Origin of the sequence: Streptomyces sp. NPDC006643, from assembly GCF_042870175.1 — a bacterium.
GTDB lineage: Bacteria > Actinomycetota > Actinomycetes > Streptomycetales > Streptomycetaceae > Streptomyces.
Window position 1 is genome coordinate 1 of sequence record NZ_JBIAHA010000018.1, and the last position, 229,005, is coordinate 229,005.

The following is a 229,005-nucleotide window of genomic DNA, read 5'->3' on the forward strand; positions in this document are numbered from 1 at the left end:
CCCCGCGTCTTACTTTACCCCCCCATGTCCCCGCGCGGGGGGGGGGGGGCCCCCCCCCCCCCCCCCCCGGGGGCGGGGGGGGGGGGGGGGGGGGGGGGGCCCCCCCCCCCCCCCCCCCCCCCACGCCTGGTCGGAGACCTTCCTCGCGGCGATGCGCGCCTACCCGGACCTGCCGGACGACGCCAACGTGGAGGCCTGGCTGGTGACCATCGCCCACCGCAAGGCCATCGACATCACCCGCGCCGGACAGCGGCACGCCGTCCCCGTCGCGGACCTGCCCGAGCGGCCGTCGGCCGTCGGACTGCCGGGGGAGACCGACCACGATCTCTGGCGGGCCGTCAAGGCGCTCCCCGAGAAGCAACGGCAGGCGGTGGCGTACCACCACTTCGCCGGACTGCCCTACCGGGAGATCGCCCAGATCGTCGGCGGCACCCCACAAGCGGTCCGCCGCGCCGCGTCCGACGGCGTCAAGGCACTCAGAACCACCCTCTCCGCCGCCCCTTCGCCGGGCGGAAGCGGAAGCTGAAAGGAGCACGCCATGAAGGAGCACGCCATGAACGAGCACGCCATGAAGGACTCCGCCGGCGAGCCGGACCTCGCCCCTCTCCTCGACCGCGCCGCGGCCGAGCCCGGGACCCTCGCCCGGCTGCACACCAGGCTGGAGGAGGCCGCGACCCGCGAGGGCCTGCTGGACGTCGCGTACACCGTCGTCGACAGCCCCGTCGGCCGGCTCCTGCTCGCCTCCACCGACAAGGGTCTCGTCCGCGTGGCCTTCCACAACCAGGACCACGACAAGGTCCTCGACGATCTGGCCACCGCGCTGAGCCCCCGCGTCCTGCGCGCGCCCAAGCGCCTGGACGACGTGGCGCGCGAACTCGACCAGTACTTCAGCGGCGCGCGCAGGACCTTCGACCTGCCGCTCGACCACTCGCTCTCGCACGGGTTCCGGCAACTGGTGCAGCGTCACCTCCCGGAGATCGCCTACGGGCGGACCCTGAGCTACGGCGAGGTCGCCCGGCTCGTCGGCAACCCGAAGGCGGTCCGCGCCGTCGGCACGGCCTGCGCCACCAACCCGCTCCCCGTCGTCGTCCCCTGCCACCGCGTGCTGCGCGCCGACGGAACACTCGGCGGCTACGCGGGGGGCGCCGCCGCCAAGTCCGTCCTGCTGGACCTGGAGGCCGCTGCCTGACGCACCGTCAGGATCCGGGCGGCCGATACCGGCCGAATGGCGTCTTTGGGACTGACGCACCTCTCCCCGCGCCCCCACAATGGCAGGCACATGACATGCCATTGACCGGGAAAACGGGGAGGGAACATGAGTCCGCACACGAATCCGCACCGCACCGGGAGACCGTTCCGCAGAGCCATCCGCACGGCCGCTTCCGCCGTCGCGGCCCTGACCCTGCTGCTCGGCCTATTCACAACGACCGCCTCGGCGGCCCACGCCCAGAACTCCGACGCGCGCACCACCTCCACCGCCAAGGCGGTCGAGGTGCGCGGCGGAAGCGTCATCTACAGCAACGCCGGAACCCGCTGCACCGTCGGCTTCAACGCCCGTGGCGGCAGCGCCTACTTCGGCCTGTTGTCGGGCCGCTGCGCCCAGGGCGCCACCAACTGGTACGCCGACCCGGCCCTGACCGTGTTCGTCGGCACCACCAGCGGCAGCGGCTTCCCGGGCGGCGACCACGGCATCGTCCGCTACACCACCAGCACCGCGGTCACCTTCCCCGGTGAGGTCACCCTCGGCGGATCCGGCTCCCAGGACATCACCGGCGCCGCGAACCCGGCCGTCGGCCAGTCCCTGTGCCACGCCGGCCGGACGAGCGGAATCCGCTGCGGCGTCGTCACCGCCGTGAACCTCTCGGTCAGCTTCCCCGAAGGCATCGTGACCGGGGTGTTCAGCTCCAACATCTGCGCCGAGCCCGGCGACGTGGGCGGCCCCGCGTTCTCCGGCAGCACCGCACTGGGCGTCATCCTCGGCGGGAACGGAAACTGCTCGTCGGGCGGCACCACCTTCTACCAGCCGGTCGTGGAATGGCTGTCGGCCTACGGCCTGACCCTGTACTAGGGGTGGTCGCGGAGAACCCCGGTCCGGGAGAAGCCGAGATTAGGGGGATGTTACGGGTGTGAGGGCACTCGGGAGGCCGGATAGCTTCTCCGGCATGAGGGGATTCGACCTCAACTCCCCAGGGGAATGCCGGCGGCGCTCCTGCGCGGCGCCGGCCGTTCTCCGCACCCACCTCCGAGGAGCGCCATGTCTCCAGCCCCTTCCCGCCGGGTCCTGCTGGGCACCGGTCTGGCCGGCGCGGCGGCGGCGCTGACAGGCACGCTGCCGGCCGGTACGGCGGTCGCGGCTCCCGCGCCGGGCGCGCCGTGGAAGGAGGACGAGGGGCAGACGTACTCCGTCCCCGGACTGAAGCGGCCGGTCCGGGTGACCGTGGACGTCTGGGGAGTGCCGCACATATTCGCCGACAACGTCGGTGATCTCTTCCAGGCGCAGGGATTCAACATCGCCCGGGAGCGGCTGTTCCAGATCGACACCTGGCGGCGGCGCGGTCTCGGCCGTTTCAGCGAGGTGCTCGGCGCGGCCTACGTCGAACAGGACAGGGCCGCGCGGCTGTTCCTCTACCGCGGTGACATGGCCGCGGAATGGGCGAGTTACGGGCCCGAGGCCCGCGAGGCGGCCACACGGTTCGCCGCCGGGATCAACGCCTGGATCGACTGGCTCGGCGACCACCCCGACGCCCTGCCGGCCGAACTCCAGCAGCTGGGCTACTCGCCCGCGTACTGGAAACCGGAGGACGTGGTGCGGATCCGCACCCATGGAATCGGCAACAACCTCAGCTCGGAGGTCGCCCGCGCCCGGCTCGTCCACGCGGGCGGGGAAGAGGCGAGCGCCTACTTCCGCAAGCTGGAGCCCCGTCACACGGCGCGGGTGCCGGACGGGCTCGATCTGAGCCTCATCCCCGCCGACGTCACCCGTGTCTACAGCCTGGCCACCACGCCCATGGTGTTCGCGAACGGAACCGTGCAACGGCTCTCGGAGGAGCTGAACGTCCTGCGGGAGACCGCCACCGGCAGCAACGCGTGGGCGGTGTCACCGACCCGTACGGCGACCGGCCGGCCGATCCTGGCGGGCGACCCGCACCGGGAGAACTACACACTGCCCGCCAACCGCTACATCGCCCATCTCAGCGCCCCCGGACTGAACATCATCGGCGCCGGTGAGCCGTGGAATCCGGGCATCAGCATGGGACACAACGGCAATGTCGCGTTCGGTCTCACCAATCTCCCCGCCGACCAGGCGGACCTCTACGTGTACGAGCTCGATCCGGCCGACCACAGCAGATACCGCTACCGCGGTCGCTGGGAGAAGCTGACCACCACCACCGAGGAGATCCCGGTGGCCGGCGGTGCACCCCGCCAGGTCCAGCTGTCGTTCACCAGACACGGTCCCGTCGTCAAGATCGACGAACCGAACCACAAGGCGTACGCGGTACGCACCGTCTGGACGGAACCGGGCACGTCGCCGTATCTCGGCAGCCTCAACTTCCAACGGGCCACGAACTCAAGGGAGTTCGTCGAGGCGATGAGCGCGTGGAAGACCCCCGGCTCGAATCTGGTCTACGCCGACACCAAGGGCGACATCGGCTGGGTTCCCGGAGCGATCGTGCCGAGGCGGCGGGGCAGAGGATACGACGGTCTGCTCCCGGTGCCCGGCGACGGGCGTTTCGAATGGGACGGGTTCTACGACAACGCGGAGTTGCCCAGCTCGCGCAACCCGCGAGCGGGCTTCTTCGCGTCCGCCAACGAGTACAACTTCCCTCCCGGCTACCCGACTCCCACCTACGAGTGGCAGCCGGCCTACCGGAAGGACCGGATCCACGAGGTCCTGTCCCAGCAGCGGCGTACATCCATCGCCGACACGCTGGCTCTCCAGAACGACGAGAGGTCCGGCGTCGCACGGCAGTTCCTGCCGTACCTGGCGAAGCTGAGCTCCACCGATCCGACGACGGCCGAAGCACTGCGGCTGCTGGCCGGTTACGACGGGGTCACCAGCAAGGACTCGGCCGCCGCGGCCCTGTTCGAGACCTGGATCATGCGATTCCTGTACCCCGCCTGGGCCCAGCTGCTGCTGCCGAAGCCGGCGGCCGACCAACTGGTCGGCATCAGCATCGACCTGGACCTGCGCGTCATGAACGACTCCTTCGGCCGCCCCGACGACTGGTTCGGCACGGACGGCGCGCGGAAACGTGACGAACTGCTGCTCGGCACACTGCCTAAGGCGTACGCCGAGGTCGCCTCGAAGCTCGGCCCCGACAACACCGCCTGGCGGTGGGGCGCGATGCACCTCCATATGTTCGTCCATCCGCTCGGCGGCCCCAACGTGGGCCCCACCGAACGGGGCGGCACTTTCGCCACCGTCCGCTCCTCGTACTTCTACTACCTGGCGTATCCCTACTCCGAGGTGCTCGGCCCGACGTTCAAGATGGCGATCGACGTCGGCGCGTGGGACAACTCGCGCGCCATCAACGCGCCGGGCCAGTCGGGCGATCCGCGCAGCGCGCACTACAGCGATCTCCACGAGGAGTGGAGCGCGGGGGAGTACTTCCCGCTCCTCTACAGCGAGCATGCGATCGAGCGCAACGGCGGCACGAGGATGCTGCTGACGCCCTAGCGGATCGATCATTTCCTAGACTGGCGGCGAGTCGAGCGTCACCGTTCTCAGGAGATGGCCCATGACCGTCCGCCCGCCCGTACCGCCGTTCGACCGCGCCGCCGCCCTGAAGAAGGTGCAGGCCGCCGAGGACGCCTGGAACACCCGGGACCCGGAACGCGTCGCCGGCGCGTACACGGTCGATTCCGTCTGGCGCAACCGCGACACCTTCGTCACCGGCCGCGCGGCGATCGTTCAGTTCCTGCGCGACAAGTGGTCGCGCGAGCAGGACTACGCGCTCCGCAAGAACCTGTGGGCCTTCGACGCCGACCGGATCGCGGTGCGCTTCCAGTACGAGTGCCGCGACAACGCGGGCCAGTGGTGGCGCAGTTACGGCAACGAGCTGTGGGAGTTCGACGAGAGCGGGCTGATGCGGCGCCGTGAGGCCAGCATCAACGACCTGCGCATCGACGAGTCGCAGCGCCGCGTCATCGGCCCGCGCCCGGAGAGCGAGCACGGGGTGGAGTTCCCGATCCACTGACGCCGGCCCGACGACGGCCACTCACGACGGCCCACTCACGATGGCGCGATGACGACGGCCCGGTGGTCGTCGTGCGCCCGGCGATGTCCTGGCGGTCCCTCCCGTCCCACGGGTCCCACCGGTCCCCGCCCCTCGTGGCGCGCGGCGGAAGCGGTACGAAGGTGGTCATCCCCGTACGCCCCGCCCGCTCCGGTCGTTCCGGCGGCGCGGGTGGGCTCGTCCGATCAATGGCGCGCGATCGGCCGATCGGGTGGCAGCGGTTGCTCCCCACCTGGCACTATTTCTTCCGTCAAGATCATCACGGGCTCTGTGGTCGCGCTGTGAGTTGGCCGTCAACTCCCCTAAACTGACTCCGCTTTGGCGTGATCCCCCACCGCGGCACAGCAGCATGTGATGGCGGAGGCACCTGCCTCGCCCTCTGTCAGGCAGGGAGAGACCCGATGAACACGAGCGATCGTCACCGGTCCGGTGACTGTGCGTCGCAGACTCTCCTGGTCCAGGCAGTTCCGCGACCGCGTTCCCCCGCCGTCCCGGATCCGCGGCGCTGTGGCTCGTCGAGCCGCCGCCTCCGCCCGGCGTTCTCCGTCTCACTGGCGGGCAAGGCCAACAGCGTCGTTGCCCCCGTCCGTTCCCCCCTCGACCCCTAGGACCCTTTTTCCGTGATCTCTCCCTCAGAACCCGCCCTCGCGCTGGGCGCCGTGGCCGTTGTCATGGCTGTCGTCGCGCTGCTGCTGGCTCTCTCCCGTCGCAAACAGGTGCGGCGGTGCAGAGAGATGGAAGCGGCGTTGAAGAGCGCCGAGGCGCGCAAGCGCTACGCCGAATCACGCACGCAGGACCTGGAGGCCCACGAGGAGCGGTTCCGTGCCGAGGTGAGCCATCTCGTCTCCGCCCGGCTGCCGGCCCTCGCGCTCAGCCTGATCAGCTCTCACCACCCCGTACCCGGGCTGCTCCAGGAGAAGGCGGCGGGTCCCGAGGACGCGGAGCTTCTCGACTCCGTGCTCACCCGGGTCTCGGAGATCGTCCTGAAGGAGCGTCGCCGGGTGGACGCCGCCGCGCGCGCGGCCCTGCGAGGCGCGAGCCAGGACTCGCAGGCGCTGTCGTACCGGCTCCAGTCGGAACTCGACGGTCTTCAGAGGGAGTTCACCGGGTCGCGGCATCTGACGCACCGGATGCTCGCCGCCGACCATCTCAACGAGCAGAACCTGCGGCTCATCCAGCGGACCGCCATCGTGTGCGGCGCGTGGCCAGGGCACGTGCGCAAGGACACGTACGTCGCCGAGATCGTCACCGGCGCCTCGTCGCGTCTGCGCGGCTTCGACCGCATCAAGATCAACTCTCGAATAGCCTCCGACGTCGGGATCGTCGGCCGTGCCGCCGAGCCCGTCGCTGTGGCCTGCGCGGAGCTGATGGCCAACGCGCTGGAGCACTCGCGTGACGACCTCGCGGTGGATGTCACCCTGATCCAGACCGGCAACGGCAATGTCAGCATCACCGTCGACGACGCCGGCAAGGGCATGACCGCGGAAGCCGCCGCGCGCGGTGTCCGGCTGGTGTCGGCCGGCGGTCACGATGTCATGCTCACCGAGCTCGGCGATCCGCCGTCTCAGGGTTTCGCCGCCATCGGCCGTCTCGTGGCCGACTACGGCTTCCATGTCTCCGTCGACAATCCGTCTCCCTATGGCGGGGTGCGCGCTGTGGTGACCATTCCCCCGAACCTGCTCGCCTCGATCGACGAGGAGGCCGAGCCGCCGTCCGCGATGGCTCCCCAGCCCGCGGTGGCACCGAAGGCGGAGAGGCGGCCCACCACGGCCGCGGCCTCGGTCACCGAACCCGGAACCGAGGCGGGCGACGAGAAGACGAGCACCCCCGCACCCGACGGTGCGGACGGTCTGCCGCAGCGTCGTCGCCGCGGGCCCGCGGCGACCGCGGGCGGACTCGCCGCTCCCACGTACCGTGCCCCGGACCCGGAGCGTTCTCTCAAAGCCTGGAGTGAATTCCAGGACGGCCTCGACAGCGGCCGAACCGGTTCTGATTCGGAGGAAACACAGTGACCATGCCCGACGGCGCGAACGAGACCTGGTACCTGGCCCCCATCACTGAGATTCCAGGAGTCCACCACGCCCTGCTCATGACCCTCGACGGGATGGTCCAGGCGCGGTCCGAGAACCTTTCGGCCGACGACGCGGACGGTGTGGCCGCGATGACCTCCGCCCTGCACGCCGCCTCGCGCGCCGCCGTCATCCCGGCGCTCGGGGCCGCGGCCGACACCCCCATCGAGACCGTCACCGTGAAGGTCGCCGAGGGCACCTACATGGTCATGCCGGCCGGCGCCAACACGCTGATAGCCGCCGCGGGCGACGACACGATGCACATGGGCGTCGTCGTCCACATGATGGCGCGTCAGGCGAAGAAGCTCGGGGAGCAGCACATGTCTGTCTCCGCGCGTAGCCACGACAGCGCGTCATGAGCCGAGGTCAGCACCAGCGGCGTCTGCTGCCGGCGTATCTGGCCACCGGTGCCGGCGGCGCCCCGCTGCCCAGCACCCTCGACACGCTGACGGCCCTGCGTGCCAGCGGCGCACCGCTCGCGGCGTACCACACACCGGTGCACCGCCGCGTCGTCGAGCTGGTGACGGGTGGTTCCCTCACCGCCGTCGAGATAGCCGCCTATCTCTCGCTGCCGGCCAGTGTCGGGCTGATGCTCGCCGAACAGCTCGTCAGCGACGGCCTGTTAGACGCCAGTGTGCCCATCCCCGATGCCCTCGCCCCCTCACGTGCCGGACGGCCGTCGCTGCAACTCATGGAAGAGGTGCTCAATGGACTCCAGTCCCTCCGTGTCGCCTAACCCGCGGCCCGTGTACCTCCCCGAGGGGGAGCACCAGAGAGTCAAGATCCTTGTCGCGGGTCCGCTCGGCGTCGGCAAGACGACCGCCATCAGGACGCTTTCCCAGATCCCCACGCTGCACACCGACGAAGTCATGACCGACGCCGCCGCCAGTTCGGACGACCTCACCTTCGTCGGCCTGCGGGACAAGACGACCACCACGGTCGCCATCGACTTCGGCCGGCTGACCCTGCCGGGCGACCGGGTCGTGCTGTATCTGTACGGAACTCCCGGGCAGCGCCGCTTCCTTCCGCTGTGGGAGGGCATCGCCTTCGGGGCTCTCGGCGCGCTCGTTCTGGTCGACACCCGACGCCTGGACGAATCCTTCGAGGTGATGGATCTAATTGAAGAGCGCGGTTTGCCGTACGCCGTAGCGGTCAATACCTTCCCTGACTCACCTGACTACGACCTGGAGATCGTGCGCAAGAAGCTCGACCTCGCCCCGGACACCCCACTGGTCACCTGTGATGCCCGCGAGATGGACAGCAGCCTCAACGCACTCATCGCACTGACAGCCCATTCCATAGCCTCTGCCGGAGTCGGAGCCTCGTGAGCATCACATCCTCATCCGCCACAGCCGTGCCCCTGTACGGGCCAGAACACGCGGCCGATCCTCAGCGCAGCTATGAACTGCTGCGCCGTCAGGGGCCGGTGGGCCTGGCGGAGATCGACGCCGGTCTCGTCGTCCACCTGGTGACCGACTACGAGGCCGCGATCAAACTCCTCCAGGACACGGACACCTGGTCCAAGGACACCCGTCCCTGGCTGGCGCAGGTTCCGGAGAACAGCCCGATCAGACCCCTGGTGGAGTGGCGGCCCAGTCTCCTCTTCGCCGACGGCGACGAGCACGCGCATCTGCGCAAGGTCATCACCGACAGTTTCGCCCTCCTCGATCCCAACGATGTGCGCGTGCTGACGTTCCGTCATGCCGACCGGCTGCTCCAGGACTTCGCGGACACCGGGAAGGTCGACCTGGTCAGCCAGTACGCGCACCAGCTGCCGTTGATGGTCTTCAACGGTCTGTTCGGCATGGGCGACGAACACGGTCCCCAACTGGTGGGCGCCCTCACCGACATGATGGACACCGATCCCGAACGCAAGGCGGTGGGCGCCCAGTCGTTCGGCGCCTACCTGGGGGCCCTCTACCAGACCAAGGCCGCCCAGCGCGGCCATGACCTGACGTCCTGGTTCATCGACCACCCCAACGGGCTGAGCCAGGAGGAGGCGATCAACCAGATCATCATCACCCTCGGCGCGGGCAACGAACCGACGGCCAACCTCATCGCCAACACCTGCGTGCGCATGCTGAGCGACGACCGGTACTTCGGCACGCTCACCACCGGAAGCCTCCCTGTCCAGCACGCCATCGACGACGCGCTCTGGTACGACTCGCCGCTGGCGAATTTCAGCTTCCACTTCCCCAAGCGGGACGTCACCTTCTACGGCACGCGCATTCCCGTCGGCGCCCCGGTGATGGTCTCGTACGCCGCCGCCAACACCTGCCCCCACTCGGGGGTACCGGCCGACGGATACCGCTCGGGCACCAAGGCGCACCTGGCGTTCGCCGCCGGGCCGCACGCCTGTCCCGCCCGTTCTCTCGCTCTGCTGATCGCGACCGCCGCGATCGAACGACTTGCCAGCTATCTGCCGGACATCGAACTCGCCGTCGCTCCAGAAGAGTTGACGTATCGCGACGGACCCATCTACCGGACGCTTACGTCGCTTCCCGCCCGGTTCACTCCGCTGACTCCCGACGCCGAGGGCGTCACCCCGTGGAGCCGGAGCTCCGCCGTCCCGGAGACAGACCCGGACGCGTCCCGTCCGTCCCTGGCGACGGCGGGCCGCAGGTCGGTGAGATCTTCGTAGCCTGCTCTCCCACACCGTGTCGCGGTGGTGCCGTCGGCCGTACGACCAGCACCACCGCGACACCTGTGCGGAACGCAGTGTCCTGGCCGCGTCCTCTGCCCGACCGGAATCGCAACGACGGTTCTCGACCGAAAGGGGATCAACCACCGATGGCAAAAACCTATCCCGGCACGAGTCTGCCGGACCTCTCGTCCGTACGGCACAAGGTCGGCGCGGCCCTCACCGGATTCCTCGACGCCAAAGACCAGGCCGCGCCGGGAACCGAGCTGCTGTATCTGACCACCACACTGCGCGCGTTCCTCACCAGCGGGAAACGTCTGCGATCCGTGCTGTGCGTCTACGGCTGGCAAGCCGCCGGAGGGGATGGAGAGTTGACGGCCGCCATCCGGGCGGCGGCGAGCCTTGAACTCTTCCAAGTCTTCGCGCTGGTGCATGACGACGTCATGGATGACAGCGATGTCCGCCGCGGCCAGCCGTCCGCGCACCGTGCGCTGGCCGCCGCGTACACCGACAGCGGTGGTCCCCAGGGCCGCGCCGAGGCACACGGACTGGGCGCGGCCGTCCTCCTCGGAGACCTCGCACTCGTGTGGTCCGACGAACTCCTCCACACGGCGGTCCTCGACCCGGGCAGGCTCGCCCGCATCCTGCCGCTGGTGGCCGAGATGCGCAGCGAACTCATGTACGGCCAGCTCCTGGACCTCCAGACCACCGGCCGGCTGACCGGGGACGTCGAGACGGCGCTGCACATCATCCGGTACAAGACCGCCAAGTACACCGTCGAACGCCCCCTCCAGATCGGGGCGGCGGTGGCCGGGGCGGACACGCGGGTGCTCGACGCCTGCACCGCCTTCGGCATCCCGCTGGGAGAAGCGTTTCAGCTGCGCGACGACCTGCTCGGCGTCTTCGGCGATCCCGCCGAGACCGGCAAATCGATACTGGACGATCTGCGCGAGGGCAAGGGCACCGTACTGATGGCCCTCGCCTTCCAACGGGCCTCTCCCGCGGAGCGCGGGACCCTGCGCGCCCTCGTCGGCCGGAGCGACCTCGACGAGGACCGGGCCGCCGAGGTACGGGCCGTCCTGGAATCCACCGGCGCCCGGCAGACAGTTGAAGAGATGATTGCCGAACGCCGCGACGCGGCCTTCGACGCCTTGGACAAGGCGCCCTTCCCGGCAGCCGCCGTCGACCAACTGCGCCAGATCGCGCTGGTCGCCACGGAGCGTCAGACATGACCGCCCGCCCCTGCCCCGTCACCGCAACCGTGAGGTCGGACACACCCATGAGCGACACGGTCGTCGACGCGACCTACCCCGAACAGGCCGCCCGTTTGGTGGCGAGGATCGATCAGGACAGGCTGGGCAGCGTCCGCCCCTCCCTGTACGAGAGCGCCCGGGTCATCTCGGCGGCCCCCTGGCTGCCGGGGGAACCCCGCCGGCTGGCGTTTCTGCTGGACGAGCAGGCCCCCGACGGGAGTTGGGGAGAAGGACCGGAGCGCTACCGCCTGCTGCCGACCCTCAGCGGCGTGGAAGCCGCACTGGCGGTCCTGCGCCGGGGCAACACGCCCACGGAGACGGCCCGCCGGCTCGCCGGCGCGGTGGACCGCGGTCTCGCCGCGCTGCGCGCGCTGCCCCCGACGGGGCCGTGGCCCGACACGGCGGCGGCCGAGATCCTCGTCCCCGCACTGGTCGCGAGGATCCACGAGCAGATCGCCCTCATCGCCGACGACGGCACACCGGCACTCGACGGATGGCGCCCGGGACCCGGCCCCGCGCTCCCCGGCGGTTACGACGCGGCCCTGCCCGCGTACGTGGCGAAACGGTACGCCTCGGTGGGCAGCCTTCCCGTCAAACTGCACCACACGTTCGAAGGGATCGCCGGATACATACCGGGGGCGCTCATACCCGACGGCCCCGATCTGCTGGGCAGTTCGCCGGCCGCCACCGCCGCCCGCGCCGCGACGGCCTCGTCGCCGCCCCCGGCGGAAACCGTCGCCGCCCTTGAGTCCGTCGCACGGCGCTACGCGGGTAACTTCCCCGAGGCGGCCCCGATTCTCGTCTTCGAGCGCCTGTGGGTCGCCGCCGCCCTGGCCCGTACCCGGCTGCCGGCCGCCGCCCTGCCCACCGTCCGGCGCTGGGCCGCCGACCTCTACGATCCACAGGGCGTACGGGGCGCACCGGGGCTCATGAAGGACGCCGACGACACCGCCATGGCGGTGCTGGTGTCCTCACTGGTCGGCCTGCCGCACACCCTCGAACCGCTCGACCAGTTTCACAACGGCAGTCACTACGACTGCTACATCGGCGAGGACACCGGATCGGTCACCGCCAACGCGCACGCCCTCCAGGCGCTCGGCAGCTACCAACTGCGCAACCCCGAGACACGGCACCTCTACGGCCCCCGCACGGACAAACTGCGCGACTGGCTCATCGATCAACAGCAGTCCGAAGGGCCCTGGCCCGACAAATGGCATGCCTCCCCCTACTACGCCACCGCGCGGTGCGTGGCCGCGCTCACGCGATTCGGCGCGGACCACGCCTCCAACGCTGTCGACACCGCCGTGACCTGGGCCCTCGACACCCAGCGGGACGACGGATCCTGGGGGGTGTGGGGCGGGACCACGGAAGAGACCGCGTACGCCGTACAGATCCTGCTCGCCACCTCAACGCACCGGCCACAGCACGCCCGTGCGCTGCACCGCGCTGAGACGTATCTGAACGACGGGGCGGGATCCGGCCGTCACCCCGCGCTGTGGCACGACAAGACCCTCTACGCCCCGGGCGCCATGATCGAGGCGGAGATCCTGGCCGCGCGGGAGATGCTGCGCACCCGGCACGAGCCGAACCGGCGAATTGCCACCACCACGGACCCGGAAGAGTAGGGCGGACCCATGACGAACGGCAGTCGCGTTCCACCGATGGCGCCCGGAAGGCTCCCGCTCATCGGCCACGCCGTACCCCTGATCAAGGACCGTCTCGCTTTCCTCCAGCGCCTGCGCACACACGGTCCCGTCGTCCGCGTCTCCGTCGGCCCGAAGACGCTGACCGTCGTCAACTCGCCCGATCTGATGCACAAGATGCTCACCGTCCAGGCCGACGAATTCACCAAGGGGCTGCTCTTCGAGAAGCTCAAACTCTTCGGGAAGGACGCCCTGCCCGTCGCGGAAGGCAAGCCGCACCTGCGTCGGCGCCGCATGATGCAGCCGGCGTTCCACCGGCAGCAGATCGAAGGCTATGTCAACACGATGCGGGAATCCGTGGAGCCGTACGTCGCGGGCTGGGACGGCGGGACCGTGCTCGACGTGAAGACCGAGATGCAGCTCATGGCGCAGGGCGTCGTCATGTCGGCCCTGTTCTCCGCGACACCCGAGCGGGAGCCCGCCGACGCGCTGCTCCACAGCGTCGACACGGTCTTCAGAACAGCCCTGAAGCGCGCCCTGTTGCCCGTGTCCGTCCTGGAGAAACTGCCCACCAGGGGCAACCGGAAGGCCCGGGCCGCCAGCACCGGTCTCCGCTCCGCGGTCGCCGACATCATCGCGGAACACCGCGCGCGTCCCGACGCGTACGACGACATCGTCTCGCTGCTCCTGACCGCGCGGGACGACACCGGCGCGACACTGGCCGACGACGAGATCCTCTCCGAGATCGTCGCGCTGCTCGCCGCGGGCTCCGAGACCACCGCGGTCGTCCTCGCCTGGCTGTTCCACGAACTGGGCCGCAACCCGGAGATGGAGCGCCTGCTCCACGAGGAGGTCGACTCCGTGCTCGCCGAAGGCCCGCTCACCGCCGAGCGCGTTGCCCGGCTCGTCCACACGCGCAGACTCGTCAGCGAGACCCTGCGTATGTACAGCCCCGCGTGGCTGGTGACCCGGCAGGCCATCTCGGACGTGCGGCTCGGCGAGTTCGTCCTGCCGGCCGGCTCGGACGTGATCTGGAGCGCGTACGCCCTGCACCGGGATCCCGATCTCTATCCCGACCCGTTGCGTTTCGACCCCGACCGCTGGCTCCCGGAGCGCCCCCAGCCTCCGAAGGGCGCCTTCGTCCCCTTCGGCTCCGGCAAACGCATGTGTATCGGGGACGCGTTCGCCTGGACCGAGACGATCATCATCACCGCGCTGATCGCGTCCCGCTGGCGGCTGCGGCCCACACCCGGCACCGTGCGCCCTGTCGGAGCGATCTCCACGCACCCCTCGTCCCTTCAGATGGTGCCCGAGCTGAGGCACCACTCCGTCGCGGGGAGGGTCCGGTGAACGACGGTCCGGTGCACGACAGCCCGGTGAACGAGGGCCCGGTGAACGACGGCTCGGTGAACGACGGCCCTGTGCACGACGCGATCCGCACGCACCCGCGTGCCCTGCCCATGCCCGACCTGCGGGACTCCTTCCCCGGCCCCTTCCCGGCCAGCGCCCACGCCGACGACATCGAGCGGCACGCCACCCAGTGGCTCCGGACGTTCCCGCTCATCGTCTCGGAGCGCGCGCTGGGCGCGCTCACTCGCATCACGGGCCAGGGGGTGGCCCGTACGTTCCCGACGGCCGGCCGGGACGAACTCTTCCTCTGCGCCGACCTCTTCCTGTGGCTCACCGCTTTCGACGACGCGTACGGCGAGGCGGCCGGGGCCGCCGACCCGGCCCGGCTGGTCCGTACGACCAGTGAGTTCGTCCATCTTCTCGCCGGCCACCATGAACCACCGGGCGGCCCGAGCGTGTTCGGCGCCGCGCTGCGCGACCTGCTGGACCGGTACGGCGAACGAGCCACCCCCGCCCAGTACGCGCGGCTCACCGCACACCTGCGGGACAACCTGTTCGGCATCCTCTGGGAGGCGCACCACCTCCACCGGGCCGACCGCGTCACCCTGCCGGACTACCGCGCGATGCGTCCGCACACCGTCTTCGTACGGACCGTCATCGCGACGGCGGAGGTCATGGCCGGGTACGAACTGCCCGAGCCGGACAGGTCGTCGGAGCCGGTCCGGGAACTGGAGACGGCGGTCGCCGACCTGGCCGGCTGGATCAACGACCTCGCCTCGTACGCGAAGGAGAGCGCGCACGACGGGCCGGCGACGCTCAGTCTGCCCGCGCTGCTGATGCGACAGCACGAGTGCGACCTGGAGGAGGCGTTCCGCCGCGCCTCCCGCATGTGCGAGGAGAGGGCCGCCGTGGCCGCCGCCCGCATCGCCGAACTGACCGCCCGCGAAGGCCCGTCGGCCGACCACGCGCGGGCGCTCGGGTCGGTCGCGGCGTCGTACGTCTGGCACATCGACGACTCCCGCTATCAGAGCTAGACCCGGCCGGTCCCGTCGTACAGGTCCAGCTCCCCCTCGAGTTCGAGGGCGAGGACGGTGGCGTCGTTGTCCACATCGGCGGCCGGCGGGGCGTCGATCCACAGCACGCCCGGCACCTCGTGCAGTCCGCCGACGACCTGGTGCGCGAGTGCGGTGCCCGTGCCCAGGACGCTGACGCGCCTGACCGGCGTACGCAGTCCCCGTACCGCCACCGTCTCGCGCGGCGGATCGAAGCAGACCAGGTACAGGGTGCGCCGGTCCGCCGAGAGGGTGCTGGGGCCGTAGTGGTACCCCGGGGGCAGGCCGGCGACCGTGCCGTACACCGCCTCCCGGTGGCGGCCGATCCACGCGCCGAGCCCTTCGAGGCGCGCGGTCTGCTCCGGGGTGATGGTGCCGTCCTCACGCGGGCCCACGTTCAGCAGGAGGTTGCCTCCCATGCCGATGGTCTCGGTGAAGTAACGCACCAGCCGGCGCACCGACTTGTGGGCGTGGTCGGTGTGCTGGAAGCCCCAGGAGTCGTTGACGGTCAGGCACAGCTCCCAGGGCCCGTCGGGGGCCCGGAGCGGAACCCCCTGTTCGGGAGTGGCGTAGTCGCCGTGGCTGAGCATCCGGGCGTTGAGGACCGTGTCCGGGTTCCCGGCGTGGATCCGGGCCGCCAGCGCGTCCAGCCGCCACTGCTCCTCGGTGCGCTCCCACTCGCCGTCGAACCACAGCAGATCGGGTGCGAAGCGCTCGACGAGTTCGCCCACCTGGGCGTCGCGGTAGTCGAGGAAACGGCTCCAGGCCGCGGGGTCCTCGACACCGTCCGAGGGGGCGCTGAACGGGTTGTCGTTGATATCGGGATCGTGCGCGGGCGATTCGGGGTGCAGCACGCTCGCGTAGTCGGGGTGGTTCCAGTCGGAGTGCGAGTAGTAGAGCCCGGTCCTGAGGCCACGGGCGCGCAGCGCGTCGATGTACGGCGCGATCAGGTCGCGGCCCGCCGGGGTGTGCCGTACGACGTTCAGATCGCCCTGGGCGGTGTCCCACAGGGCGACGCCGTCATGGTGACGGGCCGTCAGGACGACATAGCCGGCGCCCGCGCGGGCGAACAGGTCGGCCCAGGCGGCGGGGTCGTACCGCGAGGCGGTGAAGCCGTCGAGCTGTTTCATGTACCGGGCGTGCGGCACCTGCCCCAGATAGAAGGACCAGGACTCGGGTACGCCGTCGACGGCGTAGATCCCGTAGTGGACGAAGATGCCGAGCTTGGCGTCGGGGAACCAGGGTTGCATGACCATGGCGTCACGCTAGCCCCGGCGTCGCAGGTCACGGCAGGACGGGCCCCCTCGGCGGCTCGGCGGTCCCTCCGTTCCGCCGCGCTGGCCAAGCGCCCCCGGTGCCAGGCGCCAGATGCCGGGTGCCAGGTGCCGGGTGCCGGGTGCCGGTGTCAGAATGCCCGGATGAACATACGACTCGCGCGCGAGGGGGACCTGTCCGGCTTTCTCGCCCTGGCCGCCCAGGTCGAGCAGTGGTTCGGGCCGATGGTGGACGACCCCGGCTTCCGTGAGGCCGTGGTCGCGCACATCCGTGACGCGAAGGCACTCGTCGCCGTCGAACAGCCGGCGGCCACCGCCGATGAAACCGCCGAACCGCCCCTGCTCGGCGGCCTGTTGTTCGGCTCGGGCGCCTCGATCCACCATGTCCACTGGCTCGTCGTCTCGGAGCGGGCGCGCGGCCGGGGCGTCGGTGCCGCGCTGATGGGCGAGGCGACGAAGAGGTTCGTCACGGGGCCCGGCACCGTCGAGGTGGTCACCTTCGGCGCCGACCATCCCGGAGCCGTCGTCAGCGGTGCCCGCGTCTTCTACGAGCGGCTGGGCTTCACCCCCGCCGAGGCGACCGATCCCGGCCCGGAGGGCGGCTCCCGGCAGGTCTACCGACTGGCGGTCGGCTGACCGCCCGCATCCTGAACGAGCTTCGTGGTCAGGGGAGTTGGCGTGGTCCAGGGGTGGGGCCGGGCGATCGCCCGCGTGCGGGCGGTGACATAATCCGGAGCATGACGTCAGGCACCCCCAAGCCCCAGATCGACACCAGCAGGCCCCACCCCGCGCGGCTGTACGACTACTATCTCGGCGGCAAGGACAACTACCCGGTCGACCGGGAACTGGCGGAGAAGCTGGCCACGGGGGCACAGCGCGGCGCCCAGATCAACCGGGAGTTCATGCACCGTGCCGTGGCCTGGGCGGCCAGGAGCGGTATCGACCAGTTTCTCGACATCGGCACCGGCATCCCCACCGAGCCCAATCTGCACCAGATCGTGCAGAAGATCGTCCCGGCCGCGCGGATCGTGTACGCGGACAACGACCCGATCGTGCTCCGGCATGCCGAGGCCCTGCTGGTGAGCACGCCCGAAGGGGCCACCGACTACGTCGAGACCGACGTACGCCGGCCCAGCGGCGTCCTCGAACACGCCCACCGTTTCCTGGACTTCGAGCGGCCCATCGCGCTGTCCCTCGTCGCCGTGCTGCACTTCCTCGGGGACGACGACGACCCGTACGGCGTCATCCGGACCCTGGTCGACTCGCTGCCCTCCGGCAGCCTGCTGATCATCTCGCACGGCACCGCGGACTTCCTGGACCCCGAGCAGGCGAAGAAGATCACCGGCACCTACCGGTCCGGCGGTATCACGCTGCGGCCCCGCACCCGCGACGAGGTCGCGCGGTTCTTCGACGGGCTCGACCTGGTGGAGCCCGGACTCGTCCGCGCCCCCGACTGGTATCAGGACACGCCCGCACCGGCTGCCGAGGAGAGCGGCTTCTACGTCGGGGCCGCGCGCATCCGCTGACACCGGTCCCCGCTCCGGGCCTCAGGTCGGGTCCGCTGACACCGGTCAGCGCACCGGGCCTCAGGTCGCGTCCGCGCCCCGCCGTACCCGTAGCTCGCGCAGCTCGTACAGCCCGACACACGCCGCCAGCACCGCGACGCACCCGGTGAAGATCAGCCCCACGACCCGCAGGTCCAGCAGCAGCGTCAGCGCGCCGATCCCGATCACCGGCAGCGAGATGCCGATGTACGCGACGACGAAGAACGTGGAGATCGTGCCGCCACGCGACTCCGGCGGCGCCGCCGCGCCGATCGCCGTGATCGCCGCGCGGAACGCCAGCCCTTGGCCCAGCCCGCCGCAGACGACACCGACCACCAGCAGCGGCAGCGACTCCACGAACAGCGAGGCCCCCACCAGGACGAGTCCCGCCACCAGCACCAGGCTGCCGCCCGGCAGCGCCCTGTCGGCCCCCACCCGGCCCATCAGGGACTGCCCGACGGTGGAGGCCAGGAAGACCGAGAAGACGACGACGCCCGACACCGCCAGATTCTTCTCGCCCAAGGTCGTCGCGATGAACGTCGGCGACACCGCCGTGCACAGTCCCAGCAGCGCGAAGCCGGAGAACGCCGCCAGCGCCGCCGGCGCGAAGATGCCCCGCACCTCGGGCGGCACCTTCAGCCCCTGCGGGTGGAGCCTCGGCCTCCGGGTCCGGTGCTCGACCGTTTCCGGCAGGAACCACGTCACGACGGCGCCCACCGCCACCAGCGCGAGCGCCGCGTAGAACGGCAGCAGCAGCGGCCAGGGCGCGTACTGCGCGAGCAGTCCCGCGAGCAACGGACCGCAGCCCAGACCGCCCATGTTCGCCGCCGTCGCCGCCAGGCCCGCGCGCGCCTCCCGGCCCGGCGGCGCCAGTTCCATCACCGTGGCCGTCGCGGCACCGCTGAACAGCCCGGCGGCGAAACCCGACAGGAGCCGCCCGGCGAACAGCAGGGGCAGTCCGCCCTCGGTGAGGAAGCAGACCGCGCTGGCCGCGGAGAGCCCGAGCCCGATGAACAGGACCGGCCGGCGGCCCGCCTGGTCGGAGAAGTTGCCCGCCAGCAGCAGCACGGCGATCACCCCGAAGGCGTAGACGGCGAAGACCACCGTCACCATGAACTCGGAGAAGCCGAGCCGCTCACGGTAGAGCCCGTACAGCGGTGTGGGCAGCGTCGTACCGAGCATGCCGATCGCGAAGACGACCGCGGCGCCGAGATATCCGGCCGACAGCCGTCGTGTGCTGCGCTGCGGCATGGGCACCGAGTCCTCACTGAGCGATATGGGGTGTTCCTCCCCATATCCTCGGCGTGCCGGTGCGGTGTGTCCAACGAAGGATCAGATGCCCGGTGGATCGGGCCACCCACGGATCGGGCCACCGCGGATCAGGCCACCTGCGGATCAGACCCCCACGGCGGTGAACGCCAGCGAGACGTTGTGACCGCCGAAGCCGAACGAATTGGCCACCCCCGCCGTCCAGGCCCCCCGGCGCGGAGCGCCCGAGACGACGTCCAGGTCGATCGCCGGGTCCAGCCTGTCGAGATTCCTGGTGGCGGGCACCGTCCCGTCGCGCAGCGCGAGCACCGTCGCCAGCGCGCCCAGGGCCCCGGACCCGCCGAGCAGATGGCCCGTCATGGACTTGGTCGCGGTGACGGCCGGGTGCCCGCCGACGGCCTCGGCGATGGCGTCCGCCTCCGCCACGTCGCCCTGCGGGGTGGACGTCGCGTGCGCGTGGACGATGCCGATGTCCGCCGGTGCGAGCCCGCCCGACCTCAGGGCCGTGACGATGGCGCGCACCTGGCCGGCGCTGTCCGACGCGGTGATGTGCCGTCCGCTGGACGTCACCCCCGCGCCGGCCAGCACGCCGTACGGGCGGGCGCCGCGCGAGCGGGCGAACTCCGCCCGCTCCAGGACCAGTACGGCGGCGCCCTCGCCCAGGACGAACCCGTCGCGCCCCGCGTCGAACGGGCGCGACGCCCCCGCCGGATCGTCGTTGGCCGTCGATAGCGCCATCATCTGGGCGAACCCCGCCAGCGGCAGCCCGTGCAGACACGCCTCCGCCCCGCCCGCCACGACCACATCGGCGCGGCCGAGCCGGATCAGATCGAGCCCGGTGGCGATGGCCTCCGCGCCGGACGCGCAGGCGCTCACCGGTGTGTGCGCCCCGCCCAGCGCCCCCAGATCGATACTCACCCAGGCGGCGGGGCCGTTGGCCATCAGCATGGGCACGGTGTGCGGCGATACCTTGCGCGGCCCGGACTCCTCCAGGACGTCGTCCTGGCCGAGCAGCGACAGTACGCCGCCGACTCCCGTGCCGATCACGACCGCGATCCGCTCCGGATCGGCCTCCGGGCGCGCCGCGTCGGCCCACGCCTCGCGGGCGCTGACCAGCGCCGCCTGCTCGCACCGGTCCAGCCGGCGGGCCTCGGTCCGCTTCAGCGCCGTCGCCGGATCGACCCGCAGCCGGGCCGCCAGCCGGACGGGCAGCCCGGCCGCCCAGTCGTCGTCGAGCGCGCCGATCCCGTTCTCACCGGCCAGCATCGCGGACCAGGTGGACGCCGCGTCGCCGCCCAGAGGGGTGGTCGCGCCGAGGCCGGTCACCCACACCTCCGTGTCCCAGTCGGTGTCTGTTCCTCGTGTCGTTGCCATGATCCGCACGGTAGCCAACCAACCGTCTGGTCGGCTATGTAGAGTTCCGCCATGCCTCACACCGAACAACTGGTAGGAACCCGCGCCCTGCTGCTGGCCGCGGCCCGTGACGAGTTCGCCGCCCACGGCATGGGCGGCGCACGCGTCGGCCGGATCGCCGAACGGGCCGGTGTCAGCAAGGAACGGATCTACGGCTACTTCGGCAGCAAGGAGAAGCTCTTCGCCGCCGTCGTCTCCGAAGCCCTCACCGAGCACGCGGCCCTGCTGGGACCACCGTCCGCCGACCTGGCCGAGTACGCCGGCCGGATCTACGACCTCCACCGGCGCAACCCGCAACTGCTGCGCCTGATGATGTGGGAGGCCCTGCACTACGACGGCGGACTGCCGAACGAGCAACCGCGCACCGCCCGCTACCGCGCCATGGTCGCCACGCTCGAAGAGACCCTCGGCCCCGGCTCCGGCTCAGATTCCGACTCCGACACCGAGTCCGACACCAACTCCGGGTCCGGCACCGAGGCCGCGAGCACCCTCCTCGCGCTCATCGGCGTCGCCATCCTGCCGACCGCCTTCCCTCAGCTCACCCGGCTGATCCTCGGCCCGGCGGCCGGCGCCGCCGATACCGCCGGCGACGACAGCGAGCTGCGGGCCTCCATCGTGCGACTGGCGCGGCGGATGGTTTCGTCATCGAGCGAGCCGCCGACGTCCCGATAGCCAACCCATCGAGTGATTCATATGTTTTAGATGCGATTTCTTAATATTTGACCCGTGGCGTGTCCGTCGGCCGGGCGGTGCCGGGCCAGGCAGCTTTGGGCCATGACACAGACCAAGGCCGTCGCGACCGGCCTGCGAGAGACGAGCCGCCCGGCCCGCCAGGACTGGACGGCCGACGGCGGTCTCCTGTGGCTCGCGGTCGTCGCGAGTGTGTACGCGCTTGTCCAACTCGTCTTCCTCGTACCGGGATCCGGGCTCGGCTGGGACGAGACGGTGTACACGAGCCAAGTCAGCCGCGCCGCCTTCGACACCGCCTTCTTCAGCGCCCCACGCGCGCGCGGCATCACCTTCCTCATCGCCCCCGTGACCTCACTCACCGGCTCCGTCGAAGTGCTCCGCGTCTATCTGGCGCTCCTGTCGGGCGCCGGACTCTTCCTCGCCCTGTGGGTCTGGCGACGGCTGCTGCCCGGATCCGTACTCGCCCTCGCCGGCGCCCTGTTCGCCGGTCTGTGGATCACCGTCTTCTACGGCCCGCAGGTCATGCCGAACCTCTGGGTCGCCCTCGGCTGCCTCTGCGCCGTCGGCTTCTTCCTCCGGGCCGCGCGCGACCGGACCGACCGCACGGCCCTCGTCGGGCTCGGCGTCGCGGTGGCCTTCGTCGCCCTCATGCGCCCCACCGACGCCTTCTGGCTCAGCGCGCCGCTCGCCCTCATCGCGCTCGCCGTCGGACAGTGGCGGCGCTGGGCCCTGCTGACGGCGCTCGCCGCGGGCGGGGCGATCGGCTGCGCGGAGTGGGTCGTCGAGGCGTACGTCAGCTACGGCGGACTCTTCACCCGCCTGGCGCGGGCCAGCGAGATCCAGGGACACCTCGGCTGGCACCTCGTCTTCGCCGACCACATGCGCTCGCTCGACGGGCGGCTCCTGTGCCGCCCCTGCTCCGTCCAGTGGCGGCGCCCGGCCACCGCCGTCTGGTGGTTCGCGCTGCCCCTGCTCACCCTCGGCGGAGTGCTCGTCGCCGCCCGGCTTCGACGGCTGCCGCTCGTCCTCGTGCCGACGCTGGTCGGTCTGTCGATGGCCGTGCAGTACCTCCTGCTGATCGGATACGCCGCGCCGCGCTTCCTGCTCCCCGTGTACGCGCTGTTCGCGCTGCCCACCGCCCTGTTCCTGACCTGGATCGTCAGGACGGCCCGGCCGCGGCTGCCGGTCGTGGCCCTGCTCGTGGCGGTGGCCGTCGCCCATCTGTGGATCCAGGGTTCGGTCGTCGCCGACCGGGCGGAACGCAGCCGCGCCGACCGCGTGAAGCTGGACGGGGTGGTGGCCGAGCTGGCCCGGCAGGGCGTACGGCCGCCGTGCGTGGTCAGCGGCACGGAGGCGATCAGGGTGGCGTTCCGGGCCGGCTGCGCGTCGCGGCAGACCGGCGGCCACGACGGGAGCATCACCCCCGGCGGGCTCGTCGCCTACGCACGCGAGCGGCCGGTGGCGTTCGTGGCGGCCGGCCGGGCGGGACCACCGGCGTACGCACGCGGTTGGCGGGTCGAACGGATCCCGAACCTGCCGGGCCTGCGGAACTGCCGCGTGTATCTGTCACCGTCCGCGCACCAGGTCCCGACGATCACACCGTGACGCGCCTGGCCGTCCGTCATTCCTTCCCGCGCGCCCGAAGGAAGCGGTCACGGCCCTCGGCCAGTTCCAGCAGCGGGTCCGGATAGTCGTACCGGGCCCGCTCGGACCTCGGGAGCTTCCACGGCTCATGGACGTCCGCGCCCGCCAGCCCCCTCAACTCCGGTACCCAGCGCCGTACGTAATGCCCCTGCGGGTCGTAACGCCTGCCCTGCGTCACGGGGTTGAGCACCCGGTTGGGACGCGAGTCCGTGCCGGTGCCCGCCACCCACTGCCAGTTGAGCTGGTTGTTGGCGATGTCGCCGTCCACCAGCCACTCCAGGAAGTGACGCGCCCCCACACGCCAGTCCACATACAGCGTCTTCGTGAGGAAACTCGCGGTCAGCAGCCGGCCCCGGTTGTGCATCCACCCCTCGTGGCGCAGTTGCCGCATCGCCGCGTCCACCACCGGAAAGCCCGTGCGGCCCGCCTTCCACGCCTCGATCTCCGCACCGGCGGAGCCCACGGACCGCCAACGGTCGTGCCTGGTGCGGTAGTCGGCCGACGACGCGTCGGGCCGGGCGGCCAGCACCTGGTGGTGGAAGTCCCGCCAGCACAACTGCCGTACGAACGCCTCCGCGCCCACGCCGCCGACCTTCCGCGCCCGCACGACGAGTTCGGTGGGGGAGAGGGTGCCGAAATGCAGATGCGGCGAGAGCCGGGAGGTGATGTCACCGGCGAGATCGTCGTGGCCGTCCTCGTACCCGGCGAGACCGTTCCGCCGCCAGGCGGTGAACCGCTTGCGGCCCACCGTCTCGCCGCCCTCGGCGAGACCGGCCGAGACCCCCGGGACCTCCGCGCGCACGGGCACCCGCTCGGAGCCCACCCCGGCCGGTACCCGCACCGACCTCGGCGCCGCGAGGACCTCACGCGGCCGCTCCCGCGACCAGCGGCGGAAGTACGGCGTGAAGACCGCGAAGTGGTCCGAACCGGCCGGCGCGACGGCGCCCGGCGGGAGCACGGTGAGCGTCGCGTCGTGGACACACAGCCGGCGGCCGTCGGACTCCAGCGCGCGGCGCAGCCGTTCCTCGCGCCGCTGGGCGTAGCCGCTCGCCCCGCCCGCCGTCCGCACCTCACCGGCGCCGCACTCGGCGGCGACCTTGCGGGTCTCCTCCACCACGTCCCCGGCGCGTACGACGAGCCGTCCGCCGCGCTCGCGGAGCCCCGCGTCGAGATCGGCCAGACAGTCGGCGAGAAACGCGCGGCGGTTGGGTGTGGCGAACCCGGCCGACTCGACGGCCCGGTCGAGGACGAACAACGGCACCACCTCGTCGGCACCGGCGAGTGCGGCGCGCAGTGTCGGGTTGTCGTGCAGGCGCAGATCGCCGGTGAACAGGACGACCGAGACGCTCATGGAGCCACTTCCCCTCAACGATGCCACTTCCCCTCAGCGGTGCCGCGTGCGTTCCGGGCGCTCCGGCCGTCCGCACGCGGCGCAGGGCATCCACCCTCGTGCCCGCCGCCCCGCCCGGGGGCTCTCGCCACGGCGTGTCACCCGAAGAGGCGCACCACTGACGCGGCTGACCCACGTACGGCCCACGACCGTGGTGCACTGGGACGCGCCACGGGGCGCCCCCGGCGCAGCGCCGGGGGCTCCCCTCGCCACGTCCGATCCGGTCTCCACGTCCGATCCCTAAGAACGGCGCACGCCGCCGTACGACACGAGGAGAGGAAACGCGATGCGCGGCAACGAGGGCGGGACACCACCCTTCGAAGGGCCCGAGCGCGCGCGGCCCGAAGCAGCCGTCCGGCGACGCCCGCCGGACGCGTCGGGCCCCGGCCGGGGGAGCGGCCGATGAGAACACTCGACGGACCGACCGGCCATGTCGTCGTGGTCGGCGCCGGACTGGCCGGGCTCTCCGCCGCGCTGCATCTCCTCGGCGCCGGACGCGCCGTCACCGTCGTCGAACGCGGCACGCTGCCCGGCGGCCGGGCGGGCCGTATCGAACGCGGCGGCTACCGGATCGACACCGGCCCCACCGTTCTCACCATGCCCGACATCGTCGAGGAGGCCTTCGCCGCCGTCGGTGACACACTCGCCGACCGGCTCGACCTCGTCCCCCTGCACCCCGCCTACCGGGCGCGGTTCGCCGACGGCAGCGCGCTCGACGTCCACACCGGCGCCGACGCGATGGCCGCCGAGGTCGAACGCTTCGCGGGGGCGCGTGAAGCGTACGGCTACCGGCGGCTGCGCCACTGGCTGGAGAAGCTGTACGCGGTCCAGATGAGCCGCTTCATCGACGCCAACTTCGACTCGCCGCTGAGCCTTCTCCACCCCGACCTCGTCCGGCTCGCGGCGCTCGGCGGCTTCGGCCGGCTGGACGCCCGCATCGGATCCTTCATCTCCGACGAACGCCTGCGCCGGGTCTTCTCCTTCCAGGCGCTGTACGCCGGGATCCCGCCCGCCAAGGCCCTGGCCGCGTACGCCGTCATCGCGTACATGGACACCGTCGCCGGGGTCTACTTCCCGCGCGGCGGCATGCACGCCCTGCCCCGGGCCATGGCGGACGCGGCGGCGGACGCCGGTGCCGAATTCCGGTACGGCCACGACGTCACACGTCTGGAGCGCTCCGGGGGCGGCTCCGGGGACCGGATCACGGCCGTCATCACCGGCCGGGGCGCCGACCAGGTACGTATCCCCTGCGACGCGGTCGTCCTGACACCCGACCTGCCCGTCACCTACCGGCTGCTCGGTCGGCCGCCGCGCCGCCCGGTCCCGCTGCGGTTCTCGCCGTCGGCGGTGATCCTGCACGCGGGCACCGACCGCACCTGGCCCGAACTCGGCCACCACACCATCTCGTTCGGACGGGCCTGGCAGGGCACCTTCCACGAACTGACCCACACCGGGAGCCTCATGAGCGACCCCTCCCTGCTCATCACCCGTCCCACGGCCACCGACCCGTCCCTCGCGCCACCGGGCCGCCATCTCCACTACATCCTGGCGCCCTGCCCCAACACCCGTATCGGGCCCGGCGTCCAGGAGTGGGCCGACCTCGGCCCCCGCTACCGCGACAGCCTCCTCGCCGAACTCGAACGCCGCGGACTGGACGGACTCGCCGCGGCCGTCGATGAGCAGTGCCTCGTCACCCCCGCCGACTGGACGGCCCAGGGGCACGCGGCGGGCACCCCGTTCTCCGCCGCCCACACCTTCGCGCAGACCGGCCCCTTCCGCCCCCGCAACCTGGTGCGCGGCACCGCCAACGCCGTGCTCGCCGGCTGCGGCACCACCCCCGGAGTCGGTGTCCCCACCGTCCTGATCTCCGGCAGACTCGCCGCCGCCCGCGTCACCGGCGCGGGCGCCCGGGGGGCCGGCCGCCCACCGAGAGGACGCCGCGCGTGACCGACCGCGAACTCGACGCCGCCGGCGTCACCGACCCCTCCCTGCGTGCCGCCTACGCCCGGTGCCGCCTGCTCAACGCCCGGCACGGCAAGACCTACTTCCTCGCCACCCGCCTGCTGCCCGTCGCGCGCCGCCCCGCCGTGCACGCCCTCTACGGCTTCGCCCGCTGGGCCGACGACATCGTCGACGACCTCGGATCATCCGCGACCACCGCCGAGCGCTCCGGCCAACTGGCCTTCCTCCAGGAGCGGTTGGCGGTCGGACTGGCCTCCGGGCGCAGCCGCGAACCGGTGGTCAGGGCGCTCGCCCACACCGCCGCGGCCTACGGCATCGACCACCGGCTGTTCACCGACTTCATGGCCGCCATGCGCAGCGACCTGACGGTCACGCAGTACGCCACCTACGACGACCTGTGCGGCTACATGCACGGCTCGGCCGCCGTGATCGGACTCCAGATGCTGCCCGTGCTCGGCACCGTCGTCCCGCGCGAGGAGGCCGCCCCGCACGCCGCCGCGCTCGGTGTCGCCTTCCAACTCACCAACTTCGTCAGGGACGTCGGCGAGGATCTCGACCGCGGCCGGGTCTATCTGCCCGTCGATCTGCTCGCCGCCCACGGAGTCGACCGTGAACTGCTGGAGTGGAGCCGCACCACCGGCGTCCGGGACCGGCGGATCACCGCCGCGCTGAAGGCCGCCGCCGCCCTGACCCGTACCGTCTACCGGCAAGCCGCGCCCGGTCTCGGCATGCTCGACCCGGTGTCGCGGCCGTGCATCCGGGCCGCGTTCGTCCTGTACGGCGGGATCCTCGACGCCGTCGCCCGCGACGGGTACGCCGTGCTGCACCGCCGCGCCGTCGTGTCGCGCCGACGGCGGGCCGCCGTGGCCGTCGACGGGGTGGTGCGGGTGGTGGCGGCCCGGACCCGGGCCGCGACGCGCGGACCCGTGACCGAGGCCGCCAACGGGGTACGACGGCCTGCACGGCGGCGATCCGGCGCCACCGTGCACGAGGAGGTGGCATGAGCGCTCGCGACGACGGCCGGCGAGGGCGGTTCCCGCTGCGACTGCGCCGGGGACCGGTGAAATGGGAGCGCCAGGAGCCCAGTTGGCGTGCGGCCCGGCCGGCGCTCATCGCGGCGGCGCTGGCGCGGGCGCTCGACCGGCCGTCGGGCAACTGGTACGTCGTCGGCGCCGCCCGCGACATACGGCCGGGCCGCCCCGTCGGCCGCAGCGTCGCAGGCGTCGAACTCGTCCTGTGGCGCGACGCGTCGGGACGGCTGGTGGCCGGCCCCGGCGCCTGCCCGCATCTCGGCGCACCCCTCAAGGACGGCCGGGTGCACTGCGGCACCCTGATCTGCCACTGGCACGGACTCGCCCTGGACGGCGGGCCGTTCGCGGGCTGGGAGCCCGTCCCGGCCCACGACGACGGTGTGCTGGCGTGGGTACGGCTCGACCGGGCGGGCGGCGAGAGCCCGTCGGACCGCCCGCCCGTCCCGCCCCGGCCCGAGGCGGCCGGGGCCGTCGACGCCGTCTACACCGGCTTCGGGGTGTGCGAGCCCGAGGACGTGGTGGCGAACCGGCTCGACCCCTGGCACGGCGCCTGGCTCCACCCGTACTCCTTCGTGGACCTCACCGTCCTCTCCACCCCGGAGGAGGACGGTGAGGGATTCGCGGTGGACGTCTCCTTCAAGGTCGCCGGGCGGGTGGTCGTGCCCGTACGCGCGGTCTTCACGGCCCCCGGGCCGCGCACGGTCGTCATGCGCATCACCGAGGGCGAGGGCCAGGGCTCCGTCGTGGAGACCCACGCGACACCGGTCGGCCAAGACGACCGGGGCCGGCCGCGCACCGCCGTCGTGGAGGCGGTGGTCGCCGCCTCCGACCGGCCGGGCTTCACCGCCGCGCGCGCCGCCGCCCCCGCGCTGCGCCCGGTGATGCGCGCGGTCGCGGGCCGTCTGTGGCGCGACGACCTCGCGTACGCCGAACGCCGCTGGCTGCTGCGGAGCACCGGTCGCTTTCCCGGCTAGGACGTGTCCGCTCTTCGTCCACCCGGGGAGCTGGAGTCGATGCGGGCCTCAACTACGCGCGTCCACCAGCAGGTTCGTGACACCGCGGCCCATGTCTGTCACGGGACGGACTGTGCGGACCTCTTCGGGGCGTCGGTTCTCAGCTCAGGGATCATGCGAAGCCGGGACGGTTGCGTGGTCATTTCGCCCACGGCTCTTACGGAACCCCTCATGGGCGCGGCCTTGAGGCTCCGTCTCGACGCGATGAGAGCCGTGACGACCTTCGCCTCCGTTTCCGCGAAGACGTCGCCGATGCACATTCTCTTGCCTGCCCCGAACGGGAGGAAGGCGCCTCTGGGCGGTTGCGGCCGGTCCGGGTGCCAGCGATCGGGATCGAACCGGTCGGGGTCGGTGTACAGGCTCGGATCGCGGTGCACGGCGTAGGGACTGAAGATCACGTCGGTTCCGGCGGGGAGCACGGTGCTGCCCAGCCGGACGGCGCGCAGGGCCTGTCTGGTGAGGAACCACGGCGCGTACAGCCGCAGAGTCTCCTGGACGAGCCGCCCGGTGAAGGGGAGTTGGCCGAGATGGCCGGCGGTGAGTTCGTCGCCGGCGAGCACGCTGTCGACCTCCTCGTGCAGGCGCCGCTCCAGGTCGGGGTTGCGGCTGAGTTCGTAGAACAGCCAGGAGAGCACCACGGCGGTGGTCTCGGAGCTGGCCGCGAGAAGCGCCGTCACCTCGGAGAGGATGTCGTCGCCGTCCATGGCTTTGCCGGTGTCGTCCTGAGCGCTCATCAGCAGCGAGATGAGGTCCTGATACGAGTCCGGCCGCCTCTGGTGATCCTCGATGATCTCCGTGACCGCGTTCCGCAGCGCGGCGCTCGCAGCCGCGGTCTTCCGGTTTCCGCGTGTGGGCAAGCTCTCCAGCGCGCGTTCCGGCAGCAGGACTCTGAGCAGCGCGGCGCGGAAAACGGTGTCGACACTCTCCAGGATGACCCGTGCGGGCTCGCGTGCCGGGACGGATGAGAACAGGGCCGACATGACCACGTTCTGAGTGAGCAGCTGCATCTCGGTCTTCATGTCGAGCGTCGTGGTGGGGGCCCACGAGTCGATGGCCGGCGCGGTGGTGCTCACCATCTTCTCGACGTAGCCCCTGACCATCTCTTTGTGGAAAGGCGGCTGCATCTGCCGTCTCCGCGCCAGATGCACACGGCCCTCGGTGATGGGCAGAGCGTCCTTGGTGAAGAGTTTCAGTCCCTCGAGAAGGAGGCCCTTGGAGAAGGCGTCCGCCTGTCGGGTGAGCATCTCGTGTATCAGGGTGTGGTCGTTCACGACAGCCACGCTCTTGGGGCCCAGCCTGATACGCACGATCGGACCGTGGGCGCGGACGTCCCGCATGAACTTCAGCCGGCTGCTGCTCCCTGCCATGGAGAGACCATGTCCGAGGAGCGGAAGGCGGCCTGGGACCATGGGCGGGATTCCGGGTGCGCTGTTCAAAACAGGTCCTTTCCCAGCGAAGGCGTCGGAGTCGGGTGATGTTCTCGATGGGCACTGTGGTCCGTGAGAACTCCTCATGGAGACAGGACTCCCCCTCTTGGCCGAGTTCCGCACGCCGCTCGATGTCCCGATTCCATCTCATTGTCGGCCAGTTGCGCGTAGGTATCCGTACTCATGTCCCCGCGCCGCCCCGCCCGGCAAGGTGCTCGGTATGAGCGATCTGCCCGTCGCGCCCCCGGCCGTCGACGCCTCGGTGAAGTCCCGTGTGGAGCGCGGCCCCGATGTGGGGATCTCCTGCGCGCTGGTCTTCCTCGAACTGGTCGCCGTGGCGGTGATCGTCGTCGTGTGGCCCTTCCTCGACCACTTCGACCTGGACCCGGCCTCCGACATCGGGACGGTGTCCCTGTGGCGCTATCTGCCCGCCCTGGGCGGCGTCGCCGTGGTGGCCTTCGTGGCCGCCGTGCTCGCCGGCCGCGCGCGGGCCACCGTGACCGTCGTCAGCCAGGGCGTGACGGCCCTGCTCGTCGCCCTCGCGTTCTTCGCCGGGGCCGCCCTCCAATCCCACGAGGACGAGCGGAACCGCCCCGTCCCCGCACCGACGGGGCCCGTCGGCTGTCGCAGCGGCGGCGACAACAGCGAGTGCGCGCGCTACGGCGGCTGACCCGCCGCGGCCGGCCCCGGTCAGCGGCGCCGGGCCAGCCGTACCAGCGCGCGCAGCCCGGCCGACCGGCCCCTGTCCGGTACGGTCCACAGCGTCTGACCGCGGACGCCCCACCCTTCCAGCAGCGCGTTCGCGGCCAGGAAGCCCGTGGTCGCCGCGCGCTCCATGAGCGCCACCGGCAGGTCCGTGCGGACGAGGTCACCGGCCACCACGACGGCCGGGTCGGGGGTGCGTACGCCGGGGCGGTCGCCGTAACCGCCCACCGGGAACAGCGGACAGTCCGACCGCCACTCGTGCCGCGCGTCGACCGTCCTCGCCTCCCGGGTCTCCGGATACACCCGGTGCAACTGCTCGACCAGCAGCCGCTGTTGGCGGGTCCGGTCGGCGCCGGGATCGACCGCGTACGCGTGCAGCTCCACCACCGAGCCGCCCGTCCGGCCCGCCCACCGCGCCGCCTCGCCCTCCCAGCGGTCCAGCACACTCACGTTGTCGAGCCCACCGAACCCGCTGGTCCCGAGGAAGCCGGGCCGGTCGGCCGCCACCGGACGGTCCAGCCACAGCCGCGACACCAGGAACGGCGGTGCCTCGCGCAGCCGTCCGATCCGCGCCCGCCACCGCGCGTCGCACAACCGGCCTGATGCGGCGACCAGTCGGCGCAACCCGCCGCCGTCCGGCGCGAGCACCACGGCGTCGTACCGCCCCGGCCCGCCGCCCGCCGTCACCGTGACACCGCCACCGGTGGCCGGCGCCACCTCCTCCACCGCCGTCCCCGTACGCAACTCGACCCCGAGCGAGGTGAGATACGCGCCCAGCGGCTCCCACAGGGCGTCGGGGAAGGGGGCGTTCGGTACGTCGAAGAGCAGGCCCTCGCTCGACCCCAGGAAGTAGATGTGGAACATCAACACCAGCTCGGCGGCGGACAGTTCGGCCGGATCGGAGAAGAAGCTGCGCGAGAACACCTCGAACGCCAGATGCCGCGCCGCCGCCGGGAAGCGGATCCCGGACAGGAAGTCCTGGGCGCTGACCTTGTCCAGCTCCTCATACACCCCGGGCATCCGTACGTCCAGCAGCGGCAGCGCCGCCCTCGGGTCCATCCGGGCCAGATCGCGCACGCCGAAGGTGGGGCTGAGCGCGACGAATCCCAGGGCGCTCCACGGCGGCGTACGCGGGACCCGCGCGAAGCTGTCGTACAGCCCCCCGCTGTGCAGCAGCGGGTAGTCCGGCAGCCCGTCGAGCATGCCGAGGCCGGGATCGGCGCGCCGGAGCAGCCCCCGGAGGTTGTAGTACTGCCGGAAGAAGGCATGGAAGCCCCGGCTCATCGTGGCCGCCGAACCGTCGGCCAGCGTGACGGGCCAGCCCGCCAGCCGCCCGCCGAGGACCTGTTCACGCTCGTACAAGGTGACGCGCGCCCCGCGCTCCGCGAGCCCGGTCGCGGCGGCCAGACCCGCGATGCCGCCCCCGACGACCGCGACGTCCGGCGCGTCACCGCCGCCGAACCGTCGCCGCCCCGGCGCCGGACGGACCACCCGGGCACGACGGTCCCGGCCCCGGCGCGGGACGGTGGGGCCGGTCACCGCGAGCGCCCCAGGAAGGTGTGCGTGATGCCCGTCTGCCAGCCCGGCATCGGCAGCACCCGGACATCCGCGAACCCGGCACGCCGCAACCGGTCGGCGAAGCCCGCCGCCGTGTCGAACTCGACCACGCTGCGCCACAGATGACGGTAGAGAGCCGCGTCACCGGCGAGCCGCCCGGCCGGCAGGACGATGCCCTTGCAGACGGCCGTCCAGACCGCGCGGTCCACGGCGCGCCCGCCGAGCGTGTACTCGTGCACACCGAGCCGTCCGCCCGGCGCGAGCAGGGACCGTACGAGGGCGAGCGTCCCGTCCACGTCGGTCACGTTCCGGAAGAGATACGCGGCGAAGACCCCGTCGAACGGACCGGTGACGCCCGCCCCGGCCAGCCGCTCCACCGGCGCGTGGACGAACGAGACGCCCGCCGGCCACCGCTTGGCCGCGGCTCGCTCCAGCATCCCGGCCGACGCGTCCACCGCGACGATCTCGGCGAGCGGGGCGGCGGACAGCAGCGCGGCCGTCGACGCCCCCGTGCCGCAGCCCAGGTCGAGCAGCCGTAGACCGGCGCCGCCACGGGGCAGCCGCAACCGCCGCGCGGAGCGCCGCAGATGAGCGTGGTAACCGGGATTGGCGGCGACCAGCCGGTCGTAGCGCAGCGCGGCATGGTCGAACGCGGCGGAAAGTTCCGTGTCGTGCAGGAGCGTCATCCGACGTCCCTCCCTCTCGGTGCCCGGCGCGACAGCCACGGCAGTTCGGCGACGGTGCGCAGCATCGGACCGACCGGGGTGCGCAGACCGATCGCGACGTCCTCGTACGGGCGGGTCTCGCCGTCCAGGAAACGGAGCAGGCGCGCCAAAGGCACGCGCCCGAACAGTCCCTCGAAGAACGCGGCACCGTCCACCCGCCCGCTGTCCAGCCCTCGCAGCAGGACCGCGTCCATCGCCCTGGCCCGAGCCGGGTAGGCGGGCGGCGGCTCGGGCACCTGTCCGCCGTGGTACGCGGCGGCGACGGCGCGCGCCTGCCGCTGCGCGGCGGCGAAGGTGTAGCCGGTCGACGGGCGGGTGGCCCCACCGGCGGTGCCGATACGGAACACCGAACGCCCCACGCGGCGCGGGAAGCGCCCGTCGGTCATCGGGATGACGCCCTGCTCGGACGCGGTCACCTCGAACGGGCCCAGCCCGAGGACCTGTTCGGTGTAGCGCCTCAGCGCCCGGTCGTACCCCGCGTCGTCCAGCACCTCGCGGGAGAACTCGGTGTACTCCACCAGCGCCTCGTGGGCGCTCGTCGGCAGGACGTAGCCGAAGGCGAGTCCGTGCGGCGGCTGCGGAGTCCGGAAGTCCATCAGATCGGCGGTCCCCGGGTCGAACACCGGCCGCTCGGTGCGGACGAACCAGCCGCGGAAGTGCTGGAGCAGCGTCGTCCGGGCGGGCGGCAGAACACGCGGCGGACGCGAGTCGAAGACCCAGCGGGCCCGGAGTGCCAGCGGACCGCCGTCGGCGGCGACGCCCGTCACCTCGGCGCCGGACGCGCCGTCGTGGACGGTGTCGATCCGGGCCGTCACCCGGCGCGGCGCCCCGGGCCCGGCGAGCCGCCCGGCCAGCAGTTCCTCGAAGGCACCCGACCGCAGCATCTTGTAGCGGAACGGTGCGGGCCGCCCGACCCGCGCCGTCCCGTCCCGTCCCCGTACGCGCAGTGCCTCCCACGAGGCGGTCAGCGCGCCGTCGAAGTCACCGGGGGAACTCTCCCAGAAACACCACGTCCGCTCCGGCGGCCTCAGCGGACCGGCGGGGGCGTCGACCAGGGTCACCTCGGGAACCGGGCGGCCCGGGGGAGGGGTGCAGAGCCGGTACACGAGCGAGAGGCCGGCCGCGCCCGCGCCGACGACGATCACGTCCGTGTCCCGCACCGCCGCGTTCCCTGCCACCGCGTCTCACCTCCGCCCACCGGGCCCGCAGGCCGTCAGGGCGTCAGCATCCCCTATCGGCGGCCGACTTGGCCGTAGGCGGCGCGGGAGAAGTGGTCGCTACGACGCGGCCGACGGCAGTCTCAGGTCGGTGCAGCCGTGCTGTTCGGCCCGGCTCTCGGCGAAGGCGACGAGCGCTTCCCGCGCGAAGGCGTCCGCCGCCTTGTCGATGTGGACGTACTCTGCGGGGGCGATCCGGAAGACGGCCCGAGGGCCGTCGCCCGGACACCGGGCGGTCGCCCAGTAGGAGCCCTCGGCGCCGCCCGCCGAGCGCTTGAAGGTGCCGATGTCGGAGTCGTCGGAACGCAGGCGCTGGGCGAAGGGCCCGAACGACGCCTCAAGGTTGAGCAGCGGCTCGCCGCCGTTCTTCAGCTCGCCCAGTACGCAGCGTTCGAGCGGGGCGCTCCCGCTCGCCGGGGCGTCCTTGATCCACTCCACCCACTCCTGGTCGCGCAGCGGGATTCCCCGGCAGGTGCCCTTCGCGTCGATGCGGGACCCCCATTCCACGGCGCCGGGAAGACGCGGGATCGGGCCGCCGGCCTTCGCGTCGCAGTCCCAGTCCGCCGCCGCCCTGACCGCGGTCGCGGTGACCAGCTCGGCGACACCATGAGTCCGTGAGGCACCGTCCTTGTCGTCGTCGTCCGCGGTCACGACTATCGACCCGGGCTTGTTGGTGCAGGTCAGGACGGCGGCTGTGTTGGCGAAGTCGGTGTAGCCGCGCCAGCCGCCGCCGAGCGGTACGGGCGGGAAGTCCCCCTCGACCTCGTCCAACCGGTCGAAGACATCGGAGGAGTCGCTGTTGAGCGCGGAGTCGGGGAGCCGGCCGATGGCGAGGTCCAGGCCCGCGACCGTGCAGTAGTCGTAGTCCGCCTCGGGCCCGCGCGCCCTGGAGTCCAGGGACAGCTCACCCCCGTCCTTGCCGGTGAAACCGGCGGACTCCTCGTACGGGATCAGCCCCTCGCAGAACGTCTTCAGGCTCTCCTCGTACCGCCAGCCCTTCCCGGTGTCGCTCATCCGGTACCACCCGTAGCCGGCGGCGAGCGCGAGGGCCAGCGACAGTGCGACGTAGGGGGCCCAGCGGCGTACGGCACTCTTCACTGACTGTCCTTCATCTCTCTTGACTCTTCGGATGGTTGGCTGTGACGGAGCCTCGGGCGGGCCGTCACGCCCCCGGGACCGGGTCCCGGCCGCCCCGGCGGCGGGCCGGCCCCGGGCGGCAGCGCAGCAGCCGGCCCAGCACCAGGAACCCGCCGCGCAACGCGCCGTGCCGGTGCAGGGCTCTGACCGCGTACGTGGAACAGCTCGGGGTGTACGGGCAGCACGGCGGCCGGCCCGGGCTGATCTCCGTCCGGTAGTGCCGGACGGCCGCGTACAGCGCGCCGGCGGACCGCCCGGCGGGCCGGGGCGCCGCGGGGTCCTGGCCGGACGAGGGGCGGCGCAGCAGGCCGAGGAAGAGCGCCGGCAGCGCGCTCACCCACATCGCGGGGCAGCACTGCCGGCACATGATGCAACTGTCGGCCGCCCCTTCGAGGCAGCTTTCCTTCTTGCTCTGGCGCGGCCCGTCGGCCCCGCTCACGTTCCGGCCCTGCCGTTCACCGGCCCGGCCGGACTTCCCTGACGCCGTCACAACGCCCCTCCCCGTTCCCGGCGGATCATACGTGCGGGCCCCGGACCTGCCGGAACCAGGGCCGCGCCGTCAGGACGGGCAGACGTTCGGCGCCGCGCCCCGGTAGGTGTGATAGACGGGACCCCGCTCCCGGCCGGCCCCGCCCGGCCGCGTGGGGAACTCGACCACGGGCACGGGCTTGCAGACGGCCCACTGGTCGTTCGCGTCCGGACCCTCGAAGCCGTACGTCCCGGCGGCGCCCACCAGACAGGACGTGCACGTACTGCCGGAGATGCTGGGGATCACGAGCGTGTGGTACACGTCGTCCTTCGAGGGAAGATACAGACCCTCCCGCGTCCGGCTGTCGTCCTCGTTCTCGTTGATCTCCGTGAACGTCCGGTCCACGGCGTCCGCGAGCAGCGTGAAACCGTCGTGGTACATGACGGCGTATCCGTCGTCCAGCGGCTTCTCACCCAGCTCGTGATCGGCCCTCAACTCTTCGAAGGCGTCGAGGAACCGGCCGAGTGCCTTCTTCGGCTCGGCCCCCTCGCTCCACCACGCGGGGTCGACTGCGGACGCGTCGACGATCGTGGCCCTCGCCTCCTCCAGCCACCGCTTCGGCGCGTCCGCGGTGAGGGTGGGCTCCAGCCCTATGCCGACCTTCAGGATCCGCAACTGCGAGGTACGACCGCAGTCGCCCTCCTGCGCGAGACGCGCGACGAAGGCCGGCAGATCCTGGTCGCGGCCCGCGAAGAAGACCGTGTCGGACTTCTCGTTGCAGATCTTCTGTACGGCGTCGGTGAACCGCTGCGGAATGCCCTCGGCGGTCCCCGACGAGCCGATGAAGTTGGAGCTGTGGTTCGACAGGTCGTACGCGGCGTTGAAGTGCTCCTCGAACACGGCGCGCAGATTCTTCGAGTAGACGTCCTCGTCACGGTTGTCCCAGACCAGGAAGCCCTTGCGGTCCTGCGGGTTCCTGTCCAGATAGAGCTTCAGCGCGCGGGCGAACTGGTCGTTGTTGGGCGAGGTCTTGAAGAAGTACGTGGAGTTCATGTCGGCCGAGGTGATGACCGGCCCCACGGTCGGGATCTTGAGCTTGCTGAGTGCCGCGATCGTGTCCCGCGTCTCCGGCGTACTGCTGGGGATCCCGGTCACGCCGACCAGTGGCGCGCTTCTGTCCTTGGCCAGTTCGGCGAGCCGGTCGACGACGGGCTGCCAATGGTCGAGGTTCCGCCCGTCGGGGGCCAGCAGCAACTGGTAGTGCGGGCCGCCGAAGGCGTTGGCCTGCCGCTGCGCCGCCAGCGCGCCGACGAGTCCCCGGCGGATCATGTCCGTCGTCATCGCGCTGTGCTCGTCCGCGGTGAAGGGCATCATCAACGCGATCCGCACGTACGGGATCCTGGGCCCGCTCGACGGCGACTCCCAGCCCTCGCGCACCCGTTCGTTCTCGTCCGCCACAGCCTGGACGAGGCTCGCGATCTCCGGGTCCGCCTCGAAGGCGCCCGCGGTGACTCCGACGCAGTCGCCGCCGATCTCCTCCAGATCCTCGCCGCACGGGCCGGGACCCCGTACGAGGTCGACCAGGATCGCGATCACGACGGCGGTCAGCGCCCCCAGGCCGAGGACGGCGAGCCAGTCGACCGGACCCCACTCACGGGGGTGCCGACGGAACAGCCGGACCAGCATCGTTTCCTCCTCACTCGCCGGGGACGGGTAACGGGCGCTTCTTGCGTGCCGCGACGGGCCAGCTGCGGGCGGCCTGGCCCAGCACCGCGTGCCAGGACCGGTGGCGGGGCGAGAGATACGCCAGTTCCTCGCCGATCGCCCGGCACATGTCCGCGTCCGGCTCGGCGTGCGGCTGCGACACATGCCACAGGGCGTGCAGCAGCCGGTTGACGCAGCGCTCGATGTCGTCCAGCTCCGCGTACCGGCCGTCGTGGGCGCCGAGCGCGACCTGTGTCCGTTCGTCGGTCCAGTCGCCGGCCGGCGGCGTCGGCGGGGTGGGTGCCGTCGCCGCGTACCGCAGGCACAACACCCAGTGTGTGGCGGCCTGTTCGTCCTGCTCGGACTGGAACTCCTCGGCCAGTGTGGCGACGACCGTCTCGGCGTTTCCCGCCGCGAGTGTGTGCCGCAGCGCGTCCGCCTCCCCGCTCTCGCCGCGCTGGGTGTGGTGTATCCGCAGAAACTGGTGGATCTCCTGCCAGCTGCGGCCGGCGTCGGCCGTCCGCGAGGTGCGCCGCGCCTCGTGCACGAGCAGCGTCTGTAACAGCGCGTCGGCGACCAACGGTTCGTCGGGGCTGGTGAGCCGCTGCCACTGCTGGGCTTCGAGATAGTCGGTGGCCGAGTTGGCGGGCAGCTGGTCGGGCCCCTGGAACCGCAGATGGGCCGCCAGCGCCTCCGCCGCCGTGCTGTCGCGGGCGAGGGACAGCAGGGTCAGCCGGTCGCGCTGGCGCCGGTCCGGCAGCAGCCGCTCCAGCAGCACCTCGGTCACCGCGCGGCCGTCCTGCGTGGTCAGTTCGAGCAGCCCGCGCGGTTCCACGGCGGCGCCCCGCCCGGTGGCGTCGAGGACCGCCGCGCACAGCACGGTCGTCGCCGCGGGATGCCCGCCGGTCAGCGAGTGCACGGCCGAGGCCAGATACGGGTGGAGCGGTCTGGCGGGGCGGTCCGGCACCAGCAGGGGCAGGATGTCGTCCCGGCTCAGCGGCGCGAGCGGTACGGCGAGCAGACCGGCGGACGGAACGCGGCCCCGGCGCTCCCAGCCGGACGACTTCACCAGGTCCGGCAGCTCACGGGTGATCGCGGCGTCGTCCTCCTCCGGCAGGTCGCCGAGCCGGGTGGCCACGACGACGATCTCCTCGTGGTCGGGGCGTTCGGGCAGCGCGCGGTGCTTCAGCAGCAGATCCAGGAAGGCCTGGCCCGCCGCCGTGTGCGCGTCGTCGAGCAGCACGAGCGGCCAGGGCTCCCGGTTCCACCGCTGGAGCCTGCCGTACGAGGCGCCGACATCGTGCAGGAAGGCGGCCAGCAGGCTCTGCTCGGCGAAGTCCCGGTAGTCGCCGCCCTGTTGGAACCACTCGCCGAGCAGTGGCAGCGGGTCCTGCCCGTCGGTGCCCGCCGGGAAGCGGCGCGCGTACCACTCGCGGGCGGCGACCGGCCCGTACCGCTCGGTGTACTCGGCCAGCACCGCGCCCGTGACCGCCTCCCGGTCCCGCTCCATGTCCTCGGCCGGCGCGTCCGCCAGCCGGCCCTCGACGGCGGTGGCCCAGGAGTGCCGCAGCGTGTCCTCGTCGCCGTCGGCGAGCCGGCACGCCAGCAGCAGCCGGGCGTGCAGCAGACAGGTCGCGTCCCGCTGCTCGGAGTTGCCCCGGTCCCAGCCGGACACCGCGAACAGACCCGGCGTCAGAACCGGGAAACGGCGGCGCAGTTCAGGCGCCAGACCGCAGACCAGTTCCGCCAGCACGCCGACCAGGGTGGACGCCGTGGCGGCCTCACCCACGGCCGGGGCGTACGGCGGCGTGCCCGATTCGGCCGGCGCGATCCTGACATGGGCCAGCGGGAGCCGGCCCCGGTAGTGCGCCGCCAGATCCGCCAGGACGGCGCTGCGCCCCATGCCGTGCTGACCCGTCACCAGCACCACCGGGAGATCGCCGCGCGGCTCCCGGGGCGTACGGGACCTCTCGTCGTACGTCAGACCGGTGAGCCGGGGGAGGAGCGAGCGCAGGAGCGGATCCCGGCCGTGGAGCGGTGACGTGTCCGTCGAGCGCATGTGGTCGCGTCACGCCCCTTCGTCCGTCGCTGACCGGCAGCCACGAGCCCGGAGCTGGGCGGTACCGCTTCCCCGAGACACCAACCGCTGATATCCATACCAATTAAGCCTGGAATCACAGAACTTAACCCCCGGACAACCTCCTCGCCAGGCCGACACCACACTCTGTCACCTGGTTGTGACAGGTGGGACTCGCCGGTCCACGCGTCTGTGCGCCGGCGGCGCCGGTGTCAGGGATGCGGATGGATGTCGAGTTCCACGCTGTCGGGCAGCGTGTCCGCGCCGCGGATCTCACCCGCGTACGACAACCGGACCAGACGCAGCCGGCGCAGCCCGGCCAGTGAACCCAGATCCAGCTCCGAGACCTGGGACAGATGAATCTCCTCAAGTCCCGGCAGCCGTCTGGCGATCCGCCGCAGCGGCACCGGGGCGCCCGGCCTGGCCCGCACCGTCAGATGGGTGACCTGCGGGATCTCCGTACGCGGCGCGAACAGCAGCATGCTGAGCTGCTGCGGCGACAGGGTCAGCCTCCGCAGATCCGGCAACTCGCCGAGGAGCGAGCCCCATTCGTCGGGCGTCACGCGTTCGCTCGCGTCCTGGAGCCGCAGCTCCTCAAGGCCCCGGCAGTGCACGATCCCCGCGAGCTGCGCCGCCGCCGGCGGCAGGGACAGCAACCGCAGCTCGGCGGCGCGCGGCAGGTCGGAGAGCCCGCGCCACGGCACCTCCGAGCCCACCAACAGCCCTTCCAGCGCCGGGCAGTCCGACAGCTTGAGCAGCGGCTCGAACTGGGGGAGATCCCGCAGCTCCAGGCGCCGCAGCCGTGGCAGCCGCGTCAGCGGTGTCGGATCCTTCACGTTGCGGCAGCCCTGGAGCGCCACTGTCTCCAGCTCGGGGTAGACGGACAGCAGCTCCAGGTCCTCCAGCTGGAGTGTGTTGTGCAACCGCAGCTCACGCAGCCGGCGCGGATTCAGCGAGGTGCGGATCTCCTCCGGGCTGAAGTCACCGCGCAGACTGACGCGCTGATAGCCGGACATGGTGCGCAGCGCCTCCAGCTCGGCGGGCGAACGCACCGTGACCGCCTCGTCCGGAGTGGTCTCCAACAGCGGCCGTACGATCTCCTCCGCGTACACCAGCGTGTCGAACCGGTCCCAGTGGTCGAGGAGTTGGGCACGCACGGCGGACTGGCTCGTCCCCAGGAACTCGCGCAGCCGGGGGATCGCCGCGTCCCCGCCGATCTGGCATATGGCGTGGACCGTGGCCAGCTCCTCGTCGCCCTGGAGGTCCTTCGCCCGGGGCAGCAGCCCGAGCAGCAGCGGCCCCGTCTGGGCCAGCGATCTGGCCTCGCGCAGACTGCGCGGCGGCAGCATTCGCGCCGCGCGGTCCTCGATCGCCTCGCGCACCGTCGGCTCCAGCCGTGTGGCCTGTTCGAGGGAGGCCAGGGCGAGCAGCCGCAACCGGGCCTGCACCGCCGCGTCCTTCTCCCGGTCGCCCCGCTCCCGAAGACGGGTCAGCAGATCGGCCCGTTCCTGGTGTCTCGCCTGAGCGACGGCCATCTGCACCACGTCCTCCCACTGGTCCACGTGTGCGTTGTTCACCAGCATGCCCATGTCGCGCTCCTCCAGCACCGCACGCGCACCGAGGAAGTCCTGAAACGTCCGGTGGATGAAGCTCACCGCGCCCGTCGCGGGCTCGCGCAGCAGGCCCGAGCGCTCCAGGAGAAGTTGCAGTGCCTCTTCCGGCGTACCGACCTCGGCGAGCCGCGGTACGGACGGCTGGAGCCTGCGCACCACGTCCACCGCGTCCGCCCGCTCCAGCTGGGTGCGCTCGTTGCGCAGCAGCCAGTAGGCCAGCCGCTGGAGCGGCTCCGTCGCCGACTTCTGGTCCAGCTCGGGCCGGTGGCCCCGGCCGTACACCTCACGCTCCAGGTCGCGCCGCTCCAGCAGCATGGACAGCGCCGCCTCGTACAGCGAGGCGCGGCCCTGCGGCAGGAACCCCCGGCGCTCCCGGTGCAGGGCGCACATCAGCGCGCACATCAGCGGGTTGGTCGCCAGCCGGCTCAACTCGGGGCTGCTGCGCAGGGACTGGGTCAGCGAATCGCCCAGCTCCTCCGTGGCCCGGGCCGCCGTGTGCCAGCGCCGGATGAACTGCCGCATGTCGGCGGGGCGCATCGCGGTGAGCGTGAACTCCTGGAAGCCCTCGCGGGCCAGCCACTCCCGGTCCAGGGCCGAGGGGCGGGAGGTGAGCAGCCACAGATTGCCCGGAAAGACCGCGATCAGCTTCTTGAGCCAGGCCCTGGCGCGGACCCGCTCGCCCTTGGGGATCTCGTCCGCCCCGTCGATCAGGAGCACGCCGCGCCCGTGCTGGAGCACCCGCGCCGCCCATCCGTCGGGCTCGGTGCCCACCAGCGGGCAGCCGATCCAGCGCAGGAAGTCCTCGGGCATGGGCAGTTCGGTGTCCTTGCGCACCAGCGCGCGCAGCGGCAGCACGAACGGCACCCGCCCGTACAGCTGCGGCAGCCAGCCGGGCACCCGGTCCTGCTGCGCCGTGGTCAGGGCCAGCCATTGGACGAGCGTCGTCTTGCCGGTGCCGGCGACCCCGCGCAGCAGCACCCGCTCATGCCGGGCGAGAAGCCCCTCGGCGGGGCCGCCGGCCCGCTCGGTCTCCGCGTCCCGGTCGACGCCCGCCTCGCCGCTCAGCACCGGGACCGGATCCGCGCCGCCCCGGTACGGGGTCGCCTCCAGGCTCAGATACGCGGACTCCAACGGCCAGTCCTGGCCGTCCGGTTCGCGCAGGTCGACACCGTAGATCGTGAGCCGGCCGTGGCACTCGACGACGTACCGCGCGTACGCCTCCTCGAAGTCGGTGTCCTGGCGGCTGATGTCGGGCAGCCGGTCCAGCAGCCGGTCCAACTTGGCGCTCTGCTCGCGCAGTTCGCGGCTCTGCTCGATGTGGGCGCGGGCCGCGAACCCCGGCTGCTGGGTGAAGAGGCGCACCAGATGCACACAGGCCGTCTCCAGGAGCCGGTCGTGGAAGCGGGCGGCGTCGTCGCTGAGGAGGCGACGGGTGTCGGGGCCCGCGCGGCGGGACAGCTCGGCGGCGAGCCGCTCGGGGCCGAGCCCGAAGGCGTGGACGTCGTCCATGTCGAGATCGCCGAGAGCGTGCAGGGTACGGGTCAGGGCCTGGCCGACGGCCTCGTGCTCGTCGGCGCCGACCGGCGGATCGTGCGGCCCGGCCGCCCGGACGGCACGGCGCACCAACTCGCGGGCGAGCTTGTGCAGATCGTCCTCGCTGAGGGTGCGGTGCTCCTTGCCGAAGGCCACCATCCGGCGAATCGGGATCGGCCGGTCGGTGAACTCGGCCTCCGGCACCTTGGCGGCCGGCAGTAACAGCCGTTTGAGTACCGGTACGACCACCGCGGACGCGATCCGCAGCCCCACCACGCCGCCGTCCACAGCAGCCCCCTCCCTCACCCGCGTCCAACCGCCCCCTGTACGGGGCGGGTTGGACCGTGCGGGGCCCGTGGACCCCCGTGACCGGACTCAGCCTAGCGGCGGAAGCCCCGGCCGGGTCAGGGCTCACACGGGTCGCGCGACCACCGCACGCCGTCGCACGCCCGGCGCCGACCACGACGGCTCACGGCCCGCTGTCCGAGACACCCCCTAGGCGATCGGCTTCGTCTGGGTGCAGTTCTTCCACTCGACCCAGGGCCGGGCGCCGCCGTTCTTGGGGCCGGTGGCATAGGTCGGTGTGCCGGTGATGGCTTGGTTCTTCTCTTCGTGGGTGATGTCGATGCCGAAGAGTTTGAAGCCGAGCGTCACCTGTCCGGCGGAGATGCCGAAGCCGATGCCGAGTGAGGCGTTCCACCAGTCGGTGTTGGCGTTGTAGTCGAGGCGGGAGAGTTTGCCCTTGTCGTGGAGGAGGCGCTCCAGGGGGCCGGTGTCGCTGTCGGGTGCTTCGGCGGCGTCGGAGGGGCTGGGGAGGGCGTCGCCGGCGGGGAAGTCGCCGCGTCCGCGGAGCCAGTCCTCGACGAGTTTGCTGTCGCCGTCGTTGTCGAGGACGACTTCGGCGGACTCGGTGTGGATCTTGGAGTTGATGGTGCCTCCGCCGCCGCCGACGTCGATGGTGACGGGGGTGCCGGGGACGTTGGCGCCGGCGCCGGCCTGGATGCCGGCGCCTTCGCCGTTCTCCTGGCTGGTGGTGATGACGAGTTTCTCGGGGCGGTGTTCCTTGCCGTCCTTCTCCTCCTGGTCGAAGGTCTTGGCGTCGTAGGTGACGGCGACCTGCTGCATGCGGGTGGCTTTGCCCTGGGCTATCTCGCCGCCCTTGGCGTCGACGCTGAAGGTGTAGACGAAGGTGATCTTCCCGGCGTCGGGGCCGGTGTTGGCACGCATCACCACGACGTCCTCGGTCATGGTCCCGGTGCCGAACTCGCCGGAGATGTTGCCGAGGTCGGTGGGCTTGCCGTCCTTGTCCTTGCCGCCCTTGCCCTTTGTGAAGGACTTGCCGAAGCTCACCCCGCCGGCCACCTCGGTGCTGGTCTTGGTGATGTCGACGTCCGGCGCCTTCTCCGGCGGCAGATCGGGCTTCTTCTTGTTGGCGTGGTAGCCGCAGATCATCCCGAGTTCGGAGGAACGGGGCCCGGCGGGACGGGAGTTGCACTCGTCCTGGGCCTTCAGATACTCGGTGAACTGCTTGGCGTCCTCGAGGTTGAGTTCGAGGTCCTTCTGCGGGTCGCCGGTCTTGTTGCCGTTGAACAGCCACTGACCGCCGCTGCCACTGCCCTTCATATAACTGCCGCTCAGCGAGGCGCTGCCGCCCCACTCCTTCAGACCGGGGATACCGGCGGAGATGCTGGCCGTGACCCCGCCCCCGCTCTCGGTCACCCGCTCCAGGGTGACGGTGCCGTCGGACCACTGCTGGAGCTTGATCTGCTCGGAGCTGCTGATCTTGATGAAGAGAATCTGGACGACGACCGTGGTCTTCGTCTGGTCCTGGGCGAGCAGGCACTTGGCGGGCTGGAACGGGTCGCCGGGTGGGCCCTCGGGTGTCTCGCCGTCCCCGCCGCCACCCCCGTCGTCGCCCCCGCCGCCGTCGCCCGAGTCGCAACCCTTCCCGCCGTCGGCCGCGTTGACGATCCGGCAGACCGCGTCCTCCAGCGCCACCGCCGTGTCGGTGGGGACGGTCAGCGCCACGATCGCGGCGCCGATCGCGGCGACGACGCCGATCATCGCGACGTACTCGACACCGCCCTGACCCGTCTCGCCGCGCCTGCCCGCTCTGGGACGGCAGAGAGTGCCGTTCATCCGCGCTCCTCGTCCAAGCTGTGACTCGTTCACCTGAGGGACTGGAGGGTAAGGAGCCTCCCGGGCCCAGTCGCAGGGCCTCTGGACCCACTCGCGGGCCCAGCCGTACGGGAGGGCCCCCGACCGGGCGGCATATCGCCCCGATACGGGCGCCGTGGGTGTGGGAACGGGCGGGACGGAGGGGCGGGGGGAGCGGGCACGGGTGCCGCGCACGGCGCGCCGTATCGCCTCCGGCAGCGGTACCGTGGGAGGAACGAGGGCTTCCGGACACCCCCAGGGGATGGTGCGGGCCCGGGAACGTCGTACGTGAAGAGGTGCTCCGTATGGACGCGGATCGTGCCGAGCGTATGACCGCGGAGCTGCGCGCCCGCGGCGTCATGGCGCATCTGGTGCACGCCGGTGTTTACGAGTTCGGTATCCGGGTCGTCCTGGACGACCGGATCGAGGCGCTCTGGGACATGGACGGGGCGGCGGGGCTCGACGCGGAGATCGTGAACGAGGGGGCCCTGATCGGGTTCGTCCCGCATGTGCCGGGGTCGGAGGAGTTCACGGAAGAGCAGCTCGTGCAGACCATCGCGACCACGGACTACGCCCTCGACACCCTCCAGCGGCCCGCCGAACGCACATCCGGGACGGAGAACGCCGACAAGCGGCCCGGCCGGGCGCCGGACGGACCGTCGCACGCGACAGCGCCCGAGCCGGGGCGTCAGCGACGCGGCCACTGGATCCGGCGCGGCAAGCGATGAGACAACGGCGCGCGCCGAGGCGAGGGCGCGCGGTGGCGTGGTCCGTACGACCTGGGTGAGCGCCCTCGTCCCTGCCCGAACCACTCGGCGTCACTCCCCGCCCTGAGGTAGGCATTCCGTCACACTTGCCGCATGTCGGGCACTCGCGGTAAGACCTCGAACACCAAGAGCACACGGAGCGCGGCCGTACCGGGCAGCACTCCACTCCGGGCCCTCGACGCACAGCAACTGCGGGTGCTGGGCTCCGTGGGACGTGAGTGGCGGCGGGTGTCGGCGGGACCCGACGTCTGGCGGCGCGCGCTGCCGGTCGATCCGGATCTGGGGAGTCTCCCGACCCCGTCCCAGATCACGCCCGCCCGCTTCGGACGGGTCGTCCCGGTGTCCCCGTTCGGCCCGACGGCACCGAGGATCGCGGTGCCCCCGCCGGCGCCCACCACCAAGCCGACCGAGGGCACACCGGCCGGCCAGCACCCCCAAGCCCCTGTTCAGCGACCCCGGGCCGCCTACCGGCTCCGCCGTCTGCTGCTCGGACCCGCGCTGGCGAGCACGGCCATCGCCCGCGAGCGCATGCGCAAGCTGATCGCCCTGCCGGTCCTGTCGGCCGACGCGCTCTCCTCCGTCGCGTACGGGCCGGAGGCCATGCTCGCCGTCCTCGTTCTCGCGGGCACCGCCGGACTCGGCTACTCGATCCCCATCGCGGCCACCATCGTGTTCCTGATGCTGGCCATCGGCGTGTCGTACCGCCAGACCATCCGCGCCTATCCGCACGGCGGCGGCTCCTACATCGTCGCCAGCGACAACCTCGGCCGCGTGCCGGGACTCATGGCCGCCGCCGGGCTGATGACCGACTACATCCTGACCGTCGCGGTGTCCATCGCCGCCGGTGTCGCCGCCATCACCTCGGCCCTGCCCTCCCTCGCGTCCTCCTCCGTACTGATCGGTGTCGCCGCCATCGTCGTCCTGCTCGCCTGCAATCTGCGCGGGATCCGGCAGGCCGGTGCCATCTTCGCCGCGCCGACCTACGCCTTCGTGATCGCGATGCTGGCGCTGATCGCCGTCGGCCTCTCCGACGCGGCCGACCGGGGTTTCCACCCGGTGCCGCACCCGCCCGTCAACGCCACCGAGGGGCTGGGCATCCTCCTCGTGATGCGGGCCTTCGCGTCCGGTGCGACGGCGATGACCGGCATCGAGGCGATCTCGAACGCGGTCCCGGCGTTCAAGCCCGTCGAGTGGCGCAACGCCCGCACCACGCTGACCTGGATGATCGTCCTTCTCATCGCCCTGTTCGCTGGCACCATCGCCATCGTCCACTTCAGCGGAATCCTGCCGAGGTCCGACGAGACCGTGCTGTCCCAACTCGCGCACCTGAACTACGGCTCGGGCATGATGTACGTCTTCACGCAGGCGGCCACCGCCGCCGTCCTGCTCCTTGCGGCCAACACCGCCTTCAACGACTTCCCCCGCGTCCTGTCCCTGCTGGCCCGCGACGACCACGCGCCGCGCCTCTTCGCACGGATGGGCGACCGTCTCGCCTTCAGCAACGGCATCATCCTGCTGTCACTCGCGGCGGGGCTGGTGTACGTGGCCTTCGACGGCCGCACCGCATCCCTCATCCCGCTGTACGCGGTCGGCGTCTTCCTCGCCTTCACGCTGTCCCAGGCCGGCATGGTCGTCCACTGGTGGCGTCTGAGGGATCATCACTGGCGCAAGAGCCTGCTGTTCAACGCCATGGGCGCGGTGCTCTCCGCGGTCGTCCTCATCACGGCCGGCATCACCAAGTTCACCGAGGGCGCCTGGGTCGCGCTGGTGGCGGTCGCGCTGTTCCTCTTCGTCACCACGCGCATCCGCCGCCACTACGACACGGTCGCCGCCGCGCTGCGGCTCCAGCGGCACTCGATCGAACTGCCGCGCCGCACCATCGCGCCCCGCGTCGACGTACCGCCCCAGGGTGTGGAGAGCTCAAGCGACCCACGGCACCCCCGCGATCCGCAGGCGTTCGCGCGGACCGGCGCGGCCGGCGAGTCCGAGGAGGCGGAGGAAGTGCCCGAGGAGATCCGGCACTTCACCCTCGTACTGATCGAAACGCTCGACCGCGCCGGTATGCGCGCGCTCGCGTACGCCGCCTCGCTCCAGCAACCCGTCCTCGTCATCCACGTCAGCACCGGCGTCGACGAGGCCGAACGCTTCCGCGGCCAGTGGCGGCTCTGGGGCGACCATCTGCCCCTCCAGGAACTCGTCTCCCCGTACCGCGCCGTCATCGCGCCCCTCGTCAACTACATCGAGGCCCTGCATCACCAGCGGCCCGATCTCACCCTCACCGTGATCCTCCCGGAGATCGTCATGTGCCAGCGGCGCTACAGCGCCCTGCACAGCCGGACGGCGGCACGTCTGCGCCGGGCGCTGCGCCCGCTGCGCAAGGTCGTCGTCACCACGGTGCCCTTCCATGTCTGACGAACGGCTGCCCGGCCGGGGAGGTGCTTGATATGTTCCAGGCATGAACAAAAGGGGAGTGGACGGCAGCGCGGGGGACGCGGACTACGGCGCGATCGGCGGCGGTTACGCCGACCACCGCCGGCCCGACAGTCGGATCGCCGCCATGGTCACCGAGGCGCTCGGGCTGTCGAGAACGGTCCTCAACGTCGGTGCCGGGACCGGTTCGTACGAGCCGCCGGACCTGGACGTCACGGCGGTCGAGCCGTCGGCGTCGATGCGGGAGCAGCGGCCGGCGCGGCTGCGGCCCGCCGTCGACGCGGTGGCGGAGGACCTGCCGTTCGGGGACGACACCTTCGACGCCGCGATGACCACGTTCAGCATCCACCAGTGGAGCGACTTCCAGGCCGGGCTCCGCGAGATGCGCCGCGTGGCGCGCGGCCCGGTGGTGATCCTGACCTGCGACCCGGACCTGGTACGGGAGTTCTGGCTGTACGAGTACGCGCCCGCGGTCCTGGACACCGAGGCCCGGCGCTACCCCTCGATCGAGACCGTCGCCCGGACACTGGACGGCCATGTGTCCGTCCGGCCGGTGCCGATCCCGGCTGACTGCGCCGACGGCTTCAACGAGGCGTACTACGCGCGCCCCGAGCGGCTGCTCGACCCGGCCGCCCGGCAGGCGTGCTCGGCCTGGTCGTTCGTGGCGGACGGCGAGCGCGAACGGTACGTCGAGGCGCTGCGGCGCGATCTCGACTCGGGCGCCTGGGACCGGCGTCACGGATCCCTGCGCCAACAGCCCGTCCTGCACGGCTCGTTGACCCTGATCCGCGCGATCCCCTCCTAGGCCGCGGCCGGAAGTCCCGGCCGACGCCAGACCGCGAGCGGTCCTAGGACGCCGCCGCCTGCTGTGCCCCGCCGGCCCGGGGGGACTTCCTGTTGATCATGACGGCGCCCACGACCGCGGCGGCGAGCAGGATGATCGCCGCCCATGTGATGGCCACGGTGAAGCCGTGCACCGTACCCGTGTTCACGATCCGGGTCCGGTCCGCCGGAGTCAGCGGGCCCTCGCGCGCCGCCGCCGCGAGATGACTGGTCAGATACGTCGCCGTGGCGGTGGTCGCGATCGTGTTGAGCAGCGACGTACCGATGGAACCGCCCACCTGCTGCGCGGTGTTGACCGTGGCGGAGGTGACTCCCGAGTCTCGGTTGGCGACCCCCATGGTGGCCGTCGAGATGACGGGCAGGAACGTCAGGCCGAGTCCGAAACCGAGCAGCAGGGTGCCCGGCAGGATGTGCCCCGCGTAGGTGGAGTGGATGTCGAGGAACGTCAGGGAGAACATACCGCCGGCGCTCAGCAGCAGCCCGGGGACCAGCAGGAAGCGCGGCGCCGTGAGGGGGAGCAGCCGGGCGGAGATCTGGGTCGAGCCGATGATGATCCCGGCGGACAGTGGGAGGAAGGCGAGACCGGCGCTCAGCGGCGAGTAGCCGAGGATGGTCTGTAGGAAGTACGTGAGGAACAGGAACGAGCCGAACAGGCCGATCGTCGCCATCGCCATCACGATGACCGAGCCGGCCCGGTTGCGCTCCCGGATGATGTGCAGCGGCAGCAGCGGGTTGGGAGACCTCCCCTGCCACCAGGTGAACGCGACGAGCAGGGCGACACCCACGCTCAGCACGGTGAGGACCTCGGTGGAGGTCCAGCCCTGCGGCTCGGCCCTGCTGAATCCGTACACGATCGCCACGAGACCCAGGCAGCCGAGCAGGACACCGGGGATGTCGAGATGCGCGCCCTTCGTCCCCGCCCGGTCCTTGAGCAGCGTCAGCGCGCCGATGACGGCGAGCAGGGCGATGGGCACGTTGACGTAAAGACACCACCGCCAGCTGAGCCATTCGGTGAGGATGCCGCCCATGAGCAGGCCGATGGCCGAGCCGCCGCCGGCGATGGCGCTGAAGATCCCGAACGCCTTGGCGCGGTCCTTGCCCGCGGGGAAGGTCGTGGTCAGCAGGGAGAGGGCGGACGGCGCGAGGAGGGCGGCGAAGGTGCCCTGGAGGGCGCGCGAGAGATAGAGCATCTCCTGACCGGCGGACGAGCCGCCGAGCGCGGAGGAGCCGGCGAAACCGATGAGGCCGATGATGAAGGTGCGCTTACGGCCCACGAGGTCGGCGACCCGGCCGCCGAGCAGCAGCAGACCACCGAAGGCCAGGGTGTACGCGGTGATCACCCACTGGCGGTTCCCGTTGCTGATGTGGAGGTCGCGCTGCGCGGAGGGAAGGGCGATGTTCACGATGGTCGCGTCGAGCACCACCATGAGCTGTGCGGTCGCGATGACGGCCAGGGCCCACCAGCGGTGTGTGTCGGGGGCGTCCGTCGTGGGGCCGGGGCCGGCGTCGTCGGTCTGCGAGTCGCTCGGTCTCTCGCTTCCCGTTCCGCCCGGCGGGTCAGGAATCGACGGATCACTCATCGGACTTCCTTCACAGTGGACCTCAGCTCACTATTCAGGTCAGAGAATCACAAATCGGACCACCTCGCCTTGAGTGAGGGGCCGGTCGGACCGGTCGGCGGCGGCCGTCGCCGACCGGGCGGCCCCAAAATCGGTTGCCCCGCACCCGCGCCACCGGTTCTCATGGCCCCGTACCGGCGGAACGCGACAAGGTGGGTGGGTTTATGTGTACGACGCGGACGGAACCGATCTCGTGATCGAGGTGGGTTCATCCCGGCGCTGAGTTCTACCGGTCGCCGAGTGGGACGAGCTCCCTCGGCGCGAGACGGACGTGAGATCCCCCGTCCTGCCCGCGTCTCCCGAGGAGTCGTACACAGCATGTCCCGTGACAACACGTCGCGTACCAAGAGATCCGGATCCCGCAACACCTCACGGCGCGCGCGTACCGAAGCGCGCGCCGAGTCCTTCCGCTGCCTTCAGTGCGGACTCGACGTGCCGATGAGTGCGCCCGGTACCGATCACCGCAACCACTGCCCGAACTGCCTGTGGAGCCGTCATCTCGACGACACCCCCGGCGACCGGCAGGCGGACTGCGGTGCCCGGATGGAGCCGCTCGCCATCTCCGTGCGCGGTGACGGCGAGTGGATACTCGTCCACCGCTGCACGCACTGCGGAGTGATCCACGCCAACCGCACGGCGGGCGACGACAACGCGCTCCCGCTGACCCGTCTTGCGGTACGCCCGCTGGCCCAACCGCCCTTCCCCTTCGAACGGTTGGGCAGCCTCTAGGGAGGTGCCTTCCGGACCGCCCCGGCCGCACCCGGCGCACGGTCGCGCGCCACGTTCACTCCTGTGGCGCGCGACCGCCGTCCGGGGTGTGGAGGACCTCGCGGGCCTGCTCGGCGGCGCGGGTGATGCTCTCGGAGATGAAGTCGAGGAAGCGGGCGATGTTCTCCAGCCGGTTGGCGGCGGGGGTGTGCGGGCCGAGAACGGCGACGCCCTGGCGGGCGGTCGCCACGAGCTGGTCGTGGGCCCGGGCGCCGGCGATCGTCGCCTGGTAGAAGAGTTCGTCGTCGACGACATAGCGGTCACGGCGGCGTTCGTCGCGTTCCCGGCGGACGAGACTCTGGCTCTCCAGGAACGTGATCGCCTTGGAGACGGACGCCGGGCTGATCCGCAGATGCCGGGCCAGTTCGGACGCGGTGAGGCTGCCCTCGTCGGTGGTGTACAGGCAGGTGAGCACCCGGGCCACCATCTTGCTCAGCCCCGAACCCATGAGGACGGCGGTGAGCGTCTCCTCGTACTCCGCCACGGCCTCGGCGTCGCGTCCGTGCGGCTGAGGGGTCGATTCCGGCCCTCGCGAGGCGGCGGGCTTGCGCCGGTGGGCGCGGCGTTCGGTGGCGCGGTGGGCCAGTTCGGCGCGGTAGGCGGAGGGGCCGCCGTTGCGCATCACCTCGCGCGTGACCGTCGAGGTCGGGCGGTCGAGGCCGCGGGCGATCTCGGCGTACGGGAGGCCGTCGGCCAGCCCCAGCGCGATCTGCCGGCGTTCCTGCTGGGTGAGTCTGCCTCCCGGCATCGCGATCTCCTTCGGTGGTCCCTCGGGCGGGTCGTCCCGCCGCCCCAGCGTAGCGTTCACTCCTCATTCATTGCAATGCTCGAAGTGTCGTTGTTGCGTTGACTGCTGAACCATTGCAACAGTTTCAAGTGTCTGACCTGCGTTGACGTCACCTCTATGCAACAAGGCCGTTGTCGGATTATGGAAAGCAACGTAGCGTTTCTGGTGTCGGAAAGAGCGAACAAACAACTGAGCACAGGAGTGCGCCATGCAGAAGTTCGAGACCACCGCCCCGATCTCCGCCGTCCTCGACATCGCCGCCGGACGCGTCCAGTTCATCGCCGCGGACCGCGCCGACACGACCGTCGACGTCCGCCCGGCCGACCCCGCCAAGAGCCGCGACACCAAGGCCGCCGAGCGGACCACCGTCGACTACGCCGACGGTGTCCTGCGCATCGCGACCCCGGCCGCCGACAAGCAACTCCTCGGCCCCACCGGGTCGCTGGAGATCACCGTCCAGCTGCCGGCCGGCTCCCGCGTCGAGGCCAGGGCCGGCGCCGCCGAACTCCGCGGCGTCGGACGCCTCGGCGACGTCGCCTTCGACGGCGCGTACCGGCAGATCAAGATCGACGAGGCCGCGAGCCTGCGCCTCAGCGCGGTCGACGGAGACATCGAGATCGGCCGACTGGGTGGCCCCGCGGAGATCAGCACCGCCAAGGGTGACATCCGGATCGCCGAGGCCGTGGGCGGCAGGGTCGTGCTGCACACCCAGTCCGGCGACATCTCGGTCACCGCCGCCCCCGGCGTCTCGGCCGCCCTCGACGCCGGCACCGCCCACGGCCGGGTCAGCAACGCCCTGAAGAACGACGGCGCCGCCGTCCTCGACATCCGTGCCACCACCTCGCACGGCGACATCACCGCTCGCAGCCTCTGAGGCATCCCGGTGCCCGGACACCCGGGCACCCGGCACCCGTAAGACATCCCACACGACCAGGAGCATCAGATGACGAAGAACACCCCTTCCCCGACCCGCTCGCAGTGGACCGGCACGGTGCCGGTCGAAGACACCGCCCTGGCCGTCACCGACACCGGCGGCCCCGGCGTCCCGATCGTGTACCTCAACGGCCAGTTCGCCACCCAGGGCTACTGGCGGCGCGTCATCGCCGAACTGGGGCCGGACTGGCGGCACATCACCTACGACGAACGGGCGCGCGGCAGATCCAAGCGGTCAGCGGACTACTCCTTCGAGGCCGCCGTCCGCGACGTCGACGCGGTCCTCGCGGCCCGGGGCGTCGACCGCGCGGTAGTGGTGGGCTGGTCCTACGGAGCGGTCGTCGGGGCGCACTGGGCGGCCCGCAACCCGGAGCGCGCCCTGGGCGCGGTCCTGGTCGACGGCGCGTTCCCGTACGACTGGCTCGACGAGGCCATGGAGCGGCGGATCCGGAAGCTGTTCCGGCGGATGAGCTGGTTCCTGCCGCTGCTGCGCCCGACCGGCCTGGCTCCGCGGATGACCGCCGCACAGCAGGCGGACAGCAACATCGAACTCGGCAGGCTCTCCCGCGAGCGTGAACTCGGCCCCGTACTGGACGGCATCACCGTCCCGGTGCGGTACGTGGTCGCCTCGGGGACGTCCTTCGGGAGCAAGGGCGACGAGCAGGAGCGGATACGCACCAGTCTGGACGCGGTGACCGCCGGCAACCCGAACATCCGGATCGGGGCGAAGGTCGCCAGCAGCCACGGCGCGCTGCTCAAGAAGGACTTCCCGGCCATCGCCGAGGTCGTCCGGGAGGTCGCCGCCCCCGACCACGGCGGGCACTGACGACCACGGCCGTGCCGGTCGCCCCACGGGCCACCGGCACGGCCTCGGCGACGTCGTGGTTCCGCGTACTCACCGTCTCGCTGAGGGACGCGGAGAGGACCACGGCGAGCCATCGCCGAAATTCGGATGAGGCGGCCGGCGGGTGTCGGTTACTGTCGTCCAAGTCCGGTCGGCAAGGGGCAGATTGGCCTTACGGGGCGGACACACAACTTCATACGCAGTACCTCCCGGTGCGTGGGCCGCGGCTACTTCTTGTGGTGAATTACGCCGCACACCGTTCTCTGATCTCGGGGGGACCTGCATCGGGGCGCCCGGTGCGCAGGCGACGGATACTTCTTTCTGCAAAAAAGGGGGACCCGGGTTCGAATCCCGGCGGTCCGGCTCCGGCCGGGCTGTGGTGCAGCGGCCGAGCATCCATGTCTCCGTCGCCGACTCCGATCTCGGGCGCTCCGATGCTGTCGTGCCACCGCGGGTGAGCCGCGTCGCCGTTCACCGACCCGTCCGGGACGGCGGCACCAGCGCCTGGAGCGCCGACAGCGCGCCGTTCGCGATCGGGGACGGCGGCGCCGCCTCCGGCGGGACGGCGCGGAAGGCGCTCGGGGAGAGCCCGTAGACCGCGCGGAAGCGCCGCGAGAAGTGGTACGCGTCGGCGAAACCGCACTGGACGGCGATGGCCTGGAGCGACAGGTTGCTCAGCCACAGCAGCGGCTCGGCCCGCGCCAGCCGGAGCCGTTCCAGCCCTTCGACGGGGCTGACGCCGAGTTCGCGCCGGCAGATACGGCACAACGTGCTCTCCGAGACTCCCGCCGCCCGCGTCAGCCGCTCCAGGCTGAGCGGCCTGGCCACCCCGTCGGCCCAGTGGTCGCGGACCGCGGCCATCATGGCGACCAGCGGTTCGGGCAGGGGGTACGCGCCGGTCTCGGGGCCGGGGCCGTACGCGAAGGTGAGAAGCAGCAGCCGCAGGGTCTCCTCGGCGTGCCGCTCCCAGCCCGCCGGGCGCGCCGCGCCGAGACTCAGCAGGTACTGGCAGAGGGCGGCCATCGGATCGCCCCGTCCCGTCAGATCGCGGACGACGGGCCAGCCGGAGTCGTCGGGGACCCGGGTGCCGCGCGCGGCGGGAGGCAGCCGGAAGTGTGTGTAGGCGTGCCGGGTCGGCCGCTGGGTGTCCCAGTGGAAGGTGTCGCGCATACCGGGCCGGACGAGCAGCAGCGCGCCGGCCGTCAGCGGAACGGTCAGCTCCCCGCAGACCCAGCGGGCACTGCCGTGCAGCAGCCACACGAACTCGTACGTGCCCGCGTCCCTCGGACCGAAGACCGACCCCGGCGGATAGTCCGCGACCGCGGGCCCGAGCCGGGCGACGAGGGTGGGCGCCAGGTCGGGGACGAGGGGAGGCGCGGGGGCGGCGGTGAGTGCGGGAGTGAGTGTGTCCGTCATGGCCTCACCTGTCGCAGCCCCCGGACCTGTCGCGCCGCACCCGGGGCGTACGGATGTCGGTGACGCCCTTGTACGCGTACGGGTCGCTGCCCGCGACCAGCACCACGTCCCGGAAGTCGGCCTGGGCCATGGGCTGTTCGGCCTCCGGGAGCGTCCACGGCAGCAGGGACGAGGCACTCATGTAGTGGTTGACCAGGGCCCGTCGCAGGCCCCGCCGACCGGTGTTGGGCAGCGACTTGTGGAGCAGATGGCCGTTGAACAGGAGCACCGAGCCGGCGGCGATCTCGACCGGCACGGCGTCGGCCTCGTCGTACGGAAAACCGTAGGACTCGACCGTGCAGTCGTAACGGGCGTCGTCGTGCTCGCGGTTGGGGTAGATCACGCCCGCCCTGTGCGAACCCGGCAGGACCCACAGACAGCCGTTGTCGACGGTCGCGTCGTCCAGGGCGAGCCAGGCGGCGGTCAGCGAGCGGTCCCGGGTGGGGATGAACATCTCGTCCTGGTGCCACGCCTGGCCCGGCTTGCCCTCGGACTTGACGAAGAGCATCGACTGCATCGACTTGATGTCGGGTCCGATCACCTCGGTCAGCGGTCCGACGATCGCGGGATGGCGCGTGGTGTCGAGCATGAGCGCCGACAGCTTGTGCGGATAGTGCACGCACAGGAATCTGCGGACGGTGTCGTCGTCGCTCTCGCCCGCGACCGGCGGCAGCGCTCCCTCGACGACGCCCCGCTCGCCCCGGCAGATCCGCAGGGTCTCCGCGCGCAGCTCCGCCACCTCGTCCGGGGTCAGGGCGCCCGGCAGCACGGCGTAACCGTCCTGGTCGAAGCGGGACCTCAGGCCGTCGGCCGCAGTGGGCGCGGGGGGCGGTTCGCTCCGGCTGTTCTCCACCGTCGTGCGGCCATTCATCGAATTCCCCTTTTCCACCGGGACACCGGATCACGGTGGATCGCGGTGATGCATTCGATGTTCCTGAATTTCGATGTTCTGTGCCATGGCTCGCCCATGCGTACGGATGGCGAATCCTGTCACATCGAGTGATTCGCAGCATCCACGAGAAACAGGTCGGACAAACACGGTTCACGAGTCTTGACGCGTTTCGCGCCGCCCGAGTAGCGTCTTGCGGCACTTGCTAATACGTATTAGTTGGGAGCGTTCATGGCCCCTCCCGAGCGGCGTCGACGGTCCACCCAGCGGGACATCGCCCAACGCACCGGCGTTTCCCAGGCAACTGTGTCGTTGGTGATAAGCGGGGGCGCGGCCAGTGCCCAGATCGCGGAATCGACCCGCCGGGCCGTGCTCGCCGCGGCCGACGAAATGGGCTACACGGCCAATGTCGCCGCGCGCAGTCTGAAAGGCGGCCGGAATCGGCTGCTCGGGCTCTACACCTTCGAATCGGTGTTCCCCACCGATCGGCGCGATTTCTACTACCCCTTTCTGCTCGGAGTGGAGGAGGAGGCGGCGCGGCAGGGCTACGACCTGCTGCTGTTCAGTTCGACCGGCACGGGCAGGGACGCGGCCCGCGTCGGCCCGCGCGGCTCGGGTGAATCCGGCACCGGGGCCGCCGAACGGTCGATCTACGTCGGCGGCTCCAACCGGCTGAAGATCGCGGACGGTTGCGTCCTGCTCGGCAGGAACGTCCGGCGCGAGGAGTTGTCGGCACTGGTCCGGGAGGACTTCCCGTTCGTCTTCGTCGGACGCCGTGAGGTGGACGACGGGGAGCTGTCCTACGTGGCGGCCGACTATGTCGCGGCGACCGGCGCGCTCGTCGCCGAGCTGGCACGGCTGGGGCACCGCCGGATCCTGTATCTGCGGGCCCTGGAGGACAGCGAACCCACCAGGGACCGTGAGGAGGGCTACCGGCGCGGGCTGGCCGAGGCCGGCATCGTCCCCGACGACGCGCTGATCCGGACACTGGCCGATCCGGCGGAACTCTCGGTCGAGCGGGTGGAGGAGTGGATCGCCGGGCTCGGGATCACCGCGCTGCTGGTCGAGCCGACCGAGGACGACCGGCTCACCGAGGCGCTGGCGACGATGGCCGGTACCCGACGGGTGCGGTTCCCGGAGGACTGTTCGCTGGCGCTGCTCGGCGATCCACCGTCCTGGACACCGGAGTCCCGGGACTGGACGCGGTTCTCGCTGCCCCGCGCCCAGATGGCCGGCCAGGCCGTACGCGTACTGATCGAACTCCTCGACCAGGAGACCCACGAGCCGCGACAGCTGACGGTGCCCTGCGCGTACGTACCGGGCGACTCGATCGGGCCCGTGCCGGCGAGCCGCGCCGTCCCCGACCCCGCCCCCGCCCCCGACTTTGACCCCGACCCCGACTCCGCATCCGACGGGAGACCGGTCACATGATCCGTATGGTCGTGCAACGGCTGCTCATCGGAGTCTTCGTGATGTGGGGCGCCGCCTCGCTGATCTTCCTCATCGTCCGCGCCGCGCCCGGCGACCCCGCGACCGTACTGCTCGGCCCGGACGCCGACCGGAGCCAGATCCGGCAGCTGCGCGAATCCCTCGGACTCGACCGCTCACTCGGCGCCCAGTACCTCAGCTATCTCGGCGATGTCTCCCGGCTCGACTTCGGGGAGTCGCACCGGCTCGGCCGACCCGCGATGGACGCGGTGCTCGACCGGCTGCCCGCCACCATCGACCTCACGCTCACCGCCACCGTGACCGCGGTGCTGGTGGGGCTCACCCTCGGCATGCTGGCCGGCGGCCGGCCGGGCGGCGCGCTGGACCGGGTGGTCTCGGCCTGCACGATCGCCCTCCAGTCGTTCCCCACCTTCTGGATCGGCATCATGCTGGTGCTGGTCTTCGCGCTCGGGCTGGGCCTGCTGCCCAGTTCAGGGGTGGGTACGCCGCAGCATCTGGTGCTCCCGGCCCTCACGCTCGCGTTCCCGTTCATCGCGATCATCGCCCGGCTGACCCGGACCAGCGTCGTGGAGACGATGCGCGAGGGCTACGTCCAGACCGCGCGTTCCAAGGGGCTGACCGAGCGTCAGGTGCTGCTCGGCCACGCGCTGCGCAACTCGCTGATCCCCGTCGTCACCGTGGTGGGCGTCCAGGTCGGCGCGCTGGTCGGCGGCGCGGTCATCGTCGAGAACGTCTTCGCCTGGCCCGGCCTCGGATCGCTCGTGGTGGACGCCGTGGCCAACCGCGACTACGCCGTCGTCCAGGGCGTCACGCTCCTGATCGCCGGCGTCGTCGTCGTACTCAATCTGATCGCCGACCTGCTCATCGCCCAACTGGATCCGCGCATCCGGACGGGAGCCGTCTGATGGCCGACATCGCCGCCGCCCCCGAAGAGTTGGTGAAGGCCGCCCCGGCACGGGCGCCGCGCCGGCTGCTCGCCCGTTTCCCCTTTCTGGTCGTGGGCCTCTATCTGCTGGTGGCCCTCGTCGGCCCGCTGCTCATCGACTACGACCCGGTGCACACGTCCCTGGAGGACCGGCTGCTGGCTCCCGGCTCCGAGACGTCCACGGGCGGGACGGCCTGGTTCGGCACGGACGGCCTCGGCCGTGACGTCCTCGCCCAGATCGTCTACGGGGCCAGGACGTCCGTGCTCATCGGTGTGTCGACGGTCGCGATCTCCTGTCTCGTCGGGGTCGTTCTCGGCGCCGTCGCCGGCTACTTCCGCGGCGGCGTCGACGCCGTACTGGCGCGGGTCTTCGACATCCTGCTGGCGTTTCCCGCGATCCTGCTGGCGATCGTCATCGCCGGCGCTTTCGAACGCAGCGTCCTGCTGGTCGTCGTCGCCCTCTCGGCGACCGGCTGGATCACCTTCGCCCGAGTCACGCGCGGCGTCGCGCTCACCATCAGGGAACGGCCCTGGGTCGACGCCGCGCGGGTGCTCGGCGTGCCGGGCCGGTCGGTCCTCGCCCGGCACGTACTCCCGTTCACGGCGGGGCCGATCGTCGCGCTCGCCACCCTCGAATTCGCCCTGGTGGTACTGGCGGAGGCGGGGCTCAGCTTCCTCGGTATCGGACTGCCCGCATCGACCGTGTCGTGGGGGCAGACGATCGCGAACGGCAAGGAGTACCTCGAAGGGCAGTGGTGGATCTCCACCCTGCCCGGCATCGCCCTGTCCTTCCTGATCATCAACGTCGGCATTCTCGGCGACCAGCTCACCGCCCGCTACCGGCGTGGCCGTACGGACTGAACCGCGCGAATCCTCTCGACCCGCTCCGACCGACCCTCGTTCCCAGACAGGAGCACCACCATGACCAAGACGCGCGCGTACGGGCGAAGCCGGCTGCTCCGGCTCGCCGCCACCGCCACCGCGGGCGCGGCGCTCCTCGCCGCCTGTTCGACGACATCGGGCGGCGACGACGCGGACGCCTCCGGCGCCTCGGGCGACGTGACGGCCGCCGGCACCTACCCGATCGAGAGCCTGGACCCGCACGGCGCCCAGGGCGCCTCCACCGGCACCCAGCTGGCCGGGCAGGAGATCTTCAGCCGACTCGTGAAACCCGACCCGGACGGCACGCTCAAGGGCGACCTCGCCACCTCCTGGAAGCCCGACAAGTCCGTCACCGCCTGGACGTTCACGCTGCGCGACGGTCTCACGTTCTCCGACGGCTCCCCGCTCGACGCCGACGACGTCGTCGCCTCGTTCCGGCGGATGATCGACCTGAACGGCCCCAACGCGGGCAACTTCCCGGGCTACACGATGAAGAAGACCTCAACCACCGAAGTCGTCCTCGGCAGCCCGGCACCCGACGCGTCCGTCCCCGGGAAGCTCGGCACCTTCTACGTCATCCCCTCCGACGTCGGCAAGGACGACACCGCCTACTTCAACCACCCGGTCGGCTCGGGCCCGTTCACCGTCGACGCCTTCACCCCCGGTGAGTCGCTGGTCCTGGTGCCCAACAAGAAGTACGCGGGCGACAAGCCGGCGCTGCGCCGGGTCACCGTACGGAACATCCCCGAGCTGTCGGCCCGGATGACGGCGCTGCGCACCGGCGAGGTGGACATACTGTGGGGGATCCCGGACGACCAACTGGCCTCGCTGAAGGGCGAGAAGAACCTCACGGTGCGGACGGTGCCCAGCAGCGCCGAGTTCACCATGTGGTTCAACTCCTCGACCCCCGCGCTCAAGGACGCCAAGGTGCGCAAGGCGATCTGGCAGGCGGTCGACTTCAAGACGATCATCGACAAGCTCTACCCGGAGACGGGCAAGCCGGCGGACGCGCCCGTGACGAGCGTCGTCCTCGGCCATGTGCCGCAGCCGCCGGTGGCGTACGACGCGGCAGCCGCCAAGTCGGCACTCACCGACGCCGGCTTCGACTTCTCGAAGAAGCTGCGGCTCCAGTTCGCCAACGCCGAGTTCCGGCCGTTCATCCAGGCCGTCGTCTCCGACCTCCAGAAGATCGGCGTGCGGGCGGACCCGCTGGAGAAGGAACAGGCCACCTTCACCGAGGACCTGATCGCGCTGAAGTGGGACATCAACTTCCAGCAACTCGCCACACCGAGCTACGACGCCGCCAGCAATCTCGGCCGCCTCTACACCTGTGAGGCCAACCGGAACGGCTACTGCAACAAGGAACTGGACGGTCTGCTGGCATCGGCCGGAGCCACCGCCGACAAGCAGAAGCGCACGGACCTCTACGGCCGGGCGTCCGCGATCATCTGGCGCGACGCCGTCGGCATGTACCCGATGTCGGTGAGCATCGCGTACGCCTGGAACAGCGACCTGACGGGCTTCGCCCCCGACGCCAGCGGTCTGCCGGACTTCGCGACCGTACGGACCGGTGGCTCATGACCCCGGCCGGCACCGCACGCGAGCACGGAGACACCAAGCCGCCCCCGGCGCCTGCGGTCGACGGCCCGCCGCTGCGGATCGAGGACCTGGTGGTGGAACTGCCGGGGCCCCACGGCGCCCGGGTAAGGGCGGTGGACGGGGTCTCCTTCGACGTGCCGCGCGCCACCACCGTGGGACTGATCGGCGAGTCGGGCAGCGGAAAGACGATGACCGCGCAGGCGATCCTGGGCCTGCCGCCCGAGGGCGCCACCCTGACGGGCCGGCTGCTGTGGCACGGCGAGGACCTGATCGCGGCCGACGCGGCACGGCGCCGGACGGTACGCGGCCGGGAGATCGCGATGATCTTCCAGGACCCGCTCGCCGCGCTCAACCCGACCCAGCGGATCGGCCGTCAGGTCGGCGAGATCCCGCGCCGCGACGGTCTCCCGCGCGCCGAGGTACGCCGCCGGGTCGTCGAACTCCTCGACCGGGCCGGTGTGCCCGATCCGGCCCGGCGGATGCGTGCCTACCCGCACGAGCTGTCCGGCGGACTGCGCCAACGCGCCATGATCGCACTGGCGTTGGCCGGCCGGCCCGCGCTCCTGCTCGCCGACGAGCCCACCACCGCGCTCGACGTCACCGTGCAGTCCCGCATCCTGCGGCTCCTCGCCGACATCCAGGCCGCCGACGGACTGGCGATGCTGCTGGTCAGCCATGACCTGCGGGTCGTGTCGCACGTCGCGCGGCGGGTGGTGGTGATGTACGCGGGCCGGGTCTGCGAGCACGGGCCCGCCCGCGACGTACTGCGCCGGCCCGCCCATCCGTACACCGCCGCCCTGGTACGCAGCGTGCCCGCCGTCCGGACCCGTACCGCGCTCGCCGACCCGCTGCCCGGCGCCCCGGCGACACCCGCGAACCGGCCGGCGGGCTGCGCCTTCCATCCGCGCTGCCCGCTGGCCCGAGCCCGGTGCCGCGACGAGGTGCCGGAGGTACGGGAGGTGGCGCGGGGGCGCCGGAGCGCCTGTCACTTCGCCGAGGAGGTGCTGGGGTCATGAGCGCGGAGGAAGGGCAGGGGCGACTCCTCGATGTGCGTGACCTGCGGGTCAGTTACGGCGGGCGGGGGATCGGCCGCCGGGGCGGTCCGCCCGCCGTGGACGGCGTGAGCCTGTCGGTGGCGCCCGAGGAGACACTCGGTCTGGTGGGCGAGTCGGGCTCCGGCAAGACGACCCTGGCGCGGTGCGTGGCGGGACTCTTGCGGCCCGATGCCGGGACACTCACCTTCGACGGCCGGCCGCTCGGCCGTGCGGGGCGCCGGCCGCCGGAGTTGCAGCGCGCCGTGCAGATGGTGTTCCAGGATCCGCGCTCGTCGCTGAACCCGCGCATGACGGTCGCCTCGATCATCGCCGAGGTCTGGAGCACCCACCCGGTCACCGCCCCCGAGGGCGACCGCACCGAGGCGCTGCACCGGCTGCTGGCCGACATGGGGCTCGATCCCGAGGTCGCGTCACGGCGGGCCGGCGACCTGTCGGGCGGTCAGTGCCAGCGGGTCAGCATCGCCAGGGCGCTGGCGGTACGGCCCCGGCTGCTGGTGTGCGACGAGGCGGTGTCGGCGCTCGATGTGTCCGTCCAGGCCCAGATCCTGCGGCTGCTGGCCGATCTGCGCGCCAAGTACCGGCTCGCGATGCTCTTCATCTCCCACGACCTGGGGGTGGTGCACCAGATCGCCGACCGGGTGGCGGTGATGCACCGGGGCGTTCTTGTGGAGGAGGGCAGGACCGGCGACGTACTGACCGCGCCGCGTCACGCGTACACCCGGGCGCTGCTGGACGCGGCGCTGGACCTGGACGACTCCGTGCCGGGCGACGGCACCACCGACGACAAGGCGGTCGTATGAGCGAGAGCCGTGTGAGCCGGAGCGCCATGAGCCGGAGCGGTACGAGCCGGAGCGGTACGAGCCGGGACCGTGGCGGCGGGAGCCGTACGAACGGGACGCGGGCCACCACCGGAACACCGGCGCCGACCGGCTGGAACACCTGGGACGTCCGCACCCACACCGGTATGAGCGCGCTGCCGTCCGGGCCCCGCGTGCGCTTCGGCGTGCTCGGCCCCGACGGGCCGGTGCTCGACGGCTTCACCTGGCGCGACGGACTTGAGCGGCTGGGGCCGCACACCGTGGACGGCTCCTTCGCCGAGGTGACGGTACGGGCGGCGGGCCACCGGCTGCGGCTGGTGTTCGCGGGCGGACCGGGCGATGTCCTGCACGCCCGCGCGGAGTGCGCGGGCGGTGCGGTGCTGTCCGTGGAGGGCCTGGACGGCGTGGCGGAGGAAGCGGGCCCGGCCGGGGCGGTCGCCACCGTCCTTGTGGGCGGCGTCCGTTGGACGGTCGCCACCTCGTCACCGGCCCGCCGGCTCGACGGACCGGCGCACACGTTGGTGCTGGCGTTCGAGCCCGGAGCGGTGGACCTGTGCGTCGCGCCGGAGCAGGTGCCTGAGACGGTCGAACGGACGGCCGAACGGACGGCAGGGCGGACGGTCGCGGAGACCGGCGCCGTACTCGCGGCGCGCCGTACCGAGTCCGACCGGACCCGGCTGCGGTCCGGCGGCTGGCTCGGCGCCGCCGCCGACGCCCTGACCAGGGCCGTCACCTGGAACACCATCTACGCGCCGGACATCGACCGGGTGCTCACCCCGACGTCACGGGACTTCGTCAGCGCCGAGCGCAAGGGCTTCTACGGCACCTGGGCCCTGCACGCCTGGGACACCTTCTTCACGGGCCTCGCCGCCTCCGCCGTCGACCGGGACTACGCGCGCGGGGTGTTCGGGCAGATCCTCCCGTACGCCGACGACGCCGGCATGATCCCGAACCGGATCTCCGACGACGGGGGCCGCACCGACGACCGGTCGCAGCCGCCCGTCGGCGCGCTGACGGTGTATCAGGCGTATCTGGCGGGCGGCCTGTCGCCCGCCACCCGCGACACGGCGCTGCTGACGGAGACCTACCCGGCGCTGCTGGCCTGGCACGACTGGTGGCCCCGGGCGCGGCGGGGGCCGCACGGGCTGCTCGCCTGGGGCTCCGACCCGATCGCGGACGACCCCGCGTCGGCGACCCTGGACCGCGCCAAACGCGAGTCGGGACTGGACGATTCGCCGATGTACGACGAGTCGCTGTACGACCCGGCGACCCGCACCATGGACCTCGCCGACGTCGGACTGAACGCCCTGCACATCGCCGACGCCGAGGCCCTGGCGGCGATCGCCGACATCCTGGGGGAGCCCGCCACGGCCGGCCGGCTGCGCGCGGAGGCCGCCACGGCGAGGACGGTCTGCGACCGGCTGCTGTGGGACACCGAGGCGGGCGGCTACCGCAATCTCACGGCGACGGGCGTCCACGATCCGCATGTCTCGCCGACGATGCTGTACGCGCTCCTCGCCGGACTGCCGGACCCCGGGCGGGCGGCGGGCACGGCCGCCGAACTGCTGCGGCCCGAAGCGCTCGGCGGCGTACGGCCCCTGCCCAGCGTCGCCCGGAACGACCCCGGCTTCGCGGCGACGTACTGGCGCGGCCGGATCTGGGCACCGATGGCGTACCTCGCCGTACGGGGTCTGCGGCGGTACGAGCTGACCGGGCTGAGCCGGCCCGTGGTGGGGGCGCTGCTGCGGCTGTTTCTCGACGAATGGCGGGAGCACGGCCACGTCAGGGAGAACTATCCGGCCACCGACGGGGAGAATCTGACGGGTCTTCAGAAGCGTTCGGACGGGCTGATGGCCTGGGGAGGTCTGTTGGCATACCTCGCGTTCGGTGAACTGGCCGACGCGCGCCCGGACGGCTGGCGGTTCGCGCACCCGGGCGAGAGCGCCGAGCTGTGCAACCTGCCGCTCGGCGACGGCCGGCTCGACATCCGCGCGGCCGACCGGCTCACCGTCGCCCTGGACGGTCGGACCCTGCTGGACATGGCCCCCGGCGTCGTCGTACGGGGCTACCGGCTGACGGCCGACCGGGTCACCGGGATCGCCGAGGGCGCCGGTGACCTGCTCGTCACACCGCCGGGCGGCGGCCCGCCGGTACCGATGGACCTACGGGGCGACGGTCCCCGGAGCTTCGCGTTCGGCCCGCGCGGGGGGCGGGCCCAACGCGAAGCTCCGGCCGCGTCCGAGCCGAGCACGTCCGATCCGAGTACGACGACCGCACGTACGCACGCCGACACCAACGCACCCGAGGGGAGCGGCATATGAGCGCGGACACGGCGACAGAAACGGACATCCTCGTCGTCGGCGGGGGCCTCGGCGGGGTGGCCGCCGCGCTGGCCGCCCTCGACCGGGGGCGGTCGGTCCTCCTGACCGAAGAGACCGACTGGATCGGCGGCCAGCTCACCAGCCAGGGCGTACCGCCCGACGAGCACGCCTGGATCGAGCAGTTCGGCGCCACCCGCACCTACCGCGCGCTGCGCGACGCGATCCGCGACCACTACCGGACCTGGTACCCGCTCACCGACGAGGCCAGGCGGCGCCGCCATCTCAATCCGGGCGAGGGGCGGGTCAGCGCGCTGTGCCACGAGCCCAGGGTCGCCGCCGCCGTACTCCAGGCCATGGTCGCGCCGTACGTGTCTGCCGGGCGGCTGCGGATCCTGTACGGGCACCGGCCGGTGGCCGCGTCCGTCGAGGCGGACCGGGTACGGTCCGTGCTCGTCGAGGGCCCGGACGGTACGCGGACCGAGGTGTCCGCGCCGTACGTCCTGGACGCGACGGAACTCGGCGATCTGCTGCCGCTGACCGGCGCCGAGTATGTGACGGGGTTCGAGTCACGCCGGGACACGGGGGAGCCGAGCGCGCCCGACGAGGCGCAGCCCGCCAACATGCAGGCGTTCTCCTGGGTGTTCGCCGTCGACCATCTGGCGGGTGAGGACCACACCGTCGACCGGCCGGCCGGTTACGACGCCTGGGCGGCGTACCGGCCTCCGCAGTGGCCGAACCGGCTGCTGTGCCTCAGCGCGCCCGATCCCAGGACCCTGGAGACCGTCCCGCGCGGCTTCACACCGAACGCCGACTCCGGGCCGGTGGTCGCCGACCAGAGCAAGGACGCGGGCGACAAGGAGCTGTGGCAGTTCCGCCGGGTGGTCTCGCGGAAGCTCTACCGGCCCGGCTTCGTCAGGAGCGATGTCACGATCGTCAACTGGCCGATGATCGACTATCTGCCCGGACCGCTGATCGGGGTGGACGACAAGGAGCGGGACCGGCATCTGGCCGGGGCCCGTGAGCTGAGCATGAGCATGCTGTACTGGCTCCAGACCGAGGCACCCCGCCCCGACGGCGGCACCGGCTGGCCCGGCCTGCGGCTGCGCGGCGATGTGTTCGGTACGGCCGACGGGCTGGCCAAGGCCCCGTACATCCGTGAGTCACGCCGGATCGTCGCCCGCCGCCGGATCGTCGAACAGGACCTGTCACTGACCGTCCGGGGCGAACAGGGCGCGGTGCGCTACCCGGACTCCGTCGGCATCGGGATGTACCGGATCGACCTGCACCCGTCGACCGGCGGCGACACCTACATCGACGTCGCGAGCAGCCCCTTCCAGATCCCGCTGGGCGCCCTGCTGCCCGTGCGGCTGCGGAATCTGCTGCCCGTGTGCAAGAACATCGGAACCACCCACATCACCAACGGCTGTTACCGGCTGCACCCCGTCGAGTGGAACATCGGCGAGGCCGCCGGCTCGCTCGCGGCGTACTGCCTCGACAACCGGCTCGACATGGAGCAGGTGTACGAGGACGGCGAGTCGCTGCGCCGCTTCCAGGACGAACTCACGCGCGCCGGGGTCGAACTGGCCTGGCCCGAGGTCAAGGGGTACTGATGGGCAGTCAGGGCAGCGGTGTCGAAGGAGAGAGACGGCTCGAAGGAGAGGGACGGCCCGACGGGCGCCCGGGGGACGGCCGGGCGCCACGGGCCGACGGCCGGGCGCTGCTGGCCGGGGTCGTGGTCCCGTTGATCACACCGATGGACCGGCCGGGCCGGCCCTCCGCCCCCGCCGCCGACGCCCTGCTGAGCGCCTTGGCGGCGGCGGGAGCACGCGGCCTCATGCTCTTCGGCAGCAACGGCGAGGGACCACTGCTGCCGACGGCCCAACTCGGCGACTTCACCGCCGGGGTGACCGAGCGCTGGCGCGAACTGACCGGCGACGGGCCGGTGTTGGTCAACATCACAGCCCCCGGCACCACCGAGGCGCTGGCCCGCGCGGAAACGGTCCTGCCCGCCGCGCCGGACGCGCTCGTACTCAGCCCGCCCATCTACTACCACCACCGGCACGACGAGATCGTCGCCCACTACGCGGCCACCGCCGACCTCGGCGTGCCCGTCGTCGCCTACAACGCCCCCCGCTACAGCAACCCGCTGACGCCCGCCCTGCTCGACGAACTGACCGGCCTGGCACACCTCGTGGGCATCAAGGACAGCTCGGGCGACCTCACCCTGTTCGGCCATGCCCTCACGGCGGCCCGCCGTCGCGACGACTTCGGCGTCAGCCAGGGCGCGGAGGGACAGGCACTCGACGCGCTGCGGCTCGGCGCCGACGGGCTGGTCCCCGGTGTGGCGAATCTGCTGCCCGGCACGGCGGTCGAGCTGTTCCGGGCCCACCGCGCGGGACGGCACGACGACGCCCGGCGCGCGCAACAACTGATCGACGAGGCGCTGGCGCTCCACACCGTACGGCCCGGTGTGCCGGCGGTGAAGGCCGTCCTGTCCGCACGCGGGCTGTGCCCGCCCCATGTCGCCGCGCCGTTCACCCCGTGCTCGGAGGCGGAGCGGCGGGCGCTGCTCGACCTGCTCGCCCCGCTCGACGCCCATCTCATACGCGCCTGATCCGGTACCTGCCCGATGCACCCGCGGGTGACCGGGACCGTACGCCCCGGTCCGGACCACAGGCGTTGATCCGGACCACAGGTGCTGATCCGGACCGTACGCCCGGATCCGGACCGTAACCCCCCGCGCCGGCTCGCTCTCCTCCGTACCGCCCGAAAGGGGTGGCTCACCATGTCCGAAACCGGACCGAAGCGCACCGACATGAACCGCAGATCCTTCGCCCTGGGCGTCGCCGGTGTCTCGGCGACCGCCGCGCTGGGCACCGGGGTCCTGGGCACCACGGCACACGCCGCCGGCCGACGGCCCGCCCCCGTCCGGCATGGCTCCTACTTCCACGAGCGGACCCTGTGGGACTCCGTCGAGGGCCCGCTGGTCAACTACCACGTGCACGCCCTCGCCGTACTGCCCGACGACACCATTCTGGCCGTCACCGAGGGCCGGCACGAGGTGTGCGACGCCGGGCCACGCGATCTGCTGCTGCGCCGCAGCACCGACGGCGGCGAGACCTGGGAGGCGAGCCGCCCCCTCGTCACCTCCGCCGGCGGGGAGTCCTGGGGCAACCCGGCACTGGTGGTGGACCGTCAGACGCGCGAGGTGTTCCTCTTCTACATGCTCTCGCTCCGGCTGCCGCAGAACACCTCCTGCTCGGGCGACTCCGGTGATCTGTACGTGATCTCCAGCCGGGACAGCGGACGGACCTGGGGTCAGGTGCGCAACCTGGCAGGCCTGTTCGACGGGTTTCCCTACAACTGGGCGCTGCACGGCCCCGGCCCCGGCCATGGCCTCCAGCTCGACTCCGGCCGGCTGCTGCTCAACTGCTCGCACCGAAGAGTGATCGTCGGCAACACCGTGGCCGAGCGGTACTACGGCGTCGCGCCGATCTACAGCGACGACCACGGCGCCACCTGGCACGCGACCGGCGAGGTACCCGTCCAGGTCAAGTACCCCATAAACGAGGCGCGGATGGTGCAGCGGGCCGACGGCACCGTGCTCGTGAACGGCCGCGCCGCGGCGGGCGGCGAGGGCCAGCGCATCGTCTCCGTCAGCGCGGACGACGGACTGACCTGGTCACCGCCGGCGTTCGACGGCTCCACCGGCTCGTTCAACGCGGTGGACGCCGGTCTGCTGCGCTACAGCGGCGGCCCCGGCAGCCGCGACACCGACCGGGTGCTGTTCAGCCGCCCCGACTCGCCGGTCAGATACAACATGACGGTGTCGGTCAGTTACGACGAGGGCATCTCGTACCGGTACCAGCGGGTCATCAACGAACGACGCTCCTTCTACTCGGACCTCGCCCGGCTGTCCGACGGCACGATCGTGCTGCTGTACGGCTGCGACGGTGACCTCGCGAGTGCCCCGCGCCGGGTCAACGTCTGCCGCTTCTCGCTCGACTGGCTGACCCGGGGCCGCGACAGCCTGCGCCACGGCCCCCGCCACCGGGAGACCGTGATCGCGCTGGCCGACACGGACCGCGAGGTCACGGGCGGCGCGGTCGACACCGTCGCCGACCCGCTCGCGCGCCGGGGCGAGCGACTGGTCCTCACGCCCCAACAGGTGGGCGGCGCGGCCGAGTTCACCTTCCGGGTACCGCGCGCCGGCGACTACGAGCTGCTGCTCCGGTACCACCGGACGGCGGACGGCGCACTGGCCGCGGTCACCGTGGACGGCACCCGACTGTCCGCCTTCTCGATCGACACCACGGCGCAGTCGGCGGACGGCTACGACCTGGCCCGTATCGGCGCCACCCGGCTGCGCGCCGGACGGCACACCGTGCGGTGCGAGGTGGCGGGTACCGGCCGGGGCGGCGGGACCAGGCTCGGTCTCGACTCGCTCAGCCTGATCGAGGCGCCGGGCTCCGCCGACGTACGCGCCGAGGTGGTCGTGGACAACGACCGGCTCGGCTTCTCGCTCGTAGCGGGCAGCTGGCCCACCGCCACGGCCGATCCCGGCTACTGGGCGGGCAACTACCGTACGGCGCCCGCCGGTTCGGGCGAGCGGTCGGTGCGCTGGCGTCCGGCGGTGCCCCGGGACGGCGTGTACGAGATCCAGACGTCGTACGCCCCGGGCGCCGACCGGGCGGGCAACGCCCCGTACACCGTCGTCCACGCGCGTGGCACCGACACGGTGCGGATCGACCAGCGGGTGGCGGGAGCCACGGAGCCGCGCGGCGGGTCGTGGGTCACGCTCGGCACGTACCGGCTGAGCGGCGGTCTCGCCACGTCCGTCGAGCTGAGCAACGACGCCGACGGCACGGTCGTCGCCGACGCGATCCGACTGCTGGGCCCGCGCACCTGAGGCCCGGAGCCGGGGGCGGGGGTGTCGTTACTTCGACACCTCCGCGCGCGCCGCGGCGAGGAGCGCGTCGGAGAGCGGATCGCCGTCGACGGCGCGGGCCAGGATCAGTGCCCCGACCATCGTGCTGAGCCGGACGAGGCCGTCATCGTCGTCGCCGGCCATCCGCCCCGCGAACTCCCGGACCCCCTCGGCGTAGGTGTGGCGTGCCGCGCTGCCCGCCGCGCCGCGCGCCATGTCGACGGCGAGGCCCGCCGTGGGACAGCCGCCCGCCATGTCGTCGCGGTGCTCGGGGGACAGGTAGTGGTCGATGAACGCGCGGCGCGCCTCCTGGGAGGCGCCTTCGCCCTTCCCCTGGTGGTCGCGCGGCTCGACCCCGTCGAACGCGCGCGCGGTGGCCTCGTCCACGAGGGCTTCCTTGGAGTCGAAGTGCTTGTAGAAGCCGCCGTGGGTGAGCCCGGCGGCCTTCATCAGGTCGGCGACGCTGACACCGGCGGTGCCCTGTTCACGGAAGAGACGGGAGGCGGTGTCGACGATGCGACGGCGGTTCTCCTGCGCCTGTTCCCTCGATACGCGGCCCATCGGCCACCTCCCGGAATAGATGTCTCTCGACATTTATCCTACGCCTCGACCCTTCCCTCGTTAGATGATGAGTGTAATCTAAATGGTGTGGCAGCGGCCCGAAGAAGTCGCGGGCCCACGACGAAGGGAAAAGGATCATGGAGCTGAACAACGCGGTCGCGGTCGTCACCGGCGCCAACCGAGGACTCGGCCGACGTATCGCCGAACAGCTGCTGGAGCGCGGCGCCAAGGTGTACGCCGGAGCCCGCGACCCCGGGACGGTGGACCTGCCCGGCGCCGTACCGCTACGTCTCGACATCACCGATCCGCAGTCCGTCCGTGCCGCCGTCGCCGCCGCGCCCGACGCCACGCTGCTGGTCAACAACGCGGGCATCTCCACCCATACGCCGCTCGTGTACGGCCGGCTCGACCGGATCCGGCTGGAGATGGAGACCCACTTCTTCGGCACGCTTCAGGTCACCCGCGCCTTCGCGCCCGTCATCGAGGGCAACGGCGGCGGCTCGATCCTGAACATCCTCTCCGTGCTGTCGTGGATCCACCCGTCCGGAGTCGGCGCCTACAGCGCGGGCAAGGCCGCGGCGTGGTCGCTGACGGACTCGGTCCGCGAGGAGCTGGAGCCGCGCGGTATCCGGGTGTCCGCCCTGCACGTGGGCTACATGGACACCGACATGGCCGAGGACATCGACCCCGCGCAGAAGACCGACCCGGCCGCCGTCGCGGCGCAGGCCCTGGACGGCCTGGAGAAGGGCGAGCCGGAGATCCTGGCCGACGAACTGACACGCCAGGTCAAGCAGGGGCTGAGCGCGCCGACCGGCTGAGCCGCGCCCGGTCCGTACGGGCCGGTCCGGGGCCGAGGTCCGCGCCGTGCGTCGTGCGCGGCGCGGGTCGTGCGCCGGCGCGGGTCAGGCGTCGAGGGGCTCGGCGTAGTGCCGGAACTCGCCCCGCTCACGGTGCATCGCCCAGAGCCTGTCGGCGAGCAGGGCCGGATCCTTGCGGGGATGGCCGGGGGTGATCGCGCCGGGAATGATGAGCTGCGCCGCGTGGATTCCGTCGTCGGCGAGCGCGTCGTGCAGCATCCGCGCGTAGGCGCTCTCGGCGGCGAAGGCGATCGAGGTGCCCGCGCGCTCGGGCTGCGGCTGGACGGCGGTCCCGCCGTTGATGAACAGCAGAGTGCCGCGCCGCAGGGACCGCATACCGGGAAGCACCTGGCGGACGGCTGTCATCGGACCGACGACAGAGAACGCCAGCGGGCCCTCGATGTCGGCCGGAGACGTCTCCAGGACCGGCTTCATGAAGTCCCTGTGCGGGATCGGGCTGTACTGGAGGACCTCGACCGGGCCGAGGGCCGAGGCCGCCGCGTCCAGGGCGTCGGCGAGCGCGGCCGGGTCGTGGACGTCGGCGGCGAAACCGCGCGCGTTCACGCCCTCGCCGCCGAGGTCGCCGGCAAGCGCGTCGACGTGCTCCTTCGTACGGGAGAGGAGGGCGACGTCGAAGCCCTCACGTCCGAAGCGGCGCGCCACGGCGCCGCCCAGTCCGGGGCCCGCTCCGACGATGGCGATGGTGGTCATAGGGGGTCCTTCGCTCGGGCGCTCGTGCTCCGGATTCAGCGGGGGACGAGCTTGAGGGTCGCGGCGCGGGCGCCGTCGGCCACCATGGGGTCGACGTAACTGTGCCCGAAGCGGGCGTACTTACTGCGGTACGCGGCGTCGATCCGGTCGTTGAGCGCCGGACTGTCCTCCTCGACGAACATGACGTCCTTGTCCACACCACCGGAGCTGATGTGGCCCGCGTGCCGCGCCGTGGCGGCGCGGTACCAGGCGCCGCCGCGACCGCGGTACGCGCGTACGTGCAGGTCGTCGCCCTCGCGGACGACCCAGACGGTGGTCGGGTCGTCCGGTGTGTCGCCGCTGCTCAGAGGGGCGATCCGCAGCTCGTCCGCGTGCTCGATCCTGTTGAGTTCGTCCTTGGTCCAGTTGGCCATGGAAGCGCTCCTTCGTCGGGCCGGCGTATCCGGTTCCACTCCGGCAACCATGACGCGTGACACGCGCCTCCACGAGTCGGCGCCCCTACTGCGTTACTCCGTCCGGGTGACACCCGGACGGGCGGACCGCCGTCGGAGCCGGAGGGGATCTAGAGGCGCGGCCACGGCCTTCCGGCGAGCCGTTCGATGTCCGTGTTGAAGCGCTTGAGATACGCGGCGAACGCGGCGATGTCCTCCTCGGGCCACTCGGACATGACCCGGTCCAGTGACTGGACGATGCCCTCCCGCTCCTCGTCGAGCACGCGGGCGCCGTTGTCCGTGATCCGGAACTTGCGCGCCATCCCGCCGTCGGGATCCGGGATGCGCTCCACGAGCCCCGCGCGCATCGCGGCGGCGGTCTGCCGGTTCAGGGTGGAGGCGTCGAGTCCGAAGGCGTCGCTGAGTTCGCCGATCGACATGGGTCCCTGGAGGCGGATACGGCTGAGCAGGATGTACGCGCTCCGGTCGAGTACCCCGTCCTTCCGGCGTCCGCCTTTCTGATTCAAGTACATGTGGCGGCTGAGCAGCATCTGCTCGTACTCGATCTCGTGCGTGGCCCCGACCATGCCTGTGTCGCCTCCAGCTCTCTCTCGCCGGGCCATTGTCGCACCGCGTCGCAACGTCCCGGACTCCATCGTCTCACGCGTATGCATCCTGCATGTAAGGTGCTCGATACATACGATATGTATGATGCACATGCCTCTTTCGTGTTGGACAGCCCTAGGAGTCCCTCTTCATGGACGCCCCACAACTCACCTCCCGCCCGGGTGGTGTGGTCGCCACGCTGGCGCTCGCCGGCACCACCGCCGCGATCATGCAGACGCTGGTGACCCCGCTCATCGCCGACCTGCCGAAGATCCTCAACACGTCGGCTTCGAACGCCACTTGGGTGATCACGACGACCCTCCTGGTGGCGGCGGTCTGTGTGCCGGTCGTCGGCAGGCTGGGCGACCTGGTCGGCAAGCGCACGATGCTTCTCGTCTGCTCGGTGCCGCTGATCGCCGGCTCCGTGGTGTGCGCGCTCTCGTCCTCCGTCATCCCGATGATCGTCGGACGCGGGCTCCAGGGCATGGGCATGGGCATGGTGCCGCTGGGCATCGCGCTGCTGCGTGACGTCGTTCCCACGGAGAAGCTCAGCTCGTCCATCGCGCTGGTCAGCGCGTCCATGGGGATCGGCGGCGGCCTCGGCCTGCCGATAGCCGCGGCCGTCGCCCAGTACGCGAACTGGCGGGTGCTGTTCTGGGGCTCCGCCGTACTGGCCACGATCATCGGCGCGCTGATCTGGTTCCTGATCCCGAGCGTGCCGGCCAGCGCCAAGGGGCAGCGGTTCGACGCGCCCGGCGCGCTCAGCCTCGGCGCCGGTCTGGTCAGCCTGCTGCTCGCCATCTCCAAGGGGGCCGACTGGGGCTGGGGTTCGGGGACCACGCTCGGTCTGTTCGCCGCCGCCGTCGTACTGCTGGTCGGCTGGGGCATGTGGGAGCTGCGGACGAAGGACCCGCTGGTCGACCTGCGCACCACGGCCCGTCCCCGGGTCCTGCTCACCAACATCGCGTCGATCTTCGTCGGCTTCGCGATGTACGCCAGCATGCTGGTGGCGCCGCAGCTGCTCCAGTTCCCCGAGGCCACCGGCTACGGACTGGGGCAGTCGATCCTCGCGGCCGGTCTGTGGATGGCGCCCGGCGGCCTGATGATGATGGTCGTCTCCCCGCTCGGCGGCAAACTGACCAACGCCTACGGCCCGAAGGTCACCCTCCTCGGCGGAGTCCTGGTCATCGCGGCGGGCTACGCGCTGTCGCTCGTGCTGATGGGCTCCGCGTGGGGAATCATGGTGTCGATCATGGTGACCAGCAGCGGTGTGGGTCTCGCGTACGGTTCCATGCCGGCGCTCATCATGAGTTCCGTCCCGCTCTCGGAGACCGCCGCCGCGAACAGCTTCAACACCCTCATGCGCTCGCTCGGCACATCGATCGGCGCGGCGGTCATCGGCCTGGTCCTCTCCCAGATGACGACCGGCATCGGCGGCTTCAGCATCGCCTCCGAGAGCGGATTCCGTACGGCCCTGCTGATCGGCTGCGGCGTCGCCCTGGTCTCCGCCGCCATCGCGGCGGCCATCCCTGCCGTACGCACCGTCACGGGTGGCCAGGACAAGCCGCTGACGAACTCCGCCGAGCCGGAGAAGACCACGGTCCAGGCATGAACGGCGCCGACGGCCCGACCGCCCCGGGAGCCATGAACTCCCCAGGCACGTCGGGCCGTTGAGCGGACGCGGCCCACGCGAACTCGCCCGACCCCGGCCGGGGCCGCCCTTCGACCCGCCGGTGCCCGCGTCGGAGGCGTACACCCCCGCCGCGGCCGGCATCCGACCGAAGGACGAGAGATGCACCGGGTACTGCTCGCAGGAGGCCGCGCCCTCGTACGCGACGCCTACGCCCGCGTCATCGGGGCGTCCGCCGTGCTCACCCTCCAGGCCCAGACCCCCGGCCTCCCCGACGCCCTGGCCCAACTGCCCACGCTGCGGCCGGATCTCCTCCTGATCGACGCCGAGGCACTGCCCGACCGCCCGATGGCGGCGACCCAGCCGGCCTTGCGGCAGGCCACCGCCTGGACACGGCTCGCCGTCATCGGCACCGTCCCCACCTCGGACATCGTGTACTTCGTGCGCGCCGGGGTGACGGGCATCCTCGGCCGGGACATCGAGGCGCCCCACTTCGTGACGGCTCTCGACCTGGTGAGCGGGGGAGGACTGGTCATCTCCTCTCCCGGCTCACCGCTCGACATCCGCGACGCCCGCGCCGTCGCCCCACCGTCGGCGCTGGAGCATCTCTCCGACCGCGAACGCCAGATCCTCGCCCTGGTCGCCACCCAGCGCGACAACAACGCGCTCGCCCAGCTTCTCGGTCTGAGCCCGCTCACCGTGAAGACCCACGTCAACCGGATCCTGCGCAAACTCGGCGCCACCAGCCGCGCCCATCTCGTCGCCATCGCCTACGAGAGCGGCCTCATCGTCCCCGGTTCGCCGATCCCGCTGTCCTGACCGACGGACCGCCCGGTCCTCATGGCCGGAGCACCGCCTTCACGATGCCGTCGGCGCGGCGGTCGAACGCGTCGTAGAGACCCGGCGCGTCGGCCAGCGAACCGTGATGGGTCACCACCTTCTCGGGGTGCGCCCTGCCGTTCAGCACCAGGTCGCGCAACAGCCGGGTGTAACGGCGGTCGTGGGTACGGCCGAAGCCGACGTGCACACCCTTGTCGAACAGCGTCGCCCACGGCACCCGGATCGATCCGTCGTGGTGCCCCTCGGGCGCCGGGGCGAGGTCCTTGGCCGCGAAGACCCCCGCGACACCGAGCGATCCGGCGGGATTGACCAGCCGCGCGAGATCGTCGACGACCTGACGCGGATTCTCCCGCCCCGGGGTGGCGCGGTCACGCGCCTGGAAACCGACCGCGTCGATCCCGCAGTCCACCCCGTCCATGCCTTCCTCCCCGGGCGGCAGCCCGCGCTCGCGCCGGTGCTCGCGGATCCACAGGACCGGGTCGCCGTAGGTGAAGTCCACCGGTACGGCGCCGAACTCGGCCGCCACGGCCAGCCGTTCGGCGATGTGGTCCACCACGTAGACCTGACCGGCGCCACGGATGACGGCCGAGTGCGCGGCCAGCAGCCCGATCGCCCCGGCGCCGAACACGGCGACGGTGTCGCCCGGCCCCACCCGGGCCAGTTCGGTGGCGTGCCAGCCCGTCACGAACGCGTCCGCCAGCAGCACGAACGCGTCCTCGTACCGGTCGCCCGGCTCGCCGGGCAGCGGTACACAGTTGGCGTCCGCGTACGGCACGCGCAACAGCTCGGCCTGTGCGCCCCGGTACGGTCCCATACCCGCGTACCCGTACGCGGCACCGAAAGCTCCCGGCCTGATCCGGGAGCACGCGGCGGACCGCCCGCGGGCGCAGTTGGGACAGACACCGCAGAACAGATGGGTGGGCATCACGACCCGGTCGCCCCGCGCGACCTGCGTGACGGCGGCGCCGGTCCGCTCCACCACACCCAGCGGCTCATGACCCAGCACCAGTCCGGGCTCCGCGCCCGTACGGCCGTCGTACATATGCAGATCGGTGCCGCACAAGGCGCTGGAGGTGATGCGTACCAGCGCGTCCGTCGGCTCCAGCAGGGCCGCGTCCTCGACCTCGTGAACGGACACCCGGCGGGTGCCGTCGTAGACCACGGCCTTCATGAGATGCCTCCTGTCGTCGGCGCTTCGGGGGAGGACCGGTGCGGACGGGGGGAGAGCGCCGCGCACGCCAGTGCCGCCGACGCCCAGAACAGCGGCACGACCATCGCCCACGGCGCGGACGCCGCGTACACCAGCGCGGCGACGGCCGCCCCGGCGGTGAGCGCGAGCAGCCTCGCCAGCGAACCCAGATCCGCGCGCCGCCCGCCCCCGGGGCCGACGGCGCGCACGACCACCTGGGTGAGGGTGCCGGTGAAGTACGTCCCCGGCCCGCCAGCCGCGCCCGCCCCGGCCAGCGCGGCGGACTGCATCCCCATGGCGACGGCGACCGCGACGAGCACGACGTCGAGCCACGGCTGCGCGGGCGCCCCGCCGGCCGCGCCCCAGGCGACGGCGACGGCAGCCAGGACGGCGACCTCGACGGCGAGCCAGCGCACGACGGCGCGTGGCCAGTGCCTCTCCGGCTCCTCCGGCCGCCGCCGGGCGAACGGCGCCACGGCCGCGACGCCCGCCACATAGCCCGCCAGCGCCAGCAGCGGCGCGGCCGGCCCGCCCTCGTCACCGGTCCCGCTCAGCGAGAGTCCCAGCAGCACGAGATTGCCGGTCATCACACCGGCGAAGACCCGCCCCAGCGCGATGAACGCCAGCACGTCCACCGCGCCCGAGGCCCCCGCGAACAGGATCAGCGCACCCCACTGGGCGGCTCCCGGGCGCACCGGTCCGGTCGTCGACACCCCGTCACCGCCTCCGCGTCCGCTGCCCGAAGAGGCCACCAATACGGTGTCGGGACCGGCCCCGCAGCACGCCGGGCCGATCCCGCCGACCGGCTCACCCGCCCGGCGCACGCCGTGACGCGGGGACGGCCGGGCGGGACTTTCCGGACCCGTCCTAGTCCTCCGGCTTGGCCTCTTCCGCGTTCCGCCAGATCGTGAGGTCGAAGGTGACGTACGTCGAGCCCTCGGCGCCGCCCTTGCCCTTGTACGTCGCGACCGCGATATGGCCCGCGTCGCTGAGCACACAGAACTCCGACCCGGAACTGAGCTGGTCGAGGGTGATCCGCTCGGTGAAGCGGGTCTCCGTGCGGCAGGTCTCCAGGGAGCCCTTCTGCGAGTTGTTCAGCAGGATGAACTTGCCGTTGTCGGTTCCGATGTAGTTGTTGTCCCCGAACAGGCTGTCCACGTAGTAGTACAGATCTCCGCCGCTGTAGGACACATCCTCGTCCGCCGGCCGCGGAGGGTTGTCGGCGAGCATGATCTGGTAGCTCTCGGTGATGTCGATGCCGTTGTACGTGGCCGGCTTCGGGTCGGGCCGCTTCTTCTCCGCGTCCGTGCCCGAGGGCTCGCTGTCGGCCGAGCTGTCACCGGTGCCGCCCGTGCTACTGGTGCTGCCGCTGGGCGACTTGGACTCGTCGTCCTTCGCGGAGCCGTCCGGCAGCAGTGAGCCGATGACCCCGAGGACGACGATCGCGCCGACGACCGAGGCGGCGACGATCAGCCCGGTCCGCTTCTTCTTGGGCTGCTGCGGGGGCACATAGGGAGCGTGGACGACCGGCGGCGGGGTGTGGTGGTAGCCGGGCGAGGAGTGCTGCATCGGGTAGCCGGGCGGCGGAGTGTGATGGCCCTGGGTGGGGTGCCCCGGATAACCGGGTGCTCCCGGCACCGGGCCGGGTGCTCCCGGCCCCGTCTGCGACGGCGCGGGTGTGGCGAAACCGGTGGGCGCGTACGGGTTCACCGTGCCGGGCGCCGTCGGCTGCGGCGAGAACTGCGTCGGCGTCGGCGCGATCGTGGGCATCGGCGGCGGGGTCTTCGCCGGCTCGGGCAGCCGCAGCCGCTCGGTGATCGATCCGGCGACCGCCTGCGGCAGCCAGTCCTCGCCCTGGCGCAACGGGACGGGCGAGATCTCGTGGCACAGCTCGATGATCTCCGTCAGGCTCGGCCGGCCCTCGGATTCGCGCGTCAGACAGCGGGTCACCAGGGGCAGCAGCTCCGCCGGCACCCGGCTGAGGTCGGGATCCTCGTGCACGATCCGGTAGAGCACCGCGTGCGACGACCCCTCGCCGTACGCCGGGGAACCGATCGCGGCGAAGGCCGCGATCTGGCCGAGCGCGAAGATGTCGGTGGCGGGGGAGACCGTACCGGCCGACGCCTGTTCGGGCGCCATGAACGACGGGGTGCCCACGCTGACACCGGTGCCGGTGAGGGCGGTGGTGTCGGCGGCGCGGGCGATACCGAAGTCGATCACGCGGGGGCCGTCGGAGGCGAGAAGCACGTTGGCGGGCTTCAGATCGCGGTGGACTATTCCCGCGCCGTGGATCACATGAAGGGCCTCGGCGACTCCGACGGACAGCAGCAGCACACTCCGCAGCGGCAGCGCGCCGTGCTGGGCCACCGCGTGCGCGAGGGACGGACCCGGTACGTACGCCGTGGCGAGCCAGGGCTGCGTGCCCTCGGTGTCGGAGTCGATGACCGGCGCGGTGTACAGACCCTGCACCCGCTGCGCGGCCTGGACCTCGCGCTGGAAGCGCCTGCGGAACTCGGGGTCCTCGCTGAACTCCGGCCGGATCACCTTGAGCGCGATGGGCCGGCCGCCGGGGGTGTAGGTGAGATACACCTTGCCCATGCCGCCCGTGCCGAGCACGGCCGCGAGACGATATCCGCCGACAACGGCCGGGTCGCCTTCCTCAAGTGGTTTGAACAGGTTGGCGGAAGGTGTGCTGGTCATGGTCGATCATCCCCTGTTGACGGCAGTTGAGCGCCTGCCGAAGCCCCGAAGTCAACCGGGAGCGTACCGACTTTTCGTACCGCTCCTTCGCCACGCGGCGCAACAACCCTGCAACAACCCGTCCCCGGCGCCCCCTCGGCCGGTCCGCGCACGTGTATCCCCGGCCGCTGCGCTCATTGCCAGGATCCTTCGCTTCGCTTACCTTTGCATGGTGCATCCAGGTGTCAGGCTCGTCACGCGCATTCACGTCGACCTTCTGCGGTCGGCCAGCGCGCTCTGTCTTCGGTCCCACCTGACTTCCCGCTGACGTCCAGTCGCGCTCCCTTCGCACCTTTCCCGCCTTTTTCACCTTTCTGCTGATCCCCCTTCTTTCTCCTTTTCCTCCCACCGCGCCCTGACGCGCCGTGGGTTGTCGCTTTCCGCCGCCCGCGGGCGCTCCGTGCTGCCCGCGAGCGGCGACTTCCGGAAAGGCATCACCTGTCATGGCCTACCGAGCCGCCGACGACCGCTACGAGAAGCTGCCTTACCGCCGCGCGGGCGGCAGCGGTCTCGCCCTGCCCGCTCTCTCCCTCGGCCTCTGGCAGAAGTTCGGCGACGACTTCCCGTTCGACACCCAACGGGACATCGTGTTGCGGGCGTTCGACCTCGGAATCACCCACTTCGATATCGCGAACCGTTACGGACCGCCGTTTCGCGCGGCGGAGAAGTTCTTCGGACGCCTCGTCAGAAGCGACCTGGCGCCCTACCGCGACGAAATCCTGATCTCGACCAAGGCGGGCAACGCGCTCGGGGACAGCCCCTATCTCAAGGGCGGCTCGCGCAAATCACTCCTGGCCTCGCTCGACCACAGCCTGCGCGACCTCGGTGTCAGTTACGTCGACGTCTTCTACTCGCACCGCCCCGACCCCACGACTCCGCTGGAGGAGACCGTGGGAGCCCTGGTGGGCGCGGTCGAGCAGGGCAAGGCGCTGTACGTCGGCATCTCGAACTATCCCGCCGAACTGGCCCATGAGGCGGCCGAGTTGCTGCGCGGCGCGAACGTCCCGCTGCTGCTGCACCAGCCGCGCTACTCCATGTTCGACCGGACCCCCGAGACCGGCGGCCTGCTCAAGGTGGCGGCCGACGACGGCACCGGCGTGATCGTGTACTCGCCGCTCGCCCAGGGACTGCTCACCGACAAATACCTGGACGGGACCGTACCCGCCGACGCCCGCGCCGCGACCAGCCGTTTCCTGTCGCCCGACGACATCAGCGACGTCTACCGCGAACGGGCCCGCGCCCTCAACGACATCGCCACCAAGCGTGGCCAGTCCCTCGCCCAGCTGGCACTCCAGTGGGTGCTGCGCCGGCCGGAGGTCACCAGCGCCCTCATCGGGGCGAGTTCGACCTGGCAGCTCGACCACAACATCAGGGCGGCGACCGACTTCCCGCCGCTGACCGGCGAGGAACTGGCGCTGATCGACCAGTACGCCGTCCACGGGACGGGCCTGCCCCCGCGCCGTGGCTGACAGGGGCGCGTACGACCGGGCCCGAGGCCACCAGCAGGACAACGCCCGACAGCGAATCGGAGTACTGACATGAGTGACGAATATCTCTGGTACATCCCCAACACCGTCGAGCCCGGCCACCGCGGCGACGACACCGCCGACGGGTGGGGCACGCTCGGCTTCTCCACCGAGATCGCCCGCGCCGCCGAGGCGCACGGCTGGGGCGGAGCCCTCATCGGTACGGGATGGGGCCGGCCGGACACCTTCACCGTGGCCACCGCGCTCGCCGCCCGCACCACCACCTTCAAACCACTGGTGGCGATACGGCCCGGCTACTGGCAGCCCGCGCACTTCGCGAGCGCCGCCGCCACCCTCGACCAGCTCAGCGGCGGACGTCTGCTGGTCAACATCGTCAGCGGCCTCGACAACGCCGGGGCGTACGGCGACGGCGAGAGCGACCCGGCCCGCCGCTACGACCGCACCCGGGAATTCCTCCAACTCGTGCGCCGGCTCTGGACGGAGGAACACGTCACCTTCCGGGGCGAGTTCTTCGGTGTGGAGGACTCGACGGTGAGCCCGCGCCCGTACGGCGCCGAGAACGGCCGTACCCCCAGGCTCTACTTCGGCGGCGCCTCCCCGGCGGCGGAGGCGGTCTCCGCCACCGAGGCCGACGTCCAGCTGTTCTGGGGCGAACCGCTCGACGGCGTGGCCGAGCGCATCGACCGTCTCAAGAAGCTGAGCGAGTCCCTGGGCCGTACCCACGCACCGCTGGAGTTCGGCCTGCGCATCACGACGCTGATCCGCGACACCAGCGAGGAGGCCTGGCACGACGCCGAGGCGAAGGTGGCCAAGCTGGCCGGCGCGCCCCGTGACGCGACGATGGACAACGGGCGCCGGCGGGCCGTCGGCCAGCAACGGCTCTACGACCTCGCCGAACGCGGCGAGGTGCTGGACTCCTGCCTCTACACCACCCCCGGCCGGGTCGGCGGCGGGGGCGCCGGGACCACCTGGCTGGTCGGCTCCCCGGACGAGGTGGCCGCCGCCCTGCGAGCCTACGGCGAACTCGGCATCACCCACTTCGTCCTCTCCGACACCCCGTACAGGCCGGAAGTCGCCCGCGTCGGCGACCAACTGCTCAGCCGGCTTCGGGAACACGCCCCCGTGTGACGGCCGCGTCGGCGATGATGAGGGCACGCCGCCGGGGGAGCGGCGTGCCTTGGGGGGGGCTTCGATGGACGACGACGGCGCTGTGGTGCGCGAGATACGGGTACGGACCGGCGAGGTGCGGTCGCTCGTGTGGGACGGGGACGATCTGCTGGACCCGGTGGGCGGTTGGCGCCGCTGGTCGGCCGACGGAAGGGAACACCGGCGTACTCGGCGGAGGTTCGCGGAGATGTACGACCGCGCCGTCACGTCACCGTCCGGCCGGTGGACCGTCGTGTACGGCGAGCGGGGTACGCGCGGCCTGCTGCTCGACGGGCGGCGGGTGGTCCGGGAACTGCGCCGGGACGACGAGCAGGCCGATGCCTTCGACTATCCGGTGGGCCTGGGGGAGTTGCCCGACGGCAGGGAAGTGCTGGTGCACTGCCCCGAGCGCTACGACCTGCTCCTGATCGAGGACGTCGCCACGGGTGAACGCCTGGCGGCGGGATCCCGGGAGGAGATGTCGAACCTGTTCCACTCGCGGCCGGCGGTCAGTCCGGGCGGCCGGTGGCTGATGACGGCGGGCTGGGTGTGGCATCCGGCAGCCATCTGCGACGTGCACGACCTGGACCGGGTCCTGACCGACGCCTCGGTGCTGGACGCGGACGGCATCCTCGACCTCCTGTCGCTGAGCCATGCCGAGGTGGACTCCGCCTGCTGGCTCGACGGCGACCGGCTGGCCGTGGTCGCCGGCGACATCGGCTGGTATCCCGAGATGGACGACGAGTCGGGTGAAGGGAGGGGGCAGGGACCGCGTCAACTCGGCGTGTGGTCCTGCTCCTCGGCGACCTGGCTCCACCGCCACGACATACCCGGGCCGTTCGGCGCGATCCTCGGCTGCGGCGAGGCGGTCCTCGCGCTGTACGGATATCCGCGCCTCTACGACATCCGTACGGGCGAGCTGGTCGCGCGCTGGCCGCGGCTGGCCACGTCCCGGCAGGAGGGTCCGTACGGGGTGACCCACATCCCGACACCCGTCGCCGCCGTGCACCCGGACGGCACCCGGGTGGCACTGGCGGTGGAGAGCGGCATCGCCGTCATCGGCCTCCCGTGAGGCCGGCACCGTCACGACAGGCACCGTCACGACGGGCGCCGTCAGGACAGGACGGGCACCTTCACGACGGCAGCGGGCCGCGCAGGGCGCTGCGTCCGGCGCGCCAGGCGTCCAGCAGATACGCCGCCAGCCGGTCCTCCAGCAGCACGGTGGCCCGGACGCCGAACGCGACATCGGACTCCAGCTGCGGCTCGTCGGCCAGCAGGCCCGCGACGACCTCACGCCGGACGACCTGCTCATGGACGGCGTCCGCCTCCACATGCTCGGCGTAGAAGCGCTCGGCGGCGGCGCCCGCACCGGTCCGCCGCATGGCGTGCGCCAGCCGCCGCGAGCCCGGCGACGAGGTCACCTCCACCGTGGCGAAATGACCCACGAGAGCGCCGCGCGACGCCCGCCGCAGCCCGAGCGCGGACATCAGATTGACGGTGGCCAGCGCCTGCGCGGGCGCCACGTCCACATAGCGCCCGTAGCGGATGTCCAGCCCCAGATCCTCCATGAGATCGGCGAAGAGCCGCGCGTGCAGGGCCTCCGCATGCCCCGCGCCGTACTCGTCGTACTCGACGGCCACCATTCCCGCCTTCGCCCGGCCGTGCAGCCGGGGGATGACCCACGCGTGCGGGTCACCCTCCTTCAGGTGGTAGACCGAGCGCAGCGCCGCGTACTCGCGCAGCTGGTCCCGGGTGCCCGCCCGGTCCAGGAAGTGGGTCATGCTCGTCCCGTCGTCCCCCACCGGCTCGACAAGCAGCTCCGCCAGCGCGTCGTCCGCGCTGTCCGCGTGGTCGCCTCCGGGCACGGCGTCCCGTACGGCCCCGATAAACCGGTCCTCCAGGTCGCGGCGCACCCGCAGCAGCTCCGGGTCCCACTCCGACCGGTCGTCGACCCCGTCGAAACCCTGGTAGTGCAGCTCGTACAGGACGTACAGGGCCAGTTGCAGATCGTCACCGAACGGGTCCGCCCCGGCCACGGACCCCGGCGGGAGCGCCACGGCCGTCCCGTCGCCCAGCGCCACGCGTACGGCGGCCGAGACCGGGCCCCGGGCCTCCGGCAGCGGCGGGCTCAGCGCGCGTGACTCACGGTACGTCGCCACGGCCGGTCCCCTCCGTGCGGTCGCCGGGCGGGCCTGAGCGCCCGTCGTCCCGGACCCGGCGGCGGTGGCTGGTGTCGCACCACGGGTAGGAACGGCTGCGGCGGCAGACACACAGGGCGACGACGAAGCGGTCCGAGACGAACGTGTTCCCCGCCTCGTCCACCACCTCCACCGGCCCCTCGACGAGGACGGGTCCCTCGCGGCTGACGGCGACGCGGCGCGGGCGTCGTCGTGGGTGCTGGGACGCGTTCGACATCGTGGACCACCAACTCCCCGAACCGAGGTACCTCATCTCCCCAAGCTCCTCCTCCCCCCGGAAACCCACCACCCGAGACGGTGCGCGGCCGGGACCGGGGGCCTTCATGAAGAAATCCTCATCCCGGCTTCATGCTGGCCGTCGGCCCGCTCGCCAGGATGAACCGCATGGCCTTCTCACCTCGTCTGGCGGCCCTGGCGGCGGTCGTCGCCATCCCGCTCGGCATCGCAGCGACCAGCTACGCTATGACCGACAGTCCCGACGCGCCCAAGGTGCCCCCCGGCGTACAGCTCTCCAACACGCCGAGTGGCACGCCGAGCGGCACACCGGACGACCGGCGGAGCACCGGACCTGGGTCTTCGCCCACGGGCTCGTCCACCGGTTCGCCCACGGGTCCATCCACCGCTTCGCCGGGCGGGACCTCCGACGACGACGTCGTACCGGGGCCGTCGGCCGGCAACGGTGACGACGACGATGACGACGACTTCGGTGATGACGGTTGACGTTCCGAGGGTTTCCGCGCGGGTGCGGATTCTGCTCTGGCTGCTGGTGGTGATGGCGGTGGCCCTCGGGGCCGTGGCCGTCACGGTGCGCTCGATCCTCCACCGGGATGTGGAACACCGCATCAGCCAGTTGCTGTCGCAGGAGACGGGCGAGTTCGCCAACTTCGTGGTCCAGGGCGTGGACCCGGCCACCGGCAAGAGCTTCGGTGACTCGCGCACCCTGCTCCAGACCTTTCTGCAACGCCAGTACGCCGACCGGGACGAGGAGTTGCTGGGCCTGCCCCGCTCCTCCGCGAGCCGGTCCGAGATCGTCCGGCAGCGCCGGGACATTCCCGACAGCGTCGCCCTGTGGCGGGACAGCCAGGGGCTCAACCGGATCCTCGCGGCCAAGGGCTCCTCCGGCACACTGCACCGCGCGCAAGGAGAACTGCGCTGGGCCAAGGTCACCATCCGGCCGCTCGGTGACGAACCTCCCGGCGCCCTGGTCGTCGCCTTCCACGCGGACCGCGAACGGGCCGTCGCCGACAAGACGTTCTGGACGCTGCTGGCCCTGTCGGGCATGGCGCTCGTCCTGGCGAGCGGTATCGGCTGGGCCGTCGCCGGCCACATCCTGGCGCCCGTCCGTCTCGTACGCAAAACCGCCGCCGAGCTGACCGAGCGGGATCTCACCCGGCGTATCCCCGTCGAGGGCCGTGACGACATCGCCGCGCTCGCCGAGACGTTCAACGGCATGCTCGACCGGCTGGAGCAGGCGTTCGCCGCGCAACGGGTCTTCGTGGACGACGCGGGACACGAACTGCGTACGCCCATCACCATCGTGCGCGGGCATCTGGAACTGATGGGCGACGATCCGGCCGACCGGGAGGAGACCATCCGTCTCGTCACGGACGAACTCGACCGGATGAGCCGCATCGTTGAGGACCTGCTGCTGCTCGCACGGGCCGAACGGCCCGACTTCGTCAGCCCGGAACCGGTCCAGCTCGCCGAGCTGACCGCCGACGTCTTCGTCAAGGCCCGCACACTCGGCGAGCGCGAGTGGCTGCTCGACACGGTGGCCGACCTCGAGGCACCGCTCGACCCGCAGCGGATCACCCAGGCGATGGTCCAGCTCGCCCAGAACGCCGTCCAGCACACGGTGCCCGGCCAGCGGATACGCATCGGCTCCCAGGAGTACGGCGACCGGATCGAGCTGTACGTCGCCGACAACGGCCCCGGTATCCCGCCGCAGGACGCCGAGGTGATCTTCGAGAGATTCCGGCGCGGCACCGCCCGCCGGGGCGCCCGCACCAGCGGCGCCGGACTCGGACTGGCCATCGTCAAGGCGATCGCGGAAGGCCACCACGGCCGGGTCGAACTGCGCCGTACCGACGGTGGCGGCGCCACCTTCGTACTCATTCTGGAGACGGGCTCATGAACCGAATTCTGATCGCCGAGGACGAGGAACGGATCGCCTCCTTCGTGGAGAAGGGGCTCCGGGCCAACGGCTTCACCACCGTCGTCGCCGACGACGGCGACTCCGCGCTGCACCACGCCGTGTCCGGCGGCTTCGACCTGGTGCTCCTGGACATCGGGCTGCCGGGGCGGGACGGCTTCACCGTCCTGCGGGAGATGCGCGAGGCGCGCGTCACGCTGCCCGTCATCGTGCTGACGGCCAGGGACTCCGTACGCGACACCGTGGCCGGGCTCGAAGGCGGCGCCGACGACTGGATGACCAAGCCGTTCCGCTTCGAGGAACTGCTGGCCAGGGTGCGGCTGCGGCTGCGCACGGCGGCGCGGGCGCCGGAGGTCACCATGCTGCGCAGCGGCAGCCTCAGCCTCGATCTGAGGACACGGCGAGCGCGGGCCGACGAGCGGACCGTGGATCTGACGGCCCGTGAGTTCGTGCTGCTGGAGATGTTCCTGCGCCACCCCGGCCAGGTGCTGTCGCGCGAGCAGATCCTCTCCCACGTATGGGGTTACGACTTCGACCCCGGCTCCAACATCGTGGACGTCTATGTGCGGGCGCTGCGGCGCAAGCTGGGCGCCGAGCGGCTGGAGACGATACGGGGCATGGGCTACCGCATGCCGTGAACGCGGCCCGCCCACCAGGGCACTTCGCCCCCTCGCGCCCGGCAGCCGGCGCCGCCGCGTACATGAAGCGGCTTTCACACAAGGCTCATTCGGACCTCACGGCCGGCGCCCAGGCTGATCGTCGTGTCCCTCACTCTCCGGCAGACCGTCTGCCTCAGCGCCGTTCTCGGCCTCTGCGCCCTGCTCGCCCTGCCAGGCGGTGTCGCCGGACTCGGCGGCGACGCGCGGTTCACGCTCGTCGTCTTCATCCTCGCCACCTACACGTGGATCGCCACCTCGGTCGACGACACGTACGTCGCACTCGGCGCCGGACTCGCGCTCACCGCGACCGGGGTGATCAGCAGCGAGACGCTGTTCGCGACCCTCGGTGACGAGACCGTCTGGCTGCTGATATGCGCGTTCGTCCTGGCCGCGGCCGTCAGCAAGACCGGACTCGCGGGCCGCGCCGCCGCCTGGCTGGTCGGCGGGGCGAGCACCGTACGGCAGTTGACGCATCTGACCACGGCCGGGCTCGTCGTCACGGCCTTCGCCGTACCGGCGACCTCCGGCCGCGCCGCCCTCGCCCTGCCCGTCTTCCTGGCACTCGCGAAGGCGCTCGCCGACCGGAAGCGGCTGGTGGTGATGCTGGCGCTGCTCTTCCCGACGGTGATCCTGCTCTCCGCCGTCGCCACCCTGATCGGCGCGGGCGCCCATCTGATCACCGTCAGCGTGCTGTGGGAACAGACGGGAGAGCAACTGAGCTTTGTCACCTGGCTGATCCTCGGACTGCCGCTCGCCGTCGTCTCCTCCCATCTGGCCGCCGAACTCGTGCTGTTGACGACAACCCGCCGGGCCGACCGGACCGGCCCCGTGCGGATCACCACGGAGCAGATCCAGGAACACTCGGACGCCCCGGTGCAAGGACCGCTCACCCCGCCGGAGGCGCGGTGCCTGCTGCTGCTGGGGACCGTCGTCCTGCTCTGGTGCAGCGAACCGCTGCACGGGGTGTCGCCCGCCGTGGTCGCCCTCATCGGCGCCGTCGTCGCCGCCTCGCCCGCCCTGGGCACGGTGGGTCTCAAGGACGGCCTGCGGACGGTGCCCTGGCCCCTGCTCCTGTTCATGGCCGCCACCATGGCGATGGGCATCGCGCTCTCCGAATCGGGCGCGGCCGACTGGCTGGTGGGCTGGGTGCCCGGCAGCGAGTCGATGCCGCCGTGGCTGTTCCTCGCCGGCGTGGTCGTCATCAGTACGGCGGCGCATCTGGCACTCCAGTCCCGCTCCGCCCGCTCCTCCGTCCTGGTCCCGCTGGTCGTCGCGGCGGCGATGGCCGCCGGCGTCAATCCGGTCGCCGCCGCGTTCGCGTCGACCGCCGCCGCCGGTTTCTGCCACACCCTCCCCGCCTCCGCCAAACCCGTCGCGCTCTTCGCCGATGTGCCCGGCACCCCCACGTACACCCCACGCGATCTCCTGCGGCTCTCCGCCCTGCTCGCGCCCCTGACCGCGGCACTCGTGCTGCTCTTCGCCCTCGCCGTCTGGCCGCTGCTCGGCGTGCCCGTCCACCTGGAGACCCAGCCATGAGCTACCGCATCGTCATCGCCCCCAGCGGGTTCAAGGAGTCCCTGTCCGCGGCCCAGGTGGCCGAGTCCATCGCCGAAGGCGTGCTGCGGGTGATCCCCGACGCCGACATCGATCTCATCCCGCTGGTGGACGGGGGAGAGGGTACGGCGGAGGCGCTGGCCCTCGCGGGCGGCGGCCGGCTGGTGCCGTGCACCGCCACGGGCCCGGTCGGGCTGCCCGTACGCACACACTTCGCCCTGCTCGGCGAGGACGGCCCCGGCCCCGTCACCGCCGTCGTGGAGATGGCCGCGGTCGCCGGTCTCTCCCTCGTACCCGCCGACCGGCGTGATCCCGGGTCCACCACCACCTACGGCGTCGGTGAGCTGATCCGGGCCGCCCTGGACCTCGGGGCGCGTCGGGTGCTCGTCGGCTGCGGCGACTCCGGCACGTCGGACGGCGGCGCCGGAGCGCTCCAGGCACTGGGCGCACGGTTGACGGACCACGAGGGCCAGGAGCTTCCGCCGGGCGGCGCGGCGCTCACGGAACTGGTCCGCGTCGACACCTCGGGGCTCGACCGGCGCCTCGCCGACACCGAACTCCTCGTGGCCTGCAACCCGTTCAACGTCCTGTGCGGCGCGCACGGCGTGGCGCGCGTGTTCGGGCCGCAGAAGGGCGCGAGCCCGGCCGAGGTCGAGGTGCTGTCGGCGGCCCTGGAACGCTGGGCGGCGGTCCTCACCCGCGATCTGCCACCCGCGATCGACCTGCGGACGGCCCCCGGCACCGGGGCGTCCGGTGGCCTGGGAGCCGGCTTGGCCGCACTGGGCGCCCGACTGCTGCCCCGCTTCGAGGTCCTGCTCGACCGGCTCGACCTGGACGCCAGACTGGCCCGCGCCGATCTGGTGATCACGGCCGAGGGCGCGCTCGACCACCAGACCGTACGAGGCAAGATCCCCGCCGAGGTCGCGAGCCGCGCCCACGCGGCCGGAGTGCCGGTGTTCGTCCTCGCGGGCACGATCGGTCCGGGCGCCCACCTGGTGCGGGCGATCGGCGTCGACGCGTACAGCGCGATCCTGCCGGCGCCGATGTCGCTGCCCGAGGCGATCGAGGGCACCAGCGAAATCCTCGCCGACGCCACGGAACGAGCCCTGCGGATCCTGGAGCTGGGCACCCGGATGGCGGTGCGGGCGGCGTGAGGGGGGCGGGTGAGGGGCTGCGGCTGCCGGGGGTGCCGGGCGCCGGGGGCCGCGCTGTCCGCCGACGAGGGCCTGCCCGGCGGGGCCGCCGCCACTTACGGCGATACGGGGTCACGCGCTCGACCACGTACGGTCCCTTCCCAGTGGATCCCGCCCCGGGGCAGCTGGTCCGACGACATCCGTTTGGCCGCATCATGTGACGGGTGATCACCGACCCGGCTCGGTGCCGATTCGAAGGGCGGAAGCGAGATGGCCACCGGTCTGTCGCACGGAACCACCTTCCCCAGTGCTCAGGTCCGCGTCGACGGCGCGCTCGATCTCCAGGAGAACGAGCGGGGACTTCGACCACGAAGACTGCCCGCCTGGACGCGGGGGCAGCTGCCGCACCCTTTCGTGGACGTGGTGGCGCAGGCGACCGCCGGCGTACGGCTGGTCTTCCGTACGGAGGCCACCACGCTCGAACTGACCCTGCACACCACCCGGGTGGTGGTGCCGGGCGGAGAGCCGCTGGCGGCGGCGGTCGACCTGGTCGTCGACGGCCGCCGGGTGCGCCGTGAGCACCTGACCGGCGGTGACCTGCTGCACATCGTCTCCGTACGGAACGACGTCGAAATGGTCCCCGGCGAAGCGGACACGGTTCGCTTCGCCGGTCTCGCCGACCGCGACAAGCAGGTCGAGATCTGGCTGCCCCAGTCGGTCGGCTGCGATCTCGTCTCGCTCCGGGCGGACGCGGAGCTGCGCACGGCGGAACCGGACACCCGCCCGCGTTGGGTGCACTACGGCTCTTCGGTGAGCCAATCCCTCGAAGCCGAGGGGCCGACCGATACCTGGCCCTCCGTCGCGGCGACGGCCGTCGGGCTCCATCTGACGAATCTCGCTCTCGCCGGCAACGCGATGCTCGACCCGTTCATGGCGCGCACCGTCCGGGACATGCCCGCCGACCTGATCAGCCTCAAGATCGGCGCCAACATCGTCGAGCAGGCCACCATGCGCCTGCGTACTTTCCTGCCCGCCGTGCACGGATTCCTGGACACCATCCGCGAAGGCCACCCCGACACCCCCGTCTTGGTGATCTCACCGATCCCGTCGCCCACTCTGGAGCACACACCCGGCCCGACCGTGACGGATCCCGGAACCCGCCGCCCCCTGGCGAGCGGCAGCGCGGATCAGGTCCCCCTCGGCGCTCTCACCCTCACGACGGTCCGCGAGAGCCTGCGCGACCTCGTGGCGCAACGGCGGAAGACCGATCCCGCGCTCAGCCATCTCGACGGGCGTGAACTGCTGGGAGCCGACGAGGCCGCCGATCTGCACGACGGTCTGCATCCGAACGCCGCGGCCTACCTCCGGATGGGGACCCGGTTCGCGGACATCGTCTCCGCACGGTCCTCGGTCGCGGAGACCGCCCTGCGATGATCGCCGCATGCGCGCACTCGTTACCGACAGCCGAAGCTCCCGGTGGACGGTCGTCGAACTTCCGGCGCCCGGTATCGGTCCGCACGACGTCCTGGTGGAGGTGGCCGCCGCCGGGCTGAATCATGCCGATCTGCTGATGCGGCAAGGGCGTTACGTACCCACCGGCGCCGACTGGAACGTGCCGGCGGACCGGGTGGGGTTCGAGATGGCCGGGCGGGTGCGCGCGATCGGGTCTCGTGTGACCGGCTTCGCGCCGGGACAGTTCGTGATGGCTCAGACCGGTGGCGCCTGCGCCGAGTTGGTGGCCGTCGATCACCGGCTTCTGCTGCCCGTACCCGAAACCGTCGACCCCACCGACGCCGCGGGTCTGCCGAGCGCTCTGCTCACCGAGTACGACGCTCTGACCGCGAGTGCCCGGATCCGGCCCGCCGATCGTGTCCTGATCACCGGCGCCACGAGCGGCGTCGGTCTCGTCGGTGTCCAACTCGCCCGCGCGCTCGGCGCCGGCGCGGTCATCGCCACCACGCGCAGCGCCGCCAAGGTCGCGCTGCTGCGGTCCTTGGGCGCCGACCGCGTGGTTGACACGAGCGCCGAGGGCATCGCGGACGCCCTCGGGCCCGACGCCTACGACATCTGTCTCGACCATGTCGGAGGCGCGCGGTTCGGCGAACTGATGGGCGCGGCGGCCCCGTCGGCCAGGATCGTGCAGATCGGACGGCTCGCCGGCGACCACGCCCGGATCGACCTCGAACTGCTGGCCGCTCGCCGACTACGTCTGATCGGCACGACCTTCCGGGGCCGCGACGCCGGTGAACTCCACGCCCTGGTGGCTCACTTGCGTACCGCCCTCCCCCGCCTGCTGGGCGGGCACCACGTCAGGACGGTGGTCGACTCGGTCTTCGATCTCACGGCGGCCGAGGACGCGGCGAAACGGCTCACCGAGCCGGGCCTGAGCGGCAAGGTCGTCCTGCGGATCGCGCGGTCGCGCGAGCCGGCGCGACGGTGAACCGATGACCGCCGCCGCGGCCCATCACCCGCCGGTCCGGCGGAAGAGAGCGCCGGACACCGGCGCGGTGCCGCGATCGGGGTCCCCGTCCCCGTGGCGCAGTACCCAGTCGTCCAGATCGCGTGCCGCTTCGAGCGGCGCCACGGTCAGGTACGACTGCCACCAACTCGCCTCGCCGCGGGGGTCGGCGGACGCGGCGGCCCCGTCCTCCCGGACACGCTCGAATCTGGCCGCCGCCTCGTAGAACCGGTGCGCGGCGGCCAGGACTTGAATGGCGTCGGCCAGTGGCGAGCCCGCGCCGCCGGGTGCGACCGGGACGGCCGTGCGGGCGAGTTCGGCCAGTTCGTACGCCGCGAACGCCACCTCCAGCCGCGCCCGCACCGTGCCGTTGCCAGTGTCCGGGTCCGGGTCCGGGTCCGGGTCCGGGTACGGCGCTCCCGAGCCCCCGCCCCCCTCGGCCATGTCAGCCTCCCTTCGCGGCACGCAGGAAGTACAGGACGGTCATCGTGACGGCGATGGTCAGGATGGTGCCGCGCAGCAGCCGGGCCGGGAGACGGCGCGCGAGGTGGGCCCCGACGAAGCCGCCCGCCACCGCGCCGGCCAGCATCGTCACCAGCACGAGCGGAGTGCGCAGCGCGTCCGAGGCCACGAGGAACAGCGCGGTCGCGCTGAGATTGACGGCCGAGACCTGGGCGATCCGCATCGGGTTGCTCGCCGCGGTGTCGAGACCGAGGCCGATGCTCCATACCGCCAGCAGCATGATGCCTATGGCCCCGCCGAAGTATCCGCCGTACACGGCGAGCAGGAACTGCGCGACCAGGACGGCCCGTGAACTCATGCCGGCCCCGTCCGAACGGCCCGTCGCCGCGTTCAGCGCACGGGTGAGACGACGCCCGAAGGCGAGGACCAGGGTCGCGAAGGCGAGCAGCCAGGGCACGGCGGCGTCGAACGACGCGCTCGGCAGGAGCAGCAGCAGGCCCGCGCCGAGCGCGCCGCCGAGCAGGCTGGTCGCGGTCAGCGCCGAGGCCGACGTCTCGCCGACCGGGGCGAGTTCGCGTCGGTACACCCACGCACTGGTCACGGAGCCGGGCGCGAGGGCCACGGTCGACGACGCGTTCGCCGCGACGGGGGAGAGGCCGGCCGCGACCAGCGCGGGCAGCGCCACGAACGTACCCCCGCCGCCGATGGCGTTCATCGTTCCGGCGACGGCGCCGGCGAGCAGAACGAGCGCGATGTCGGGCACCCGCCGAGCATCGCCCCGCGCCCGGTGGGCGCACAATGCGTCATTTCTGTACCCAGCCTAAGGCTGTGCCTTAGGCTGGGACGAATGCGCTACGACCTGGACGATCTGCGGCTCTTTCTCGACATCCTCGCGGAGGGGTCGATCACCGGGGGTGCCCGCCGCGTCCATCTGAGCCTGCCGTCGGCCAGCGCACGGGTGCGCGCGCTGGAGCACACCGCCGGTGTCGCCCTGCTGATCCGCGGGCGCCGGGGCGTACGCCCCACCCCGGCCGGTACGACCCTGGCGCGCCACGCTCGCGACGTCCTCGCCCAGACGGCCCGGCTGGAGAGCGCCGTCGCGAGCTACACCCGGTCCCCGGCCGCCCCGCTGACCCTGCTGGGCGGCGGCTCCGCCATGCAGGGCTTCGTGCCACAGGCCCTGGTCTCGTTCCTCCGCGCGCATCCGGACGTCGACGTCCACGTCTCCGAGAGCCGCACCCCGCAGACCGTGCGGACGCTGACCGAGGGCGAGGCCGATCTGGGGATCGTCATTGACGATGAGGAGGCCCGCGACTGCGGCCTCGACATGGAGCCTCTCGGTGACGACTCCCTCGTGGTGATCGGCCAGGCCGGCGGGATCCTGGCCGGGCGGACGGGCCGCCCCGGTCTGACGTACAGCGAGGTCGCCGAGCACCCTCTCGTCGGACTCGACGCCAACTCCTCGCTACGCGGCTGGATCGAGAAGAACGTCGGCCCGCACGCCCCGGTCGTGCGCTACCGCACCACGGTCGCCGGTCTGAACACCCTCGTCGGCCTGGCCGCCGCCGGGGTCGGCCTCGCCGTCGTACCCCGCCGCACCGTCGACCCGCAGCTGCCGCTCGACGTCTGCGAACTGGCGGACACCTGGGCGCGCCGGCTCCATCTGCTGGCCTGGGGCGCGAAGAGCGCCCGTACCCCGGGGACGGCCACCGCCGCACTCGCGGAGCATCTGCGCCAAGCGGCGTTCGCCTAGAAGCCGCTGGGCAGTCGCAGGCCCTCGCCGTCGTCGGGCTGTTCGTGTTCGTCCCGCGCCGTCTCCAGCAGGCGCCGCCAGGACGTGACGGTCGGTCTCCGCCGTAGCAGCGCCCGGCGTTCGCGTTCGGTCATACCGCCCCAGACGCCGAACTCCTCACGGTTGTCCAAGGCGTGGGCCAGGCACTCGGTGCGCACCTGACAGCCCAGACACACGGACTTCGCCTTGTTCTGCTCCTGGCCCTGTACGAACAGGGTGTCCGGGTCGACGCCCCGGCAGGCACCGCGTGCGCCCCACTCCGACTGTGCGTTCATCGAACCCCCCTTCCCCTGGAAGGTCAGACGCTACAAAACGCTTCTCCGTTGCGACAGATGGCAGTTCGCTGATCACTCCTTTGGGTGATCGCCGAACTCCGGTCTCCGGAGGGGTGACCCTTCGTTCACATGTGCCCGTAGTTGCGTGGGCGTGTCCGAATCTATAGTCGGGGCCGTCCGTCACCTCAAGGGAGGCCCGCGCATGGCCAGTGCTTTTCAGGAGCGCAAGCTCAAGGGGATGTTCGCCGCGTTCGACGCGGACAGCGACGGCTATCTGCGCGAGGAGGACTTCAGGGCGCTCGTCGCCCGCTGGAGCCTGCTGCCCGCGGTGGCGCCCGGGACGGAGCTGCGGACGCGGGTGGAGACGCTGCTGATGGGCTGGTGGGCGGCGCTGCTGGAGACCGGCGACGCGAACGGGGACGGCGCGGTCGACCTGGGTGAACTGCTCGCGCTCGTCGACAAGTTGCCCGCCATGGTCGCGGATGTCTCCGCGACCGCCGACACCGTCTTCGACGCCGTGGACTCCGACGGCGACGGTGTCATATCCCCGGAGGAGCACCGCAGGCTCGTCGAGACCTGGAACGGCCGGTCCATGGACATGACGGGCGTCTTCGAACTGCTCGACCTCAACGGTGACGGGCACCTCAGCCGCGAGGAGTTCGCGGTGCTGTGGCGTCAGTACTGGATGAGCGACGACCCGGTGGAACCGGGCAACTGGCTCTGCGGACGGTTCCCCGCCTCCTAAGCCGCCTCGTGCGCCGGGAGCGATCCGACGTCGCGGCCCCCGCCCGGGGGCCGCGACGCTTCGGCGTCAGGCGGAGGTGGTCGTGAGATAGCCGCCCATGGAGGTGAAGTACTCCGTCGCGGGCAGCTCCCGGCCGTCCTCGGTACGTACACGGGTGATGGCCAGGCCCCGGTTGCGGCCGGTGCGCGCGTCGGCGCCGGCGACGATGACCACGCCGTCGCCCTCGCGGTAGAAGACGCGGCCGGGCGTACCGCCGTAACGCCCCTCGGACACCACGGCGGCCAGCACCTCGAGTCGCTTGCCCTTGTGGAAGGTGAAGGCGCTGGGGTACGGCTCCGACTGCGCGCGCACCAGGCGTTCGAGGTCCTCCGCCGGCCAGGACCAGTCGATGCGGATGTCCTCGGTGGCCCGCTTGTGGAAGAACGTCGCCTGCGAGCGGTCCTGCTTGGTGAACTCCGTCTGTCCGGCGGCGATGAGGCCGAGCGCGCCGATGGTGACGGGGGCGATGAGGTCGACGGTCTTGTGGAAGAGATCCGTGGCGGTGTCCGTCGGGCCGACCGGGACGGCCTCCTGCCGGACGATGTCGCCGGCGTCCAGCTCGTCGTCCATCAAGTGCGCGGTGACGCCCACTTCGGACTCCCCGTTGATCAGGGCCCAGATCAGCGGCGAGAAACCGGCGTACTTCGGCAGCAGCGAGTCGTGCACGTTGAGGGTGCCGTGGCGCGGCAGACCGAAGATGCGCGGCGGTATCCACGTACGCCAGTTGTTGGCCACGATGATGTCCGGATCGGCCGCCTTGAGGCGCTCGAACAGCTCCTCGTCGTCCGGGCGGTTGCGGATCAGCACCGGGACGTCGTGCTCCTCGGCGAGATCGGCGACGGAGTCGCTCCAGATCTTCTCGTACGCGTGCTCGCTCTTGGGGTGTGTCACCACCAGCACCACGTCGTGCTCGGAGTCCAGGAGGGCTTGCAGGGTGCGATGGCCCCAGGTCTGGTAACCGAACATGACGACCCGCATGGGGTTCCTCCTCAGAGCAGGGATGGACCGAGGGAGAGTTAAGCAAGGCTTACCTTAGTTTGCAACTCGCCCTCGCGATACCCCAGTCGGGCGGCGCCCGGTGTCGGGGGGCCCTATCGACAGCCGCAAGGGATTAGCTTAGGCTCACCTAAGTTCGGGCGGGCTGCCCTGTCGGCGTGCCCGCCCTCCGCACCTTGCCCCCCGCACCCGACAGGCGGCTTCCCCGTATGAATGGGAGTGACATGTCACAGGTTCTTCCTGGCGACGCAGCACCGGTCTACGACCTCATAGGCATCGGCTTCGGGCCGTCCAATGTGGCCATGTCGATCGCGGTCACCGAGCACAACGCGCGCGTCGGCAGGCAGGAGTCCGTCACCGCCCACTTCTTCGAGCAGCAACCGCGCTTCGGCTGGCACCGGGGCATGCTGATCGACGACGCGACCATGCAGGTGTCCTTCCTCAAGGACCTCGTGACGCTCCGGAACCCGACCAGTGAGTTCAGCTTCCTCTGCTACCTCCAGAGCAAGGGCCGCCTGATCGACTTCATCAACCACAAGAACCTCTTCCCGCTCCGGGTCGAGTTCCACGACTACTTCGAGTGGGCCGCGGCCAAGGTCGACGACATGGTCTCGTACGGCCACGAGGTCGTCGGCGTCACACCGGTCCGTCAGGACGACGGGACCGTGGAGTACCTGGACGTGACCGTACGGTCCGGCGAGGGGCTCGTGGTCCACCGGGCCCGCAACCTCGTCATCGGCACCGGGCTGCGCCCCCAGCTGCCCGCGGGCGTCGAGCGCGGCGACCGCGTCTGGCACAACTCCGAACTGCTCAAGAAGGTCGACGGGTTGGCGGGCACCTCGCCCTCCCGGTTCGTCGTCGTGGGCGCCGGCCAGAGCGCCGCCGAGAACGTCGCGTATCTGCACCGCCGCTTCCCGGAGGCCGAGGTCTGCGCGGTCTTCTCCCGCTACGGCTACAGCCCCGCCGACGACAGCGGTTTCGCCAACCGGATCTTCGACCCCGAGGCGGTCGACCAGTACTTCGCCGCGCCCGACGACGTCAAGAACCGGCTGATGGACTATCACGGGAACACCAACTACTCCGTGGTGGACATCGACCTGATCGACGACCTGTACCGGCAGAGCTACCAGGAGAAGGTCCTCGGCACCGAGCGGCTGCGCTTCATCAACGTCTCCAGGCTCGTCGACGTCAAGGAGACGCCGGACAAGGCCCGTGCCACGGTGAAGTCCCTCGTCACCGGCGAGGAGACCTTCCTGGACGCTGACGTCGTGGTGTTCGCCACCGGCTACCACCAGGCCGACCCCGTCGGCCTCCTCGGCGATGTCGGCGAGCGCTGCCTGCGCGACGAAGGGGGCCGCGTCCGGGTCGAACGCGACTACCGGATCGCGACCGACGACGAACTGCGCTGCGGCATCTATCTCCAGGGCGGTACGGAGCACACGCACGGCATCACCTCGTCCCTGCTGTCCAACACCGCGATCCGGGTCGGCGAGATCCTCGACTCGCTGCTCGACCGGGGTGCCAAGGCCGCCTCGGGCGAGGCCCGGCAGACCACTGTGTGACGTCTGTCCGACGACAGCGCCCCGGGCCCGGACAGGGGGCGTACGACGCCCGACCGGCCATGCTTCCCGCGTAGATCAAAGGGATAACGTACGTCGACATGAGCACGACTGCATTGGAACGCCCTCTGCCCAGGGGCACGACAGACACCCGTCGGCGGCGGGTGATGGGCGTGGGCGCGCTGATGGTGGTCCTCGTGATCGCGGGAGCGGTGTCGCTGGCCGTCGGCGCGCGCGCGTTGAGTCCGGCGGACGTGTGGCACGGGCTGTCCGGGCCGCCGGACCCTGATCAGCGGCTCACCGAGATCAGGCTCATCGTGCGGACCGTGCGGATACCCCGGACGGTGCTCGCCGTCGTGGCGGGCATCGCCCTCGGGGCCGGCGGGGCGCTGATCCAGGGCTTCACGCGCAACCCGATAGCGGACACGGGCCTGTTGGGGGTGAACGCCGGCGCCTCGTTCGCGGTGGTGACGGTGATCGCCCTGTTCGGATTCACCAGCCCGTTCCAGTACGTCTGGTTCGCCTTCCTCGGCGCGGGAGCCGCCGGTGTCGTCGTGTTCGGCCTCGCGAGTATCGGCCGGGGGGCGGGCAATCCGCTGACGCTGGCGCTCGCCGGGCAGGGAGTCACGGTGTTCCTCGGGGCGATGACGACGGCCGTCTCGCTGTCGGACGTAAAGTCGCTGAACGCGCTGCGGTTCTGGAACTCCGGTTCCGTGGCCGGTGTCGGCTTCGACGTCATCTGGCCGGTGACCGCGTTCGTCGCGGTCGGTCTGATCCTGGCGCTGATCACGCTGCCCGCCCTCAACCTGCTCAACCTCGGTGACGACGTGGCGCGGGGCCTCGGGGTGAACATCGTGCGCAGCCGGACCATCGGCATCGTCGCCATCACCCTGCTGGCGGGCGCCGCGACGGCGGCGTGCGGCCCCATCGCCTTCCTCGGGCTGATGGTGGCCCACATCGCCCGGTATCTGACCGGGCCGGACTACCGCTGGCTGGTGCCGTACGCGGGTCTGCTCGGCGCCGTCGTCCTGCTGGTCTGCGACATCGTGGGCCGACTGGTGGTGCGGCCGGGCGAGTTGGACTCGGGCGTCGTCGTCGCCCTCATCGGCGCCCCGTTCTTCGCGGCCCTGGTGTGGCGAGGAAAGTTCAAGAGCGCATGAACGAGACAGATGTGAAGCGCGCGAAGCCCCCGGTGGCGCTGTCGCCGGGCGTACGGCTCGGCGGGATGTCCTTCGTCTGGCGGCCCTGGCCCGTCCTGGTCACGGTGCTGCTGACGGCCGGCACCTTCCTGCTGTTCTGCGTGTCCATCGGGGTCGGCGACTTCCCCATCGGGCTGCCCCAGGTGGTCACCACGCTCCTCGGCCAGGGCGAGCAGGTCGACGAGTTCGTGATCATGGATCTGCGGCTGCCGCGCGCCCTCGCCGGTCTCGTCGTCGGGATCGCCCTGGGGGTGTCCGGTGCGATCACGCAGTCCGTCGCGCGCAATCCGCTGGCCAGCCCGGAGATTCTGGGGATCACCTGGGGCGCCGGCGCGGTCGCGGTGTTCCTGGTGACGGTCTCCGGCGGGACCACCACGGCGGTGGTCAACTCCGTGGGCATGTCGGCGGCGGCGCTCGCCGGCGGTCTCCTCACCGGACTGCTGGTCTACTTCCTGGCCTGGCGGCGCGGGATCGACGGCATGCGCCTCATCCTCATCGGCATCTCGGTGAGCGCGGTGATGCAGGCGATCACCACCTGGCTGCTGGTCAAGGCCGACATCCGGGACGTGGCGCGCGCCCAGGTGTGGCTGGTCGGCTCGCTGGACAACCGCTCGTGGGACGACGTCCGGGTGGCGCTGTGGTGCACGCTCGTCCTGCTGGTCGTCGTCACGGGCGCCGCCTTCCAGTTCAAGCCGATGCACCTCGGCGACGAGATCGCCGCGGGGCTGGGGGTGCGGTACGCGGCCGTACGGGCGGTCCTGCTGCTGTGCGCCGTCCTGCTGGCGGCGGTGGCGGTGAGCGTGGCCGGCCCGGTCGCGTTCGTCGCGCTGGTGGCGCCGCAGGTGGCGATGCGTCTGCTGCGGTGTCCGACACCGCCGTTGACGGCCTCCGGCCTGCTGGGCGCGGCGCTGCTGATCGGCGCGGACCTGGTGGCGCGCGCGGGGCTGCCGATCACGCTCCCCGTCGGTGTGGTCACCGCCGCGATCGGCGGGCCCTTCCTCGTCTATCTGCTCGTACGGGGGAACCTCCGGCAGACAGATAGATGATAAAAAGGTTAGGCAAACCTAATAAGGGGGGCTTGTGGCCGCTCAGTCCATCACCGAGATCGAGTCCGGGACCGATGACGACACCGCGTCGGAGGTCGTGTCCGAGGCCGGGTCCACGACCCGGTCCGGCGCCGACGGCGCCGCGCGGCTGGCGGCCAGAGGTGTCACGGTCGGATACGCGGGCCGGACCGTCATCGACGGCCTGGACGTGTCGATCCCGCCGGGGGTGATCACCACGATCATCGGCCCCAACGGCTGTGGGAAGTCGACCCTGTTGCGCACCCTGACGCGGCTTCTCAAGCCGGCCAGGGGCACGGTCGTGCTCGACGGTGAGGACATCGCCGGGCTCAGGACCAGGGATGTGGCGAAGAAGCTGGGTCTGCTGCCGCAGGCGCCGGTCGCGCCCGAGGGGCTGACGGTGGCCGACCTGGTCGCCAGGGGCCGCCATCCGCACCAGAGTTGGCTGCGCCAGTGGTCGTCGGACGACGCCGATGTCGTGGAGCGCGCGCTGGCCATGACCGGGGTCGCCGATCTGGCGGACCGCCCGGTCGACTCGCTGTCCGGCGGGCAGCGCCAGCGCGTCTGGATATCGATGACGCTGGCTCAGGGCACCGACCTGCTGCTGCTGGACGAGCCGACCACCTATCTGGACCTGGCCCACGCGGTCGACGTGCTCGACCTGGTGGACGATCTGCACGAGTCGGGGCGCACCGTCGTCATGGTGCTGCACGACCTCAATCTGGCGACGCGCTACAGCGACAACCTGATCGTGATGCGCGAGGGGTCGATCCTGGCGCAGGGGCATCCGCGTGACGTGATCACCGCCGAGCTGCTGTACGAGGCGTTCGGGCTGCGCGCCCAGGTGATCGACGCCCCGGTGGGCAACAGCCCGATCATCGTGCCGCTCGGCCGTACGCACGTCTAGTCGGCCCGCTTTCCGCTGCCCGACTCCGGGTCGCGGCACCCGGTCGCGGCGCCCGGTCCCGGTTCAAACCAAGGTTCGGTAAAGGGATTTCACAGGTTAGGCTAGGCTAACCTCACTTACGCAGGTTAAGGTTTGGCTGCCCTAAGACAAGGGTGCAGCGGACAGCGCGAATGCAAGGGACTGACGGATGCTTCTCCATAGAACGACGCTCGTGAAGGCATGGCGGCGGCCGGCGGCGGCACTGTCCGCCGCGGCGCTCGGCGTCGGCCTCCTCGCGGGCTGTGGCTCCGACTCGGCGGACGAGTCGAGCGACGACGCCCCCGCTGCCTCCTCCGGGGCGTTCCCCGTCACCGTGGAGCACGCGTTCGGATCCACGAAGGTGACGAAGGCCCCCAAGCGGGTCGTCACCGTCGGCTACACCGACGACCAGGCCGTTCTCGCGCTGGGCGTCAAGCCGGTCGGCATGGTCGACCAGTACCCGAACCCGGCGGGCAAGACGCCCGACATCAACACCCAGTGGCCCTGGGTGAAGGACAAGTGGGGCGACGCCCGCCCCGACGTCATCATGAAGAACGGCGACTCGGGCCCCAACTACGAGAAGATCGCCGCCCTGCGCCCGGATCTGATCATCGCGGTCTACTCCGAGGTCGACCAGGCCGCCTACGACAAGCTCTCCAAGATCGCCCCGACGGTGGGCCGCACCAAGGCCGAGAAGGAGCCCTTCAGCGCTCCCTGGCAGGACAACGCGGTGCAGATCGCCAAGGCGCTCGGCCAGGAGGACGAGGGCGCCAAGCAGGTGGCGGGCATTCAGGAGAAGCTCGACGCGGCCAAGAAGGCGAACCCCGAGTTCGCCGACCAGACCGCGGTCGTCATCTCCTGGTACAAGGACTCGATCGCCCCGTTCACCTCGACCGACGTACGCGGGCAGTTGGTGACCGGCGCCGGATTCAAGTACCAGACCAAGATCGACGAGATCGCGGACGGCGGCTTCTCCACCGAACTGTCCCCCGAGCGCATCGACTTGATCGACGTCGACCGCATCTTCGTCGTCAACGACAAGGCGGACACCGAGGCGTTGAAGAAGTCCGAACTCTTCGCCAACCTGCCCGCGGTCAAGAACGGGAAGGTCTCCTACCTGCTGGACAGCGAGGGCCCGGCCGTCGGCGCGGCCATGTCCCAGGGCACCCTGCCGTCCCTGCCGTACGCGATCGACGAACTCGTCAAGTCGGCCAAGTAGCCAAGTAGATCGGCCAAGTTAGAGATGACGATGGTGATCAGCCCGTCCCGCCCCCACTCCCGTCGTCGTCCACGGCCCGCAGGGGCCGCCGGGTGAGCGCCACCGACATCCGCCCCGCCCCGGCGGCGACCCTGCGTACGGCGACCGGGCGCGAGGCCACCCGGTGGGTCGTGGCGCACTGCCGCGAGGCCCCGTGGCTGACGCTCGCCACCGTCCTGACCACGGTGGCCGGAGCGGCGCTCCAGGTGCTTCCGGTGCTGCTGCTCGGGCAGGTGGTCGACGGGGTGGTCGAGGGCGAGCCGCGCTCGGTCCTGGTCACCGTCGCCGTACTGATGGGGGCCGCCGCGCTGCTCGGCGCGGCGGCCACCGCCGCGTCGACGTATCTGATCGGGCGCCTCGGCGCGGAACTCCTCGCTCAGCTGCGGGAACGCGCCGTCCGGGCGGTGCTGGCGATGCCCAGCGCACGTATCGAGCAGGTCGGCCGGGGCGATGTGCTGTCCCGGGTCGGTGACGATGTGGCCGTGCTGTCCAAGGGCATCCGTACGGCCATCCCCACCGTCTTCTCGGCGGGCGTACTGGTCTTCATCGCCACGGTCGGCATGTTCGGACTGGACTGGCGGCTCGGTCTGGCGGGCGCGGGCGCGCTGCCCGCGTACGCGCTGGCGCTGCGCTGGTATCTCCCGCGCTCCGCCCCGCTCTACCGCAGACAGCGGATCGCCCAGGCCGACCGGGCACAGGCGCTGATCAGCGGACTGAACGGGATCGACACCGTACGGGCGTACCGCCTGGAGGAGTCCGTACGCGAGACCGTCACCCGCGAGTCGTGGCGGGTGCGGAATCTCGGCATCGAGGTCTTCCGGTTCTTCGGCCGGTTCGTCGGCAGGGAGAACCGCGCCGAGTTCATCGGCCTCGTCCTCATCCTCCTGGTGGGTTACGCCCTGTTGGAGGCCGACGCCGCCAGCCTCGGCGAGGTGTCGGCGGCCCCGCTGATGTTCCACCGGCTGTTCACCCCGCTGGGCGCCATCATGTTCACCTTCGACGAGGCGCAGAAGTCGGGCGCCAGCTTGACCCGGCTGGTCGGGGTGCTGGGGGAGGACGCCGAGGACCGGCTGGTGGGCGACCGGTCCGTCACGGCCGCCGAGGCCGCGCCGTACCCCGTGACGGTGGAGGGGCTGACGTTCAGCTATCCCGACACCGACGAACCGGTCCTCAGGGACGTCGACCTGACGATTCCGGCGGGCGGTTCGCTCGCCCTCGTGGGGGCGACGGGCGCGGGCAAGTCGACGCTGGCCGCGCTGATCGCCGGCATCGGCACCCCGCAGGCCGGTTCGGTACGGATCGGATCGCACGATCTCGCCGGTCTCGACGAGGCCGGGGCGCGCGCCCTGGTGAGCATCCTGACGCAGGAGACCCATGTGTTCTCCGGTCCGCTCGCCGACGATCTGCGGCTCGCGGCGCCGGAGGCGACCGACGCCGAACTCGCCGACGCGCTGCGCACGGTGGGCGCCCACGAGTGGGTCGAGGCGCTGCCCGAGGGGCTGAACACCATGGTCGGCGAGGGCGGTGAGCGGCTGGATGTGACGAAGGTCGCCCAGGTCGCCCTGGCCCGGCTGGTGTTGGCCCGGTCGCCGGTGGTGGTGCTCGACGAGTCCACCGCGGAGGCGGGCAGCGAGGGCGCGGCGGAGCTGGAGCGCGCCGTGCTGGCCGCGTGTGCCGGCCGGACCACGCTGTTCGTGGCGCACCGGCTGACACAGGCGATGGCGGCGGACCGGATCGCCGTACTGGACGCGGGGCGTGTGGTGGAGCGCGGAACCCATGACGAGTTGGTGGCCCTGGGTGGCCGGTACGCGCGTCTGTGGCAGGCGTGGCGAGAGGGTAGTTAGGCAAACCTAAGTTAATTTAGGTTAGGCTAACTTTCATGCCTGGAAGGGATGCTGAGTCTTCGATGATGGAACCGAGCGCTCGTCTCGTACTGCTTTCTCCCACCCGTGTGGCCGACGTACGCCGGCGGGCCGGTGACTACTCCGACCGGACCGTCGCCGAAGCCTGCGCCGTCGGGCTGTCGTACTGGGCGACCGGCCGGAGCCCGGAGGGCATCGAGCTCGTCCCCGGCACCCTGTTCGCCGATGTCCTCGGATGGGTCGACAACGGCGGTGCCGGGCCCGGCAGTTGGGAGGTCGAGGCGGACGGCGCGGACGGCTGGCGCATCGCCGTACCGGAGGACGTCACCCCGGCCGACGCGCAACTCGCGCTGGACGACCTGGCCGACTTCCCCGACCGGCCCATCGGCACCATCAGCCCCTCCGGCGAGGCGGCGCGGCTCGAAGACCTGGCCCGGTGGAACGACACCACGGCCGACCGGGTCCGCCCGACCGTGGTGGAGATGTTCCGCGAGCAGGCCGGGAACCGGCCGGACGCCGTCGCCGTCGTCGACGAACACCGCTCCCTGACCTACCGTCAGGTCGCCGAACTCTCCAGCCAGTTGGCACACCGGCTGATCGAGCGCGGCCTCGGCTCCGAACAGGTCGTCGGCATCTCCCTCGGTCGCTCCGCCGACATGGTCGTCGGGCTCCTCGCCGTACTCCAGGCCGGCTGCGCCTTCGTACCGCTCGATCCGCAGTGGCCCGCCGCGCGCCGCGCCGTCGTCATCGAGGACGCCCGGGTCGTCCTCCAGCTCAACTCCAGCGGTGAGCCCGGCCCTGGCGAGCCGGACGCCGAGGCCGTCGACCTCGGCGACTGGAAGTTCGGGTCCTACCCCGGCACCGGGACCGGGATATCCACCCCCGGCACCGCCCTGGCGTATGTCATCTTCACCTCAGGCTCCACCGGGCGGCCCAAGGGCGCGATGATCCGGCACGAGGCCATCAGCGAGCGACTGCTGTGGCAGGTCGAGGAGATCCTGGGCTTCGGCCACGACGACGCGTCGCTCTTCAAGGCACCGCTGTCCTTCGACATCTCCATCAACGAGATCTTCCTGCCCCTGGTGTCCGGCGGCAGGCTGGTGGTCCTGCGGCCCGGCGGCGAACGCGATCCGCACCATCTGCTCGGCGTGATCGCCGAACAGCGCGTCACCTTCACCTACCTCGTGTCGTCCATGCTGGACGTCCTGCTGGAGATGGCGGGCGACTCCGGACGCCTCGACAGCCTGCGGCACGTGTGGTGCGGCGGCGAGGTACTGACCCCGGAGCTGTACGAGCGCTACCGCACCAAACTCGACATCCCGCTCTACCACGGCTACGGCCCCGCCGAGACGACGATCGGCGTCTCGCACGTCATCTACCGGGGCGCGGCCGAACGTCTCTCCACCTCGATCGGCAAGGCCAACCCCAACACCCAACTCTACGTACTGGACGAGGAGTTGCGGCCGGTCCCGGTCGGCGTCGGCGGCGAACTGTACGCGGGCGGGTTCCTCCTCGGACGCGGCTACGTCAACGCGCCCGGCCTGACCGCCTCCCGCTTCGTGGCGAACCCGTTCGCCGACGACGGCTCGCGGCTGTACCGGACCGGTGACCTCGCCCGGTTCGCCCCGGACGGTTCGCTGGACTTCCTCGGCCGCGCCGACAACCAGATCAAGATCCGCGGCATGCGGCTGGAGATCGAGGACGTCGAGGCCGGACTCGCGGAGCACCCCGGCGTCCGCCACAGCTGTGTCGTCGCGAAGAAGAACGCGGCCGGCGGCACCTATCTGGTGGGCTATGTGATCCCCGCCGCCGGGCACGAGGACCTGCGGGCCGACCAGGTCAAGGCGTGGGCCGCCGAGCACATGGTCGAGTACATGGTGCCCGCCCACACCGTCGTACTGACGGAATTCCCGCTCACCGCGAACGGCAAGCTCGACCGGGCCGCGCTGCCGGAGCCCGTCCTCGGGACCGGTCCGATCCTCCCGCCCACCACCGAGAACGAGCGCGTCGTCTGCGCGGTGGTCGCCGCCGTGCTCGGCCTGGAAGAGGTGGGTGTCAACCAGGACTTCCTGCGCCTCGGCGGAGACAGCATCCTGGCCATCTCACTGCTCAGCGCGTTGCGGGACGCGGGCCTCTACGTCACGACCCGGCAGATCTTCACCAACAGCGTCGTGGGGGCGCTGGCGGCGGTGGCGAGCCGCGAGGACGTCTCCACCGTGGACCATCGCGACGTCGCGACGGGGAAGGTCGTGGGGTCGCCCGTCGTGCAGTGGCTCGGCGAGACCACCGACGCGATCGACGGCTTCGTCCAGTCGGTCGTACTGAACACCCCGGCCGGCCTCACCACCGACGCCCTCGACACGATCCTCACCGCCGTGACCCGGCGGCACGACATGCTGCGCGCCAAGCTGGTACGCGGTGACCGCTGGAGCTTCGACATCCCGCCCGCCCCGGAGGGGGAACAGTCCGCCGCGCTCGGACGGGAGAGCGACCGGCCGCTGGACGAGTGCGTCGCGCTCGCCACCGAGGCGCTGGACCCCGACAACGGAGTGATGCTGCGCGCCGTCTGGCGCCGCGAGGCACGCCAACTGGTCCTGGCCGTCCACCATGTGGTGATCGACGGAGTGTCCTGGCGCGTCCTGATGGACGATCTGGCCACCGCCTGGCGGCAGTTCAGCTCGGGCGCGCCGGTCGAGCTGCCCCCGGTGGGCACCTCGTTCCGCCGCTGGACGCAGCTGCTGGAGCGGGCCGCGTACGACGCGGACAGCTCCGCCTACCGGCGACCGCTGCCCGGCGGCGTGGACCTGCCGGTCGGCAGGCGCGCCCTGTCCGAGACCGACACCGTCGCGGGGGAGCGGACGCGTACCGTCGCCGTCGGCCCGGAGGCGACGGCCGCGCTGCTGGGCGAGATCCCGGCGAAGTTCCACGCGGGCGTCAACGACGTACTGCTGACCGCGCTCGCCGTCGCCCTCGCCCGGTGGCGCCGGGCACTCGGGCAGGACCAGACCCATGCCCACATCGAACTCGAAGGCCACGGCCGGGAGGGGCGGTTCGTCGCGGGCAGCGCCGGGTTCGAGCCCGAACTGTCGCGCACCGTCGGCTGGTTCACCACCCTGTTCCCCGTGACCGTGGACCCCGGCGCCGCGGCCGACCTCACCGCGCCCGAGTATCTCGCCGCCGCGCTCAAGGCGGTCAAGGAAGACCTCGCCCAGATACCGGACAACGGCGTCTCCTACGGCGCCCTGCGCCATCTGGCCCACGCCGAGTTCGACGCGCCCGCACCCCAGGTGCTCTTCAACTATCTGGGCCGCTTCGACGCGGGCGCCGCCGGCGACTGGCAACTCACCGCCTCCACGGGGCAGTTGGGCGAGAAGCGGGATCCGAGGATGCGCCTGCCGCGCGCCCTGGAGTTCAACGCGATCGCCGAACCCGCCGCCACCACCGGTGAGTACGAGCTGGTCACCACGGTCTCCTGGCCCGACGGGATGTTCACCGACGACGACATCACCACGCTCGGCGAGTACTTCCGGGCCGCCCTGACCGGTCTGGCCGCACTCGACCAGGGGGGCCACTCGCCCAGTGACTTCGGACTGGTACCGCTCACCCAGACCGACGTCGACGGACTCGACGGACCGCGGCTGCGCGACATCCTGCCGCTGACACCGTTGCAGGAAGGCCTGTACTTCCACTCGGTCTTCGACGACGACTCGGCCGGCAGCTACGTCGAGCAGCAACTCCTCACACTGGACGGCGAGGTGGACGCCGGCCGGCTCGCGGCGGCGGCCACCCGGCTGCTGACGCTGTTCCCGAACCTGGCCGCGCGGTTCACCGCCCTCGCCGACGGCCGGGTGGTCTCCGTCCTGGAGAGCGGTGCGGAGGCACCCTTCCGCACGCTGGACCGCCCCGGCATCACCGACGACGAGATCCGCGACCTCGCCGAGCGGGACCGTCGCGCCGGGTTCGACCTGGCCACCGGCCCGCTGATGCGCTACACCCTCGTCCGGGCCGGCTCCGGCCGGCATGTCCTCATACAGACCGTGCACCACATCATCGCCGACGGCTGGTCGGTGCCGCCGATGCTGCGCGCCCTGCTGGCGGAGTACCACGCGCCGGACTCCGTGTACGCGCCCGGCGGCTTCTCCGACTATCTGCACTGGCTGGCCGAACGTGACGCCGACGAGAGCGACCGGGTCTGGCGCGGTGAACTCGCCGAGCTGCCGGGACCGTCGCTCGTGGCCGAGGGGCACACCCCGTCCGACCGGTTCGCCGACACAGCCGTCGCGGACGAGGACGACATCGACACGGCCGTCCGGTCCGCCGGCGTCCCCCTGAGCGTGGCCGTGCACAGCGCCTGGGCGCTGACCCTCGGCGGCCTCCTGCACAGCACGGACGTCGTGTTCGGCTCCACCGTGTCCGGACGCGACGCCGATGTGCCCGGCATCGCCGACATGGTCGGTCTGTTCATCAACACCATTCCCGTACGCGCCCGTTGGGCCGGTCCGACCACGGCCCGCGACCTGCTCGCCGCCGTGCGGGAACACCAGAGCGCCGTCCTGCCGCACCAGCATGTCTCGCTCGCGAGGATCGGCCGCCAGGCGGGCGTCGGCGCCCTGTTCGACACCCTGGTGGTGTTCGACGTCGCGACCGATCTCGGCGCGCTGCGCGGCCCCGACGACACGCTGGTCATCGCCGACATCACCAACGAAGGCGCCCCGCACTACCCGTTGACGCTGGTCGTGGAGCGCGGCCTCGACGGCCGCCCGCGCTTCAACCTGATCTACGACGGCGCGCTGCTGCGTGAGACGAGCGCGCGGGCGATCCTCGGCACGTTCACCCGGACCCTCACCGGCCTGCTGACCCGGCCCGACGCAGCGGTCAAGGACCTGGCCGGCCGGCCGGCCGACGACCCGGCGGCCGGGACCGGCCGGTCCGCCGCGCCGAGCACCCCCCGCACCCTCGGCGGGCTCTTCGACGCCGCCGCGCGGCGCGACCCGGCGGCCACCGCCGTCACCCAGTGCGCCCTCGACGGCGGGACCCGGTCCCTGACCTACGGCCAACTGGCGGACGCCAAGAGCCAGTTGGCGTCCACCCTGCGCGCGGCCGGGGTCGGGCCGGGCAAGCGGGTCGCCGTCGCCGTCCCGCGCTCCGTCGAGCAGGTCGTCGCCCTCGTCGCGGTGGTCACCGCCGGAGGCGCGTACGTACCACTGGACCTGGCGTACCCGGACGAACGCCTGGAGTACATCCTCGCCGACGCCGCCCCGCAGGTCGTCCTCGTGGACCACGGTCAGCGCGACCGCTTCACCGCACTGCTGTCCCGGGCGGGCGTATCGGCGCGCGTTCTCGTCCAGGGCGAGGAACTGCCCCTGGACACGACCCGGACCGAGACCGAGGGTCCCGAAGCGGGCCCGCACGACCCCGCGTATGTGATCTACACGTCCGGATCGACCGGCCGCCCCAAGGGTGTCGTCGTCCCGCACTCCAGTGTGGTCGCGCTGCTCGCCAACACCCGCCCCGACATGGACTTCGGCCCGCACGACATCTGGGTGCAATTCCACTCCTTCTCCTTCGACTTCGCGGTCTGGGAGCTGTGGGGCGCGCTGGCGCACGGCGGTGAACTGCTGGTGCCCGAGTACGGGCTGACGCGCTCACCCGTCGACTTCCACCGGCTGGTCCGCGAGCGCGGAGTGACCGTGCTCAACCAGACCCCGTCGGCCTTCTACCAGTTCATCGAGGCCGACCGGCACGCTGGAGAACCCGTCACGTCGCTGCGCCGCATCATCTTCGGCGGTGAGGCGCTGGACCTCGGCCGGCTGCGCGGCTGGGTCGAGCGGCACGGCACCGGCGCCCCCGAACTGGTCAACATGTACGGCATCACCGAGACCACCGTCCATGTCACCCACCGGGTGCTGACCGACGACGACTTCGACGACGCCTTCGGCGCCGGTGACGACATCAGCCCCATCGGCGGTCCGATACCCGGCCTGAGCACCTATCTGCTCGACGACCGGCTCCGGCCGGTCCCACCGGGCCGGGTGGGCGCCATCTATGTCGCCGGCGACCAGGTGTCACTCGGCTATCTGGGCAGGCCGGGCCTGACCGCCGGCCGGTTCGTGGCGAACCCGTTCGCCGACGACGGCTCCCGCATGTACCACACGGGTGACCTCGCCCGCCGGACACTCGACGGTGAGCTGGAGTTCGCCGGCCGCGCCGACGACCAGGTGCAGCTCAAGGGCTTCCGTATCGAACTCGGCGAAGTCGAGTCCGCCGTACGGGAGTTGGCCGGAGTGGTCGACGTGGCCGTCACCGTGGCGGCCGGCGGCGACCATCTCGTCGCGCATGTCGTGGGCCGGGCGCCCACCGACTTCGCCGGACTGCTGGCCACGAAGCTGCCCGCGCACATGGTGCCGGGCCGGGTACTGCCCGCCGACGCCCTGCCGCTGACGGTCAACGGCAAGCTGGACCGCGCGGCGCTGGCCGCCCGCGCGGACGCCTCCGACGCCAACGACGCGGTCAACGACGCTGCCGACCACGCGGCCGGCCCTGACGTACACGCGGACGCGGACACGGCTGCGGCGGTGCTTCCGGTGGCGCGCACGCGGGACGCCGCCCTGGCGGCGCTCGTCGGCGTCTTCGCCGAGACCCTGACCGGCGCCGACGTGGACGCCGACACCGACTTCTTCATGGCCGGGGGCGACAGCATCGTCGCCATCACCGTGATCAACCGGGCCAGAGCCCTCGGACTGCCGATCGCACCCCGCGACGTCTTCCTGTTCCGCACCCCGCGCGCCCTCGCCGAGAACCTGGCGTCCCGCGCACCGCAGGCCCCGGCGCCCGCGCCGGCCCGCCACGAGGACGGCCCCCTCACACCGACACCGATCATCCTGCGCAGGCGTGAACTCGGCGGCTCCCTCGCCCGGTTCGCCCAGGCCAGAACAGTCGTGCCCGCCGAAGGCACCGGCTTCGCCGACGTCGAGCGCGCGGCGAACGCCGTCGTGGCCGCGCACCCGGTGCTCCGCCTGCGGCTGCGCGCCGAGCACGGCGTATGGGCCCTGCGCACCGAACCCGCCCACCGGATCACCGTCCGGCGCACGGACGGGACCGACCCGGCGGCCGTGGCGAACGAGGACGCCGGACGCCTCGATCCCGAGTCCGGGGACGTCATCGCGTTCTCCTGGCTGGAGGCGAGCCGGACCCTGGTCGTCACCGTCCACCACATCGCCGTCGACGCCGTGTCGTGGCTGGTCGTCCTGGACGACCTGGCCACCGCCATGAGCGGCGCGGCCCTGCCGCCGCCGACCACCTCGTACGCCGAGTACGCGGACGCGCTGGCGTCCCGGTCCACCCAGGAGATCGACGGCCTCGGAGACTGGATCACCACCCTCCAGGCGCCACCGCTGCTGCCCGCCGTCGAGGGGCTGCGTGAGACCACGGTCGCCCTGCCGCCCGACGTCAGCGACCGGCTGACACGTACCGCGCCCGCCGCGCTCGGCGTGGGGCTCACCGAGCTGCTGTGCGGAGCGCTGCGCGCCGCCCTGACACTCAGTCAGTCCACCCCCACCGACCTGGTGGTCGAACTGGAACGGCACGGCCGGGTCCCCGCCGTCGACCACCACGACTACACCCGTACGGTCGGCTGGTTCACCTCCATCGCGCCCGTACGGCTCACCGCCCACACCGACCCGGTCGCGGCGGCGCGTGAGATCGCCGAACGGCAGCCGGACGAGGCCGGACACGTCGCCTACGGACGGCTCAGGTATCTCAACCCGCAGACCGCGCCGCTGCTCACCGCCCGCCCGCAGGTGCTGTTCAACTACCTCGGCCGGGGCGGTGAGTCCCATGTCCCGCAGATCACCGGCGGCGACCAGGGCAGCCCGTACGCCGTCGAGGTCAACGCCTGGACCGACGACACCACCGGATCGCTGCACGCGGCCTTCACCCTCGCCGACGGAATCCCCGACACGATCACCGAGCACTGGCGGCACGCACTCGCACGCGTCGCCGACGCCGCCGCGACCGCCGAGCGCACGGCGCCTGTCACCCCCCTCCAGCGCGGTCTCTTCTTCCAGGCCCAACTGGCGGGCACGGCCGGGCACTACGTCGCGCAGAGCTGGTTCACCTTCGACCGGCGCCTGAACACCGACGCGCTCGCCGAGGCCATGACGTACGTGATCGCGCGCCACCCCGTCGTGGGCGCCGGCTTCAGCACCGACGACGTCGGCAACCCGGTCCAGGTCCTCAAGGCGGGCCGCCGCGTCGACGTCACCACCGTCGCGCTCGCCACGGACGCGGAGGTCGAGGCGCTGCGCACCCGGGACCGGGACACCGGATTCGACCCGGCCCGGCCGCCGCTGATCCGGCTGACCGTGGTGCGGCTGCCGGACGACCGGGACGGCCTGCTGCTCAGCTACCACCTGCTGCTCTGGGACGGCTGGTCCCGCGAGATCCTGCTGCGCGACCTGTTCGACGCGTACGAGGCCGTCCTCGCCGGCGACCTCCCGGCCCCGGTCCCGGCCACGCCGAGCTTCGAGGAGCACGCCCGGACGCTCGCGGCCAAGGACGCCGCCGTATCGGAACGCTTCTGGGCCGAGCACCTGTCCGGCCTGACCGGGCCCACGCTGCTCGCCGGACCGGAGCCGGTCCTGTCGGACGACCTGCCGCGCGCGCTCGTGCGGACAATGTCCGTCGAACTGTCCGACCTGCTGCGGGAGGCGGCCAGGACGCACGGCGTCACGCTGAACTCGGTACTGACCGGCGCGTTCGGTCTGCTCCTCGGGGCGCACACGGGCCGCGCCGACGCCGTGTTCGGCGTCACCGTCTCGGGCCGCGAGGGCGAGGGCCTGGGCGATATCGTCGGTGTGCTCCTCAACACCGTGCCCCAGTGGACCAGGGCGAGGCCCGACGACACGGTGGGCGCGTATCTGTCGGCCGTCCAGACGGCCAGGGTCGAGGCGATGGAGCACGAGCACGTGGGGCTCGGCGAGATCCAGCGCGCCAGCGGACACACCACCCTGTTCGACAACCTGTTCGTGCTCCAGAACTTCCTGGACCTGGACGCCCTCGCCGAGATGAACGCCCGGCACGGCATCGACTCCGTACAGGCGGACGACTCCACGCACTACCCGTTCACCTGGGTCGTCACACCCGGCGACCGGCTCACGGTCAAGCTGGAACACCGCGACGACGACCCCGCGAACGCCCACCGCCTCCTGGACGACTATCTGCGCGTACTGAAGGATCTGGCCCGCTCGACCGGGCCGGTCGGCGCGCTGCCGGGGCTGGGGCCGGTGCCCGAGCCGGCAGGCCGTACGGAGGTCGGCACGGACACCGTCGTCGACCGGTTCGACCGGGCGGCGGACCGTGACCCGGAGCGGGTCGCGCTCGTCGCGCACGGCTCGACGATGACCTTCGCGGAGCTTCGCGACCGCAGCCGCGCGGTGGCCGGTGTGCTCGCCGGTCGGGGCATCGGCCCGGAGACGAACGTGGGCCTCGCGATCCCGCGTTCACTCGACTCGATCGTGGCGCTGTTCGCCGTCCTGCGCGTCGGCGCCGCCTACGTACCCCTGGAGCTGGACCACCCGGACGAGCGGATCGCCGCGATCGTCGCGGACGCCCGGCCCGCGGTGACCCTCACCGTGAGCGCCGTGTCACCGCGGCTGACCGGTGAACTGATCGAGCTGGACCGCCCGTTGCCGGCGGCCGAGCCGTACCGGAGTCACGCGCCGGGCGACCCGGACCGGCTGCGGCACCCCGCGTACACGATCTACACCTCCGGCTCGACCGGAAAGCCCAAGGGCGTGGTCACCGAGTACGCCGGTCTCACCAACATGCTGATCAACCATCAGCGGCGCATCTTCGAACCGGTGTTGGCCGAGCACGACCACCGGGTCTTCCGGATCGCGCACACCGTGTCGTTCGCGTTCGACATGTCGTGGGAGGAGCTGCTGTGGCTCGCCGACGGCCACGAGGTCCACATCTGCGACGAGGAACTGCGCCGCGACGCGCCCCGGTTGGTCGAGTACTGCCTCGATCACGGCATCGACGTCATCAACGTGACCCCGACCTACGCGCAGCAACTGGTGGCCGAGGGACTGCTCGACAATCCCGAACGGCGGCCCGCGCTGGTGCTGTTGGGCGGCGAGGCCGTCACCCCCGGGCTGTGGCAGCGGCTCGCCGAGACCGAGGGCACGGCCGGCTACAACCTGTACGGGCCGACCGAGTACACCATCAACACCCTGGGCGTCGGCACCTTCGAATGCCTGGACCCCGTGGTGGGCGTGGCGATCGACAACACCGACGTGTACGTACTCGATCCATGGCTGCGGCCCCTGCCCGACGGTGTCCCCGGTGAGCTGTACGTCTCGGGCGTCGGCATCGCGCGCGGCTATCTCGGCCAGAGCGCCCAGACCGCGCACCGCTTCGTCGCGTGCCCGTACGGCGCACCCGGCGAGCGCATGTACCGCACCGGGGACCTGGTCGTCCGGCGGCCCGACGGCAATCTGACCTATCTGGGCCGTACCGACCAGCAGGTCAAGATCCGCGGGCACCGGGTCGAACTCGGCGAGGTGGAGGCCGCGTTCGCGGCGCACCCGGCGGTTCGGTTCGCCGCAGCCGTCGCCCAGCCCGACCCGCAGGTCGACGGCGCCTACCGACTGGCCGCCTATCTCGTCCTGGACGGCGCCGACCTGGCGACGGTCGCCGCCCAAGTGGGCGCCGCCCTCCCGGACTTCCTGCGCCCGACGCACTACGCCGAGGTCGACGGCATCCCGCTGACGGTGAACGGGAAGGCTGACACCAAGGCACTGCCGGAGGCCAAACCGCTGGGCGCGCTGACCACCGGCGCCGAGCGCGGCCCGGAGACGGAGACCGAGACCTCGGTGTGCGAGTTCTTCGCCGAGGCCCTGGACCTGGACGACGACGAGGTGAGCGCGGTGAGCGACTTCGTGTCCCTCGGCGGGCACTCCATGCTGGCGGTGCGGCTGATCGGCATGCTCCGCCGCGAGTACGGTCCTGTGGTCACCATCCGTGACCTGTTCACCCTGCGAACCCCGGAAGCGATTGCCCGCCATCTTGATGAAAACTCCTGACCCCAAGCGGCCCGCCCCAGGGTCGGCCATCCTCCGGACCGCGCTGCGCCGCAACATCGGCGCCATGGCCAAGGGCACCGGGCTCATGGGCCTGTACCAGGCGGGGGAGACCGCCTTCCCCATCGCGCTCGGCCTGATCGTCGAGCACACGATGCAGGACCGCAGCCTCGGCGCACTCGGTCTGTCGATCGCCGCACTGGCCGTGATCATCACGACCGTCTCGCTGTCGTGGCGGTTCGGGATGCGCACGTTGCAGAAGGCCAACACGACCGAGGCGCACCGCTGGCGGGTACGGGTGGCGGAGTGCGGACTCCAACCGGTGGCCAGGGACGTCGATCTGAAGTCCGGCGAGGTGCTGACCATCGCCACCGAGGACGCCGACCAGACCGCCGACATCATCGAGGTGGTGCCGCTGCTGATCAGCTCGCTCGTCGCGGTGCTCGTCACGGCGGTCGCGCTGGGCATGGCGGACATCCGGCTCGGTCTGCTGGTGATCGCGGGAACCGTCGCGATCCTGTCCGTCCTGGCCGTGATGTCCAAGCGGATCGGCGCCAGTACCCGCGAACAGCAGGCGCGGGTGGCACGCGCCGGCGCGAAGGTCGCCGACCTCATCACCGGCCTGCGCCCGCTGCACGGCTTCGGCGGCAACCACGCGGCCTTCCTGTCGTACCGGAAGGTCAGCTCGGACGCGAAGCACCAGGCGGTCACCGTCGCCCGGGTGAACGGCGCCTACGCGGGCACCGCGCTCGCCCTCAACGCGGTCCTCGCCGGCGCGGTGACCCTGGCGGCCGGCTGGCTGGCGTTCGGCGGGCAGATCAGCATCGGTGAACTGGTCATGGCGGTGGGCCTCGCGCAGTTCATCATCGAACCGCTCAAGCTGTTCTCGGAGATGCCGAAGTACGTGATGATGGCGCGCGCCTCGGCCGACCGGATGGCGCTGGTGCTGACCGCGCCGCCGCTGACCACCCCGGGGCCGGAGCGCCCGGCGGCGGGCGGCGGCCTTGAGGTCGACTGCGTGGTGCACGGCTCGCTGAACCGGCTGAAGTTCTCGGTGCCCGCCGGTGAGTTCGTGGCGATCGCCGTCTACCAGCCGCGCGCGGCGGCCGACCTCGCGTCGATCCTCGCCGTCAACGTCCCGCCGCACGCGTACGAGGGAGTGGTACGCGTCGGCGGGCAGGCGCTCTCGGACCTTTCCATCGAGGCGGTCCGCGAGTACATGCTGGTCAACCCGTACGACGGGGAGATCTTCGCCGGCACCCTCCGCACGAACATCGACCCGTCGGGCACCAGCCGGATGATCCCCGAGGCCGTCGAGGCGTCCATGCTGACCGACGTCGTCGCCCTCCACCGGGACGGGCTCGACTACGCGGTCCGGGACCGGGGCGCGAACCTCTCCGGGGGCCAGCGCCAACGGCTGTCCCTGGCCCGCGCCCTGGCCACCGACAGCGAGATCCTGGTCCTGCACGATCCGACGACGGCCGTGGACGCGGTCACCGAACAACTCGTCGCGCGCAACATCGCGAAGCTGCGCCGGGGCCGTACCACCGTCGTGATCACCAGCAGCCCGGCGCTGCTGGACGCCGCGGACCGGGTGCTCGTGCTGGACGAGGGGGTCGTTGTCGCCGAGGACACCCACCGGAATCTGCTGGCGACGGACGAGGACTACTGCCTGGCGGTGACCCGATGACCCGATGACCCGGTGACGTGGCGACGCCGTGACGTGGTGACGCGACGGACGTTGTCAGCCGTGGTGCTGGGGTCGAACGAGGTGACGCGCCGACCGTGCGGCCTGGGCCTTTGGTCAGCCGAGCGCCCAGGCGACATCCCTGAGCAGGGCGTGCCGCCAGCTCACCCGGTCGTGGCCGGCCGGCGACCGTGAGACCCGCACGGTCGCACCGGCCTCCGCGACCAGAGCCTCGGTCACCTCGCAGTGGGGCAGCATCCGCGTCTCGTGCTCCCCGACGTCGAACGCGCAGCGCAGCCCGGACAGCTCGGGGCGCCGCTCGCGCAGAAGCGCGGCGACGGTCCCGCCGACCGGGCCGCCCAGCGGGTCCGGCAGCCCCGTGGCGTCGGGTGTCCACCAGAACGACGCCGACTGACAGGCGACGCGGGACACCAACTCCGGGAATTGAAGGGCCGCGTGGAGCGCGCTCAGCCCGCCGAGACTCTGCCCCGCGACCACCAGCCGGTCCCAGTCGGCCCGTACGCCGCTCTCGGTCACCAGCGGGCGCAACTCGTCCCGTACCGCCTCCCACAGCTCCGGCCGGCAGCCGAACTCGGCCTCCCTGTCCTTGGCCGGCAGGAAGACCAGGGTGACGGGCGGCAGGTCGCCTGCGGCGACGGCCGAGTCGAACGCGGTCATGGCGGGGTGCAGATACAGCCAGTCGTCCCCGTCGAGCAGCAGGACCACCGGTCCGCCGCCGCCCACCGGGTGGACGCGTACGGTACGCCGCCCACCGAGCCGTTCGCTGTTCCAGCGCAGCCGTACGCGGGGGAGCGGCAGGACGTCGTCGGCGCCGACGGCGGGCCAGTGCGGCTGGTCCGGGGCGTCGGGGGTCGCGGCGATGGAGCGGTCACCGCCGGCGGCGACCGGGTTGAGCGGGTCGGCGTAGGTGGCGCCGTCCGCCAGAAGCCGGTAGGTCACCCGTAGCCGCGCGGGCAGGGGCACTTCGGCGTACCAGCAGTCCGAATCCGCCCACCGGCGCAGGGGAGTCGGCTCCGGCCCGCTCTCGAACTCGATGCTCGCCGGTGATCCCCGCCACAGGAACAGCGTGCGCCAGCCCCCGTCGTCGGCCCGGACCGACGCCGGTGTCCGCGCCGCCGCCCAGAACGCGTCGGTGCCGGGCTCGCCGGACAGTCCGAACTCTGCGAAGGCGTGCTCCCGGTCGGCCGCGAGGGGCATCAACGTCTCCTTGTGAGAGGGAAGGCGAAAGGCTAAGCTCGCCATTGATTAGGGGAGCCTAACCTAACGTGGTCTCTCCTTTCATCCCGATCCGGCTCCCGATCCACACCCCGGCGGTGCGCTCACCCGCGCGCCGTCGGCCCCGAGGAGGCACGCACCATGAGCACCACCCCCCTCAACCCGTTCGACGACCCCGAAGGCCGGTTCCTGGTCCTGGTCAACGACGAGGGGCAGCACTCGCTCTGGCCGTCCTTCGCCGAGGTGCCCGGGGGGTGGACGATCGTCTTCGAGGAGAACACCCGACAGGCGTGCCTGGACTACGTCGAGGCCAACTGGACCGATCTGCGTCCCCGATCCCTCGCGGCGTCCACGGACGTGTGACCTCGCCCGGTCGTGCGGCGCACCCCGCCCCCGCGGCCGGCATCCCGGAGGGGCACCGCCGATGCTCTGCGCCAGACTGACCAACGCCCGCTTCCTCACCATGGATCCGGACCACCCCGTCGCCCATGACCTGGGCATCTGGCGGGGCCGGATCGTGGGCCTGGACGAGGCCGTGACCTCCTTGCCCGCGCGCGAGGTGATCGACCTTCAGGGCGCCACCGTGCTGCCCGGGTTCGTCGACGCCCATGTGCATCTCGCCTGGACGGGGCTGAAGGCGGACACCGTGAGCATCGCGGGCCGTACGCGGATCGAGGACGCGCTGGCCGTCGTGGCGGAAGCCGCCGTCCGCGCGGGCCCGACCGGCGGCTGGCTGAGCATCGCCGGTTACGACCAGCGGGCCCTGGGCCGTCATCTGACCGCCGCCGAACTGGACACGGTCAGCCAGGGGCACAAGGTGTTCCTGCTGCACGACTCCGGACACGGCTGCGTCGTCAACTCCGCCGTCCTCGATCTGCTCCCCGCCGGCGTCCCGCACGAGGACGGCTTCCTCGCCGAAGGTGCCATGGGCGCCGCCCGCGCACTGCGCCTGCCTCACTCCCAGCGGGAGCTGGCCGAGGCGATCGGGCGCGCCGCCCGGACCTGTCTGGCCGAGGGCGTCACCGCCTGCGCGGAGGCGGGCATCGGCGGCGCCCTCTTCGGGCACAGCCCGGTCGAGCTGGGTGCCTACCAACTCGCCCGCGAGGAAGGCCTGTTGCCGCTGCGCGTGCAGCTCATGGTGGCCGCCGACCGGCTGGGCCCGGTTGCCGCGCACCGGGACGACGGCATTCCGCGGGCCCTGGATCTCGGTCTGCGCACCGGGTTCGGCGACGACCGTCTCTCCGTGGGCGCGCTGAAGGTCTACACGGACGGCGGCATGATGGCGCGTACGGCGGCCCTCAGCCGGCCGTACGAAGGGCTGGACCACACCGGCCAGTTGCAGGACGACCCGGAGGTCCTGGCGGACACGATCGTGGCCGGTCATCTCGCCGGGTGGCAGCTCGCCGTCCACGCGATCGGCGACCGTGCGGCGGACCTCGCCCTGACCGCTCTGGAACGGGCCCAGAATCTTCGGCCGCGTCCCGGCGCCCGGCACCGTATCGAGCACGCCGGCCTGATCCGCCCCGACCAGCTCCCGCGCTTCGCCCGACTCGGCGTCAGCGCGGTCGTCCAGCCCAGCTTCCTGCGCTACTTCGGGGACGACTACGCGGCGGTCATGGGCGCGGAGCGGGCGCCGTGGCTCTACCGGGGCAGGGCGTTCCTGGACCACGGCATCCCCCTCGTCGGCAGCTCCGACCGCCCTGTCACGGACGGATCCCCGCTGCGGGCGATCCAGTTCATGGTCGAGCGGGCGTCCGAGTCGGGCCGGGTGATCGGCCCGGACGAGGGCGTCACCGTCGACGAGGCCCTGCGCGCCTATACGGTGGCGGGGGCCCACGCCTGCCACTGGGAGGACACCCTGGGCAGCCTCACCCCGGGCAAGGCCGCCGATCTGGTCGTACTCGGCGACGACCCCCGACGGGTCGACGTCGCGCGTATCGGGGACATCGAGGTGGTGGCCACCTATGTGGACGGCGTCGAGGTGGCGGTCCAACAGGAGCCTCCCCGACTGGACTTGGAAGTAAGGTAAGGCTAACCTAATCTCGTTTGTCTCGTCGGAGTGCCACGGCGCCGAGCCGTCCTCCGATCGTGGAACCGAGGAAGGAAAGCCTTGATCACGGCTACGCCGCGCCCCGCCCCCCAGTCGCACGCCCCCCAGTCGCACGCCCCCCAGTCGCACGCCCCCCAGTCGCACCCCCTCCAGCCGCAGGCCCCACGGCCGCACGCGCTCCGCACGTCGGCACTCGTCGTGCGCACCGCCCGGCGGGAGGACGCCGCCGCACTCGCCGAACTCTCCCGGCCCTTCGCCCGCTCGGGGGCGCTGCGTGAGCGGCCCGCCTCGCTGTACGCCACCCACGCGGCCGACTTTCTCGTGACGGAGGTCCCCGGAGGCACCCTCGACGGCTGTGTGGGACTGCGGGTGTACCCGGGCGCACCGGGGGAGGGACGGGGACCCGTGGGCGTTCTCTACAACTTCTGTGTGGCCGGGCACCGGCAGGGGCACGGGGCGGGGGCCGGGCTGCTGCGCGCCGCGCTGGCCGTGGCGCACGACCGGTCGCTCGGAGCGCTGTTCACCGCGACGACCGGCGGGGGCGGCCTGTTCCTCCGCCACGGCTTCGTGCCCACCACCGCCCGGCTGGCGCCCCCGTCCTGGGCGGCGGCGCTGGACCCCCGGCGTGACGCGCGAATCCTCAGGCGGAGTCTGTGACGGTGGTGCCGGGGCTGATCTCGTCGAGGACGCCCCGCAGTACCGCGTGAGGTACGCGGCCGTCGAGCACGTGCGCCCTGCGCACGCCACCGCGTACGGCCCGCAGGCAGCCCTCCATCTTCGGCAGCATTCCGCTCGCGAGACCCGGCAGCAGATCGTCCAGCGCGTCGGCGGTCAGATGCCCGATCACCTCGGTGCTGTGCGGCCAGTTCGCGTACAGCCCCGCCACATCGGTGAGTATCACCAGGCGCGCGGCGTCCAGGGCGACGGCCAGCGCCGACGCCGCGAGGTCCGCGTTGACGTTGTAGACCTGTCCGTCCGCGCCGCGCGCCACGGGCGAGACCACCGGGATGTGCCCCCGCTCCAGGAGCGTGCGCACCATGCCCGGGTTCACCTCCACGATGTCGCCCACCAGGCCGATGTCCACCGGCCGCCCGGCCACCCACGCCGGCCGCCGCACGGCCGTCAGCGTGTGCGCGTCCTCGCCCGTCATCCCGACGGCGAAGGGGCCATGGGCGTTGATGTGGCCGACCAACTCCCGCTGGACCCGGCCGGACAGCACCATGCGGACCACCTCCATGGTCTCCGGAGTGGTCACCCGCAGACCCGCCTCGAACCGGGTCTCCAGCCCGAGCCGGTCGAGCATCGCGCTGATCTGCGGCCCGCCCCCGTGCACCACGACAGGGCGCAGTCCCGCGCGCCACAGCTCCACGATGTCCTGGGCGAAGGCCAGTTGGAGACTCTCGTCCACCATGGCGTTGCCGCCGAACTTGACGACAACCGCGCTGCCCCGCAGCTCCCCGGCCGTCGCGGAGCGAGGATCGACTGTCTCCGGGCGGGTCGGCGACGGACGGAGGATCGCCCCGTCGGCGCAGCCGTTCGCCCCGGCCACGGTGGCCCGTTCCGTCATGGTTTCCGTCTCTCGTGAAGTCGGTCGTGAGGTCGGTCGTGTGGCCCGTCGTGAGACCCGCCGCGGTCGTGCCGTCGTGCCGTCGTGCAGTGTGTCGGCGTGTCATGTTCGACGGGCCACGTTCCGGTGTCCGGTCGATGGCGCCCGCGGGGGAGTTGCGCGTTCTTCGGCTCCCGGTACGCGAGAAGTCCGCGCCGGAGACCGTCCGTTGCGCGGACCCTGCCGCTGCGTGCGGCCCGGCGAAGCACCGGAGTGTGTTCCTCGGCCGACACGCCACCGCGCCCTGACCACCCGTGGATCATTAGCTTAGCCTAACCTAAGTGGCACCATGCCGGCCGGGGGATCGGCGCCGTACGACGCGTCCTGTCGCGCGCACCGGCGTCCTCGGTGCCGCGCCGCCCGCGAGGCACAATTGGGCCGCCGCCCGTGGCCCTGCGGGCGCCACTTCCCACGCCTCCTCCAACTCCTCCCGAAGGACTGACGACATGAGCAGCCGCGCGGACGCGATCAAGACCGTCGCCCTCACCCCTGATGTGTACGAGTACGTCCTGGCCCAGGCGGAGCCGCCAACTCCCGTCCAGGAAAGGCTGATCGCCCGCACCCGGGCGCTCGGCGGGCCCGCCGCGATGCGCGTTCCGCACGAACAGGCCGTCCTGCTCACCCTGTTGGCCCGGCTGACCGGCGCTCGCAGCATCGTGGAAGTGGGCACCTTCACCGGCTACTCGACCCTCGCGCTGGCCGAGGGGCTGGCCCCCGGCGGCCGTGTCCTCGCCTGTGACGTCTCCACGGAGTGGACCTCCATCGCGCGGGAGGCATGGCGCGAGGCCGGGGTCGAGGACCGGATCGATCTGCGGATCGCCCCGGCCCTCGACACTCTCAGGTCCCTGCCGGCGGAGCCCCTGATCGACCTCGTCTTCCTGGACGCCGACAAGCCGGGCTACCGCGCCTACTGGGACGAACTCGTCCCGCGTGTACGTCCGGGCGGACTCCTCCTCGCGGACAATGTGCTGTACGGCGGCGACGCGGCGCGCGCCGACGCGGCGGGCAGCGGCCTGGCGGTCCGCGAGTTCAACGCGCACGTCCGCGCCGACGACCGGGTCGAGTCCGTGCTCCTGCCAATCGCGGACGGCCTGACCCTCGCGCGCAAACGCTGACCTCGCGCGCAGACGCTGACCGCGCCCGGCTCACGGACCTCGCCCGGCCACGGCCCCGACCGGCTCGCGCACGGCGACCGGCTCACCAGTCGTGGACGGTCCCGTCGTGGAGGCGGTTGACCGGCAGATACGCCGGGGCGTACGGGTGCGCGGCGGCCAGCTCCTCGTCCAGCTCCACACCGATACCGGGGGCCTCGCCCGGATGCAGATGCCCGTCGGTGAAGGTGTAGGCGTGGCGGAACACCTCCTTGGTGAGCGAGGTATGGCCCGAGTACTCCTGGATGCCGAAGTTGTGCACGGCGAGGTCGAGATGGACGGCGGCGGCCATCCCCACCGGGGAGATGTCCTCCGGCCCGTGCACGGCGCTCTTGATCTGGTACTGGGCGGCGAAGTCGAAGAGCTTGCGCAGCGGGGTGACCCCGCCGAAGTGGGTGACCGCAGACCGTACGTAGTCGATCAACTGCTCGGTGATCAGGGTCTGGTAGTCGTACACCGTGTTGAAGACCTCGCCGATGGCCAGCGGTGTGGTGGTGCCGCGCCGCACCAGGCGCAGTGCCTCCTGGTTCTCGGCGGGTGTGCAGTCCTCCAGCCAGAACGGCCGGTAGGGCTCCAGGTCCTTGCCGAGCCGGGCGGCCTGGATCGGGGTGAGCCGGTGGTGGGCGTCGTGGAGCAGCGGCAGCTCGGCGCCGAACTCGGCGCGTACCGCCTCGAACACGGCCGGGATGTGCCGCAGATAGGCCGCGGTGTCCCAGTCCTCCACCAGCGGCCGGGCCTGCTGGTGGAGGACCGGCGCACCCGTGTCGTCCGAGTCGGACACCCCGTAGACGGCCTTGAGACCGGGGATGCCGGACTGGATACGGACGGCGGGGTAGCCCTCGGCCAGCCTGGCGCGTACGGAGTCGAGCAGCTCGGGTATGTCCCGGCCGTTGGCGTGGCCGTACGTGCCGACGCGTTCCCGGCTGGCACCGCCCAGCAGCTGGTAGAGCGGGAGCCCCGCGGCCTTCGCCTTGATGTCCCACAGCGCCACGTCGACGGCGGCGATGGCGGCCATCGTCACCGGTCCGCGCCGCCAGTACGCCCCCCGGTACAGCGACTGCCAGGTGTCCTCGACGCGGTGCGGGTCGAGGCCGACGAGCAGCGGTGCCACATGGTCGGTGAGATAGCTGACGACGGCGAGTTCCCTGCCGTTCAGGGTGGCGTCGCCGAGGCCGGTGAGACCCTCGTCGGTCGTCAGCTTCAGGGTGACGAAGTTGCGGCCGGGGCTCGTGACGACGACCTTCGCGTCGACGATCTTCATGCGTGTGTTCTCTTTCCGGAGGTCGGAGGTCGGGGGCCGGGAGCGTGTGTGGTCAGCCCTTGGAGGCGCCGGAGGTCAACCCGGCCACCAGGTATTTCTGTCCGACGACGGCGGCCAGGACGACCGGCACGGTGATGAGCGTCGCGGCGGCCATCAGCCCGCCCCAGTCGGTGCTCGCGTACGAGATGAAGTTGAACAGGGCCACCGGCACTGTCTGCGTACTGTCGTCGGCGAAGACCAGCGCGAACATGAAGTTGTTCCAGCTGAAGACGAACGCCAGCAGCGACGCGGTCGCGGTGCCCGGTGCGGCGAGCGGCAGCGAGATGCGCCAGAAGGCACCGAACGCGCTCAGCCCGTCGGTGCGGGCGGCCTCCTCCAGCTCGACCGGCAGCCCCGCGAAGAAGCTGATCATGATCCACATGATCAGCGGGACGGAGACGAACATATGGCTCAGCACCAGCACCGTGTAGGAGCCGACGAGACCCATCTGCGCGAACAGGTAGTACCAGGGGACGAGCAGCGAGATCGCCGGGACGATGCGCGCCACCAGGATCAGGGAGCCCGTGCGGTGCATCTGGAACCGGCCCACCGCCCAGGCGGCCGGTACGGCGATGAGGGCGGAAAGCACCGTCGATATCAGCCCGATCAGCAGCGAGTTGCCCATCGAGCGCAGGATCTGCCCGTCCTCGACGATGCCGCGGAAGTTGTCCAGGGTGGGGCTGAACCACAAGCCCACGGACGGGTCGGTGACCTGCACGTTGGTCTTGAAGGCCGCGGCGAACATCCACACGATCGGCAGCGCGAAGACGAGCGTCACGAGCGCGATGGCGGTGCCGCGCAGCCACGACCAGTTCCTGCGCCGGCGAGGCGTCGGGCCGGCCGGGCGGCGCGCGGCGGGGGAGACGGTGGCACTCATGCGTTCTTCCTTCCGCCACGGCGGCGCAGCAGCACCACGACACCGATGATGAAGAGCGTGAACAGGACCAGGACGGCGGCGGCCAGTCCGTACTCCTGGTAGTCGAAGGTGAGCCCGTAGGCGTAGACGTTGAGGGTTTCCACCTCGAAGTCCGAACCGCCGCCGGGGCCCTTGGTGGCGTAGAGGATGTCGAAGGTCTTCAGCGCGTCGACGGCACGCAGCACCAGCGCGGCGGCCAGCGTCGGGCCGAGCATCGGCAGGATGATGTGGCGGAACCGCTGCCAGCTGTTCGCCCCGTCGACCAGGGCGGCCTCCTCCGGCTCCTCGGGCAGCGTGGTCAGCCCGGCGAGCAGCAGCAGCGTCATCATCGGTGTCCACTGCCATACGTCGATGAGCATCAGGGTCGGCAGCGACTGGCTGACCGAGCCGAGGAACTCCTGCCGGGGCAGGCCGACGGCGGCGAGCAGATGGTTGGCGATGCCGTTGGTGGGGTCGAGGATCAGCAGCCACAGGATGCCGATCGCGACCGGCGTGGTGAGCAGCGGGATGATCAGGACGGTGCGCACCCAGCGCATCCCCCGGAACGACTTGCGCATCAGCATCGCCAGGGCGAGCCCGAGCACCGTCTCCAGCAGCACCGCGCCGACGGTGAAGATCAGGGTGCGGCGCGCGGCCGGCCAGAACCTGCGGGTGTCGCCCAGCGCCTCGGTGAAGTTGCGCAGGCCGATATGGGCCTTGTCGGCGTTCACCGCGCCGAAGGCGTCGGTCAGGCTGAGGTCGAGCGTGAAGGCCAGCGGGAAGACGATCATCAGGCCCACGAAGAGCAGCGCCGGAGTGAGCATCGCCCACTTCAGCCGCCGGTTGGCCTGCTCGAAGGTGCGCGGCCGGCGCGCACGGGGCGCCTTCGTGTCCGACGGGCGGGAATCCGTGGCGCCCGTGGCTATCTCGGTGGTGGACATCACGACTCCTTGTGGCGGTTGTCGCGTACGAGGAACTCGGCGAACTCCGCGTCCGCGTCACGCGCGACCGGTGGTACCGACTCGCCGAGGATGCCCGCGACCAGCGGGCGGCCGACGATGTCCCTGGCCCGGCCGACCTGGAGGACCCGAGGCCGGTCGTAGCCGAGGCCGCGCTCCGCGTTGAGCCGCATGGCCTCGGCGAGGTCGGGCGGGAAGGACGCCAGGGTCTTCGGGTCGGACCACACCGACGAGCGGGCGCCGGGTATGCCGTCCGACTGGAGGGCGGTCGACATCTCGGGACCCGCGGCCCACCGGATGAACTCCCAGGCGTCGTCGCGCAGCAGGGAGAACGCGTTGATGCCCAGACTCCACGAGGGGATGTTGTGCGGCCGGGCGCCGGCCGGCCCGGCCGGGAAGGGCGCGAAGCCGATGGTCTCGCGCACCCGGGACACCTTCGGGTCCAGGAAGCTGCTGTAGATCGCGTCGGCGTCTATGTAGAACGCCGCCTTGCCCTGCGCGAAGATCGGCATCGCCTGTTCGAGGCTCATGTTGGTCGCCCCCGGCGGGCCCGCCTCGGCGAGCAGGGCGCCGTAGTACTCGTACGCGGCGAGCGCCTCCGGGCTGCCGATGCCGGACTTCCCGCGAACGACGAAGTCACCGCCGTGCGAGTAGAGGAAGCTCGACCACTGGGACACGGCGCCGCTGCGCTGGCCGCGCCCGACATAGCCGTAGAAGCCCTTGTCCTTGCGGGTGAGTTCCCGCGCGGCGTCCATCAGCGCGTCCAGGGTGGGCGGCGGCCCGCCGAGGTCCTCGACCAGATCCTTGCGGTAGTAGAGCGCGGGGCGCTCGGTCACCACGGGGACGCTCAGCACCTTCCCCGCCGTGGTGGACGCCTCGCGCGGGGCCTTCTGGAAGTCCGGCCAGTCGAAGTCCGTGTCCGCCACCCGGTCGCTGAGGTCGGCGAGCCAGCCGTTGTGACCGAAGAGCAACTGCTCCTGGAGCGCGCGGACCATCATCACGTCCACATCGGTGCCCGACGCGTTCAGCTTGACGTTGTAGCTGCTCGCCAGCTGGTCGGCGGTGAGCAGGGTCATGGAGACCCGGCGCCCGATCAGCTCCTCGAATTCCTTGACCCGGCGCTGGATCGCCTGGGACCACACATGGTTGATCGCCATGATCCGCAACGGGGTGTCGGCCGAGGGTTTCCCGCCCCCGGTCGAACAGGCGCTCAGCGCCCCCAGCCCGGCGGCCCCCACGACCCCCGCGGCCAGTCTGCCGAAGGCGCGCCGGCTCAGTGGCTGGCTGCTCGTGGACATCCTCGTCCTCGTCTCTCCACGGTGTCGCGTGGTGCGTGTGTGTCGCATGGTGCGTGTGCATGTCGTCATGTGCCGGTCCCGACCGGCCTGGTCCAACTGGTAGGACCAGTTGGTTCAGACGGGACCGTAACAGCAGAAGAGCCACGTCGACCAGCCCTGAGAGGAAGTTTTCCGGACCCATGTCCGGCCTAATCGCCGGTTCGGCCGCTGCCCTGGCGCCCTTCGGTCTGGCCCAGCAGCGTCTCGATATGGTTGCGCGCCATGGTGTCGACCTGAACGTCGAGATCCGGCCCGTACGTACGCAGCCCGAGCATCAGATGCTCCCGCATCCGCGCGCAGGCGAGCTCCACGTCCCGTGCCTCGACCGCCTCGAAGATCTCCGGGTGGTGCGGCACACCCGGCTCACCGATCGACGGGTCGGAGTTCGAGCGGAGCATCATCTCGAACATCATCCCGCTGATAGAGGACAGCATGATCCGCAGAACCGGGTTCTTGCTCGCCACCGCCACGGCGTCGTGGAAGTCCATGTCGGCCTGGGCCTTGACGACGACATCGGTCGCCGACTCCAGGGCGTCCCGCGCGGACCGCATCGCCGCGATGTCCTCGTCCGTGGCCCGCTCGGTCGCCAGCCGGACCATCTCGACCTCCAGCGGGATCCGCGCCTCGATGAGCTGCCGGACGGTCGGTCGCCCCGCCCGGTACAGCGCGTCGTACCCCCTGGCCTGCCCCGAGGACTGCTCACGGACGAAGGAGCCCCGTCCCGGGGCGACTTCGATCAGATGCTGGGCCTCCAGCCGCCGCAGCACCTCGCGTACGACATTCCTGCTGGAACCGAACTGGGCGGCCAGCTCGCGCTCGGAGGGGAGCTTCGTCCCGACGGCGATCTCGCCGGACCGGATGTCGTGTTCCAGCTGGCGGGCGATGCGCTCCGTCAGGAGTCCGCGCTGGGCGGGGGCCGGGCGGTCCGACCGTGCGGAACCAGCCGGGGAGGAGGGGGCGGACGGCTGCATGCTCGCAGCGTACAGGCAGCTCACGCCCCCTACGCGCCCCCGGGCCCGGCCGCCGGGAGGGCGCCGACCGGGCGGTGATCGGCACGGTTCGGCCACCGAGAAGGCGCGGGCCGGCCGGCGCTCACCGCCAGATCAGCCGGTTGCCCGTCGAATTGCGCGCCAGGAACAGCGTCAGATACATCTGTCCCGCCATGGCGCCGATACGGTGCTCGCGCCCGTAGTACGTGTTCTCCCCCTCGGGGCCGTAGGTCCGGCCGTCGGTGAACCGGGACATCAGGGCGAGCTGGTCGGTGTTGTGCAGCCGCTCCCACTCGGCGGCGCGCGGCGTGATGCCCCGGTCCTGACCGGTGAGTGAGACCAGGAGGTCGAAGTTGCCGAAGTAGAAGGGGAAGTGCGTACCCCAGTCGTTGCCCTCGGGGTAGTAGATCTCGGCGGACCCCGGACGGTAGATGGCGCTGGTGCCGCCGCCGGGCAGCGGGAACTGCTTGTCGACCAGGGCGGCGTACGTCTGCTTGATGTTGTGCAGCGCCGCCCTCGGCGCCGCCCGGTTCGCGAGGCCGAAGACGAAGCCCTGGTACAGGCTCTGGTCGAAGGCCACCATGTACAGCGGATGCAGCCGTGCGTGGTTCTCCAGTGTCCCGTCGTCCGCGATGTTCGTCCCGCGCAGCCAGGTGGACAGACGGACGCCGTTGATGGTCTCGCGGCCGGTGAGGTCCGCCGGTCTGGCCGCCGCCGCCAGCAGCAGCTCGACATTGCGACGCGTCCAGCGGATGGCGCTCGGGTGCTCCGGCATCATCGTGGCGGCCAGCGACAGCGCGGCGGCGCTCCAGTTGTCCTCCTCCGCCTTGCTGTCCCCGGGGGTGACGACGGTGCCGTCGCGGCGCGTCATGTACAGCTGATCACCACTGGTGCCGATGAGGTGGACGGCGTCGCCCGTGGTGAGCCGGTCCGCCTCCCACACCAGCATCGCCACGATGTGATCGCGCTCGGTGGCGTCCAGCTGGTCCCAGAAGAGCCAGCCCGCCAGCGCCGTGTAGTACGCCCAGAGCGCGGTCTGCCAGCCGCCGCCCCAACGGGTCCCGGCGTTGGTGTTGTTGGCCCCGTGTCTGGCGGCGAGGGTCCGGATCAGATTGCGGGTCCGGATGGTGGCGTTCGCGGCGGAGAGCGTCCGGGGGTCGTACGTCCGTGTGACCAGGGCCGTGGTGGCGGCGACCGCGGCCATGGCGGGCAGCCGGACGGCGCGCTCGTCGGTACCTCTGAGGTCGATGTAGCCGTCGGGCAGATAGCGGGTGTAGGTCGCGGCGTACCAGGGGCCGATCAGATGGCGGGCACTCCCGGCGAGGATGGCCGTCACCCGGGTGCCGGCTTCGTCCGCCCCCGAATAGGAGCCCAGATCGGCCCAGTTGATCGGTACGACACTCGTGCCGTCCGCCGCCGACGCGGTGCCCGTCGTCATGGCCCCGATCGCACCGGCGAGTCCGATCGCGCTCGTCGCGCCGAGGAAGCGGCGTCTGGACAGCGGAAGCGGGTCGAACATGGGTGGACTCCTACTCGCGAGAGGCGCTGATGGCGGTCAGTGCGTGGTCGGAAGGCCGGAGGCCGGCAAGGGGCGTCATTCGAAGAACTTGAGGCCGTACCCGACGTTGGTGGTGGCGCCGGGGACATTGGCCCGGCGATATGTGGTGCTGCCCCACCAGACGGCCGTGCCGGTGTACCAGTAGCGGTTGGCCCACGAGTACGGCGTGCCCTTGGCGACCGCGTGGAACATGGTCGGGAACCGGTTGCCGGACGGCGGTCCCGCGGCGGCGTCGCCGCGCGGCAGTACGAACGTGGGGTGGCCGGGGCCGTCGACGTTCAGCGTCGGATCCCAGCCGGCCATCATGGTCGCGGCGTGCGAGCCGAACAGGCACCCGTTGCTCTTGTACCAGTCCCACACGTACGTCGGATCGCCACCGGCCCGCAGTCGCAGGTCGGCGACGCAGTAGTTGTCGCTCCAACTGCCGTTGGCGGAGTACACGATGTGCAACCGCCCGTCGGGGTCGACGACGGGCTGCGGGGTCTCGTTGATGTACGGGTTGCCGACGACCCGCTCCCACGGCTCGCGCGGCTGCGAGATGACATGACGGCCGCCGGTGGTCGTGGTGGGGCCGCTCATCCGGGCGATGTAGAGGTTCTGCTCGACGTTGGTGTCGCCGGACCAGCCGGACCACACGAACCAGCGCTGGCCGCCGAAGGTGAACGGCGCTCCGTCGATGGCCCACTTGTCGTCGGGCAGCGCGACCTTGGTGGCCGGGGAGTAGCCGGAGTCCGGGCTGGGTGAGCTGATGTGGTACGTCCGGTGGGCCGCGCCCCGGCCGGCGGCGAAGTAGATCCGGTACTGACCGTCGTGGTGCACGATCTCCGGCGCCCAGACCTCGCCGAGGTTGCCCGAGTCCCGCCACACCTGGTGCTTGGGCGCGGTGGCGACGCCCTCCAGGGTGGACGCCGTTCGCACCGCGATGCCACCGTCCACGGACTTGGCGGAGACATAGAGGTCACCGACCTTGATGACACTGGGGTCGGCCCCGCCGACGAGAGGGCGACCGAGCGTGGACGGCTGATCGCCCGTCACCCGGGCTCCCGCTGCGGCGAGTTCGGCGCCGGTCGCCATCTGCCCGAGGGCAAGTGCGCCGACGAGCGTGAGCGGAACGACGCCGGCGAGCCATCGGGTGGGCGACATCAGGTTTCCTCCTGATCATGTCCACGACAGAAAGCGCTCTCAGATCATCCCTGGGCGGTGAATGGTCGTCAATATGGCGAACAGGGTGGATGTGCCCGTGTCTTGATCGGGTTCGGCGCGGTCGGGGGACGGTCACGCCGCCGGATGTGCGGACGGGCCCTGTATGTGGCCAACTCCCGTACACCGAGGCTTGATTGCGGTGGGACGTGCGTGGGAGTCGTGAGAGTTCGGGCGGGATTTCCGGGAGGGCGGTCGCGGGGGCGGAAAACTCGGAGGGCTCACTCGGCCTGTCGAACAGGCCGGGCGCCGACCCCGAGGGGAGACCGATCAACGATGCTCACTCTGGTACGGAGAAGAGTACGGACGGCCGCGCTCGCGCTCTCGGCCGTCGTGGCCCTCGCGATCGGTGCGACCGCCACGACCGGGGCCGCGGCGGCTCCCGATCCAGGTCCCGCTCCGGCGAAACAGGGGCCGATCTCGGTGGCGTACGTCGAGGTGAACAACAACAGCATGCTGAACGTCGGCAAGTACACCCTCGCCGGCGGCGGTGACAACGTCTTCGACGTCGCCGTGATCTTCGCGGCGAACATCAACTACGACACGGGTTCGAAGACGGCGTATCTGCACTTCAACGAGAACGTGCAGCGCGTCCTCGACAACGCCGCCACGGAGATACGGCCCTTGCAGCAGAAGGGCATCAAGGTCGTCCTCTCGGTGCTGGGCAACCATCAGGGCGCGGGCTTCGCCAACTTCCCGAGCCAGGCGGCGGCTTCGGCGTTCGCGAAGAGCCTGTCGGACACCGTGGCCAGGTACGGCCTCGACGGCATCGACTTCGACGACGAGTACGCCCAGTACGGCACCAACGGCACCGGACAGCCCAACGACAGCTCGTTCGTGCACCTGATGACGGCACTGCGCGCGAACATGCCGGACAAGATCATCAGCCTCTACAACATCGGTCCGGCGGCGTCGCGGCTCTCCTACGGCGGCGTGGACGTCTCGTCCAAGTTCGACTACGCGTGGAACCCGTACTACGGGAGCTGGCAGGTCCCCGGCATCGCGCTGCCCAAGTCGAAGCTGTCACCGGCGGCCGTCGAGATCGGCCGGACCTCGCAGAGCACGGTCGCCGACCTCGCCCGCCGCACCGTCGGTGAGGGGTACGGCGTCTTCCTGACGTACAACCTCAACGGCGCCGATCGCAGCGCCGATGTCTCCGCGTTCACCAGGCATCTGTATGGCAGTGAGGCTCTCTACACCCCGTAAGGCGTCCGCTGTTCCGCCGGCCCGGGCCGGCGGAACAGGCCGGTCCGGCATGCGCGGAAGCGGAGTCACTCCGGGCCGTAGTACTGGCGGAGGAACTCCTCCATCGCGGCGTCGACGCCGGCGCGGTCACCGGTGAGGAGCAGGTCGAGCAGCAGACCGCGGACGGTGGCCAGTCCCAGCCTGGCGCGGTTCCGGGCCACGGCCGGGTCCGCGCCCGCGGCGACCTCCGTGGCCACGAGGGGTTCCAGCCAGCCGTTGACGAAGCCTTCCAGGAAGGGGCCGGTTTCGGGGCGGCCCCGCAGCGCGTGCCCGCAGATCTCGAAGAAGAGCCGCTCCTGACCGGCCAGTCGAGGATCCGTCAGCTGCCGCCACAGGAGCCTCGCGGCGTCGGAGGGGGAGAGGTCAGGGTCCAGTCGGAACCGGGACAGCAAATCACGCTGGCGCTGCTCCGACGTCCGGACGATCTCGACGAGCAGCGCTTCCTTGGAGCCGAAGTAGTGGATGAGCATTCGGTGGCTGACGCCGATCGCGTCGCCCAGGCCACGCAGGCTCAGCTCCGCGAAGCCGTGCGCCGCGACGTGGTCGACGGCCGCGTTCACCAGCTGGGAGCGCCGGTCCCTGTCCGCGCCGAGGGTGGCCTTGCCGGCGGGACGCGAGTTCTCCGTATTCACCACGTCGCGAGTGTATCGATTGGTACATGGCGTGTGTACCGTGTGGTACATGAAGTCCGTCACCGTGTCGATCGACGTTCCGCAGACGCCCGAGCAGGTCTACGACTTTCTCGATGTCATGGCTCACCACGAGCGATTCACCGACCACTACCTGACCGGATGGCGCTACAGCGGCCCCGGCCGTGGCATCGGATCGCGTGCCACGGTCACGGCGGCGCTGGGCGGCCGGAAGACCGACGTCACCATCGAGGTCGTCGAGGCCGACCCGCCGCTGCGCATCGTCGAACGGAACGTCAGCGCGGGCGGCCGGCGGCTGGCCCACGGCACCTACACCGTCGAATCGTCGCGCGGCGGCGGCAGCCGGGTCTCGTTCACCTACGCCTGGGAGCGCGCCCCGCTCGCCGACCGCTTGCTGGCGCCCCTCGTCCGGGCCACGATGCGGCGCGCCAACCGGACGGTCATGCGGCGGCTCGCCGCCGAGCTGGCGCGTCACGTGTCAGCCGACGGATCCTGACCTCGGTACGTACGGGTGCACGCCCCGGGCGCCGTCAGTTCTCCTCGCGCAGACCCCAGGGGGAGCCGTACGCGGTGAGGAGGTCGAGGAACGGGCGGGGCGGCAGGGCCTCGGGGCCGAGGAGACCGCTGCCGGCCCAGCTGCCGTCGGCGATCAGTTCAAGGGCGATGACGGGATTGATGGCGGTCTGCCAGACGACGGCCTGGGAGCCGTACTCGCGCATCGACCACTGGTTGTCGACCACGTGGTAGAGGTACACCTCACGGTCGGCACCGTCCTTGACGCCCTTGACCCAGGTGCCCGCGCAGGTCTTGCCGGTCATCCGGTCGCCGAGGGTGGCCGGGTCGGGCAGACAGGCGGCGACCACGTCGCGGGGCGAGACCTGGACCGGTCCGTTGCGGCCGGGGACCGTGACCTCGGTGGTGGAGTCCAGGCCCAGCTCGTGCAGGACCTTGAGCTTGGCGATGAAGTCGTCGCCGAGGCCGTACTTGAACGTCACCCGCCGCGCGTCGACCCAGCGGGGGATCAGGAGCACCTCCTCGTGCTCCACGTTGACGCACTCCACCGGGCCGATCCCCTCGGGGAAGTCGAAGACCTCCGGCTCGCTGAACGGCGGCGTGGTGAACCAGCCGCGCTCCTTCTCGTAGACCACCGGGGGATTGAGGCATTCCTCGATGGTCGTCCAGATGCTGAAGGACGGGGCGAAGTCGTAACCCTCCACGGTCAGGTCGGCGCCGTCCCGGACGCCGATCTCCTCGATCTCGTCGAAGAGTTCGTCGGCCGCGTACCGGGCGAAGACGTCCGACAGTCCGGGCTCCACGCCGATGCCGACCAGGGCCAGCCGGCCCGAGCGCTCCCACTCTCCGGCCAGCTCGAACTGCCCGTCGCCGAGCTTCACACCGCAGCGCTCGTACGGGTGCGTGCCGTGCGGCGACGACAGCGACATCGCCATGTCCAGGTAGTGCGTGCCCGCCGCGAGGGCGGCCCGGAACAGCGGCATGACGAACCGGGGATCGGTGGCGTTGAGCAGGACGTCGCACCGCTCCTCGACGAGCGCCCGGCGCACCGCCTCCTCGTCGGACGCGTCCAGGCGCAGCGCGCTGAAGCGGTCCCCGTGCCCGTCCAGCGCGGCGACGGCCGCCTCGGCGCGGGAGAGGTCGTAGTCGGCCACGGTCATATGGGTCAGGAAGTCCCGGCGGGCCGCGATCCGGGTGACGGCGGTTCCGACGCCGCCCGCGCCCACGAGCAGTACACGCATGTCGCACACCTTTCGTTCCCGCAGACGGGCGCCTGCCGGGTGCCTCGATGCAACGCGATGGCGTCGGCTAAGGTCAACCGTGTTGGCATAAGACCGGGGAGGACCGCGATGCCGAAACAGGTGGTGCCGGAGCCGGCGCGGCGCAGACGCCGTCCGACCCGGCAGGGCTCCGTACTGTCCGAGACGCTGATCGTGCGCACCGCGCTACGCGTGCTGAGGGAGCACGGCAGCACCGGACTGACCGCCCGCCGGCTCGGCACCGCCCTCGGCGCCGACCCGAGCACCCTCTACCGGTACTTCGCGGGCATGGACGATCTGACCCGGGCCATCGGCGAGGAACTCATGGGCCGGGCGCTGGACGGCTGGACGGCCACCGGGCACTGGCAGACCGACCTGCGTGCCCTCGGGCTCGCCATTCACTCCTCGTACCTGGCGCATCCGCAGGCCGCCGTACTGACCGCCAGCAGGGTCACCGGCCGGCCCCGGGAGATCGCGGTGGACGAGGTGATCCTCGGCGTCCTGCGCGACGCGGGCTTCCCCGACGCGACGGCCGTACGCGTCTACCACGCCTTCATCGACTCAAGTCTGGCCTTCGCGGCCCTGGACGCGGGGTCGCTGGCCCTCACCGACGAGGCCCGCGAGAGGGACGAGGAGATGTGGAATTCCACGTACGCCCGGCTCCCCGCCGACACCCACCCCCATATCGCCGCCACCGCCCGGCTGCTGGCCGGCCGTATGACACACAGCGCCTACCCGGTCGTCCTGGACACCTTGCTGAACGACGCGGCGGCGCGGCTCACGACCGGCCGGCGCCATCGGGACCGGCGGCCCGCTCCGGATGCCTGACCACGGGCGCCCGACCACGGGCGCCTGACCACGGATGCCTGACCACGCACCCGTGGTCGGGCGCCGGGCGCGCGTCCGTCACCTGCCGGGCCGGTACCTCCGCTCGACATGGCCCCTGAGGTCGTCCGGATAGAAGTGGACGGGCCGCAGATTTCCGCTCGCGTAACGCTCGGCCTGGTCGTCGAAGTGCGGTGAGTCGGGGTGTCCGCTCACCCCTCCCGCCGTCACCGCCCAGGCGCGCAGTCGCGGCCCGAACTCCACCACCGCCACGAAGCTGTTGCCACTGGTGCCGTAGTAACGCTTCGTACCCGGATACGCCCTGGCCCCGAACGAGGCGAGGGAGCCCCATCGTGAGGAGGCGAACGGCACGGGGATGCTCGGCTTGGCGTCGCTGAACTCCTGGACGATCGCACCGTCGTTGCGCTGGTAGCGGTTGATCTCGCCCCACGGCACCTGCCAGGTGCCGAAGCCCCGCCGCAGCCGGTCCGTCGCCGTCTCCAGCGCACCGAGCCGCTGCGCGTCCGTGGCACGGTCGGCGATGTAGTCCCACACCGATATCCCGGCCGCTGCCGCCGCCTGGGAGGTGAGCGCCCAGATGTCCTCACCCCAGAAGACGGCCACCGATGTCGCCTTGGACTTCGCGGACCACCGGTGGTTCCAGTCGCGGAGCAGGCCGACGGGACCGGCCAGCTTCTTCTTCCGCGCGTCGTGCTCCGGCAGTTGGTCCCACGCGGCGACGAGTCCCGGCAGCAGACGCGCGAAGGCGGTGAGATACGGGTCGAAGGCCGCCTCGATCAGTGTGCGCGGGGTGAAGTCGTCGCGCGCGGTCAGTACGCGGACCGCCTGCGGACCGCGCGGATTCTCACCCACCCGGTCGAAGTAGCGCGGATAGTCGTCCGCGTCGGGACTGTCCGTGCCGGCGGCGGTCCATGGCCAGTTGTTGGTGTTGAACGCCCAGCCGTTCCTCGGGTTCACCACCCGGGGCATGCTGTCCAGGCTGTGCGTACCGCGCCAGTCGGTCGCCGGGTCACTGCCGTCGACCGGCTTGAGGTAGTTGAACCGGTCGTCCCTCACCGGCATGAACTGCGGCATCAGGAAAGCTATTTCGCCCTTCGAGTCCGCGAAGAGCGTGTTGTTCGAGCTGTTCGCCTTCAACCCGGCGACCTTCAGATACTGCCGGTAGTCGCGCGTCGTGGTGCGCAGGAAGCTCTGCTTGAGGGCCTCGACGGGCTTGTTCATCAGCGCGCACGCGATCCACCTGCCGTCCGCCTCGCGCACGATCGGGCCGTGATGGGTGGCCAGGGTGGTGAAGGTGCGCGTCTCCTGACCGCCCAGCGCGGTACGGAAGGACAGGGTGACCGTCTTCGAGGTGACGGGGCGCAGTTCGTCGCCGTAGCGGTAGGAGCGCGTACCGTCCGAGCCCGTCACGATCGTCTCGGCGAACTCGTCGATGTTGTCGACGCCACTCGTCGTGTGCATCCAGCCCGTGTGCGCGTTGAAGCCCTGGTAGATGAAGAACTGCCCCCAGGTGGCGGCGCCGTAGACGTTGAGCCCCTCGCGGCTCGTCACATGCTGCTCGGCGCGGAAGAAGAAGCTGGTGTGCGGGTTGATCAGCAACAGGGCGTGCCCGTCGCGCGTATGGCTCGGCGCCACGGCGATGCCGTTCGACCCCGTGGGCTCGCGCAGGACCAGCCCGCGCTCCTCGTCGGTGATCGGCACGTCCCGGCCGCTGTAGAAGGCTTCGAGCTGGGAGAGCATGACCGACTCGATGTCGCCGCCGATGCTGCCCTCGGAGAAGCTCAACGGCATCCACGGCTCGAACCGGTCGAGCACACGTGGACGCACCTCCGGGTGGGTCGCGAGGTAGTAGTTGAGTCCGTCCGCCCATGCCCGCATCAGCGCGCGCAGCCAGGCCGGGCACTTCGCGTAGTCCTTCCTCAGCTCCTCGGGGTCGAGGAAGAGCCGCTGGCGCAGGTCCTGCCAGATGGCGCTCTCGCCCTCGGCCTCGGCGAGCCGGCCCAGGGCGACGAGGTAGTTCTGCTCGATACGGTTGAAGTCGTCCTCGGCCTGCGTGTACATCATCCCGAACACCGCGTCGGCGTCGGTCTCGCCCACGACATGCGCAACGCCCCAGTCGTCCCGCGTGATCGTCACCCGCGCGGCGTGTCCGCGCCAGCGGGCCTCGTCGGCCGGGGACGAGACCGATCCCGCGAACGCCGTCCCGGACGGCAGCCCCGCGGCGACGGCCAGCCCGGCCGCTCCGCCCAGGACACTGCGTCGGCTCGGCCCGAAGTTCTGCGGACGGCTCATGAACGGCTCCTTCTTCTTCGAGAATCATTCGAGAATCAGAGGATCGAGCGGCTTTACGCGGACTTGTGGGCGGCGTCCCAGACCTGCACTGAAGTTCGGTTGATCGCCCACGCGCACAGTCCTACCGAGGAAGCCCCGCCCTGACAAGATCCTCGCCGCCGTGCGCCGACGGCGTTCGGGCCCGACCGCACCGTCCGGCGCGCCTACCATGATCGTCGCCATGGGCACACACATCGCACCGGCCGAGGTGGCCGACTTCCACCGAACTCTGCCGTTCGGCCCACGGCTTGCTTGAGCCGGAGTCCAAGAGGGCGCGGTGCGGCGCCAATTCATCGGGCAGGGCTCAATGAGATTCGGATAATAGCGTTACCGAAGAACCCCCTGGGGTGGTTTATCTGTGGCTATTTCCCATGCCTCTGCCGAAGGGAAAGTTCCGTTGGCAGGATGCGCGGTAAGTGCACAGACAAAGGGGAAATGATGAACACGTTCCAACGGACGATGGTCGCGGCCATGACCACCGCGGCGACGGTCCTTTCGACTCTCGCGTTGGCGCCGACGGTACAGGCCGATGCCCTGGCCGGGCCTCTCGTTCTCGGGGAGCACCAGGACCTCGGCGGGGCGCAATGGAACTACACCAGCAGTCAGACGCGCCTCGGCTCGGCGGGTGACAGAGCCAGCTCCGTGCGGAATCGGGACGTGGTGGCCTGGGTGCTGTACGACGACACGGGCCACGCGGACCGCCACTACTGCATTCCGGCCGGCGGGTACATTCCCAATCTCCACGACGGCAGATGGAACTTCGGCGACAAGACCTCTTCCGTCAAGCGCCTGGGTTCCAACAGCTGCCGGGGCTACCCGACGTTCTGAACTCCGGTACCGGCCCGCGGTGTCGAGGTGAGCGCCCACCGGCGCCCGGTGCCCTTCGTTGCTACTGTCGCGCCATGTCCGAGAGTGAGATAGACGTGGTGACCGCCGAGTTCTTCGGCGCGTTCGACAACCGGGGCGGCAAGGCCGCCGACGTGGCCCGGATCCGCAGGCTGGTCCTTCCGGGCGGTGTGATCGTCAAGACCGGCCCGGAGTTCACGGTCTACACCGTGGACGAGTTCATCGAGCCCCGCCGACAACTGCTGACGGACGGCCGACTTGTCGAGTTCAACGAGTGGGAGACCTCTCGACGGACGGAGATCGCGGGCGACATCGCGTCGCGGTTCGGTGAGTACCGCAAGTCCGGGATTCTGGACGGCGAGCCGTTCGAGGGAGGCGGGACCAAGACCCTCCAGTTCGTCCGTACCCCGGAGGGCTGGCGGATCGCGGCGGTCGCCTGGTACGACCGGCCCTGAACGCGCGGCGGCAGCCCCGGACGGGCGGTCCGTCAGACAGGTTCGGCGTCGAGGGAGCGTCCGGCGGGGCTGCGGGTGTGGACCCACGCGGGCAGGGCGGTCAGCGCTGCGACCGTCAGCAGGATGACGAGCGCGGCGGCGAGCAGCCACGATCCCGGGGGCGTGATCGGTGCGCCGAAGAACCAGTACAGGCCGAGCCCCGCCGGAACACCCGCCGCCACCGCGGGTACGGCGGGCAGGAGTTGAGCGACGCTGAGCGCGACGACGACCTGTCCGGGTGTGGCGCCGAGAGTACGGGCGACGGACAGGGCGCGCCGGGACTGCACGGCGGTGCTCAGGCCCAGGAGCACGGTGTTGAGCGTGGACATCGCCACCAGCGCGAGCGTGACCGCGAGCAGCACCTGACCGGTCTGGTCGGCCCGTACCTCGATGGGGCCGAACCGCGCGGCACCGGGCCGCGTGGCGAGTTCGGTGTGCCAGGTCAGCAGGGCCGTGACCATGAGCGTGGTGGCGGCCGTGCCGGCGCCGGCCAGCACCGCGCGGCCGGGCCGGCGTGCGAGCAGCCGGATGCCGAGCAGCAGTGACGTGGGCAGATACGCCGTGGCGGAGTTGAGGCGCGGGCGTCGTACGAGCAGACGCGCCGGGTCGGCCAGGGCGCCCACGGTACTGGTACGGGCCGCGCGCAGGGCCGGGCGGAGCGCGCCCGTCACCGCGACGACGACGGCGAGGAGGATCGCGGCGAGGACGGTGCCGAAGCCGGGCGGGCCGACCGTGTTGAGCAGACCGGCGCTGGGGTCGACCAGTCGGGGCGCGGCGAGTACCCCGGCGGTCAGGCCGGTCGCGGTGGCCAGCAAGGTGAGCAGCAGATACGGCGTGAGCAGGGCCGCGGTGACGGTGGCGGGTCCGGCGCCGACGGCCTTGAGCAGTGCGGCACGCCGGTCGTCCCGGGCGGCGCGCGCTGTCGCGAGTGCGGCGAGGGTGACGACCGCGGCGACGGTGAGCAGCCAGCCTCCGACGATCAGGGCGGGCTGGATGTGCTGGATCATGGCCTTGTCGGTCAGCAGGACGGACTGCCAGTTCCGGGTGTTGACCCAGCCGTCGGCCTCGCTCCGGTCGGCGAACGCGGTGTCCTGCCATTCCCGCGTCGCCGTGGGATCGTCCAGCTTCAGATAGATCAGATGGACTCCGGAGTTGTCGCCCGCGGCCTCACGGGTGTCCGGGGCGGTGAGCCAGAGCCTGCCGCCGAAGTTCGAAGGGCCGGGCCCCTGTGCGTTGTCGCTCCACGGATAGACCGGGGTGGCCGCGCTGATCGCGGTTCCGACGACCGGATAGTCACGTCCGGCGATGGTGATCCGGTCACCGACGCGCACGCCGAGCGCTTTGGCGAAGCCGCGTTCGAGCACCGCGCCGCCGCGCCGTACCCAGGTGCCGGACGTCACCAACGGCCGGTCGACCGTGGCGTCTTGGGAGGTGTCGCGCCCTTCGACCGCGGAGTGCGCGCTCCTGCCGCGGGCCTTGATGTACGTGTCGAACGCGAAGACGGGGTCGGCCTGCTCGGCGACCCCGGGGGTGTTCGCGAGGTGTTCGGCCATGCCGGAGGGATCGGCGGCCGTCGTGACGGCGATGATGTCGGGTCCCTCGGTGGCCGCGCGCGTCTTCTCGTACCCGCTGTCGACGGCGTTGCCGGTCGCGAGACCGAGGGTCAGGCTCGCGCTCGCGATGGTGACGGCGAGCAGGAAGACGACGGCCTCGCCGGGGCGGCGGCGCAGGTCGCGCAGCAGCAGGCGCCCTATCAGGAGCAGAGGTCCCACGGTCAGTTCTCCCAGTTCAGGAGCGCGCCGAGCCGTGTGGTGCCGGCGTCGGGGCCGTCCGGGCGGATGTCGTCGTCGAGCGTCCCGTCGCGCAGCGAGACGATGCGGTCGGCGGTGGCGGCGACGCGCTCGTCATGGGTGACCATGACCAGGGTCTGTCCGGCGGCGCGCAGTTCGGCGAAGAGCCGGAGGATGTCGTGGGTGGCGGCGCTGTCGAGATTGCCGGTGGGCTCGTCGGCGAGGACGACGAGCGGCTTGTTGACCAGGGCGCGTGCGATGGCGGTCCGCTGCCGCTGCCCGCCGGACAGTTGGGAGGGCAGATGCCGGGCCCGGTCGGTGAGACCGACCTGGTCGAGCAGTTCGGCGGCGCGGCGGCGGGCGGTACGGGGTGAGGCACCCGCGAGCAGCGCGGGCAGTTCGACGTTCTCCGCCGCGGTCAGCTCGTCGATCAGGTGGTACGCCTGGAAGACGAACCCGAGGGAACGGCGCCGCAGCCGGGCGAGCGCCCGCTCGCCGAGGTTGTCGATGCGCCGTCCGCCGAGCCGTATCTCACCCTCGGTGGGACGGTCGAGGCCGCCCAGCAGTTGGAGCAGCGTGGACTTGCCGCAGCCGCTGGGGCCGGTCACGGCGAGCGTCTGCCCGGCGGGGACATCGAGGTCGACCCCGTCGACGGCCCATATCGCGCTCTCGTCGTCGCCGTACACGCGCGCCAGACCGACCGCCCGCAGCACCGGCCCCGCCATCTCGTCGGCTCGGCCCGCTCCTACGCCGTGGTCCGTGCCGCGCCGCCGCGACCGATCCCGGCTCCGCCGGCTGTCTCTCGTCATCCGCTTCCCCTGTCTTCCCCACGCGGCGCACGGCCGGACCAGGCCCGCTCGCACATCTCCAACCAGCGCAGATCGGCCTGCAATCGGAGCGCGATGCCCTCCAGCAGCAGCCCGACCTCCAAACCCGTGTCATGAGCGAGGGCGGCACGCTGGGCCTCGGCGAGGCTGCTCATCAGCTCCCGCCGGCGCGTGTCCACCAGCGCGAGCGGATCGGCGGCGCCGGACTCCCGGGCGGCCACCAGCTTCAGATGGAACTCCGCCACATCCGTCCGGGGCCCGGAGCTCTCGGCCATCCACGTGGCCACCCGCTCGTGCCCGGCGGCGGTCGGCGCGAACACCTTGCGCTTCGGCCCGCGCACCGGCGCTTCTTCGCGTACCTGGACGACCAGGCCGGCCTTTTCGAGCCGGGTGAGCGTGACGTAGACCTGTCCCGCGTTCAGCGTCTCCCCGAGCGGCCCGAGCGCCGCCGCCAGGCGCCTGCGCAGGTCATAACCGTGCGACGGCTCCTTGACCAGCAGCGCCAGCACCACGTCCTGCACGCGTCCCCCTCTTCGACGTCCCCAATGGATAGCGGTTATCCAAAGGAGGTGTCAAATGCGCCGGGTGACACGGTGGTTGTGGATGCGCCGTGCGCCGCCACCCAAATGCGGTGGAGACGCGGGCGTGCCCCCGCGTAGGGCGGGGGCACGCGATGGGATCAGTGGGTCGTGTTCAGCACTTGCCGGGCGCCGCGTTGATGTTCTCGACCCAGCGCGCGGCGACCCAGCCGCTGTGGTCCTTCAGCAGGTACCAGCGGGGGTTGCCCTCCACGGACTGGCCGTTGACCTTGCAGTCGAGTTCGATGACGGTGCCGAACGGGATGGAGCCGACGGGCGGCCGGCTGGTGTTCGGGTTCTGCCGTACGTTGAGGGCCGGCTTCGCGATGACCCGGCCCTTGTGGACGAAGGCCGCGGCGGCGGGCCCCTCCTGCGTGGTGAAGGCTGCCGGGCCCGGCCCCGCCTGGTGGCCCGCGGCGAGGGCGGGGGCGGCCAGGGCCGTCCCCGCCAGCAGAACCCCGGCGAGCACGGATACGACCCGGTGCCCGATGTGCGGTGCGCTCATGACGGAATCCCCTTGCTGTCGATCAACTCCGGCTCGTGTTCCACCGGCTGGACACCTTCATGACACGGCGCACCCCGGCGAGGCCCTCATCCCGCCCGGGAAACGCCCGTTCCCACCCGGATGGGTGCCATCCGGCTCACCGGCCCGATGTTGATCACACAAACTGGCGTGTACGCGCCCGAGTGCGCGCGTTCCTGTGCGCACTGCCGGACAGGGGCGTCGTCGGTGGCCGAGGCCCTGGACGACCCGATGGTCACAACGGCCAACGGCAGGGGCATCGTTGACGAGGCCCATCCACTCTCTGTCGGTGTCGCCCCGCAGAGTCCGTCGGCGAAGAGAGACGGCTCGCGCATACGGTGGGACTGGAGCAGTGGCCGACCGCGCTCAACCGTCACCGAGGAGACCACATGCCCACCCACACCCACACCCCACTGATCCAGCTGACCTGGACGGACCATGTCACCGGCCGTCAGGGCCATCTCGTCGTCGACCGTCTGGTGCGCGGCGTGTCCAGCGGCGGACTGCGGATGCGGGAGGGGTGCACCCTCGGCGAAGTCGCCGGTCTGGCCCGGGGCATGACGATGAAGGAAGTGCTCCACTACGACCCGGACAGCAGATACATCCCGCTGGGCGGCGCCAAGGGCGGGATCGACTGCGACCCCAGGCACCCGGACGCCCACGGGGTCCTCGTGCGCTATCTGCGGGCCATGCGCCCCTACATCGAATCGTTCTGGACGACGGGGGAGGACCTGGGGCTCACCCAGGATCTCGTCGACCGGGCCGCCGCCGAGGCGGGACTGGTCTCCTCCATCCAGGCCGTGTATCCGCTGCTCGACGACGAGACCGCCGCGCGCGGGCGGCTGGCCGACGCCTTCGCCGTGGACGTCGAAGGGATCGGGCTGGACGAACTCGTCGGGGGCTGCGGAGTCGCCGAGGCCGTACTGTCGGCCCTCGACCACGCGGGGGTGCCCCACGCCGGAACCCGCGTCGCCGTCCAGGGGCTGGGCACCATGGGCGGTGCCACCGCCCGGTTCCTGTCGCGGGCGGGCCTGAGCGTCGTGGCGGTCGCCGACGTCAAGGGCACCCTTGTCAACGAGGCCGGGCTCGACGTCGAATCCCTCCTGCGGTCCCGCGACGCCCACGGCGGCATCGACCGGCGCGCCATGCGCCCGGCCGACCGGGAGATTCCGGGCGACGCCTGGCTGGCGGTCGACGCCGACGTGCTGGTCCCGGCCGCGGTCTCGTACGCGATCGATGCCACCAACCAGGCCCGGATCAGCGCCCGTTGGATCGTCGAGGCGGCCAACATGCCGGTCCTGGCGGAGGCGGAGGAACTCCTCGCCAGGCGCGGTACGAAGGTCCTTCCCGACGTGGTGGTCAACTCCGGTACCAACGCCTGGTGGTGGTGGACGCTCTTCGGTGACATCGGCGCGGACGCCGAGGAGGCGTTCGCCCACATCCGACGGTCCATGCGCGCGCTGGTCGACCAGATGCTGGCGCGCGCCCAGGCCGACGGCACCACTCCCCGGGCGGCGGCGCACGCCCTCGTCGCCGACCGGCTGCCCCTGATCGCCGAGCGCTTCGGATGGTACCGATGACGACCGCCGGCGCTTCCCCGCCGGGGGAGTGGGGCCGGTGTCCCAGGGCGGGCGATCCGGTTCGTACGCAACGATCCCTGCGCCGCGCCGGCGCCGTACTCGGCCGGTGGCCGGTCCGTTCAACCGTGGCCGGGCGCCGGGCCGGTGGAGGAGCGGATGACCAGGTCCGGTACGAGCGTCAACTGGCGTCGCGGGGTGTCCGGGTCGGCGATCCGGGTTCTGATGAGGTCCGCGGCGCGCCTGCCGATCTCCGCCTTCGCCGGGGCGACCGCGGTCAGGGGAACCTCACACAGGTCGGCCACTTCGTTGTCGTATCCGACGACGGAAAGATCCTCGGGGACTCGCAGTCCGCGCCGCCGCGCCGCGCCGACCAGCAGTGACGCCTCGCGGTCGGCGAAGCACAGCGCGGCCGTCCCCTCCCGGCGCAGCAACCGGTCGAGAAAGCGGTCCGTGTCCTCCGCCGTCCAGCGGGGCAGCGACGCCGAGACCACGGGGGCCGGGTCGAGACCGGCGTGCTCCAGCGCGACGGTCAGGCCGGACCGTACCTGTGGCGCGGTGTGCGGGCTGCTCCTCTCCGCGTAACCGATCCGCGTGTGGCCCAGGCCCAGCAGATGCTCGACGGCGAGGCGCGCCCCGGCGGCGTGGTGGGAGCAGACGAACTCGTGGGAGGTGGCGGGGAGTTCGGTGCCGCGCTCGACCAGCACGACGGGCACGGTGGACTCTTCAGTCTCCGCGAGCGGCCGGGCGCGCGGGCCGTCGTCGCCGAGCGTGGGCACCAGGATCAGGCCGTCCGATCCCGATCGGGTCAGTTTCACGGTGGCCTCGTGCTCCAGCTCGGTGTCCCACTCGGTGCAGCGCAGGAGCATCCGGCAGCCGTGGCGCGAGAGTTCGCGTTCGATGCCCGCGATGACACGCGGGTAGTAGTAGGTCAGTGAGGGCACGACGACGCCGATCGTGTATCCGGTGCCCACCGCCGGAGAGGCCGAGATGTACGTACCGGATCCCTGCCGCCGGTAGACGAGGCCCTCCTGGACCAGCAGATCGACGGCCCGCCGGACCGTGTTGACGCTCACCGCCTGGTCACGGGCCAGTTGCTGCTCGGTCGGAAGCTTCCCCGCCGGCCAGCGAAGTTCCGCGACGGCACGGCGCAGATCGTCCGCGAGCCGGTGCGTCTTGTTGCCGCGCGGGCCGGAGCCGAGACCGTCCGACGAGCTCATGGCAGTCCTTTTCGATGGGTACGGGCGCCGCCCCGAAACGACGATCCTACGCCCGGCGTCCGCCCGTCCGACGGCTGACGACGCCTCGGTGGCAGCAAATTCAATCCAATGAATCCGTTGACCGATGGCATGACTTGACCCAAACTCCTCCCAGACACACGGCACGGCTCCCCCCCCCACACACACATCGGAAGCAGAGGTCCCGTGATGACCACCTCCCCGTCCGCACGCCGAACGCGCCGGCGCGCACTGGTTCTCGGCAGCGCGCTGTCGGTCCTCGGACTCCAGGTCAATGAGACGGCCTTCGGCGCGGGAGCCCCGCCCGCCCCCACGGCCACCGTCTACCACGTGGACCCCGCCACCGGGTCCGCGAACAATCCCGGTACGGCGGACCGGCCGTGGCGCACACTCCAGGAGGTCTTCGCGTCGGGCCGGACCTTCGGCGCGGGAGACACCATCCAGCTGCGCGCCGGAAACCACGGCAGCCCGGTCATCACCGGCGGCGCCACCGGCGTACGCACCATCAAGGCCGCACCGGGAGCGACGCCCCGGATGAAGACGCTGCGGTTCGCCTCCGGAGCCAGCCGCTGGACGGTCGACGGCGTGCTCGTCTCACCCCAGGAAGCCGACGGCACCTACACGACGGGAAATCTCGTGCAGTTCGACGCCGGTGCCACCCAGGACATCCTCCAGAACTCCCAGATCCGGGCCGCCGGCGACGCCGCGGCCGACACCTGGTACAACAACGACTGGGTCAATCGCAGCGGCACCGCCGTCATGATCATCGGTGCGGGCAACCAGGTGTCCAACAACCGCATCCGCAACGTCCGCAACGGCGTCATGACCGAGCGGACCTCCCAGGCCGGCGCGGGCGCCACGGGAGCGGTGATCCGCGGGAACAGCGTCGACCACTTCTGGGAGGACGCCTACCGCTGCAAGGTCAGCGGCTGCCTGTTCGAGTACAACTCCGCGGTGAACAGCTACGCGGTCGTGCCGCCGGGCACCGAGAACGACCCTCCCCACCGCGACATGTTCCAGAGCTACCGCGGCGACGGCAGCTTCACCCCGGTCACCGGCGTCGTACTGCGCGGGAACGTCTTCATCAGCCGCACGGGTACGCGCTACGCCAAGATCCCCTTCCAGTACAACGGCAAGTACACGATCCAGGGGATCGGCGCCTTCGACGGCCCGTACCGGAACTGGACGATCGAGAACAACGTGGTCCAGGTCGAGGTCGGTCTCGCGATGGGGCTCTACGGCATGAACGACAGCAGGATCGTCAACAACACCGTGGTCCCGCGCTCCCCGGCCACGGCCAGCGAGATCCGCCTCACCGATCAGAAGGACGGCACCCCCTCGAACGGCAACATCGTTCGCAACAACCTCGCACGCACCTTCAACACCGGCGCCGCGATCAACACCCAGCACTCCAACAACATCACGGTGGGCACCGCCTACTCCACGTACTTCGTGAACCACGGCGCCGGAGACCTGCGTCTGAAGCCGGGTTCGCCCGCCATCGGCGCCGGAACCAACAGGGACGCGCCCACCGTCGACGTCGACAGGAAGCCGCGTTCCGCCCCCTTCGACGTCGGCGCCTACGAGTACTGACCCGTACCGTCGTCTACCGACCCGCCGGCCCGTAGCCCCGCCGTCAGTCGGGCAGCCCCCAGAACGGCCCGCGCAGTCCGACCTCGGCGAAGTAGGAGGCGGCCGAGTCGGGGTCGCGGCGGACGTATCCGCGCTCCGTACGTCCGGCGTACCAGCCGCGGGCGAGGCGCCACAGCGTGGCCAGGTCCATCACATAACCGCGTGGCTGTCCCGTCGCCCCCAGCCAGGTCTCGACGCAGTCGGCCGAGCAGAACAGGCGCTGATTGGCGCAGCTGTGGACGACGTCGTCCCAGATGTGTCCGGCGGGTGTCAGGAAGTGCGCCACCTGCTCGCCCGGCGGCGGCGCCTGCCTGTCGACGACCCAGGCGTGCGGGGTGTCGCAGGCCGGGCAGCGGGTGGCGACCAGGACGTCCGGTTCGCCGGTCAGGAGGTGCGGCAGCGCGAAGGAGTCCCACGCGCAGCCGCCCCACCAGAGCGTGTTCTCGCCCATCACGGAGAAGCCGAGCGGGACGGAGGCGAAGGGGTGCGCCATGACGATACGGTCGCGGTCCTCGGCGTCGAGGACCACGTCACGGTGGCCGTGCAGGACCTCCAGCGCCCGGCGGGCCTCGTCGGGGGTGACTCCGGCGGCGTCGGCCAGCTCGGACGGTCCGGGGGCGGCGCCGGTCCGGGCGAAGTACGAGTAGACAGCCACCCGGACCTCTTCCGTACGGGCTGCCTGGGACATGGTGGGCTGGTTCATCGCGCGTACTCCCGAGAGACGGAACTGAGACGGAACACAGAGACGGAACTGAGACGGAACACAGAGACGGAACGGAGTGGGGGCACCTGGGACCGGAAGGCCGGTGCGACCACAGCCTGCGGCGGCCGGAAGTGGAAGTCTTGAACGCCGGTGCGCACACTGGGGTCATGTCCCCCGTCCCCGCCGAGCGCGCCGCCTACTGGAGAGTGGACGGACTCGCCCTGGAGGCGATGCAGGCGCGCTTCCACGCTTTCGAGTACCCGAGGCACTCGCACGACACGTACTCGTTCGGCGTCACCGACGACGGCGCGCAGTCCTTCTTCTGCCGGGGGCGGCACGCCACAAGCGCGCGGGGGCACGTCATGGTCTTCAACCCCGACGACCCTCACGACGGCCACGCCGCCGCCGACCACCCCTACCGCTACCGCATGCTCCATGTCCCCGAGGCCCTGGTGCGCGGGGTGCTCGCCGACGCGCGGCCCGGGACCGGACTGCCGCTGTTCCCGGACCCGGTCGTGGACGATCCGGCCCTGGCACGCACCCTCGCCCGACTGCACCGGGCGATCGTGGCCGGCGAACCGCGGCTCCTCATCGACGAGCACCTCACCACCGCCGTCCTCGGCCTGACCACTCACGCCGCCTCGGGGCCGGCCCTTCGGACGGGGGACCCCCTTCGTACCCGCGCCGACCGGGCCACCACCCGCGCGCGGGCGATCCTCCAGGAACGCTTCACCGAGAACATCGGGGCCGACGAACTGGCCCGGACCGCCGGATGCAGCCGCTACGCCCTCTACCGCGGCTTCCGTGCCGCGTACGGCCTCGCCCCCAGCGACTACCAGCGCGATCTGCGGCTGCGCCGCGCCAGGAGTCTGCTGACGGCCGGTGTGGCACCCGTGACGGCGGCGGTCGCCGCGGGCTTCGCCGACCAGGCCCATCTCTCGCGCTGGTTCACCCGTACGTACGGCATCACGCCCGGCGCCTACCACCGGGCCGGCACCCGTACCGACACCGGCACCGATTCCGCGACCCGGGGCGGTTGAGGCAGCCCCGCGCCGGGGCGGGGTCAACGGGCGGCGGCCGACCGGGCGTTGTGGGCGCGCAGCGCGAGGGCCGCCGCCTCCAGGCGGGGGACCGCCAGACCGAACGCGTGGGCGCGGTCGATCAGGTCGCCGAGGACGTTCTCCACCTCGGTGGTCCGGCCGGAGAGAAGTTCCCGGGAGAGCGAGGAGGTCGTCGGGGCACCGGCGGCGGTCACCGACGCGAGAATGCCCGACCGGTCGTCCCCGCTCAGTGGATGTCCCGCCGCGGCGGCGACCGACGCCGCCTCCTCGAACGTGCCGGACGCGAAGTCGGCGCCGCCCGTGAGGGCCACGGCCTCCCCGATCGTGCCGCGCACCAGCGAGGTGACGGCGCCGATCGTCGCGATCATCACCCACTTCGACCACATGGCGTCCAGGATGTTCTCCGGCACGTCGACCGCGAAGCCGGGGATCGACAGCGTCCTTGAGACCGCCGCCACCCGCTCGGAGACGTGGCCGTCCAGCTCCCCGATCTGCACCTGGCCGCCCGGCGCGAACTGGCGGATCTCACCGTCCGGACCGAGCTGGGTGACGACTTTCAGTACGCCTCCGAGGACCGCACCGCCGAATCGCTCGGTGAGCGTCTCGACGTGCTTCATGCCGTTGAGGAACGGCACCAGCACCGTTCCGTCCCCGACAGCGGGCGCGACATCGGACATCACGGCGGAGAGCGCGTCGGCTTTGACGCAGAGCAGGACGAGACCGTAGGGACCGTTCAACTCCCCGGCCGTGACGCAGTCGACGTCGACGGTCTCGGTCCGGGTGCCGTCGACGATGCGCAGACCGTCTTCGCGCAGACGCGCCGCGCGCGCGGGCCGGACGAGGAAGTCGACCTCGCGGCCGGCCTGCACCAGCCTGCCGCCCACGAAACCCCCGACGGCGCCCGCGCCGACCACCAACGTCTTCATGACACTCCTTCTTCGAGCTTCGAGGAACACAACAGGGCCTAGGCGCTTGGCCGTTGACCGAGAAGCGGGACGGGCCCGGTGGGAGCGACGCCTCGCGGGGCGACAGCGACCGGCCCTGTCCGCACCGTAGAACGCGAAGCGGTCCCTGAGGCCGAGCGCCGCACCGCCGCCCGGGGCGAGTCGGGGCGCCCGAGACGGTCCGCGACCGCCGATCCGACGAGGCATCAGATATATGACCACTGGTTCAGACCGGAATGGCCTCGGTGGTGCTCGCCGTAGGGGCGCGAAGAGATCGGAAGGTGGCCCTCCGTGGGGACCGGGGGTGTGCTGGATGGAGATTCCCTGGCAGGAGGCGGGTAATACCAGTGGTCTACTTCAGTTATCGAGCCGTGATACCAGAGGCTTGACCACTGGTTGCTACCAGTCTTAACGTGCTCCGCATCACTCGGTAACAAATGGCCCGAGGGGGACAAACCTCATGAACGTCAGTTCTCATTCACGTCGCAGACAGATGGCCGCTGTGGGGGTGGCCGCGGTGGGAGCCCTCCTGCTCACCTCGTGCGGGCAGAGCGGATCCGAGGGAGCGGACGGCTCGTCCGGCAGCTCCGCCGTCGGCAACGCAAAGAAGAACCCGATCGTCGCGTTCCTGCTCCCGGAGAACGCGACCGCCCGGTACGAGGCGCGGGACAAGCCGACGTTCGAGAAGCAGCTCGCGAAGACCTGTCCCTCGTGCAAGGTCCGCTACTACAACGCGGCCGGGGACGCCGGCAAGCAGCTCAGCCAGGCCGAGTCCGCGCTGACGGCGGGGGCGAGCGTACTGGTGATCGACCCCGTCGACTCCAACGCCGCCGGGGCCGCGGTCGCCAGCGCACGCCGGCAGGGCGCGAAGGTCATGAGCTACGACCGCGTCATCTACAAGGCGGGCGTGGACTACGCGGTGAAGTTCGACAATGTCCAGCAGGGCGCCGTCGGTATGCAGTCGCTCCTCGACAAGCTGAAGAAGGACGGCAAGACCTCCGGCAACGTCGTCATGATGAACGGCGACCCGGTCGACTCCGGCGCCAAGCCCGAGAAGGACGGCGCGCACAGCGTCATCGACAAGTCCGGCTTCACCGTCGCCGCCGAGTACGACACCAAGGGCTGGTCGGCCGCCAACGCGCAGAACCAGATGCAGCAGGCCATCACCAAGCTGGGCGCGGCCAACATCGACGGCGTCTACGCCGGCAACGACGGCATGGCCACCGGTGTCATCGCCGCGCTGAAGAGCGCGGGCGTCAAGCCGATGCCGCCCGTCACGGGCCTGGACACACAACTCGACGCCATCCAGAACATGGTCGCGGGCGACCTGTACGAGAGCACGTACCTGCCCGTCGAGACCGAGGCACAGATCGCCGCCAAGGCCGCCGCCGCGCTCGCGGTCGGCAAGAAGCCCGGCGGTGACCTGCTCAACGGCACCGTCGACGACGGCACCACCAAGGTGCCCGCGTATCTGCTCGAATCCATCGCCGTGACCAGGGAGAACATGAAGGAGATCCTGCTCGACAGCGGCTACCTGACCGTCGATCAGATCTGCACGGCCGACTACGAGAAGGCGTGCGTCAAGGCGGGACTGCGCTAAGTGATCTCCCTCCCCACCAGTGATGCCGCCCGGCGCGTAGCAGTCGACCTGGGCGGCACCACGGCCCGCGCGGCGCTCGTCGACCCGGGCGGCGCCCTGACCCGCCGGCTCAAGGAGCCCGTCCGGCACGGCGCGGCGCACGAACAGGTCGCCGATCTGATGAGCCGGATCGCGGCCGGTACGGATGCCGTGTCGGCGGTCGTCGGCCTGCCCGGACGGGTGGACCACGTCCAGGGCCGTCTGCACGTGGCACGGAATCTGCCGGCCACCGATCTCGACCGGCTGTCGGCCGCGTATCTCTCCGAGGCCACCGGACTGGCCGTCGAACTGGCCGGTGACGCCGAGTTGGCCGCGATCGGCGAGTCGTACTTCGGCGCCGGAACCACCACCGGGACGACGGCCTACCTCACCCTCTCCACGGGGGTCGGCGCCGCCGTGGTGAGCGACGGCCGTGTGCTGTCGGGACGCGTGTCGGGATTCCAGATCGGGTTCCTGCACCTGCTCGGCGCCGCACGTCCCATGATCGAGGACCTCGGTTCTGGACAGCGCGTACGCCAGGTCTCGGACGCACTCGGCAGGGACACCGACTACCGCACCCTGACCGAACTCGCCGCGGGCACCGGCACCGCCCCCGGGGAACGGCACGCCCGTGACCTGGCGGCCGGCGCGCTCGCCGACATCGCCGACGCGGCGTCCGCCGCCGCGACGCTCCTGTGCCACGTGGTCTCACCCGACGTACTGGTGGTCGGCGGCGGGCTCGCCCGCGCGGCCGGCGCCCATCTGCTCGACCAACTCGACCGTCGTATCCGGGCCACCGCGACCTCGCACGTCTCCTGGGACGTCGAGGTGCGCGCCGCCCGGTGCGGTGACGACGCGGGACTCGCCGGCGCGGCGGCATGGCACCTCGCGAAACCGGCCGTGGTCGCCGCCGCGGCCGACCAACGAAACATGAGAGGAGACAGCCGATGACACCGACCGTGGAAACCGTGGACACCGTGGAAAGGCCGGGCGACAGCCCGCCGCCCGTGCTCGAACTGGCCCACATCAGCAAGAGCTTCGGCGCCGTGCGGGCGCTCAGCGACGTCAGCATGAGAGTCGCCGCAGGAGAGGTCGTCGCACTCGTCGGCGACAACGGGGCGGGCAAGTCCACCCTGATCAAGACGGTCTCCGGGGCGCACCCCCGAGACGGCGGCACCATGTCGGTGAGCGGCGAACAGGTCTCCCCGCGCAAGCCCATCGACTCGACGCGCCTCGGCATCGCGACGGTCTACCAGGACCTCGCGCTCTGCGACAACCTCGACATCGTCGCCAACCTGTTCCTAGGCCGCGAGAAGCACCACGGCGGCTTCCTGAGCGCGCTCGACATGGAGGAGATCGCCGTCGGGCTGCTCAAGCGGCTCTCCGTCAAGATCAAGGACCTGCGGGTCCCCGTCTCGTCGCTCTCCGGCGGGCAGCGCCAGTCGGTCGCCATCGCGCGCTCCCTGCTCGGTGACCCGCGGCTCGTCATCCTGGACGAGCCCACCGCGGCCCTCGGCGTCGAGCAGACCGCCGAGGTGCTCGAACTCATCGAGCGGCTCCGCTCCGAGGGCCACGCCGTCCTGATGGTGAGTCACAACCTCGCCGACGTCTTCGACGTCGCGGACCGGATCGTCTGCCTGCGACTCGGGCGCAGCGTCTCCGAGTTCCCCGTCGAGGGGACCACCGAGGAGCAGGTCGTCGCCGCCATCACCGGCATCGCCGACAGCAGTGCACAGAAGCGCCGGAAGCTGCGCCGCGACCGGGCCGAGGAAGGATGACCGTGACCACGAACACCGCCACCGACCGCCCACAGCGCGGCCTCCTGCCGTCCGGACCTCCGTCGGAGGGGGCGAGTTGGGCGCGGGAGCGCGTACGCCGCCTGCGTACCGGCGACTTCGGACCGCTGCCCGTCATCCTCGGCCTCGTCGTCATCTCGCTCGTCTTCCAGATCGCGAACTCGCGGTTCCTCTCGCCGCAGAACCTCTCCAACCTGAGCCTCCAGATCGCCTCGACCGGCGTGATCGCGCTCGGCATCGTCTTCGTCCTGATCATCGGGGAGATCGACCTCTCCGCCGGATCGGTCAGCGGCATCACTTCCGCCTCCATGGTCGTGCTGAGCGTCAACTCGGGGTGGCCGCCGGTTCTGGCGATCGTCCTGGCGATCGTGTTCGGCGCCGGGATCGGTCTGTTCCACGGTTTCATCTTCACCAAGCTCGGCGTGCCGTCGTTCGTACTGACCCTGGGCGGCCTGCTCGCCTGGCAGGGCGGCCAACTCCTCGTGCTCGGCAACCACGGCACCATCAACATCCCTTACGACGGCGCGATCGCCTCGCTCGCCAACACCACGCTCCCGGCCTGGACCGGCTATGTCATCGCCGTCCTCTACGCGGTGGCGTCGTTTGGCAGGGCGTTCCTCACCGCCCGCCGGCGGCGTGAGCGCGGGCTGGCCGTGCGCCCCCTCGTCGGGACGCTGGTGCCCGCGTCCGTGATCACGCTCGTCATCCTCGCGGCGACGACCGTCTTCGCGCAGTGGCAAGGCATACCCCTGTCGCTGATCATCTTCGTCGGGCTCGTGGTCATCGTCGACATCCTGCTGCGCGGTACGACATTCGGCCGCAAGCTGTTCGCCGTCGGCGGCAACGCCGAGGCGGCCAGGCGCGCGGGCATCCAGGTCGGCACCGTGAAGGTCATCGCCTTCACGATCGCCTCGTCACTCGCGGCCTTCGGCGGAGTGCTCGCGGCCTCACGCCTGTTCGCGGTCAACCAGGCCAGCGGCGGCAGCGACATCCTGCTGAACGCCATCGCCGCCGCGGTCATCGGCGGCACCAGCCTCTTCGGCGGGCGAGGCACCGCCTACTCGGCGCTGCTCGGCATGCTCGTCATCGGAGCGGTCTCCAACGGCATGGATCTGCTCAACCAGACCTCCGCCGTCAAGTACGTGATCACCGGCGCTGTACTCGTCGTCGCCGTAGTGATCGATTCCCTGGCACGACGAGGAAGGGCGGCTAGCGGCCGATGAGTGTCAACGCGTTTCTGCGCCAGGGTTTCATCCCCTTCGAGGAGGGCGTGCTGGACCAGACCGGCCGGCTCACCGAGGTCGCCCCGGTCCTGCGTGAACGGGCGCTCGCCGCCGCCGCCACTACCGGCCGGCCCGCCCAGGTCACGTTCATCGGCATCGGCGCGAGCCTCGCGGCGCTCGCCGCGCCGGCCGCCCATCTGTCGGCACGCGGCATCCCGAGCGTCCGGCTCAACGCGGCGGAGGCCGGTCCGTTCGACGAGAACGCCACCCTCGTGGCGCTGTCGCAATCGGGCCGCAGCCGCGAGACCGTGGACGTGATGCGCGCGGCGACGGGCCGCAAACTCGCGGTCGTCAACGTCACCGACTCACCGATGGCGTCCGCCGCCGACTCGGTGCTCACCCTCGGCGATCTGCCGGACAGCCTCGCCTCGAGCATCGGCTTCACCGCGTCGGCGATGGCCGTGTCGATGCTCGCCGAGACCTGGACCGACGGTGAACCGTCCGCGTCGTGGTCCAGCCTGGGGGAGCGACTGGCCGGATTCCTCCACGACGTCTCCCCGCAGACAGAGGAGATCGCGGAGCGGCTGTCGGCCGCGTCCATCCTCGACCTGGTGGCACCGGCGGACCAGTACGGCGCGGTCGAAGGCGGCGCGCTGCTGCTGCGCGAGGTGGCGCGGGTGCCCGCGGCGTCGTTCGAGACACGGCAGTATCTGCACGGTCTGATGGAGTCGACCCTCCCCTCGGCCCTGCACATCGTGCTCGACGGCCCCGACGACGGGCAGATCGTCCGGGCGCTCGGCTCGCTCGGCCGTCAGATCGTCGAACTGCGCACCGGCGCACCCGTCGCCCACGGCGAGCGGACCCTCGTCGTACCGATCGAGGCACACGGCCCCCTGGAGATCCCGGTCTTCGTGGCGGCGCTGCTGCAACAGGTGGCGCTGCGCTCCGCGCGGGCGCGGGGGATCGACCCCGACGAATTCCTCTTCCTCGACACCGGCACCAAGCTCGACGACGGCGAATAGCCGTCACCGGCCCGGCCGTCGGACGCGCGAACGCGCTCCGCACGGCGGGGCACGGGCCGCCGAATACGTTCATCACCCTCAATTCCAACGGACACAATCTGTTCTATGTCTACTTCGCCAGCACTGCACCGCAAGGTCGCGCAGCACCTCAGGGAGCGCATCGAGTCCGGGGTCATCGCGCCGGGTTCGAGAATGCCCTCCGAGCGGGTCCTCGCCAATCAGTTCGACGTCAGCCGGGTCACCGTCCGCCAGGCCCTGAAGGATCTGGAGGTCGCCGGTCTGGTCATGGTCGTCGCGGGTGCCCGGTGGGTGCGGGCGGAGTCGTCCGCGCCGGCCTCGATGCGGCCCGGCGAGCAGGAGGCGGAGTCGATCGAGGAGGGCGCCACCGGGCTGGTGAGTTTCTCGGACCTCGCCGCCGCGAACGGTCTGACCTCCAGCTCGAAAGTGCTGAAGTGCCTCACCCGCGCGGGCTCGCTCGACGAGGCGGACCTGCTGGGTATCGCACCGGGCGCCCCCGTCGTCGAACTGGTCCGGCTGCGCTATCTCGACGGCATCCCCACCCTGATCGACTTCTCGCTCATCCCGGAGGGGCCGGCGCCAGGACTGGGCGAACACGACTTCACCACCGCTTCCCTCTACTCCACACTCGCCGAGCAGTACGGCCTGCACGCGAAGAGAGCCGACTGCGTAATCGAGGCGCGCGGCGCGAGCCCCGACCTCGCCGAGAAGCTCGGCCTCGGTCCGGGCGACCCCGTCCTGGAGATCGTCCAGACGACGTACGACGAGAACCGCCGTGTCGTGCAGTGGTGCCGCAGCGTCTACCGCGGCGACCGCTACCGCTTCCGCGCGGCCCTGGAGGGCCAGGCCGGCTCGGCGCACCACCCCCCGACCGCGGCGGAATCCACCGGCCGCGGCGTTGTCCCCCATCTAGCGAGGTTGTATCCATGAGAGTTTCCGCACGCGGCGCCGTCATCGCCGGCGCCTGGGTGAAGGGCGACATCGAGATCGACGACGGACGGCTGGTACGCGCCGGTCTGCCGTCGACCGGTACGGGGTACGTCCTGCCCGGCCTGGTGGACCTACAGGTCAACGGGTACGGCGGGGTCGACTTCAACGCGGCCACGGAGGAGGAGTTCGGCCGGGCGTTCGCCGCTCTCACCCGGGACGGCGTGTTCCATGTGCAGCCCACCGTCATCACCGACTCCGAGGACAACGTCGTCCGGCAGCTGCGCGTACTCGGCGGGCTCCAGCGCTCCGCGCCGCGCGGCGCGAAGGTCGTCGGTGTGCACGCCGAGGGCCCGTTCCTGTCCCCGCACCACCGCGGCGTACACCGCACCGAGTACCTCCGCGACCCCGACATCGGCATCGTGCGGCGATTCCTCGACGCCGGACCGCTGCGCACGATCACCGTCGCCCCTGAACTGCCCGGCGCCCGGGAGCTGATCGCCTGGGCCGCGGGCCAAGGGGTCATCGTGCAGGCCGGGCACTCGGGCGCCGACACGGCGACCGCGTACGCCGGGTTTGACGCGGGCGCGCGCGCCGTCACGCACCTGTTCAACGGGATGATCCCGTTCAGCCACCGCGCCCCCGGTATCGCGGGCGCGACGCTCAACCGGGAGGAGGTCGCCATCCAGCTCATCGCCGACGACATCCATCTGGCGCGCGAGACCTCGCTGTTCGCGCTGAAGGCCGCCGAGCACCGGATCATGCTCGTCACCGACGCCGCGTCCCCGGCGGGGGCGGGCGACGGCGCGTTCACCGTGGGCGGCTTCTCCGTCACGGTCACCGACGGTGTTCCGCGCCTGCCCGACGGCACCCTCGCCGGCAGCACGGTGACACTGCTTCAGCAGGTCCGCGGGCTGGTCGAGCACGACTGGCCCATCGACCGCGCGGTGAACCTGGCCAGCCGGGCGCCCGCCCGCTTCTACGGGCTCACCGGAGCCGGGGAACTCACCCTCGGCGGGCCGGCCGACCTGATCGTGACCGACAAGGATGTCGCCGTCGAGCGCGTCCTCGTGAACGGCGAGGAGTTCGCGGCGTGAACCTCATACCCGGCGGGCTGATCGTCTCGCTCACCCCGTCCCCGCGCTCGCCCTGGCAGAGCGTCGAAGACATCGTGCGGCTCGCCGCCGCCGCTCAGGCCGGGGGCGCCGTCGCCGTGAAGGTGGACGGCCCGGACGCCGTACGCGCCGTGAAGCGCGCCGTTCCCGGCCTGTTCGTGCTCGCCGTCAGCATCGACGGCTCGCACGGCGGGGTCGTCCGCATCACTCCGACGCGGGCCCACGCCGCCGCCCTCGCGGACGCCGGCGCCGACGTGGTCGAACTGGAGGCGGACTCGGCGGCGCGCCGCCACGACGGCCAGGACCTGTTCGAACTGGTCGCCTCCTTCGTCGAGTTGGGCAGGCCGGTCAAGGCGGGTGTGCCCGGGATCGCCGACGCGCGCACCGCCGTGGCGGCGGGCGCCGCGATGGTCAGCTCATCGACCATGGGCTACCCCGCCAAGGCCGGCACCGGCCCGCTGCCCGACCTCGGACTCGTACACACCCTGGTGTCCGGCGCCGGAGTACCGGTCGTCGCGGAACGCGGCTACGCCACACCCGAAGAGGTACGCGCGGCCTTCGACGCGGGCGCGCACGCCGTCGTGGTGGGCTCGGCCATCGTGGACCCGGTCTGGCTGACCGCCCGTTTCGCAGGCGTGGCGTAACGCGGCCACTCCGTAGCCCCGCCCGAGGGGCTTCCGGCCGGGTCGGCGGTTCCGGACCGGCTGACGTCTCAGCGGGGGGCGGCGAGCCTAGGGGCGGAGGGGGACGGTCCTGGATCCGCGCGGTGCTGCCGCCGCTCGCTCACGCGGGGGCGGACCGGTCGGAGTTGACAAGGAAGCACACGCCTTGCGTCGGCGCCGGCCGCGCGCGCCCTAGCCCGTGTTGGCGTCCGCGTAGTCCAGCAGATCCTGCTGGGTCTGCCCCTCGGGACGGTAGAAGCGGTCGCGGTCCGCCCGGGAACCGATCGGTGACTCGGCGATCAAGCGGGAGAAGGTCAGCGCGGCGGACAGCGGCCGGTGATTGACGGCGACCGCGTCGCGGCCGCCCGGCGACGACCGCCGTGTACTCCTCGACGTGATAGTCGTCGGGCTGAGCGCGCCGAGGGCCGCGTACTTGTCGGCGCCGCCGTGCCGTGCCGTGGAGCGTCGTTCCCCGTGCCTTCTGTACGCGGGGCCTCGCCGTACGCCGGCCTCCGCAGGGACCGGCCCCGGCCCCGGTCGTCGGCGGCCGGCGGTGGTACGGCGTCGATCCGGGTGGCCTTCGCAGACGCCTCACCCGCCGCCCCATTGACGTGATTTACCGATGATCGTAGGCTGCCTCGCCGTCAGTTCCGACCATGTCCATGACGTAACCTCCCGCAGGCGCGGGGGAGTTGCCGTCGCCTCCTCCACCGCAGGTCAGAGCCACCGCTCGGCTGTCGCACCCCGTACCGCTCCGCTTCGCACCCACAACTCTGGGAGACGCATGTGAAAAGACGTCGCGCGACCACTTGGGCCGCCTCATCACTCGTCGCAGCTCTCGCGTTGACCGGCACGCTCACCGGCCCCGTGGCCGCGGCGCAGGATCAGGCGGGCGCAGGCGCGGGCACGGGGGCGGTCGCCACCGCGACCGAGCCCGTCACGCACGCGGAGAACGACCGCGTCCCCGAGGGCTCCGTCTGGACGCAGAGCTACTTCCCGTCATCCGACGACTCCGGCACCGAACTGCACGCCGACGTCCTGCTCCCCGAGGCACTGGCCAAGAAGAAGAAGCGCGTGCCCGTCATCCTGTCGATCGGCCCGTACTTCGGCCACTCGGGGCAGACCGGCCCCGAGGACTGGACGCACACCGGTCCCTCGAACCGCTTCCAGGACTTCATCGAGGGCACGGACCTGTTCGACGAGGGGTACGCCTTCGTCATGGTGGACCTGCGCGGCTTCGGTGGCTCCACCGGCTGCCTCGACTGGGGCGGGCCCGGTGAGCAGGCCGACGTCAAGGCGGCCGTCGACTGGGCGGCCAAGCAGCCGTGGTCCACCGGCGCGGTCGGTATGTACGGCAAGTCGTACGACGCCGTCACCGGGCTCATCGGCAACAACCTGGACCAGCGGGCGCTCAAGGCCGTCGTCGCCCAGGAGCCCGTGTGGGACATGTACCAGTACATCTACTCCAACGGGGTTCCCCGCCCGAATGTCACCGGCACCGCCAACGCGTACAACTCCATAGCCACCGTTGACCAGATGCCGGACGACGACCCTCGCTACCTGGCCAACTCCCGGTGGGAGGAGACCCATCCGGAGTGCCTCACGGAGAACTCGGCCGGATACCGAATAGCCGACCAGCGGGACAAGCACTGGACCTCCCGCGACCTGGCCAGGATGGCGAAGCGCACCGACACCCCGCTGTTCGTCACGCAGGGCTTCATCGAGAACAACACCAAGCCCGAGGAGATGCAGGAGTACCTGCGCAATCACCAGGGCCCCGAGCGCGGCTGGCTCGGCCAGTGGGACCACGTGCGCGGCGGCGACCACACCAGTGACGGCCGCCTGGCCATGGGACGCGAGGGCTGGTACGAGGAGACGCTCTCCTTCTACGACCAGTACCTCAAGGGCGTCAAACCGAAGGTCGACTACCCCGCGTACTCGGTCCAGGACTCCACCGGCACCTGGCGTGCTCAGAAGACATGGCCCGTCGTGGAACGGTCCGTCACCCTCCCGCTCGGCGACGGCTCGTACGTGGACGACGGCGGCGCCTCCGCGCGCGTGGGACTGGCCCCGTCCGGTGAGGCGACGGGGCAGCCCCGCAAGCAGCCCTCCGGCGAGTGGGACATGGAGAACGCTCCCGCGCTCGACCCGGCCGCGCCGAAGGGCCTGGCCGAGGGGCAGGCGAAGCGGCAGAAAGCCGGTGAGATCACGTCCAGCTTCTTCGTGTGGTCCAAGCCGGTCGAACGGGCCGTGCGTGTCACCGGCACCCCGCAGGTCTCCCTGACCGCCAAGGGCGCGGGCAACGTCATGGTCAAGCTGTACGACGTCGCCCCGGACGGCACCGCCGTCATGTTCGACGAGCAGGTCTCCCTGCTGGACTCCGGCAAGCTGACGGTCGACCTCAAGGCGACCGACTGGACCCTGACCTCCGGGCATGTCCTCGCGGTGGAGATCGGCTCCATCCAGACCGGTTCCTGGCGCGACACGCCCTCCGGCGAGACCATCAAGGTGAAGAACGCGCGGATCGAGCTGGCCCTGGACAGCCCGGCCGACGACCGCCCCACCGCCGGCGCCCGCTCACCGTTCCTGGACACCTACCTGGGCCAGTACACGGTGGATCTGCCGGCCGGCCCCGCGTCGTTCACGATTCCCCGCGTCGGGCGCCACTGATCCCCGGGTCGGCGTCCGCCGACCCCGCGCCCGCCCAAGCAGTGTGCCGCCGCCGGTCACCGGCGGCGGCACGCTGCTTTCGTCGACCGGGCGGAGGTCCTTGGCCGAACGGCATCCGTTCTAGAACACGTCGCGCAGGGTCTCCAGGAGGCGGGCGATGTTCGCCTCGTCGCGGCGGTAGTAGGTCCACTTGCCCCGGCGCGTCGCGACCACGAGCCCTGCTTGCCGCAGCATCGTGAGGTACTGCGAGGTGGTGGACTGCCCCAGCCCCATACGCCGCTGGATGTCGGTCACGCAGACGCCGATCTCGACGTCCTCGGGCTCCTGGCCGGGGAAACTCATCGGGTCCTTGAGCCATACCAGCATCTGGCGACGGGCCGGGTTCGACAGGGCCCGGAACACAGCCAGCAACTCCGCCTCCGAGAACACGTGGTGATCGTAACGCATGTTCATATTGACGATTCGCGATATCACGATCTAAGGTCGTCGCATGTCGACTTCGATGCGTGTGATGGAACTCGTCCGCTTCGGTGACGCGGACACCGCGTTCGCCGCCCGAGAACTGCCACGACCCACTCCCGGACCCGGCCAGGTACTGGTGCGCGTGCTGGCCACGTCCGTCAACCCTCTCGACCTTCAGACCCGGCGCGGCGACTACCGCGACCAGGTGGCGCTGCCCACGGTGATCGGCAACGACGTGTCCGGCGTGGTGGTCCAGACCGGCCCTGGAGCGGATGACTTCGAGCCAGGCGACGAGGTCTGGTACCTGTCGCCGGTGTTCGGCGGGCAGGGAACCTACGCCGAGTTCCACGTGGTCGATGAGGCCGTGGTCGCCCGTAAGCCCGCCCGGTTGTCGCACGTCGAGGCCGCCGGTCTCGCGCTCGTGGGTGTCACGGTGTGGGAGGCGCTGGTCGAACGGGCCCAGCTGCGGGTCGGGGAACGGGTGTTGGTGCACGGGGGAGCGGGCGGGGTCGGCTCCGTCGCCATCCAGCTCGCCGCCGCGCTGGGAGCCGAGGTGGTGACCACCGCGCGGGCCAGGGATCACGAGTTCGTCACCGGACTGGGAGCCGACATCGCGATCGACTTCTCGGCCGGTGACTATGTGCCGCAGGTCCGCGAGCTGGGCGAGGTGGACGTTGTGCTGGACACCGTGGGCGGGGACACCCTCGCCCGCAGTCCGGAGGTCCTCGCCGACCGGGGCCGCGTGGCGTCCATCGTGGACATCCCCGAACCGCAGAACCTGCTCGCCGCGTGGGGCTTGAACGCGACCTACCACTTCGTCTTCGCCAGCCCCGGCCGGGCGAAGCTCGCGGCCCTCGGCCGGCTGGTGGACCAGGGCAAACTCCAGCCGGTGATCGGCGCCGTGATCCCGCTGGCCGACGTCGCACAGGCGCACACGCTGTTGGAGGGCGGCTCTGTCGGCGAGGGCCGCAGACGCCCGCGCGGCAAGATCGCCATCGCTGTGCACACCCCGGACGAGTCGCCGGCGTAGCGACACCGGCGGCGTCATCCGCTGCGGCGGTCGCCATCGATGGCAACCGCCGCAGCCCGGCGACCGCCACGGGCAAGGGCCGACAGGGCCGACGCCGCTACCGGCGCGGGGTTCTCCGCCGCTGCCGGCCCCGGTCAGGAAGAGGCTGCCGTCAGGGTCCGCAGCTCGGTGTCCGACAGGTGCAGGTCGTGCGCGGCGAGGAGTGCCGGCAACTGCTCGACGGTGCGCGCGGAGGCGATCGGCGCGGTCACGGTCGGCTGCTGCCCGAGCCAGGCCAGCGCGACCGTGGCCATCTCCACCCCTCGCGCCGTCGCGACCTGCTCCAACGCGCCGAGCACCTGCACGCCGCGGTCGGTGTCCGCGTAACCGCCGGCGAGTCCGGGAAGGTTACGCACGTTCTCGATGCTCTTCCCAGGACGGTACTTGCCGGTGAGGAAGCCGGAGGCGAGTGCGAAGTACGGTACGCAGGCCAGGCCTTCACGCTCCACGATCTCCTGCCGCGCACCCTCGTAGGTGTCGCGCGAGACGAGGTTGTACGCCGGCTGCAACGCCACGTAACGCGCCAGACCCTCACGGTCGGAGAAGGCCAGCGATGCGGAAAGCCGTTCGGGACTGATGTTGGAGGTCGCGATGGCACGCACCTTGCCGGCCTTCACGAGGCCGTCGAGCGCGGCGACGATCTCGTCGACGGGGATGGACTCGTCCCGGTCGAAGTGGGTGTAGTAGAGGTCGATGTGGTCGGTACGCAGCCGCCGCAGGGACTCGTCGACAGCGGCCCTGATAGTGGCGGGCGCGAGGCCCATGTACTTCGGGTGGTCGCCGACCTTCGTCGCGATGACCACGTCGTCGCGGTTGCCACGGCTGGCGAGCCACTCGCCGATGATGGCCTCCGACTGGCCCGGCTCGTTGCCCTGTTCGGGAAAGTAGTGCATGTATGAGTCGGCGGTGTCGATGAAGTTGCCGCCTGCGGCGAGATAGGCGTCGAGCACCGCGAACGACTGTGCTTTGTCGGCGGTCCAGCCGAAGACGTTGCCGCCCAGACAGAGGGGGGAAACGAGGAGGTCGGACGAGCCGAGGGTGCGAAGTTCCGTCATGTGGAGATCAACCCGCGCTCCGCACCCGATGTTCCGCGCTCGCGTGCCGGGAGCAGCGTGGTCAGGTGGAGCCGGCGCAGCCGTCCCTCTGACGTGGCCTCGGTTGTTTCAGACATCATTCGGCCAGTGTCCGGGCGAAGTTTCCGGGACACCAGTGACACCGCGTCATGCCCGGCTGCCAGGAATGTCATGGCGTGGACGTGATGCCAAGCCACTGTCGGGAGCGCGTCAGCGCCGGTGGAATCGACGCATGTCCACCACAGCAGTCATCGAGGTCACGAGGCTCAACGTCCGCTACGGCGAATTCCACGCGGTGAAGGACCTGTCGTTCCAGGTGCGGCGTGGCGAGCTCTACGCGCTGCTGGGCACGAACGGCGCGGGTAAGACCTCGACCCTCGAAGTCATCGAGGGACACCGGCCGGCCGGGTCGGGCACCGTCCGCGTCCTGGGGCGAAGCCCGAGCGACCGCGCCGCCGTGCACTCGCGGATGGGCATCATGCTTCAGGAGAGCGGCTTCTCGCCGGATCTCACGGTGAAGGAGTCGGTCGCCCTGATCGGCAGGCTGAGCCGGCGGCACGACGACGTCGATCGCGTTCTGGGCGTCGTGGGTCTGGCCCACAAGGCGGGCACCAAGGTGTCGCAGCTCTCCGGTGGCGAGAAACGGCGTCTGGACTTCGCGACCGCCGTGTACGGCGGACCCGAACTGGTCGTCCTGGACGAGCCGACGACCGGCCTGGACATCCAGTCCCGCGACGCGCTCTGGGCGGCGGTGGACAGGCTGCGCGAAGAGGGATCCACGGTCGTGCTCACCACCCACTACCTGGAGGAGGCGCAGCAACGGGCCGATCGCATCGGGCTCATGCATGAGGGGACCTTCCACCGCGAGGGGACCGTCGTCGAGCTGACGCAGACCCTGCCGTCGGTGATCACCTTCGCCCTCCCGGCCGGTGCTCCCGAGCCGCCGGCGGGGGCTGTGCACGTGGACGGGGCCTTCCGCCTGGAGACCTTCAGCCTTCAGGAGGATCTCTACCGGCTGCTCGGCTGGGCTCACGACGCCGGGGTGGACATCGAGGAACTACAGGCCGGTCCGACCCGCCTCGACGATGTCTTCCGTGCCATCACCGGCGGCTGAACCCACCAGCGCTCTGCCACGAAGGGACCCAACCCCATGTTCGCGATCGCTCGCAGCGAGCTGATCCAGATCTTCCGGAACCGGCTTGTTCTGATCACCGGTCTTGTCGTGCCGGTCGCCGTCAGCGCGACCTTCGTCTACCAGCACGAGCTCTTCGAGGACGTCGCCGGCCTCGGCTACATCGCGGCGATCGTGATGTTCACCGTGATGGCCTTCGGGCTCTACACCACGGCCGTGACGACGCTGGCCTCGCGTCGGCAGAACCTCTTCCTCAAACGGCTGCGCTCCACCGCCGCGGGCGACGTCGACATCCTCACCGGGCTGCTCCTGCCGGTCACCGTCATCGCGCTGGTCCAGGTCGTCGTGATCCTGGTGGTGCTGGGCGCGGTCGCCGCCCAACCGTCCCAGATCCCGCTTCTCGCGGCCGCGATCCTCGCGACGCTCGCCATGATGGTCGGCCTGGCACTCGCCACGGCGGGAGTCACGAACTCACCGGAGCACGCTCAGGTGACCACGCTTCCCGTCAGCCTGTCGGTGATCGCGGTCGCCAGCTGGGTAGGCCTCACCGGCACCGAAGACCTCGCCCTGCTCAAGCGGTTGCTTCCCGGCGGCGCCGCCACCGAACTGGTCGTGAATGCCTGGGACGGCGGCGTACCTGTCGCGGACTCCCTGATCCTGCTGATCCCCACACTGAGCTGGGTCGTCGTCGCCGTCGGGCTGGCCTCCCGCCTCTTTCGCTGGGAACCTCGCAGATGAGCCCGGCCGGGGGCCGCCTTTCGAGGCGGTCATGACCGGCCCGGTCATGACCGGCCGCGAACCGTGACGCGTTCAAGGACATTCGACGCTCGCCACACGCCCGGATGTACCGGGCACCGAGCGAACAGCGCCGGCGAATAGCCGAGGAATGGCCACGTCAACGGGATAGATGAGCTGTCAACGTCTTCGTTACACTCCCTGGATGACCGCAACGCCTCGCTGGCTGACCTCGGAGCAGAAGGCCGCCTGGGACAGTTTCATCCGCATGCAGGAGACACTCATCGGGCGGCTCTCCCGCCTGATCCAGGCTGACTCCCAGATGTCCCCCTCCGACTTCATCGTGCTGGCGAGTCTCACCGAGAGGGGCGGTGGGCGGATGCGCTTCCTGGATCTGGCGAAGCTGGTGGAGTGGGAGAAGAGCCGGATGTCCCACCAGGTCCGGCGGATGACGACGCGGGGACTGTTGGCCAGGGAAGACTGTCCCGATGACGGACGTGGCGCGTTCGTCGTCGTCACCCCGGCCGGTCACAAGGCGATCGGAGATGCCGCGCCCCTGCACGTCGAACACGTGCGCCGGCTGTTCGTCGACGCCCTCACCCAGGAAGAACTCGCCACACTCACCCGGATCTCGGACCGCGTCCTCGCGCATATGCAGAAGCAGCCCGACTGACCGTTCGGAGTTTCGACGCGGGCAGGAGCGCCCGCGCTCGGCAGCACGTCCGCCGTGCGCGCACCTACAGGTTGTCCAGGTAGAAGCTGACCAGCCGGTCGACGGCGGCGTCGACGTACTCGGGCTCGTCGTACATCTCGTAGTGGCCGGCGCCGTCGATCACCATGAGGTCGACCGGGTTGGGGGCCAGCTTCCACAACCGCATGCCGGACTCGTACGAGCCTGTGTTGCCGATGCGTCCGGCGAGGACGACCTGCAACGGCTGGGTCATGAGCTGGTCGACCAGGTGATACGCGTCGTAGCCCAGCAGCAGCGAGTCGCCGCGCGCGAGGCGGCGGTTCGTGGAGTGTTCGTTCCCGCCCCGCTCGGTGCGGTAGTAGGTGATCGCCTGGGTCGTGTCGATGTCGGTCAGCCCGACCGCTGCGGCTTCTTCCAGGGTGTCGGGCAGCCAGTTCACGCGGGTCAGCTCGCCGGAGCGGGTCTCTTCGATACGCGCGTCGGCCATGGTGTCGAGCGCGGCAGCCGCGCCGTCCGGCTGGAAGCCGCGGAACGACGTACCCATGTTGCCCGGGACGACCGTGCCGACCGCCTTGATGCGATGGTCCGTGCGGGCGGTGTGCACCGCGTACCCTCCACCGGCGCAGATCCCGAGGACGCCGATGCGTTCCGGGTCGATGCCGGGGATCGTGCTGAGCGCGTCGATCGCGTAGGAGATGTCCTCGCCGCGACGGTAGGGGTCTTCGAGGTCGCGGGGCTCTCCGCCGCTCTGCCCTTGGTGGGCGGGGTCGAAAACGAGCGCCGCGATGCCGCGGGCGGCGAGGCGGGACGCGTAGTTCGCGCCGATCTGCTCCTTCACGCTGCTGCCGGGAGTGGAGAGCACCACGGCGCGCAGCGGCGCCGCGTCGTCGCTGTCGTCGCTGTCGTCGGGCAGGTGGAGATGGGCCGCGACATCGATCGGTCCGCGCGGGATTGTGATGTGCTGAAGCATCTGATGGCCCCTTTCGGGCAGCTGTTGGTTCCATGACCGTGCAGTACGAAATGGCAACTGGTACAGTTCGGAACTAATTTAGAACTGTACCACCTGGATGGATGGAGGGGCTCGCGTGGCGGTTGACGGGGCGCAGCTGTGGACCCTGAACCAGCGTCTGCTGAGCGTCGTCATGGATGCCTGCACCGCTGAACTGGCCGAACTCGGGCTGGAGACGAAGGAGTTCTTCGTGCTGGCCGAGGTGGCCGCGTCGCCGTACCCTGCCGAACTCGCGGCGGCGCTGATGATCCCCAAGGCGAGCGTGACGGTCTACGTCCGCAACCTCGTCGCCAAGGGCTTCATGCGACGCGAGATCGACGACGAGGACCTGCGGCGGCACCGACTCATCCTGACTGTCGAGGGCGAGGCGGCGCGGGACAGCGCGCTCTCGGCGCTCGCGGCGGAGTTCGACCGCAGGCTGGCGAGGATCACCCCGCAGGACCGCAGCGATCTGCGGCGCATCCTTCTGGAGATGCTCAAGCCGCCGGAATGAGGCGATGGCGGCGGGCGGTTGGCCTTCCCGGAGTGGAAGCCGATCAGCAGGACCTTCTGCCCGAAGGTGCCGAGGCCCAGCGCCTCGCCGAAGTGGTGCGTCGCTGTCCCTCAGGTGCGTTGCGGTACGAACTCGTGGACGGCCTCAAGAGGGTGGGTCGGTAGGTTCAGCGAAAGGCCGCGACAGTGGGTATTCCGTCCGCCGTCCTCCTCGGACAATTGCGGGGACGGAGTCGGCGCCGGACACTGGGGAGTGCGGGGGCACGCCCAGTGAGGATGTGTCGTATGCGCGAGAGCGACAACGGCCAGGACGGCTACGACGAGGAAGAACTCGAAACAGGAGACGCGGAGGACGCGGAAGTCGTCCCCGCGGAGCCGGACGAGTACGCCGAGGGGGACGTGGTCGACCAAGGACCACCGGATGTGTTTCTCGACGTTCCGGTGCTCAATATCGACGAGATTCATCTGGATGTGCAGGATCTGCGGGCCCATGTGTCCTTGAAGGCCGAGGTCCTCGATCTGCTCAAGCTGAATGTCGGCGCGGATGTCGCACTCGGCAGGGTGGAACTGGACATCAAAGGTGTCGAGGCCCAGGCGCAGCTCAAGGTCCGCCTCCACAACGTCGCGACCATCGTCAACCGTGTATTGACGACGATCGACCGGAACCCGGAAATTCTGGAGCAGCTGACCAGGGGCGTCGGGCAGGCGGCCGAAGAGGTCGGTTCGGGGGCCAGGGACGCCGTCAAGGAGATCGGCCGGGGCACGGGGGATGCCGCGGAGAGCGTTGGCCGGGGCGCCGGGGCAGCGGTGGAGGACGTCGGCCACGGGGCGGGCGAAGCGGTCGAGGACGTCGGCGAAGGTGCCGGCGACGCCGTCGAGAACGTGGGCGAAGGCGCGGGGGAGACCGTCAAGGACGTCGGCAAGGGCGCCGGTGACGCCGTCGGAGATGTCGGCGAGGGTGCCGGGGATGCCGTGGGAGACGTCGGCGAAGGCGCGGGTGACGCCGCCGGAGACGTCGGTGAGGCCGCCGGGGAGACCGTCAAGGATGTCGGCGAGAGCGCTGACGACGCCGTCGAAGGCGTCGAAGACGTCGGTCGGGACACCGGTGAGAAGGTCGGCCGGACGGCGGCCGGTGCCGGGCACGCCGCGACGGGCGCCGCCGGGAAGGGCGACACCGCGCGCAGGCACCGCAAGCCCGTGGAGGACGGCGGTGCGCGGCGGCGTGGAGCCCCGGCGGCGAAGGAGGGCCGGGGCGTACGGACGGCCCGGCGCCGTGATGCGTACAAACGCTGAATTTCCACGGATGTTCGGCGCCGGAAATTCCCAATTCGCAGAGCCGTAAGGCGATACGAGATCTCGCACGCGCCCGCACCGTACGGGAGCGCACTCACCCGAATGGCGTTACGCGGAAGCGCGGAGCACAGTGGGATGGGGGGCGTCGGCCCGAGTAAAAGACTCTGCCGACTGTGAAACCTTTCCTCCGGTCCGGCCGGAAGATCTCTTCAGGAAGATGGGTCGGTCATGACAGTGAACGAAGCCACAGCGAAGACAATGTCGAACGGCCACCACGGTCACCACGACGTCAAGGGAACGACGACGATCGCGGACTCGGTAGTGGCCTCGATAGCCGGTATAGCGGCCCGCGACGCCTCCGGGGTGTACGCGATGGGCGGCGGTATCTCGCGGACTCTGGGTGCCGCCAGGGACAAGATGGGCCGATCCGACGACGTCACGCGCGGTGTTCGCGTGGAAGTCGGCGAAAAGGAGGCGGCCGTCGACGTGAGCGTGGTGGTGGAGTACGGATATCCGATCACCCGGACCAGCGACGACATCCGGTCGGGCATCTCCGACGCGGTCGAGAGCATGACCGGGCTCGATGTCGCCGAGGTCAACATCGACGTACTGGACGTACACGTTCCGGGGTCGGACGACAACGACGACGACAGCGGCGGTTCGTCCCGCGCCCGGTAACTGGCCGCTTCGCCGCGACGACGGAGCGCAAGACGGCCGCACCACAGGTGCCGGCCGACCGCGAGAACCTGGCGAAGGTGGCTGACTCATGGAAGAACAGAGGAAACTCGCACTCGCAAGTGCCGTGCTCGGAGGTTACGTACTGGGCCGGACCAAGAAGGGCCGACTGGCGCTGACCGTGGCGACCGTCGTGGCCGGGAGGGGGCTGGGGTTCGGCCCGAAGGAACTGGCCGCCCAAGGAGCGCGCCGCCTGGCGGACGTACCGCAGGTCGCGGAGGTGCAGGAGCAGGTCCGCAAGCAGGGTATTCAAGCCGTACGAGGCGCCCTGTCGGCGGTCACCGACCGCGGCATAGGGTCGCTGGCCGATGCGATCAGCGGCCGTACGGCGAGCATCACCCGCAAGTCGGAGGACGCGGGCGAGGAAGAAGGCGAAGAAGAGGAGGAGCCGGAAGAGCCCGAGGAGGAGGAGCTGGAGAACGAGGACGAGGACGAGGACGAATCCGAAGAGGACGAGCCCGAAGGGGACGACTCCGAGGAGGAGCCCGAGGAGGACGAGGAACCGGAACCTGCGCGCCCCCGGCGCAAGGCCGCCGCCAAGAAGGCTCCGGCAAAGAAGGCTCCGGCAAAGAAGACGGCCGCGAAGAAGACCGCGCCGGCGAAGAGAACAGCCAAGAAGACTCCCCCCTCCCGTACCAGCCGTCGGAGGTGACCCGGCATGACCAGTACCAAGGAGGACACCGCCGAGACGGCGACCTCGAACGCGGGTCGACTGCGCGAGGAACTCTCCCACTACCTCAGCGCACAGGTGGGACGAGCCGTCGGGCGAGTGGGCGACAAACTGACCGGCCTGACAGGGCAGTTGACGGATGTCGCGGAGAACGGCGGACAGCTGCCCGCGATCGGCTCGCGTCTCCTGCACGGTGAATCACCTGTCGGGGCCATGGTCTCGGAGAAGGCGAAGTCCGTGAAGGACTCGGTGGTCGACAAGGCCAAGGATCTGACGGGTGGCGGCGGTCGCCCGGGCAGCGGGGATGTGAAGGTGACGAACATCGTCGAAGTCTTGGACGTGGGAGTGCCGTTGAGAACGGCCTACGACCACTGGACCGAGTACGAGAAATTCGGCAGCTTCACCAAGGGCGTCGGCAATGTGTCGAAGGGCGACGACGAGACGTCCACCAGTTGGAAGACCAAGGTGGGCCCGTCGTCCCGCACCTTCGAGGCGTCCATCCTGGAGCAGATCCCCGACGACCGCATCGTATGGACGTCCGAGGGCTCGAAGGGCACCACGCAAGGGGCGGTCAGCTTCCACGAGATGGCGCCGAACCTGACCAGGATCGTGCTGGTGGTCGAGTACTACCCCTCCGGTTTCTTCGAGAAGACCGGAAACGTCTGGCGGGCCCAAGGCCGCCGTCTGCGGCTCGACTTCAAGAACTTCCAGCGCTACGTGACACTCACCGACGAGGAGCCCGAGGCTTGGCGTGGGGAGATCCGGGACGGCGAAGTCGTCCGGACACACGAAGAGGCCATGGAAGAAGAGGAGAACGAGAACGAGAACGAGGACGAGGCGGGAGACGACGAGGCCGAGGACCAGGAAGAGGACCAGGAAGAGGACCAGGAAGAGGAGAAGGAGTAGCGCGTCGGACGGCCGGCTCGTCGGCGGCCCGCGGGCCCCGGAGCCTGCGCGGCTTCGCCGTCCGGCGGCCCAGGTCGACCCTGGAAGCTTGATGTTCTGAACGCGCCGCTTCGCACAGTTCGGTTGCTGACTTGTGCCGTAACGCCCATCCCACCAGTCGCGAGGCCGTCAAGGACCGGGACAAGACGCGCGAGCTGGTACGTCGGCTCGCCGACGACCACTTCACCTTCCTCACCTACCGCGAGCACAGGCCGTTCGTCCTGACCTGTGTCGCGGAGGTGTCAGAGGGGCCGATCCCGAGAGGGAGACCGGCCCCCCTGTCCTTCGTTCGCCGTACTCAGCAGTCGCGCAGTTCGGAGACGTACGGTCCGGTGCCCGGCTTGGATTCGCCGTGCTCCTGTCCCGGGTTGAGGCTGAAGCAGCGCCCGTCGGTGGTGCCCGCCCAGATCATGCGGATCCGCACGGAGTGGGAGCAGTTGTTCTTGGCGGTCGCCAGCGAACGGTGCTGGCCGTCACGGATGTAGTCGGCCTGGCTCAGGTGCACGCAGCTCGGTGCGGCGCTGACGCCGGCCGGCGACGCCGTGGGCGCGGCGATGGTCGTGGGCACGCTGACGAAAAGACCACCTGCGGTCAAGCCCGCGACAGCCGCAGTACGGATGAGGTTGAACCTCATGGTGATTGTTGCCTTTCGACGTAGTGAGCATGGCACGGTCATGGGTTCGACCATCGAGCCGATCACGGCCATGAACACGAAGGCCCTCGGAGATGACCCTCGCGTCCCGAACCCGCTGCCCAGCTGCCCGATGGCCGCGGCATTCGCCGTGACCGGCGGGAAGTGAAGGGTGACCCTGCTGTACTGGCTTGCTCACGGAGAGTGCCACATCGTCGGCGTCCACCACGGAGGCGCACCGATCCATAGCGAGAACTGGGCGTGCCAGAAGTTCGACTCGACCCGTCCGGTGTCCGGTTGTGATGCGAGTACCAAGGCGGCTGCGGCTGCGGTCAGAAGATGGAGACGCCGTACGCGGAGAGTGGTTCGACCACCGGCTGGGCGAAGGTGGTGCCGCCCGAACTGCAGTTGCCGCTGCCGCCGGAGACGAGGCCGATGGCGCGGGTGGTTGAGAAGATAGGGCCGCCGCTGGCGCCCGGCTCGGAGCAGAGGTTGGTCTGCATGAGGCCGGTGACGATCCCGCTCGCGCCGTAGTTGACCGTGACGTTCAGCCCGGTGACTGTGCCGCTGCGAACGCCGGTTGTGGGGTTGCTGCTGGTGACCCGCTGTCCGACGATGGGGGCGGCGGCGGAGGTGATGTCCTGGTAGGTGCCGTTCTGGAGGGAGACGGAGCCCTCGGCGGCGCTCTGGTCCGTGTAGCGGATGAGGGCGTAGTCGTTGCCGGGGAAGCTGGAGTGGACGGTGGTGCCGATGCTGGTGACGTCACCCGTGTTCGTACAGTGGCCGGCGGTCAGGGCGTACTTGACGCCCGCGCCGTCCCGCACGTTGAAGCCGACCAGACACCGGAAGCCGCCCGGGAGTTGGATGTACTGGCCGCCGGCGATGTGCGTGGTGAACTTCCCGGTGGTGCGGTTGATCTCGGGCGCTGCGGCCGGAGTTGTCGCGGCTTCGGTGAGTGCGGTGAGTTCACTGTCGTCGACCGTGCTGTCCACGGTGACCACGACGGCGCCGGTCGCGGTGTCGGTGTACCACGCGCTGCCCGCGACATCCGCACGCGCCAGGGCGGTGTGCGCGGCGGTGAGCTGCGCGTCGGTGGGTCTGTTCGTGCCAGGGGTGTCGGCCGCGGCGCTCGGCGCGGTCAGCGCGGTGGCGGCCAGCAGCCCGCAGGCTAGGGCGGCCAGTCGTGCGCGAGGGGCGGGGGTACGGTTCACGGGATCCTCCGTCATGTCATGACTGGGTCAATCCGGTGCGTTCATGTTTCACCGCGCCACGTCGCCCGACAAGGTGAGGATTGCGCCGCCGCCGCAGGGCGGTGTCCGGCCACGGAAGGCCGTGCGCAGTCCGGGGGAGTCCTGGCCGCGGGCTCGCCGCCCTGCATACAGGCAGGGGGGAAGGTCAGGCGGACCGTTTCACGTGGCGGACCAGCCACATCAGCAGGGCGTCCAGGTCGGCGGCGGCCGAGAGGACCCGGTCGACCGCCTCGGAGGTGTGCAGCCACTCCTCGCTGCCGAGGGGACGGGCGGCGATCAGTGAACGGTGGCGCAGCAGGTTCGTACGCGAGTGGTCCGTCGGATAGCCGCGCGGGGGGCGTTTCATCACGTCCCCGGAGATGTCGTAGCCCTTCTTCCACAGGTCCTCGACGACGGCGGACAGCTCGCGCCCGCTCCCCTCGGCGGCCACGGCTCTGCGGAACGTGTCCACCTGACCGGGATCGGGGTACCACCAGGCGCCCTGGATCCGCAGGCCGTCCAGGTCGAACCGGAGACCGATCTCGATCTTGCGGCCGAGGCGGATCACCGCGCCCTGGTGCTGCCACCACCAGGAGTCGGTGCGGTAGTGCCAGACGGAGAAGTCCTCGTAGCGGGGGTCGGCGTCCGCGACGTCGTTCAGCAGGGCGATCATCGGCTGCCGGACCAGATGCTCGCGGTCCGCGCGACAGCGCTCGCGGGTCGCGTGGCTCGGTTCGCCCTGGAGCTGCCACAACACATCCATGGCCTGCTCCGGCCAGCCGGTGAACTGTCCGCGCATGGGGGGAGAGTAGCTCACCCATGTCCGCCGCCCTCCGCCCTCCGCCGATTGGCTGGACGGCGAGTTCGGCCGGGCTGGATGGTCTTACGGTTTGTGGGTCACCCAGAGCATTTCCGCCGGCCAGCGGTGTGCCCAGTCAGGCGGGTCGGTCTGGTTGTAGCCGTTGGCTGTTCCGGGGTCGGGCCGCGGCTCGATGAGGTCGTCGATGACGAGACCCGCGCCACGCAGGACCCTGATCCAGTCGCCGTAGGTGAGCTGATAGCTGACCGCGCCCTGGTCTTCGGCGATGCGGTCCAGCCCGAAGTAGTCCTGGTGCAGCGTCGTGGTGACCCGGCCGGCGGCTTCGTCGTAGCAGGCTTCGAACCATGAGCTGGCGACGTTGAACACCAGGCGCCCACCGGGGCGCAGGATGCGCGCGGCCTGCGGGACGGCCAGGTGCGGAGGCGCCCAGCTGAGCCCGCCGTAGTCGCAGAACACCAGGTCGAAGCTGTCGGCGGCGAACGGAAGGTGTTCGGCGGCGCCTTGCACCAGCGGGTAGCGGGCCGCTCCCATCGCGCCGGCCGCCGCGGCGAGCTGTTCTTCGGAGAGGTCGAGCCCGACCACGGTGGCACCCTCAGCGGCGAGCGCCCTGGACCACTGACCAGCCCCGCAGCCGAGTTCCAGGACGCGCTTGCCGGTGACGTCGCCCAGGGCGTTCAGGTGTGCGTCGGGGATGGCGTACGTGCCCCAGAGCCGGGGCGTTGCGCCGATCTGCGGGTCATGCTTTTGCTGGTAGGCGCTGCTGATCTGATTCCAGAACCGCCGGTTGGTAGAGATGCTTTCCACGCGCCGACTCAAGCACTGGCTGCCGGGGCGGTCAACACGATTGTGCTGCGACCGGGAAGGCTTAACGGTCCACGGTGCCTGTCCGGCATGCCGACGACCCGATCCGGCATCAGGAGACAGCAGCACCGTCCCAGTCATCACCAGAACTCACGTGGAGCCGGCCGACGGCCCATCAGCTCGCATCGCGGACCACACCTCATCGAGAGTCGGAGGCCCGGGATCACGAACGGGCTGGCCCACCTCGGATGGCCAATGAGGACGGAAACGTCTCATGAAGTCTGTGAAGTCGTTCCGGAGATGGCGAGGATCGGACGGCTTCAGCCGGATCTGCTGACGGCTGTCTGCCCACCAGACCTCGAAATCCGCAACCGCGCCCTCCGTCGGCCAGTCCTCGCTCTGTTCCGTAAGCAACAGGACGTCGACGAAGCCTCCGACGCTCAGGCCGACGTCCACGAAGATCCCGATCGCACCGGGCCGGGGAACCTTCACGACGGTGCCTTCGAGAACCTGCCCGAAGCGCAGCCCCCTCCGAATCCGCGCCCACTCGGCATCTGCCACCACGAACACATCTTCGCACCCTCGTCCCGGTCACGAACTGCCGCACTCGGACGTCGATCGCCCCGCCCGTCCGGGCGACACAACACTGCCGTCGGCTCCCGTGAACAATCCCCGGCAGACGGACGCTCAACTACTGCTGCGATTCATCGGCCGCGACCGTGCGCCGTTCCGGCAGACGAGGCTCAGGCCGCCATGTGTCGGTCAAGCTCGCGTGTCTTCTGTTGCAGCGCGGCGGTCCACTTCTCTGCGTGGGGATCCGAAGTCATCTTGAGACAGCGACTTTCGGCGCTCTGGGCCGCCTGCCAGTTCACCTCGATGTTCGCTCTCCCGGCCAAGGCCAGCACCGTGGCAACGAACCCTTCGGACAGCGTGACCATCACGGCGTGCCTCGTCTCGCTGCGCCAGGCGAGCAGAGCGTCGACGAACGCTGTGAATGCGATGGGGTCGATCTGACACTCGTCAGCCTTCATGGGGCCGATGCCCGATGGCAGGCCCACTTCGGCTTCGTAGAGGGCGACCTGGTTCATGAACAGCCGGGCTACCCCGTTGGACGGGTTCCATAGGGTCTGATCGCCTATGTCGAAGTACTGGCTCAAATCGGCTCCCCCGCTGGTCGTACCACGTAGTGATCATCCGACATTTTCGCGAGCGGTCCTACTGGCCCCCTGATCGGTGTCAGTCGCGGACTGTAGCTTTCCAGGTTCTTCGCGCTGTGCGAGGCGTACCGCTCACCAGAAGAATCGGAGACCGTATGCGGCTGGAACGTGCTTGTGCCCTTCTCGGTCGATGAGGAGATCTTGTTGCCCGTCGACTCCAGTTACAGAGAATCGACTATGGTCGCCGGCGCTCCCCAGGCGCTGCCGCTCGCGGAAAAGCTGGCAGCAGCAATCGATCTGCCGCCCGAGGTGCCGGCGACATGCGACAACCTTGACCTGAGCATGTGGTTCCGCTCCAAAGCGGCCAAGGAACTGGCCATCGTCTGCACCTGAGATCCATCTTGGTTCCGCCGATCCCGCCGCTCTCCTGGCGCGTCGATGTTGGGCAGGTCTCGCAGGAACCGGGACGACTGCCCCGCTTGGTCGACGTATCCGCAACGCCGGTAGAACTCGTGTGCAGCGTGCCGACGATCCGCACTGGTGACCTCCATGCGGAGGCATCCACGCGTGGCGGCGAAGGCTTCCGCGGCTGCGACAAGTTGAGCGCCAATGCCCTGGCCACGTGCCCGATCCGAGACCACCAGGGCTACGATCCGGCCCCAGGCACCGTCGCGTTCGAAGAACGGGCAGACCAGGACGGCGATGACCCCTACCAGATCGTCTCCGGCAACAGCCGTATAGACCGCTCTGGATGGATCCTCGGCCCAGGCTTCGATGCGATTCGCTGTCGCTGCCCGGCCGTCTTGCGGATAGCCCAACTGGTCCAGCAGTTCGTTGACGGCCGTGGCGTCGGCGCGGTGCGCCGGTCGGATCGTGATGGTCCACGCACCAGTCGGCGACGAGCTCTCGCCATGCGCGGTCACGACCGGCCCCGGGCCGAGCCAGAGCACAGCCATGTGGCCATCCGTGTACGTCTCGTGACAAGAACCAGATGCCGTCTCATGGCTGATGGTGGGATTCGAGTCATGCCGCCAGTCAAGGCAACGCGGTGTTGCCACCACGTATGTGGATTTCGATACGCCGACGGTATGCGCCGCTCGTAGCCTCTGAGTACGCGCGCACTGATCCCGCAGGACGGGCCCTACATGGCAGGGCGCGCTCCAGGGCGGCGTCGAACCGTTCAGCCCGGCGAGGTAGTCAGCCACCTCTCTTTGGGCGAACTGCACACCCCGGACGTCCGCGTGGGTGAATACGGCGCGCGTTTCTGCTGGGCGTGCTGTGGATCAGTCCCGTGTGGCGAGGTAGGCGGGGCCCTCGCCTCGTCTCGCTCGTTCGACGGCGTCGAGGCGGGCGAAGGCGTGCGGCGCCATCAACTTCTGCCAGTCGGGGAGGTCGTGGACGGCCCACATGTCGTGTTCGGCGGGATCGACGCGGATGCACCGGAGTTGGTCCGCGGTCAGCCGGCCTCCGTCGAAGACGAGACCCACTTTGTTCAGCGGCATACGGGGCCCGGTGTGCATGAAGTGCGTCAGGAGCAGTCTCGGCCTGTCCAGGTCGAGTTGGAGGCCGGTCTCTTCGATCGTTTCCCTGCGGGCGGTCTGGAGCGGGTCCTCCCCGGCGTCGAGGACCCCTCCCGGCAGCTGCCAGAGCCGCGAACCGTAGACCGAGCGCAGCTGTACCGGGCGGTCGTGCTCGTCACGGACGTACAGGCAGCCGTACACCGTGTGGTGGGGGATGGTCAGCGCGTACTGCGTCGGTGTCATCGGCATGGGGCGGCCCGGCCGGGCAGGACGGTGGTCGAACTCGAAAGCGAGCGCGCCGAGGGCTTCTTCGGCCGGCGGATGGATGGCGCGGAGGTTGCGGAGGAGGTCCTCGCGCGGTGCGTCCGGGTCGATACGGGCGGGATCCTCCGCGCTGAGCAGGTCGTAGAAAGAGGCGTACGGGGTGATCCGCTTCACGACGATGTCGAGTTCCCGGCCGCTGTCCCGACCGCTGTCCCGGTCGCTGTCCCGGTCGTGGAAGACGACGGCGTCCCCCACCTCGATGGCGGCCTTCTCGGGGGTGGCGACGCGGACCTCGATCGTCTTGCGTCCCGACTCCACCTGTCGGTAGTAGCGGCTCATGAGGTGGAAGTGGTGCTGGATCCGCGGCGCGGCGTCCTCCTCGCCGTACGTGCTCGGCGGCGTGCCACGCCGTTCGGTGTCGCCGCTGTCCTCTGCGTCCTGCGTGGTGAGCATGTGCGAAGGCACCTTCCTCGTCGGCGGATCTGGTGACGGCAGGGCAGCGGATCCGCCGAGGGTGCTGCCCTGGTCGGTCGTTCGGAGCAGTTCCCGTCAGGGCCGTCGGGGCCAGCCCATGGGGACGTAGAAGGTGCCGCGGGAGATGGCGTCCAAAGCCACGCGCGTGTACGCGACGATCGGCTCGGGCAAGGCATCCAGGGGCCACCAGCACCATTCGGTACAGCACTCGGGTTCGCGTACGACAGGCTCGCCCTCCCAGCTTGAGGGCGCGAAGAACAGCCCCATGCGCGGGATCGTGCTTCCGGGGTCGAGCAGGTCGAGGACGTGGACGAGCGACAAGTCGGCCTCCGGGATGCGGAGTCCGGTCTCTTCCTCCGTCTCCCGGACCATGCAGGTGACGGCGGATTCCAGGTCTTCCCGATGGCCGGCGGGAAGGTGTCAGGTCGACGGAGCGAAGGCACTGCCCGGGTGGCGCTTGCCCAGCAGGACGGCCCCGTCGCGGACGAGGACGAGATGGGCGCCGATGACGCTGCGGCTGCGGTGGCCGCGCGGCTCGCGGACTTCCACCACAGGGAGCGTCGCGCCCTGGCGCTCCCTGGGCTGGTCCGCGCGGCGGTGCGCGTGCAGAACCGCGGTGGTTCCGGGGTCCATGGTCATCTCGTCGATTTCCTCGATACGGGTCCAGCGCAGCTGGATGCCCTCGCGGAGTTCGATCTCGTGCACGGGGGTGTTCAGCGTGCCCTGGTAGACGCGCACACGGTTTTCGACAGCCCCGCTTGCGTCCAGGGTGTCCAAGGTGACGAAGGGAGTCAGGTCCGGGACGACGAGCCCGATCTCCTCGTCCAGTTCCCGGACGATGGCCTCGTCGCAGGTCTCGCCCTGCTCGGTGTTGCCGCCGAGCAGGGCCCAAAGCCCCGGGCGCCAGATCGGTTTGTTCGCGGAGCGAAGGTGGAGCAGGTAGCGGCCGTCGGCGTCCGTGAGCAGCGCCGCGGTACCGGGAACGGTCGGCCACTCGATGTGATCCGAGGGGGAGACGGGAGAGGTCACGGGCTCTGCCTTTCGGAACGGCGCGCCGGGGGCGGCGGGCGCACGGTGCGGGACGGATACCGGTCATGGGGCGGTCTCGCCGCTCATCCGTCGCTGCAACTCCCACAAGGACCGGAAGAGCCCCGGCTCCTGTGTGAGCTGGGCGTAGGTGCCTTCCTGCACGATCCGGCCCTCGTCGAGGACAACGATCCGGTCGGCGATGGCCACGTTGGTGAGCCGGTGCGTGATCAGCAGGACGGCGCGGTCCTTGGCCAGTTCGCGGAGGCCCGAGAAGATACGGTGCTCCGCCCGTGCGTCGAGGGCCGCCGTGGGTTCGTCCATCACCAGCAGAGCAGCCTGCCGGTGGAAGGCGCGAGTGAGCACCAGCCGCTGCCACTGGCCCCCGGAGAGCTGCTGCCCGCCGAACCACTCGCTGGTGAGGAGGGTGTTGAGGCCGGAGCGGAGGTCGGGCAGCATCTCTGCGGCGCCGGACGCCTCGCACGCGGCGAGCAGTGCCGGGTCGCTGGTGTCGCCCTGCCCGAAGGTGATGTTGTCGCGCATCGTCAGCGGCAGGTAGGTGAACTTCTGCGGGACCAGGGCGACGTGCTTCCACGCCTCCCAGGGATCCAGCTCCGCGACGGAGGCGTGATCCCAGGCCACTTCGCCCTCGGTCGGCAGCAGCAGTCCGCACAGCAGTCGGGAAAGGGTGGATTTGCCGGAGCCGTTCTCCCCGACAAGTGCCACGATCTCGCCGCGCCGCAGGTGGAGGGATACTCCGCTGAGGCTGGCCTTCGGGGCGCCGTCGTATCGGTAGGTGACGTCGCGGACCTCGAAGCGCTCCGGGGCCGCGCGAAGGGCCGCCGTACCGCGCGAGTCGGCCATGCCTTGGCCGTGGGCGTTGTCGAGGAAGTTCTGCCAGTCCTGCACGTACCAGCCGGTGCGCACCAGGCGGGCCCCGCCGTTGATGATGCCGCGCACCGAGCCGGTGGCGGTCTGGAGGGCGAAGACCGCGCCGCCTCCCGCTGCCAGGCTCATACGGCCGGAGGCGAGCAGCCACAGCAGCGCCGCCCACACGGCGAGCGACGCGACTCCGCCGGCCGCAGCACCGGCCATACCCATCCAGGCACCTGTGTCCGCGGCCTTGCGCTCGGCTTCATTGACGGAGGCGGCCAGTTTTCGGTACCGGCCGATCAGGAACGGGCCCGCGAGACAGGCGCGCATCTCCTCGCTCGACTCCGTGTACGCCATGTGCCAGCGCAGTTTGCCCAGCATCCGCCGCCGTCCGGAGGTTTCCAGGCCCGCCAGGTAGATCACGCGCGCGGACCGGACGTAGGCGGCTGCCTGGGGGAGGCACGCGAGGAAGAGCAGTGGCAGGAGCAGTGGGTGCAGGACGGTCAGGACGGTGGCGCCGGCCGCCAGCGTCGCGGTCGCCGCGAGCACGTTCTGGGCCTCTTCCACCAGGTCGGGGGTGACTTGGGCGCCGCGGTCGGCGATGTCGTAGGCGTCGTTGTAGCCGGGTTTGTTGTTGGCGGCGAGTTCCGCGCCGAGCGCGGCCTCGACCATGGTCAGCTCGGCCGCCCGGGCGAGAACAGGGCGCAGACGCCCGGTCAGCCAGACGACGATGATGCCCAGCAGCGCACGCAGTCCGGTTGCCGCGGCGATGACGGTCAGCTGCGGAGCGGCGTCCCACAGCCGCTCGGTGATGGCGCCGGAGGAGATCAGCGCGGTGATCGTTCCCGTGACGGCCAGGAGGCCGACGGCCGCGAGCACACCGGTCGCGACCTGGCACACGAGCAGGCCGACCGTCGCGCCGCGATCCACCCGCCATGCCATTTTCAAGGAACGCAGTACGAGCACGGGGAGCCGCCGTGCCATCGTGCGTGTCGTCAGCAGCGATCCTGCCTGGAGCCGGGACTCGTCCCGGTAGAGGAATTCCTCCTCTCGAACATCGGCCTCCTCCGATCCGTCGTTGTGCGATGTGCCGTTCGGTGGCTGAGGCGGCTGTTCCTGTGTGACGGCCGAGGTCATCGTTCCCCCTGTGACGGTCGCTGCGGCGGAGTCGTGAGGTTCAACGACCCGGCAGCGATTTCGAACACACGTCATTCGGCCGCGCTCGGGAACCCGTAAACGCGGGGGCGGGGGAGGGCTGTGGGCCGTGAGCCCTGGTCCGGCTTGGGCCGGCCAGGGCTCGGAATGGCCAAAACGCCGGCTCCGAGTCCAGCGGCGTCCAGCGGCGTCCAGCGGCCGTGCGGTGGGCCAGCGGCGCAGAGTTGATGGGGTCATCCGGATCGTCCGCAGCATCGCCGGTTCGGCCGACCGGCGATGGCGATCCCGGGCTGCGTCCGCTTTCCTGCCTGTTCCCGGCACCGACCGTTCCCGTGATCCGGCTGTCCGGGAGTCTCCGCGTGGGCACCGCCGCCGTCAGGAAGCGGCGCCTGTCGCTGACGAATCCGGGGCTCGGGCTGCCTGGTCGGTGCGAGGTGCTCAGCTTGTCGGCCGCGTCGGCTCGGCCACCTCGTCAGTCAGTCAGTCAGCCGATCGATCGATCCTGCCTGCTCGCCGCCGAACACTTCGTCGACGAGCCTCTCCATCGCCTTGAGGAATGCCCCGGCCAGGGTCAGCGCGGCGTCATCCACATAGTTGAGCGAGGCGGTGAGGGTCTTGCTGCCGTCGGGAGTGCTGTACATCAGCGCCGCGTGGCCCGCGGCGCCACCGTTGTGGAAGAGGAGGATCCCGCCGTTGGGGCCCGCGTCCTGCACACGTAGCCCCAGGCCGAAGCCGCTCTTGGGATGCGGTGTGCACATCTCGGCCAGCAGCCCGGCCGGCAGGAGCTTGCCGCCCGCCAGCGCGGAGATGAAGGTATGGAGGTCCTGCGTGGTGGAGATCATGTCTCCGCCGGCGGAGATCCAGGAGGGGTTCTGCCGGGTGATGTCGACCGTCTTCTGCCGGCCGGCTTCTTCGTACCGGTAGTAGGCGTGGGCGTGCGGCTCGGGAATCTCCGGCGAGTTGTATGGCACCACGGTGTCCGACAGGCCGAGCGGACCCAGGATCCGCTCCTGCGTCTCCTCGGCGCACGAGCGGCCGGTGACCTTCTCGACCAGCAGCCTGGCCAGCACGTAGTTGGTGTTGGAGTAACTCCAGTCCGTCCCCGGCTCGAACCGCGCCGGCTTGGACAGCGCCAGTCGTACCAAGTCCTCCGGCGGGTAGGTCTTGAATCGGTTGTCCGCCCACTCCTGGCCCGAGATGGTGGAGGGGATCCCCGCCACGACCGTCCCGTCGTCGAAGAGTTCGCCGGTGAAGTTGAACACCCCGCTGGTGTGCTGCAACAGCATCCGCACCGTTATCCGCCGGTCAAGGGCGAATTCGGGGAGATAGTCGGCCGCCGGGGTGTCCAGTTCGACCTTGCCTTCGGCCACCAGTTGCAGCACCAGGGTCGCGGTGAAGGTCTTGGTGTTGCTGCCGATCCGGACGTATCCGTTGACCGGCGGCTCGGCAGCCCCGCCCAACTCGGCCACCCCGGCACTGCCGATCCACTCGCCCCGCTCGTCGTTCACGCGCAGCGACACCCCGGTGAGACCGGAATCGACGATCTCCTGGATGGCCTTCCGCAGCTCCGGGCGATCCTGCCCGGCAGCGGGGTGCTCTGTGGTGTGGAGGGACTCGCTCATGGTCATTCCTCAATCTCGCGACAGTTGGCTGGTGGCTACCGGCCCCTTCGAGGAGGCCTGCGGTGAGCTTGCACCCTGACCCAAGGTCAAGGTCAACTTCCAATGCGACCGTGGGCTGACCGGTACCGATCACTGCGCGCTACGCTCGCCCTGTGATGGCCCGCAACCCGTACCCCGAGACCGCGGACGCCCACGATCCGGAGGTGTGCTGAGCCGATGGCCAACGGGCTCACGATCGGTCAGGCCGCCGCGTTCGTCGGCGTCACCATCAAGACGGTGCGGCACTATCACCGGCTCGGCCTGGTCGCCGAGCCGGCACGTGACAGTTCCGGCTACCGGCGTTACGGGTCGGCCGACCTGCTCCGACTGATCCAGGCCAGGACCCTGGCCGGGGCCGGCGTACCGCTGGCCGAGATCGGCGACCTGCTCGACGCCGATCCCGAGCGGTTCGCCGCCGTTCTGGACGACGTCCATCGCCGCCTCACCGAACGGATCGTGGACCTGACCGCACGCCGCGACACACTTCGCCGGCTCGACCACAGCGATCGGGCCCTTCTGCCCGACCGGGCCTGCGCGGTCTTGGAGCGACTCTCCGAACTCGGCTTCAGTCCCGACTACGTGGCCGTTCAACGCGAGGGTCTGGTGCTGGCCCGGGCACTGATTCCGGAGATCTTCGACAGCTTCCTGACCCAGCTCGAACACTCGCTCTCCGACCCGCAGTCCATCGAGCTGACCAAGCGCAGTTGGGAGGCCAGATCCTGGGATCCCGACGACCCGCGGATCGACGGGCTCGCTTCCGAGGTGGCCGCCAATCTGCTGACCAACGGTGCGCTGCAAACGATGCCGGCCGGGTTTCAGAGCCAGTCCGACGCCGCCGCTCGGTACGGACTGGTCAACCACCACGGGGAAGACCAGGGCCCCTCCATCGCCCGGTTGAACGCCCTGGTCGAAGCGAACCTGCGTGCGGCCGGCATCCACATCCCGCATCAGTAACGCGCTCTCGGGAGAAGGCCGGCGCCGGGGTACGTCGCGCTCGCGCGTCAACGGTCGCTTGCTGTTGTGCACTTGGACGGAGTGGATCTGTCCGACGAGGACGGCGTCCCGCAGTTCGAGGACATCGCCGTCGGTGCCGGCCGCCCGAACATCGTGACGGTGGTCGGCACGGGTCTCCTCCTGCCGAAATCCTGCTGACCGCCCGGGTGCGTCGGCCGCGGCCGACGTAAGCCCGTCGCGGGAGCCGTTCCTCTCCGGTCAGGTGAGGAACGGCCGGAGTGCGCCGCCGAGTTACTGGGTGCCGATCGATCGCAGTGCTCGAACAACGGGATCCCTGCCGATAGGCCCACCCCTTTCTGTATCGATCGGTTCGGAGAGTGCTACGCTCCCTCCATATCGATCGGTACCGATCGGTACCGATGCATGTATGGGCGTGTGTGGAGGCATTCTGTCTCAGTTCCTCAAGTGCATCCGGTACGAGCGCGATTCACCGCCCTGCGATGCGCCGCACCAGACGCCACGGGCTGATCCATGAACATCCGCCGGGCCGGGCGGGCCTGAGCCGACGGCGGTCAGGCCCAGTTCTTGCGCTGCCACTCCGCGGCATTCGAAACGACGAAAGCTCCCCAAACGAGAAGGAGTTCCGACATGGGCTTCAAGAAGTCCGACGACCCTGAGCTCTCCCGCCGACTCGGCAGACGCGACGTGCTCGGCGTAACCGCGGGTGCCGGCGCTGCGGCCCTGCTCGGCCTGTCGGCCGGCCCCGCAGCCGCCGCCCCGAGGAACCGGAAGCCCAAGACACCGGTGATCAAGGGTTTCACGAGCCGCTTCGCCGAGGTCAACGGCACGCGGCTGCACTACGTCACCGGCGGCCAGGGTGACCCTCTGGTGTTGCTCCCCGGGTGGCCACGCACCTGGTATCAGTTCCACAAGATCATGCCGTCGCTGGCGCGGCGCTACCAGGTGATTGCCCCGGACCTGCGCGGCATGGGCGACTCCGACAAGCCCGCAGGTGGGTACGACAAGAAGACCATGGCCCGAGACATCTACGAGCTGCTTCGCTCCCTCGGGCACAGCCAGGCCTATATCGCAGGCGAGGACATCGGGTCGCAGGTGGCCTTCAGCTTCGCCGCCAACCACCCCGAAGCGACTCGTAAGGTCGCTCTGTGGGAGACCGGGCATCCCACCGAGGTATTCAACGAGATACGCATGCTGCCCCAGCCGGGCCAGCCGGCACCGTGGTGGTTCGCGTTCAACGTGCTCGACCAGTTGCCCGAGCAGCTCCTTGAGGGGCGGTTCCGGTTGATCGTCGACTGGCTGATCGACTTCCAGGGCGGGGACCCCACGGCCTTCAGCGAGAAGGCTCGGGCCATTTACGCCGCCGCGTACGACTCACCGGACGCGATTCGCGGGGGGAATGGCTGGTACCAGGCCTTTCAGCAGGACATTGCCGATCTGAAGGACTACCCGGTACTGACCATGCCCCTGCTCGGAATCGGCGGCAAGTACTACGAACTCCTTCTCGCACAGATGGAGGGATTGGCGGCAGACGCGCGCTACGTCGAGTTGAAGGGCGCGGGGCACTATCTCGCTGAGGAACGCCCTGACGACATCGTGCGGGAACTCGTCGCCTTCTTTGCGTAACCCCAGGTCTTGACGGGCGTGAGTATTTGCCCCTCAAGGTGACTGACCTGCCCGCGAAACAGGGGGCTGGCCTTCGGGCTGGCCCCCTGCACGCGGACCGCGCATACCGCCCGGGTGATCTGCACAACTGTCGCGCCCGCACCCGCTCAGCCACGGCCCGGAGGGTATCGAGCCCGGGGCTCTACCTTGGGGACGGTGACCTATGACATCACCTTCGCGCGCCGCCGCCCAGGCCGAACTCTCCTGGAGACATTGGAAGATCGCGCCGCGGAGTACGACCCGGACGCCGAACCGGGCCCTATGCGCCTGACCGCGGCCCAGCGCGCTGCGTGGGAACGGGTCCTAAGGCGGGTCACCACGGAGGCCGGGCCCGTTACCGGTACCGCCCGTTGGGCTCTGGACAACCTCACCTGACACCACCCTTCGTGCTACGACCAGCACTGCAACTACATCGCCCCCAAGCGGGCGAACGTTGCCTGATGCGGTACTGGTCAGCAGTGGCAGGCCATCCGGTGTCACGGCTCCGCTTGTGTTTGCGGAGGTAGGTTGAACCTGTGAATGTGCCTGTGGTCCCTTTCGGGAAGCCGCGCGGTGAACGCGCCGACGCGATACGAAATCGGGAGCGCCTGCTGCGAACCGTGCGCGACATGATCGCGGAGGGCGGGGTGGACTCGGTCACGATGGACGGGCTTGCCGAGCGTGCCGGACTCGGCAAGGGCACCGTCTTCCGTCGCTTCGGCACCAGAGCGGGTATCTTCCGGGCGCTCCTGGAGGACGACGAGATCCGGTTCCAGGAGCAAGTGCTGTCCGGACCTCCGCCGCTGGGGCCCGGCGCCGAACCCGTCGAGCGCCTCGTCGCCTACGGCCGCGCCCGCATCGACTTCCTCCTGGACCACCACGCCATCGCGCGGGCCTCCTTCCACCGCAACCGGCCCGAGCCGGTCGGCAACCCGTCGGTGTCCCAGCTCCACATCCGCGTACTGCTCCGTCAGGCAGCGGCGATACCGGGACTGGACGGCGTGACGATCCAGCTCACCGCTGCCCTGGAGGGGCCCCTGCTGCTGTATTTCTCACAGCCGGAGATCGGCGACAACACCCCGGCGGAGATCAGCGTGTTCCTCGGCGACGCCTGGCAGACGCTGATCGAACGCCTGGTGCGCTGACCGCCACTCCGACCCCCCGGGACGCGGACGAACCGGCCGGCCTGGGCCTCATGCTGGCCGGGGGCGGAGAAGGCTTACTCCTTGATCACCAGTTCCAGCGCGGGGGCTCCCAGGGCGGCAGCGAATTGTTGCTGCACTTTCACGATGCGTGGAAGGGGTCGCCAGTACACGGACAGCTCCACGATGTTGTTGTCCGCGTCGAATCGTACGTAGTCAATGCCGTCCAGGGCGGTCTCACCGACCCGCAGCCCGAAGGCCGCCGCCAGGTGGGTCTCGCCGACGAGGATCTGGTGCACGGTGAAGTCGTCAGCGAGTGAGGAGAGCTTCCCAAGGAGCGCCGCGGCTTTTTCGTGGCCCGAAATGGCCTCTTCGAGGATGGGGCTGTTCACCACCACATTCTCGGCGAGTCGACGGGAAATCTTGGTGACGTCCGCGTGGTGCATTCCGTCGAGGAATTCCTCGAATGCGGCTCGCCGAAGGTCAGGGTTTGGCATTTCTTCTCCTGGTGCCGAGATTTGGTGAATGGTGGCGGCTGCCCGACACGCACCGGGCGGACGGGGCCGACGGCGCCGTGCTCAGGTGCGGCGATCCCGCTCACGCTCATCGACCGCGGCCGGTGCGTGATCGGGGGCGGTCCAGCTCGCTAGCAGGCGCAAGGCCTGCTGGGAGGCTGTCCCGATCTGTGCGGTGTAGATGCAGAAGGTCTGGCCGGCGTCGACGGGCAATGTCAGCGCTTCGTGGTGAAGGGTCATCTCGCCCACCACTGGGTGCAGGAACCGCTCGTTGGCGTGGGAGCACTGGCGTACCTGGTGGGCCGCCCACCAGCGGTTGAACTCGGGTACCTTCACGCAGAATTCGCCGATGAGTTCATTGAGGAGCCGGTCGTCGGGGTACTGCCCCGACGACAGCCGCAGAGTGGCCACGAAGCCCTCCGCGACAGCCTCCCAGTCCCTGTACAGCGTGCGCGCGGCCGGGTCGAGCAGAGTGAAGCGGGCTATGTTGCGTTCGCGACTGGGCAGGGCGTCGAAGTCGACCAACAGCGCACGCGCGAGGTGATTCGAGGCGAGTACGTCCCGCCGGTGGTTGACGACCAGCGCCGGGGAGACGTCGTTGAGGACATCCAGCATGTGGTGGACCTCTGGCCGTACGCGCGCCACGGATACGGGAAGAGCCCCGCCGGACGCGGGTGGCCGGGCGAGTTTCCTCAAGTGGCCCTGCTCGACGGCATCGAGCCGCAGGGCGCGAGCGACCGCGTTCAGGACCGAGTCCGACACATGCCGGTTGCGGCCCTGTTCCAGGCGCGCGTAGTAGTCGGTGCTCACCCCGGCCAGAAGTGCGACCTCCTCCCGGCGGAGTCCTGGTACTCGACGCGGGCCGCTGCCTGGACTCAAGCCCGCGTCCTCCGGGCGAAGCCTCGCCCTGCGGGACTGGAGGAATTCTCCGAGTTCGACGTTCTGGTCCATGCCTCCAGTGTGGCGCGCGTACGGCACCGCGAGGACGCTGAGGGGGGATCAGCTGGACCTAGGCTGATGTCTGGACGCCACTCCCTCCGGACGTCATGGTGGTGAGGGTCCTGATGTGGTGCCGAGGGCGTCCCCCGGCGCGTATGAGGTCTTTCAAAGTGCGCGGACAGCTTTCACGCTCCGGGTTTACGCTCCGGTGCCCTGTGCCCCGGTTCGGTATCGGAGTTGTCCTCGCCGGATCCTCGTAACGGCGCGGGGAACGGACGCTCACCCCGGCCTACGACGGCTATTGGAATGCCCGGCTGATCGCTGTGATTCCGCGGCCCTTTTCCTTTTCTCTGACACCACGTCAGTTCATATGTCATCAAACCGCGGCGGGCTGAAATCCGTGCCGCGGACCACAAAGGAGCTCCGAAGTGACGTCCCTTTTCGGCAATTACCAGCTCGGCGACCTGACGCTGCCCAACCGGATGGTGATGGCCCCGATGACACGGGTCCGCGCCACCGCCGACGGTCTGGCCACACCGTCGATGGCGACGTACTACGCCCAGCGGGCCACCGCCGGCCTCATCGTGTCCGAGGGCGTGCAGCCGACTCCGGTCGGCCAGTCCGCCCCGGGTACGCCAGGGCTCCACACCGACGAGCAGGTCACCGCGTGGCGGCCGGTGACCGCCGCCGTGCACGCCAACGGCGGGCGGATCTTCGCCCAGCTCATGCACGGCGGACGCGTCTCACACCCCGACACCACAGGCATGACGCCGGTCGGACCCTCGGCCGTCCCCGCCGTCGGGGAGGTGTTCACGCCGACCGGGCTTCAGGCCGCGCCCATGCCGCGCGCCCTGGAGACGGCCGAAGTGCCCGAACAAGCCCTGTCCTACGCCCGGTCCGCCCGCCGCGCCCTCGACGCCGGCTTCGACGGAGTGGAACTGCACGGCGCCAACGGCTACCTCATCTCGCAGTTCCTCTCCTCCAACGCCAACCTGCGCACCGACCGTTACGGCGGCCCGGTCGCCAACCGGATCCGCTTCGCCGTCGAGGCGGTGTCCGCGACGGCCGAAGCCGTCGGCGCGCACCGGACCGGCATCCGTCTCTCCCCGGCGGGGACGTTCTGGGGTGTGGAGGAGGCCGACGTCCCCGAGCTCTACACCGCGCTGCTGACCGAACTCGCGCCTCTCGGGCTCGCCTACGTCCACATCGAGGCCACCGCCGACGAGGAAATCCTGGTCGGCCTGCGCCGCACCTGGCCGGGCACCCTGATCATGAATCCGGTACTTCCGATGGGCGCGAAGCAGACAGGACGCGAGGACGCCGATCACTGGCTGGGACTGGGAGCGGACCTCATCAGCTTCGGCCGGGGCTTTCTCGCCAACCCCGACTTGGTCGAGCGACTGCGCACGGGACTTCCCGTCGCTCCGGTGGACGTGGCCACGTACTACCAGGGCGGAGACGCCGGCTATCTGACCTACCCGGCCTACCAGCACACGGCCTGAGTCGCCGGTCAGCCGCCGTCCTCGATACAGCTGGTCGGACGCGGTTACGGCGTGTACGGGGCCGGGGTCGGGCGCTGAGCATCGCCCCGGCCCGACTGTCGACCCGGCCCGTGACAAGAACGTGAGGCGCGTTCAGGAGAGTGGCCAGTTGCGCAGCGCGGCGTCTGCCATCTCCTGGAGTTCGTCGCGGCCGACACCGCTCGCGGCCTGTACGGCGATGCCGTAGGCGAAGGTGGTGATGAAGCGGGCCAGGAGTCCCGGGTCGGTCTCCGGAGGCAGGTCGCCGTCGTCGACGGCTCGCTGGAACCGCTCCCGTACGGCGGCGTAGCCGTCGTTGCGCCAGTCGGCGAGGAGGTCCCGGACGTCCTGGCCCGCGTCGCTGGCGGTCAGGGCGCTCTGGACGCCCAGGCACCCGTGGGGATGGTCCGGGAGAGTGGTGGTGCGAACGGTGCCGGCCAGGATCGCGGTGGCGGTGCCGAGGGCGGTCGGCTCCTGAAGGGCCCGGACCAGGTAGGCGCTCGGGCCTTCGGTGTAGCGGCGGAGGGCCTTGCGGAACAGCTCCTCCTTGTTGCCGAAGGCCGCGTACATGCTGGTGTTGGAGATGCCCATCGCGTCCGTGAGGCTGGTCAGGCTCGCCCCCTCGTAGCCGTGCTCCCAGAAGACCAGCATGGCGCGCTCAAGAGCTTCGTCGGCGTCGAATCCTCGCGGCCGACCGATGGGGCCGCTCTGTTTCGTCTCCACGCCCGCAGCGTACCTCGCAGCGATCGCTACGGAAGTGCTACGGTCGACTTCTGTAGCGATCGCCGCAGAAGTCCGAGCGGGCTGTTCGCGTACGCCTCCACCGCCACGCTCGTGCCGCTTGAGCAGGTTGCCGAGGAGCGCTTCGACACCCTCTTCGGCATCGACGTCCGGGGCGCGCCGTCGCACGGTGCGTCACCGGGCGTGAGTCCTGCGTCGGGTCAACATCCCGTTGGGGCCCGATCCGGGCTGTCATACCGAGAGGCCGTTCATGTCCGAAACGACCGGACCACCCTGAACGGTGAGCCGGCCACCCGCGACGACCTCCTCGCGGTCCAGAGGCGCGACGTGGACGCGGTTCCGGACCTCCACTGGGAACTCAAGGAACTGCTCTTCGACGGTGACCGGTTGGCCGCGCGTCTGGTCAACACCGGTACCCCGGTGGAGGGGTGGCTCGGAGTACCCCCGACCGGTGCCTCGTTCGAGATAACCGAGTACGCCATCTACCAGGTCCGCGACGGGCGGTTCGTGCATATGACGGCCCTGCACGACGCCGGCGAACTGCTCCGGCAACTGGCCGGCTGATCCGCGGGACCGGCGTCGGCGCCCCGGGGAACGGTCCGGAGATTCCGCACGGACCCGGACTTGACCAGCAGTCACCAGGAGAAGGTTCAGCAACTCCACCGCGGTTGACCTTCACGAACCCCTGCACTGCACCGGACCGCCGCAGTGTGAGCCGCCCGGCGCGAACAAGGCCATACGTGCCGGGCGGTGACGGGTTCGTCGCCCTACCTAGGAAGCGGTTGTCTGCGACGCCGTTGATCGTGAATCACGACAGCAGGTGGTCGAGGCAGAGGTTCAGCCCGGCCTCCAGGTGTTCCGCGGATCCGGTGGAGAGCAGGACGGTGACACCGCCTTGGACGGTGGCGATCACGGCCGCGGCCGTGCGGTCGGGGTCGAGGGCCGGGTTGGCCTCGCCGTTCGCCTGCGTGGCCTCGATACCGGCTCGGACGCACTCCTGCCACCGCCTCACCAGTTGCGCCGAGACGGCCTGCGCGGCCGGGCTGTACCTGCCCACGTCGGCGATCAGCACCCCGAGCGGGCAGTGCAGCCCCTGATCGCGGTAGCGCTCGACAATGAGATTGCGCCACGCCTCCCAGGCCGCGCGCGAGGTGAGTTCGCTCAGGTACGGCTCCTGGTCGTCGAACACGCGCTCGGCTTCGAGTTCGGCGACGGCGAGCAGAAGCTGTTCCCGGCCCTCGGGGAAGTAGTGGAACATCTGGCTCTTGCCGGTGCGGCTCCGCCGGCCCACGTCGTCGAGCGTGGTGACGTTCGTGCCGCGCTCCCGGATCTCGGCCGCGGCGGCTTCGACGATCCGCAGACGGGTCGCGGCGCCTTTACTGGTGGTCACAGACCAGATTGTACTTGCTGGTCCATTTTCGGGAACCTACTTCTGGCCGCATGAGAGCGATCGTTGTCAACGAAGCAGGCGGTCCGGACGTCCTACGGCTGCGCGAGCGGCCGGCACCGCGTCCGGGCCCGGGTGAAGTCCTGGTGGATGTCCGCGCGGCGGGTGTGAACTTCTTCGGCACCGCCATCCGCGGACGGGCCCTGGCCGAGGTGCCGGGTGCGGAGGGCGCCGGCGTGGTGGCGGAGACGGGCGAGGGCGTGCACGGGTTCGCCCCCGGTGATCGTGTCGCGTGGCTGACGATCAACGACCATGGGAGCTACGCCGAGCAGATCGTGCTCCCGGCGAGCGGTGTCGTCCCGGTGCCCGACGCCGTCCACGACGAGACGGCCGCGGCCGTGCTCTTGCAGGGTCTGACCGCGCACCACTTCGCCACCGTGTCCCACCCGGTACGGCGGGGGGACATCGCGCTCGTGCACGCGGCGGCAGGCGGCGTCGGGATGATGCTCACCCAGGTCGTCAAGGCACGCGGCGGCACCGTGATCGGCCTGGTGTCGCGACCGGAGAAGGTCGAACTCGCCACCGAGGCGGGCGCCGATCATGTCCTGGTCTCCACCGGTGACGCGTTCGTCGAGCCGGTGCGCGAGCTGACCGGCGGCGGGGGAGTGCACGTGGTGTTCGACGGCGCGGGCGCGACCACGTTCGCCGCGTCCCTGCGGATGCTGCGCACGCACGGCACGCTGGTCTTCTACGGGCCGCTGATCGGTGAGGTGCCGACCATCGCGATGAACGACATCCCCCGCAGCACCCGCCTCACCTACGCCGTGACCGAGGACTACATCCGCACACCCGAGGAACTCAAGGCGTGCACCGCCGAGTTGTTCACACTCGTCGAGAGGGGCGAACTGATCGTCCGGATCGGTGGCCGCTACCCACTGGCCGAGGCGGCCAGGGCCCACGCGGACATCGAGTCGCGCACGACCACCGGGAAACTGCTGCTGATCCCCTGATCCCCTGATCCCCTGATCCCCTGATCCCCTGATCCCCTGATCCCCCGATCCCCCGATCCCACGACCGGTGATACGGACGCTGGGACGTAAGGGTGCGCCGCCGAAGTGCGACCGCTGACAGGTCGCCGCGGCTACCGACCACGCGCCGACCTCGTCCCCGTGGTCGGCGCGTGGTCGGTGTCTCAGGCGTGCGGGACGTAGACGATCTTGTTGTCGACGAACTCCATGAGGCCTTCGACGCCGAACTCGGCTCCGACACCGGACTGCTTGGTCCCACCGAACGGCACCTCGGGGGCGGCGGCCACATGTGAATTGATCCAGACGGTGCCGCTTTCAAGCCGCTGGGCGACGCTCTGCGCTGCCGCGAGATCCGTCCCCCAGACGGAGTTGCCCAGGCCGTAGTCCGTGTCGTTCGCCCGTGCCACGGCGTCGTCGAGGTCGCTGTAGCTCAGGATGGACCGCACCGGGCCGAAGGTCTCCTCGCGTACCAGGACGCTGTCGTCGCCGATGTCTCTCACGACGGTGGGCGGGACGAAGAAGCCGGGGCGCGGGTCCACGGTTCCGCCGGCGATGACCTTGCCGTCCGCGTGTGCGTGAGCGAGATAGCCCTTCACGCGCTCGAACTGCCTGGCGTTCTGGATGGGACCGAAGGTGGCGTCCTGATCGAGACCATGGCCCAGCTTCGCCGACTCCGCCAGATGTGCGAACTGTGCGCAGAACTGTTCGTACAGCGCTTCGGGGACGTAGATCCGCTTGATGCCCGAGCAGATCTGTCCGGCGTAGGCGAACGACCACGAGAAGATCTCCGGCACCACGACATCGAGGTCCGCGTCCGGCATGACGACGGCCGCGTCGTTACCGCCCAGCTCCAGCACCACTCGCTTGATCGTCGAGGCCGCGCTGGCCATCACCTGTCGCCCCACGGCTGTCGAACCGGTGAACGACACCAGCCGGACAGCCGGGTGGTTGGTGAGTGCCGGGCCGGCGTCGCCTCCGTCGCCCAGGATGTTGACGACTCCCGGGGGCAGGAGATCGCGCAGCAACTCGCCCAGGAAGAGTGCGTGCAGCGGAGTGGTCGGGGCCGGTTTGAGAACGACCGTGTTACCCGCGAGGACGGCCGGCGCCACCTTGTACAGAGTCTGGAACAGCGGGAAGTTCCACGGCACGATTGCCGCGACCACACCGAGCGGCTCGTGGTGGCGCTCGAACCGCCCGCTCGCGTCGTCGCGCAGCACGTCGGGCGCGAGTGAGAGCCCGGCGAAGTGGCGCACCCACCGAACGCCCCACCGCACTTCCAACTCCTGCGCCATCGCCAGGGACTTTCCGGTCTCCAGGGCCAGCAGCCGGGCGAGCTCGTCGGCATGCTCCTCGACCGTGTCGGCGATGCGGCGCAGTGCCGCGCGGCGATCCGCCAACGGCCTGACGCGCCAGGTCCTGAAGGCGGCGTCCGCGGCACCGACCGCCGCGTGGACCTGATCGTCGCCCGCCGTCGGCGCGAGAGCGATCACCTGGCCGGTACCGGGATCGATGACCTCGGACGTGCCGGCTCCCGGCACCAGTTCGCCGTTGATCAGCTGCGCGAACGCGCGGGTCTTGAGGTCGGTGTTCTCCAGAACGGAAAGCATGGTTCTCCTTGGTGGTGCGGTCATGTTCGGGTGGAGAGGTCGCCGTGCTCTCCACGGTCGTGAAGCGGTCGCGTCGGCACGGCGACGCCGGCACGCAGACGTCCCGCGACGACGGCCACGCCGAGTACGAGCACTGCCGCGATCCCCAGGGCCGTGGCCAGTGACGCGGTCGCGTTCCAGCCCGCGGTGACGAGGGCGATCCCCAGGGCGTTGGCGACCTGGGTCGCGGTCAGCAGCACACCCGACGCGGCGCCCTCGTCCCCGCGGCGTACGCCGGCGAGCACGGAGGCGACGATCGCGGGGTAGACGAACCCCATTCCGGCACCGAAGAGGGCGAGGACGAGCGCGATGACGACCGGGCCGGTGCCGGCGAGACGCGCCGCGATGGCGGTCGTGAGACCGGCGAACATCACCACCGAGCCCCACAGCATCGCCTGCGGTCCGCTCGGCGCGCCGGGACGGCGGGCCCAGAGTGTGGCGGCCATGTAGGCGAGGCCGATGGGCAGGTACCCGGCGCCGGCGCCGAGCGCCCCGATCCCCAGGCCGTCCTGTAGGAACAGCGTCAGGCCGAGCATGGTCGCGCTGTTGCCCATGTAGAAGGCGAGGGTCGCGACGAGGCCGAGCTGTACGGGACGCTGTCTCAGGAGCCGTCCGGTCAGCAGGGGTGCGGGGGCGCGGCGCTCGACCGCGGGCAGGAGCGCGCCGGTCACCGCGCCGAGGCCGATCAGCAGCCAGGCGAGGGGCGGCCAGTCACGCTCGGGGCCGAGGCTGAGGCCCAGCATGAGCGGGATGAGTGCGGCGGCGAGCACGAGGCCGCCGAGAACGTCGACCGGCTCGGGCTTCGGAGCACGCGTCCGAGGGACGGCGCGCGGGATCAGGGCGAGCGCGAGAAGGCCGATCGGCACGTTGACGGCGAACAGCGCACGCCAGCCGATACCGGCGAGATCGAGGACGAGGAGCCCGCCTCCGATCACCTGGCCGAGGGAGGCCGCGGCGCCGAGCGCGGTCGTATAGGCGAGCACGGCCCGCCGGCGGTCCTCGCCCTCGTAGACCGCCTGGATCGTGGCGAGCACCGGGGACAGCATCGCCGCGGCACCGAGCCCTTGCAGGGCGCGCATGACGACGAGCAGATGGAGGTTCGGCGCGATTGCGCAGCCGGCGGAGAAGAGTGTGAAGGCCGCCATCCCCAGCGTGAACACGCGACGACGGCCGAACCGGTCGCCGAGGCGGCCGGCGATCACCAGCGCCGCACCGTAGGTGACGACGTAGATCGACAGCACGAGCTGGGTGTCGGCGACCGAGGCGTTCAGCTCACTCGCGATCGAGGGGACGGCGACAATGACGAGGAAGGTGTCCAGGAAGCCCATGAAGGTGCCGGTCAACAGGACCGGCAGCATGAACCGGCGTGCGGTCATGGGACGATCGGCCACCGTAGGCCGAGGCGGACAGAGGAAGGCATCACAAGGTCTCCAGGCTCAGTTCTCGGGGATGACGCGGTCGAAAGCGAACCGGCGCGCGGTGTCCGGCCGTTCGGGGTCGGGGCCGTTGAGGACGCCCCGGTCGAGGCCGTCGATACGGGCGAGCTCCTCGTCGCTGAGGTCGAAGCCGAAGACGTCGAAGTTCTCGGCTGTGCGCGAGGGCGTCACCGACTTCGGGATCGCCGAGCGTCCCCGTTGCAGGTGCCAGCGCAGCATCACCTGCGGCACGGTCCTGCCGTGGGCCCGCGCGAGGGCCCGCAGTGTCGGGTCGCCGAGGACGCCCACCCGCTGGTCGCCGTAGCCGGGGTAGAAGGTGATGCCGCCGATGGGCGACCACGCCTGGTCGAGGACGCCGTACGCCGCGTCCGCCTTTCGCACCGCCGACTGCGTGCAGTACGGATGGAGCTCGATCTGGTTCACCGCGGGCACGACGTCGGTCTCGGCCAGCAGCCGCTCCAAGTGCTGCGGCAGGAAGTTGCTCACGCCGATCGCGCGCACCCGGCCGTCGGCGAGCAGCGTCTCGAGCGCCTTGTAGGCGGCGATCGTCTTCTCGAAACGGTCGGGCGCCGGCTGGTGGAGGATCAGCAGGTCGAGCCGTTGACAACCCAGTTCGCGGGCCGATTTCCCGAAGGCGTGCGGCGTCTGGTCGTAGCCGTCGTCCGAGACCCACACCTTGGTCTCGATGAACACCTCGTCGAGGTGGACGCCGGAGCGGCGAATGCCTTCGCCGACCTCCCGCTCGTTGGCGTAGACGGCCGCGGTGTCGATGTGGCGGTACCCGGTCCTCAGCGCGGTCTCGACAGCCCGCGCGGTCTCCTGCGGTGCGCTCCGGAAGACGCCGAAGCCCAGCGCGGGCAGTACGACGCCGTTGTTCAGCGTGAGATCGATCATGCCTCCCACTCAATGCGATGCCACTCGCGGGCGGAAGGTACGGCTGTTCCAGGTACTGCCGTTACCTCCCTGCCGCGCGCCCGCGCGGCGTACGGTCGATATATGAGTCACCGTTGCAAGGACGTCCGCGACTTTCTGACGTCGCGGCGCGCGCGCCTCACCCCCCAGCGGGCCGGACTGCTGATGTACGGCGGCAAGCGACGCGTGACCGGCCTGCGCCGCGAGGAGGTGGCGCTGCTCGCGGGCGTCAGCGTCGACTACTACGTGCGTCTGGAGCGCGGCAACCTCACGGGGGCCTCGGACAGCGTGCTCGAAGCGGTGGCACGGGCGCTCCAACTCGACGAGGCCGAGCACGACCACCTCTTCGACCTCGCACGCAAGGCGAACGAGTCACCCACGCGTCGCCGGCGCGTTCCGCCGAAGCAGGTGCGCCCGACCGTGCGGCGGATCCTCGACGCGATCACTGAGTTGCCCGCCTGGATCCGCAACGGCCGGCAGGACATCCTCGCCATGAACGGCATCGGCCGGGCACTGTACGAACCCGTCTTCGCCGACCCGCGCCGCCCGGCGAACGCCGCCCGCTTCACCTATCTCGACCCCGCCGCCAAGGCCTTCCTGCGCGACTGGGAGAAGAACGCCGACGACATCGCCGCGACACTGCGGCAGGAGGCCGGGCGGAACCCGTACGACCCGGCGCTGACGGAGCTGGTCGGCGAACTCTCCACCCGCAGCGAGGTGTTCCGGCAGCGCTGGGCGGCGCACAACGTGCACCTCCAGCGCACCGGACTCAAACGACTGCACCACCCGGCCGTCGGCGACCTCGACCTCAGCTTCGAGACCTTCGAACTGCCCCACGACCCCGGGCTCACGATGGTCGTCTACACCGCGGCTCCCGGCACGCCCGACGCCGACAAGCTCGCACTGCTCGCCAGCTGGACGACCACGCTCACGTCCGAGAACACCGAGCCCGAGACATCCGCCCGACCTGGCCGCTCAAACCAGGGCGTGTCGTGAAAGTCCCGCCCGGCTCGTGACACCCGGCACGCACGCCGGCGGCGTTGGCAGCACCGCGACGTACGCGTCCCCGCCGACCGCTCATCGCCGCCGAGGGCACCGGCTTCGCGACGGTCGTGAAGACTCTGCACCACACCCGCATCACCATCGGTGCCCAGGCGCTCGGCATCGCCCAGGGCGCGCTCTCTGCCCTCGTCAACGTCCCAGGAACGTCGCGAGCCGGTAGTCGCGGTCGGCGATCGGAAGGCGTTTCTCCAGCTCGGCGCGCGGTGTCGCGAAGATGTCGACGATGTCCCGGTCGAGCGGGCCGCCGGGCTCGACGCCGACCGAGTCGACGAGCACGAGCCGGGAGATCCGCGCGGAGCTTCGCAGGGCCATCTCCATCGCGACCCAGCCGCCGAACTGGAGGCCGACCAGCGTGACTTCGGTCTGCTCCGTCCGGTCGAGCCAGATGAGACAGATGTCGGCGAGATCGCCGACCGTCGAGCACCAGTGGGGCCGGGGCGAGCGACCGTAGCCCGGATGACTCGGCAGGACGACGGAGAAGTCCTTCGCCAGCGCCTCGACGAACGCCGCGTCCTCCGGGACGCGGCGTTCGCCTCCAGGCAGGACAAGGGCGACCCGGCTGCCGCTCCCGATGAGTGTCGCGCGTCACGGCGAGGAAGACTGTGACTTGAGTCCGACGACTTTCAACCGGCCCGACACGGCGGCGAAACGAACAGGCGGTCCCCGCCTCCGCTCCGTCGAGAGGATCGAGCGGCCGACGCCGGGCGTTCGGAAATCAGCTGAGAAACGTCGGCCCCGCACGATCACCGCCGCCGGGCGATGCCCGGCGTCACCACCTGGCCCTCGCCCGGCGCGCCGCACCCTGACGGGGCTGTCTTCAGCCGTTCGCGTCCAGTGTCGCCAGTTCTTCGGCGGTGAGTGCCAGATCGGGTGCGCGGAGAGAGTCACGGATGCTCTCGGGGCGCGAGGCGCCGGGAATCGGGACGACCGCGGGAGACAGTGCGAGTTCCCACGCCAGGCAGACCTGCTGCGGGCTGGCGTCGTGCTGCTTCGCGATCTCGCCGAACGCCGCGTGGCGTTCGGCCAGCTCTCCCGCGTGGCGCATACCTCCGAGAGGGCTCCAGGGGAGGAACGCGATGCCCAGTTGGGCACAGAGTTCGAGCTCGGGCCGGCTGAACCGGAAGGCGGGGGAGAACTGGTTCTGCACAGACGCGAGGCGACCGCCGAGGACATCGTTGGCCTGCCGGATCTGCGTGGGGTCGGCGTTGGAGATACCGGCCATGCGGATGACGCCCTCGTCGATCAGTTCGCCCAATGCCCCGATCGAGTCCTCGTAGGGCACGTCGGGGTCCGGGCGGTGGAACTGGTAGAGACCGATGGTGTCGACGCCGAGCCGGGCGGCTGAAGCTTTCGCCGCCTGCTTGAGATGCTCGGGGCGGCCGTTGAGGATCCAGGTGCCGTCACCGGTGCGCAGGTGTCCTCCTTTGGTGGCGACGAGTACGTCAGAGGTGTCACCGCCCCATGATGTGAGAGCTCGCCCGACGAGTGCCTCGTTGTGGCCGGTCTCGTCACGCCCGACGAGTTCAGCGCCGAGGTGATACGCGTCGGCGGTGTCGATGAGCGTCACTCCGGCGTCGAGGGCCGCGTGGATCGTGGCCATCGAGCGCTCTTCGTCCGGGCGGCCTTCTACTGACATCGGCATGGCGCCGAGCCCGATGGCGCTGACACGAACATCTCCGATGGTGCGCTGTCGCATGAATGACATCCCTTCTTGTTGTCCGGTCCCTCTACGTGGCGCCGAGCGCCCCTGTGCCGGCCGCCATGGACGGGCAGATGTGCCGAAGCCCCGGTCCGAGGAAGTCAGGGGCGACGCGTTCGCCGAGGTTGGCCTGTGAGGCACCCGCTCCGGAGGCGTGGGACCCAGTTCCGATGGGGCGGCACCGACCCGGATACGGCGGCTGCCCGGTTTGCCGCCCCCGGCCCGTGACGCTCACCAGTGATCTAGCGATCTAGCGATCTGTCGATGCGCGGGAGCCCTCCGTGACCGGCCGGACTGTGTTCACAGGAGCTGATCCCGCACAGGCCAACGTTCCGAATCGATCGGTACTGAATGTGAGCGTACCACCCCGTGGACCTACCGGCGTGGATGCGATCCGTAAGAGCTGGACCCGTCGACACCCGCCGGGACCTGCCCGAACCACGTGCGGAACGCGGTGAGTTACCGAACGATCCCGTCGGGGCGTTCCTCGGCGACACAGTGGTCCGCAGGCCGGTTCAATGAGCGCCGCTCACCTCTGGCGCGCAGTACGCGGCGCCGACCGTGACCAGGAGGACGGGCGGATTGCGGTGCGGTGTGAGGGACCGGCCCGGCCCGTGAGGTCGGCGCCGTTGGATCTGAGCCCCTCAACCCTCAGGTCCTGAGGCTTCCCTGACGCCGCCCGCGACCTGTCACTCCGAGGAGCGGAACGCGCGTCGGTAGGTGGACGGGGCGACCCCCGCCTCCGCCGCCAGGTGGCGGCGCAGCGAGGTGGCGGTGGCGAAGCCGACCTCGTGGGCCACCCGTTCGACGGGCAGGTCGGTGGATTCCAGCAGGTGGCGCGCCTGTCGCAGCCGTTGCTGGGTGAGCCAGCGGCCGGGGCTCTGCCCGGTCTCCTCCTGGAAGCGGCGGGCGAAGGTGCGGGGGCTCATCGCGGCGTGCGTGGCCAGTTCGGGCAGTGACAGGGGCAGTTGGAGTCGTTGCAGTGCCCAGTCGCGGGTCGGTCCGGTGCCGGTCCCGGTCGCCGGGGGCAGTGGCCGTTCGATGTACTGTGCCTGCCCGCCGTCCCGGTACGGCGGTACGACGCAGCAGCGAGCGACATGGTTGGCGAGGTCGCTGCCGTGGTCCTGGCGCACCAGGTGCAGGCAGACGTCGACGCCGCTCGCCGCCCCGGCGGAGGTGAGCACGTCCCCGTGGTCCACGAAGAGCACACGCGGATCGACCTCGACCCGGGGGAACAGTTTCTGGAAGCTGGGGGCCAGTGACCAGTGGGTGGTGGCGCGGCGTCCGTCCAGGAGCCCGGCGGCGGCCAGCAGGAAGGCGCCGGTGCAGATGGACACCAGGCGGGTGCCCGGGCGGACGCGCGCGAGGGCGGCGAGGGCCCGCGGGTCCGGGGCGATGGCGGAGGCCCGGGAGATCGCGTACGGCGGGATGACCACGGTGTCCGCCCCGGCCAGCACCTCGGGACCGTGCCCGGGGGTGACGGTCAGGTCCGAGTCGGTACGCACGGGCTGCCCGTCCACGCTCGCGGTCAGCACCTCGTAGTGGCCGTCGGCGGACCCCAGGACCCGGTGCGGGATGCCGAGTTCGAAGGGGTAGACACCGTCGAGGGCGAGAACGACGACCCGGTGGGCGCCGGGCCGCGGGCCCCGGGGCAGCAGGGGATCCGGTGCCGGGGCGCGGTCGGCGAGGTGACGGGCCCGGGACGGCGCGGCGGACGCGGGACGAGGGGCATGGTCCAAGGGCATGGCATGAATGTATCGGAGGATGACCTTTCTGCCATCGCCCGGGGCCGGACCGTACGGCGAGGATCGAGGCATGACTTCGACGGACACCCCTGAGAACCTCGACTCCCCGGCTCCGGCGGCAGCCACGGGCTCCCCGAGCCCCGCTGCTCCGGAGGGCGCCCCCGTGATGCTCGCCCTGCACCAGACGGTGCTCGGCGGCCCCGAGGTCCTGCGACTGACGGAGCTTCCCCGGCCCACGCCCGGCCCCGGCGAGATCCTGGTCGCCGTGCACGCGGCCGGACTCAATCCCACGGACTTCAAGCACCGCGCCCTGAGCATCTTCCTGCCGCCCCCGCCCATGACCCTCGGCTGGGACGTCTCCGGCACCGTCGTGGAGACCGGCTTCGGCGTCACGCTGTTCCGGCCCGGCGACGAGGTGTTCGGCATGCTGCCCTACCCGTACGGGGCCGGCTCCCACGCCGAGTACGTCACCGGCCCCACCCGTGCCTTCGCCGCCAAGCCCACCGGGATCGACCACATCCAGGCGGCGGCCCTGCCGTTGGCCGCGCTCACCGCCTGGCAGGCCCTCGTCGAGACCGCTGACCTCCGGGCCGGACAGCGGGTACTGATCCACGCCGCGGCCGGCGGAGTCGGTCATCTCGCCGTACAGATCGCCAAGGAGCGCGGCGCGCATGTGACGGGGACGGCGAGCGCGCCCAAGCATGACTTCCTGCGCGAACTCGGCGCGGATGCCTGCGTCGACCACCGCAACGAGGACTTCACCGATACCGAGGAGCGCTACGACCTCGTCCTGGACGCACTCGGCGGGGAGACCGCCACCCGCTCCGTGAGCGTGCTCCGTCCCGGCGGCCTCCTCATCTCCCTGGTGCCGGGCGCCGACGACACCCAGGCCGCGGCGGAGAAGGCACAGGTCCGCGCCGTCGGCCTGCTCGTCGAGCACGACCAGGCCGGAATGCGCGCCGTCGCCGAACTCGTCGACCGGGGCAGGCTCCGCGCCCACGTCTCCGACACCTTCCCCCTCGCCGAAGGCGCTCGGGCCCATGTCCTGGGGGAGACGGGCCGCACCACGGGCAAGCTCGTCATCACCGTGCGCTGAGTCGGGCCGGCCGCGGCGCAGGACGGTCGACGTCCATGTGCGCGCTCCCGTCGGAGCCACCGCTCGGTGGGCTTCACCTCACCGCGCCGCTGTTCCAGGAGCGCCGACGATGCCACTGACGCGGGTGAGGTCGAGTTTGGTGGCGTCCTCACTGCCCGGGACGGTGGTGTAGATGACGATCTTGATGTCGGTGTCCGCGTCGGTGAGGACGTCGCAGTCGACCGTGACGTCACCGACGGCCGGATGCCGGATGGTCTTGCGGTCCTCCGAGTGGGTACCGACGGCGCCCTCCCGCCACAGCCGGGCGAAGCGCGGGTTCCCGTCGATGCTGCGACGCAGGAGGCGTGCCAGCCCCGGATCGCCCGGGTAGCGGGCGGAGGCCCGGCGCAGGTCCGCGATGATGGCGCGGTCCGATGCTTCGGGATCCTGCTCCGTGACCGGCCAGGTGACGGGGCGTCCGCTGTCCGAATCGACGGGGAAGCGGGCGCGCACAAGGCTTCGGTCGTCGGCGGGAACCGCGGCGGGATCACCCAGGAGTGAGGCCCAGCTGCGGTTCCACCACAGCAGTCGCCAGTCGGCGGCGAAGACCGCCACCGGTGTCTCTCCCACCCTCTGGATGACGCGCTGTAGGCCGGGCGGGATGTGCTCGGTGATCGTGCCGTCGTCCGGAGGGCGCAAACCGGCGAGGCGGTAAAGGTGGTCGCGTTCGTGGCGGTCCAGGTGGAGCGCACGGGCGAGGGCCCCCACGACCTGGGCCGATGGGGTCGTGGAACGGCCTTGTTCCAGACGTACGACGTAGTCGACGGACAGGTCGGCCAACTCGGCCAGTTCCTCCCGGCGCAGACCGGGGGCTCTGCGGGATCGCCTGGCTGGAAGCCCGACGGCCACCGGGGTCAGCCGCTCGCGCCAGGAGCGGATCGTGGCTCCCAGACTGGTCACATCTGCGCTCATGAACCCATTGTGTGTCACAGCCGCCCGGCGAGGGTGGTACCCGTTTTCCTACGGTGGGCCGCTCTCTGGATGCTCCGTCCTCTCGTGCGGATGCTGGGGCCCATGAACGTCAACTTCGTTGCCGGCGCCGCCAAGACCGACGGATCCGGGACCGCGCCGCGCCTCATCGCCCGTACACACCGCGTTACTTGGCGCCCGCGGCCGTGAACGCGATCGGGCCCCACCGGGGAACCAGGGCCCGCTCCGTACAGATCGACGCCACCGACGCCACCGACGCCACAGATCGACGCCATCGACGCCGTGTTCGTCACCGCGGTGCCGTCAAGATCGCGGCACACGGAGCCGCTTCGCCCCCGTCAACTCGTAAGGACACTCCTTGACACTGATCAACAGCAACGACGTCACTGTCCCGGTCACCGTGCAGATCCGCACGCCAACGCCCCCTCAGGAGGTGTTCGACGTCATCGTGCCCATCGATCTCTCCCTCGTCTTCACGGGGTGGGGGCCCTTCCCGGGCGTACGCGGGGCGAAGAATCAGACCGGGGCCTGGGACGCGGCGGGCCAATCGCGCAACCCGGACCTCAGTGACGGCTCCACCGCCGCCGAACGCCTGACGGAGTACACCGCTCCACACTCCTTCGCCTACGAACTCACCGACTTCACCGGCACGATGCGCCATCTGGTGAGCGGGGTACGCGGCGAGTGGACCTTCACTCCCGACGGAGAGGGAACCCTGATCCGCTGGACCTACGAGTTCAAGCCCTTGCCCGGACGCGGACTGCTCCTGCGGCGTGCCGTGGCGCCCCTGTGGCGACGCTACATGCTCGACGGTGTGAACAAGTCCGCCCGGGAGGCCGAACGGCAGCGAGAGCAGGGACAGCGGCAGAGGTGATCTCCGTGACCGGACCGTGTCGGTACATGTCCCTGACCGGCGCCGGGTGAAAGGGCCTGCGCCGTCCGTGTTCTGACGGGCGTTCAGTGGTGTCGTAACAGAGTCGGATCGGGCGTTCGTCGCAGGTGGTGCCGCATCCCGCACGGGGATGCGGCACCTTGTCGTTCCCGGCCCACCGGCCCGCTCGCCGACCGGAGCGTGCTCGCGTGAGCGCACCGCGTCGGCCCGCTCGCCGGACCGCTTTCCCAGGGGCGATCAGAGACCGATCCACGTGCTCGATCCATCCCGGAGGAACATAAGCGGGGTGAAGTCCGTTTATGCTGAGGAGAGCCGTGACGCCGGATTGGCTGCCGTTGCCGCCTGCCTTCTGTCGTCACGCCCGAACGTCATGGCCCCATACCGGCAAGGGAGTTACCCGCATGAACCTGTTCCGACTGGACGCCAGCATCTTTCCCGGCGTCTCCGCCAGTGCCGAGATCGCCGACCTCGCCGAGGCCGAGTGGGTCGCGGCGCACCCCGGCGCCACGGTGACCCGCCGCCACCTCGGCACCGAGCCGCTGCCCGCCGATGCCTGGGCCCTGGCCGTCGTCGCCGGCTCCTTCTCCGAGACGGACCGCACCCCGGCCCAGCGCGAGGCCCTCGCCCTGGCCGCGCTCGTGGCCGACGAGGTGCAGAACGCCGACGCCGCGATCCTGGCCGTGCCGCTGTACAACTTCGGTGTCTCCCAGCACTTCAAGACCTGGGTGGACCTCGTCATGGCCGGCGCCGGTCCCACCGCCCCCTTGCTGAAGGGCAACTCCACCGTGCTGGTCACCACGCTCGGCGGCGGCTACGGCGCCGGCACGCCGCGTGAGGGCTGGGACCACTCCACCCCGTATCTGGAGCGCGTCGTGGGCGACATCTGGCAGGCCGATCTCACTCTCATCAAGCGGGAACTCACCCTCGCCGCCGTCACCCCCGGCATGGAGGGCCTGCGAGGTCTCGCCGAGGAGCGGCACGCCGAGTCCCTGGCCGCCGCACGTGAGGCCGGCCGGGCACTCGCCGGAAACTGACCCCTTCCCCCGTCGCCGCCGGGGCCGTTCGCGACCGAATCGCGGACCGCCGGGGCCGTTCGCGACGGACCGGATCGCGGATCAAGCAACCGCCACGCGCACCCGAAGCCGTGCGCCACGACTGTCGAGAAAGCGAGTACTTCATGCCTACCCCCCGCTCCCCCCGCACCCCCCGCACCCCCGGCACCTCGCAAGGCCCCGACCCCACCACCCCGGAGGAGTTGGGCTTCGACCCCGCCGAACTGCGGGCGCGCTACCGCGCCGAGCGGGATCGCCGTATCCGCCCCGACGGCAACGCCCAGTACCGGCGTACCGCCGGCAAGCTGGGCCACTTCGACAACGATCCCCACGCCGATCAGGAGTTCACCCGGGAGCCGCTGAACGACCGGGTCGAGGCGCTGATCATCGGCGGCGGGTTCGGCGGTCTGCTGGCCGGCGCCCGGCTGCGCCAGGCAGGTGTGAAGTCGATCCGCGTGATCGAGAAGGGCGCCGACTTCGGCGGCACCTGGTACTGGAACCGTTACCCCGGCCTCCACTGCGACATCGAGTCGTACGTCTACATGCCACTCCTCGAAGAGGTCGGCTACGTACCGAAGTGGAAGTACGCGCCCGGGGACGAGATCTGGCAGCACGCACAGGCGATCGGACACCACTTCGGCCTTTACCGCGACGCCTGCTTCCAGACGCGGGTGACCGAACTGCGCTGGGACGAGGCCGCGTCGGAGTGGATCGTCGCCACCGATCGGGGTGACCGCATCCGGGCGCGCTACGTGGTGGTCGCCGGCGGAACGCTCACGCAGGCCAAGCTTCCCGGAATACCCGGTATCGAGACGTTCGAGGGCCCCGCGTTCCACACGAGCCGCTGGGACTACGGGTACACCGGTGGCGACATGCACGGCGGTCTGGACAAGCTCGCCGACAAGCGCGTGGCCCTCATCGGCACCGGAGCGAGCGCCATCCAGGTCGTGCCGCACCTCGGAGCCGACGCGCGGCACGTGTACGTGTTCCAGCGCACGCCGTCCACCGTCGACGTACGCGACAACCGGCCCACCGACCCGGAGTGGGCCAAGTCCCTGGAGCCCGGCTGGCAGCGGCGCCGGATGGAGAACTTCCTCGAGGTCATCTCCGGAGTTCAGACGGACGAGGACATGGTGGAGGACTCCTGGACCAGCAGCGCCCGGCTCCTGGAGAAGGTGATCCCGACGACGAACAGGTACGGGGACATCTCGCCGGAAGAGCGCGAACGTGCCTACGAGATGGTCGACTTCCAGAAGATGAACGAGCTGCGCGCACGCGTGGACGAGACGGTGCGCGACCCGGCGACGGCCGAGAAGCTCAAGCCGTGGTACCGCTACATGTGCAAGCGGCCCACAGTCAGTGACACGTATCTGGAGGCCTTCAACCGGTCCAACGTCACCCTGGTGGACACCGCCGACACCCACGGCGTCGAGCGGATCACCAAGAACGCCGTCGTGGTCGGCGGAACGGAGTACGAGGTCGACTGTCTCATCTTCGCGACCGGATTCGAGGTCGGCCTGTCGGCGGTCCTGACCGGCGAACTCCCGGCGTACGGCAGGGGAGGCGTTTCCCTGAAGGAGTCGTGGAAGGACGGCGCCAAGTCGCTCCACGGCTTCTACAGCCACGGATTCCCCAACCTCTTCCACCTCGGGCCCCTGCACAACGCTGTCGCCTCCAACTTTGTGCATCTCCTCGATGAGCAGGCCAGTCACGTCGCCCAGGTCGTGTCACAGGCGCGCGAGCGCCGAGCCCGCTACGTGGAGCCGACGGCCGGGGCAGAGGCCGCCTGGGTGGCAACGATCAAGGAGAAGGCGGTGGACCTGTACTCGTTCCAGGCCGAGTGCACCCCCAGCTACTACAACAACGAGGGAGAGCCGAGCAAGGAAAGCCTGACGTACGGCGAAGGGCCGGTCGCGTTCTTCGAACTCCTCCGGCGCTGGCGCGCCGACGGGGGAATGAAGGACGTCCTCGTCGGGGCCGAGTGAGAAACGGTCGTTCGCGAGGGCGACGACGCAGTTGCTACAGGCGGTGATGGCTTACCCGGTGGTCGTCGGGTCGGGAGGCCGATTCATGGCGATCGGTGCGTCGTGGTGGGCGCCGAGAGGGCCGCGAGGTTCTGGGCGAAGCCACCGACGGCACGGGCATGGAGCCGGTCGGAGGTCAGGACGGGGCACTCGTCCGTTCGCAGGATGCGGTGACCCCGTCGGTGGAGCGCGCGGACCAGGGCGTGGTCCTCGCCCACCGCGAGCGGCTGGAACCCCTCGACGTCGCGGTAGGCGTCGGCGCTGACACCGAGATTCGCTCCGTGCACATGAGGGTGGTCCCAGGGCGCCGGCGAGGCCGGGCGTTCGGCGTCGTAGCGGAGGGAGTGACGGAAGGCCAGGACGGAAGGCGGCAGGCGTACGGTGCCGACGACTGCCGCCCATCCCTCCCGCGCCTTCATGAGCTGGAAACCGAGCCAGTGGGGCGGGACGGCGCTGTCGGCGTCCGTGGACGCGATCCACGTACCGTCGGCGCCCAGGAGATCCAGGGCGTGCGCGACACCGACGGCCCGGGCCGCGCCAGGGTTCCGGCAGTCGGTGGAGACGACGACGGCCCGGGCACGCGCGGCGATCTCGGCGGTGCGGTCGACGCACGAATCGGCGACGACCACCGTCACGATGCGCACGCCGGCGAGACGGGGATCGGCCGCGGCGAGCCGCACGGCCTCCAGCGCCCTCGGCAGCAACTTCTCCTCGTTGTGCGCGGGTACGACGACGGCGACCGCCCTGACGGTCATACGAGTCCCTCTCGCCGGGCGGGACTCGCGGGGGTGCGGCCGTCCGCACCGGTACGTGTGTGGATCTGGAGAACGAAGTCCTCCTCGCGGTGGTCGGCGAGCAGGGAGAGACCGGAGACCTCGGACAGACGCCCGGCGATGGCGTCGCCGGTGCTCAGGTGCTCCCGTACGGGATGGTTCCAGTGCACCGTGGCCAGCGTGCCGCCGGGTTCGAGCGCGGCCGTCGCCCGGTGCAGGACGCCGTCGAGAGCCGGCTCGTCCAGGTAGTAGAGAACCTCGGAGAGCACGATCAGATCGAAGGTGCCCGACGGCCACTGGTCGGGAATCGTCATGTGCCGGACCGTCACCCGCGGCAGCCCGGCGAAGCGCCGCGCGGTGCCCGCCACGACGGAGGCCACCCGGTCGCACGCCAGCAGCGAGTCGCATCGCGGTGCCAGCCGCTGGGTGAGTTCGCCGACCGAGCAGGCGGGCTCGAACGCCCGGCGGTAGCGGGGGAGCGGCAGCGCGGCGACGGTCAGATCGTATTTCCGCTGCTCGTACCACCGTTCCGAAAGATGCCACGGGTCGTCCGCCCGCCGGTACATGTCCTCGAAGTAGGAGGCCGGAGTCCCCGACCGTTGCTCCGTCACGCGAAGACCACCTCGAAGGGCCGCAGATGGTGGGCGAGTTCGTCCGGGGGCAGGATCGCCGCGTCCTCGGGGAGCGGGCCCAGCGGTTCGGTCTGGCTCACGAAGCAGTCGACGGCCAGGCGCTTGCGCCGCAGCACACCGTCGGGCAACCGGACACGCGCGGCGTCCCCCCACGGCACGCGCGGGTCACCCGGTCGCGCCCAGTGCCACATCCAGACCGGATACATCGCACATGGCACCCCGAGGTCCCGGGACGCGGCCAGCGCGGCCCGTCCGGCGGCCTCGTGATCGCCGTGCACATCACCCGTCCAGGGCGCCAGACACAGCCGGGCGCCGGTCAGTACGCGCGCAAGGTCGCTCCGCACCCGGTCCTCGTGCACGGCCACTTCGGTGTCGGGGACCTTGAGCGCGACGACATCCGCCCCACCCAGATGGGAGAGCGCGTCCCGCAGCTCCCCGCTCCGGATGCCGGCCAGGTCCGCCGGGGTCACCCTGCCGGACTCGGCATGGGAACGTTCGCCGTCGGTCACGGACACCACCGTCACCTCCGCGCCCGCGTCGCGCAGCAGCGCGATGGTGCCGCCCGCGCCGAGAACCTCGTCGTCCGGATGGGCGGCGACCACCACCACCCGGCCGGACGTGGGCAGCCGGAAGTCGGGAAGTCCCTCCCAGCCCGGCCACGACCGCCAGAGCGCCTCGTCGGTGCCCGGCGCCTGGATGGGGTCGGCGTACACCGGCCGGCCGTCGGCGTACGAGGTCACAGTGACCCCCGACGGGCGACGAGCGTGCCGAGTTCGGCGAGATCGCGCTCGGCGTGGTGCTGCCGGATGTAGACCGTGAGGTCGGCCGCCGCGCGGGCGTGGCGTTCGTCGTGGCACAGCGGGCCCGCGCCGGTGGCCCGCCCGACGTGAGTCAGGACGTCGGCGCAGACGGACTCGACGAAGGAGCGCACACGCAGGGTCCTCAGCCCGGCGGTGCCCGCCGTGTCGAGAGGATCGCCGTCGATCTCGCGGGCGGCCTGTTCGAGCACCGCCCCGGCGGCGTGGAGACGCATGTCGACGGCGCCGAGATGTGCGTGGGTGAAGGGGTCCGAGCGCCGGGCGGCTGCCTCCGCGAGGGTACGGGCCACCGCGCGCGCCCCGCCGTACCAGCAGGCGGCCACACCGACGCCGCCGTGCTGGAAACCCGGCCGCTGGACGTACGACCCGACACCCCCGAGAGATTCGGCGGGCACGGCGTCGAAACGGACATCGGGTGTGTCACTGCCGGCCATGCCCAGCGCCTGCCATGTCCCGGGCACCGGGCGGGTGCCCTCGCCGAGCCGGACGCGGAAGAGGCGGTTCCCGTCGGGTGCCTCCGCCGTCACCAGGGCGTGGGTGCAGGAGTGGGCGCCGGAGCAGTACCTCTTCAGCCCACGCAGCACCCATCCGGCGCCGGACCGCTCGGCGGTCACCCCCTCCCCGGGCGGCTGCGCGGCCCAGACCCCCCACCGTTCGCCGGGGAGCGGTGGCGGCGCCCCCAGCTCCGCCAGGATCGCCGCGGCGTCCACATGCCCCTCCAGCAGCCGGGCGACGCACACGTCCTGCTCGCCCGCCGCGGCCAGCGCCGCGAACCGCTCGTGTGTCCGACCGCCTCCCGGCAGCGGGAAATCGCCCTCCAGCATCGACACCTGTGCGGTGAACCTCTCGGCCGTCAGACGGCGCGATTCCTCGGCGGAGAAGCCGGGAGGACGGCGCGCCCCGGCGAACTCGGCCAGGTCGGGGGAGAAGACATGAGACATCCGGGGCTCCTTGGCGTAGGCACACCGACAGGCTGGCTACTTCAAGCAACCGTGCGAGTGCGTTGTGTTCTCATTCTGTGACGGGACAGCCGTACGGCGCGCTCCGACGGCACCCGTGGAGGGGACCGCGGCGGGGAACGGCTCGCGCACCGCCGAGGCTGATGCGCCGGACCACCTGGTCTCCCCGATCAGCGCACTCATGCCTCGCCGGACGTGGACTTCGAGAAACGGCCGCGGTCAGGGGTGCGCCTCGGTGCTGCTCCGGCCCGGCGCGAGGCATCGGGCACGGTGTGCTCTCGCGGCCGGCCTGGTTTCGTTCAGGGATGCGGGGTACTCGGCACGCGTAAGGGCGCAGCGGTCGGCCGTCAGGTGGCTGTCACGCTTTGCCAAGGTCGCCGCACGCGGGCGGGTCAAGCAACGGCTGTCCTGCCTGCTGCTGCGCATCGAAGAACTTGTTGAGATTGGGAAGACCATGATTCTTCTTGGCGTCATTCTGCTCCTCATCGGCCTGGCGGTCGGGGTGTCCCTCCTTACGACCATCGGCGGTGTACTTGTTCTGATCGGTGCGGTCTTGTGGGTGCTCGGCGCCACGGGTCGCGCTGTTGGTGGCCGGAAGCACTACTTCTAGAGAGCCGACGTCCAGGTCGTGTGCCGGATGGGCCGGGCACCCTTCGCCCCTAACCGCACTTGGCCCGAGGTGGGGGCCCAGGGGGGCCGGCTGTCAGCACGTCCCCTCCGTGCACGGGAAGCCCGGGTGGGGCCCGCCTCGGCGGGCCGCAACGCGGTTGTTACCGGGACCGGGACCGGCTCCGCCGTACGAGCGCCACGCACGGCGCCCCCGCCTGAGCCGGTCCCGGTGTGGCGGATGCGGGTTACTGCTTCGCTTCCAGGGTGTAGGCGATCCGTTCGCTGACGTACCCGTTGGGGTGTGTCCTGACGGTGGTCGTCGTGGTGACCTTGGGGCTGTTGCTCTTGGGGTCGTAGGTGCAGGTGGGGATGATGTCGATGGTTTTGCCGCCGCGGTTGGTGACCTTGACGGGGTGCAGTTTGCCCTCGATCTTCTTCGAGGGGGAGACGACTTCCCAGCGGCCCTGGGGGAAGGGCCGTCCGCCGACCCGGACCTGGAAGACTCCGCCGCGCCGGTACTCCATCGTCGCCATGGTGCCGTCGCCCCCGGCGAAGAGCCTGCCCTTGAAGGTCCTGCCCTCGTAGTCGGCCGCGGTCCGGCCGCAGGTCTCGGGAGTGATCTCGTAGGCGAGTGAGGCGCGGGTGCGGCGGTTGGGGTAGTCGTTCTGGAGGTAGCCCTGGTTGTCCCTGGTGACCCTGAGCGTCTCGCCCGCGGTGAGGACGGCGTCGTCGGAGCCGCCCGGGTCGGCGTCCTTGAGATCGGCGGTGATCTTCCACGGCCGGGTGTCACTGGCCTTGGAGGAGAAGTGGGACTCGATGTCCAGGGACTGGACGCCGGACTGCTCTCCCTCGCCGAGCGGCCTGTTCGGCTCGCAGACCGCGAGCGTCTTGCCCCGGGCGCGCTGCCACAGCACATGCTTCTCACCTCCGCGCTCGACGGTGACGGTGCCGTACACGTCCGCACACAGATCGGTGTCGATCTTCCCCTGGATGTCGAAGATCGTCAGCGTGCTGAGATCCACCGTCCAGTCGACCGACGGCGCAGCGGTTGCCGCCCGTACGGGGGCCGCCTGCGCGCCTGCTCCTCCGGCACCGGACAGCAGGGCCACCGGGGCCAGGACGGCAGCGAGTGCGACGGACATACCCGTCCTGTGCTTCATCACGTTCATTCGCTCTCTTCCCTCGTCACGGAGACGGCAGGAATCAGCACTGCCGCCGATCCTCGTATCGGCCGGCAGGCCGTACGGCTTGAGGACCGGCCGTTGGCGTGTTGACGCTCGTGAGGGAGCGTCCGGTCGGTCGGGCGACCTTCAGGCCCTGCCACGTCCGGCCTGCGCCGAGAGGCCGCGAGTCATGGCGAATCAGTCCTGGTCGGTGCCGGTCTCGATGGTGCCGCAGAGGGCCTTGTCGCCTTGATGAGAGAGGACCCGGTGTTTTGTCCGGAGTAGCCGGCCACCGACCCTGCGGCGGAGGGCTCGACGCCCTGTGCCGCAAGGTCGACGGGACGGCCGCTTGTCGGCCGCGAGGACGGTGAAGAGGAGGAAAGCTGCGGCCAGCCTCCCGTGAACTGCGCTTTTGTGTTCAGCCGCAAGGGGATGGCCGGGCGCTGACCGGACGGGCAACAGTTGGTTCACCAGGCGCGACACGAAGGTGCGTGCCGTCGATAACTTGGGGGGAACTCGTGCGGAGCATGATTTCGATGGCGTCGACCCTGGCCCTTACCGGAACGGCACTCGTCGGATTGGGGGCCGTCGCGCCGAGCGCCAGTGCTGCCACCTGCTACGGGAGCGCTCACAGCTACAGCAAGCCGGCCAACTCGACGTTCCTGCCGAACATAGGCAACGGCCATTTCCGAACGACCAGTAACTGCGCGGACATCAACGTCAAAACGAATGCCGACCGTTACATCAAAGTGTGCTTCGCCCCGTCGAGTGGCGACACCCAGTGCCAGGACGATTTCAAGCTGGCTCGTAGGGGCGTGTGGACGGTTATCGCCACCGACGTGAAGGACGCCACGAAGTTTGCCTTCCACTTCGAGGCGACAGGGGTGTCCACCGGGTACTGGGCGGCCTGACCGCCGACACCCATGAAACGAGGGCTGCGCGGGTGCCGAGCCCTTGCGTTGGTGCGGCGTACACGGCCGTTGGGCCTATCTGCTGTTAGGCCGACAATCCAGAGTGATGGGTGAAGACGGACGTCGGCTCAGGCGGCCTTTGCAGGCTCCTCGGCGCACTCATCTCCCGGCCGCCGACGGTCAGAGACATCCGCAGGTGGGGATTCTTCTGCTGACCGCCCCGGAGTGGGCCGAGGACGTCCTGAGCATGCTGCTGGGAGAACAGCTGGGAGTAGTCCTCGGTGACCTCGCCGTCGAAGCCGTAGTTCCGGTATGAGGCGACCGCCCCCACGCGTCGGTGAACGTCACCGTCTCGCGCTTGGCGTCCAGTTCGGCCCAGCTGGAGGCCATGCCGAAGTCCGCGACCGCTCTCTCGATCAGGTCCTTCCGCGGCTCCTGATCGCCGATGATGCCCACCGAGCCGGTCAGCTCGTCCCTGCCGCGATACATGTTGTAGACGTCCCTGGAGGTGTTCACCGGCCGACCGGGGGTGAAGGGTCGTCCAGCACAGGGGACTTCGGTGGAGTCTTCCCGAGGCAGGAACAGTTCCTAGATCACGAACAGCACCGGGTCGGGCTCGGGCGCCTCGGTTTCGGGCAGGTCGAACAAGGGCTGTTCGCCGGGCAGCGGCAGATCCACGGTCACGAGAGATCCGGGGCACGACACCAGCGAGCCGTCCGGGTCGCGGCGAGGGCCGGGGGCGTCGTGTCGCCAGATACGGCCCTTCCGCAGCTGGCCGGCGACCGGCCCGGCAGCGATCGCACGGTCACAGGCGGCGCAGTTCACGCGTGGAAGCTTCACACGTCCCATTGTGACGGTCTCTCCAAGGGACGGGCCGTGTGGCGGCGCCCACGTGCCCATGGCCCCGCGCGAGCGTGCGCGTCACCCGTAGAGGTTCGAGGCGACGGTCAGGAAGACGAGGAGGTTGGGCACGGTCTCGACCTTGGCGAGCGCCCAGGCTTTGGGCTGTCCGTGCTGCCGGACGGCCACGAAGCCCCCACCGACATCGATCGTCGCGACGGCCGCCCAGGGCAGGACCCCTTCGCGTTCGGTGGATATACCGGTGGCGTCCAAACTGAACGGGCCGTGGCTCACCTTCTGCCCGTCACGGACTGCCTCCCACACCTTCTGGGTCTGGGCGCGGGCGATGGCCTCGGAGATCAAGGGCAGCCAGGTCCCGAAGTCGGCGAAGCTGGAAGAGATCTGCACTCTGGTGCCGTTGGGCGCCACCAGGGTGGAGGTGTGCGTGGCGTTGTAAGGGGTCTTCGTACCTTTGTAGACGATCACTTCCTGGACGGTTTCCTGGTAGTGGACCGCTTGGTCGAAGCGGACGGCGAACAGCTTCCCGGCGCCCATGTCCACGAGCACACCTCTCTCGAAGAGGTGCAGGCGTTGACTGCCGAGTCTCTTACGGAAGTTGGGGCTGTTGAACAGGGCACCGATGCCCAGCGCGGAGAAGAGCAGGGGATAGAGCCCCAGCCACCAGCTCGTGTAGACCCACAGCAGGATGCCTCCGGTCGCCAGGCAGGCGATGCCGGTCAGGGAACCGGCGATGAACAGTCCCCGGTACTTCTCCTGCACGTTGAGTTCCTTGCTCGGCAGGAAGGTGTGCTCGAGTCGGCCGAAGCCTCTACGGGAAGCCAGTTGGGCGGCTTCAGGGGACGGGGAAGTCGGCACGCTCATACAGAGGTCTCGGTTTCGTTTCGGAGCGATACTTGTCAAAGCCGCTTCATCTGGTCGTTCGGTCGATGAGTTGCGCGAGCAGCCGGGTGCGGGGGACCATCTGGGCGATCTCGACGTACTCCGTGTCCGCGTGCGCGCCACCGCCCACGGCGCCCAGGCCGTCCAGCGTCGGGCAGCCCGCAGCCGCGGTGTAGTTGCCGTCCGAGGCGCCGCCGACGGCGATCCCCCGCAGCGGTTCCTGGCCCAGTTCCGCGGCGATTCGGGAGGCGAGGGCGAACAGTTCGGCGGAGGACTCCGGTTTCATCGGCGGCCTTCTCCTGCCGCCCAATACCTCCAGTCGGGCTCCCGGTAGCCGGGCGACGAGCCCCCGCATGACCGTGTCTATCCGGTCCTGCGCCTCCAGGGTCGGCACGCGCACATCCACCGACACCTTCGCCAGCGCGGGCACTGTGTTGACGGTGGTGCCGGCCGCCACCAGGGTGGTCGTGATGGTCGGCGCTCCCAGGACGGGGCAGGCAGCACCGGTGGTGCCCGTCGAGCTTGCGAGGTCGGCGACGGCCAGGATCTGGTGAGCGGCCTCGATCGCGGCGTTGATCCCCTTCTGCGGTTCCAGGCCCGCGTGTGCGGCACGGCCGTGCACGACAACCTCGTACCGCGAAGTGCCCTTGCGGGCGGTCTTGAGCGCGCCTTCCTCGTCCGCGGACGCCTCCAGTACCAAGGCGGCCACGCACCCCCGCACGGATTCCTCGATCAGCTGCCGGGAGGTCGGTGAGCCGACCTCCTCGTCTCCGTTGACCAGTACGCACACCCCGTCCAGGGAGGGCAGCGAGGCCAGCGCGTGGAACATCTGCACCAGGCCCGCCTTCATGTCCAGGACTCCGGGTCCGCGGGCGATCCCGTCGGCCACCGACCAAGGGTGGTTCTGAAGCGAGCCCATGGGCCACACCGTGTCGTGGTGTCCCACCAGCAGGACTCGCGGAGCGCCGAAGCTCCACCGCAGATGGGTCACACCGTCGATCACGATCACCTCCGGCCCCGCCCCCAACAGCCTGGCTCCCAGGGCGCCGACCACCTCGGCGCTGCGCGCCACCGCCGCGTGGTCCGCCGAGAAGGATTCGCAGAGTACGAGGTCCTCCAGATCGGCCAGCATCGCCGACAACGCGGGCGCGGCCCTGCGGGTCATCGGCCGCGTCCCATCTCAACTCCCTTTCGCACCAGCACACTTCCCCCTCGGATCTCGTGGGCCATTGGAGAGCGGCGGCGCTTGTCCCCCCCCCAAAGCACCGCTGCGCGAACGACGTTAGGGCGGGGCAAGGCATTCCACCAGCGACTGGATTGCATGGGACCCATGCATCTGAGGAATGTGTTGGGGCAAGATGGTGAGAGTCGGCGGAGCCGGCCTCGGAGGAAGGGGGAACGTGTTCGAGATCGACGCGCTGCGGCTGCTCGTGGCCGTGGCCGAGACCGGATCGTTCACGAAAGCGGCGGCCCGGCTCAACTACACGCAGTCCGCGGTGTCCCGGCGGATCGCCGCGCTGGAACAGCGGGCGGGTGGGCCGCTGTTGGAACGGCTCCCTCGGGGCGTACGGCTGAATCCCGCGGGCCGTGCCCTTCAGCGGCATGCCATGGAGGTGCTCGACCGGCTGTCGCGGGCGGAGCGGGAACTGGCCGTGCTGCACGCGGGCCACGGCGGACTGCTGCACATCGGCGCGTTCGCCACCGCCAACATCTCGCTGGTGCCCACCGCCCTGCGGGCACTCCAGGACGCCCGGCCGGATGTCGAGGTCGTCGCGGTCGAGGGCCCGACCGACACGCTGATGGCGCGCCTCGCGGACGGGGTGCTGGACCTCGCCATCGTCAGCGACTACCCGTCCGGTCTGCCGTCGGCCGGCGGTGTCACGACGACGGCGTTGTGCGAGGACGAGCTGTTCGTCGCTCTGCCAAGGGGGCACCGCCTGGCCGGAGCCGGGACGATCGACCTGCGTGACCTGCGCGACGAAGCCTGGCTCCAGAACGCGTACGGCGACCGTCCCACGATGCTTGCCGACGCCTTCGCCAGGGCGGCCTTCACCCCCAGGAAGATCATCCGGATCGCGGAGTGGTCCGGGAAGTTCGGCTACGTGGCCGCCGGGCTGGGGGTGGCACTGGTCCCTTCGCTCGCCGCCTGGGCGGTCCCCGACGAACTCGTCCTGTGCAGCCTCACCGACCCGGCCCTGCGCCGGACCGTGCATGTGGCACTGCCTGCGGACCCGCTACCGGCGGCGCTGAAACTGCGGGATCTGCTGCGGGACACCGTGGACTGGGCCGGAGCCGTTGCGGTCGCGGAGTGGGCGAAACCGCTGAGACCCCCGAGGCCTGTGTGGCCTGGGGTGACCACTACGAGCTCTCGCTGATGATCAACGCCGGGGGCGATGTCATGACCATGTACCCACACTGATCCGTAAGAGGGAGAAATGGGACTCGGTATCTACGTGGAGGACCTGTGGCACGGCAGGTTGAGCGCCTTCACGGATGACAAGGAAGCTTCCTTCATGGGTGTCTGCGAGTCGGCTCCCGAAGAGAGTCTGCTCAATGGCGTGAACAGGTACGGGGACACCCTCTTCAACTGCATCCAGTTGCGCCGACTGGTGAGGGAGCTGGAATCCCTTCCCGAGAACGAACAGAATCCCGTCGTACGACAGGTGATCGACGGCGCGAAACAGGCCATCCACCGGTCCGGCTATCTCCACTTCATCGGTGACTGATCTGCTCGACCGCCACGGACATCGGCCCTGAGAGACGGCGCGGAGCTGGACGTCACCTCCGCCCGGAGTCGGTTCGACGCGCGATTCGGCGAGCAGCACCTCGGCGCGGGTGTTGTGGCCGTCCTTGTCGGCGTCGGGGCTGTCCGGGACGACTACGACGCAGTGATCACACCAGGCACCACAAGATCGCTTCATGGTGGCGGCACGACAGCGAGAATGCTCTTATGACGGAAGAGCTGGTGAAGTTTCTCAAGGCGCGGCTGGCCGAGGAGGCCGACTTGGCGCGACGCTGCGACGGCGACGGATGCGGGGAGTGGTCTGCCCACGGACACACGGTCGACTTCTGTCAGGTTGACCTCTCCGGATTTCCCCCCACGATTGCACTGCATGTGGCTCTGCACGACCCAGCCCGCGTCCTGCGCGAGGTCGAAGCCAAACGGCGCATACTGGCCCGTCACGCCCGCGACCCATGGCCGTGCCACGACCTGCGGGACCTTGCCTCGCCCTACACCGACCACCCTGACTTTCCCTCACCGGCCTGAAGCAGCGCAGCCCACTAACAGGGTGCCCAGCAAGGTCGTGTGTTGGCCCGAACACTTGCGGGCTAAAGCAGGTCCCAGCGGTTTGCCGTACATGTTCTCGAAGCCGTCTGGCCGACAAGGACCCGACTGGCCGACCGCAACCCGAGCGTCGTGGAGGCGACGGCGCGGCAGACCGCCGCGATGTGCGTTTCCCGAGCCCGACGTTGTCCGGAACACTGCGCCCGCCTCGATCGAGACGGATCGTACGGAGCACCGTGCGGTGAGATGTGGGACCACCCCCCGCGCGTGGGGGAGCAGGCGCTCAACCGCCGTTTCGTGAACGGCACTTGGGGGCCATCCCTGCGGTCGTGGGGATCACAGGTGTCGGCGTACTCGCGTGTTTGCAAAGGTAGGTACGGATGAACCTGCAGAGTTGGTGTCCTGTACCAGTGCAGTGGGGGAGGTACCGCCTTTCTGTGGGCGGGTGCGGAGGGTCAGCACTGCCGCGCGCCACCTGGCAGGCGGCTGTCACGAACTACGCTTGCACCCCCTTCCCACCGCTCAGGGAGCAGCGTGCCGCCGTCCTTCGCTCACCGGATAACCAAATACAACCCCGCCGACCGCGACGAGCACGGCGGCTACGGCGGGGCCGAGGACACGGTGAGCGACCACGGGCCAGTCGAAGCGTCTTACTTGGAGGCGATCGCCGCTTTCGCACGGGACTCGGGTATCGACCGGCTGGAGATTCGCGAGCCAGAAGTCACCGGCCGGGTCAACTTCGGCCTGGAAGCGCCGGTCGACGGACACGGCCTCGCCGGGCTGTTCTCGCCCGACCTCGCCGGCTACCACGACGGGGCCGAGGTCTCGGTGCCGGTCGCGCTGGAACTGGTCCGCGCCATGCTCCGAGACAATGGCGCCTGGTGCAGACTGGAGTGGCGGGACAGGTTCACGGTGCACGTCGGATGGGACCAGTACGTGTACGTCGGCAGCGACCAGCCCTGCGAAGAAGCCGTCGCCACGACCCGAGAAATCGGGTTGTTCGCGGAACCGATCACCGCCTCGCCCTACGCCGCAGATCTTGAGGAACCAGAGGTGACACAGGCCGCGGACGAGCACTTCTGGGAACGAGTGCGCGCAGCACTGGCCTCATCGCAGGCGCTGCTTCTGGAAGAGACATACCTCCGCAACGCCACCCGATGGCACCGCCTCACCGAGGACACCCTCCACACGGTGCACGCCGTTCTGGGCCCACGCGCGCTACTGACTGTCTGGCCCGATCTCACCCCTGATATCGACGCGGCCCTCGCCGCACTGCCCCAGGATGAATCCGTGGAGTTCGTCTGGGAGGCATCGGACGCAACAATCCATCACGTCACCGTTGACGAGGGCGATCACCAACAACTCGCGACCTTGGTGGCGGGCGCGCGGGCCGCCTGCGTGCTGCCCCTGCCCCTCGACGAACACCCCCCGCTCTTCCAGGCCGCTCTGCCCGACAGCGACGGCGTGCTACGCGCCCGGTGGTGACCTGGCTTCTCTGTCTTCCTGTCCATCCGTACGCGGCTACGCGCGTTCACGCGTACGCCGACCTACAGCGAAAATCTCCGTCCACCGCAGGTCAGAACGGGACCATCCCCGCACCGCGGGAAACAGTCGATGGGCTCGCCCGCGGCTACTCCCGCGAGAGCGACCCCCACGACCACGCCGAGGAAGGAGCCCTCGCCCCTGAGCCCAACTCATGCGGGACAGGGGCCTCCGCCGTGTCGTCACCGCCTGGAGCGAGCCCGACACGTTCGTCGCAGGCGCTGAGGGCACCGAGTCCCTCGAAGATGCGGGTGGCGCCGGTTCTCGTTCCGATGGTCCTCAACCCGCATTCTTGTCGGCTTGACGCATTCCGATATCGGCATATGATCGCTCCATGGCACGAGCAGCGACGACATCCGACGTCTTCAACGCGATCGCCGAGCCGCAGCGCCGGCAGATCCTGGTGGTGCTGCGGGCGGGTGAGCGGTCGGTGACCGAGTTGGCGCAGGAGTTGGGGATGACCCAGCCGGGGGCGTCCAAGCACCTCCGGGTGCTCCGGGAGGTCGGGCTGGTGCAGGACCGCAAGGCAGGCAAACAGCGCCTGTACGGCCTTGACGCCAGCGGACTGCGACCGGTCCATGAGTGGACCGGTGGTTTCGAGCAGTTCTGGAACGAGAGCTTCGACCGACTGGACGCCTACGTGAAGGATCTGAAGCAGACAAGGAAAGCGGAGTAGCTGATGAGCACGACAGAACGAGGATCGGTGGAGCAGTCGGCGACAGCCGGCCGCGAGATCGTGATCTCCCGGGTTATCGACGCCCCGCAGGAACTCGTTTTCGAGGCGTTCACCGAGGTGCGGCACCTGTCGCGATGGTGGGGGCCGGAGGGGTTCACCACCACGACGCGGGCATTCGAATTCCGCGTCGGCGGGGAGTGGGACTTCGTGATGCACGGACCGGACGGGACGGACTATCAAGAGTGGATCATCTGGACCGAGGTCGCCCCGCCGGAGCGGATCGCGATGCTCCACGGTGAGACCCGGGGTGACCCGAACGCCTTCGAGTCGGTCCTGACGTTCGAGCCCGACGGTGCGGCGACCCGGATCAAGATGCGCACCGTGTTCCCCACCAAGGAGCAGCACGACGAGGCGGTAGAGAAATACCACGCGATCGAGAGCGGCCGGCAGACCCTGAGCAACCTGGCCGCCTACGTCGCCGAAATCGTTCGGAAGGGGGCTGAGGGTTGATGGCCGGCAAGGTGTTCTTCAGTGTGTCGATGTCGCTCGACGGTTTCATCGCGCCCGAGTCCTCCGAGGAGTTGATGGGGCGGCAGTGGATGGAGCTCCAGCGGTGGATCTTTCCGCAGCGGTTCTTCCGGGAGAATCTGAAAATGGGCGAGGGCGGCAAGGAGGGGCGTGACAACGACATCGTGCGGGAGACGTTCGAGCGCACCGGTGCGAGCGTGATGGGCAAGCGCATGTTCGACGCCGGCGAGCAGATGTGGCCGGAGGAGGCGCCGTTCCACACGCCGGTCTACGTCGTGACGCACGAGAAGCGTGACCCTTGGGAGCGGCCGGGTGGGACCACTTTCCACTTCGTCAACGACGGCATCGAGGTCGCGCTCAATCAGGCCCGCCGGGCCGCCGGCGACCGGGACGTACGCATCGCGGGCGGCGGCGCGACGATTCTGGAGTACGTGAACGCCGGTCTGGTCGACGAGTTCTCGATTGCGCTGTCACCCGTGCTGTTCGGCTCCGGAATCCGCCTGTTCGAGGGCGTGGACGCCGGCCGCGTGGCCCTGGAGCAGGTCCGCGCGGAGCCCTCCTCTGAGGTGACGCATCTGACCTACACCGTCAAAGGGCGGTAACTTCCCGGGCTCAGCGCTCTCTCCCGCTGTCGTCGCCAGGACGGCCCGCCCTGGCGACGTGCACCTTCGTGGCTCGCTGCGACGTGGTGAATGCGCGTGGCCGGGTTTCCAGGAGACGTCTGGACCGGTCGCCCGACGCGGTCGAACACGTCGCCAAGCAGGTGGGCGTGGCCCGTACGAGCTGGGCTTTTCTGACTCACCTTGCAAGCCGCGAAGCGACCCCGCGGCGTGCTGCGGGATCGGGGTCGTCGGCGCCGGCCGGTGGCGCAAGCCCGACGGCGATGTGCTGGACGACTTCGGGACCAGTCGTGCGAAGTACAGCGAGAGGCTCAACAAGCCCGCGAGGCAGGGGCGTTCACCGGGATGCTCAAGGCCCTCGCCCTCGTCGTGTTCCTGGCCCGTGCGAAGGTTCGGGGCGGCAGTGCCACCATGCGCTCCAGCCACCACAGCGTCAGTTGCTCACGCTGCTGCCGAAGTGTCTGGCGGTACTCCTTCCGTACGGGATCGTTCTCGGGCATGCCCCCGGAGTCGCCGGACTCCTCGTCGGCCGACCCGCTGGAGCTTGGGGACGGGCTCGCGCCGTCGTCACCGACGGAGAAGGCGGCCGGCTGTTCGTCGTCGTCCGTCCGCCGGCCGACAACGGCACGCGGCGCCGACGGCGAACCGGCTGATCGAGACCGGGAGTGCGGCGGATCTGTCCGACCGGGTGGTTCGTGAGGGCTTGGTGGGGAACTCGGTGTTCTGAGGAAGGCGGTGCTGGAGATGCCCGTGGTCGAAGCAGGGGTCGGTGATGTGCCGTCGGAGAGACCGGTGCGCGTGCCGGGGGTGCCTGACATGGTGGGGGCGGCGGTGTGCGTGGTGGACGAGGGCGGGATCATCGCCCGGGCGAACGCACACGCGCAGCGCCTACTGGACAGGGATGTGGCCTCTCTGGTGGGCCGGGACGCCCATGATCTGCTGCACAGGGACCGGCACGGCCACCCCCTGGCCAGGGCCAGCTGCCGGATGACGGAGGCGTTCCTGGCTCGTGAGGCGCGGGTGGGCAGTGGGTGGTTCGAGCGGGGTGACGGTTCGCTGGTGGAGCTCGCCTGGCTCGTCGCGCCATGCGCTCCCGTCGACGGTCACGCGGACACGATGGTCATCTTCACGGACCCGGACCCGGATCGTGGTCCGGAGGACGCCGGCCGCCCGGCGGGTCCGGGCTCGGCAGTGTCGGAGCTCGAGCGGCTGGCGCTGCTGGCCGAGACGACCACGCAGCTGACCTCGACCCTCGACAGTGACGAGGCGCTGCGCAGGCTGGTGCGTCTGGTGGTTCCGCGGGTCGCGGACTGGGCGGTGGTCGACCTGATCACCGAGCTCGACGAGGTGGAACGGTCGATCGTCGTGCACTACGAGGGCGGCGAGTTCGTCACCCGGGATGAGCTGCAGGGGCCGATGCCGCCGGTGCCGCAGGACTCCCCGATGCCGCTGTCGCGGGCTCTGCGCGGTGCGGCTTCCACCCTGGTGACGCCGGAGACGTACCAGGGACCGCCGGACACCGGGATGGCCATCGAGCAGCGGCGGTTGTTCGAGGCGACGGGCATGGTGTCGGCGGCCATCGCGCCGATACGGGGAGTGCGCGACGTGCTGGGCGCGCTGACCCTGGGACGGTCGAAGGGCCGTGAACCGCTGACCGGTGCGGACCTGTCGCTGCTGGACGATCTCAGCCGCCGTACGGGGCTGGCCCTGGACAACGCCCGGCTCTACCAGCGCCAGCGCAAGGTCGCCGAGACCATGCAACGGCATCTGCTGGCGCAGTTGCCTTCCGTACCAGGCCTCCAGATGGCGGCACGGTACGTGCCCGCACAGGACGACTCGGAGGTCGGCGGAGACTGGTACGACGCGTTCGACGTCGCCGACGCGACGACAGCATTGGTGATCGGGGACGTGGTCGGTCACGACCTCGACGCCGCGGCGGGAATGGCGCAGGTCCGCAGCATGCTCCGGGCCTACGCCTGGACGCACCACGAACCCCCCAGTGCGATCGTGCACCGGCTGGATGCCTCGATGACCCACCTCACGGGTGTACCGACAGCGACGCTGGTCTTCGGAAAGGTGGAGCGCAGTGCCGACGGGACCTGGTGTCTGACCTGGACCAATGCCGGGCACCCGCCACCACTGCTGATCACCCATGACGGGCGGACCCAGTACCTCACCGAGGGACACGGTCTGTTGCTCGGTACCGGCCTGGCACCACTGCGCGACGACGCGGTCCTCCCGCTCCCGCCCCGGTCGACACTCGTCCTCTACACCGACGGACTCGTCGAGAGCCGCGACCGCCCTATCGACGACGGCCTGGAGCAACTCCGTAAGCACGCTGCCTCACTGGCCCACCGACCGCTGGCCGCCTTCACCGATCTGCTGCTCGAACGCGCCCAGACCCTCGGCAGGAGAAACGACGACGACGTCGCCATCCTCACCCTGCGCACTCCGGATACGGAGACGTAGGGGTCTCCGCTTGCCTTGGTCGTCGGCGAATCCGGTGGAGCCGTTTCATCATTCGCTCACGTTAGACGGATGCCGGAGCCAGGGCCGGAGAGGGTGCCGTCTGGCGTTGCAGTCGCGGCGTTGAGTACGTCGGGGGCGCTTTGCCAGCACTGGTTGGCTGGTCGCGTTCGGTGGTCCGCTCCAGCGGCAGCCGCAGCCGCAGCCGCAGCCGCAGCACCGTCGTGCCGCTGCGGCGGGCCGGCTCGACGGCCTCGTCGGGCGTGTCGAGATCATGTCCGTCCTGGCCGGTTCACGTCGCGGCGGGTTCCGCGGGGGTGAGGGTGATTCGGCGGATCAGGGAGGTGTGCCCTCGCGTCGGGCGGCTTCGTCGAGGAGTTCCGTCAAGTCTGTGAGCCGGTCGAGGCCCTGGACGGCGCGGGCGGTGCGGTGGTTGGCGGACAGCCGGTCTCGGTGGCGGTGCAGGAAGGCCCAGTAGCCGGCGGTGTAGGGGCAGGCGTGGTCACCGGTGCGGTCGGTGGGGCGGTAGGCGCAGGGGCCGCACAGATCGCTCATCCGGTGGATGTAGGCGCCGCCGGAGGTGTAGGGCTTGGTGGTCATGAGGCCGCCGTCGGCGTACTGGGACATGCCGATGACGTTTGGCAGCATCACCCAGTCGTAGCCGTCGACGAAGCAGCGGTGGAACCAGTCGGTGACAGCTGCCGGGTTCCAGCCGTCCTGGAGGGCGCGGCTGCCGAGCACCATCAGGCGGGGGATGTGGTGGGTCCAGCCGGTGTCCCGTACTTGTGCGAGCACGGTGGACAGGCAGTTCGCGGTGACAGCGTCGGCGTCCAGGTCGAGGAACCAGTCCGGCAGGGGGGTGGTGTGGCGAAGTGCGTTGCGGTGCCGGTAGTCCTCGCCGAAGTGCCAGTAGCAGTGCCAGACGTACTCCCGCCAGCCGGCGATCTGCCGGACGAAGCCCTCGACGCTGTTGAGGGGCGCGTGGCCGGCGCGGTAGGCACGCTCGGCGCCATCCACGCATTCGGCGGGGTCGAGGAGGCCGAGGTTCAGGGGCGCGGAGAGCAGGCTGTGACTCATCACGGGGTCGGCGGCGAGCATGGCGTCCTCGTAGCGGCCGAAGTCCGGCAGCCGGTGAGTGAGGAAGTACCGTAGCGCGGACAGCGCCTCGCGCCGGGTGGCGGGGAAACGCCTTGGGCCGTCACGGCCGACGAAGGAGACGTCGCCGTCGCGTTCCCAGCGATCGAGGTCGTGGCGGACCTCCTCGTCGATCGCGTCCTCACGCGGTCGCCAGGGGCCCCGGACATCCAGAGTCCGCGGTCCGCGTGGCGGGGGTTCGCGGTTGTCGTGGTCGAGGTTCCAGCGCCCGCCGGCCGGCTCGTCGGCGTCCATGAGCAGCTCGTGCCGCCGGCGTACCCAGCGGTAGAAGTTCTCCAGTCGGAGTCCTTGTCCGCGGCCGGCCCACGTCGCGAAGTCGTCGTGGCTCACCAGGAAGCCCTTCGCCGGCAGGATCTGCACGTTCTGTTGCGCGGTGGCGAAGTCCAGCGCTCGGCGTGAGGTGGGATGACAGACCGTCAGCCGCTCACCGGTGCTCCGTTCAAGACCCTCGGCGTATGTCTCGGCCCGGATGTAGGTGACCCGGTCGCCGAGTTCGGCGGCGCGGTGCCGCATCGCCGAGAGCACCAGGTGGGCCTTGGCGCGGTGGAAACGGCGCCGGCGCAGCACCGAGCGCGCCTCGATCATGACCATCGGGGCCTGGCGGTCGGGTCCGCCGTGGCGCGGGTTCGTGAAGTGCGGGCCAAGTTGGTCCCCGAACAGCCAGTGGGGGCGTGGCGTCATGTGGTTGCGCCTCTCGTGGCCGGTGCCCAGGAGCGGATACGGCGTCGAGGTGACGGCCTGTCCGCAGCGAGAGCGAGTCGAAGGTGTCGGCGACAGCTGACGGGAGAACCGTCCGGCTGATACTGCCAGCCATACCGGTGCTCACGGTCCCGACACTCGTGCACAGCTGCGTCGAGCGGCCGGCGCGTAGGGGCCGACCTCGGCCGCACACCTGACGGTCGGCCCAGGGTATGGGGGGTGAGGCCGGCAGGCGCGCACGTCGAGATGTCGCGTAGTGACCGGCGTCGTCGAAGATCGCGTCACCGTGTGCGGTCGCTGGAGGGTGCGTGGTGACGGCCGGTGCCTGAGGCTTCGGTGACGAGCGGTGCGGTGGTCCTGCCGGGGTGGCGGAGGGCTTTCGCGATGACAGGGGCCCAAGAGTGGAGGACCCGGCGGAGGTTGACGGCGATCTTGGCTCGCTCGATGGCGATTGTCGAGGTTGCGGATGCTGTCGTGCGGGGCTGTTGGGATCGTGGGGGCCCGGCCCGTGGGACCGGCCCGCAGTCGTGTGCGAGGACGACGGCGGGCTGCACCTGGGGGGTGTCTATAGGCTGAGCGCGTGACCAGTTCAGATGATGGCGTGCCGGTGCCCGGCGCGGACCTGCGGGCCTTCGCGGTGGAACTGCGACGGATGAACGGCGAGATCAACCGGCTGGTCCACGGGTTCGCCGCCGGCCAGGGTCTGCACGCGACGGACATCCAGGCCCTGGCCGCCATCCTGGACGCCGAGACACCGCTCACTCCCGGCCGGCTGCGTGATCATCTGGGTCTGACGTCGGGTGCGGTGACCGCGTGCCTGGACCGGCTGGAGCGGGCGGGACACATCCGCAGATCGCGGGAGAGCGCCGACCGCCGCGTGGTCCATCTGCACTATCTGGCCGGTGCCCGATCCCTCGCCCGGAGCCACTTCCTGCCGCTCGCCCAGGCGACGGAGCGTGCGCGGGCGGGCTTCAGCGAACCCGAACTGGCCGTGGTCCTGCGCTTCCTTGCCTCGGTGAACGACGAACTGAACCAGGTTCGTTCGCCCCGCCGCTGAGCCGCCGCCCGTCACTCCCACCACCCGCCGGGGCATCGGTTGAACCATCGCCTAAAGTACTTCAATGATTGAGATTGTTCAGTGTTGAGGTAACTGCTGAATGTGCCCTCTTGTCCGTCCCCTGCTTCTCCGGGAGAGGTATGCCCACCATCCGCGTCGCCCGATGGCTTGTCCCTGTCGTCCTCCTTGTCGCCTGGCTCGGCATCGGCGGCACGCTCGGCCCGTACGCGGGGAAGCTCGGTGAGGTCGCCACCAACGATCAGGCCGCGTTCCTGCCACGGAACGCCGAGTCCACTCAAGTCATCGACGCACAGCGGGCGTTCGACCAGGAGGAGACCCTGCCCGCCGTCGTTGTCTGGACGGCGGACGGCGAAGACGGCACACCGCTCGGCGACGAGCGCCGCGCCGCTGCGACCCGCGCTCTCGCCTCCCTGACCGGCAGTCAGGGTGTCGTCGGCACGGCGTCCCCCGCCCTGCCGTCCAAGGACGGGCAAGCACTCCAAGGAGTCGTCCAGCTCCGCCCCGGCCTCGGCGAAGCGCTGCCCGGCGTCCTCGCCGGAATCCAGGACGCGGCGTCCGCCGTACCGGGCACAGTCGTCGAGTTGGCCGGTCCCGCGGCGAGCCAGGCCGATCTCTCCGACGCGTTCGCCGGGATCGACGGCCTGCTGCTCGGCGTCGCCCTCGTCACCGTCCTGGTCATCCTGCTGCTGGTCTACCGCAGCGTGCTCCTCCCGCTGATCATCATCGTCGGTGCCGTCCTCGCCCTGGGGCTGGCGTGCGCCGTCGTGTACGCGCTGGCCGACCGGGACGTCGTACGCGTCGACGGCCAGGTGCAGGGCATCCTCTCGATCCTCGTCATCGGCGCCGCCACGGACTACGCTCTCCTGCTCACCGCCCGCTTCCGCGAAGAACTGGCGCTGCGCCCGGACCGGTTCACCGCGATGCGCGCCGCCTTGCGGCAGTCCGCCGGGCCCATCACGGCGAGCGCCGCCACTGTCGCCTTCGGCCTCCTCGCTCTGCTGCTGAGCGACCTCACCAACAACCGCGCTCTCGGCCCTGTCGGCGCCATCGGCATTGTCTGCGCCGTACTGAGCACCCTGAGTTTTCTGCCCGCTGTTCTGGTGCTCCTCGGCCGCGCCGCCTACTGGCCCGCGAAGCCCCGCCCCACGGCCGATACCGGCCCCGGACAGGGCGGGCGCGGCGTGTGGACGCGGGTCGCCTCACTCGTCGACCGCGCGCCGC

The 229,005-nt window shown here is 70.7% G+C and carries 200 protein-coding genes, 1 tRNA gene and 3 pseudogenes (1 of these 204 only partly in view); 117 read left to right on the top strand and 87 right to left on the bottom strand.

Annotation, left to right across the window (positions count from 1 at the left end; genetic code table 11):
* The 14 genes from ACFYNU_RS23695 to ACFYNU_RS23760 form a co-directional block, all read left to right on the top strand.
* Positions 1-526, top strand: a 526-nt coding sequence (locus ACFYNU_RS23695) for an RNA polymerase sigma factor (RefSeq protein WP_388767177.1), incomplete at its 5' end; no start/stop codon positions are given.
* Positions 527-538: 12 nt separating this feature from the next.
* Positions 539-1,189 carry a methylated-DNA--[protein]-cysteine S-methyltransferase gene (locus tag ACFYNU_RS23700; RefSeq protein ID WP_356585169.1) on the top strand — a complete coding sequence of 217 codons (651 nt, stop codon included), beginning with the start codon at positions 539-541 and terminating at the stop codon, positions 1,187-1,189.
* A 126-nt stretch (positions 1,190-1,315) separates the two neighbouring features.
* Complete coding sequence (locus ACFYNU_RS23705; RefSeq protein ID WP_356585170.1) at positions 1,316-2,068, top strand: S1 family peptidase; 753 nt, start codon at positions 1,316-1,318, stop codon at positions 2,066-2,068.
* Between the two features lie 186 nt (positions 2,069-2,254).
* Entirely contained in the window at positions 2,255-4,678 is a 2,424-nt protein-coding gene (locus tag ACFYNU_RS23710) for a penicillin acylase family protein (RefSeq protein ID WP_356585171.1), read from the top strand.
* Between the two features lie 61 nt (positions 4,679-4,739).
* Positions 4,740-5,198: a nuclear transport factor 2 family protein gene (locus tag ACFYNU_RS23715; protein ID WP_356585172.1), complete on the top strand. Its 459-nt coding sequence runs from the start codon at positions 4,740-4,742 to the stop codon at positions 5,196-5,198.
* A gap of 659 nt (positions 5,199-5,857) precedes the next feature.
* On the top strand, positions 5,858-7,249 hold the full coding sequence (locus ACFYNU_RS23720) for a sensor histidine kinase (protein ID WP_356585173.1): 1,392 nt from the start codon (positions 5,858-5,860) through the stop codon (positions 7,247-7,249).
* Between the two features lie 2 nt (positions 7,250-7,251).
* The gene (locus tag ACFYNU_RS23725; protein WP_356585405.1) at positions 7,252-7,665 is read left to right on the top strand and encodes a roadblock/LC7 domain-containing protein; all 414 of its coding nucleotides are present in this window, start codon (positions 7,252-7,254) and stop codon (positions 7,663-7,665) included.
* The gene (locus ACFYNU_RS23730; RefSeq protein WP_356585174.1) at positions 7,662-8,042 is read left to right on the top strand and encodes a DUF742 domain-containing protein; all 381 of its coding nucleotides are present in this window, start codon (positions 7,662-7,664) and stop codon (positions 8,040-8,042) included. The genes ACFYNU_RS23725 and ACFYNU_RS23730 overlap by 4 nt, the downstream gene beginning before the upstream one ends.
* Positions 8,014-8,634, top strand: a complete 621-nt coding sequence (locus ACFYNU_RS23735) for an ATP/GTP-binding protein (RefSeq protein WP_356585175.1) — start codon at positions 8,014-8,016, stop codon at positions 8,632-8,634. Before ACFYNU_RS23730 ends, ACFYNU_RS23735 begins: the two co-directional genes overlap by 29 nt.
* The gene (locus ACFYNU_RS23740) at positions 8,631-9,947 is read left to right on the top strand and encodes a cytochrome P450 (RefSeq protein ID WP_356585176.1); all 1,317 of its coding nucleotides are present in this window, start codon (positions 8,631-8,633) and stop codon (positions 9,945-9,947) included. The genes ACFYNU_RS23735 and ACFYNU_RS23740 overlap by 4 nt, the downstream gene beginning before the upstream one ends.
* Positions 9,948-10,096: 149 nt before the next feature.
* Positions 10,097-11,179: a polyprenyl synthetase family protein gene (locus ACFYNU_RS23745; protein ID WP_356585177.1), complete on the top strand. Its 1,083-nt coding sequence runs from the start codon at positions 10,097-10,099 to the stop codon at positions 11,177-11,179.
* A 47-nt stretch (positions 11,180-11,226) separates the two neighbouring features.
* Positions 11,227-12,825, top strand: a complete 1,599-nt coding sequence (locus ACFYNU_RS23750) for a prenyltransferase/squalene oxidase repeat-containing protein (protein ID WP_356585178.1) — start codon at positions 11,227-11,229, stop codon at positions 12,823-12,825.
* Between the two features lie 36 nt (positions 12,826-12,861).
* The gene (locus ACFYNU_RS23755; RefSeq protein WP_388767182.1) at positions 12,862-14,193 is read left to right on the top strand and encodes a cytochrome P450; all 1,332 of its coding nucleotides are present in this window, start codon (positions 12,862-12,864) and stop codon (positions 14,191-14,193) included.
* A complete protein-coding gene (locus ACFYNU_RS23760; protein ID WP_356585180.1) occupies positions 14,190-15,227 on the top strand; it encodes a terpene synthase family protein in 1,038 nt (345 codons plus the stop codon). Before ACFYNU_RS23755 ends, ACFYNU_RS23760 begins: the two co-directional genes overlap by 4 nt.
* Here ACFYNU_RS23760 and ACFYNU_RS23765 read toward each other — a convergent pair.
* Positions 15,224-16,501, bottom strand: a complete 1,278-nt coding sequence (locus tag ACFYNU_RS23765; protein ID WP_356585181.1) for an alpha-L-fucosidase — start codon at positions 16,499-16,501, stop codon at positions 15,224-15,226. The two genes, ACFYNU_RS23760 and ACFYNU_RS23765, sit on opposite strands and share 4 nt — an antisense overlap.
* Positions 16,502-16,663: 162 nt before the next feature.
* On the opposite strand from ACFYNU_RS23765, the gene ACFYNU_RS23770 reads away from it, so the two are divergent.
* Together ACFYNU_RS23770 and ACFYNU_RS23775 are read left to right on the top strand one after the other, a co-directional pair.
* Positions 16,664-17,155 carry a GNAT family N-acetyltransferase gene (locus tag ACFYNU_RS23770; protein ID WP_356585182.1) on the top strand — a complete coding sequence of 164 codons (492 nt, stop codon included), beginning with the start codon at positions 16,664-16,666 and terminating at the stop codon, positions 17,153-17,155.
* Positions 17,156-17,256: 101 nt separating this feature from the next.
* A complete protein-coding gene (locus ACFYNU_RS23775) occupies positions 17,257-18,045 on the top strand; it encodes an SAM-dependent methyltransferase (protein ID WP_356585183.1) in 789 nt (262 codons plus the stop codon).
* A gap of 60 nt (positions 18,046-18,105) precedes the next feature.
* Here ACFYNU_RS23775 and ACFYNU_RS23780 read toward each other — a convergent pair whose 3' ends face one another.
* Entirely contained in the window at positions 18,106-19,314 is a 1,209-nt protein-coding gene (locus ACFYNU_RS23780) for an MFS transporter (RefSeq protein WP_356585184.1), read from the bottom strand.
* A 144-nt stretch (positions 19,315-19,458) separates the two neighbouring features.
* Entirely contained in the window at positions 19,459-20,706 is a 1,248-nt protein-coding gene (locus ACFYNU_RS23785) for a beta-ketoacyl-[acyl-carrier-protein] synthase family protein (protein ID WP_356585185.1), read from the bottom strand.
* Between the two features lie 51 nt (positions 20,707-20,757).
* Between ACFYNU_RS23785 and ACFYNU_RS23790 the strand changes: the two genes are divergently transcribed.
* Both ACFYNU_RS23790 and ACFYNU_RS23795 read left to right on the top strand, forming a co-directional pair.
* Entirely contained in the window at positions 20,758-21,417 is a 660-nt protein-coding gene (locus ACFYNU_RS23790) for a TetR family transcriptional regulator (RefSeq protein ID WP_356585186.1), read from the top strand.
* Positions 21,418-21,519: 102 nt separating this feature from the next.
* Positions 21,520-23,040 (top strand): hypothetical protein, encoded by a 1,521-nt coding sequence (locus tag ACFYNU_RS23795; RefSeq protein WP_356585187.1) that lies wholly within the window; start codon positions 21,520-21,522, stop codon positions 23,038-23,040.
* A gap of 16 nt (positions 23,041-23,056) precedes the next feature.
* On the opposite strand, the gene ACFYNU_RS23800 is transcribed toward ACFYNU_RS23795, so the two are convergent.
* Complete coding sequence (locus tag ACFYNU_RS23800) at positions 23,057-24,430, bottom strand: deoxyribodipyrimidine photo-lyase (RefSeq protein WP_356585188.1); 1,374 nt, start codon at positions 24,428-24,430, stop codon at positions 23,057-23,059.
* A gap of 441 nt (positions 24,431-24,871) precedes the next feature.
* On the opposite strand from ACFYNU_RS23800, the gene crtI reads away from it, so the two are divergent.
* From crtI to ACFYNU_RS23815, 3 genes are read left to right on the top strand one after another with little or no spacing between them, the layout of a single operon-like run.
* The gene (gene crtI / locus ACFYNU_RS23805) at positions 24,872-26,416 is read left to right on the top strand and encodes a phytoene desaturase family protein (RefSeq protein ID WP_356585189.1); all 1,545 of its coding nucleotides are present in this window, start codon (positions 24,872-24,874) and stop codon (positions 26,414-26,416) included.
* Positions 26,413-27,435, top strand: coding sequence for a phytoene/squalene synthase family protein (locus tag ACFYNU_RS23810; RefSeq protein ID WP_356585190.1), 1,023 nt, complete (start codon positions 26,413-26,415; stop codon positions 27,433-27,435). The genes crtI and ACFYNU_RS23810 overlap by 4 nt, the downstream gene beginning before the upstream one ends.
* Positions 27,432-28,436: a DUF5914 domain-containing protein gene (locus ACFYNU_RS23815; protein ID WP_356585191.1), complete on the top strand. Its 1,005-nt coding sequence runs from the start codon at positions 27,432-27,434 to the stop codon at positions 28,434-28,436. The genes ACFYNU_RS23810 and ACFYNU_RS23815 overlap by 4 nt, the downstream gene beginning before the upstream one ends.
* A gap of 98 nt (positions 28,437-28,534) precedes the next feature.
* On the opposite strand, the gene ACFYNU_RS23820 is transcribed toward ACFYNU_RS23815, so the two are convergent.
* Positions 28,535-29,989 (bottom strand): cytochrome P450, encoded by a 1,455-nt coding sequence (locus ACFYNU_RS23820; protein WP_356585192.1) that lies wholly within the window; start codon positions 29,987-29,989, stop codon positions 28,535-28,537.
* A 133-nt stretch (positions 29,990-30,122) separates the two neighbouring features.
* On the opposite strand from ACFYNU_RS23820, the gene ACFYNU_RS23825 reads away from it, so the two are divergent.
* Positions 30,123-30,572, top strand: coding sequence for a DUF6234 family protein (locus tag ACFYNU_RS23825; protein WP_356585193.1), 450 nt, complete (start codon positions 30,123-30,125; stop codon positions 30,570-30,572).
* 20 nt (positions 30,573-30,592) lie between these two features.
* On the opposite strand, the gene ACFYNU_RS23830 is transcribed toward ACFYNU_RS23825, so the two are convergent.
* The 9 genes from ACFYNU_RS23830 to ACFYNU_RS23870 all read right to left on the bottom strand — a co-directional run bounded on the left by ACFYNU_RS23830 (position 30,593) and on the right by ACFYNU_RS23870 (position 44,778).
* The gene (locus ACFYNU_RS23830) at positions 30,593-32,146 is read right to left on the bottom strand and encodes an FAD-dependent oxidoreductase (RefSeq protein ID WP_356585194.1); all 1,554 of its coding nucleotides are present in this window, start codon (positions 32,144-32,146) and stop codon (positions 30,593-30,595) included.
* The gene (locus ACFYNU_RS23835) at positions 32,143-32,850 is read right to left on the bottom strand and encodes a class I SAM-dependent methyltransferase (RefSeq protein WP_356585195.1); all 708 of its coding nucleotides are present in this window, start codon (positions 32,848-32,850) and stop codon (positions 32,143-32,145) included. Before ACFYNU_RS23835 ends, ACFYNU_RS23830 begins: the two co-directional genes overlap by 4 nt.
* Entirely contained in the window at positions 32,847-34,049 is a 1,203-nt protein-coding gene (locus ACFYNU_RS23840; RefSeq protein ID WP_356585406.1) for a lycopene cyclase family protein, read from the bottom strand. The genes ACFYNU_RS23835 and ACFYNU_RS23840 overlap by 4 nt, the downstream gene beginning before the upstream one ends.
* A 117-nt stretch (positions 34,050-34,166) precedes the next feature.
* Positions 34,167-35,204, bottom strand: coding sequence for a hypothetical protein (locus ACFYNU_RS23845; RefSeq protein ID WP_356585196.1), 1,038 nt, complete (start codon positions 35,202-35,204; stop codon positions 34,167-34,169).
* 64 nt (positions 35,205-35,268) lie between these two features.
* Complete coding sequence (gene yidD / locus ACFYNU_RS23850) at positions 35,269-35,733, bottom strand: membrane protein insertion efficiency factor YidD (protein ID WP_356585197.1); 465 nt, start codon at positions 35,731-35,733, stop codon at positions 35,269-35,271.
* Positions 35,734-35,802: 69 nt separating this feature from the next.
* The gene (locus tag ACFYNU_RS23855) at positions 35,803-37,398 is read right to left on the bottom strand and encodes an ABC transporter substrate-binding protein (protein ID WP_356585198.1); all 1,596 of its coding nucleotides are present in this window, start codon (positions 37,396-37,398) and stop codon (positions 35,803-35,805) included.
* A 10-nt stretch (positions 37,399-37,408) separates the two neighbouring features.
* Complete coding sequence (locus ACFYNU_RS23860) at positions 37,409-39,475, bottom strand: ATP-binding protein (protein WP_356585199.1); 2,067 nt, start codon at positions 39,473-39,475, stop codon at positions 37,409-37,411.
* 230 nt (positions 39,476-39,705) lie between these two features.
* Complete coding sequence (locus ACFYNU_RS23865) at positions 39,706-42,927, bottom strand: NACHT domain-containing protein (protein WP_356585200.1); 3,222 nt, start codon at positions 42,925-42,927, stop codon at positions 39,706-39,708.
* Between the two features lie 207 nt (positions 42,928-43,134).
* Positions 43,135-44,778: a hypothetical protein gene (locus ACFYNU_RS23870; protein ID WP_356585201.1), complete on the bottom strand. Its 1,644-nt coding sequence runs from the start codon at positions 44,776-44,778 to the stop codon at positions 43,135-43,137.
* Between the two features lie 323 nt (positions 44,779-45,101).
* Between ACFYNU_RS23870 and ACFYNU_RS23875 the strand changes: the two genes are divergently transcribed.
* The 3 genes from ACFYNU_RS23875 (at position 45,102) to ACFYNU_RS23885 (ending at position 48,798) form a co-directional block, all read left to right on the top strand.
* Complete coding sequence (locus ACFYNU_RS23875; RefSeq protein WP_356585202.1) at positions 45,102-45,524, top strand: hypothetical protein; 423 nt, start codon at positions 45,102-45,104, stop codon at positions 45,522-45,524.
* 132 nt (positions 45,525-45,656) lie between these two features.
* Entirely contained in the window at positions 45,657-47,975 is a 2,319-nt protein-coding gene (locus ACFYNU_RS23880; protein ID WP_388767193.1) for an APC family permease, read from the top strand.
* A gap of 43 nt (positions 47,976-48,018) precedes the next feature.
* Positions 48,019-48,798 carry a class I SAM-dependent methyltransferase gene (locus tag ACFYNU_RS23885; RefSeq protein ID WP_356585203.1) on the top strand — a complete coding sequence of 260 codons (780 nt, stop codon included), beginning with the start codon at positions 48,019-48,021 and terminating at the stop codon, positions 48,796-48,798.
* Between the two features lie 43 nt (positions 48,799-48,841).
* Here ACFYNU_RS23885 and ACFYNU_RS23890 read toward each other — a convergent pair whose 3' ends face one another.
* A complete protein-coding gene (locus ACFYNU_RS23890) occupies positions 48,842-50,416 on the bottom strand; it encodes an MFS transporter (protein ID WP_356585204.1) in 1,575 nt (524 codons plus the stop codon).
* A gap of 357 nt (positions 50,417-50,773) precedes the next feature.
* Between ACFYNU_RS23890 and ACFYNU_RS23895 the strand changes: the two genes are divergently transcribed.
* Positions 50,774-51,184, top strand: coding sequence for an RNHCP domain-containing protein (locus ACFYNU_RS23895; RefSeq protein WP_356585205.1), 411 nt, complete (start codon positions 50,774-50,776; stop codon positions 51,182-51,184).
* A gap of 55 nt (positions 51,185-51,239) precedes the next feature.
* Here ACFYNU_RS23895 and ACFYNU_RS23900 read toward each other — a convergent pair whose 3' ends face one another.
* On the bottom strand, positions 51,240-51,971 hold the full coding sequence (locus ACFYNU_RS23900) for a helix-turn-helix domain-containing protein (RefSeq protein ID WP_356585408.1): 732 nt from the start codon (positions 51,969-51,971) through the stop codon (positions 51,240-51,242).
* A 247-nt stretch (positions 51,972-52,218) separates the two neighbouring features.
* Here ACFYNU_RS23900 and ACFYNU_RS23905 point away from each other — a divergent pair, with 247 nt between their 5' ends.
* From ACFYNU_RS23905 to ACFYNU_RS23915, 3 genes are all read left to right on the top strand, one after another.
* Positions 52,219-52,884 (top strand): DUF4097 family beta strand repeat-containing protein, encoded by a 666-nt coding sequence (locus ACFYNU_RS23905; protein WP_356585206.1) that lies wholly within the window; start codon positions 52,219-52,221, stop codon positions 52,882-52,884.
* A gap of 69 nt (positions 52,885-52,953) precedes the next feature.
* The gene (locus ACFYNU_RS23910) at positions 52,954-53,769 is read left to right on the top strand and encodes an alpha/beta fold hydrolase (protein WP_356585207.1); all 816 of its coding nucleotides are present in this window, start codon (positions 52,954-52,956) and stop codon (positions 53,767-53,769) included.
* Between the two features lie 293 nt (positions 53,770-54,062).
* Positions 54,063-54,149 (top strand) — tRNA-Cys (locus tag ACFYNU_RS23915).
* Between the two features lie 109 nt (positions 54,150-54,258).
* Here the strand turns inward: ACFYNU_RS23915 and ACFYNU_RS23920 are convergent.
* Entirely contained in the window at positions 54,259-55,203 is a 945-nt protein-coding gene (locus ACFYNU_RS23920) for an AraC family transcriptional regulator (protein ID WP_356585208.1), read from the bottom strand.
* 4 nt (positions 55,204-55,207) lie between these two features.
* Positions 55,208-56,113, bottom strand: coding sequence for a phytanoyl-CoA dioxygenase family protein (locus ACFYNU_RS23925; RefSeq protein WP_356585209.1), 906 nt, complete (start codon positions 56,111-56,113; stop codon positions 55,208-55,210).
* 249 nt (positions 56,114-56,362) lie between these two features.
* Here ACFYNU_RS23925 and ACFYNU_RS23930 point away from each other — a divergent pair, with 249 nt between their 5' ends.
* The 10 genes from ACFYNU_RS23930 (at position 56,363) to ACFYNU_RS23975 (ending at position 70,089) form a co-directional block, all read left to right on the top strand.
* Positions 56,363-57,562 carry a LacI family DNA-binding transcriptional regulator gene (locus ACFYNU_RS23930; RefSeq protein ID WP_356585210.1) on the top strand — a complete coding sequence of 400 codons (1,200 nt, stop codon included), beginning with the start codon at positions 56,363-56,365 and terminating at the stop codon, positions 57,560-57,562.
* On the top strand, positions 57,559-58,485 hold the full coding sequence (locus ACFYNU_RS23935) for an ABC transporter permease (RefSeq protein WP_356585211.1): 927 nt from the start codon (positions 57,559-57,561) through the stop codon (positions 58,483-58,485). The genes ACFYNU_RS23930 and ACFYNU_RS23935 overlap by 4 nt, the downstream gene beginning before the upstream one ends.
* Complete coding sequence (locus ACFYNU_RS23940; RefSeq protein ID WP_356585212.1) at positions 58,485-59,366, top strand: ABC transporter permease; 882 nt, start codon at positions 58,485-58,487, stop codon at positions 59,364-59,366. The genes ACFYNU_RS23935 and ACFYNU_RS23940 overlap by 1 nt, the downstream gene beginning before the upstream one ends.
* 60 nt (positions 59,367-59,426) lie before the next feature.
* Positions 59,427-60,968 (top strand): ABC transporter substrate-binding protein, encoded by a 1,542-nt coding sequence (locus ACFYNU_RS23945; RefSeq protein ID WP_356585213.1) that lies wholly within the window; start codon positions 59,427-59,429, stop codon positions 60,966-60,968.
* Positions 60,965-62,002, top strand: a complete 1,038-nt coding sequence (locus tag ACFYNU_RS23950; protein WP_356585214.1) for an ABC transporter ATP-binding protein — start codon at positions 60,965-60,967, stop codon at positions 62,000-62,002. Before ACFYNU_RS23945 ends, ACFYNU_RS23950 begins: the two co-directional genes overlap by 4 nt.
* On the top strand, positions 61,999-62,841 hold the full coding sequence (locus ACFYNU_RS23955) for an ATP-binding cassette domain-containing protein (RefSeq protein WP_356585215.1): 843 nt from the start codon (positions 61,999-62,001) through the stop codon (positions 62,839-62,841). The genes ACFYNU_RS23950 and ACFYNU_RS23955 overlap by 4 nt, the downstream gene beginning before the upstream one ends.
* A complete protein-coding gene (locus ACFYNU_RS23960; protein WP_356585216.1) occupies positions 62,838-65,180 on the top strand; it encodes a trehalase family glycosidase in 2,343 nt (780 codons plus the stop codon). The genes ACFYNU_RS23955 and ACFYNU_RS23960 overlap by 4 nt, the downstream gene beginning before the upstream one ends.
* Complete coding sequence (locus ACFYNU_RS23965; RefSeq protein ID WP_356585217.1) at positions 65,177-66,790, top strand: FAD-dependent oxidoreductase; 1,614 nt, start codon at positions 65,177-65,179, stop codon at positions 66,788-66,790. The genes ACFYNU_RS23960 and ACFYNU_RS23965 overlap by 4 nt, the downstream gene beginning before the upstream one ends.
* The gene (locus ACFYNU_RS23970) at positions 66,790-67,794 is read left to right on the top strand and encodes a dihydrodipicolinate synthase family protein (RefSeq protein ID WP_356585218.1); all 1,005 of its coding nucleotides are present in this window, start codon (positions 66,790-66,792) and stop codon (positions 67,792-67,794) included. Before ACFYNU_RS23965 ends, ACFYNU_RS23970 begins: the two co-directional genes overlap by 1 nt.
* Before the next feature lie 171 nt (positions 67,795-67,965).
* Positions 67,966-70,089, top strand: a complete 2,124-nt coding sequence (locus tag ACFYNU_RS23975; RefSeq protein ID WP_356585219.1) for an exo-alpha-sialidase — start codon at positions 67,966-67,968, stop codon at positions 70,087-70,089.
* A gap of 27 nt (positions 70,090-70,116) precedes the next feature.
* Here the strand turns inward: ACFYNU_RS23975 and ACFYNU_RS23980 are convergent, their stop codons facing one another.
* A complete protein-coding gene (locus tag ACFYNU_RS23980) occupies positions 70,117-70,668 on the bottom strand; it encodes a TetR family transcriptional regulator (RefSeq protein ID WP_356585220.1) in 552 nt (183 codons plus the stop codon).
* A gap of 137 nt (positions 70,669-70,805) precedes the next feature.
* On the opposite strand from ACFYNU_RS23980, the gene ACFYNU_RS23985 reads away from it, so the two are divergent.
* On the top strand, positions 70,806-71,486 hold the full coding sequence (locus ACFYNU_RS23985; protein WP_356585221.1) for an SDR family oxidoreductase: 681 nt from the start codon (positions 70,806-70,808) through the stop codon (positions 71,484-71,486).
* A gap of 84 nt (positions 71,487-71,570) precedes the next feature.
* Here ACFYNU_RS23985 and ACFYNU_RS23990 read toward each other — a convergent pair whose 3' ends face one another.
* From ACFYNU_RS23990 to ACFYNU_RS24000, 3 genes are all read right to left on the bottom strand, one after another.
* A complete protein-coding gene (locus ACFYNU_RS23990) occupies positions 71,571-72,236 on the bottom strand; it encodes an SDR family NAD(P)-dependent oxidoreductase (RefSeq protein WP_356585222.1) in 666 nt (221 codons plus the stop codon).
* 35 nt (positions 72,237-72,271) lie between these two features.
* Entirely contained in the window at positions 72,272-72,649 is a 378-nt protein-coding gene (locus ACFYNU_RS23995; protein ID WP_356585223.1) for a DUF2255 family protein, read from the bottom strand.
* Between the two features lie 149 nt (positions 72,650-72,798).
* Positions 72,799-73,254, bottom strand: coding sequence for a MarR family transcriptional regulator (locus ACFYNU_RS24000; RefSeq protein ID WP_356585224.1), 456 nt, complete (start codon positions 73,252-73,254; stop codon positions 72,799-72,801).
* Positions 73,255-73,424: 170 nt separating this feature from the next.
* Here ACFYNU_RS24000 and ACFYNU_RS24005 point away from each other — a divergent pair, with 170 nt between their 5' ends.
* Both ACFYNU_RS24005 and ACFYNU_RS24010 read left to right on the top strand, forming a co-directional pair.
* On the top strand, positions 73,425-74,885 hold the full coding sequence (locus ACFYNU_RS24005; RefSeq protein ID WP_356585225.1) for an MFS transporter: 1,461 nt from the start codon (positions 73,425-73,427) through the stop codon (positions 74,883-74,885).
* Positions 74,886-75,065: 180 nt separating this feature from the next.
* Complete coding sequence (locus ACFYNU_RS24010; protein WP_356585226.1) at positions 75,066-75,722, top strand: response regulator transcription factor; 657 nt, start codon at positions 75,066-75,068, stop codon at positions 75,720-75,722.
* 19 nt (positions 75,723-75,741) lie between these two features.
* On the opposite strand, the gene ACFYNU_RS24015 is transcribed toward ACFYNU_RS24010, so the two are convergent.
* The 3 genes from ACFYNU_RS24015 to ACFYNU_RS24025 form a co-directional block, all read right to left on the bottom strand.
* Positions 75,742-76,914, bottom strand: a complete 1,173-nt coding sequence (locus ACFYNU_RS24015; RefSeq protein WP_356585227.1) for a glutathione-independent formaldehyde dehydrogenase — start codon at positions 76,912-76,914, stop codon at positions 75,742-75,744.
* Positions 76,911-77,645 carry a DUF1275 family protein gene (locus ACFYNU_RS24020; protein WP_356585228.1) on the bottom strand — a complete coding sequence of 245 codons (735 nt, stop codon included), beginning with the start codon at positions 77,643-77,645 and terminating at the stop codon, positions 76,911-76,913. The genes ACFYNU_RS24015 and ACFYNU_RS24020 overlap by 4 nt, the downstream gene beginning before the upstream one ends.
* A 154-nt stretch (positions 77,646-77,799) precedes the next feature.
* Complete coding sequence (locus tag ACFYNU_RS24025; protein WP_356585229.1) at positions 77,800-79,632, bottom strand: protein kinase; 1,833 nt, start codon at positions 79,630-79,632, stop codon at positions 77,800-77,802.
* A 208-nt stretch (positions 79,633-79,840) separates the two neighbouring features.
* Here ACFYNU_RS24025 and ACFYNU_RS24030 point away from each other — a divergent pair, with 208 nt between their 5' ends.
* The 4 genes from ACFYNU_RS24030 to ACFYNU_RS24045 all read left to right on the top strand — a co-directional run bounded on the left by ACFYNU_RS24030 (position 79,841) and on the right by ACFYNU_RS24045 (position 83,376).
* Positions 79,841-79,939 carry a putative leader peptide gene (locus ACFYNU_RS24030; RefSeq protein WP_356585230.1) on the top strand — a complete coding sequence of 33 codons (99 nt, stop codon included), beginning with the start codon at positions 79,841-79,843 and terminating at the stop codon, positions 79,937-79,939.
* A 175-nt stretch (positions 79,940-80,114) separates the two neighbouring features.
* Complete coding sequence (locus ACFYNU_RS24035) at positions 80,115-81,140, top strand: aldo/keto reductase (protein WP_356585231.1); 1,026 nt, start codon at positions 80,115-80,117, stop codon at positions 81,138-81,140.
* Positions 81,141-81,209: 69 nt separating this feature from the next.
* Positions 81,210-82,286 (top strand): LLM class flavin-dependent oxidoreductase, encoded by a 1,077-nt coding sequence (locus tag ACFYNU_RS24040; RefSeq protein ID WP_356585232.1) that lies wholly within the window; start codon positions 81,210-81,212, stop codon positions 82,284-82,286.
* 64 nt (positions 82,287-82,350) lie between these two features.
* Positions 82,351-83,376, top strand: coding sequence for a hypothetical protein (locus tag ACFYNU_RS24045; protein ID WP_356585233.1), 1,026 nt, complete (start codon positions 82,351-82,353; stop codon positions 83,374-83,376).
* A gap of 61 nt (positions 83,377-83,437) precedes the next feature.
* Here ACFYNU_RS24045 and ACFYNU_RS24050 read toward each other — a convergent pair whose 3' ends face one another.
* On the bottom strand, positions 83,438-84,463 hold the full coding sequence (locus ACFYNU_RS24050; RefSeq protein ID WP_356585234.1) for an iron-containing redox enzyme family protein: 1,026 nt from the start codon (positions 84,461-84,463) through the stop codon (positions 83,438-83,440).
* Complete coding sequence (locus ACFYNU_RS24055) at positions 84,447-84,755, bottom strand: CDGSH iron-sulfur domain-containing protein (protein WP_356585235.1); 309 nt, start codon at positions 84,753-84,755, stop codon at positions 84,447-84,449. Before ACFYNU_RS24055 ends, ACFYNU_RS24050 begins: the two co-directional genes overlap by 17 nt.
* A gap of 131 nt (positions 84,756-84,886) precedes the next feature.
* On the opposite strand from ACFYNU_RS24055, the gene ACFYNU_RS24060 reads away from it, so the two are divergent.
* The 7 genes from ACFYNU_RS24060 (at position 84,887) to ACFYNU_RS24090 (ending at position 92,440) form a co-directional block, all read left to right on the top strand.
* Positions 84,887-85,222 carry a small hydrophilic protein gene (locus ACFYNU_RS24060; protein ID WP_356585236.1) on the top strand — a complete coding sequence of 112 codons (336 nt, stop codon included), beginning with the start codon at positions 84,887-84,889 and terminating at the stop codon, positions 85,220-85,222.
* Complete coding sequence (locus ACFYNU_RS24065; protein WP_356585237.1) at positions 85,212-86,636, top strand: ATP-binding protein; 1,425 nt, start codon at positions 85,212-85,214, stop codon at positions 86,634-86,636. Before ACFYNU_RS24060 ends, ACFYNU_RS24065 begins: the two co-directional genes overlap by 11 nt.
* Entirely contained in the window at positions 86,633-87,292 is a 660-nt protein-coding gene (locus tag ACFYNU_RS24070) for a response regulator transcription factor (RefSeq protein WP_023536688.1), read from the top strand. Before ACFYNU_RS24065 ends, ACFYNU_RS24070 begins: the two co-directional genes overlap by 4 nt.
* 123 nt (positions 87,293-87,415) lie before the next feature.
* Positions 87,416-88,849 (top strand): SLC13 family permease, encoded by a 1,434-nt coding sequence (locus tag ACFYNU_RS24075; protein WP_356585238.1) that lies wholly within the window; start codon positions 87,416-87,418, stop codon positions 88,847-88,849.
* Positions 88,846-90,021: a glycerate kinase gene (locus tag ACFYNU_RS24080; RefSeq protein ID WP_356585239.1), complete on the top strand. Its 1,176-nt coding sequence runs from the start codon at positions 88,846-88,848 to the stop codon at positions 90,019-90,021. The genes ACFYNU_RS24075 and ACFYNU_RS24080 overlap by 4 nt, the downstream gene beginning before the upstream one ends.
* Positions 90,022-90,270: 249 nt before the next feature.
* Positions 90,271-91,434 (top strand): lipase, encoded by a 1,164-nt coding sequence (locus ACFYNU_RS24085; protein ID WP_356585240.1) that lies wholly within the window; start codon positions 90,271-90,273, stop codon positions 91,432-91,434.
* 7 nt (positions 91,435-91,441) lie between these two features.
* Positions 91,442-92,440, top strand: coding sequence for a zinc-binding dehydrogenase (locus tag ACFYNU_RS24090; RefSeq protein WP_356585241.1), 999 nt, complete (start codon positions 91,442-91,444; stop codon positions 92,438-92,440).
* 24 nt (positions 92,441-92,464) lie between these two features.
* Here the strand turns inward: ACFYNU_RS24090 and ACFYNU_RS24095 are convergent, their stop codons facing one another.
* Together ACFYNU_RS24095 and ACFYNU_RS24100 are read right to left on the bottom strand one after the other, a co-directional pair.
* Entirely contained in the window at positions 92,465-92,902 is a 438-nt protein-coding gene (locus tag ACFYNU_RS24095; RefSeq protein WP_356585242.1) for a hypothetical protein, read from the bottom strand.
* A gap of 1 nt (position 92,903) precedes the next feature.
* Positions 92,904-93,683, bottom strand: coding sequence for a sulfite exporter TauE/SafE family protein (locus tag ACFYNU_RS24100; protein WP_356585243.1), 780 nt, complete (start codon positions 93,681-93,683; stop codon positions 92,904-92,906).
* An 84-nt stretch (positions 93,684-93,767) separates the two neighbouring features.
* Between ACFYNU_RS24100 and ACFYNU_RS24105 the strand changes: the two genes are divergently transcribed.
* Positions 93,768-94,673, top strand: coding sequence for a LysR family transcriptional regulator (locus tag ACFYNU_RS24105; protein WP_356585244.1), 906 nt, complete (start codon positions 93,768-93,770; stop codon positions 94,671-94,673).
* Here ACFYNU_RS24105 and ACFYNU_RS24110 read toward each other — a convergent pair.
* Positions 94,670-94,987, bottom strand: a complete 318-nt coding sequence (locus tag ACFYNU_RS24110) for a WhiB family transcriptional regulator (RefSeq protein ID WP_356585245.1) — start codon at positions 94,985-94,987, stop codon at positions 94,670-94,672. The genes ACFYNU_RS24105 and ACFYNU_RS24110 overlap by 4 nt on opposite strands.
* Positions 94,988-95,189: 202 nt before the next feature.
* Here ACFYNU_RS24110 and ACFYNU_RS24115 point away from each other — a divergent pair, with 202 nt between their 5' ends.
* On the top strand, positions 95,190-95,732 hold the full coding sequence (locus ACFYNU_RS24115) for an EF-hand domain-containing protein (RefSeq protein ID WP_356585246.1): 543 nt from the start codon (positions 95,190-95,192) through the stop codon (positions 95,730-95,732).
* A 66-nt stretch (positions 95,733-95,798) separates the two neighbouring features.
* Here ACFYNU_RS24115 and ACFYNU_RS24120 read toward each other — a convergent pair whose 3' ends face one another.
* Positions 95,799-96,749 (bottom strand): methionyl-tRNA formyltransferase, encoded by a 951-nt coding sequence (locus tag ACFYNU_RS24120; RefSeq protein WP_356585247.1) that lies wholly within the window; start codon positions 96,747-96,749, stop codon positions 95,799-95,801.
* A 242-nt stretch (positions 96,750-96,991) separates the two neighbouring features.
* Between ACFYNU_RS24120 and ACFYNU_RS24125 the strand changes: the two genes are divergently transcribed.
* The 8 genes from ACFYNU_RS24125 to ACFYNU_RS24160 all read left to right on the top strand — a co-directional run bounded on the left by ACFYNU_RS24125 (position 96,992) and on the right by ACFYNU_RS24160 (position 117,405).
* A complete protein-coding gene (locus tag ACFYNU_RS24125) occupies positions 96,992-98,329 on the top strand; it encodes a SidA/IucD/PvdA family monooxygenase (protein WP_356585248.1) in 1,338 nt (445 codons plus the stop codon).
* 98 nt (positions 98,330-98,427) lie between these two features.
* Entirely contained in the window at positions 98,428-99,486 is a 1,059-nt protein-coding gene (locus tag ACFYNU_RS24130; RefSeq protein WP_356585249.1) for an iron ABC transporter permease, read from the top strand.
* Positions 99,483-100,571, top strand: coding sequence for an iron chelate uptake ABC transporter family permease subunit (locus tag ACFYNU_RS24135; RefSeq protein ID WP_356585250.1), 1,089 nt, complete (start codon positions 99,483-99,485; stop codon positions 100,569-100,571). Before ACFYNU_RS24130 ends, ACFYNU_RS24135 begins: the two co-directional genes overlap by 4 nt.
* Positions 100,572-100,668: 97 nt before the next feature.
* The gene (locus tag ACFYNU_RS24140) at positions 100,669-101,496 is read left to right on the top strand and encodes an ABC transporter ATP-binding protein (protein ID WP_356585409.1); all 828 of its coding nucleotides are present in this window, start codon (positions 100,669-100,671) and stop codon (positions 101,494-101,496) included.
* Positions 101,497-101,683: 187 nt separating this feature from the next.
* Positions 101,684-102,733 carry an iron-siderophore ABC transporter substrate-binding protein gene (locus ACFYNU_RS24145; RefSeq protein WP_356585251.1) on the top strand — a complete coding sequence of 350 codons (1,050 nt, stop codon included), beginning with the start codon at positions 101,684-101,686 and terminating at the stop codon, positions 102,731-102,733.
* 92 nt (positions 102,734-102,825) lie between these two features.
* Positions 102,826-104,616: an ABC transporter ATP-binding protein gene (locus ACFYNU_RS24150; RefSeq protein ID WP_356585252.1), complete on the top strand. Its 1,791-nt coding sequence runs from the start codon at positions 102,826-102,828 to the stop codon at positions 104,614-104,616.
* A gap of 62 nt (positions 104,617-104,678) precedes the next feature.
* Positions 104,679-115,718: an amino acid adenylation domain-containing protein gene (locus tag ACFYNU_RS24155; RefSeq protein WP_356585253.1), complete on the top strand. Its 11,040-nt coding sequence runs from the start codon at positions 104,679-104,681 to the stop codon at positions 115,716-115,718.
* Entirely contained in the window at positions 115,705-117,405 is a 1,701-nt protein-coding gene (locus tag ACFYNU_RS24160) for an ABC transporter ATP-binding protein (protein WP_356585254.1), read from the top strand. Before ACFYNU_RS24155 ends, ACFYNU_RS24160 begins: the two co-directional genes overlap by 14 nt.
* A gap of 114 nt (positions 117,406-117,519) precedes the next feature.
* Here the strand turns inward: ACFYNU_RS24160 and ACFYNU_RS24165 are convergent, their stop codons facing one another.
* A complete protein-coding gene (locus tag ACFYNU_RS24165) occupies positions 117,520-118,620 on the bottom strand; it encodes an alpha/beta hydrolase-fold protein (protein WP_356585255.1) in 1,101 nt (366 codons plus the stop codon).
* A gap of 159 nt (positions 118,621-118,779) precedes the next feature.
* Between ACFYNU_RS24165 and ACFYNU_RS24170 the strand changes: the two genes are divergently transcribed.
* From ACFYNU_RS24170 to ACFYNU_RS24180, 3 genes are all read left to right on the top strand, one after another.
* Positions 118,780-119,001, top strand: coding sequence for an MbtH family protein (locus tag ACFYNU_RS24170; protein WP_356585256.1), 222 nt, complete (start codon positions 118,780-118,782; stop codon positions 118,999-119,001).
* 61 nt (positions 119,002-119,062) lie between these two features.
* Positions 119,063-120,667 carry an amidohydrolase gene (locus tag ACFYNU_RS24175; protein WP_356585257.1) on the top strand — a complete coding sequence of 535 codons (1,605 nt, stop codon included), beginning with the start codon at positions 119,063-119,065 and terminating at the stop codon, positions 120,665-120,667.
* Between the two features lie 219 nt (positions 120,668-120,886).
* Positions 120,887-121,345, top strand: coding sequence for a GNAT family N-acetyltransferase (locus ACFYNU_RS24180; protein ID WP_356585410.1), 459 nt, complete (start codon positions 120,887-120,889; stop codon positions 121,343-121,345).
* On the opposite strand, the gene argB is transcribed toward ACFYNU_RS24180, so the two are convergent.
* On the bottom strand, positions 121,329-122,099 hold the full coding sequence (gene argB / locus ACFYNU_RS24185) for an acetylglutamate kinase (RefSeq protein WP_356585411.1): 771 nt from the start codon (positions 122,097-122,099) through the stop codon (positions 121,329-121,331). The two genes, ACFYNU_RS24180 and argB, sit on opposite strands and share 17 nt — an antisense overlap.
* Before the next feature lie 641 nt (positions 122,100-122,740).
* Here argB and ACFYNU_RS24190 point away from each other — a divergent pair.
* The gene (locus tag ACFYNU_RS24190; RefSeq protein ID WP_356585258.1) at positions 122,741-123,409 is read left to right on the top strand and encodes an O-methyltransferase; all 669 of its coding nucleotides are present in this window, start codon (positions 122,741-122,743) and stop codon (positions 123,407-123,409) included.
* Positions 123,410-123,491: 82 nt separating this feature from the next.
* Here ACFYNU_RS24190 and manD read toward each other — a convergent pair whose 3' ends face one another.
* The 7 genes from manD to ACFYNU_RS24225 all read right to left on the bottom strand — a co-directional run bounded on the left by manD (position 123,492) and on the right by ACFYNU_RS24225 (position 131,626).
* Positions 123,492-124,706, bottom strand: coding sequence for a D-mannonate dehydratase ManD (gene manD, locus ACFYNU_RS24195; protein WP_356585259.1), 1,215 nt, complete (start codon positions 124,704-124,706; stop codon positions 123,492-123,494).
* A gap of 52 nt (positions 124,707-124,758) precedes the next feature.
* Positions 124,759-125,622 carry a carbohydrate ABC transporter permease gene (locus tag ACFYNU_RS24200; protein WP_356585260.1) on the bottom strand — a complete coding sequence of 288 codons (864 nt, stop codon included), beginning with the start codon at positions 125,620-125,622 and terminating at the stop codon, positions 124,759-124,761.
* Positions 125,619-126,581: a sugar ABC transporter permease gene (locus ACFYNU_RS24205; RefSeq protein WP_356585261.1), complete on the bottom strand. Its 963-nt coding sequence runs from the start codon at positions 126,579-126,581 to the stop codon at positions 125,619-125,621. The genes ACFYNU_RS24200 and ACFYNU_RS24205 overlap by 4 nt, the downstream gene beginning before the upstream one ends.
* Positions 126,581-127,897 (bottom strand): sugar ABC transporter substrate-binding protein, encoded by a 1,317-nt coding sequence (locus tag ACFYNU_RS24210; protein ID WP_356585262.1) that lies wholly within the window; start codon positions 127,895-127,897, stop codon positions 126,581-126,583. The genes ACFYNU_RS24205 and ACFYNU_RS24210 overlap by 1 nt, the downstream gene beginning before the upstream one ends.
* A 188-nt stretch (positions 127,898-128,085) precedes the next feature.
* Positions 128,086-128,907 carry a FadR/GntR family transcriptional regulator gene (locus ACFYNU_RS24215; RefSeq protein ID WP_356585263.1) on the bottom strand — a complete coding sequence of 274 codons (822 nt, stop codon included), beginning with the start codon at positions 128,905-128,907 and terminating at the stop codon, positions 128,086-128,088.
* A 121-nt stretch (positions 128,908-129,028) separates the two neighbouring features.
* The gene (locus ACFYNU_RS24220; RefSeq protein WP_356585264.1) at positions 129,029-130,444 is read right to left on the bottom strand and encodes a twin-arginine translocation signal domain-containing protein; all 1,416 of its coding nucleotides are present in this window, start codon (positions 130,442-130,444) and stop codon (positions 129,029-129,031) included.
* Between the two features lie 75 nt (positions 130,445-130,519).
* Positions 130,520-131,626: a glycoside hydrolase family 43 protein gene (locus ACFYNU_RS24225; RefSeq protein WP_356585265.1), complete on the bottom strand. Its 1,107-nt coding sequence runs from the start codon at positions 131,624-131,626 to the stop codon at positions 130,520-130,522.
* A 333-nt stretch (positions 131,627-131,959) separates the two neighbouring features.
* Between ACFYNU_RS24225 and ACFYNU_RS24230 the strand changes: the two genes are divergently transcribed.
* Entirely contained in the window at positions 131,960-132,889 is a 930-nt protein-coding gene (locus tag ACFYNU_RS24230; RefSeq protein ID WP_356585266.1) for an endo-beta-N-acetylglucosaminidase H, read from the top strand.
* Positions 132,890-132,954: 65 nt separating this feature from the next.
* Here ACFYNU_RS24230 and ACFYNU_RS24235 read toward each other — a convergent pair whose 3' ends face one another.
* On the bottom strand, positions 132,955-133,563 hold the full coding sequence (locus tag ACFYNU_RS24235) for a TetR/AcrR family transcriptional regulator (protein ID WP_356585267.1): 609 nt from the start codon (positions 133,561-133,563) through the stop codon (positions 132,955-132,957).
* 46 nt (positions 133,564-133,609) lie between these two features.
* Here ACFYNU_RS24235 and ACFYNU_RS24240 point away from each other — a divergent pair, with 46 nt between their 5' ends.
* Entirely contained in the window at positions 133,610-134,074 is a 465-nt protein-coding gene (locus tag ACFYNU_RS24240) for an SRPBCC family protein (RefSeq protein ID WP_356585268.1), read from the top strand.
* 34 nt (positions 134,075-134,108) lie between these two features.
* Here ACFYNU_RS24240 and ACFYNU_RS24245 read toward each other — a convergent pair whose 3' ends face one another.
* Positions 134,109-135,332 carry a saccharopine dehydrogenase C-terminal domain-containing protein gene (locus tag ACFYNU_RS24245; protein WP_356585269.1) on the bottom strand — a complete coding sequence of 408 codons (1,224 nt, stop codon included), beginning with the start codon at positions 135,330-135,332 and terminating at the stop codon, positions 134,109-134,111.
* Positions 135,333-135,440: 108 nt separating this feature from the next.
* Between ACFYNU_RS24245 and ACFYNU_RS24250 the strand changes: the two genes are divergently transcribed.
* Positions 135,441-136,178 (top strand): TetR/AcrR family transcriptional regulator, encoded by a 738-nt coding sequence (locus ACFYNU_RS24250; RefSeq protein WP_356585270.1) that lies wholly within the window; start codon positions 135,441-135,443, stop codon positions 136,176-136,178.
* Positions 136,179-136,256: 78 nt separating this feature from the next.
* Here the strand turns inward: ACFYNU_RS24250 and ACFYNU_RS24255 are convergent, their stop codons facing one another.
* Positions 136,257-138,488 (bottom strand): penicillin acylase family protein, encoded by a 2,232-nt coding sequence (locus ACFYNU_RS24255; protein WP_356585271.1) that lies wholly within the window; start codon positions 138,486-138,488, stop codon positions 136,257-136,259.
* Between the two features lie 477 nt (positions 138,489-138,965).
* Here ACFYNU_RS24255 and ACFYNU_RS24260 point away from each other — a divergent pair, with 477 nt between their 5' ends.
* Both ACFYNU_RS24260 and ACFYNU_RS24265 read left to right on the top strand, forming a co-directional pair.
* A complete protein-coding gene (locus ACFYNU_RS24260) occupies positions 138,966-139,355 on the top strand; it encodes a hypothetical protein (protein ID WP_356585272.1) in 390 nt (129 codons plus the stop codon).
* 74 nt (positions 139,356-139,429) lie between these two features.
* Positions 139,430-139,828: a DUF4440 domain-containing protein gene (locus tag ACFYNU_RS24265; RefSeq protein WP_356585273.1), complete on the top strand. Its 399-nt coding sequence runs from the start codon at positions 139,430-139,432 to the stop codon at positions 139,826-139,828.
* Positions 139,829-139,860: 32 nt separating this feature from the next.
* Here ACFYNU_RS24265 and ACFYNU_RS24270 read toward each other — a convergent pair whose 3' ends face one another.
* The 4 genes from ACFYNU_RS24270 to ACFYNU_RS24285 form a co-directional block, all read right to left on the bottom strand.
* Positions 139,861-141,639: an FtsX-like permease family protein gene (locus ACFYNU_RS24270; protein ID WP_356585274.1), complete on the bottom strand. Its 1,779-nt coding sequence runs from the start codon at positions 141,637-141,639 to the stop codon at positions 139,861-139,863.
* 2 nt (positions 141,640-141,641) lie between these two features.
* Entirely contained in the window at positions 141,642-142,466 is an 825-nt protein-coding gene (locus ACFYNU_RS24275; protein ID WP_356585275.1) for an ABC transporter ATP-binding protein, read from the bottom strand.
* Positions 142,463-143,005, bottom strand: a complete 543-nt coding sequence (locus tag ACFYNU_RS24280; RefSeq protein ID WP_356585276.1) for a PadR family transcriptional regulator — start codon at positions 143,003-143,005, stop codon at positions 142,463-142,465. Before ACFYNU_RS24280 ends, ACFYNU_RS24275 begins: the two co-directional genes overlap by 4 nt.
* A gap of 172 nt (positions 143,006-143,177) precedes the next feature.
* Entirely contained in the window at positions 143,178-143,567 is a 390-nt protein-coding gene (locus ACFYNU_RS24285; protein ID WP_356585277.1) for an SH3 domain-containing protein, read from the bottom strand.
* Positions 143,568-143,974: 407 nt separating this feature from the next.
* Between ACFYNU_RS24285 and ACFYNU_RS24290 the strand changes: the two genes are divergently transcribed.
* Positions 143,975-145,165: a Glu/Leu/Phe/Val dehydrogenase dimerization domain-containing protein gene (locus ACFYNU_RS24290; protein ID WP_356585278.1), complete on the top strand. Its 1,191-nt coding sequence runs from the start codon at positions 143,975-143,977 to the stop codon at positions 145,163-145,165.
* Positions 145,166-145,284: 119 nt separating this feature from the next.
* Here ACFYNU_RS24290 and ACFYNU_RS24295 read toward each other — a convergent pair whose 3' ends face one another.
* A complete protein-coding gene (locus tag ACFYNU_RS24295; protein WP_356585279.1) occupies positions 145,285-146,382 on the bottom strand; it encodes a GntR family transcriptional regulator in 1,098 nt (365 codons plus the stop codon).
* Positions 146,383-146,589: 207 nt separating this feature from the next.
* On the opposite strand from ACFYNU_RS24295, the gene ACFYNU_RS24300 reads away from it, so the two are divergent.
* The gene (locus ACFYNU_RS24300; protein WP_356585280.1) at positions 146,590-147,993 is read left to right on the top strand and encodes a choice-of-anchor Q domain-containing protein; all 1,404 of its coding nucleotides are present in this window, start codon (positions 146,590-146,592) and stop codon (positions 147,991-147,993) included.
* Positions 147,994-148,036: 43 nt separating this feature from the next.
* On the opposite strand, the gene merB is transcribed toward ACFYNU_RS24300, so the two are convergent.
* Complete coding sequence (gene merB / locus ACFYNU_RS24305) at positions 148,037-148,735, bottom strand: organomercurial lyase (protein WP_356585281.1); 699 nt, start codon at positions 148,733-148,735, stop codon at positions 148,037-148,039.
* A 167-nt stretch (positions 148,736-148,902) separates the two neighbouring features.
* On the opposite strand from merB, the gene ACFYNU_RS24310 reads away from it, so the two are divergent.
* Complete coding sequence (locus ACFYNU_RS24310) at positions 148,903-149,775, top strand: AraC family transcriptional regulator (RefSeq protein ID WP_356585282.1); 873 nt, start codon at positions 148,903-148,905, stop codon at positions 149,773-149,775.
* A 23-nt stretch (positions 149,776-149,798) separates the two neighbouring features.
* On the opposite strand, the gene ACFYNU_RS24315 is transcribed toward ACFYNU_RS24310, so the two are convergent.
* Entirely contained in the window at positions 149,799-150,722 is a 924-nt protein-coding gene (locus ACFYNU_RS24315; RefSeq protein ID WP_356585283.1) for a 2-dehydropantoate 2-reductase, read from the bottom strand.
* A gap of 535 nt (positions 150,723-151,257) precedes the next feature.
* Between ACFYNU_RS24315 and ACFYNU_RS24320 the strand changes: the two genes are divergently transcribed.
* From ACFYNU_RS24320 to ACFYNU_RS24360, 9 genes are all read left to right on the top strand, one after another.
* Positions 151,258-152,340 (top strand): substrate-binding domain-containing protein, encoded by a 1,083-nt coding sequence (locus ACFYNU_RS24320; RefSeq protein WP_356585284.1) that lies wholly within the window; start codon positions 151,258-151,260, stop codon positions 152,338-152,340.
* The gene (locus tag ACFYNU_RS24325; protein ID WP_356585285.1) at positions 152,341-153,309 is read left to right on the top strand and encodes an ROK family protein; all 969 of its coding nucleotides are present in this window, start codon (positions 152,341-152,343) and stop codon (positions 153,307-153,309) included. It begins immediately after the preceding gene.
* The gene (locus ACFYNU_RS24330) at positions 153,306-154,136 is read left to right on the top strand and encodes an ATP-binding cassette domain-containing protein (RefSeq protein ID WP_356585286.1); all 831 of its coding nucleotides are present in this window, start codon (positions 153,306-153,308) and stop codon (positions 154,134-154,136) included. Before ACFYNU_RS24325 ends, ACFYNU_RS24330 begins: the two co-directional genes overlap by 4 nt.
* Complete coding sequence (locus tag ACFYNU_RS24335) at positions 154,133-155,377, top strand: sugar ABC transporter permease (protein WP_388767222.1); 1,245 nt, start codon at positions 154,133-154,135, stop codon at positions 155,375-155,377. Before ACFYNU_RS24330 ends, ACFYNU_RS24335 begins: the two co-directional genes overlap by 4 nt.
* Positions 155,374-156,399: an SIS domain-containing protein gene (locus ACFYNU_RS24340; protein ID WP_356585288.1), complete on the top strand. Its 1,026-nt coding sequence runs from the start codon at positions 155,374-155,376 to the stop codon at positions 156,397-156,399. The genes ACFYNU_RS24335 and ACFYNU_RS24340 overlap by 4 nt, the downstream gene beginning before the upstream one ends.
* 105 nt (positions 156,400-156,504) lie before the next feature.
* Complete coding sequence (locus ACFYNU_RS24345) at positions 156,505-157,347, top strand: GntR family transcriptional regulator (protein WP_356585289.1); 843 nt, start codon at positions 156,505-156,507, stop codon at positions 157,345-157,347.
* Positions 157,344-158,441: an N-acetylglucosamine-6-phosphate deacetylase gene (nagA, locus tag ACFYNU_RS24350; protein WP_356585290.1), complete on the top strand. Its 1,098-nt coding sequence runs from the start codon at positions 157,344-157,346 to the stop codon at positions 158,439-158,441. Before ACFYNU_RS24345 ends, nagA begins: the two co-directional genes overlap by 4 nt.
* Positions 158,438-159,103 carry an N-acetylmannosamine-6-phosphate 2-epimerase gene (locus ACFYNU_RS24355; RefSeq protein ID WP_356585291.1) on the top strand — a complete coding sequence of 222 codons (666 nt, stop codon included), beginning with the start codon at positions 158,438-158,440 and terminating at the stop codon, positions 159,101-159,103. The genes nagA and ACFYNU_RS24355 overlap by 4 nt, the downstream gene beginning before the upstream one ends.
* Positions 159,104-159,907: 804 nt before the next feature.
* Positions 159,908-161,791, top strand: a complete 1,884-nt coding sequence (locus ACFYNU_RS24360; protein WP_356585292.1) for a CocE/NonD family hydrolase — start codon at positions 159,908-159,910, stop codon at positions 161,789-161,791.
* A 120-nt stretch (positions 161,792-161,911) separates the two neighbouring features.
* Here ACFYNU_RS24360 and ACFYNU_RS24365 read toward each other — a convergent pair whose 3' ends face one another.
* Positions 161,912-162,220 (bottom strand): metalloregulator ArsR/SmtB family transcription factor, encoded by a 309-nt coding sequence (locus ACFYNU_RS24365; protein ID WP_356585293.1) that lies wholly within the window; start codon positions 162,218-162,220, stop codon positions 161,912-161,914.
* A 61-nt stretch (positions 162,221-162,281) separates the two neighbouring features.
* On the opposite strand from ACFYNU_RS24365, the gene ACFYNU_RS24370 reads away from it, so the two are divergent.
* Positions 162,282-163,283 carry a zinc-binding dehydrogenase gene (locus ACFYNU_RS24370; RefSeq protein WP_356585294.1) on the top strand — a complete coding sequence of 334 codons (1,002 nt, stop codon included), beginning with the start codon at positions 162,282-162,284 and terminating at the stop codon, positions 163,281-163,283.
* A 134-nt stretch (positions 163,284-163,417) separates the two neighbouring features.
* Here the strand turns inward: ACFYNU_RS24370 and ACFYNU_RS24375 are convergent, their stop codons facing one another.
* Positions 163,418-164,377 (bottom strand): aldo/keto reductase, encoded by a 960-nt coding sequence (locus ACFYNU_RS24375; protein WP_356585295.1) that lies wholly within the window; start codon positions 164,375-164,377, stop codon positions 163,418-163,420.
* 250 nt (positions 164,378-164,627) lie between these two features.
* On the opposite strand from ACFYNU_RS24375, the gene ACFYNU_RS24380 reads away from it, so the two are divergent.
* The 3 genes from ACFYNU_RS24380 (at position 164,628) to ACFYNU_RS24390 (ending at position 166,935) form a co-directional block, all read left to right on the top strand.
* Positions 164,628-165,509, top strand: coding sequence for an ABC transporter ATP-binding protein (locus ACFYNU_RS24380; RefSeq protein ID WP_356585296.1), 882 nt, complete (start codon positions 164,628-164,630; stop codon positions 165,507-165,509).
* Positions 165,510-165,545: 36 nt separating this feature from the next.
* A complete protein-coding gene (locus ACFYNU_RS24385) occupies positions 165,546-166,265 on the top strand; it encodes an ABC transporter permease (RefSeq protein WP_356585297.1) in 720 nt (239 codons plus the stop codon).
* Positions 166,266-166,467: 202 nt separating this feature from the next.
* Positions 166,468-166,935: a MarR family winged helix-turn-helix transcriptional regulator gene (locus ACFYNU_RS24390; RefSeq protein ID WP_356585298.1), complete on the top strand. Its 468-nt coding sequence runs from the start codon at positions 166,468-166,470 to the stop codon at positions 166,933-166,935.
* Between the two features lie 64 nt (positions 166,936-166,999).
* On the opposite strand, the gene ACFYNU_RS24395 is transcribed toward ACFYNU_RS24390, so the two are convergent.
* The gene (locus ACFYNU_RS24395; RefSeq protein ID WP_356585299.1) at positions 167,000-167,923 is read right to left on the bottom strand and encodes an alpha/beta hydrolase; all 924 of its coding nucleotides are present in this window, start codon (positions 167,921-167,923) and stop codon (positions 167,000-167,002) included.
* A 115-nt stretch (positions 167,924-168,038) separates the two neighbouring features.
* Here ACFYNU_RS24395 and ACFYNU_RS24400 point away from each other — a divergent pair, with 115 nt between their 5' ends.
* The 5 genes and pseudogenes from ACFYNU_RS24400 to ACFYNU_RS24420 form a co-directional block, all read left to right on the top strand.
* Complete coding sequence (locus tag ACFYNU_RS24400; RefSeq protein ID WP_356585300.1) at positions 168,039-168,455, top strand: MarR family transcriptional regulator; 417 nt, start codon at positions 168,039-168,041, stop codon at positions 168,453-168,455.
* Between the two features lie 284 nt (positions 168,456-168,739).
* Positions 168,740-169,747 carry a hypothetical protein gene (locus ACFYNU_RS24405; RefSeq protein ID WP_356585302.1) on the top strand — a complete coding sequence of 336 codons (1,008 nt, stop codon included), beginning with the start codon at positions 168,740-168,742 and terminating at the stop codon, positions 169,745-169,747.
* Between the two features lie 228 nt (positions 169,748-169,975).
* Positions 169,976-170,425, top strand: a complete 450-nt coding sequence (locus ACFYNU_RS24410; protein ID WP_356585303.1) for an Asp23/Gls24 family envelope stress response protein — start codon at positions 169,976-169,978, stop codon at positions 170,423-170,425.
* Positions 170,426-170,513: 88 nt separating this feature from the next.
* Positions 170,514-171,134 (top strand): histone protein, encoded by a 621-nt coding sequence (locus tag ACFYNU_RS24415; protein WP_356585304.1) that lies wholly within the window; start codon positions 170,514-170,516, stop codon positions 171,132-171,134.
* A gap of 6 nt (positions 171,135-171,140) precedes the next feature.
* Positions 171,141-172,055: pseudogene (locus ACFYNU_RS24420) on the top strand (SRPBCC family protein); the annotation flags it as partial.
* A gap of 340 nt (positions 172,056-172,395) precedes the next feature.
* On the opposite strand, the gene ACFYNU_RS24425 reads toward ACFYNU_RS24420, so the two are convergent.
* From ACFYNU_RS24425 to ACFYNU_RS24480, 12 genes and pseudogenes are all read right to left on the bottom strand, one after another.
* Positions 172,396-172,665 carry a hypothetical protein gene (locus tag ACFYNU_RS24425; RefSeq protein WP_356585306.1) on the bottom strand — a complete coding sequence of 90 codons (270 nt, stop codon included), beginning with the start codon at positions 172,663-172,665 and terminating at the stop codon, positions 172,396-172,398.
* A gap of 395 nt (positions 172,666-173,060) precedes the next feature.
* Positions 173,061-173,939, bottom strand: a complete 879-nt coding sequence (locus tag ACFYNU_RS24430) for a S1 family peptidase (RefSeq protein WP_388767238.1) — start codon at positions 173,937-173,939, stop codon at positions 173,061-173,063.
* Positions 173,940-174,123: 184 nt separating this feature from the next.
* Positions 174,124-174,756: a DUF2461 family protein gene (locus ACFYNU_RS24435; protein ID WP_356585308.1), complete on the bottom strand. Its 633-nt coding sequence runs from the start codon at positions 174,754-174,756 to the stop codon at positions 174,124-174,126.
* An 84-nt stretch (positions 174,757-174,840) separates the two neighbouring features.
* Complete coding sequence (locus ACFYNU_RS24440; protein ID WP_356585309.1) at positions 174,841-175,581, bottom strand: class I SAM-dependent methyltransferase; 741 nt, start codon at positions 175,579-175,581, stop codon at positions 174,841-174,843.
* Between the two features lie 147 nt (positions 175,582-175,728).
* Positions 175,729-176,148, bottom strand: coding sequence for a hypothetical protein (locus ACFYNU_RS24445; RefSeq protein WP_356585310.1), 420 nt, complete (start codon positions 176,146-176,148; stop codon positions 175,729-175,731).
* 173 nt (positions 176,149-176,321) lie between these two features.
* Positions 176,322-176,735, bottom strand: a complete 414-nt coding sequence (locus ACFYNU_RS24450; RefSeq protein WP_356585311.1) for a DUF6086 family protein — start codon at positions 176,733-176,735, stop codon at positions 176,322-176,324.
* A 221-nt stretch (positions 176,736-176,956) separates the two neighbouring features.
* Positions 176,957-177,691 (bottom strand): GNAT family N-acetyltransferase, encoded by a 735-nt coding sequence (locus tag ACFYNU_RS24455; protein ID WP_356585312.1) that lies wholly within the window; start codon positions 177,689-177,691, stop codon positions 176,957-176,959.
* Between the two features lie 327 nt (positions 177,692-178,018).
* The gene (locus ACFYNU_RS24460; protein WP_356585313.1) at positions 178,019-178,972 is read right to left on the bottom strand and encodes an NUDIX domain-containing protein; all 954 of its coding nucleotides are present in this window, start codon (positions 178,970-178,972) and stop codon (positions 178,019-178,021) included.
* A gap of 96 nt (positions 178,973-179,068) precedes the next feature.
* Positions 179,069-179,398: pseudogene (locus ACFYNU_RS24465) on the bottom strand (NUDIX domain-containing protein); the annotation flags it as partial.
* Between the two features lie 15 nt (positions 179,399-179,413).
* The gene (locus ACFYNU_RS24470; RefSeq protein WP_356585314.1) at positions 179,414-180,022 is read right to left on the bottom strand and encodes an NUDIX domain-containing protein; all 609 of its coding nucleotides are present in this window, start codon (positions 180,020-180,022) and stop codon (positions 179,414-179,416) included.
* 63 nt (positions 180,023-180,085) lie between these two features.
* Positions 180,086-182,029, bottom strand: a complete 1,944-nt coding sequence (locus ACFYNU_RS24475; protein ID WP_356585315.1) for an ABC transporter ATP-binding protein — start codon at positions 182,027-182,029, stop codon at positions 180,086-180,088.
* A gap of 494 nt (positions 182,030-182,523) precedes the next feature.
* Positions 182,524-183,669 carry a serine hydrolase domain-containing protein gene (locus tag ACFYNU_RS24480; protein WP_356585316.1) on the bottom strand — a complete coding sequence of 382 codons (1,146 nt, stop codon included), beginning with the start codon at positions 183,667-183,669 and terminating at the stop codon, positions 182,524-182,526.
* A gap of 216 nt (positions 183,670-183,885) precedes the next feature.
* Here ACFYNU_RS24480 and ACFYNU_RS24485 point away from each other — a divergent pair, with 216 nt between their 5' ends.
* From ACFYNU_RS24485 to ACFYNU_RS24500, 4 genes are all read left to right on the top strand, one after another.
* The gene (locus ACFYNU_RS24485; RefSeq protein WP_356585317.1) at positions 183,886-184,662 is read left to right on the top strand and encodes a MerR family transcriptional regulator; all 777 of its coding nucleotides are present in this window, start codon (positions 183,886-183,888) and stop codon (positions 184,660-184,662) included.
* A 66-nt stretch (positions 184,663-184,728) separates the two neighbouring features.
* Entirely contained in the window at positions 184,729-184,860 is a 132-nt protein-coding gene (locus ACFYNU_RS24490; protein WP_388767244.1) for a hypothetical protein, read from the top strand.
* A 450-nt stretch (positions 184,861-185,310) separates the two neighbouring features.
* Complete coding sequence (locus ACFYNU_RS24495; RefSeq protein WP_356585319.1) at positions 185,311-186,306, top strand: alpha/beta hydrolase; 996 nt, start codon at positions 185,311-185,313, stop codon at positions 186,304-186,306.
* A gap of 554 nt (positions 186,307-186,860) precedes the next feature.
* Positions 186,861-187,469 carry a TetR/AcrR family transcriptional regulator gene (locus ACFYNU_RS24500; RefSeq protein ID WP_356585320.1) on the top strand — a complete coding sequence of 203 codons (609 nt, stop codon included), beginning with the start codon at positions 186,861-186,863 and terminating at the stop codon, positions 187,467-187,469.
* Positions 187,470-187,543: 74 nt separating this feature from the next.
* On the opposite strand, the gene ACFYNU_RS24505 is transcribed toward ACFYNU_RS24500, so the two are convergent.
* Positions 187,544-187,963 carry a nuclear transport factor 2 family protein gene (locus ACFYNU_RS24505; protein ID WP_356585321.1) on the bottom strand — a complete coding sequence of 140 codons (420 nt, stop codon included), beginning with the start codon at positions 187,961-187,963 and terminating at the stop codon, positions 187,544-187,546.
* An 81-nt stretch (positions 187,964-188,044) separates the two neighbouring features.
* Positions 188,045-188,932, bottom strand: a complete 888-nt coding sequence (locus ACFYNU_RS24510) for a helix-turn-helix transcriptional regulator (protein ID WP_356585322.1) — start codon at positions 188,930-188,932, stop codon at positions 188,045-188,047.
* Positions 188,933-189,348: 416 nt separating this feature from the next.
* Here ACFYNU_RS24510 and ACFYNU_RS24515 point away from each other — a divergent pair, with 416 nt between their 5' ends.
* Complete coding sequence (locus ACFYNU_RS24515; protein WP_356585323.1) at positions 189,349-190,422, top strand: alkene reductase; 1,074 nt, start codon at positions 189,349-189,351, stop codon at positions 190,420-190,422.
* A gap of 132 nt (positions 190,423-190,554) precedes the next feature.
* Here ACFYNU_RS24515 and ACFYNU_RS24520 read toward each other — a convergent pair whose 3' ends face one another.
* Positions 190,555-191,163, bottom strand: coding sequence for a TetR/AcrR family transcriptional regulator (locus tag ACFYNU_RS24520; protein WP_356585324.1), 609 nt, complete (start codon positions 191,161-191,163; stop codon positions 190,555-190,557).
* Between the two features lie 201 nt (positions 191,164-191,364).
* Here ACFYNU_RS24520 and ACFYNU_RS24525 point away from each other — a divergent pair, with 201 nt between their 5' ends.
* On the top strand, positions 191,365-191,745 hold the full coding sequence (locus tag ACFYNU_RS24525; RefSeq protein ID WP_356585412.1) for an ester cyclase: 381 nt from the start codon (positions 191,365-191,367) through the stop codon (positions 191,743-191,745).
* Between the two features lie 244 nt (positions 191,746-191,989).
* Here ACFYNU_RS24525 and ACFYNU_RS24530 read toward each other — a convergent pair whose 3' ends face one another.
* Entirely contained in the window at positions 191,990-192,571 is a 582-nt protein-coding gene (locus tag ACFYNU_RS24530; RefSeq protein ID WP_356585325.1) for a TetR/AcrR family transcriptional regulator, read from the bottom strand.
* A 50-nt stretch (positions 192,572-192,621) separates the two neighbouring features.
* Here ACFYNU_RS24530 and ACFYNU_RS24535 point away from each other — a divergent pair, with 50 nt between their 5' ends.
* Complete coding sequence (locus tag ACFYNU_RS24535) at positions 192,622-193,578, top strand: quinone oxidoreductase (RefSeq protein WP_356585326.1); 957 nt, start codon at positions 192,622-192,624, stop codon at positions 193,576-193,578.
* 182 nt (positions 193,579-193,760) lie between these two features.
* Here the strand turns inward: ACFYNU_RS24535 and ACFYNU_RS24540 are convergent, their stop codons facing one another.
* The 3 genes from ACFYNU_RS24540 to ACFYNU_RS24550 are packed head-to-tail and all read right to left on the bottom strand — an operon-like array spanning position 193,761 to position 197,572.
* Positions 193,761-195,203: an aldehyde dehydrogenase family protein gene (locus tag ACFYNU_RS24540; protein WP_356585327.1), complete on the bottom strand. Its 1,443-nt coding sequence runs from the start codon at positions 195,201-195,203 to the stop codon at positions 193,761-193,763.
* Between the two features lie 20 nt (positions 195,204-195,223).
* Positions 195,224-196,618, bottom strand: a complete 1,395-nt coding sequence (locus ACFYNU_RS24545; protein WP_356585328.1) for an MFS transporter — start codon at positions 196,616-196,618, stop codon at positions 195,224-195,226.
* Between the two features lie 60 nt (positions 196,619-196,678).
* On the bottom strand, positions 196,679-197,572 hold the full coding sequence (locus ACFYNU_RS24550; RefSeq protein WP_356585329.1) for an aldo/keto reductase: 894 nt from the start codon (positions 197,570-197,572) through the stop codon (positions 196,679-196,681).
* 102 nt (positions 197,573-197,674) lie between these two features.
* Between ACFYNU_RS24550 and ACFYNU_RS24555 the strand changes: the two genes are divergently transcribed.
* Together ACFYNU_RS24555 and ACFYNU_RS24560 are read left to right on the top strand one after the other, a co-directional pair.
* Positions 197,675-198,586, top strand: a complete 912-nt coding sequence (locus tag ACFYNU_RS24555; protein ID WP_356585330.1) for a helix-turn-helix transcriptional regulator — start codon at positions 197,675-197,677, stop codon at positions 198,584-198,586.
* Positions 198,587-198,643: 57 nt separating this feature from the next.
* Positions 198,644-198,771: pseudogene (locus ACFYNU_RS24560) on the top strand (acyl-CoA dehydrogenase); the annotation flags it as partial.
* 10 nt (positions 198,772-198,781) lie between these two features.
* Here the strand turns inward: ACFYNU_RS24560 and ACFYNU_RS24565 are convergent.
* The 3 genes from ACFYNU_RS24565 to ACFYNU_RS24575 all read right to left on the bottom strand — a co-directional run bounded on the left by ACFYNU_RS24565 (position 198,782) and on the right by ACFYNU_RS24575 (position 202,096).
* Positions 198,782-199,225 carry an alpha/beta hydrolase gene (locus ACFYNU_RS24565; protein WP_356585413.1) on the bottom strand — a complete coding sequence of 148 codons (444 nt, stop codon included), beginning with the start codon at positions 199,223-199,225 and terminating at the stop codon, positions 198,782-198,784.
* Between the two features lie 244 nt (positions 199,226-199,469).
* The gene (locus ACFYNU_RS24570; protein WP_356585331.1) at positions 199,470-200,348 is read right to left on the bottom strand and encodes an aldo/keto reductase; all 879 of its coding nucleotides are present in this window, start codon (positions 200,346-200,348) and stop codon (positions 199,470-199,472) included.
* Between the two features lie 692 nt (positions 200,349-201,040).
* The gene (locus tag ACFYNU_RS24575) at positions 201,041-202,096 is read right to left on the bottom strand and encodes a helix-turn-helix domain-containing protein (protein ID WP_356585332.1); all 1,056 of its coding nucleotides are present in this window, start codon (positions 202,094-202,096) and stop codon (positions 201,041-201,043) included.
* Between the two features lie 70 nt (positions 202,097-202,166).
* On the opposite strand from ACFYNU_RS24575, the gene ACFYNU_RS24580 reads away from it, so the two are divergent.
* Positions 202,167-203,192, top strand: coding sequence for an NADP-dependent oxidoreductase (locus ACFYNU_RS24580; RefSeq protein ID WP_356585333.1), 1,026 nt, complete (start codon positions 202,167-202,169; stop codon positions 203,190-203,192).
* Between the two features lie 78 nt (positions 203,193-203,270).
* Here ACFYNU_RS24580 and ACFYNU_RS24585 read toward each other — a convergent pair whose 3' ends face one another.
* Positions 203,271-204,143 carry a helix-turn-helix transcriptional regulator gene (locus ACFYNU_RS24585; RefSeq protein ID WP_356585334.1) on the bottom strand — a complete coding sequence of 291 codons (873 nt, stop codon included), beginning with the start codon at positions 204,141-204,143 and terminating at the stop codon, positions 203,271-203,273.
* Positions 204,144-204,519: 376 nt separating this feature from the next.
* Here ACFYNU_RS24585 and ACFYNU_RS24590 point away from each other — a divergent pair, with 376 nt between their 5' ends.
* The 3 genes from ACFYNU_RS24590 to ACFYNU_RS24600 all read left to right on the top strand — a co-directional run bounded on the left by ACFYNU_RS24590 (position 204,520) and on the right by ACFYNU_RS24600 (position 208,090).
* Positions 204,520-205,035: an SRPBCC family protein gene (locus ACFYNU_RS24590; protein WP_356585335.1), complete on the top strand. Its 516-nt coding sequence runs from the start codon at positions 204,520-204,522 to the stop codon at positions 205,033-205,035.
* A 419-nt stretch (positions 205,036-205,454) separates the two neighbouring features.
* Positions 205,455-206,087, top strand: coding sequence for an NAD(P)H-dependent oxidoreductase (locus tag ACFYNU_RS24595; RefSeq protein WP_356585336.1), 633 nt, complete (start codon positions 205,455-205,457; stop codon positions 206,085-206,087).
* Between the two features lie 143 nt (positions 206,088-206,230).
* The gene (locus ACFYNU_RS24600) at positions 206,231-208,090 is read left to right on the top strand and encodes an NAD(P)/FAD-dependent oxidoreductase (protein ID WP_356585337.1); all 1,860 of its coding nucleotides are present in this window, start codon (positions 206,231-206,233) and stop codon (positions 208,088-208,090) included.
* Between the two features lie 83 nt (positions 208,091-208,173).
* Here ACFYNU_RS24600 and ACFYNU_RS24605 read toward each other — a convergent pair whose 3' ends face one another.
* The 6 genes from ACFYNU_RS24605 to ACFYNU_RS24630 all read right to left on the bottom strand — a co-directional run bounded on the left by ACFYNU_RS24605 (position 208,174) and on the right by ACFYNU_RS24630 (position 213,080).
* Entirely contained in the window at positions 208,174-208,884 is a 711-nt protein-coding gene (locus ACFYNU_RS24605) for a glycosyltransferase (RefSeq protein ID WP_356585338.1), read from the bottom strand.
* Positions 208,881-209,468, bottom strand: coding sequence for an SAM-dependent methyltransferase (locus tag ACFYNU_RS24610; RefSeq protein WP_356585414.1), 588 nt, complete (start codon positions 209,466-209,468; stop codon positions 208,881-208,883). Before ACFYNU_RS24610 ends, ACFYNU_RS24605 begins: the two co-directional genes overlap by 4 nt.
* A 41-nt stretch (positions 209,469-209,509) precedes the next feature.
* On the bottom strand, positions 209,510-210,274 hold the full coding sequence (locus tag ACFYNU_RS24615) for a PIG-L family deacetylase (RefSeq protein WP_356585339.1): 765 nt from the start codon (positions 210,272-210,274) through the stop codon (positions 209,510-209,512).
* A complete protein-coding gene (locus tag ACFYNU_RS24620; protein WP_356585340.1) occupies positions 210,271-211,293 on the bottom strand; it encodes an acyl-CoA dehydrogenase in 1,023 nt (340 codons plus the stop codon). The genes ACFYNU_RS24615 and ACFYNU_RS24620 overlap by 4 nt, the downstream gene beginning before the upstream one ends.
* Positions 211,294-211,669: 376 nt before the next feature.
* Entirely contained in the window at positions 211,670-211,912 is a 243-nt protein-coding gene (locus ACFYNU_RS24625; protein WP_356585421.1) for a hypothetical protein, read from the bottom strand.
* A 253-nt stretch (positions 211,913-212,165) separates the two neighbouring features.
* Complete coding sequence (locus ACFYNU_RS24630; RefSeq protein ID WP_388767253.1) at positions 212,166-213,080, bottom strand: hypothetical protein; 915 nt, start codon at positions 213,078-213,080, stop codon at positions 212,166-212,168.
* Positions 213,081-213,619: 539 nt separating this feature from the next.
* On the opposite strand from ACFYNU_RS24630, the gene ACFYNU_RS24635 reads away from it, so the two are divergent.
* Positions 213,620-213,994 carry a hypothetical protein gene (locus ACFYNU_RS24635; RefSeq protein ID WP_356585342.1) on the top strand — a complete coding sequence of 125 codons (375 nt, stop codon included), beginning with the start codon at positions 213,620-213,622 and terminating at the stop codon, positions 213,992-213,994.
* Between the two features lie 180 nt (positions 213,995-214,174).
* On the opposite strand, the gene ACFYNU_RS24640 is transcribed toward ACFYNU_RS24635, so the two are convergent.
* The 4 genes from ACFYNU_RS24640 to ACFYNU_RS24655 all read right to left on the bottom strand — a co-directional run bounded on the left by ACFYNU_RS24640 (position 214,175) and on the right by ACFYNU_RS24655 (position 216,866).
* The gene (locus ACFYNU_RS24640; protein ID WP_356585343.1) at positions 214,175-214,510 is read right to left on the bottom strand and encodes a hypothetical protein; all 336 of its coding nucleotides are present in this window, start codon (positions 214,508-214,510) and stop codon (positions 214,175-214,177) included.
* Positions 214,511-214,582: 72 nt separating this feature from the next.
* Positions 214,583-214,834 carry a hypothetical protein gene (locus ACFYNU_RS24645; RefSeq protein ID WP_356585344.1) on the bottom strand — a complete coding sequence of 84 codons (252 nt, stop codon included), beginning with the start codon at positions 214,832-214,834 and terminating at the stop codon, positions 214,583-214,585.
* Between the two features lie 81 nt (positions 214,835-214,915).
* On the bottom strand, positions 214,916-215,716 hold the full coding sequence (locus ACFYNU_RS24650; RefSeq protein ID WP_356585345.1) for a DUF6585 family protein: 801 nt from the start codon (positions 215,714-215,716) through the stop codon (positions 214,916-214,918).
* Positions 215,717-215,762: 46 nt separating this feature from the next.
* Positions 215,763-216,866: a M20 family metallopeptidase gene (locus tag ACFYNU_RS24655; RefSeq protein WP_356585415.1), complete on the bottom strand. Its 1,104-nt coding sequence runs from the start codon at positions 216,864-216,866 to the stop codon at positions 215,763-215,765.
* A 268-nt stretch (positions 216,867-217,134) separates the two neighbouring features.
* Between ACFYNU_RS24655 and ACFYNU_RS24660 the strand changes: the two genes are divergently transcribed.
* The 8 genes from ACFYNU_RS24660 (at position 217,135) to ACFYNU_RS24695 (ending at position 224,855) form a co-directional block, all read left to right on the top strand.
* Positions 217,135-218,109 carry a LysR family transcriptional regulator gene (locus tag ACFYNU_RS24660; RefSeq protein WP_356585346.1) on the top strand — a complete coding sequence of 325 codons (975 nt, stop codon included), beginning with the start codon at positions 217,135-217,137 and terminating at the stop codon, positions 218,107-218,109.
* Positions 218,110-218,169: 60 nt separating this feature from the next.
* On the top strand, positions 218,170-218,460 hold the full coding sequence (locus ACFYNU_RS24665) for a hypothetical protein (protein ID WP_356585347.1): 291 nt from the start codon (positions 218,170-218,172) through the stop codon (positions 218,458-218,460).
* A 224-nt stretch (positions 218,461-218,684) separates the two neighbouring features.
* Positions 218,685-219,002 carry a DUF6221 family protein gene (locus ACFYNU_RS24670; protein ID WP_356585348.1) on the top strand — a complete coding sequence of 106 codons (318 nt, stop codon included), beginning with the start codon at positions 218,685-218,687 and terminating at the stop codon, positions 219,000-219,002.
* Positions 219,003-219,554: 552 nt separating this feature from the next.
* Positions 219,555-220,505: an RNA-binding protein gene (locus ACFYNU_RS24675; RefSeq protein ID WP_356585349.1), complete on the top strand. Its 951-nt coding sequence runs from the start codon at positions 219,555-219,557 to the stop codon at positions 220,503-220,505.
* Positions 220,506-220,896: 391 nt separating this feature from the next.
* The gene (locus tag ACFYNU_RS24680) at positions 220,897-221,238 is read left to right on the top strand and encodes a metalloregulator ArsR/SmtB family transcription factor (RefSeq protein ID WP_356585350.1); all 342 of its coding nucleotides are present in this window, start codon (positions 220,897-220,899) and stop codon (positions 221,236-221,238) included.
* 3 nt (positions 221,239-221,241) lie between these two features.
* Positions 221,242-221,748, top strand: a complete 507-nt coding sequence (locus ACFYNU_RS24685) for an SRPBCC family protein (protein WP_356585351.1) — start codon at positions 221,242-221,244, stop codon at positions 221,746-221,748.
* Positions 221,748-222,368: a dihydrofolate reductase family protein gene (locus ACFYNU_RS24690; RefSeq protein ID WP_356585352.1), complete on the top strand. Its 621-nt coding sequence runs from the start codon at positions 221,748-221,750 to the stop codon at positions 222,366-222,368. Before ACFYNU_RS24685 ends, ACFYNU_RS24690 begins: the two co-directional genes overlap by 1 nt.
* A gap of 762 nt (positions 222,369-223,130) precedes the next feature.
* Complete coding sequence (locus ACFYNU_RS24695; protein ID WP_356585416.1) at positions 223,131-224,855, top strand: SpoIIE family protein phosphatase; 1,725 nt, start codon at positions 223,131-223,133, stop codon at positions 224,853-224,855.
* 333 nt (positions 224,856-225,188) lie between these two features.
* On the opposite strand, the gene ACFYNU_RS24700 is transcribed toward ACFYNU_RS24695, so the two are convergent.
* Positions 225,189-226,688 (bottom strand): cryptochrome/photolyase family protein, encoded by a 1,500-nt coding sequence (locus ACFYNU_RS24700; protein ID WP_356585353.1) that lies wholly within the window; start codon positions 226,686-226,688, stop codon positions 225,189-225,191.
* A gap of 598 nt (positions 226,689-227,286) precedes the next feature.
* Here ACFYNU_RS24700 and ACFYNU_RS24705 point away from each other — a divergent pair.
* Positions 227,287-227,763: a MarR family winged helix-turn-helix transcriptional regulator gene (locus ACFYNU_RS24705; protein WP_356585354.1), complete on the top strand. Its 477-nt coding sequence runs from the start codon at positions 227,287-227,289 to the stop codon at positions 227,761-227,763.
* Positions 227,764-227,903: 140 nt separating this feature from the next.
* Positions 227,904-229,005 carry the 5' portion of an MMPL family transporter gene (locus ACFYNU_RS24710; protein ID WP_356585355.1) on the top strand. The gene runs 1,040 nt beyond the window's last position, so the window shows 1,102 of its 2,142 coding nt (coding positions 1-1,102); the start codon lies at positions 227,904-227,906; its stop codon lies off the right edge, out of view.

Bases quoted from the DNA above. Each gene is read 5' to 3' on its own strand.
- ACFYNU_RS24040 (WP_356585232.1), top strand. From the start codon at position 81,210: ATGAGTGACGAATATCTCTGGTACATCCCCAACACCGTCGAGCCCGGC.
- ACFYNU_RS24225 (WP_356585265.1), bottom strand. From the start codon at position 131,626: ATGTCGCCCACCCGATGGCTCGCCGGCGTCGTTCCGCTCACGCTCGTC.
- ACFYNU_RS24340 (WP_356585288.1), top strand. From the start codon at position 155,374: ATGAGTGTCAACGCGTTTCTGCGCCAGGGTTTCATCCCCTTCGAGGAG.
- ACFYNU_RS24045 (WP_356585233.1), top strand. From the start codon at position 82,351: ATGGACGACGACGGCGCTGTGGTGCGCGAGATACGGGTACGGACCGGC.
- ACFYNU_RS24570 (WP_356585331.1), bottom strand. From the start codon at position 200,348: ATGCGACAGCGCACCATCGGAGATGTTCGTGTCAGCGCCATCGGGCTC.
- ACFYNU_RS24690 (WP_356585352.1), top strand. From the start codon at position 221,748: ATGGCCGGCAAGGTGTTCTTCAGTGTGTCGATGTCGCTCGACGGTTTC.
- ACFYNU_RS24115 (WP_356585246.1), top strand. From the start codon at position 95,190: ATGGCCAGTGCTTTTCAGGAGCGCAAGCTCAAGGGGATGTTCGCCGCG.
- ACFYNU_RS24670 (WP_356585348.1), top strand. From the start codon at position 218,685: ATGACGGAAGAGCTGGTGAAGTTTCTCAAGGCGCGGCTGGCCGAGGAG.
- ACFYNU_RS24600 (WP_356585337.1), top strand. From the start codon at position 206,231: ATGCCTACCCCCCGCTCCCCCCGCACCCCCCGCACCCCCGGCACCTCG.
- ACFYNU_RS24335 (WP_388767222.1), top strand. From the start codon at position 154,133: ATGACCGTGACCACGAACACCGCCACCGACCGCCCACAGCGCGGCCTC.
- ACFYNU_RS23715 (WP_356585172.1), top strand. From the start codon at position 4,740: ATGACCGTCCGCCCGCCCGTACCGCCGTTCGACCGCGCCGCCGCCCTG.
- ACFYNU_RS23755 (WP_388767182.1), top strand. From the start codon at position 12,862: ATGGCGCCCGGAAGGCTCCCGCTCATCGGCCACGCCGTACCCCTGATC.
- ACFYNU_RS24495 (WP_356585319.1), top strand. From the start codon at position 185,311: ATGGGCTTCAAGAAGTCCGACGACCCTGAGCTCTCCCGCCGACTCGGC.
- ACFYNU_RS24405 (WP_356585302.1), top strand. From the start codon at position 168,740: ATGCGCGAGAGCGACAACGGCCAGGACGGCTACGACGAGGAAGAACTC.
- ACFYNU_RS23900 (WP_356585408.1), bottom strand. From the start codon at position 51,971: ATGCCGGGAGGCAGACTCACCCAGCAGGAACGCCGGCAGATCGCGCTG.
- ACFYNU_RS23745 (WP_356585177.1), top strand. From the start codon at position 10,097: ATGGCAAAAACCTATCCCGGCACGAGTCTGCCGGACCTCTCGTCCGTA.
- ACFYNU_RS24090 (WP_356585241.1), top strand. From the start codon at position 91,442: ATGCGCGCACTCGTTACCGACAGCCGAAGCTCCCGGTGGACGGTCGTC.
- ACFYNU_RS23770 (WP_356585182.1), top strand. From the start codon at position 16,664: ATGAACATACGACTCGCGCGCGAGGGGGACCTGTCCGGCTTTCTCGCC.
- ACFYNU_RS24010 (WP_356585226.1), top strand. From the start codon at position 75,066: ATGCACCGGGTACTGCTCGCAGGAGGCCGCGCCCTCGTACGCGACGCC.
- ACFYNU_RS24390 (WP_356585298.1), top strand. From the start codon at position 166,468: ATGACCGCAACGCCTCGCTGGCTGACCTCGGAGCAGAAGGCCGCCTGG.
- ACFYNU_RS23765 (WP_356585181.1), bottom strand. From the start codon at position 16,501: ATGGTCATGCAACCCTGGTTCCCCGACGCCAAGCTCGGCATCTTCGTC.
- ACFYNU_RS24680 (WP_356585350.1), top strand. From the start codon at position 220,897: ATGGCACGAGCAGCGACGACATCCGACGTCTTCAACGCGATCGCCGAG.
- ACFYNU_RS24630 (WP_388767253.1), bottom strand. From the start codon at position 213,080: ATGAAGCACAGGACGGGTATGTCCGTCGCACTCGCTGCCGTCCTGGCC.
- ACFYNU_RS24255 (WP_356585271.1), bottom strand. From the start codon at position 138,488: ATGAGCCGTCCGCAGAACTTCGGGCCGAGCCGACGCAGTGTCCTGGGC.
- ACFYNU_RS24210 (WP_356585262.1), bottom strand. From the start codon at position 127,897: ATGTCCACGAGCAGCCAGCCACTGAGCCGGCGCGCCTTCGGCAGACTG.
- ACFYNU_RS23980 (WP_356585220.1), bottom strand. From the start codon at position 70,668: ATGGGCCGCGTATCGAGGGAACAGGCGCAGGAGAACCGCCGTCGCATC.
- ACFYNU_RS24535 (WP_356585326.1), top strand. From the start codon at position 192,622: ATGAGAGCGATCGTTGTCAACGAAGCAGGCGGTCCGGACGTCCTACGG.
- ACFYNU_RS23785 (WP_356585185.1), bottom strand. From the start codon at position 20,706: ATGGCAACGACACGAGGAACAGACACCGACTGGGACACGGAGGTGTGG.
- ACFYNU_RS24250 (WP_356585270.1), top strand. From the start codon at position 135,441: ATGCCGAAACAGGTGGTGCCGGAGCCGGCGCGGCGCAGACGCCGTCCG.
- ACFYNU_RS24585 (WP_356585334.1), bottom strand. From the start codon at position 204,143: ATGAGCGCAGATGTGACCAGTCTGGGAGCCACGATCCGCTCCTGGCGC.
- ACFYNU_RS24105 (WP_356585244.1), top strand. From the start codon at position 93,768: ATGCGCTACGACCTGGACGATCTGCGGCTCTTTCTCGACATCCTCGCG.
- ACFYNU_RS24540 (WP_356585327.1), bottom strand. From the start codon at position 195,203: ATGCTTTCCGTTCTGGAGAACACCGACCTCAAGACCCGCGCGTTCGCG.
- ACFYNU_RS24145 (WP_356585251.1), top strand. From the start codon at position 101,684: ATGCTTCTCCATAGAACGACGCTCGTGAAGGCATGGCGGCGGCCGGCG.
- ACFYNU_RS24330 (WP_356585286.1), top strand. From the start codon at position 153,306: ATGACACCGACCGTGGAAACCGTGGACACCGTGGAAAGGCCGGGCGAC.
- ACFYNU_RS23960 (WP_356585216.1), top strand. From the start codon at position 62,838: ATGAGCGAGAGCCGTGTGAGCCGGAGCGCCATGAGCCGGAGCGGTACG.
- ACFYNU_RS24655 (WP_356585415.1), bottom strand. From the start codon at position 216,866: ATGCTGGCCGATCTGGAGGACCTCGTACTCTGCGAATCCTTCTCGGCG.
- ACFYNU_RS24485 (WP_356585317.1), top strand. From the start codon at position 183,886: ATGGCCAACGGGCTCACGATCGGTCAGGCCGCCGCGTTCGTCGGCGTC.
- ACFYNU_RS24055 (WP_356585235.1), bottom strand. From the start codon at position 84,755: ATGAGGTACCTCGGTTCGGGGAGTTGGTGGTCCACGATGTCGAACGCG.
- ACFYNU_RS23995 (WP_356585223.1), bottom strand. From the start codon at position 72,649: ATGGCCAACTGGACCAAGGACGAACTCAACAGGATCGAGCACGCGGAC.
- ACFYNU_RS24610 (WP_356585414.1), bottom strand. From the start codon at position 209,468: ATGTACCGGCGGGCGGACGACCCGTGGCATCTTTCGGAACGGTGGTAC.
- ACFYNU_RS24005 (WP_356585225.1), top strand. From the start codon at position 73,425: ATGGACGCCCCACAACTCACCTCCCGCCCGGGTGGTGTGGTCGCCACG.
- ACFYNU_RS24665 (WP_356585347.1), top strand. From the start codon at position 218,170: ATGGGACTCGGTATCTACGTGGAGGACCTGTGGCACGGCAGGTTGAGC.
- ACFYNU_RS24580 (WP_356585333.1), top strand. From the start codon at position 202,167: ATGACTTCGACGGACACCCCTGAGAACCTCGACTCCCCGGCTCCGGCG.
- manD (WP_356585259.1), bottom strand. From the start codon at position 124,706: ATGAAGATCGTCGACGCGAAGGTCGTCGTCACGAGCCCCGGCCGCAAC.
- ACFYNU_RS24130 (WP_356585249.1), top strand. From the start codon at position 98,428: ATGAGCACGACTGCATTGGAACGCCCTCTGCCCAGGGGCACGACAGAC.
- ACFYNU_RS24230 (WP_356585266.1), top strand. From the start codon at position 131,960: ATGCTCACTCTGGTACGGAGAAGAGTACGGACGGCCGCGCTCGCGCTC.
- ACFYNU_RS24695 (WP_356585416.1), top strand. From the start codon at position 223,131: ATGCCCGTGGTCGAAGCAGGGGTCGGTGATGTGCCGTCGGAGAGACCG.
- ACFYNU_RS24575 (WP_356585332.1), bottom strand. From the start codon at position 202,096: ATGCCCTTGGACCATGCCCCTCGTCCCGCGTCCGCCGCGCCGTCCCGG.
- ACFYNU_RS24370 (WP_356585294.1), top strand. From the start codon at position 162,282: ATGTCGACTTCGATGCGTGTGATGGAACTCGTCCGCTTCGGTGACGCG.
- ACFYNU_RS24175 (WP_356585257.1), top strand. From the start codon at position 119,063: ATGCTCTGCGCCAGACTGACCAACGCCCGCTTCCTCACCATGGATCCG.
- ACFYNU_RS24295 (WP_356585279.1), bottom strand. From the start codon at position 146,382: ATGAGCTCGTCGGACGGTCTCGGCTCCGGCCCGCGCGGCAACAAGACG.
- ACFYNU_RS24605 (WP_356585338.1), bottom strand. From the start codon at position 208,884: ATGACCGTCAGGGCGGTCGCCGTCGTCGTACCCGCGCACAACGAGGAG.
- ACFYNU_RS23880 (WP_388767193.1), top strand. From the start codon at position 45,657: ATGTCGGGCACTCGCGGTAAGACCTCGAACACCAAGAGCACACGGAGC.
- ACFYNU_RS24035 (WP_356585231.1), top strand. From the start codon at position 80,115: ATGGCCTACCGAGCCGCCGACGACCGCTACGAGAAGCTGCCTTACCGC.
- ACFYNU_RS23780 (WP_356585184.1), bottom strand. From the start codon at position 19,314: ATGCCGCAGCGCAGCACACGACGGCTGTCGGCCGGATATCTCGGCGCC.
- ACFYNU_RS24375 (WP_356585295.1), bottom strand. From the start codon at position 164,377: ATGACGGAACTTCGCACCCTCGGCTCGTCCGACCTCCTCGTTTCCCCC.
- ACFYNU_RS23815 (WP_356585191.1), top strand. From the start codon at position 27,432: ATGAGCGCTCGCGACGACGGCCGGCGAGGGCGGTTCCCGCTGCGACTG.
- ACFYNU_RS23945 (WP_356585213.1), top strand. From the start codon at position 59,427: ATGACCAAGACGCGCGCGTACGGGCGAAGCCGGCTGCTCCGGCTCGCC.
- ACFYNU_RS23925 (WP_356585209.1), bottom strand. From the start codon at position 56,113: ATGAATGGCCGCACGACGGTGGAGAACAGCCGGAGCGAACCGCCCCCC.
- ACFYNU_RS24480 (WP_356585316.1), bottom strand. From the start codon at position 183,669: ATGAGCGAGTCCCTCCACACCACAGAGCACCCCGCTGCCGGGCAGGAT.
- ACFYNU_RS24380 (WP_356585296.1), top strand. From the start codon at position 164,628: ATGTCCACCACAGCAGTCATCGAGGTCACGAGGCTCAACGTCCGCTAC.
- ACFYNU_RS23790 (WP_356585186.1), top strand. From the start codon at position 20,758: ATGCCTCACACCGAACAACTGGTAGGAACCCGCGCCCTGCTGCTGGCC.
- ACFYNU_RS23775 (WP_356585183.1), top strand. From the start codon at position 17,257: ATGACGTCAGGCACCCCCAAGCCCCAGATCGACACCAGCAGGCCCCAC.
- ACFYNU_RS24265 (WP_356585273.1), top strand. From the start codon at position 139,430: ATGTCCGAGAGTGAGATAGACGTGGTGACCGCCGAGTTCTTCGGCGCG.
- ACFYNU_RS24545 (WP_356585328.1), bottom strand. From the start codon at position 196,618: ATGACCGCACGCCGGTTCATGCTGCCGGTCCTGTTGACCGGCACCTTC.
- ACFYNU_RS23905 (WP_356585206.1), top strand. From the start codon at position 52,219: ATGCAGAAGTTCGAGACCACCGCCCCGATCTCCGCCGTCCTCGACATC.
- ACFYNU_RS23870 (WP_356585201.1), bottom strand. From the start codon at position 44,778: ATGAACGGCACTCTCTGCCGTCCCAGAGCGGGCAGGCGCGGCGAGACG.
- ACFYNU_RS24310 (WP_356585282.1), top strand. From the start codon at position 148,903: ATGTCCCCCGTCCCCGCCGAGCGCGCCGCCTACTGGAGAGTGGACGGA.
- ACFYNU_RS24315 (WP_356585283.1), bottom strand. From the start codon at position 150,722: ATGAAGACGTTGGTGGTCGGCGCGGGCGCCGTCGGGGGTTTCGTGGGC.
- ACFYNU_RS24385 (WP_356585297.1), top strand. From the start codon at position 165,546: ATGTTCGCGATCGCTCGCAGCGAGCTGATCCAGATCTTCCGGAACCGG.
- ACFYNU_RS24205 (WP_356585261.1), bottom strand. From the start codon at position 126,581: ATGTCCACCACCGAGATAGCCACGGGCGCCACGGATTCCCGCCCGTCG.
- ACFYNU_RS24395 (WP_356585299.1), bottom strand. From the start codon at position 167,923: ATGCTTCAGCACATCACAATCCCGCGCGGACCGATCGATGTCGCGGCC.
- ACFYNU_RS23965 (WP_356585217.1), top strand. From the start codon at position 65,177: ATGAGCGCGGACACGGCGACAGAAACGGACATCCTCGTCGTCGGCGGG.
- ACFYNU_RS24260 (WP_356585272.1), top strand. From the start codon at position 138,966: ATGAACACGTTCCAACGGACGATGGTCGCGGCCATGACCACCGCGGCG.
- ACFYNU_RS23855 (WP_356585198.1), bottom strand. From the start codon at position 37,398: ATGCTGGTCCGGCTGTTCCGTCGGCACCCCCGTGAGTGGGGTCCGGTC.
- ACFYNU_RS23990 (WP_356585222.1), bottom strand. From the start codon at position 72,236: ATGACCACCATCGCCATCGTCGGAGCGGGCCCCGGACTGGGCGGCGCC.
- ACFYNU_RS24200 (WP_356585260.1), bottom strand. From the start codon at position 125,622: ATGAGTGCCACCGTCTCCCCCGCCGCGCGCCGCCCGGCCGGCCCGACG.
- ACFYNU_RS24245 (WP_356585269.1), bottom strand. From the start codon at position 135,332: ATGCGTGTACTGCTCGTGGGCGCGGGCGGCGTCGGAACCGCCGTCACC.
- ACFYNU_RS23750 (WP_356585178.1), top strand. From the start codon at position 11,227: ATGAGCGACACGGTCGTCGACGCGACCTACCCCGAACAGGCCGCCCGT.
- ACFYNU_RS24700 (WP_356585353.1), bottom strand. From the start codon at position 226,688: ATGACGCCACGCCCCCACTGGCTGTTCGGGGACCAACTTGGCCCGCAC.
- ACFYNU_RS24060 (WP_356585236.1), top strand. From the start codon at position 84,887: ATGGCCTTCTCACCTCGTCTGGCGGCCCTGGCGGCGGTCGTCGCCATC.
- ACFYNU_RS24160 (WP_356585254.1), top strand. From the start codon at position 115,705: ATGAAAACTCCTGACCCCAAGCGGCCCGCCCCAGGGTCGGCCATCCTC.
- ACFYNU_RS24475 (WP_356585315.1), bottom strand. From the start codon at position 182,029: ATGACCTCGGCCGTCACACAGGAACAGCCGCCTCAGCCACCGAACGGC.
- ACFYNU_RS23885 (WP_356585203.1), top strand. From the start codon at position 48,019: ATGAACAAAAGGGGAGTGGACGGCAGCGCGGGGGACGCGGACTACGGC.
- ACFYNU_RS23875 (WP_356585202.1), top strand. From the start codon at position 45,102: ATGGACGCGGATCGTGCCGAGCGTATGACCGCGGAGCTGCGCGCCCGC.
- ACFYNU_RS24030 (WP_356585230.1), top strand. From the start codon at position 79,841: ATGGTGCATCCAGGTGTCAGGCTCGTCACGCGCATTCACGTCGACCTT.
- argB (WP_356585411.1), bottom strand. From the start codon at position 122,099: ATGGTGGACGAGAGTCTCCAACTGGCCTTCGCCCAGGACATCGTGGAG.
- ACFYNU_RS23795 (WP_356585187.1), top strand. From the start codon at position 21,520: ATGACACAGACCAAGGCCGTCGCGACCGGCCTGCGAGAGACGAGCCGC.
- ACFYNU_RS23730 (WP_356585174.1), top strand. From the start codon at position 7,662: ATGAGCCGAGGTCAGCACCAGCGGCGTCTGCTGCCGGCGTATCTGGCC.
- ACFYNU_RS23705 (WP_356585170.1), top strand. From the start codon at position 1,316: ATGAGTCCGCACACGAATCCGCACCGCACCGGGAGACCGTTCCGCAGA.
- ACFYNU_RS24415 (WP_356585304.1), top strand. From the start codon at position 170,514: ATGGAAGAACAGAGGAAACTCGCACTCGCAAGTGCCGTGCTCGGAGGT.
- merB (WP_356585281.1), bottom strand. From the start codon at position 148,735: ATGAACCAGCCCACCATGTCCCAGGCAGCCCGTACGGAAGAGGTCCGG.
- ACFYNU_RS23975 (WP_356585219.1), top strand. From the start codon at position 67,966: ATGTCCGAAACCGGACCGAAGCGCACCGACATGAACCGCAGATCCTTC.
- ACFYNU_RS24120 (WP_356585247.1), bottom strand. From the start codon at position 96,749: ATGCGGGTCGTCATGTTCGGTTACCAGACCTGGGGCCATCGCACCCTG.
- ACFYNU_RS23985 (WP_356585221.1), top strand. From the start codon at position 70,806: ATGGAGCTGAACAACGCGGTCGCGGTCGTCACCGGCGCCAACCGAGGA.
- nagA (WP_356585290.1), top strand. From the start codon at position 157,344: ATGAGAGTTTCCGCACGCGGCGCCGTCATCGCCGGCGCCTGGGTGAAG.
- ACFYNU_RS24080 (WP_356585239.1), top strand. From the start codon at position 88,846: ATGAGCTACCGCATCGTCATCGCCCCCAGCGGGTTCAAGGAGTCCCTG.
- ACFYNU_RS24595 (WP_356585336.1), top strand. From the start codon at position 205,455: ATGAACCTGTTCCGACTGGACGCCAGCATCTTTCCCGGCGTCTCCGCC.
- ACFYNU_RS24015 (WP_356585227.1), bottom strand. From the start codon at position 76,914: ATGAAGGCCGTGGTCTACGACGGCACCCGCCGGGTGTCCGTTCACGAG.
- ACFYNU_RS24170 (WP_356585256.1), top strand. From the start codon at position 118,780: ATGAGCACCACCCCCCTCAACCCGTTCGACGACCCCGAAGGCCGGTTC.
- ACFYNU_RS24070 (WP_023536688.1), top strand. From the start codon at position 86,633: ATGAACCGAATTCTGATCGCCGAGGACGAGGAACGGATCGCCTCCTTC.
- ACFYNU_RS24650 (WP_356585345.1), bottom strand. From the start codon at position 215,716: ATGAGCGTGCCGACTTCCCCGTCCCCTGAAGCCGCCCAACTGGCTTCC.
- ACFYNU_RS24455 (WP_356585312.1), bottom strand. From the start codon at position 177,691: ATGGCTGTGCTCTGGCTCGGCCCGGGGCCGGTCGTGACCGCGCATGGC.
- ACFYNU_RS24505 (WP_356585321.1), bottom strand. From the start codon at position 187,963: ATGCCAAACCCTGACCTTCGGCGAGCCGCATTCGAGGAATTCCTCGAC.
- ACFYNU_RS24435 (WP_356585308.1), bottom strand. From the start codon at position 174,756: ATGCGCGGACAGTTCACCGGCTGGCCGGAGCAGGCCATGGATGTGTTG.
- ACFYNU_RS23910 (WP_356585207.1), top strand. From the start codon at position 52,954: ATGACGAAGAACACCCCTTCCCCGACCCGCTCGCAGTGGACCGGCACG.
- ACFYNU_RS24510 (WP_356585322.1), bottom strand. From the start codon at position 188,932: ATGGACCAGAACGTCGAACTCGGAGAATTCCTCCAGTCCCGCAGGGCG.
- ACFYNU_RS23860 (WP_356585199.1), bottom strand. From the start codon at position 39,475: ATGCGCTCGACGGACACGTCACCGCTCCACGGCCGGGATCCGCTCCTG.
- ACFYNU_RS23700 (WP_356585169.1), top strand. From the start codon at position 539: ATGAAGGAGCACGCCATGAACGAGCACGCCATGAAGGACTCCGCCGGC.
- ACFYNU_RS23725 (WP_356585405.1), top strand. From the start codon at position 7,252: ATGCCCGACGGCGCGAACGAGACCTGGTACCTGGCCCCCATCACTGAG.
- ACFYNU_RS24555 (WP_356585330.1), top strand. From the start codon at position 197,675: ATGAGTCACCGTTGCAAGGACGTCCGCGACTTTCTGACGTCGCGGCGC.
- ACFYNU_RS24190 (WP_356585258.1), top strand. From the start codon at position 122,741: ATGAGCAGCCGCGCGGACGCGATCAAGACCGTCGCCCTCACCCCTGAT.
- ACFYNU_RS23935 (WP_356585211.1), top strand. From the start codon at position 57,559: ATGATCCGTATGGTCGTGCAACGGCTGCTCATCGGAGTCTTCGTGATG.
- ACFYNU_RS24620 (WP_356585340.1), bottom strand. From the start codon at position 211,293: ATGTCTCATGTCTTCTCCCCCGACCTGGCCGAGTTCGCCGGGGCGCGC.
- ACFYNU_RS24165 (WP_356585255.1), bottom strand. From the start codon at position 118,620: ATGCCCCTCGCGGCCGACCGGGAGCACGCCTTCGCAGAGTTCGGACTG.
- ACFYNU_RS23820 (WP_356585192.1), bottom strand. From the start codon at position 29,989: ATGAGGAGTTCTCACGGACCACAGTGCCCATCGAGAACATCACCCGAC.
- ACFYNU_RS24135 (WP_356585250.1), top strand. From the start codon at position 99,483: ATGAACGAGACAGATGTGAAGCGCGCGAAGCCCCCGGTGGCGCTGTCG.
- ACFYNU_RS23970 (WP_356585218.1), top strand. From the start codon at position 66,790: ATGGGCAGTCAGGGCAGCGGTGTCGAAGGAGAGAGACGGCTCGAAGGA.
- ACFYNU_RS24275 (WP_356585275.1), bottom strand. From the start codon at position 142,466: ATGACGAGAGACAGCCGGCGGAGCCGGGATCGGTCGCGGCGGCGCGGC.
- ACFYNU_RS23930 (WP_356585210.1), top strand. From the start codon at position 56,363: ATGGCCCCTCCCGAGCGGCGTCGACGGTCCACCCAGCGGGACATCGCC.
- ACFYNU_RS24215 (WP_356585263.1), bottom strand. From the start codon at position 128,907: ATGCAGCCGTCCGCCCCCTCCTCCCCGGCTGGTTCCGCACGGTCGGAC.
- ACFYNU_RS23895 (WP_356585205.1), top strand. From the start codon at position 50,774: ATGTCCCGTGACAACACGTCGCGTACCAAGAGATCCGGATCCCGCAAC.
- ACFYNU_RS24065 (WP_356585237.1), top strand. From the start codon at position 85,212: ATGACGGTTGACGTTCCGAGGGTTTCCGCGCGGGTGCGGATTCTGCTC.
- ACFYNU_RS24300 (WP_356585280.1), top strand. From the start codon at position 146,590: ATGACCACCTCCCCGTCCGCACGCCGAACGCGCCGGCGCGCACTGGTT.
- ACFYNU_RS24635 (WP_356585342.1), top strand. From the start codon at position 213,620: ATGGCGTCGACCCTGGCCCTTACCGGAACGGCACTCGTCGGATTGGGG.
- ACFYNU_RS23955 (WP_356585215.1), top strand. From the start codon at position 61,999: ATGAGCGCGGAGGAAGGGCAGGGGCGACTCCTCGATGTGCGTGACCTG.
- ACFYNU_RS24085 (WP_356585240.1), top strand. From the start codon at position 90,271: ATGGCCACCGGTCTGTCGCACGGAACCACCTTCCCCAGTGCTCAGGTC.
- ACFYNU_RS24000 (WP_356585224.1), bottom strand. From the start codon at position 73,254: ATGGTCGGGGCCACGCACGAGATCGAGTACGAGCAGATGCTGCTCAGC.
- ACFYNU_RS24125 (WP_356585248.1), top strand. From the start codon at position 96,992: ATGTCACAGGTTCTTCCTGGCGACGCAGCACCGGTCTACGACCTCATA.
- ACFYNU_RS23825 (WP_356585193.1), top strand. From the start codon at position 30,123: ATGAGCGATCTGCCCGTCGCGCCCCCGGCCGTCGACGCCTCGGTGAAG.
- ACFYNU_RS23920 (WP_356585208.1), bottom strand. From the start codon at position 55,203: ATGACGGACACACTCACTCCCGCACTCACCGCCGCCCCCGCGCCTCCC.
- ACFYNU_RS24220 (WP_356585264.1), bottom strand. From the start codon at position 130,444: ATGTTCGACCCGCTTCCGCTGTCCAGACGCCGCTTCCTCGGCGCGACG.
- ACFYNU_RS24095 (WP_356585242.1), bottom strand. From the start codon at position 92,902: ATGGCCGAGGGGGGCGGGGGCTCGGGAGCGCCGTACCCGGACCCGGAC.
- ACFYNU_RS23950 (WP_356585214.1), top strand. From the start codon at position 60,965: ATGACCCCGGCCGGCACCGCACGCGAGCACGGAGACACCAAGCCGCCC.
- ACFYNU_RS24025 (WP_356585229.1), bottom strand. From the start codon at position 79,632: ATGACCAGCACACCTTCCGCCAACCTGTTCAAACCACTTGAGGAAGGC.
- ACFYNU_RS23890 (WP_356585204.1), bottom strand. From the start codon at position 50,416: ATGAGTGATCCGTCGATTCCTGACCCGCCGGGCGGAACGGGAAGCGAG.
- ACFYNU_RS23835 (WP_356585195.1), bottom strand. From the start codon at position 32,850: ATGACGCTCCTGCACGACACGGAACTTTCCGCCGCGTTCGACCATGCC.
- ACFYNU_RS24685 (WP_356585351.1), top strand. From the start codon at position 221,242: ATGAGCACGACAGAACGAGGATCGGTGGAGCAGTCGGCGACAGCCGGC.
- ACFYNU_RS24345 (WP_356585289.1), top strand. From the start codon at position 156,505: ATGTCTACTTCGCCAGCACTGCACCGCAAGGTCGCGCAGCACCTCAGG.
- ACFYNU_RS24240 (WP_356585268.1), top strand. From the start codon at position 133,610: ATGAAGTCCGTCACCGTGTCGATCGACGTTCCGCAGACGCCCGAGCAG.
- ACFYNU_RS24110 (WP_356585245.1), bottom strand. From the start codon at position 94,987: ATGAACGCACAGTCGGAGTGGGGCGCACGCGGTGCCTGCCGGGGCGTC.
- crtI (WP_356585189.1), top strand. From the start codon at position 24,872: ATGAGAACACTCGACGGACCGACCGGCCATGTCGTCGTGGTCGGCGCC.
- ACFYNU_RS24460 (WP_356585313.1), bottom strand. From the start codon at position 178,972: ATGCTCACCACGCAGGACGCAGAGGACAGCGGCGACACCGAACGGCGT.
- ACFYNU_RS24155 (WP_356585253.1), top strand. From the start codon at position 104,679: ATGATGGAACCGAGCGCTCGTCTCGTACTGCTTTCTCCCACCCGTGTG.
- ACFYNU_RS24285 (WP_356585277.1), bottom strand. From the start codon at position 143,567: ATGAGCGCACCGCACATCGGGCACCGGGTCGTATCCGTGCTCGCCGGG.
- ACFYNU_RS24410 (WP_356585303.1), top strand. From the start codon at position 169,976: ATGACAGTGAACGAAGCCACAGCGAAGACAATGTCGAACGGCCACCAC.
- ACFYNU_RS23800 (WP_356585188.1), bottom strand. From the start codon at position 24,430: ATGAGCGTCTCGGTCGTCCTGTTCACCGGCGATCTGCGCCTGCACGAC.
- ACFYNU_RS24290 (WP_356585278.1), top strand. From the start codon at position 143,975: ATGCCCACCCACACCCACACCCCACTGATCCAGCTGACCTGGACGGAC.
- ACFYNU_RS23940 (WP_356585212.1), top strand. From the start codon at position 58,485: ATGGCCGACATCGCCGCCGCCCCCGAAGAGTTGGTGAAGGCCGCCCCG.
- ACFYNU_RS24550 (WP_356585329.1), bottom strand. From the start codon at position 197,572: ATGATCGATCTCACGCTGAACAACGGCGTCGTACTGCCCGCGCTGGGC.
- ACFYNU_RS23735 (WP_356585175.1), top strand. From the start codon at position 8,014: ATGGACTCCAGTCCCTCCGTGTCGCCTAACCCGCGGCCCGTGTACCTC.
- ACFYNU_RS23710 (WP_356585171.1), top strand. From the start codon at position 2,255: ATGTCTCCAGCCCCTTCCCGCCGGGTCCTGCTGGGCACCGGTCTGGCC.